The sequence below is a fragment of the Actinoplanes sp. NPDC000266 genome, from assembly GCF_042899005.1.
GTDB lineage: Bacteria > Actinomycetota > Actinomycetes > Mycobacteriales > Micromonosporaceae > Actinoplanes.
In genome coordinates this window covers 1-223113 of record NZ_JBIAZI010000011.1, presented here as the reverse complement: position 1 = coordinate 223113, position 223113 = coordinate 1, and the positions used below count along the sequence as shown (strand labels likewise).

Annotated in this window: 225 protein-coding genes and 1 pseudogene (1 of these 226 only partly in view); 113 read left to right on the top strand and 113 right to left on the bottom strand. The window is 70.7% G+C overall.

Going from position 1 to position 223113, the window contains the following annotated elements; all coding sequences use genetic code 11:
• The 3 genes in view from sufU to ACFY36_RS38570 are tightly spaced (at most 30 nt apart) and all read left to right on the top strand, a layout consistent with a single transcriptional unit that may run on beyond the window.
• Positions 1 to 256, top strand: the 3' portion of a protein-coding gene (gene sufU / locus ACFY36_RS38580) for a Fe-S cluster assembly sulfur transfer protein SufU (protein WP_499750844.1). It extends 200 nt beyond the left edge of the window; 256 of the gene's 456 nt are visible here — the last part of the coding sequence; the start codon falls outside the window, past its left edge; the stop codon is at positions 254 to 256.
• Entirely contained in the window at positions 169 to 591 is a 423-nt protein-coding gene (locus tag ACFY36_RS38575; protein ID WP_438865814.1) for a metal-sulfur cluster assembly factor, read from the top strand. Before sufU ends, ACFY36_RS38575 begins: the two co-directional genes overlap by 88 nt.
• A 30-nt stretch (positions 592 to 621) precedes the next feature.
• The gene (locus ACFY36_RS38570) at positions 622 to 1371 is read left to right on the top strand and encodes a maleylpyruvate isomerase family mycothiol-dependent enzyme (protein WP_499750843.1); all 750 of its coding nucleotides are present in this window, start codon (positions 622 to 624) and stop codon (positions 1369 to 1371) included.
• Positions 1372 to 1376: 5 nt separating this feature from the next.
• On the opposite strand, the gene ACFY36_RS38565 is transcribed toward ACFY36_RS38570, so the two are convergent.
• Genes ACFY36_RS38565 through ACFY36_RS38555 form a run of 3 tightly spaced genes read right to left on the bottom strand, consistent with a single transcriptional unit; the run spans position 1377 to position 4046 of the window.
• Positions 1377 to 2318 (bottom strand): CPBP family intramembrane glutamic endopeptidase, encoded by a 942-nt coding sequence (locus ACFY36_RS38565; RefSeq protein WP_499750842.1) that lies wholly within the window; start codon positions 2316 to 2318, stop codon positions 1377 to 1379.
• Between the two features lie 54 nt (positions 2319 to 2372).
• Entirely contained in the window at positions 2373 to 3068 is a 696-nt protein-coding gene (locus ACFY36_RS38560; protein ID WP_499750841.1) for a histidine phosphatase family protein, read from the bottom strand.
• Positions 3069 to 3077: 9 nt separating this feature from the next.
• The gene (locus ACFY36_RS38555; protein WP_499750840.1) at positions 3078 to 4046 is read right to left on the bottom strand and encodes a GlxA family transcriptional regulator; all 969 of its coding nucleotides are present in this window, start codon (positions 4044 to 4046) and stop codon (positions 3078 to 3080) included.
• A 71-nt stretch (positions 4047 to 4117) separates the two neighbouring features.
• Here ACFY36_RS38555 and ACFY36_RS38550 point away from each other — a divergent pair, with 71 nt between their 5' ends.
• From ACFY36_RS38550 to ACFY36_RS38540, 3 genes are all read left to right on the top strand, one after another.
• The gene (locus ACFY36_RS38550; protein WP_499750839.1) at positions 4118 to 4849 is read left to right on the top strand and encodes an MBL fold metallo-hydrolase; all 732 of its coding nucleotides are present in this window, start codon (positions 4118 to 4120) and stop codon (positions 4847 to 4849) included.
• A gap of 6 nt (positions 4850 to 4855) precedes the next feature.
• Complete coding sequence (locus ACFY36_RS38545; RefSeq protein ID WP_499750838.1) at positions 4856 to 5794, top strand: hypothetical protein; 939 nt, start codon at positions 4856 to 4858, stop codon at positions 5792 to 5794.
• 114 nt (positions 5795 to 5908) lie between these two features.
• Positions 5909 to 6496, top strand: coding sequence for a LysE family transporter (locus ACFY36_RS38540; protein ID WP_499750837.1), 588 nt, complete (start codon positions 5909 to 5911; stop codon positions 6494 to 6496).
• Here the strand turns inward: ACFY36_RS38540 and ACFY36_RS38535 are convergent.
• Positions 6493 to 7161 (bottom strand): DNA alkylation repair protein, encoded by a 669-nt coding sequence (locus ACFY36_RS38535; RefSeq protein WP_499750836.1) that lies wholly within the window; start codon positions 7159 to 7161, stop codon positions 6493 to 6495. The two genes, ACFY36_RS38540 and ACFY36_RS38535, sit on opposite strands and share 4 nt — an antisense overlap.
• 32 nt (positions 7162 to 7193) lie before the next feature.
• Between ACFY36_RS38535 and ACFY36_RS38530 the strand changes: the two genes are divergently transcribed.
• The gene (locus ACFY36_RS38530; RefSeq protein ID WP_499750835.1) at positions 7194 to 7826 is read left to right on the top strand and encodes an acVLRF1 family peptidyl-tRNA hydrolase; all 633 of its coding nucleotides are present in this window, start codon (positions 7194 to 7196) and stop codon (positions 7824 to 7826) included.
• Here ACFY36_RS38530 and ypfJ read toward each other — a convergent pair.
• Positions 7823 to 8728, bottom strand: coding sequence for a KPN_02809 family neutral zinc metallopeptidase (ypfJ, locus tag ACFY36_RS38525; protein WP_499750834.1), 906 nt, complete (start codon positions 8726 to 8728; stop codon positions 7823 to 7825). The two genes, ACFY36_RS38530 and ypfJ, sit on opposite strands and share 4 nt — an antisense overlap.
• Positions 8729 to 8936: 208 nt before the next feature.
• Here ypfJ and ACFY36_RS38520 point away from each other — a divergent pair, with 208 nt between their 5' ends.
• The 4 genes from ACFY36_RS38520 to ACFY36_RS38505 all read left to right on the top strand — a co-directional run bounded on the left by ACFY36_RS38520 (position 8937) and on the right by ACFY36_RS38505 (position 14018).
• On the top strand, positions 8937 to 10541 hold the full coding sequence (locus tag ACFY36_RS38520; RefSeq protein WP_498658250.1) for an ABC-F family ATP-binding cassette domain-containing protein: 1605 nt from the start codon (positions 8937 to 8939) through the stop codon (positions 10539 to 10541).
• Between the two features lie 440 nt (positions 10542 to 10981).
• Positions 10982 to 11209, top strand: coding sequence for a helix-turn-helix domain-containing protein (locus tag ACFY36_RS38515; RefSeq protein ID WP_097322431.1), 228 nt, complete (start codon positions 10982 to 10984; stop codon positions 11207 to 11209).
• Positions 11206 to 12000 carry an enoyl-CoA hydratase/isomerase family protein gene (locus ACFY36_RS38510; RefSeq protein WP_097322430.1) on the top strand — a complete coding sequence of 265 codons (795 nt, stop codon included), beginning with the start codon at positions 11206 to 11208 and terminating at the stop codon, positions 11998 to 12000. The genes ACFY36_RS38515 and ACFY36_RS38510 overlap by 4 nt, the downstream gene beginning before the upstream one ends.
• A 95-nt stretch (positions 12001 to 12095) precedes the next feature.
• Positions 12096 to 14018 (top strand): ABC transporter ATP-binding protein, encoded by a 1923-nt coding sequence (locus ACFY36_RS38505; RefSeq protein ID WP_499750970.1) that lies wholly within the window; start codon positions 12096 to 12098, stop codon positions 14016 to 14018.
• 6 nt (positions 14019 to 14024) lie between these two features.
• On the opposite strand, the gene ACFY36_RS38500 is transcribed toward ACFY36_RS38505, so the two are convergent.
• Genes ACFY36_RS38500 through ACFY36_RS38485 form a run of 4 tightly spaced genes read right to left on the bottom strand, consistent with a single transcriptional unit; the run spans position 14025 to position 16623 of the window.
• Positions 14025 to 14582 carry a TIGR03086 family metal-binding protein gene (locus ACFY36_RS38500; protein WP_499750833.1) on the bottom strand — a complete coding sequence of 186 codons (558 nt, stop codon included), beginning with the start codon at positions 14580 to 14582 and terminating at the stop codon, positions 14025 to 14027.
• Positions 14579 to 15127, bottom strand: a complete 549-nt coding sequence (gene mug / locus ACFY36_RS38495) for a G/U mismatch-specific DNA glycosylase (RefSeq protein WP_499750832.1) — start codon at positions 15125 to 15127, stop codon at positions 14579 to 14581. The genes ACFY36_RS38500 and mug overlap by 4 nt, the downstream gene beginning before the upstream one ends.
• Entirely contained in the window at positions 15124 to 15885 is a 762-nt protein-coding gene (locus tag ACFY36_RS38490) for an SDR family oxidoreductase (RefSeq protein ID WP_499750831.1), read from the bottom strand. The genes mug and ACFY36_RS38490 overlap by 4 nt, the downstream gene beginning before the upstream one ends.
• A 24-nt stretch (positions 15886 to 15909) precedes the next feature.
• Positions 15910 to 16623, bottom strand: a complete 714-nt coding sequence (locus tag ACFY36_RS38485) for a helix-turn-helix domain-containing protein (protein ID WP_499750830.1) — start codon at positions 16621 to 16623, stop codon at positions 15910 to 15912.
• A gap of 119 nt (positions 16624 to 16742) precedes the next feature.
• Between ACFY36_RS38485 and ACFY36_RS38480 the strand changes: the two genes are divergently transcribed.
• Entirely contained in the window at positions 16743 to 17081 is a 339-nt protein-coding gene (locus tag ACFY36_RS38480) for a nuclear transport factor 2 family protein (protein WP_499750829.1), read from the top strand.
• Positions 17082 to 17237: 156 nt separating this feature from the next.
• Positions 17238 to 17672, top strand: coding sequence for a hypothetical protein (locus tag ACFY36_RS38475; RefSeq protein WP_499750828.1), 435 nt, complete (start codon positions 17238 to 17240; stop codon positions 17670 to 17672).
• A 44-nt stretch (positions 17673 to 17716) separates the two neighbouring features.
• Here ACFY36_RS38475 and ACFY36_RS38470 read toward each other — a convergent pair whose 3' ends face one another.
• The 4 genes from ACFY36_RS38470 to ACFY36_RS38455 form a co-directional block, all read right to left on the bottom strand.
• Positions 17717 to 18199, bottom strand: a complete 483-nt coding sequence (locus tag ACFY36_RS38470) for an SCO6045 C-terminal-like domain-containing protein (protein ID WP_499750827.1) — start codon at positions 18197 to 18199, stop codon at positions 17717 to 17719.
• Positions 18196 to 19020 (bottom strand): MbnB/TglH/ChrH family RiPP precursor modification enzyme, encoded by an 825-nt coding sequence (locus ACFY36_RS38465; RefSeq protein WP_499750969.1) that lies wholly within the window; start codon positions 19018 to 19020, stop codon positions 18196 to 18198. Before ACFY36_RS38465 ends, ACFY36_RS38470 begins: the two co-directional genes overlap by 4 nt.
• A gap of 37 nt (positions 19021 to 19057) precedes the next feature.
• Positions 19058 to 19966 (bottom strand): TIGR04222 domain-containing membrane protein, encoded by a 909-nt coding sequence (locus ACFY36_RS38460; RefSeq protein WP_499750826.1) that lies wholly within the window; start codon positions 19964 to 19966, stop codon positions 19058 to 19060.
• A 113-nt stretch (positions 19967 to 20079) separates the two neighbouring features.
• On the bottom strand, positions 20080 to 20658 hold the full coding sequence (locus ACFY36_RS38455; RefSeq protein WP_499750825.1) for a TetR/AcrR family transcriptional regulator: 579 nt from the start codon (positions 20656 to 20658) through the stop codon (positions 20080 to 20082).
• A gap of 165 nt (positions 20659 to 20823) precedes the next feature.
• Between ACFY36_RS38455 and ACFY36_RS38450 the strand changes: the two genes are divergently transcribed.
• Complete coding sequence (locus tag ACFY36_RS38450) at positions 20824 to 21474, top strand: HAD family hydrolase (RefSeq protein ID WP_498658260.1); 651 nt, start codon at positions 20824 to 20826, stop codon at positions 21472 to 21474.
• A gap of 142 nt (positions 21475 to 21616) precedes the next feature.
• Complete coding sequence (locus ACFY36_RS38445) at positions 21617 to 22534, top strand: serine protein kinase RIO (protein ID WP_499750824.1); 918 nt, start codon at positions 21617 to 21619, stop codon at positions 22532 to 22534.
• 52 nt (positions 22535 to 22586) lie between these two features.
• Here ACFY36_RS38445 and ACFY36_RS38440 read toward each other — a convergent pair whose 3' ends face one another.
• From ACFY36_RS38440 to ACFY36_RS38430, 3 genes are all read right to left on the bottom strand, one after another.
• The gene (locus ACFY36_RS38440; protein ID WP_499750823.1) at positions 22587 to 22832 is read right to left on the bottom strand and encodes a DUF2630 family protein; all 246 of its coding nucleotides are present in this window, start codon (positions 22830 to 22832) and stop codon (positions 22587 to 22589) included.
• A gap of 65 nt (positions 22833 to 22897) precedes the next feature.
• A complete protein-coding gene (locus ACFY36_RS38435) occupies positions 22898 to 23560 on the bottom strand; it encodes a response regulator (RefSeq protein ID WP_499750822.1) in 663 nt (220 codons plus the stop codon).
• Positions 23548 to 24693 carry a sensor histidine kinase gene (locus tag ACFY36_RS38430; RefSeq protein ID WP_499750821.1) on the bottom strand — a complete coding sequence of 382 codons (1146 nt, stop codon included), beginning with the start codon at positions 24691 to 24693 and terminating at the stop codon, positions 23548 to 23550. The genes ACFY36_RS38435 and ACFY36_RS38430 overlap by 13 nt, the downstream gene beginning before the upstream one ends.
• Positions 24694 to 24825: 132 nt before the next feature.
• Between ACFY36_RS38430 and ACFY36_RS38425 the strand changes: the two genes are divergently transcribed.
• Positions 24826 to 25245: a DUF6069 family protein gene (locus tag ACFY36_RS38425; protein WP_499750820.1), complete on the top strand. Its 420-nt coding sequence runs from the start codon at positions 24826 to 24828 to the stop codon at positions 25243 to 25245.
• An 11-nt stretch (positions 25246 to 25256) separates the two neighbouring features.
• On the opposite strand, the gene coaD is transcribed toward ACFY36_RS38425, so the two are convergent.
• The 3 genes from coaD to acnA all read right to left on the bottom strand — a co-directional run bounded on the left by coaD (position 25257) and on the right by acnA (position 30330).
• Positions 25257 to 25664, bottom strand: coding sequence for a pantetheine-phosphate adenylyltransferase (gene coaD, locus ACFY36_RS38420; protein WP_499750819.1), 408 nt, complete (start codon positions 25662 to 25664; stop codon positions 25257 to 25259).
• 4 nt (positions 25665 to 25668) lie between these two features.
• Entirely contained in the window at positions 25669 to 27489 is a 1821-nt protein-coding gene (locus tag ACFY36_RS38415; RefSeq protein ID WP_499750818.1) for an ATP-binding protein, read from the bottom strand.
• A 63-nt stretch (positions 27490 to 27552) separates the two neighbouring features.
• Entirely contained in the window at positions 27553 to 30330 is a 2778-nt protein-coding gene (gene acnA / locus ACFY36_RS38410; protein WP_499750817.1) for an aconitate hydratase AcnA, read from the bottom strand.
• A gap of 191 nt (positions 30331 to 30521) precedes the next feature.
• Between acnA and ACFY36_RS38405 the strand changes: the two genes are divergently transcribed.
• From ACFY36_RS38405 to ACFY36_RS38395, 3 genes are all read left to right on the top strand, one after another.
• The gene (locus ACFY36_RS38405) at positions 30522 to 30911 is read left to right on the top strand and encodes a DUF6841 family protein (RefSeq protein WP_499750816.1); all 390 of its coding nucleotides are present in this window, start codon (positions 30522 to 30524) and stop codon (positions 30909 to 30911) included.
• 31 nt (positions 30912 to 30942) lie between these two features.
• The gene (gene pulA, locus ACFY36_RS38400; protein WP_499750815.1) at positions 30943 to 34158 is read left to right on the top strand and encodes a pullulanase-type alpha-1,6-glucosidase; all 3216 of its coding nucleotides are present in this window, start codon (positions 30943 to 30945) and stop codon (positions 34156 to 34158) included.
• A 67-nt stretch (positions 34159 to 34225) separates the two neighbouring features.
• The gene (locus tag ACFY36_RS38395) at positions 34226 to 34996 is read left to right on the top strand and encodes a class I SAM-dependent methyltransferase (protein WP_499750968.1); all 771 of its coding nucleotides are present in this window, start codon (positions 34226 to 34228) and stop codon (positions 34994 to 34996) included.
• Here ACFY36_RS38395 and ACFY36_RS38390 read toward each other — a convergent pair.
• Entirely contained in the window at positions 34964 to 36277 is a 1314-nt protein-coding gene (locus tag ACFY36_RS38390; RefSeq protein WP_499750814.1) for an RNA polymerase sigma factor, read from the bottom strand. The two genes, ACFY36_RS38395 and ACFY36_RS38390, sit on opposite strands and share 33 nt — an antisense overlap.
• Positions 36250 to 36669 (bottom strand): YciI family protein, encoded by a 420-nt coding sequence (locus ACFY36_RS38385; protein ID WP_499750813.1) that lies wholly within the window; start codon positions 36667 to 36669, stop codon positions 36250 to 36252. The genes ACFY36_RS38390 and ACFY36_RS38385 overlap by 28 nt, the downstream gene beginning before the upstream one ends.
• 287 nt (positions 36670 to 36956) lie before the next feature.
• Between ACFY36_RS38385 and ACFY36_RS38380 the strand changes: the two genes are divergently transcribed.
• Positions 36957 to 37454 (top strand): hypothetical protein, encoded by a 498-nt coding sequence (locus ACFY36_RS38380; protein WP_499750812.1) that lies wholly within the window; start codon positions 36957 to 36959, stop codon positions 37452 to 37454.
• Positions 37455 to 37496: 42 nt separating this feature from the next.
• Positions 37497 to 38396 carry an SDR family NAD(P)-dependent oxidoreductase gene (locus ACFY36_RS38375; RefSeq protein WP_499750811.1) on the top strand — a complete coding sequence of 300 codons (900 nt, stop codon included), beginning with the start codon at positions 37497 to 37499 and terminating at the stop codon, positions 38394 to 38396.
• On the opposite strand, the gene ACFY36_RS38370 is transcribed toward ACFY36_RS38375, so the two are convergent.
• Entirely contained in the window at positions 38378 to 39115 is a 738-nt protein-coding gene (locus ACFY36_RS38370; RefSeq protein WP_499750810.1) for a metallophosphoesterase, read from the bottom strand. The genes ACFY36_RS38375 and ACFY36_RS38370 overlap by 19 nt on opposite strands.
• A gap of 74 nt (positions 39116 to 39189) precedes the next feature.
• Between ACFY36_RS38370 and ACFY36_RS38365 the strand changes: the two genes are divergently transcribed.
• Positions 39190 to 39918, top strand: coding sequence for an aminoglycoside adenylyltransferase domain-containing protein (locus ACFY36_RS38365; protein ID WP_499750809.1), 729 nt, complete (start codon positions 39190 to 39192; stop codon positions 39916 to 39918).
• Here ACFY36_RS38365 and ACFY36_RS38360 read toward each other — a convergent pair.
• Positions 39915 to 41399, bottom strand: coding sequence for an aminopeptidase P family protein (locus ACFY36_RS38360; protein ID WP_499750808.1), 1485 nt, complete (start codon positions 41397 to 41399; stop codon positions 39915 to 39917). The two genes, ACFY36_RS38365 and ACFY36_RS38360, sit on opposite strands and share 4 nt — an antisense overlap.
• A gap of 94 nt (positions 41400 to 41493) precedes the next feature.
• Positions 41494 to 42138: a hypothetical protein gene (locus tag ACFY36_RS38355; RefSeq protein ID WP_499750807.1), complete on the bottom strand. Its 645-nt coding sequence runs from the start codon at positions 42136 to 42138 to the stop codon at positions 41494 to 41496.
• Positions 42139 to 42240: 102 nt separating this feature from the next.
• Here ACFY36_RS38355 and ACFY36_RS38350 point away from each other — a divergent pair, with 102 nt between their 5' ends.
• Positions 42241 to 43179 carry a carbohydrate kinase family protein gene (locus ACFY36_RS38350; protein ID WP_499750806.1) on the top strand — a complete coding sequence of 313 codons (939 nt, stop codon included), beginning with the start codon at positions 42241 to 42243 and terminating at the stop codon, positions 43177 to 43179.
• A gap of 8 nt (positions 43180 to 43187) precedes the next feature.
• On the opposite strand, the gene ACFY36_RS38345 is transcribed toward ACFY36_RS38350, so the two are convergent.
• Genes ACFY36_RS38345 through ACFY36_RS38330 form a run of 4 tightly spaced genes read right to left on the bottom strand, consistent with a single transcriptional unit; the run spans position 43188 to position 45959 of the window.
• Positions 43188 to 43580: a thioesterase family protein gene (locus ACFY36_RS38345; RefSeq protein ID WP_499750805.1), complete on the bottom strand. Its 393-nt coding sequence runs from the start codon at positions 43578 to 43580 to the stop codon at positions 43188 to 43190.
• Positions 43581 to 43607: 27 nt separating this feature from the next.
• On the bottom strand, positions 43608 to 45200 hold the full coding sequence (locus ACFY36_RS38340) for a PH domain-containing protein (protein WP_499750804.1): 1593 nt from the start codon (positions 45198 to 45200) through the stop codon (positions 43608 to 43610).
• Complete coding sequence (locus ACFY36_RS38335) at positions 45197 to 45736, bottom strand: PH domain-containing protein (RefSeq protein ID WP_499750803.1); 540 nt, start codon at positions 45734 to 45736, stop codon at positions 45197 to 45199. Before ACFY36_RS38335 ends, ACFY36_RS38340 begins: the two co-directional genes overlap by 4 nt.
• Positions 45720 to 45959: a hypothetical protein gene (locus tag ACFY36_RS38330; protein WP_499750802.1), complete on the bottom strand. Its 240-nt coding sequence runs from the start codon at positions 45957 to 45959 to the stop codon at positions 45720 to 45722. Before ACFY36_RS38330 ends, ACFY36_RS38335 begins: the two co-directional genes overlap by 17 nt.
• A 272-nt stretch (positions 45960 to 46231) precedes the next feature.
• Here ACFY36_RS38330 and ACFY36_RS38325 point away from each other — a divergent pair, with 272 nt between their 5' ends.
• From ACFY36_RS38325 to ACFY36_RS38315, 3 genes are read left to right on the top strand one after another with little or no spacing between them, the layout of a single operon-like run.
• Positions 46232 to 47362: an AAA family ATPase gene (locus tag ACFY36_RS38325; RefSeq protein ID WP_499750801.1), complete on the top strand. Its 1131-nt coding sequence runs from the start codon at positions 46232 to 46234 to the stop codon at positions 47360 to 47362.
• Entirely contained in the window at positions 47344 to 48426 is a 1083-nt protein-coding gene (locus tag ACFY36_RS38320) for a DUF58 domain-containing protein (protein ID WP_499750800.1), read from the top strand. The genes ACFY36_RS38325 and ACFY36_RS38320 overlap by 19 nt, the downstream gene beginning before the upstream one ends.
• Positions 48423 to 49373, top strand: a complete 951-nt coding sequence (locus ACFY36_RS38315) for a 26S proteasome regulatory subunit RPN10 (protein ID WP_499750799.1) — start codon at positions 48423 to 48425, stop codon at positions 49371 to 49373. Before ACFY36_RS38320 ends, ACFY36_RS38315 begins: the two co-directional genes overlap by 4 nt.
• Before the next feature lie 367 nt (positions 49374 to 49740).
• On the opposite strand, the gene ACFY36_RS38310 is transcribed toward ACFY36_RS38315, so the two are convergent.
• The 3 genes from ACFY36_RS38310 to ACFY36_RS38300 all read right to left on the bottom strand — a co-directional run bounded on the left by ACFY36_RS38310 (position 49741) and on the right by ACFY36_RS38300 (position 52541).
• Complete coding sequence (locus tag ACFY36_RS38310; protein ID WP_499750798.1) at positions 49741 to 50628, bottom strand: alpha/beta hydrolase; 888 nt, start codon at positions 50626 to 50628, stop codon at positions 49741 to 49743.
• A gap of 63 nt (positions 50629 to 50691) precedes the next feature.
• Positions 50692 to 51345 carry a response regulator gene (locus ACFY36_RS38305; protein ID WP_499750797.1) on the bottom strand — a complete coding sequence of 218 codons (654 nt, stop codon included), beginning with the start codon at positions 51343 to 51345 and terminating at the stop codon, positions 50692 to 50694.
• Positions 51342 to 52541, bottom strand: a complete 1200-nt coding sequence (locus ACFY36_RS38300) for a sensor histidine kinase (RefSeq protein ID WP_499750796.1) — start codon at positions 52539 to 52541, stop codon at positions 51342 to 51344. The genes ACFY36_RS38305 and ACFY36_RS38300 overlap by 4 nt, the downstream gene beginning before the upstream one ends.
• Positions 52542 to 52629: 88 nt before the next feature.
• Here ACFY36_RS38300 and ACFY36_RS38295 point away from each other — a divergent pair, with 88 nt between their 5' ends.
• From ACFY36_RS38295 to ACFY36_RS38275, 5 genes are all read left to right on the top strand, one after another.
• Positions 52630 to 53334, top strand: coding sequence for a beta-ketoacyl-ACP reductase (locus ACFY36_RS38295; RefSeq protein WP_499750795.1), 705 nt, complete (start codon positions 52630 to 52632; stop codon positions 53332 to 53334).
• A gap of 22 nt (positions 53335 to 53356) precedes the next feature.
• The gene (gene fabI, locus ACFY36_RS38290; protein ID WP_499750794.1) at positions 53357 to 54124 is read left to right on the top strand and encodes an enoyl-ACP reductase FabI; all 768 of its coding nucleotides are present in this window, start codon (positions 53357 to 53359) and stop codon (positions 54122 to 54124) included.
• Between the two features lie 20 nt (positions 54125 to 54144).
• Positions 54145 to 55167 carry a ferrochelatase gene (locus ACFY36_RS38285; protein ID WP_499750793.1) on the top strand — a complete coding sequence of 341 codons (1023 nt, stop codon included), beginning with the start codon at positions 54145 to 54147 and terminating at the stop codon, positions 55165 to 55167.
• Positions 55167 to 55946, top strand: a complete 780-nt coding sequence (locus ACFY36_RS38280) for an HAD-IIA family hydrolase (protein WP_360259570.1) — start codon at positions 55167 to 55169, stop codon at positions 55944 to 55946. The genes ACFY36_RS38285 and ACFY36_RS38280 overlap by 1 nt, the downstream gene beginning before the upstream one ends.
• A gap of 718 nt (positions 55947 to 56664) precedes the next feature.
• The gene (locus tag ACFY36_RS38275) at positions 56665 to 57609 is read left to right on the top strand and encodes a L,D-transpeptidase (protein ID WP_499750792.1); all 945 of its coding nucleotides are present in this window, start codon (positions 56665 to 56667) and stop codon (positions 57607 to 57609) included.
• Here ACFY36_RS38275 and ACFY36_RS38270 read toward each other — a convergent pair.
• On the bottom strand, positions 57599 to 58189 hold the full coding sequence (locus tag ACFY36_RS38270; protein ID WP_499750791.1) for a TetR/AcrR family transcriptional regulator: 591 nt from the start codon (positions 58187 to 58189) through the stop codon (positions 57599 to 57601). The two genes, ACFY36_RS38275 and ACFY36_RS38270, sit on opposite strands and share 11 nt — an antisense overlap.
• A 197-nt stretch (positions 58190 to 58386) precedes the next feature.
• Between ACFY36_RS38270 and ACFY36_RS38265 the strand changes: the two genes are divergently transcribed.
• Positions 58387 to 59472 carry a zinc-binding dehydrogenase gene (locus ACFY36_RS38265; RefSeq protein WP_499750790.1) on the top strand — a complete coding sequence of 362 codons (1086 nt, stop codon included), beginning with the start codon at positions 58387 to 58389 and terminating at the stop codon, positions 59470 to 59472.
• Between the two features lie 55 nt (positions 59473 to 59527).
• On the opposite strand, the gene ACFY36_RS38260 is transcribed toward ACFY36_RS38265, so the two are convergent.
• Positions 59528 to 60778, bottom strand: coding sequence for a hypothetical protein (locus ACFY36_RS38260; protein WP_499750789.1), 1251 nt, complete (start codon positions 60776 to 60778; stop codon positions 59528 to 59530).
• A gap of 153 nt (positions 60779 to 60931) precedes the next feature.
• On the opposite strand from ACFY36_RS38260, the gene ACFY36_RS38255 reads away from it, so the two are divergent.
• Positions 60932 to 62161, top strand: coding sequence for an MFS transporter (locus tag ACFY36_RS38255; protein WP_499750788.1), 1230 nt, complete (start codon positions 60932 to 60934; stop codon positions 62159 to 62161).
• Here the strand turns inward: ACFY36_RS38255 and ACFY36_RS38250 are convergent.
• Both ACFY36_RS38250 and ACFY36_RS38245 read right to left on the bottom strand, forming a co-directional pair.
• Positions 62148 to 62654, bottom strand: a complete 507-nt coding sequence (locus tag ACFY36_RS38250) for an NUDIX domain-containing protein (RefSeq protein WP_499750787.1) — start codon at positions 62652 to 62654, stop codon at positions 62148 to 62150. The two genes, ACFY36_RS38255 and ACFY36_RS38250, sit on opposite strands and share 14 nt — an antisense overlap.
• Positions 62647 to 63429, bottom strand: coding sequence for an Rv1486c family protein (locus ACFY36_RS38245; RefSeq protein ID WP_499750786.1), 783 nt, complete (start codon positions 63427 to 63429; stop codon positions 62647 to 62649). Before ACFY36_RS38245 ends, ACFY36_RS38250 begins: the two co-directional genes overlap by 8 nt.
• Positions 63430 to 63518: 89 nt before the next feature.
• On the opposite strand from ACFY36_RS38245, the gene ACFY36_RS38240 reads away from it, so the two are divergent.
• Positions 63519 to 64319 carry a DUF3097 domain-containing protein gene (locus tag ACFY36_RS38240; protein ID WP_498696089.1) on the top strand — a complete coding sequence of 267 codons (801 nt, stop codon included), beginning with the start codon at positions 63519 to 63521 and terminating at the stop codon, positions 64317 to 64319.
• On the opposite strand, the gene pdxR is transcribed toward ACFY36_RS38240, so the two are convergent.
• A complete protein-coding gene (gene pdxR, locus ACFY36_RS38235; protein WP_499750785.1) occupies positions 64306 to 65691 on the bottom strand; it encodes a MocR-like pyridoxine biosynthesis transcription factor PdxR in 1386 nt (461 codons plus the stop codon). The two genes, ACFY36_RS38240 and pdxR, sit on opposite strands and share 14 nt — an antisense overlap.
• A gap of 57 nt (positions 65692 to 65748) precedes the next feature.
• Between pdxR and ACFY36_RS38230 the strand changes: the two genes are divergently transcribed.
• Together ACFY36_RS38230 and ACFY36_RS38225 are read left to right on the top strand one after the other, a co-directional pair.
• The gene (locus tag ACFY36_RS38230; protein WP_499750784.1) at positions 65749 to 66636 is read left to right on the top strand and encodes a DMT family transporter; all 888 of its coding nucleotides are present in this window, start codon (positions 65749 to 65751) and stop codon (positions 66634 to 66636) included.
• 94 nt (positions 66637 to 66730) lie between these two features.
• Positions 66731 to 67456, top strand: coding sequence for an SDR family oxidoreductase (locus ACFY36_RS38225; protein WP_499750783.1), 726 nt, complete (start codon positions 66731 to 66733; stop codon positions 67454 to 67456).
• A gap of 26 nt (positions 67457 to 67482) precedes the next feature.
• Here ACFY36_RS38225 and ACFY36_RS38220 read toward each other — a convergent pair whose 3' ends face one another.
• On the bottom strand, positions 67483 to 68802 hold the full coding sequence (locus ACFY36_RS38220) for a serine hydrolase domain-containing protein (RefSeq protein ID WP_499750782.1): 1320 nt from the start codon (positions 68800 to 68802) through the stop codon (positions 67483 to 67485).
• 132 nt (positions 68803 to 68934) lie between these two features.
• Between ACFY36_RS38220 and ACFY36_RS38215 the strand changes: the two genes are divergently transcribed.
• From ACFY36_RS38215 to ACFY36_RS38205, 3 genes are all read left to right on the top strand, one after another.
• Positions 68935 to 69384, top strand: a complete 450-nt coding sequence (locus tag ACFY36_RS38215; protein ID WP_499750781.1) for an NfeD family protein — start codon at positions 68935 to 68937, stop codon at positions 69382 to 69384.
• A gap of 19 nt (positions 69385 to 69403) precedes the next feature.
• Complete coding sequence (locus ACFY36_RS38210; RefSeq protein ID WP_097318802.1) at positions 69404 to 70534, top strand: SPFH domain-containing protein; 1131 nt, start codon at positions 69404 to 69406, stop codon at positions 70532 to 70534.
• 108 nt (positions 70535 to 70642) lie between these two features.
• Positions 70643 to 70846, top strand: coding sequence for a hypothetical protein (locus ACFY36_RS38205; RefSeq protein ID WP_499750780.1), 204 nt, complete (start codon positions 70643 to 70645; stop codon positions 70844 to 70846).
• Here ACFY36_RS38205 and ACFY36_RS38200 read toward each other — a convergent pair.
• Genes ACFY36_RS38200 through ACFY36_RS38190 form a run of 3 tightly spaced genes read right to left on the bottom strand, consistent with a single transcriptional unit; the run spans position 70843 to position 72936 of the window.
• Positions 70843 to 71649, bottom strand: coding sequence for a TrmH family RNA methyltransferase (locus tag ACFY36_RS38200; protein WP_499750779.1), 807 nt, complete (start codon positions 71647 to 71649; stop codon positions 70843 to 70845). The genes ACFY36_RS38205 and ACFY36_RS38200 overlap by 4 nt on opposite strands.
• 5 nt (positions 71650 to 71654) lie before the next feature.
• Positions 71655 to 72242 (bottom strand): dihydrofolate reductase family protein, encoded by a 588-nt coding sequence (locus ACFY36_RS38195; protein WP_499750778.1) that lies wholly within the window; start codon positions 72240 to 72242, stop codon positions 71655 to 71657.
• Positions 72243 to 72258: 16 nt separating this feature from the next.
• Entirely contained in the window at positions 72259 to 72936 is a 678-nt protein-coding gene (locus ACFY36_RS38190) for a hypothetical protein (protein WP_499750777.1), read from the bottom strand.
• A gap of 129 nt (positions 72937 to 73065) precedes the next feature.
• On the opposite strand from ACFY36_RS38190, the gene ACFY36_RS38185 reads away from it, so the two are divergent.
• From ACFY36_RS38185 to ACFY36_RS38175, 3 genes are all read left to right on the top strand, one after another.
• Entirely contained in the window at positions 73066 to 73608 is a 543-nt protein-coding gene (locus ACFY36_RS38185) for a GNAT family N-acetyltransferase (RefSeq protein WP_499750776.1), read from the top strand.
• A gap of 32 nt (positions 73609 to 73640) precedes the next feature.
• A complete protein-coding gene (locus tag ACFY36_RS38180; RefSeq protein ID WP_499750775.1) occupies positions 73641 to 74789 on the top strand; it encodes a MalY/PatB family protein in 1149 nt (382 codons plus the stop codon).
• A gap of 1384 nt (positions 74790 to 76173) precedes the next feature.
• A complete protein-coding gene (locus tag ACFY36_RS38175; RefSeq protein WP_499750774.1) occupies positions 76174 to 77352 on the top strand; it encodes a globin in 1179 nt (392 codons plus the stop codon).
• Between the two features lies 1 nt (position 77353).
• Here the strand turns inward: ACFY36_RS38175 and ACFY36_RS38170 are convergent, their stop codons facing one another.
• Both ACFY36_RS38170 and ACFY36_RS38165 read right to left on the bottom strand, forming a co-directional pair.
• Positions 77354 to 77719 (bottom strand): cupin domain-containing protein, encoded by a 366-nt coding sequence (locus tag ACFY36_RS38170; RefSeq protein ID WP_499750773.1) that lies wholly within the window; start codon positions 77717 to 77719, stop codon positions 77354 to 77356.
• Complete coding sequence (locus tag ACFY36_RS38165) at positions 77709 to 79001, bottom strand: MurL-like N-terminal domain-containing (RefSeq protein WP_499750967.1); 1293 nt, start codon at positions 78999 to 79001, stop codon at positions 77709 to 77711. Before ACFY36_RS38165 ends, ACFY36_RS38170 begins: the two co-directional genes overlap by 11 nt.
• 79 nt (positions 79002 to 79080) lie before the next feature.
• Between ACFY36_RS38165 and murD the strand changes: the two genes are divergently transcribed.
• From murD to ACFY36_RS38120, 9 genes are all read left to right on the top strand, one after another.
• Positions 79081 to 80433, top strand: a complete 1353-nt coding sequence (murD, locus tag ACFY36_RS38160) for a UDP-N-acetylmuramoyl-L-alanine--D-glutamate ligase (RefSeq protein WP_499750772.1) — start codon at positions 79081 to 79083, stop codon at positions 80431 to 80433.
• A 40-nt stretch (positions 80434 to 80473) separates the two neighbouring features.
• On the top strand, positions 80474 to 83308 hold the full coding sequence (locus ACFY36_RS38155) for a HoxN/HupN/NixA family nickel/cobalt transporter (protein ID WP_499750771.1): 2835 nt from the start codon (positions 80474 to 80476) through the stop codon (positions 83306 to 83308).
• Between the two features lie 496 nt (positions 83309 to 83804).
• On the top strand, positions 83805 to 84782 hold the full coding sequence (locus tag ACFY36_RS38150) for a MurR/RpiR family transcriptional regulator (protein WP_498696106.1): 978 nt from the start codon (positions 83805 to 83807) through the stop codon (positions 84780 to 84782).
• A gap of 70 nt (positions 84783 to 84852) precedes the next feature.
• A complete protein-coding gene (locus ACFY36_RS38145; protein ID WP_499750770.1) occupies positions 84853 to 86160 on the top strand; it encodes an extracellular solute-binding protein in 1308 nt (435 codons plus the stop codon).
• Between the two features lie 64 nt (positions 86161 to 86224).
• The gene (locus tag ACFY36_RS38140; RefSeq protein ID WP_499750769.1) at positions 86225 to 87184 is read left to right on the top strand and encodes a carbohydrate ABC transporter permease; all 960 of its coding nucleotides are present in this window, start codon (positions 86225 to 86227) and stop codon (positions 87182 to 87184) included.
• A complete protein-coding gene (locus ACFY36_RS38135) occupies positions 87184 to 88077 on the top strand; it encodes a carbohydrate ABC transporter permease (protein ID WP_499750768.1) in 894 nt (297 codons plus the stop codon). The genes ACFY36_RS38140 and ACFY36_RS38135 overlap by 1 nt, the downstream gene beginning before the upstream one ends.
• 26 nt (positions 88078 to 88103) lie before the next feature.
• Positions 88104 to 89543, top strand: a complete 1440-nt coding sequence (ngcE, locus tag ACFY36_RS38130) for an N-acetylglucosamine/diacetylchitobiose ABC transporter substrate-binding protein (RefSeq protein ID WP_499750767.1) — start codon at positions 88104 to 88106, stop codon at positions 89541 to 89543.
• Positions 89544 to 89578: 35 nt separating this feature from the next.
• Positions 89579 to 90484 carry a carbohydrate ABC transporter permease gene (locus ACFY36_RS38125; RefSeq protein WP_499750766.1) on the top strand — a complete coding sequence of 302 codons (906 nt, stop codon included), beginning with the start codon at positions 89579 to 89581 and terminating at the stop codon, positions 90482 to 90484.
• Between the two features lie 10 nt (positions 90485 to 90494).
• Positions 90495 to 91406 (top strand): carbohydrate ABC transporter permease, encoded by a 912-nt coding sequence (locus ACFY36_RS38120; protein WP_499750765.1) that lies wholly within the window; start codon positions 90495 to 90497, stop codon positions 91404 to 91406.
• On the opposite strand, the gene ACFY36_RS38115 is transcribed toward ACFY36_RS38120, so the two are convergent.
• Positions 91399 to 92301 (bottom strand): AraC family transcriptional regulator, encoded by a 903-nt coding sequence (locus ACFY36_RS38115; RefSeq protein ID WP_499750764.1) that lies wholly within the window; start codon positions 92299 to 92301, stop codon positions 91399 to 91401. The genes ACFY36_RS38120 and ACFY36_RS38115 overlap by 8 nt on opposite strands.
• Before the next feature lie 38 nt (positions 92302 to 92339).
• On the opposite strand from ACFY36_RS38115, the gene ACFY36_RS38110 reads away from it, so the two are divergent.
• The gene (locus ACFY36_RS38110; RefSeq protein ID WP_499750763.1) at positions 92340 to 93116 is read left to right on the top strand and encodes an SDR family oxidoreductase; all 777 of its coding nucleotides are present in this window, start codon (positions 92340 to 92342) and stop codon (positions 93114 to 93116) included.
• Between the two features lie 64 nt (positions 93117 to 93180).
• Positions 93181 to 94551: an FAD-binding oxidoreductase gene (locus ACFY36_RS38105; protein ID WP_499750762.1), complete on the top strand. Its 1371-nt coding sequence runs from the start codon at positions 93181 to 93183 to the stop codon at positions 94549 to 94551.
• Positions 94552 to 94596: 45 nt separating this feature from the next.
• Here the strand turns inward: ACFY36_RS38105 and ACFY36_RS38100 are convergent, their stop codons facing one another.
• The 5 genes from ACFY36_RS38100 to ACFY36_RS38080 form a co-directional block, all read right to left on the bottom strand.
• Entirely contained in the window at positions 94597 to 95820 is a 1224-nt protein-coding gene (locus tag ACFY36_RS38100; protein ID WP_499750761.1) for a hypothetical protein, read from the bottom strand.
• Between the two features lie 17 nt (positions 95821 to 95837).
• Positions 95838 to 96338: an RNA polymerase sigma factor gene (locus ACFY36_RS38095; protein ID WP_499750760.1), complete on the bottom strand. Its 501-nt coding sequence runs from the start codon at positions 96336 to 96338 to the stop codon at positions 95838 to 95840.
• 73 nt (positions 96339 to 96411) lie between these two features.
• Positions 96412 to 97140, bottom strand: a complete 729-nt coding sequence (locus ACFY36_RS38090; RefSeq protein WP_499750759.1) for an anti-sigma factor — start codon at positions 97138 to 97140, stop codon at positions 96412 to 96414.
• Positions 97137 to 97700: an ECF RNA polymerase sigma factor SigK gene (gene sigK, locus ACFY36_RS38085; RefSeq protein ID WP_499750758.1), complete on the bottom strand. Its 564-nt coding sequence runs from the start codon at positions 97698 to 97700 to the stop codon at positions 97137 to 97139. The genes ACFY36_RS38090 and sigK overlap by 4 nt, the downstream gene beginning before the upstream one ends.
• 56 nt (positions 97701 to 97756) lie before the next feature.
• The gene (locus tag ACFY36_RS38080; protein WP_499750757.1) at positions 97757 to 98617 is read right to left on the bottom strand and encodes a LysR family transcriptional regulator; all 861 of its coding nucleotides are present in this window, start codon (positions 98615 to 98617) and stop codon (positions 97757 to 97759) included.
• Between the two features lie 77 nt (positions 98618 to 98694).
• Between ACFY36_RS38080 and mgrA the strand changes: the two genes are divergently transcribed.
• On the top strand, positions 98695 to 99726 hold the full coding sequence (gene mgrA, locus ACFY36_RS38075) for an L-glyceraldehyde 3-phosphate reductase (protein WP_499750756.1): 1032 nt from the start codon (positions 98695 to 98697) through the stop codon (positions 99724 to 99726).
• On the opposite strand, the gene ACFY36_RS38070 is transcribed toward mgrA, so the two are convergent.
• Positions 99723 to 100589 carry an NAD(P)-dependent oxidoreductase gene (locus ACFY36_RS38070; protein ID WP_499750755.1) on the bottom strand — a complete coding sequence of 289 codons (867 nt, stop codon included), beginning with the start codon at positions 100587 to 100589 and terminating at the stop codon, positions 99723 to 99725. The genes mgrA and ACFY36_RS38070 overlap by 4 nt on opposite strands.
• 50 nt (positions 100590 to 100639) lie before the next feature.
• Here ACFY36_RS38070 and ACFY36_RS38065 point away from each other — a divergent pair, with 50 nt between their 5' ends.
• The 3 genes from ACFY36_RS38065 to ACFY36_RS38055 all read left to right on the top strand — a co-directional run bounded on the left by ACFY36_RS38065 (position 100640) and on the right by ACFY36_RS38055 (position 106425).
• Positions 100640 to 102289, top strand: a complete 1650-nt coding sequence (locus ACFY36_RS38065) for a bifunctional 3'-5' exonuclease/DNA polymerase (RefSeq protein ID WP_499750754.1) — start codon at positions 100640 to 100642, stop codon at positions 102287 to 102289.
• Positions 102290 to 102409: 120 nt separating this feature from the next.
• Positions 102410 to 106036, top strand: coding sequence for a methionine synthase (metH, locus tag ACFY36_RS38060; RefSeq protein WP_499750753.1), 3627 nt, complete (start codon positions 102410 to 102412; stop codon positions 106034 to 106036).
• On the top strand, positions 106033 to 106425 hold the full coding sequence (locus ACFY36_RS38055) for a rhodanese-like domain-containing protein (protein WP_499750752.1): 393 nt from the start codon (positions 106033 to 106035) through the stop codon (positions 106423 to 106425). Before metH ends, ACFY36_RS38055 begins: the two co-directional genes overlap by 4 nt.
• Here ACFY36_RS38055 and ACFY36_RS38050 read toward each other — a convergent pair.
• Positions 106419 to 107432: a sialidase family protein gene (locus ACFY36_RS38050; RefSeq protein WP_499750751.1), complete on the bottom strand. Its 1014-nt coding sequence runs from the start codon at positions 107430 to 107432 to the stop codon at positions 106419 to 106421. The genes ACFY36_RS38055 and ACFY36_RS38050 overlap by 7 nt on opposite strands.
• Positions 107433 to 107473: 41 nt before the next feature.
• Positions 107474 to 107950, bottom strand: coding sequence for a hypothetical protein (locus ACFY36_RS38045; RefSeq protein WP_499750750.1), 477 nt, complete (start codon positions 107948 to 107950; stop codon positions 107474 to 107476).
• Between the two features lie 77 nt (positions 107951 to 108027).
• Here ACFY36_RS38045 and ACFY36_RS38040 point away from each other — a divergent pair, with 77 nt between their 5' ends.
• From ACFY36_RS38040 to ACFY36_RS38030, 3 genes are read left to right on the top strand one after another with little or no spacing between them, the layout of a single operon-like run.
• Complete coding sequence (locus ACFY36_RS38040; RefSeq protein WP_499750749.1) at positions 108028 to 109224, top strand: cytochrome P450; 1197 nt, start codon at positions 108028 to 108030, stop codon at positions 109222 to 109224.
• Positions 109221 to 109421 (top strand): ferredoxin, encoded by a 201-nt coding sequence (locus ACFY36_RS38035; protein WP_499750966.1) that lies wholly within the window; start codon positions 109221 to 109223, stop codon positions 109419 to 109421. Before ACFY36_RS38040 ends, ACFY36_RS38035 begins: the two co-directional genes overlap by 4 nt.
• A gap of 29 nt (positions 109422 to 109450) precedes the next feature.
• Positions 109451 to 110074 carry a hypothetical protein gene (locus ACFY36_RS38030; protein WP_499750748.1) on the top strand — a complete coding sequence of 208 codons (624 nt, stop codon included), beginning with the start codon at positions 109451 to 109453 and terminating at the stop codon, positions 110072 to 110074.
• An 83-nt stretch (positions 110075 to 110157) separates the two neighbouring features.
• On the opposite strand, the gene ACFY36_RS38025 is transcribed toward ACFY36_RS38030, so the two are convergent.
• The gene (locus ACFY36_RS38025) at positions 110158 to 110826 is read right to left on the bottom strand and encodes a response regulator transcription factor (protein ID WP_499750747.1); all 669 of its coding nucleotides are present in this window, start codon (positions 110824 to 110826) and stop codon (positions 110158 to 110160) included.
• A gap of 121 nt (positions 110827 to 110947) precedes the next feature.
• On the opposite strand from ACFY36_RS38025, the gene ACFY36_RS38020 reads away from it, so the two are divergent.
• Entirely contained in the window at positions 110948 to 111319 is a 372-nt protein-coding gene (locus ACFY36_RS38020; protein WP_499750746.1) for a hypothetical protein, read from the top strand.
• On the opposite strand, the gene ACFY36_RS38015 is transcribed toward ACFY36_RS38020, so the two are convergent.
• A complete protein-coding gene (locus ACFY36_RS38015) occupies positions 111278 to 111865 on the bottom strand; it encodes a maleylpyruvate isomerase family mycothiol-dependent enzyme (RefSeq protein WP_499750745.1) in 588 nt (195 codons plus the stop codon). The genes ACFY36_RS38020 and ACFY36_RS38015 overlap by 42 nt on opposite strands.
• Positions 111866 to 111937: 72 nt before the next feature.
• Here ACFY36_RS38015 and ACFY36_RS38010 point away from each other — a divergent pair, with 72 nt between their 5' ends.
• Entirely contained in the window at positions 111938 to 112360 is a 423-nt protein-coding gene (locus ACFY36_RS38010; RefSeq protein ID WP_499750744.1) for a MarR family winged helix-turn-helix transcriptional regulator, read from the top strand.
• On the opposite strand, the gene ACFY36_RS38005 is transcribed toward ACFY36_RS38010, so the two are convergent.
• From ACFY36_RS38005 to ACFY36_RS37965, 9 genes are all read right to left on the bottom strand, one after another.
• Positions 112348 to 112944, bottom strand: coding sequence for a TetR/AcrR family transcriptional regulator C-terminal domain-containing protein (locus ACFY36_RS38005; RefSeq protein WP_499750743.1), 597 nt, complete (start codon positions 112942 to 112944; stop codon positions 112348 to 112350). The two genes, ACFY36_RS38010 and ACFY36_RS38005, sit on opposite strands and share 13 nt — an antisense overlap.
• A gap of 11 nt (positions 112945 to 112955) precedes the next feature.
• Complete coding sequence (locus ACFY36_RS38000) at positions 112956 to 113750, bottom strand: siderophore-interacting protein (RefSeq protein ID WP_499750742.1); 795 nt, start codon at positions 113748 to 113750, stop codon at positions 112956 to 112958.
• A gap of 136 nt (positions 113751 to 113886) precedes the next feature.
• Positions 113887 to 114030, bottom strand: coding sequence for a hypothetical protein (locus tag ACFY36_RS37995; RefSeq protein WP_499750741.1), 144 nt, complete (start codon positions 114028 to 114030; stop codon positions 113887 to 113889).
• Between the two features lie 224 nt (positions 114031 to 114254).
• Positions 114255 to 114398: a hypothetical protein gene (locus tag ACFY36_RS37990; protein ID WP_499750740.1), complete on the bottom strand. Its 144-nt coding sequence runs from the start codon at positions 114396 to 114398 to the stop codon at positions 114255 to 114257.
• 141 nt (positions 114399 to 114539) lie between these two features.
• Entirely contained in the window at positions 114540 to 114764 is a 225-nt protein-coding gene (locus ACFY36_RS37985) for a hypothetical protein (RefSeq protein WP_499750739.1), read from the bottom strand.
• A gap of 224 nt (positions 114765 to 114988) precedes the next feature.
• Positions 114989 to 115132, bottom strand: a complete 144-nt coding sequence (locus ACFY36_RS37980) for a hypothetical protein (RefSeq protein WP_499750738.1) — start codon at positions 115130 to 115132, stop codon at positions 114989 to 114991.
• 141 nt (positions 115133 to 115273) lie between these two features.
• A complete protein-coding gene (locus tag ACFY36_RS37975; RefSeq protein WP_499750737.1) occupies positions 115274 to 116305 on the bottom strand; it encodes a glycoside hydrolase family 43 protein in 1032 nt (343 codons plus the stop codon).
• A gap of 39 nt (positions 116306 to 116344) precedes the next feature.
• Positions 116345 to 117169: a metal-dependent hydrolase gene (locus ACFY36_RS37970; RefSeq protein ID WP_499750736.1), complete on the bottom strand. Its 825-nt coding sequence runs from the start codon at positions 117167 to 117169 to the stop codon at positions 116345 to 116347.
• Between the two features lie 56 nt (positions 117170 to 117225).
• On the bottom strand, positions 117226 to 117699 hold the full coding sequence (locus ACFY36_RS37965) for a DUF1707 SHOCT-like domain-containing protein (RefSeq protein WP_499750735.1): 474 nt from the start codon (positions 117697 to 117699) through the stop codon (positions 117226 to 117228).
• A 216-nt stretch (positions 117700 to 117915) separates the two neighbouring features.
• Here ACFY36_RS37965 and ACFY36_RS37960 point away from each other — a divergent pair, with 216 nt between their 5' ends.
• The 3 genes from ACFY36_RS37960 to ACFY36_RS37950 all read left to right on the top strand — a co-directional run bounded on the left by ACFY36_RS37960 (position 117916) and on the right by ACFY36_RS37950 (position 120468).
• Entirely contained in the window at positions 117916 to 119238 is a 1323-nt protein-coding gene (locus tag ACFY36_RS37960; RefSeq protein WP_499750734.1) for a sensor histidine kinase, read from the top strand.
• Positions 119239 to 119910: a response regulator gene (locus tag ACFY36_RS37955; RefSeq protein ID WP_499750733.1), complete on the top strand. Its 672-nt coding sequence runs from the start codon at positions 119239 to 119241 to the stop codon at positions 119908 to 119910. It abuts the gene before it with no gap.
• A gap of 204 nt (positions 119911 to 120114) precedes the next feature.
• Positions 120115 to 120468, top strand: a complete 354-nt coding sequence (locus ACFY36_RS37950) for a hypothetical protein (protein ID WP_499750732.1) — start codon at positions 120115 to 120117, stop codon at positions 120466 to 120468.
• 164 nt (positions 120469 to 120632) lie between these two features.
• Here the strand turns inward: ACFY36_RS37950 and ACFY36_RS37945 are convergent, their stop codons facing one another.
• Entirely contained in the window at positions 120633 to 120998 is a 366-nt protein-coding gene (locus tag ACFY36_RS37945; RefSeq protein WP_499750731.1) for a nuclear transport factor 2 family protein, read from the bottom strand.
• A gap of 393 nt (positions 120999 to 121391) precedes the next feature.
• A complete protein-coding gene (locus ACFY36_RS37940) occupies positions 121392 to 121961 on the bottom strand; it encodes a TetR/AcrR family transcriptional regulator (protein ID WP_499750730.1) in 570 nt (189 codons plus the stop codon).
• 49 nt (positions 121962 to 122010) lie between these two features.
• Between ACFY36_RS37940 and ACFY36_RS37935 the strand changes: the two genes are divergently transcribed.
• The gene (locus tag ACFY36_RS37935; protein WP_499750729.1) at positions 122011 to 122946 is read left to right on the top strand and encodes an alcohol dehydrogenase catalytic domain-containing protein; all 936 of its coding nucleotides are present in this window, start codon (positions 122011 to 122013) and stop codon (positions 122944 to 122946) included.
• A gap of 26 nt (positions 122947 to 122972) precedes the next feature.
• Here ACFY36_RS37935 and ACFY36_RS37930 read toward each other — a convergent pair whose 3' ends face one another.
• The gene (locus ACFY36_RS37930; RefSeq protein ID WP_499750728.1) at positions 122973 to 125609 is read right to left on the bottom strand and encodes an MGH1-like glycoside hydrolase domain-containing protein; all 2637 of its coding nucleotides are present in this window, start codon (positions 125607 to 125609) and stop codon (positions 122973 to 122975) included.
• A gap of 36 nt (positions 125610 to 125645) precedes the next feature.
• Between ACFY36_RS37930 and ACFY36_RS37925 the strand changes: the two genes are divergently transcribed.
• Both ACFY36_RS37925 and ACFY36_RS37920 read left to right on the top strand, forming a co-directional pair.
• Complete coding sequence (locus tag ACFY36_RS37925; RefSeq protein WP_499750727.1) at positions 125646 to 127559, top strand: amylo-alpha-1,6-glucosidase; 1914 nt, start codon at positions 125646 to 125648, stop codon at positions 127557 to 127559.
• Complete coding sequence (locus ACFY36_RS37920) at positions 127556 to 128200, top strand: HAD family hydrolase (protein WP_499750726.1); 645 nt, start codon at positions 127556 to 127558, stop codon at positions 128198 to 128200. The genes ACFY36_RS37925 and ACFY36_RS37920 overlap by 4 nt, the downstream gene beginning before the upstream one ends.
• Positions 128201 to 128424: 224 nt before the next feature.
• Here ACFY36_RS37920 and ACFY36_RS37915 read toward each other — a convergent pair whose 3' ends face one another.
• Positions 128425 to 128790, bottom strand: coding sequence for a hypothetical protein (locus tag ACFY36_RS37915; RefSeq protein ID WP_499750725.1), 366 nt, complete (start codon positions 128788 to 128790; stop codon positions 128425 to 128427).
• Between the two features lie 98 nt (positions 128791 to 128888).
• On the opposite strand from ACFY36_RS37915, the gene ACFY36_RS37910 reads away from it, so the two are divergent.
• The 3 genes from ACFY36_RS37910 (at position 128889) to ACFY36_RS37900 (ending at position 132431) form a co-directional block, all read left to right on the top strand.
• On the top strand, positions 128889 to 129899 hold the full coding sequence (locus ACFY36_RS37910; RefSeq protein WP_499750724.1) for a sensor histidine kinase: 1011 nt from the start codon (positions 128889 to 128891) through the stop codon (positions 129897 to 129899).
• Positions 129896 to 130567, top strand: coding sequence for a response regulator transcription factor (locus ACFY36_RS37905; protein ID WP_499750723.1), 672 nt, complete (start codon positions 129896 to 129898; stop codon positions 130565 to 130567). Before ACFY36_RS37910 ends, ACFY36_RS37905 begins: the two co-directional genes overlap by 4 nt.
• A 76-nt stretch (positions 130568 to 130643) precedes the next feature.
• Positions 130644 to 132431, top strand: a complete 1788-nt coding sequence (locus ACFY36_RS37900) for a GAF domain-containing SpoIIE family protein phosphatase (RefSeq protein WP_499750722.1) — start codon at positions 130644 to 130646, stop codon at positions 132429 to 132431.
• Here the strand turns inward: ACFY36_RS37900 and ACFY36_RS37895 are convergent.
• On the bottom strand, positions 132386 to 132562 hold the full coding sequence (locus tag ACFY36_RS37895; protein WP_499750721.1) for a hypothetical protein: 177 nt from the start codon (positions 132560 to 132562) through the stop codon (positions 132386 to 132388). The two genes, ACFY36_RS37900 and ACFY36_RS37895, sit on opposite strands and share 46 nt — an antisense overlap.
• A 67-nt stretch (positions 132563 to 132629) precedes the next feature.
• Here ACFY36_RS37895 and ACFY36_RS37890 point away from each other — a divergent pair, with 67 nt between their 5' ends.
• Both ACFY36_RS37890 and ACFY36_RS37885 read left to right on the top strand, forming a co-directional pair.
• Complete coding sequence (locus tag ACFY36_RS37890; protein WP_499750720.1) at positions 132630 to 133460, top strand: LLM class F420-dependent oxidoreductase; 831 nt, start codon at positions 132630 to 132632, stop codon at positions 133458 to 133460.
• Positions 133457 to 133861 carry a TIGR03668 family PPOX class F420-dependent oxidoreductase gene (locus ACFY36_RS37885; protein ID WP_499750719.1) on the top strand — a complete coding sequence of 135 codons (405 nt, stop codon included), beginning with the start codon at positions 133457 to 133459 and terminating at the stop codon, positions 133859 to 133861. The genes ACFY36_RS37890 and ACFY36_RS37885 overlap by 4 nt, the downstream gene beginning before the upstream one ends.
• A gap of 135 nt (positions 133862 to 133996) precedes the next feature.
• Here ACFY36_RS37885 and ACFY36_RS37880 read toward each other — a convergent pair whose 3' ends face one another.
• The 4 genes from ACFY36_RS37880 to ACFY36_RS37865 are packed head-to-tail and all read right to left on the bottom strand — an operon-like array spanning position 133997 to position 137496.
• Entirely contained in the window at positions 133997 to 134866 is an 870-nt protein-coding gene (locus tag ACFY36_RS37880) for an RNA polymerase sigma-70 factor (protein ID WP_499750718.1), read from the bottom strand.
• On the bottom strand, positions 134863 to 135978 hold the full coding sequence (locus ACFY36_RS37875) for an NAD(P)/FAD-dependent oxidoreductase (RefSeq protein WP_499750717.1): 1116 nt from the start codon (positions 135976 to 135978) through the stop codon (positions 134863 to 134865). Before ACFY36_RS37875 ends, ACFY36_RS37880 begins: the two co-directional genes overlap by 4 nt.
• 37 nt (positions 135979 to 136015) lie before the next feature.
• Positions 136016 to 136618, bottom strand: coding sequence for a hypothetical protein (locus ACFY36_RS37870; protein ID WP_499750716.1), 603 nt, complete (start codon positions 136616 to 136618; stop codon positions 136016 to 136018).
• Positions 136615 to 137496, bottom strand: a complete 882-nt coding sequence (locus ACFY36_RS37865; protein WP_499750715.1) for an ATP-binding cassette domain-containing protein — start codon at positions 137494 to 137496, stop codon at positions 136615 to 136617. Before ACFY36_RS37865 ends, ACFY36_RS37870 begins: the two co-directional genes overlap by 4 nt.
• 79 nt (positions 137497 to 137575) lie before the next feature.
• On the opposite strand from ACFY36_RS37865, the gene ACFY36_RS37860 reads away from it, so the two are divergent.
• The 4 genes from ACFY36_RS37860 to ACFY36_RS37845 all read left to right on the top strand — a co-directional run bounded on the left by ACFY36_RS37860 (position 137576) and on the right by ACFY36_RS37845 (position 144589).
• Entirely contained in the window at positions 137576 to 139297 is a 1722-nt protein-coding gene (locus ACFY36_RS37860; protein ID WP_499750714.1) for an SCO7613 C-terminal domain-containing membrane protein, read from the top strand.
• 57 nt (positions 139298 to 139354) lie between these two features.
• Positions 139355 to 142408 carry a putative bifunctional diguanylate cyclase/phosphodiesterase gene (locus tag ACFY36_RS37855; protein ID WP_499750713.1) on the top strand — a complete coding sequence of 1018 codons (3054 nt, stop codon included), beginning with the start codon at positions 139355 to 139357 and terminating at the stop codon, positions 142406 to 142408.
• A complete protein-coding gene (locus ACFY36_RS37850) occupies positions 142405 to 143643 on the top strand; it encodes an aminotransferase class I/II-fold pyridoxal phosphate-dependent enzyme (protein WP_499750712.1) in 1239 nt (412 codons plus the stop codon). Before ACFY36_RS37855 ends, ACFY36_RS37850 begins: the two co-directional genes overlap by 4 nt.
• Positions 143644 to 143722: 79 nt before the next feature.
• Positions 143723 to 144589, top strand: a complete 867-nt coding sequence (locus tag ACFY36_RS37845; RefSeq protein WP_499750711.1) for an LLM class flavin-dependent oxidoreductase — start codon at positions 143723 to 143725, stop codon at positions 144587 to 144589.
• 155 nt (positions 144590 to 144744) lie between these two features.
• Here ACFY36_RS37845 and ACFY36_RS37840 read toward each other — a convergent pair whose 3' ends face one another.
• Positions 144745 to 145014 carry a hypothetical protein gene (locus ACFY36_RS37840; protein ID WP_499750710.1) on the bottom strand — a complete coding sequence of 90 codons (270 nt, stop codon included), beginning with the start codon at positions 145012 to 145014 and terminating at the stop codon, positions 144745 to 144747.
• 121 nt (positions 145015 to 145135) lie between these two features.
• A complete protein-coding gene (locus ACFY36_RS37835; RefSeq protein WP_499750709.1) occupies positions 145136 to 145714 on the bottom strand; it encodes a mycothiol-dependent nitroreductase Rv2466c family protein in 579 nt (192 codons plus the stop codon).
• A gap of 141 nt (positions 145715 to 145855) precedes the next feature.
• Between ACFY36_RS37835 and ACFY36_RS37830 the strand changes: the two genes are divergently transcribed.
• The 4 genes from ACFY36_RS37830 to ACFY36_RS37815 are packed head-to-tail and all read left to right on the top strand — an operon-like array spanning position 145856 to position 150150.
• Positions 145856 to 147142, top strand: a complete 1287-nt coding sequence (locus ACFY36_RS37830; protein ID WP_499750708.1) for an ABC transporter substrate-binding protein — start codon at positions 145856 to 145858, stop codon at positions 147140 to 147142.
• Positions 147139 to 148104 (top strand): carbohydrate ABC transporter permease, encoded by a 966-nt coding sequence (locus ACFY36_RS37825; RefSeq protein WP_499750707.1) that lies wholly within the window; start codon positions 147139 to 147141, stop codon positions 148102 to 148104. Before ACFY36_RS37830 ends, ACFY36_RS37825 begins: the two co-directional genes overlap by 4 nt.
• A complete protein-coding gene (locus tag ACFY36_RS37820; protein WP_097318874.1) occupies positions 148105 to 148938 on the top strand; it encodes a carbohydrate ABC transporter permease in 834 nt (277 codons plus the stop codon).
• A 6-nt stretch (positions 148939 to 148944) separates the two neighbouring features.
• Positions 148945 to 150150 carry an ABC transporter ATP-binding protein gene (locus ACFY36_RS37815; RefSeq protein ID WP_499750706.1) on the top strand — a complete coding sequence of 402 codons (1206 nt, stop codon included), beginning with the start codon at positions 148945 to 148947 and terminating at the stop codon, positions 150148 to 150150.
• Positions 150151 to 150191: 41 nt separating this feature from the next.
• On the opposite strand, the gene ACFY36_RS37810 is transcribed toward ACFY36_RS37815, so the two are convergent.
• Both ACFY36_RS37810 and ACFY36_RS37805 read right to left on the bottom strand, forming a co-directional pair.
• On the bottom strand, positions 150192 to 150869 hold the full coding sequence (locus ACFY36_RS37810; protein ID WP_499750705.1) for a response regulator transcription factor: 678 nt from the start codon (positions 150867 to 150869) through the stop codon (positions 150192 to 150194).
• Positions 150857 to 152206, bottom strand: coding sequence for a sensor histidine kinase (locus ACFY36_RS37805; protein WP_499750704.1), 1350 nt, complete (start codon positions 152204 to 152206; stop codon positions 150857 to 150859). Before ACFY36_RS37805 ends, ACFY36_RS37810 begins: the two co-directional genes overlap by 13 nt.
• A gap of 110 nt (positions 152207 to 152316) precedes the next feature.
• On the opposite strand from ACFY36_RS37805, the gene ACFY36_RS37800 reads away from it, so the two are divergent.
• The gene (locus ACFY36_RS37800) at positions 152317 to 153660 is read left to right on the top strand and encodes an alpha/beta fold hydrolase (RefSeq protein ID WP_499750703.1); all 1344 of its coding nucleotides are present in this window, start codon (positions 152317 to 152319) and stop codon (positions 153658 to 153660) included.
• A gap of 130 nt (positions 153661 to 153790) precedes the next feature.
• Here ACFY36_RS37800 and ACFY36_RS37795 read toward each other — a convergent pair whose 3' ends face one another.
• On the bottom strand, positions 153791 to 155698 hold the full coding sequence (locus ACFY36_RS37795; RefSeq protein WP_499750702.1) for an anthranilate synthase family protein: 1908 nt from the start codon (positions 155696 to 155698) through the stop codon (positions 153791 to 153793).
• A gap of 103 nt (positions 155699 to 155801) precedes the next feature.
• On the opposite strand from ACFY36_RS37795, the gene ACFY36_RS37790 reads away from it, so the two are divergent.
• Positions 155802 to 156104 (top strand): hypothetical protein, encoded by a 303-nt coding sequence (locus tag ACFY36_RS37790; RefSeq protein WP_499750701.1) that lies wholly within the window; start codon positions 155802 to 155804, stop codon positions 156102 to 156104.
• On the opposite strand, the gene ACFY36_RS37785 is transcribed toward ACFY36_RS37790, so the two are convergent.
• Complete coding sequence (locus ACFY36_RS37785) at positions 156097 to 156327, bottom strand: hypothetical protein (protein ID WP_360259791.1); 231 nt, start codon at positions 156325 to 156327, stop codon at positions 156097 to 156099. The two genes, ACFY36_RS37790 and ACFY36_RS37785, sit on opposite strands and share 8 nt — an antisense overlap.
• A 264-nt stretch (positions 156328 to 156591) precedes the next feature.
• Here ACFY36_RS37785 and ACFY36_RS37780 point away from each other — a divergent pair, with 264 nt between their 5' ends.
• Positions 156592 to 156966, top strand: coding sequence for a response regulator transcription factor (locus tag ACFY36_RS37780; protein WP_097318880.1), 375 nt, complete (start codon positions 156592 to 156594; stop codon positions 156964 to 156966).
• An 18-nt stretch (positions 156967 to 156984) separates the two neighbouring features.
• Positions 156985 to 158769 carry an ATP-binding protein gene (locus ACFY36_RS37775; protein WP_499750700.1) on the top strand — a complete coding sequence of 595 codons (1785 nt, stop codon included), beginning with the start codon at positions 156985 to 156987 and terminating at the stop codon, positions 158767 to 158769.
• Here ACFY36_RS37775 and ACFY36_RS37770 read toward each other — a convergent pair.
• The 3 genes from ACFY36_RS37770 to ACFY36_RS37760 all read right to left on the bottom strand — a co-directional run bounded on the left by ACFY36_RS37770 (position 158764) and on the right by ACFY36_RS37760 (position 161444).
• Positions 158764 to 159246, bottom strand: coding sequence for a universal stress protein (locus ACFY36_RS37770; protein ID WP_499750699.1), 483 nt, complete (start codon positions 159244 to 159246; stop codon positions 158764 to 158766). The two genes, ACFY36_RS37775 and ACFY36_RS37770, sit on opposite strands and share 6 nt — an antisense overlap.
• Positions 159247 to 159315: 69 nt before the next feature.
• The gene (locus ACFY36_RS37765; protein WP_499750698.1) at positions 159316 to 159960 is read right to left on the bottom strand and encodes a DUF3159 domain-containing protein; all 645 of its coding nucleotides are present in this window, start codon (positions 159958 to 159960) and stop codon (positions 159316 to 159318) included.
• Between the two features lie 56 nt (positions 159961 to 160016).
• Positions 160017 to 161444: a family 43 glycosylhydrolase gene (locus ACFY36_RS37760; RefSeq protein ID WP_499750697.1), complete on the bottom strand. Its 1428-nt coding sequence runs from the start codon at positions 161442 to 161444 to the stop codon at positions 160017 to 160019.
• Positions 161445 to 161606: 162 nt separating this feature from the next.
• Between ACFY36_RS37760 and ACFY36_RS37755 the strand changes: the two genes are divergently transcribed.
• Positions 161607 to 162455 carry a hypothetical protein gene (locus tag ACFY36_RS37755; RefSeq protein WP_499750696.1) on the top strand — a complete coding sequence of 283 codons (849 nt, stop codon included), beginning with the start codon at positions 161607 to 161609 and terminating at the stop codon, positions 162453 to 162455.
• 47 nt (positions 162456 to 162502) lie between these two features.
• Here ACFY36_RS37755 and ACFY36_RS37750 read toward each other — a convergent pair whose 3' ends face one another.
• From ACFY36_RS37750 to ACFY36_RS37740, 3 genes are read right to left on the bottom strand one after another with little or no spacing between them, the layout of a single operon-like run.
• Positions 162503 to 163330 (bottom strand): SDR family NAD(P)-dependent oxidoreductase, encoded by an 828-nt coding sequence (locus tag ACFY36_RS37750; protein WP_499750695.1) that lies wholly within the window; start codon positions 163328 to 163330, stop codon positions 162503 to 162505.
• 3 nt (positions 163331 to 163333) lie between these two features.
• The gene (locus ACFY36_RS37745; RefSeq protein ID WP_499750694.1) at positions 163334 to 164776 is read right to left on the bottom strand and encodes an aldehyde dehydrogenase; all 1443 of its coding nucleotides are present in this window, start codon (positions 164774 to 164776) and stop codon (positions 163334 to 163336) included.
• Positions 164777 to 166177 (bottom strand): MFS transporter, encoded by a 1401-nt coding sequence (locus ACFY36_RS37740; RefSeq protein ID WP_499750693.1) that lies wholly within the window; start codon positions 166175 to 166177, stop codon positions 164777 to 164779.
• Between the two features lie 203 nt (positions 166178 to 166380).
• Between ACFY36_RS37740 and ACFY36_RS37735 the strand changes: the two genes are divergently transcribed.
• The 11 genes from ACFY36_RS37735 (at position 166381) to ACFY36_RS37685 (ending at position 178121) form a co-directional block, all read left to right on the top strand.
• A complete protein-coding gene (locus ACFY36_RS37735) occupies positions 166381 to 167928 on the top strand; it encodes a glucuronyl esterase domain-containing protein (RefSeq protein WP_499750692.1) in 1548 nt (515 codons plus the stop codon).
• Positions 167929 to 167983: 55 nt separating this feature from the next.
• A complete protein-coding gene (locus ACFY36_RS37730; protein ID WP_499750691.1) occupies positions 167984 to 171034 on the top strand; it encodes an nSTAND1 domain-containing NTPase in 3051 nt (1016 codons plus the stop codon).
• A 163-nt stretch (positions 171035 to 171197) separates the two neighbouring features.
• On the top strand, positions 171198 to 172223 hold the full coding sequence (locus tag ACFY36_RS37725) for a M12 family metallopeptidase (RefSeq protein WP_499750690.1): 1026 nt from the start codon (positions 171198 to 171200) through the stop codon (positions 172221 to 172223).
• 11 nt (positions 172224 to 172234) lie between these two features.
• Positions 172235 to 173332, top strand: coding sequence for a trypsin-like serine peptidase (locus tag ACFY36_RS37720; RefSeq protein WP_499750689.1), 1098 nt, complete (start codon positions 172235 to 172237; stop codon positions 173330 to 173332).
• A 1-nt stretch (position 173333) separates the two neighbouring features.
• Positions 173334 to 173726 carry a carboxypeptidase-like regulatory domain-containing protein gene (locus ACFY36_RS37715; RefSeq protein WP_499750688.1) on the top strand — a complete coding sequence of 131 codons (393 nt, stop codon included), beginning with the start codon at positions 173334 to 173336 and terminating at the stop codon, positions 173724 to 173726.
• A 15-nt stretch (positions 173727 to 173741) separates the two neighbouring features.
• The gene (locus ACFY36_RS37710) at positions 173742 to 174572 is read left to right on the top strand and encodes an SCO6745 family protein (protein ID WP_499750687.1); all 831 of its coding nucleotides are present in this window, start codon (positions 173742 to 173744) and stop codon (positions 174570 to 174572) included.
• A gap of 16 nt (positions 174573 to 174588) precedes the next feature.
• Complete coding sequence (locus tag ACFY36_RS37705) at positions 174589 to 174945, top strand: PRC-barrel domain-containing protein (protein WP_499750686.1); 357 nt, start codon at positions 174589 to 174591, stop codon at positions 174943 to 174945.
• 80 nt (positions 174946 to 175025) lie between these two features.
• Positions 175026 to 175592 carry a TetR-like C-terminal domain-containing protein gene (locus ACFY36_RS37700; protein WP_499750685.1) on the top strand — a complete coding sequence of 189 codons (567 nt, stop codon included), beginning with the start codon at positions 175026 to 175028 and terminating at the stop codon, positions 175590 to 175592.
• A 59-nt stretch (positions 175593 to 175651) separates the two neighbouring features.
• Positions 175652 to 175951, top strand: coding sequence for a hypothetical protein (locus tag ACFY36_RS37695; RefSeq protein ID WP_499750684.1), 300 nt, complete (start codon positions 175652 to 175654; stop codon positions 175949 to 175951).
• Positions 175952 to 176140: 189 nt separating this feature from the next.
• Entirely contained in the window at positions 176141 to 176698 is a 558-nt protein-coding gene (locus tag ACFY36_RS37690; protein WP_499750683.1) for a hypothetical protein, read from the top strand.
• A 1-nt stretch (position 176699) separates the two neighbouring features.
• Positions 176700 to 178121: a dihydrolipoyl dehydrogenase family protein gene (locus ACFY36_RS37685; RefSeq protein WP_499750682.1), complete on the top strand. Its 1422-nt coding sequence runs from the start codon at positions 176700 to 176702 to the stop codon at positions 178119 to 178121.
• 3 nt (positions 178122 to 178124) lie between these two features.
• Here the strand turns inward: ACFY36_RS37685 and ACFY36_RS37680 are convergent, their stop codons facing one another.
• The 3 genes from ACFY36_RS37680 to ACFY36_RS37670 form a co-directional block, all read right to left on the bottom strand.
• On the bottom strand, positions 178125 to 178715 hold the full coding sequence (locus ACFY36_RS37680; protein WP_499750681.1) for a TetR/AcrR family transcriptional regulator: 591 nt from the start codon (positions 178713 to 178715) through the stop codon (positions 178125 to 178127).
• Between the two features lie 30 nt (positions 178716 to 178745).
• The gene (locus tag ACFY36_RS37675; protein WP_499750680.1) at positions 178746 to 180677 is read right to left on the bottom strand and encodes a GTP-binding protein; all 1932 of its coding nucleotides are present in this window, start codon (positions 180675 to 180677) and stop codon (positions 178746 to 178748) included.
• 77 nt (positions 180678 to 180754) lie between these two features.
• Complete coding sequence (locus ACFY36_RS37670) at positions 180755 to 181429, bottom strand: alpha/beta fold hydrolase (protein WP_499750679.1); 675 nt, start codon at positions 181427 to 181429, stop codon at positions 180755 to 180757.
• On the opposite strand from ACFY36_RS37670, the gene ACFY36_RS37665 reads away from it, so the two are divergent.
• The gene (locus ACFY36_RS37665) at positions 181419 to 181808 is read left to right on the top strand and encodes a MarR family winged helix-turn-helix transcriptional regulator (protein ID WP_499750678.1); all 390 of its coding nucleotides are present in this window, start codon (positions 181419 to 181421) and stop codon (positions 181806 to 181808) included. The genes ACFY36_RS37670 and ACFY36_RS37665 overlap by 11 nt on opposite strands.
• 52 nt (positions 181809 to 181860) lie before the next feature.
• Here ACFY36_RS37665 and ACFY36_RS37660 read toward each other — a convergent pair whose 3' ends face one another.
• The 7 genes from ACFY36_RS37660 to ACFY36_RS37630 all read right to left on the bottom strand — a co-directional run bounded on the left by ACFY36_RS37660 (position 181861) and on the right by ACFY36_RS37630 (position 188372).
• Positions 181861 to 182808 (bottom strand): aldo/keto reductase, encoded by a 948-nt coding sequence (locus ACFY36_RS37660; RefSeq protein WP_499750677.1) that lies wholly within the window; start codon positions 182806 to 182808, stop codon positions 181861 to 181863.
• Entirely contained in the window at positions 182805 to 183839 is a 1035-nt protein-coding gene (locus ACFY36_RS37655; RefSeq protein WP_499750676.1) for an NAD-dependent epimerase/dehydratase family protein, read from the bottom strand. Before ACFY36_RS37655 ends, ACFY36_RS37660 begins: the two co-directional genes overlap by 4 nt.
• Entirely contained in the window at positions 183836 to 184192 is a 357-nt protein-coding gene (locus tag ACFY36_RS37650; RefSeq protein WP_499750675.1) for a tautomerase family protein, read from the bottom strand. The genes ACFY36_RS37655 and ACFY36_RS37650 overlap by 4 nt, the downstream gene beginning before the upstream one ends.
• Before the next feature lie 10 nt (positions 184193 to 184202).
• A complete protein-coding gene (locus tag ACFY36_RS37645) occupies positions 184203 to 184997 on the bottom strand; it encodes a carbohydrate ABC transporter permease (RefSeq protein WP_499750674.1) in 795 nt (264 codons plus the stop codon).
• Positions 184997 to 185845: a carbohydrate ABC transporter permease gene (locus ACFY36_RS37640; protein WP_499750673.1), complete on the bottom strand. Its 849-nt coding sequence runs from the start codon at positions 185843 to 185845 to the stop codon at positions 184997 to 184999. Before ACFY36_RS37640 ends, ACFY36_RS37645 begins: the two co-directional genes overlap by 1 nt.
• Positions 185842 to 187203 (bottom strand): ABC transporter substrate-binding protein, encoded by a 1362-nt coding sequence (locus tag ACFY36_RS37635; RefSeq protein ID WP_499750672.1) that lies wholly within the window; start codon positions 187201 to 187203, stop codon positions 185842 to 185844. Before ACFY36_RS37635 ends, ACFY36_RS37640 begins: the two co-directional genes overlap by 4 nt.
• 152 nt (positions 187204 to 187355) lie before the next feature.
• Positions 187356 to 188372: a LacI family DNA-binding transcriptional regulator gene (locus tag ACFY36_RS37630; RefSeq protein WP_499750671.1), complete on the bottom strand. Its 1017-nt coding sequence runs from the start codon at positions 188370 to 188372 to the stop codon at positions 187356 to 187358.
• A gap of 109 nt (positions 188373 to 188481) precedes the next feature.
• Here ACFY36_RS37630 and ACFY36_RS37625 point away from each other — a divergent pair, with 109 nt between their 5' ends.
• Positions 188482 to 189666, top strand: coding sequence for an endo-1,4-beta-xylanase (locus tag ACFY36_RS37625; protein ID WP_499750670.1), 1185 nt, complete (start codon positions 188482 to 188484; stop codon positions 189664 to 189666).
• Positions 189667 to 189674: 8 nt separating this feature from the next.
• On the opposite strand, the gene ACFY36_RS37620 is transcribed toward ACFY36_RS37625, so the two are convergent.
• Positions 189675 to 190580: an NADP-dependent oxidoreductase gene (locus tag ACFY36_RS37620; protein WP_499750669.1), complete on the bottom strand. Its 906-nt coding sequence runs from the start codon at positions 190578 to 190580 to the stop codon at positions 189675 to 189677.
• A gap of 102 nt (positions 190581 to 190682) precedes the next feature.
• On the opposite strand from ACFY36_RS37620, the gene ACFY36_RS37615 reads away from it, so the two are divergent.
• Positions 190683 to 191531: a helix-turn-helix transcriptional regulator gene (locus ACFY36_RS37615; RefSeq protein ID WP_499750668.1), complete on the top strand. Its 849-nt coding sequence runs from the start codon at positions 190683 to 190685 to the stop codon at positions 191529 to 191531.
• A gap of 122 nt (positions 191532 to 191653) precedes the next feature.
• Positions 191654 to 193114, top strand: a complete 1461-nt coding sequence (locus ACFY36_RS37610; protein ID WP_499750667.1) for a cellulase family glycosylhydrolase — start codon at positions 191654 to 191656, stop codon at positions 193112 to 193114.
• Position 193115: 1 nt separating this feature from the next.
• On the opposite strand, the gene ACFY36_RS37605 is transcribed toward ACFY36_RS37610, so the two are convergent.
• The gene (locus tag ACFY36_RS37605) at positions 193116 to 193730 is read right to left on the bottom strand and encodes a DNA-3-methyladenine glycosylase family protein (protein WP_499750666.1); all 615 of its coding nucleotides are present in this window, start codon (positions 193728 to 193730) and stop codon (positions 193116 to 193118) included.
• A gap of 260 nt (positions 193731 to 193990) precedes the next feature.
• On the opposite strand from ACFY36_RS37605, the gene ACFY36_RS37600 reads away from it, so the two are divergent.
• Positions 193991 to 196249: a beta-L-arabinofuranosidase domain-containing protein gene (locus ACFY36_RS37600; RefSeq protein ID WP_499750665.1), complete on the top strand. Its 2259-nt coding sequence runs from the start codon at positions 193991 to 193993 to the stop codon at positions 196247 to 196249.
• A gap of 13 nt (positions 196250 to 196262) precedes the next feature.
• Here ACFY36_RS37600 and ACFY36_RS37595 read toward each other — a convergent pair whose 3' ends face one another.
• Positions 196263 to 197243, bottom strand: coding sequence for a Gfo/Idh/MocA family protein (locus tag ACFY36_RS37595; RefSeq protein WP_499750664.1), 981 nt, complete (start codon positions 197241 to 197243; stop codon positions 196263 to 196265).
• A gap of 170 nt (positions 197244 to 197413) precedes the next feature.
• Here ACFY36_RS37595 and ACFY36_RS37590 point away from each other — a divergent pair, with 170 nt between their 5' ends.
• The 6 genes from ACFY36_RS37590 to ACFY36_RS37565 all read left to right on the top strand — a co-directional run bounded on the left by ACFY36_RS37590 (position 197414) and on the right by ACFY36_RS37565 (position 204021).
• Positions 197414 to 198847 carry a pectinesterase family protein gene (locus ACFY36_RS37590; RefSeq protein ID WP_499750663.1) on the top strand — a complete coding sequence of 478 codons (1434 nt, stop codon included), beginning with the start codon at positions 197414 to 197416 and terminating at the stop codon, positions 198845 to 198847.
• Positions 198844 to 200256, top strand: coding sequence for an RICIN domain-containing protein (locus ACFY36_RS37585; protein WP_499750662.1), 1413 nt, complete (start codon positions 198844 to 198846; stop codon positions 200254 to 200256). Before ACFY36_RS37590 ends, ACFY36_RS37585 begins: the two co-directional genes overlap by 4 nt.
• Before the next feature lie 200 nt (positions 200257 to 200456).
• A complete protein-coding gene (locus tag ACFY36_RS37580; protein ID WP_499750661.1) occupies positions 200457 to 201536 on the top strand; it encodes a PQQ-dependent sugar dehydrogenase in 1080 nt (359 codons plus the stop codon).
• Between the two features lie 51 nt (positions 201537 to 201587).
• Entirely contained in the window at positions 201588 to 202529 is a 942-nt protein-coding gene (locus ACFY36_RS37575; protein WP_499750660.1) for an ABC transporter ATP-binding protein, read from the top strand.
• Complete coding sequence (locus ACFY36_RS37570; protein WP_499750659.1) at positions 202526 to 203263, top strand: ABC transporter permease; 738 nt, start codon at positions 202526 to 202528, stop codon at positions 203261 to 203263. Before ACFY36_RS37575 ends, ACFY36_RS37570 begins: the two co-directional genes overlap by 4 nt.
• Entirely contained in the window at positions 203260 to 204021 is a 762-nt protein-coding gene (locus tag ACFY36_RS37565) for an ABC transporter permease (RefSeq protein ID WP_499750658.1), read from the top strand. The genes ACFY36_RS37570 and ACFY36_RS37565 overlap by 4 nt, the downstream gene beginning before the upstream one ends.
• Here ACFY36_RS37565 and ACFY36_RS37560 read toward each other — a convergent pair.
• The 5 genes from ACFY36_RS37560 to ACFY36_RS37540 are packed head-to-tail and all read right to left on the bottom strand — an operon-like array spanning position 203998 to position 209399.
• Entirely contained in the window at positions 203998 to 205527 is a 1530-nt protein-coding gene (locus tag ACFY36_RS37560; protein WP_499750657.1) for a glycoside hydrolase family 140 protein, read from the bottom strand. The two genes, ACFY36_RS37565 and ACFY36_RS37560, sit on opposite strands and share 24 nt — an antisense overlap.
• Positions 205524 to 206351 carry a carbohydrate ABC transporter permease gene (locus ACFY36_RS37555; RefSeq protein WP_499750656.1) on the bottom strand — a complete coding sequence of 276 codons (828 nt, stop codon included), beginning with the start codon at positions 206349 to 206351 and terminating at the stop codon, positions 205524 to 205526. Before ACFY36_RS37555 ends, ACFY36_RS37560 begins: the two co-directional genes overlap by 4 nt.
• On the bottom strand, positions 206348 to 207223 hold the full coding sequence (locus ACFY36_RS37550; protein WP_499750655.1) for a carbohydrate ABC transporter permease: 876 nt from the start codon (positions 207221 to 207223) through the stop codon (positions 206348 to 206350). The genes ACFY36_RS37555 and ACFY36_RS37550 overlap by 4 nt, the downstream gene beginning before the upstream one ends.
• Complete coding sequence (locus ACFY36_RS37545) at positions 207220 to 208500, bottom strand: ABC transporter substrate-binding protein (RefSeq protein ID WP_499750654.1); 1281 nt, start codon at positions 208498 to 208500, stop codon at positions 207220 to 207222. The genes ACFY36_RS37550 and ACFY36_RS37545 overlap by 4 nt, the downstream gene beginning before the upstream one ends.
• A gap of 2 nt (positions 208501 to 208502) precedes the next feature.
• Positions 208503 to 209399 carry a nucleoside hydrolase gene (locus tag ACFY36_RS37540; RefSeq protein ID WP_499750653.1) on the bottom strand — a complete coding sequence of 299 codons (897 nt, stop codon included), beginning with the start codon at positions 209397 to 209399 and terminating at the stop codon, positions 208503 to 208505.
• A gap of 180 nt (positions 209400 to 209579) precedes the next feature.
• Between ACFY36_RS37540 and ACFY36_RS37535 the strand changes: the two genes are divergently transcribed.
• Positions 209580 to 210614: a LacI family DNA-binding transcriptional regulator gene (locus tag ACFY36_RS37535; protein ID WP_499750652.1), complete on the top strand. Its 1035-nt coding sequence runs from the start codon at positions 209580 to 209582 to the stop codon at positions 210612 to 210614.
• Here ACFY36_RS37535 and ACFY36_RS37530 read toward each other — a convergent pair.
• From ACFY36_RS37530 to ACFY36_RS37515, 4 genes are all read right to left on the bottom strand, one after another.
• Positions 210592 to 211842 carry an SGNH/GDSL hydrolase family protein gene (locus ACFY36_RS37530; protein WP_499750651.1) on the bottom strand — a complete coding sequence of 417 codons (1251 nt, stop codon included), beginning with the start codon at positions 211840 to 211842 and terminating at the stop codon, positions 210592 to 210594. The genes ACFY36_RS37535 and ACFY36_RS37530 overlap by 23 nt on opposite strands.
• 58 nt (positions 211843 to 211900) lie before the next feature.
• Positions 211901 to 212515, bottom strand: a complete 615-nt coding sequence (locus ACFY36_RS37525; protein WP_499750650.1) for a hypothetical protein — start codon at positions 212513 to 212515, stop codon at positions 211901 to 211903.
• Between the two features lie 126 nt (positions 212516 to 212641).
• Positions 212642 to 213685 carry a hypothetical protein gene (locus ACFY36_RS37520; RefSeq protein WP_499750649.1) on the bottom strand — a complete coding sequence of 348 codons (1044 nt, stop codon included), beginning with the start codon at positions 213683 to 213685 and terminating at the stop codon, positions 212642 to 212644.
• 50 nt (positions 213686 to 213735) lie between these two features.
• Complete coding sequence (locus tag ACFY36_RS37515; RefSeq protein ID WP_499750648.1) at positions 213736 to 214665, bottom strand: aldo/keto reductase; 930 nt, start codon at positions 214663 to 214665, stop codon at positions 213736 to 213738.
• Positions 214666 to 214768: 103 nt separating this feature from the next.
• Here ACFY36_RS37515 and ACFY36_RS37510 point away from each other — a divergent pair, with 103 nt between their 5' ends.
• Complete coding sequence (locus ACFY36_RS37510; RefSeq protein ID WP_499750647.1) at positions 214769 to 215623, top strand: helix-turn-helix transcriptional regulator; 855 nt, start codon at positions 214769 to 214771, stop codon at positions 215621 to 215623.
• Here the strand turns inward: ACFY36_RS37510 and ACFY36_RS37505 are convergent.
• Genes ACFY36_RS37505 through ACFY36_RS37490 form a run of 4 tightly spaced genes read right to left on the bottom strand, consistent with a single transcriptional unit; the run spans position 215576 to position 218638 of the window.
• Entirely contained in the window at positions 215576 to 216619 is a 1044-nt protein-coding gene (locus ACFY36_RS37505) for an ABC transporter ATP-binding protein (protein ID WP_499750646.1), read from the bottom strand. The genes ACFY36_RS37510 and ACFY36_RS37505 overlap by 48 nt on opposite strands.
• Positions 216616 to 217422: an ABC transporter permease gene (locus ACFY36_RS37500; protein ID WP_499750645.1), complete on the bottom strand. Its 807-nt coding sequence runs from the start codon at positions 217420 to 217422 to the stop codon at positions 216616 to 216618. Before ACFY36_RS37500 ends, ACFY36_RS37505 begins: the two co-directional genes overlap by 4 nt.
• Before the next feature lie 5 nt (positions 217423 to 217427).
• Complete coding sequence (modA, locus tag ACFY36_RS37495; protein ID WP_499750644.1) at positions 217428 to 218234, bottom strand: molybdate ABC transporter substrate-binding protein; 807 nt, start codon at positions 218232 to 218234, stop codon at positions 217428 to 217430.
• The gene (locus tag ACFY36_RS37490; RefSeq protein WP_499750643.1) at positions 218231 to 218638 is read right to left on the bottom strand and encodes a TOBE domain-containing protein; all 408 of its coding nucleotides are present in this window, start codon (positions 218636 to 218638) and stop codon (positions 218231 to 218233) included. Before ACFY36_RS37490 ends, modA begins: the two co-directional genes overlap by 4 nt.
• A 159-nt stretch (positions 218639 to 218797) precedes the next feature.
• On the opposite strand from ACFY36_RS37490, the gene ACFY36_RS37485 reads away from it, so the two are divergent.
• The 3 genes from ACFY36_RS37485 to ACFY36_RS37475 all read left to right on the top strand — a co-directional run bounded on the left by ACFY36_RS37485 (position 218798) and on the right by ACFY36_RS37475 (position 220775).
• A complete protein-coding gene (locus tag ACFY36_RS37485; RefSeq protein ID WP_499750642.1) occupies positions 218798 to 219472 on the top strand; it encodes an RNA polymerase sigma factor in 675 nt (224 codons plus the stop codon).
• A complete protein-coding gene (locus ACFY36_RS37480; RefSeq protein ID WP_499750641.1) occupies positions 219472 to 220170 on the top strand; it encodes a hypothetical protein in 699 nt (232 codons plus the stop codon). The genes ACFY36_RS37485 and ACFY36_RS37480 overlap by 1 nt, the downstream gene beginning before the upstream one ends.
• A 125-nt stretch (positions 220171 to 220295) precedes the next feature.
• Positions 220296 to 220775: a DUF1877 family protein gene (locus tag ACFY36_RS37475; protein WP_499750640.1), complete on the top strand. Its 480-nt coding sequence runs from the start codon at positions 220296 to 220298 to the stop codon at positions 220773 to 220775.
• Positions 220776 to 220975: 200 nt separating this feature from the next.
• Here the strand turns inward: ACFY36_RS37475 and ACFY36_RS37470 are convergent, their stop codons facing one another.
• From ACFY36_RS37470 to ACFY36_RS37455, 4 genes and pseudogenes are all read right to left on the bottom strand, one after another.
• A complete protein-coding gene (locus ACFY36_RS37470) occupies positions 220976 to 221320 on the bottom strand; it encodes a hypothetical protein (RefSeq protein WP_499750639.1) in 345 nt (114 codons plus the stop codon).
• A 165-nt stretch (positions 221321 to 221485) separates the two neighbouring features.
• Positions 221486 to 222601, bottom strand: a complete 1116-nt coding sequence (nicT, locus tag ACFY36_RS37465; RefSeq protein WP_499750638.1) for a Nickel transporter NicT — start codon at positions 222599 to 222601, stop codon at positions 221486 to 221488.
• A gap of 36 nt (positions 222602 to 222637) precedes the next feature.
• Complete coding sequence (locus ACFY36_RS37460) at positions 222638 to 223003, bottom strand: PDGLE domain-containing protein (protein WP_499750637.1); 366 nt, start codon at positions 223001 to 223003, stop codon at positions 222638 to 222640.
• Positions 223000 to 223113: pseudogene (locus ACFY36_RS37455) on the bottom strand (cobalamin biosynthesis protein CbiM); the annotation flags it as partial. The gene ACFY36_RS37460 and the pseudogene ACFY36_RS37455, both read right to left, overlap by 4 nt.

Sequence of the window (223113 nt, the reverse complement as noted above, 5' to 3'; positions counted from 1 at the left end):
GTCGGTGCTGCACGAGCTGCTCCAGGGCCGCGACGCGCACGACATCGCGGGAATTCACGAGGCGTTCGTGGAGCTGATGCAGGGGCGCGGCCAGGTCGAACCCGACGAGGACGTGCTCGGGGACGCGGTGGCCTTCGCCGGAGTGGCGAAGTTCCCGGCCCGGGTCAAATGTGCGCTGCTGCCGTGGATGGCGTTCAAGGACGCCGCGGCGCGCGCCGGTGTAGATGTGGGCGCTGCCCCGGAGGTGAAGGCATGACTGACGTAGCCAAGGCGTCTATCGCCGATATCGAAGAAGCCATGAAGGACGTCGTCGACCCCGAGCTCGGGATCAACGTGGTCGACCTCGGCCTGGTCTACGGCACGCACGTGGACGACGACAACGTGGCCACCCTCGACATGACGCTGACGTCGGCGGCCTGCCCGCTGACCGACGTGATCGAGGACCAGACCCGGACGGCGCTGACGGCCGGCCCCGGCGGCGGCATCGTCTCGGACTTCCGGATCAACTGGGTGTGGCTGCCGCCGTGGGGCCCCGACAAGATCACGGACGACGGGCGCGAGCAGTTGCGGGCGCTGGGCTTCAACGTCTGACCGTCGTACCCGCCTGGTAGAAAACCGGGTATGACTTCTTCGTACGACGATCTCCTGTCCCAGATCGACGAACGGGCGGCGGCGCTGCGCTCGGCGCTGGCCGCCGCCCCTTCCCGTGATGCCCGCGTGCCCGGGTGTCCTGATTGGGCGCTGACCGACCTGGTCGCCCATCTCGGTGCGGTTCACCGGTTCTGGGCGGGCGCGGTGAGCATGGCCGACCCGTCCCGCCCGCCGGGCGACGACGACGTCACCGACCAGCTGCCGCACGGCGATCTCGTGGAGTGGTCGGCCGTGTCGACCGAGCTGCTGCTGTCGGCGTTGCGCGGCGCCCAGCCCGACACGCCGGTGTGGGCCTGGTGGGCCGCCTCGGGCACGCCACTGACCGCGGGGGCGGTGGCGCGTCACCAGGTGCAGGAGGCGGCGGTGCACGCCTACGACGCGCAGGAGACGGTGGGCAAGCCGGAGCCGCTGCCGGCCGCGATCGCGGTCGACGGGGTGGCCGAGTTCCTGTCGGTCGGCCTGGCCTCGACGGGCGAGTGGCCGCATCGCCCGGCGCGCATCGCGTTCTCGGCCACCGACGGCCCGGTCTACACGGTCGATCTTTCCCCTTCAGGTGTACGTCTGGACCCACCGGCCGCCGGCGATCCCGTGGCCACGGTGCACGGCCCGGCGAGCGATCTGGTGCTGGCCCTGTACGGCCGCGTGCCCTTCGACACCTTGCGAGTCGACGGCGACCGAGGAGTGCTGACCGAGCTGCAGGGCTTCATCGACAACGATTGACCAGCTCAGGCCCCCGGCGCCGACCGCCGCAGCGGGGGAGTCACGGCTCCCGCCGGCCCCGGTCCGGGCACTACCGGCACGTTCCAGGTCCCTCGCCCGCCGGCCGGCGCGGGCTGAGCGGCGATCACTCGGCCGTAGGCCGATGCGGCGGCGAGCTCGGCCCTCGGCGGCGAGGCGGCCGGCACCGTCACTTCCGCGGGCGGAGGTTCGGCCGACGTGGGTGGGGCGGGGTGGAGGGCCGGAGCGGGGATGTGCAGGAAGGCGATCAGGTCGACGACGACGTGCAGGATCATCGCCGGGAGGAGGGTGCCGGACAGGACGGTGATGCCGGTGAAGGCGACAGCCAGGGCGGCGGCGCCGAAGACGCCCTGTGCGCCCTGATAGAGGTGCGTTGCCGCGAACAGGGCGACGCTCAACGCGCAGGCCGCTACCAGCGGCAGGTCGAAGAGGACCACGCCGGCGGCTATCAAGAGGCCGCGGAAGACGATCTCCTCGGCTATGCCCGCGGTGACCGCTACCGCCGTGGCCAGGCCTCGTTCTCGGGGCGTGCGCGGGAACATCGGTGCTGCCTTCTCGCGGGTCGCCACCGTGCCGCCGGCCAGGACGTGCTGCCGCAGGCGGTTGCCGCTGATGACCAGGACGGCCAGCAGGAACGCCGTCAGGGCCCAGGCCACTGCGGGGGCGAACGACGGCACGGGGCCCGCCACGCCGCCGCCCGACCAGGTCAGGCCGAGGTGGGCCCGAGTCAGGGCGGAGCTGTCGACGACCGGTAGCAGCGCCAGGACGGCCAGCGTCCAGCCGCCCAGCAGGAAGCGGCGGTAGAACCAGACCCGGCCGTCCGGTCGCGCCACGATCCGCGCCATCGCCCGGCCCGGGCGCAGCAGGTTGGTGACCACGTCGGACAGGAGCGCGAGGACCAGCGCCACGACGAGCACTTCGGCAAGCACGATCGAAGATCATGACGATGCGGTGGGTGCGGGACAACCACCGTTCGGCTCGTCTCAGCCCTGCGGCAAATGGTCCACCGAGTTGTAGTAGGCCAGCTCGAGCCGGCCGTCCACCTCCACGAAGCGGGAGAGCGACGCGTTCCGGACGCTTCCGGCCGCTCGCTCGGCGGCGAGGATCTGATCCCAGTCGAGCTTCTCGATGACGGCCCGCATCATCAGCACGACCGCGTCGTGGGCGACCACGATGACCCTTTCCCCGTCGTGGTCGCGGTTCAGGTCGTCGAGGAAGGCGCCCAGGCGTACCTCGATGTCGGCGAACGACTCGCCGTTCGGCGGGGCGTAGCGGTATTCACCCGCGTCCGTGCGCCGCTGGGCCTCGCCCGGGAAACGGTCGGCCACGGCCGCCCGGGTCATCATCTCCAGGTCGCCCAGCAGGCGGTCGACCAGCCGGTCGTCGGTGGTGGGGGCGGGCAGCCCGACCCCGGACGCCTCCGCCGCCAGCCGCCACGTCTCCCGGGCCCGCAGGTAGGGCGACGTGATGACCACCTGGGGCCGGTCCGTCTCGGGCAACTGGCCCAGCCACTCGCCCAGCGCGGCCGCCTGCTGTTTCCCGCGGTCGGTCAGAGGGACCTCGGCGTCGCGGCCGCTCACCTCCGCCTCCAGCAGGCCCTTCGCGTCGGCATCGGGGAAAGCGACATTGGCCAGGCTCTGCCCGTGCCGTACGAGGACGAGTTCGGCAACCACACCCATGATCGAACCCTACCTGGCGGAGAAACTCTCCCGGTACGTCTGCGGTGGGACCCCGACCAGGCGGCGGAAGTGCGGGCGCATGGCCACCCCGTCGGTGAATCCGCTGGCCCGGGCCACCGCGTTCATCGGCAGATCGGTCGTGGACAGCACGTGCTGGGCGCGCAGCACCCGCTGGTGCAGCAGCCATTGGAGCGGGGAACAGCCGGCCGACTCGCGGAAGCGCCGGTCGAAGCTGCGGCGGCTCAGGCTGGCCGCGGCGGCGAGGCGGTCGATGTCGAGGGTGGTGTCGTCGAGGTGCTCCAGCGCGTACCGCATGGCGGTGGTCATCGGATCGCCGTGGCCGAGGGCCGGCACCGGGCGTTCGACGAACTGGGCCTGACCGCCGGCCCGCTGCGGAGCCACGACGAGGGCGCGGGCGGTGGCGTTGGCGACCTCCGGCCCGTGTTCGCGGCGCAGCAGATGCAGGCAGGCGTCCAGGCCGGCGGCGCTGCCGGCGCTGGTGATCACCGGGCCCTCGTCGACGAAGAGCGCGTCGTGCACGACCTCGACCTTCGGGAATCCGGCCGCGAACTCGGGCAGGCACACCCAGTGGGTGGTGGCCCGCCGCCCGTCGAGCAGGCCGGCCTCGGCCAGCACGAACGCTCCCAGACACAGGCCGACCACGGTGGCGCCCTCCTCGTACGCCGAACGCAGGGTCTTCCGAACCGGCTCGCCGACTTCAGGCCCGCCGGGCCGTCGCCAGCCGGGGACGATGACCACCCCGGCCCGGTCGAGCGCGGCCAGCGGATGCGGAGCGCTCAGGGTGATGCCGCCGGTGGTGGTGAGCGGACCGGCGTGCTCGCCCGCGGTCAGCAGCTCGAATGTGGGGCCGCCGCGCGGTCCGTGGTCGATCTCGAAGACGCGCGGCGCGACCGCCACCTCGAGGATCGAGGCGCCGTCGCCGATGAGCACACCGATCGTGGCCGGATCACGCGTCATGGCTGGAACCTATCGCACGATGGCTTTCCAGCCACTGCCGTTCGCCCCGGCGGCCCGGACACACTCGACGCATGGACTTCCGCGGCTTCGGCGGCCCCACCGTGACGTTCCGGCTGGGCGGCCTCACCTTCCTGACCGACCCGACGTTCGACGACGCCGGCGACTATCCGATCGGCGACCGCGCCCTGACCAAGACCGCCCCCGCCGGCGCGGGGCCGGAGGCGGCCGGCCCGGTCGACGTCGTGCTGCTCTCCCACGACCAGCACCCGGACAACCTCGACCGGGCCGGCCGTGCGTTCGCCGCCACGGTCCCGCTGGTGCTGACCACCCCGGCCGGCGCCGAGCGACTGGGCGGCAACGCCCGCGGCCTGCAGCCGTGGGAGAGCACGACCGTGGGCGACGTCCGCATCACCGCGGTCCCGGCCCAGCACGGCCCGGACGGCACCGAGCACCTGGTCGGCCCGGTGACCGGCTTCGTCCTGGAGAGTGACGGCCCGGCCGTGTACGTCAGCGGCGACAACGCCTCACTCGACGTCGTCCGCGAGATCGCCACCCGCTTCCCGCGTGTCGGCGTGGCCGTCCTGTTCGGCGGCGCCGCCCGCACCCCGCTGGTCGGCGATCACGATCTGACGATCGGCGCCGCCGGCATGGTCGAGGCGACCCGCCTCCTGGGAGCGGCGACCGTCGTGCCCGTCCACATCGACAGCTGGGCGCACTTCACCGAGTCGATCGGCGACGTGCGCACCGCCTTCGCCGCCGCCGGCCTCGAGGACCGCCTCCGGGAGCCGGATCCGGCAAAATAGCGCGGCATGACAGGCGTACGGCTTTTCGTCCCCGGGACGGCGACGACGATGGCGCAGTGGCAGGGCTCGCTCCAGCGGTCCGGTGTGACCCTGGACGATGCGACGACCGAGTGGGTGGCCAACGACGGCTCGTTCGGCGAGGCGTTCGGCTACGGCACCATGTCGAGGGAGGAACAGCGTGCCGTCGCCGGGGCGGGCAGCGCCCTGGTTCTGGATCTGCCGGTCCATCTCGGCGCCGGCTCCGGAGAGGTGGCGACGCTGATCGCCGCGCTGGGCCAGGCCGGGGCGCTTGGCGTACGCCTCGAGCAGTCGAAGCTGGGCTGGACCGTCGCCCGCTGGGTCGAGGCCCTCCGGGGCGGCGACCCGTGGACGCTCTACCACTGCGCGGTGGTGGCATTGCAGGACGGCGAGGTGTCGCGGACGTGCGGCATGCACGCCTTCGGGCTGCCGGACGCGCAGGTCGAAGCGCCACCGGCCGCGGCCAACGAGCTGCTGGGCGTGCTGAACGTCTATCAGCTGGCGGAGGATCCCGTGCTGGTCAGCGGCGACACCTTCGCCCCCGACGCGGACACCCCGCGCCGCCGGCTGGAGCGCTGGTCCGACGATGGCTATCCGCCGGGTCACCCGTGCCACAACCCGTTCGGCGTCTGGCGTCTCGGCGCAGAGGGCGGCCGGGCCGACGCGCGGGGCGAGGCTCGGCCCGTGTTCATCCCGCCGCTGGTGGCTCTGTTGACCGCGGCTGAGGAGAAGGCCGGCCGGCCTCTGCGCCGCGAAGAGGTGGAGACCGTCACCGACGAGGGCGCCTGCATGATGATGAGCCACGCCGACGCGAAGGAGATTGAGCGCGGCCGCGGGTACGCGGACCTCGAACCCCGGCTGGCGTGGGAGCAGTGGCAGACCGTGCGCGCTAATTCGGTCGCGATCAACGAGGACGGCCGCGCATGATGGCGGCGTGACCAAGCCGATTGCCTACCTCGCCGCCACCGTCGCTCCGGCCGATCGGGCCGAGCGGCGGCAGCAGGCCGGGCTCAGCGAAACGGCGGTCCTCCTCCCGCCGTCATGAGCGGGGCGTTTCTGGCCGGCGTGGTCGCCGGCTACGGCGTAGCGCTGCCCATGGGTGCCATCGGGGTGCTCATCGCCGGGCTCAGCGCGCGCGTCTCGCTGCGGGTGGGCGCGGCGGCCGGACTCGGTGCGGCCACCGCCGACGGGGTCTTCGCGGCAATCGCCGTGGCCGGGGGAGCGGCGGTGGCGACCGCCATCGCACCGGTCGCGGAGCCGCTGCGCTGGGTGGCCGCGGTCGTGCTGCTGGTGCTGGCGGCGATGACGGCGCGAGCCGCCTTTCGCGCGCCGGCGGAGCGTGACCAGCGGGCGGCGACACCGCTACGGGCGTACGCCGGAGTGCTCGGCCTGACGCTCCTCAACCCGGCGACCGTGATCTATTTCGCGGCCCTGGTGCTGGGCGGCGCGGGCGGCGGCGCCTGGTTCGTCGTGGGCGTCGTGCTGGCCTCGGCCAGCTGGCAACTGGTGATCGCCGGCGGCGGCTCGCTGATCGGCCGATGGCTGACCGGCGAGCGCGGCCGCGTGATCACCTCACTGGTCTCCAGCGCGGTGATCGCCGTGCTCGCCGTCAAACTCCTAGCCGGCTAAAGATGCTTCGTGGCCTCGCGGATCGACAGGCCGGAGAGCCGGGCGCTGTTCTCGCTCACGAAGGCGCGGACCGCGCCCGGGTCGGTCCGGGCGTACTGACGAAGGGCCCAGCCGATCGCCTTGCGCACGAAGAAGTCGCGGTGGCCGGCCTGGTCGCGGCAGTAGCGGAACAGCCGGTCGGCGTCGGTGCCGGCGCCGTAGTGCAGCTGGTGCAGGATGGCCGTGCGGACCACCCACATGTCGTCGTCGCGGGCCCACTCGTCCATCGACGCGGTCAGTGAGGGATGTCGGCGGACCAGGCCCCCGGTGAAGCGGGTGGCGAGCGGGTCGACCGTGTCCCACCAGCTTTTCGTGGTGACCAGCGTGCGCGCGACGTCGAGGAAACCGGGGCCGGGCACGCCGACGTGACGCGTCAGGTAGGAACAGGCGACGTACTGGTATTCGCGTTCGTCGCGATCCCACAGGGCGAGGGCGGTCGCCCGCAACTCGTCCTCGGCCGGTCGCGGCAGGCCGGACAGGGCGGCGCGCTCGAGTTTGCGCAGGGTGGGCGAGGCCAGGCCGAGGAACGGGAACTGGTCGCGCATGTATTTCGCCTGCGCCGCCGCCCGCGCCGGGTCGGCGGCCGGCCGCAGGTGGGCGTCGAGGCGGGAGAGCAGCTCGGTCACGACCCGGATCCTGCCACCGTAGTGTGACAAGAATGGGTGAACGGGCGGCCGCCGGCGGCGGGAAATGGGTGGATGTCGCGCCGGGGCGGCTGCCGCGCTGGCTGGAGAACTTCGCGCGCCGTCATGGCCCGTACACCGAAAAGGGCTTGACCTTGATCGCCGAGGACGGCGCGACGGCGGCCTGGCAGGTGCCGCCGGGCGCGCCCGAGGCCGGGACCATCGCGGAGCTGATCATCGAGGCGGGCCGGCCGCGGCGGCTGGGGTTGCTGCTGGCCCGCAAGGGCGCCGTGGCGGTCGGCATCGCGGAGGGTGACGAGCTGGTCGCCTCCAAGGTGGACACCCATTACGTCCAAGGCCGTACGGCCGCGGGTGGCTGGTCGCAGCAACGTTTCGCCCGCCGCCGTGACAACCAGGCAAAAGCGGCTACTGCCGACGGCGCCGGCATCGTGGGGCGCATTCTTCTCCCGGAGGTACGTCACCTCAGCGCGCTCGTCACGGGCGGTGACCGCACGGCGGTCGACGCCATCCTGGCCGCGCCCCCGCTGGCCCCGCTGGCCGCCGTCCGGGCGGAAAGGTTCCTGGACGTGCCCGAGCCCCGGCACGCGGTGCTGGTGTCCGCGATCGCCGGGGCCCGGTCCGTGTCCGTGCTGGTCAAGGAGCCTTAGAAAGAGGTGTCGCAGCTCTTCGGGTCACCGGAGTCGAAGCCGGTGCGGAACGACTGCTGGCGCTGGGCCGAGGTGCCGTGGGTGAACTCGGCCGGGTTGACCGTCCCGCCGCCCTGCTTCTGGAGGGTGTCGTCGCCGATCTGCCCGGCCGTCTGGATGCCCTCCTGGATGTCCTGGTCGGTCAGGCTCGTGAAGATGCGCTGCCCGTTGGCCGAGGTGGTGCTGCTGGCGGCCTTGGACCAGACGCCGGCGTAGCAGTCGGCCTGCAGCTCGAGCTTGACCGAGAGCGCGTTCTTCTCCGCGTCGCCGGCGCCCTGCTGAGCGCGGCGCATCTTCGCCTCGGTGCCGGTGATGTCCTGTATGTGGTGGCCGTACTCGTGGGCCAGCACGTACGGCTGCGCGAACTCGCCCGGAGCGCCGAGCTGCTTCGCCAGGACCTGGTAGAAGGTCAGGTCGATGTACACCTGGTTGTCGCCGGGGCAGTAGAAGGGCCCGACCCCGGAGTCGGCCGCGCCACAGGCCGTACTCACCCGGTTGGAGAAGAAGACGGTCTTGGCCGGCTCGTACTGGATGCCGAAGGCGTCCGGCGTCTCCTGCTTCCAGTAGGCCTGGATCGAGTTGACGAAGAGCACGTTGCGGCAGTCGAGCTGCTTGGTCGCGGTCGCCTTGTCGGCGCACTCCTGGTTGATGTTGCCGTTGTCCGCGGCCTGGTCGGAGCCGCCCATGGCGTTGATGCCGAAGTAGCCTCCGACCACGGCGATCACGAGAGTGATGATGATGCCGACGAGGCCGCCGCCACCGATGGGGATCGGCAGGCCGCCCAGGCCGCCGCCTCCTCCACCGGATCCACGTCGATCCTCGACCTGACTGGTATCGATGTCGGCGTTCTCGTTGAGTTCCATCTCATCCTCACTGAGCAGTGTGCCCGGCGTGTACCCGTTGATCTTGATCGTTAATCGGTTGGGAGGTGTCAGCGGGTGCCCGGTACTATTGCCGGGTGCTGCTCTGCGAAGACTGACCTGCCCCGCGCCGACCGCCTCCCCTGAGATGGCCGGCGCTTTCGCGTGTCCGGAGTCAGCCTTCTTTTTCTTCGAGAGCGAGCCTTCAATCATGATCACCGCCACCGGACTGGAACTGCGCGCCGGCGCCCGCATCCTGCTGTCCCCGGTCACCCTGCGGGTGCAGCCGGGTGACCGGATCGGGCTGGTCGGGCGCAACGGCGCGGGCAAGACCACCACCCTGAAGGTCCTGGCCGGCGAGGGCCAGCCGTACGCGGGCGCCGTCGAGCGCACCAGCGAGGTCGGCTATCTCCCGCAGGACCCGCGGACCGGCGACCTGAACGTCACCGGCCGTGACCGCGTGCTCAGCGCCCGCGGTCTCGACTCGATCATCTCCGAGATGCAGAAGCTCGAGATCGAGCTCGAGGAGAGCGCCGACGACAAACTGATCCGCCGCTACGGCCACCTCGAGGACCAGTTCTCCGCCCTGGGCGGATACGCGGCCGAGGCCGAGGCCGCCCGCATCTGCTCCAACCTGGGCCTGCCCGACCGCGCGCTCGCGCAGACCATCGGCACCCTCTCCGGCGGCCAGCGCCGCCGCATCGAGCTGGCCCGCATCCTGTTCGCCGACTCCGGGCAGAACGGCAAGGGCATCCTGCTGCTCGACGAGCCGACCAACCACCTCGATCAGGACTCGATCGCCTGGCTGCGCGGATACATGGCCCAGCACAAGGGCGGCCTCGTGGTGATCAGCCACGACGTCGAGCTGCTCGACGCCGCGGTCAACAAGGTCTGGTATCTCGACGCCAACCGGTCGGTCGTCGACATCTACAACGTCGGCTGGAAGAAATATCTCGAGTCGCGCGAGACCGACGAGCGCCGTCGCCGCCGCGAGCGGGCCAACGCCGAGAAGAAGGCCGGCGCCCTGATGGCCCAGGCCGACAAGATGCGGGCCAAGGCCACCAAGACGGTCGCCGCGCAGAACATGGCCCGCCGGGCCGAGAAACTGCTGGGCGGCCTGGAGGAGCAGCGCGTCTCCGACAAGGTGGCCAAGGTGCGCTTCCCGAGCCCGGCCCCGTGCGGCAAGACGCCGCTGACGGCGAGTGGCCTGTCGAAGTCGTACGGCTCGCTCGAGATCTTCACCGATGTCGACGTGGCGGTCGACCGCGGCTCCCGGGTCGCGATCCTCGGCCTCAACGGCGCCGGCAAGACGACACTGCTGCGCATGCTCGGCGGGCTGCTCGAGCCCGACACCGGCGAGGTGCGCGCCGGGCACGGCCTGCGGCTGGGCTACTACGCCCAGGAGCACGAGACGCTCGACGTCGACCGCACCATCCTGGAGCACATGCGCAGCGCCGCCTCCGAGCAGACCGACACCGAGCTGCGCAAGATCCTGGGCGCGTTCCTCTTCTCGGGTGACGACGTCGACAAGCCGGCGGGTGTCCTCTCAGGTGGTGAAAAAACCCGTCTGGCGCTCGCCACGCTGGTCTGCTCGGGGGCCAACGTGCTGCTGCTCGACGAGCCGACGAACAACCTCGACCCGGTCAGCCGGGAGCAGGTGCTCGACGCGATCGCCAACTATCCGGGCGCGATCGTGCTGGTCACGCACGACGCCGGAGCGGTGCAGGCGCTGAAGCCGGACCGGGCGATCCTGCTGCCCGACGGCGACGAGGACGCGTGGAGCGACGACCTGCTGGAGCTCGTCGAGCTGGCCTGATCGGCGCCTCGATCGGCAATCATCGCGATCGTCGGTTGTCAACCAGTGCCCACACAGACAGTGCGACGTTCGGGCGTTTGCGGTCAGGTCGGGCATGGGCTTGATCGCGGCAAAGTTGGCACACTCGTGATCGGAGCGCTCGGTGCGTGCCATATCGACGCTGCGTCATATCCGGTCGGCGGGTGTCCTCGATCGAGTGTTTGTGCAGGTGATCGATGGTCTTGGTCCGGGTCGTGCCGATGTGGACCCGGCCGTCGGAAAGCTGCCGCCCCTAACGTCAGTTAACTGTCTGACATTGATGGCCGTGGTCATCGTCAAGTTCCTGACAGTGGCAAATGGGCACGTTGGCTAAGCCTGGATACCTAGCGCATGATCGTTGGAGGCGGTCTAATAGGTGAGACCGTATCGAACCGCACAGTCTCCGGATGTGAGGATTCAGCATGCCAGCCACGGGCACCGCCAGCAGCACCGAGAAGGGTCGGCGAATCGTCGGCACAGAGCGCCAGTCGTTAGCCAAGGATCTGGTCAAGCGTTACACCTCCGGTGAGAGCATTCGCGCGCTCGCCGCTTCGACCGGCCGTTCCTACGGATTCGTGCACCGCGTGCTCACCGAATCCGGCGTGCAGCTACGCCAGCGTGGCGGCGCGCGTCGCCGCAAGAAGGCGTGACGACCGGCAACGCCGCACCCGGCACCCCCGCCGACGAGTCGGGCGTTAGCTACGACCTGGACGGGCCGGTGGCAACGGTGACGTTGTCCCGGCCCGAGGTGCTCAATGCGCAGACACCCGCGATGTGGGCCGAGCTCGCGAACATTTCGCGGAAATTACCGGGCGACGTGCGAGTCGTCATTGTCCGTGGTGAGGGACGTTCCTTTTCCGCGGGCCTGGATCTGTCGGTCGCGCGCGGTGATGGCGATTCTTCACTCGTGAAGCTCGCGCAGTTGTCACCAGAGGAGTGCGCCGATCGGATTGCCGGCTTCCAAGCCGCGTTCACCTGGCTCCGCAACCCGTCCATCGTGACGATCGCGGCCGTTCAGGGGCACGCGATCGGCGCCGGTTTTCAGCTCGCGCTCAACTGCGACCTCCGGGTGCTCGCCGACGACGCGAAGTTCTCGATGGCCGAGGTGACGCTCGGGCTCGTGCCGGACCTGGGCGGGACGAAACGTCTCGCCGAGCTGACCGGCCCGTCCCGCGCGCTCGAGATCTGCCTGACCGGCCGGCGCATCGCCGCCGACGAGGCCGAGCGTATCGGCCTGGCCACCACGGTCGTGCCCGCCGCCGAGCTCTCCGGCACGGTCGCCGACCTCACGGCCGCCATCATCGCCGCCGACGCGGGCGCCACCAGCGAGATCAAGGCCCTGCTGTCGGGGGCCGGGCTCCGTTCGTACGCCGAGCAGGACCGCGCCGAGCGTGAGGCACAGACCCGCCGCGTGCGCGAGCTGCTGGGAAGCGGCGAGTGATCTAAGGAATTCTCGCACCGCCCGGGTTGTCGTACCCCCGGGGCAGACTGTCGCTGCCCGCATTTCACGACCGCCCGGGAGGTGACGAGATGAGCATGCCCAGCTGGACCATGCTTCGCTCGATCCAGAACTCGGACCGGGTCGCCGAGCACCGCCTCCGCCGGGGCACCACCCGGCGGATCCTGCGCTACGCCCGTCCCTACCGCCGGGACATCCTGGTCTTCCTCATCACCGTGGTCCTCGCCGCCGGCATCGGCGTGGCCACGCCCCTTCTCGCCGGCCACGTGGTCAACGCGATCACCGGCGGCGGCGCCGGCGCCGCGTCCCTCGTGATCCGTCTCGCGCTGCTCATCGCCGGGCTCGCCGTGATCGACGCCTTCCTCTCGCTCGCCCAGCGGTGGTATTCGGCGCGGATCGGCGAGGGCATCATCCTCGATCTGCGGACCAAGGTGTACGACCACGTCCAGCGCATGCCGCTGCAGTTCTTCACCCGCACGCAGACCGGCGCCCTCGTGAGCCGGCTCAACAACGACGTCACCGGGGCCCAGCGGGCCTTCACGTCCACCCTGTCCGGCGTGGTCAGCAACGTCATCCAGCTCGTGCTCACCGCCGCCGTGATGTTCAGCCTGTCCTGGCAGATCACCGTGCTCTCGCTGGTCATGCTGCCGCTGTTCATCATCCCGGCCCGCCGGGTGGGCAAGCGGCTGGCCGACATCACCCGGGAGTCGTACAACCTCGACGCCAAGATGAACGCGACCATGACCGAGCGCTTCAACGTCTCCGGGGCGATGCTGGTCAAGCTGTTCGGCCGGCCCGAGACCGAGGCCGCCCGCTTCGGCGAGCGGGCCTCGCGGGTCCGTGACATCGGCGTGCAGCAGGCGATGTACTCGCGCACGTTCTTCGTCGCGATGCTGCTGGTCGCCTCCCTCGCGCAGGCGCTGACGTACGGCCTGGGCGGTTGGCTCGCGGTCGCCGGCAGCGTCACGGCCGGCACCGTGGTGACGCTGGCCCTGCTCCTGACCCGGCTCTACGGTCCGCTGACCGCCCTCAGCAACGTGCGGGTCGACGTGATGAGCGCGCTGGTCTCCTTCGACCGGGTCTTCGAGGTGCTCGACCTCAAGCCGGGCATCGAGGAGAAGCCGGGAGCGGTCGATCTGCCCTCCGGTGGGGGCCGCGTCGAGTTCCGCGACGTGCACTTCCGCTATCCGAGCGCCGGTGAGGTGTCGCTGGCGACGCTCGAGGACGTGGTCACCCTCGACCGTACGGAGCAGGCGCCCGTGCTGCGCGGTGTCGACTTCACCGTGGAGCCCGGCCAGATGGTGGCCCTGGTCGGCCCGTCCGGCGCCGGCAAGTCGACCACCTCGATGCTGCTGTCACGGGTCTACGACGTCACCGAGGGCTCGGTGCGGGTCGGCGGTGTCGACGTGCGCGACGCCACGCTCGACTCGCTGCGCGACACCATCGGCGTCGTCACCCAGGACGCCCACCTGTTCCACGAGACGATCGCGGAGAACCTGCGGTACGCCCGGCCCGGCGCCACCGACGATCAGATGTGGGAGGCGCTGCGCGGCGCCCAGGTCGCCGACCTCGTCCGCGGCCTGCCCGACGGCCTCGAGACGGTCGTCGGCGAGCGCGGCTACCGCTTCTCCGGCGGCGAGAAACAGCGCCTGGCCATCGCCCGGCTGCTGCTGAAGCGCCCGTCGATCGTCGTGCTCGACGAGGCCACGGCCCACCTCGACAGCGAGTCCGAGGCGGCGGTGCAGCGGGCCCTCACCGCGGCCCTCGAGGGGCGCACGGCGCTGGTCATCGCCCACCGGCTCTCCACGGTCCGCGACGCCGACCAGATCCTCGTGCTCGACAAGGGCCGCATCGTCGAGCGCGGCCGCCACGACGAGCTGGTCACCGCCGGCGGGCTCTACGCGGAGCTCTACCGCACCCAGTTCGCCGAGACCTCCCCGGCCGCGTACGCCGAGGAGGTCGAGGTGGTCACCGTGCCGGCCCGGGCCATCGAGCCATGAGGCGGCTCAGACGCAGGCCCGGCCGCTGACGGCGAGCAGGCGGACGAAATCGCTGGCGCCCTCGGGCGGGTCCACCTCGTCGCCGAAGACGCCCATCTTCCGCCCCTGCGGCGCCATCTGGCCGATGACCGGGGCCAGCACCTTGACGGCGGCCGGGTCGGGCTCGTAGCTCTGCCCGGTCGCCTGGGCCAGGTCCCAGCCGTGCACGGTCAGGTCGACCAGCACGAGGTTGCCGACGACCGCCTGCGGCAGGCCCATGCCGGGGGAGTTGCCCTCGAGGGCGGCCGGGTCGGACCAGGCCTCGATCAGGGTGGCGGTCTCGTCAGCGAAGCGCTGCCGCCAGTCGCCGGTGAGCACGTCCGGCGTGGTGCTGAAGTCGGGCTGCTCGCGCACGGCCAGGGCCTGGAAGTTCACCACCACCTGGAAGAGGTGGTTGAGCAGGTCGCGGACGCGGAACTCGGCGCAGGGGGTCGGTTCGTCGAGCTGGCCGTCGCGGACCTCCCGGATCACCGGGAGTGTCCGGTCAGCCGCCGCCGCCAACAACGTACTGATCTCGGTCGTCATGGCGTAGACGGTAGCGAATCGAGCAGCTCCCGGAAGGCCCCCGCGAGGGTGTCCACCGTGTAGTGCGCGTTGAGGCCGCTCGGGTTGGGCAGCACCCAGACCGGTCTTCCCCCGACGGTCTCTTCCTGGGGCCCCATCTTGGCCTTGGGTCTGGCGAAAGCCGTTCGGTACGCCGTCACGCCGAGCACCGCCAGTGTTTTTGGCCGCGCATTTCGGACCTTCGCCGCAAGTGCCTCGCCGCCGGCTCGCAGTTCCGCGGGGGCCAGCTCGTCCGCGCGAGCGGTGGCCCGGGCGACCACGTTGGTGATGCCCAGGCCCATCGTGGGCAGCTCGAACTGCTCGGAGGGATGCAGCAGCCCCGGGGTGAAGCCGGAGCGGTACAACGCGGGCCAGAAGCGGTTGCCGGGGCGGGCGAAGTGGTGGCCCGTCGCCGCCGAATACAGGCTCGGGTTGATGCCCGAGAACAACACGCGCAGGTTCGGGCCGATGAGGTCGGGGATGATGCCGTCGGCGGCGGCCGCGATCTCGGCCGGGGTGGGCTTCACAGGGCGCGCGTGTTCCCGCCGTCGACCGCGATCAGGGAACCGGTGACGTAGCTGGCGGCGGGGGAGAGCATGAACGCGGCCACCCGGCCGAACTCGGCCGGCTCGCCCAGGCGGCGCATCGGGATCTTCGACGCGACGTCGGCCGCGGCGGCCGACGCGTCACCGGTCGCCGCGAACAGCTCCCGGTTGCGGTCGGTCATGATGCGGCCCGGGAGCAGGCTCACGATGCGGATGCCGCGAGGGGCGTACTCGTCGGCCATGTCCTTCGCCGCCATGGCGAGACCCGGCCGGAGGCCGTTGGACAGGCCCAGGCCGGTCAGCGGGGCCTTGACCGAGGTGGAGAGCACGAGCGCGATCGCGCCGCTCTCCGGCAGCGCCGCCGCGAAGACCCGGGCCGCCCGCATCGTGCCGAGGAAGACCGTCTCGAAGGCGTCGCGCCACTGCTCGTCGGTCATCGCGGCCGCGGTGCCCAGGGCCGGGCCGCCCACCGAGATCATCGCCCCGTCGAAGCGGCCGAACCGCTCCACCGCGGTGTCGGCCAGCAGGCGCGGCGCCTCGGTGTCGGCGAGGTCGGCGACCACCCCGGCCGCGTGCCGCTCGCCGCCCAGCTGCCGGACCGCTTCCTCGACGCGGTCACGGTCGCGCGCCGAGATCACCACCTTGGCGCCGTCGGCGACCAGCGCCTCCGCCGTGGCGAACCCGAGCCCCCGCGAGGCACCGGTGAGAACGTAGACGCGATCGGCCAGTCCGAGATCCATGCCCTCGATCCTGCCAGCCGCCGGTCAGCGGCGGTGCAGGGCGGCCGCGGTGGTCTCATCGGCGGGAAGGAAAGACTCGATCATCAGCTCGGCCAGGGTGACGTCCCGGGCCGTGCCGAGCACCGAGGTGATGCTGAAGAAGCTGAGATCATCGATCTTCAGCGGTACGACCAGTCCGGCGTCCGTTTTGTCGATCCCACCCGGGTAATCGGACAATTCGTCGTGTAGTTCCGTGCCCGTCACTCGGTGCAGGATGTGGCCCCGCCACTCGGCCAGGTTGCGGATGCGGGGCGCCAGACCGTCCGGGTGCAGCGAGAGACGCAGCACGTTGACCGGCGGTTCGAGCAGCCACGGCGCGCAGCCCGCGACCAGCGGCCCCGCGGCGGCATTGGCGTCGATCATCGTCCAGTTCCGGTCGACGAGCAGCGCCGGGTAGGGCTCGTGGCCCTTGAGCACGTTCCGCAGCGAGGCGAGGATCGCGGCGAGCGGGGCCCCGCTCAGCGCCGACTCGGAGTAGGCGGGCGCGAAGCCACCGGCCACCAGCAGCTCGTTGCGGGAGCGCAGCGGCACGTCGAGCTCCTCGGCCAGCCGCAGGATCATGTCGCGGGTGGGCCGGGACCGCCCGGTCTCGACGAAGGAGAGATGCCGCGTGGAGACGCCGGCCTGCGCCGACAGCTCCAGCTGGCTCATCCGCCGTCCGGTCCGCCAGTCGCGCAGCCGCTGCCCCACGTCGGTCATGCGACGACCCTAGGGGCGGCGGGGTCATGGCGGCCATTACCTGCGAGGTAATCGACGCCCCTACCGGTGCCGGGCGACGGTGGTCGCACCGACAACTCGCATCGAGAGAGGACGCAGCCATGACCGACTTCGAGACCGTGGTGGACCGCTACCTGGCCGTGTGGAACGAGAGCGACGCCGCCGCCCGCCGCACCGCGATCGGCGCCCTGTTCGCCGAGGACGTCCGCTACGTCGACCCGCTGGCCGCGGTCGAGGGGCGCGACGCGCTGTCCGAGCTGATCGGCGGCGTGCACCAGCACTTCCCCGGCCTGAAGTTCGCACCGGGCGGCCTGATCGACGGCCACCACGACCAGGTCCGCTTCACCTGGACCCTGGGCCCGGCGGCCGGCTTCGACGTGGCCGAGCTCGACGCCGGCGGCCGCATCAGCCGCGTGCTGGGCTTCCTCGACCGTTCCTAGTCACCCCCGAGCCCGTGACCAGCGCAACTGCCATGCCGTGCCCTCCTGGGTGATCATGGTCGGGTGGCCGGGCGACGCGCGAAGAAACCCAGGCCCTCGCGCAAGCGCCGAGGCTTGATCCCGGGTCCCGCCGGCCCGCCGATGGAGCGCTCCCGCGTGCCGGCGTGGCTCAATACGGCGGGTCTGTACGCCGCGTTGACCTTCACCGGGCTGTGCCTGGTGGCGGCGTGCGCCGGCCTGTTCATGGTGGCCCGTGCCGAGATCATCCTCGATCTCGGCCACCGCGTCGTGGCGGCCTCGGTCATCGAGGTCTCCACGGCGTCGCGCGGCCCCGGCAGCGCCGAGGTCGTCTTCCCGGTCGACGGCCACCAGCGCGAGGCCTGGGTCGAGCAGCCATGGTGGGGCCTGGGCGCATCGGTCGGCGACGAGATCAGCGTCGAGTATTCGCCGGCGCACCCGTCGGTGGCCCGTCGCGCCGGCGCCCATGACGCCCTGAGCCTCGTGGGTGTGGCCGTTGCCGCCACCGTCGCCGGCCTGGCCTTCGAAGCGCTCCGGCGCCGCTTCCGAAAGCGTTCACGCCGTCGCTCCTGAAGTCGTGGACGGCGCTCCTGATGTCGTGGACGGCGCTCTTGATGTCATGGACGGCGCAGGACCCATGTCGAACTCCCGGCCCGCAGCACGACGGCGCCGGCGGCGGCGCGGAGTGCGGGACCGCGACGGGGTCTCGGCGAGGACTGACCGTCATATCGGAAGGTCGCCTCCCGCTCCGCGAGCTCCGGGGCCGCCATCGAGGGCAGCGCGTTGCGTCCCCGCAGCTCCCGGGCGAGATCCCAGCCGTCCCGCAGCGATCCCCGGGTCGGCCGCTCCGCCGCCCACCGCGCGAACTCACCCTTCCACCGATCGCCGAAGCCGGCGGCCAACATCGGCCACTGCCGGGAGACCTCGCCGGCCCGCTTGCGCAACAGCGCCACTCGCGCCGCCTCGAAGCGAAAGCCGTCAAACCCTTCCGGTACGGATCGGCCGGCAGTGAGCGCTTCGACGAGGGCGGCTTGGCGGCCGGCCAGGCTCCCCGGTCCGCCGCCGGGCTGTCCTGCGTGGTCACCCTCTCCCTCGGTCATGTGACGCTCGGATAACCGGAGGCCTTGGCGATGGCGTCCAGCTCCGCGCGCAGCTCGGCCGCCGGTGGATAGTCGCCGTCGCGTTCCAGCATGAGAGCCGGTGGGCGGTGGCGGGCGCACAGCGAGGCGACCAGGTCGAGGACGGGCTGGGGCACGGCGTCGGTGTGGGTGTCGTGGTAGAGGCCCTGATGCTCGGCGCCGCCGGCCACGTGGGTGTACGCGACCCGGTCGAGCGGCAGCCCGTCGAGCAATTCCTCGGGGTCGGCGCCGCGGTTGCGGGCGTTCGCGTAGACGTTGGCCACGTCGAGCAGGAGCAGGGCGCCCGTACGGTCGAGGATCTCGGTGATGAACTGGGCCTCGGTCAGCTCGTCGTCGGGCCAGTCGAAGAGGGCGGCGATCGGCTCCAGCGCGATCGGCACGCTCAGCGACGCCTGCACCCGCCGCACGTTGGCCGTCACCGCGGCCACGGCCTCGCGGGTGCGGGGCAGCGGAAGCAGATGCCCGGCCTCGATGCCACCCGCCCGCACGAAGGCGATGTGCTCGCTCACCAGCGGAGCGCCGAGCCGCTCGGCCACGGCCGCGAAATGCTCGACCCGGTCGGCCGGCACCGGCTCGGCCCCGCCCAGCGAGAGCCGCACTCCGTGCGGGATCACCGTCACGCCCCGCTGGAGGAGCTCCTCGAGCCCGCTGGGCAGTTCGCCGTGCGCGTGGACCGACTCCGCGACCACCTCGGCGAACCGCAGCCCCGGCAGATCGGCCACGAACCCGGCGATCTCGGGCCGCCACCCGATACCGACGCCGTACTCGACTCCGTACCCGATCCCGGATTCCGGCTGCGGGTGGCCGATGCCCGTACGGTCAGCCACCGCAACCGCCTCCGCCGCCGCACCCGCCGCCGCCTCCGCAGGAGGAGCCGCCGCTGCAACTGCTGCCGGAACCGCCGTCGCCGCCGCCACCACTGACCGAGCCGCCCGCCCCGCCGGTGGCGGCGATGCGCTGGACCTCGGCCTCGGCCGCGAACGCGGGGTCCATCGTGTAGAGCGAAGCGGAACCCCACAGGGCCACACCCATGGCCGCGCCCGTGGCCCCGTACGTCGCGAACGAGGGCGACTGGCTGGGGGAGAGGTGACGGTTCTGGTCGCGCAGGCCCCGCATGTGGCGGCGCGCCGCGTCGGTGGTCCAGCGCTTGCGCGTGTAGAGGGCGACCGTCAGGATCACCGCGAAGAAGACCAGTGGGATGAGGAAGCCGACCGGCTTGTCGTTGGCGACGCCGTCGATGATGCGGGCGACGCCGATGAGGATCAGGGCGATGCCGGCCAGCGCCCACGCCCGGGCCTCACGCAGCTTGGCCGCGCCGATCGCCAGGCCGCTCGCCTCGAGGTGATCGCTGAGCTGCTCGACCGCCGACACCACCGACTGGTCGGTGAACACGTCGCGGGCGCGCAGGCGCCGGGCCGCGGCGTTGTAGACGGCGCTGTCGAGCGGAGTGACGCCGCTGGGCAGCGGACCGGCCTGCACGAGCGTGCGGCCCGGGCCGGTCCCGATGGCGTCGGCGGCCCGCAGGCCGCCCATGGCCGAATAGATCGCCAGCTTGGGGCCACCGTTGAGGTAGGCGATCTGCTGCGGGCCGAGCTGGTCGACCCGGGCGAAGCGGATGCCGCGGAAGAGCGCCTTGCGGTGGAACCAGGCCAGCATCGCCACCAGGACCATGGCGGCGATGTAGTAGATGAGGAAGGTCGGGCCGGGGATCCCCCACGTGTCGTTCATGGGCTTTAACCTCCCGTGCTCGTCGCGTCTGTGGCCCTCATTGTGCAGATGCGCGCAACGTCGCGGGAGTGGGCGGTGACGATCTGTGGATAACTCGCACGGCGCCCGAAATGTCAGCCCCGGCGGACGGCCTCCTCGACCACGTCGAGCACCCGGCTCAGCTCGCCCGGCGGGCGCCCTGTGGCGAGGTGGAGCACCAGGCCGTCGTACGCCAGCTCGAGGAATTGGGTCAGCACCTCGACCGGCACGTCGTCGCGCAGCACCCCGGCCTCGCGCTGCCGCTGGAGGCGCTCACGGGTCGCGTCGGCGATGGCGGCCGACCGCTCGGCCCAGCGCTTGGCGAAGGCCGGGTCGGTGCGCAGCCGCCGGGAGACCTCGAGCTGGCTGCCGAGCCAGCCGGCCGTGTCGCCCTCGCTGTTGTTCGCGCGGTCGAGCAGGTCGCGCATCACCTGGACGAGACCGTTGCGGGTCACGGTCGCGACCATCGCGGCGGCGTCGTCCTCGGCCACCGCGAGGAAGAGAGATTCCTTGTCGCGAAAATGGTGGAAAATCGCCCCTCGGGACAGCCCGGTCGCGTCCTCGAGCCGCCGGACCGTCGCACCCTCATATCCGAACCGGGCGAAACAGTCGCGCGCGGCGGCGAGAATCTCGTGTCGGCGCGCGTCAAGCTGGTCCTGGCTTACTCTGGGCACGCTCTGGATGTTGTCACGCGGCGTGCTGGCCATGCAATCCGTACGTACGTCTTGCCAGACACGCCACGGTCATCGGACGGATGCTGCGAATTCCCCCATCCCGCCCGTAACTTGTTTACAAGCCCGGTCTGTTCGCTTGCCCGTTCGGTCACGTAAAGTGCCCGCGTGCCTCTCGTCCTGATCGCTCTCGATGACACCCTGCTCGACCGCAGCGGTGCCTTCAGGCTGTGGGCAAAGGGTTTCCTAGACGAGATCGGGGCACCACAGGACGATCTCGACTGGTTACTCTCCGTGGATGCCGACGGTCTGACCCCGCGCTGGGACCTGGCCGATCTGATCCGCGAGCGGTACGGCCTCGGAATTCCCTCGATCGACGTCGTCGACGAGCTGCACGAGGGCCCGCTCGCCTACGAGAAGCTCGATCCGCTGGTCGGCTGTGCCCTGAAGATCGCCACCGACGCGGGCTTCGTGCCCGTCGTGGTCACCAACGGCCAGGGCGAGATTCAAGAAGCCCGGATCCGCCGTACGGGTCTGGACCGTTACGTCGCCGATTGGGTGATCTCCGAGCAGGCCGGCGTGAGCAAGCCGAACCCGCGGATCTTCGCGCTCGCCGCGCAGCGGGTTCGGATGCGTCTCGGCGGAGCCTGGGTGCTGGGCGACAGTCCCGAGGCCGACATCGGCGGCGCGGCCGCGATGGCCCTGCCCAGCGTGTGGCTGCATCGCGGTCGTAAATGGATGGACGACCGGTTCGCGCCCACGCGCGTGGTCGGCAACGTGATCCAGGGGCTCTCCGAGATCATGGCGACCGCGCGATAAATAGGTTGCACGGCCTCAGCGGGCACGGCAAAGTGACCCGCGTACCGACGAGAGAGAAGGGGGTGGACTCCATGGCTGTCTTTGTGATGACTGCTGCCCGGATTCCAGTTCTTCTTCCTTCCTTCTCCGAGGAGACCCTCCAGTGCGAGAGCACGACTCTTTCGGCCCGGCGACCATGCGCCGCGGCCGTCGCAAGTTCGACGACGACGACTCCAACTTCCTGAAGCGGGGGCGGCTCGAGCCGCAGCTGCAGGAGGATCCCGATCTTCCCGAGGTCGGCGATCGCTGGTCCACCTGGGATGGCGCGCTTCACGGCCCGGAGCCGAGACCCGATTGGGTACGCACTGAGCACGGCGCCGTCGACACCGAGCTGGGCATGCTGAAGACCGGTAAGGAAGCCGACGTCTTCCTGGTCCGGCGGGAAGTTCCCGGCACCGACAAGATCAGCATGCTGGCCGCCAAGCGGTACCGCGACGGCGACCACCGGCTCTTTCACCGTGACGCCGGATATCTCGAGGGCCGCCGGGTGCGCCGGTCCCGCGAGATGCGGGCCATGAACAACCGCACCGCCTTCGGCAAGGAGATGATCTCCGGGCAGTGGGCGATCGCCGAGTTCGGCGCCCTGTCCCACCTGTGGCAGGTCGGGCAGGAGAGCGGCCTGGTCCGGGTGCCCTATCCGGTGCAGATCATCGGCACCGAGCTGATGCTCGAGTTCATCGGCGACTGGGAGACCGGCGAGGCGGCGCCCCGGCTGGCGCAGGTGCGCGCCGACCCCGACCAGCTGGCCGACCTGTGGCAGCAGATGACCGACGCGCTGTCGGTGCTGGCCCGGGCGCAGGTCGCGCACGGTGACCTGTCGCCGTACAACACGCTGGTGCACGACGGCCGGCTCGTGCTGATCGACCTGCCGCAGATCGTCGACGTGGTCGCGAACCCGCAGGGCGCCGATTTCATCGCCCGCGACGTGCGCAACGTCGCGGCCTGGTTCACCCAGCGCGGTCTGCGGGTGGAGGCCGACGAGCTGCTCGAACGGCTCCTCTACGAGGCTGGGCTGAGATGAGACGGCCCGGTCCGCGGCCGCCGAAACCTCGGCGCCCGCGGCCGGAGCCGCGTCACTGCAGGTAACCCTCGACCTCGCCGACGCTGTGGGCCTGCTCGGAGTTCGGGTCGTTGCCGAACTCCCGGGCGGCCCGCCGCCGGCGCAGCAGGTCCCAGCACTGGTCGAGCGCCTCTTCGAGCTCCTTGAGCCGGGAGTGCTCCTCGCTGGAGGAGATCTCGCCCTTGCTCAGCTGCTGCCGCAGCTTGTGCTCTTCATCAACCAGGCCGTTGATCTTGCCCAGAACGGTGTTGTCATCCATGCGAAGAGCCTAAGGGCAGTCCCGCCCCGCCCCCATCCGGTCACGCTGTGACGAGCGCCGCCAGGTCAGGCGAGGCCGGCGTCGTGGGCCAGCAGGGCGATCTGGGTGCGGTTGTCGAGGGCGAGCTTGGTCAGGATGTGGGAGACGTGGGATTTCACCGTGGCCAGGGTCATGTCGAGGGCGGCGGCGATCTCGGCGTTGTTGCGGCCCTGGCCGATGCTCACGACCACGTCGTGCTCGCGCGGGCTCAGCGAGGCGAGCACGGCCCGGGCGCTCGCGTAGGCGCCGGCCTGAACGGCGACGCGGTCCATCAGGCGCCGGGTGATGCGCGGCGACAGGATCGGCTCGCCGGCCGCGACCTGGCGGATGGCGTCGGCTATGCGGGCCGGCGGTGTGTCCTTGAGCAGGAAGCCGCTGGCGCCGGCCCGCAGGGCGTGCAGGATGTTCTCATCGGTGTCGAACGTGGTCAGCACGATGACCTCGGGCGGCCGCGGGCGGGCCCGCAGCCGGCGCGTGGCCGTGATGCCGTCGACCCGGGGCATCCGCAGGTCCATCAGCACGACGTCGGGCGCGTGGGCGTCGGCCGCCGCCGACGCCTGGTCGCCGTCACCGGCCTCGCCGACCACCGCGATGCCGGGCGCCCCGTCGAGCATCATGGTCAGCCCGGCCCGGACGAGCGCGTCGTCGTCGATCACGAGTACGCGCACCGGCCGGGTCATGCCGGCCATGGTAACGACGCGTGCAGCCGGAACTCGCCCCCGCCGGCCTGATGGTCGAGCCGCCCGCCGGCCAGCTGGACCCGCTCGGTGAGCCCGACCAGCCCGGCCCCGCCCGACCACCCCGGCGGCGCGCCCTCCGGCGGCAGCGCGTTGAGCACCTCGACCTCCAGACCCGCTCCGGGCCCGCCGCGCAGCGCGACCCGCACCGGCTGGCCGGCGGCGTGCTTGCGGGCGTTGGTCAGGCCCTCCTGGATCACCCGATAAGCCGTGCGGGCGACCGTCGGCGGCGCCTCGGCCGGCTCCTCCACCGCGTCGCGCAGCAGCACCTCGGTGCCGGCGCCGCGCGACTCCTCGACCAGGCGCGGAACGTCGGCCAGCACCGGCTGGGGACGGGCCGGCTCGCCGTCCGGCGGATCGTCGTCGCGCAGCAGCGAGATCACCTCGCGCAGTTCTTCGAGGGCCTGATGGACACCGGCCCGGACCACGCCGGCCGCCTGGGACAACCGCTCGGGCGAGGAGTCAGGCCGGTATTCCATGGCGCCCGCGAACGTGGCCAGCAGCGACAGACGGTGCGCGAGGACGTCGTGCATCTCCCGGGCGATCTTGCGGCGTTCCAGCATGCGGGCCTCGGCCACGCGGCGGCCCTGCTCCGCCTCGGCCCGCTCGGCCCGCTCGTGCAGCGAACGGATCAGCGCCGCGCGGGCCTGGGCCCACGCCCCCCAGCCGAGCAGCGCCCCGTAGCCGATGGTGATCAGCACGAGCCACCACCCGTACGACATGGCGCTGTTCGCCCGCCAGGCGCCCTGAACCGCGTGCGCGGCCACGCCCGCGCCGGCCGTCGCGATCGCCACCGGGAACGGCCGTCGCCACGCCACCTGGAGCGCGCCGATCGTGGCCGGTGGTGTGGCGGCCGGCGACACGGCGGCCAGAACGGTGAGCACGGCCGTGCCGGTGACCGGCCGCCACACCAGCAGCGGGGTCACCGCCCAGCTGAGCACGCCCGCCACGACGTCGAGCGCGAACAGCGGGCCGAGCGCCCGGCCGCCCCACCGGGCGAACAGCGTCGAGACGATCAGCACCCCGGACACCGTCACGATCGTGACGACGGCGGAGGCGCCGGGACGGCGGGGAGAGGCGGTCACCGGGCGACGCTAACCGGTGGGCGTACGACCGCGACACCTACTTAAGTAGGTGCGGGCACCCTTCCTTGGAAGGGTTCGGCGATGTCCGAAGTCCGATGTGCGCGAAGGTCCCGGGGGTCCAAGCTCATCGCCATGACGAACGAGATGCGGGACATCGCAAGCACCACCGCCACCTGGCCGGGCCGCGCGATCACCGTCGCGGCGGGCGCGGCCGGCTCCCTGCTCCTATGGGCCGTCAACGTTCCGTGGGGCGGCCTCGACCTCGCCGTCCGGCGGGGCGGCACGGTCCAGCCGATCGGCGCGGCCGCCGTCGTGGCCACCGCCCTGCTCGCCGGCCTGGCCGCCTGGGGTCTGCTCGCCCTGCTCGAGCGCAAGGCCCGCCACCCCGTCCGGACCTATCGGATCATCGCGATCGCCGTCCTGCTGATCTCGCTGGCCGGCCCGCTGGGCAGCGGCGAGGGCCTGAACAGCAAGCTGGTGCTGCTGGGCATGCACCTCACCGTCGGCATCGCGCTGATCGCCGGCCTGCCGGGGCGCCGGTCATGCCGCTGACAACGGGCCGGTCAGACTCCCAGGGCGCGGGCGGCCGTCGAGGAGACCCTGGCCAGGGCCGGGCGGGCCGCCATGAGCAGCGTGGTGACGCCGAGAGACTCGTTCATCGCGGCCAGCTCCTGCTCGTGGCGGATGTCGGTCGCGTTGCGCACGCCCCGGATGATGACGTCGATGTCGTGCTCGCGGCAGTACGTCGCGGTCAGGCCGGCCCAGGGCACGACGACGACGTTCTCCCAGCTCGAGGGCAGGGCCGCCCGCACCGCGGCGGCCCGTTCGGCCTCGGCCCGGGTCGGTTGCTTGGCGCCGTTGACGGCCACCAGCAGCGTGAGGTGGCCGGCCACGTGGCGGGCCCGGTCGGCGATGTCGAGATGTCCCGGCGTGAGCGGGTCGAACGTGCCGGGATAGACCGCTCGCACCATCGGCTCAGATTAGCGCTTGCGGCTGGGCGGCATCAGCGTCCAGCGGCGCCGGCGACACGGGGGCGCCGATGGCCGCGGGCAGGGAGAACGTGATGATCGTGCCGCCGCCACGGTTGTCCTCGGCGGTGATGACGCCGCCGTGCCGTTCGACGATGCGGTGGCAGATCGCCAGGCCGAGGCCGGTTCCGGGGATGCCGGTGGCGAGGTGGGCCCGGTGAAAGCCGTTGAAGATCGCCTCGTGCTGGCCGGCCGGCACGCCGAGGCCGCGGTCGGCCACCTGGACGACCACCTTCCGGCCGTCCTCGGTCGCGTGCGCGGTGACGTCGACGCGGGGCGTCCGGCCCGCCGCCGTGTACTTGACGGCGTTGCCGACCAGGTTGTTCAGCAGCTGCCGGATCAGGGCGGGGTCGGCCGCGACCGGTGGCAGGTCGCCGACGTAGATGGTCGGCATCGGGCGGCGGGCCGCGCTCGCGGCGTCGAGGTGGGCGATCGCCACCTCGTCGGCCAGGGCGTGCAGGTCCAGGTCGACCGGCTGGACGCCGCCCTCGCGGGCCGCGGCGTAGGTGAGCAGGTCGTCGATGAGGGTGCCCATCCGGGCCACGCCCGACGTGATCTTGCGGAGGTCGGGGCGGATCTCGTCGGCGTCGACCGCCGAGCGGCCCTCGAGCTCCTCGTCGAGACATTCGGCGTGGGCCCGCACGGTGGCCAGCGGCGCCTTGAGATCGTGGGCGACGACGCCGGCGAACGCGGTGAGGTCGGCCGTCTGCTGGCGCAGCACGATCTGGGTGGCCCGCAGGTCGGCGGTCGCGGCCACGACCCGGGCCTCGGCGCGGGCCCGCCCGCTGGCCAGCGTATGCACGAGCAGGGCGAGCGCGACGGTGAACAGGAGCCCGGCGATGGTCACGGCCGGTGGCAGGTTCTTGGTGCCCGGCAGCGTCGAGGCGGGCGAGGCGACGGTGATCGTCCAATGCCGCTGGGCCACCGGGATGGTGACGGTGCGGTGCAGGTCGCGCAGGCCGGGCGCGACGGCGCGCAGGGTCGCCACGACCGCGGGCAGGCCGTCGGGGTTGCCGGCCTGGAGGGTGACGTCGATGCCGCTCTGCGCGACCAGGCGCAGGCTGTCGCCGAGGAAGGTCTCGCTGCGCAGGCCCATCAGCAGCCAGCCGCGGAACGGCTTGATCCCGCCGGCCCCGGGCGGTCCCCACAGGCCGGTGGTCAGGACGAACGAGCTCTGCCTCTGCTCCTCCGGCAACGAGCGGTCGCGGCTGAGGACGTACGGCTCGGAGATCGTGACCTGGCCGGTGCGACGCGCCTCGGCGAAGGTCGCCGCGGGGATGGCGCTGGCCGAAAGGTCGCTGGTGGTCGTCGACGGGGTGCTGCCGTCGAGACGTACGGAAAAGATGGGAAAGATGTGTTCTTGGAAGTTCACGTCGGGGTTCAGGACAAGATCCGGTACGCCCCGAGTACGCCATTTCGCCTGGGCGGTGGCCACGCCGACCCGTTCGGTCGCGATCAGATAGGTCAGCGAGGTGGCGCCGGCCAGCCGGAGTTGGGCGAGCGGGGCCGCGGTTTGCGCGAACTTCGAAGCGTTGAGGGTCTCGAAGGCGCCTATCGCGCCGGCCGTCGTGCGCAGCGTGTCGATGTAGCGGGCGGCCTGGTTGGTGACGGCCTGGGCGACGAGCCCGGCGCGGCGGTCCATCACGGCGTCGAAGCCCTGCCGCTGCTGGCGTTGCAGTATCACGCCGGCACCGACGCTGGCCAGGACGCCGAGCAGAACCACGACGGCGGTCCAGGCCCATGTCTGCCGCCTGGAAAGAGCCTTCACCCTCACCCGATCGGCACGACTTCGGCGGGCCTGAGCGACCCGCCGAAGTCGTGCCGGGTGGGACTACGAGTTGAGCATCTTGCGGAGGACGTACTGCAGGATGCCGCCGTGCCGGTAGTAGTCGGCCTCGCCGGGCGTGTCGATGCGGACGTCGGCGTCGAACTCGATGCCGGTGTCCGTGCGGACCTTGACCGTGCGCGGGGTGTCGCCGTCGTTGAGCGCGGTCACGCCGGTGATCGTGAAGGTCTCGGTGCCGGTGAGGCCCAGCGACTCCGCGTTCGTCTTCGGCGGGAACTGCAGCGGCAGCACGCCCATGCCGATCAGGTTCGAGCGGTGGATGCGCTCGTAGCTCTCGGCGATGACGGCGCGGACGCCCAGCAGCATCGTGCCCTTGGCCGCCCAGTCGCGCGACGAGCCCGAGCCGTACTCCTTGCCGGCCAGGATGACCAGCGGAACGCCCGCCTCCTGATACGCCACCGACGCGTCGTAGATCGTGGTCTGGTCGCCGGTCAGGTGGTTGACCGTGAAGCCACCCTCGACGCCCGGCACCAGCTGGTTGCGCAGCCGGATGTTGGCGAACGTGCCCCGGATCATGACCTCGTGGTTACCGCGGCGCGAGCCGTAGCTGTTGAACTCGTGACGCGGGACGCCGTGCTCGGCCAGATATTTGCCCGCGGGGGAGTCCGCCTTGATCGAGCTGGCCGGCGAGATGTGGTCGGTCGTGACCGAGTCACCCAGCTTGGCCAGCACGCGAGCGCCCGAGATGTCGCCCACCGCGGTCGGCTCGGCCGCCATGCCCTCGAAATAAGGAGGCTTGCGGACGTACGTCGACTCGTCGCTCCACTCGAAGGTCTTGCCCTCGGGGGTCGGCAGCGACTGCCACTTCTCGTCGCCGGCGAAGACGTCGGAGTAGGCCGTGCTGAATCCCTCGGCCCCGATCGCCGACGCGATGACGTCGTCGATCTCCTTGGCGCTGGGCCAGATGTCGTTGAGGAAGACCGGCTTGCCGTCCGAGCCCGTGCCGAGCGGCTCGGTCGTGATGTCCAGGTCCATCGTGCCGGCCAGCGCGTACGCCACCACGAGCGGCGGGGACGCCAGGTAGTTCATCTTGACGTCCGGGTTGATCCGGCCCTCGAAGTTGCGGTTGCCGGAGAGCACGCTGACCGCGGTCAGGTCGGCCTCGTTGACGGCGGCCGAGATCTCCTCGGGCAGCGGTCCCGAGTTGCCGATGCAGGTGGTGCAGCCGTAACCGACGAGGTTGAAGCCGATCTTGTCGAGGTACGGCGTCAGGCCGGCCCGGTCGTAGTAGTCGGAGACGACCTTGGAGCCCGGCGCGAGGGTGGTCTTGACCCACGGCTTGCGGGTCAGGCCGCGCTCGACGGCCTTCTTGGCGAGCAGCGCCGCGCCGATCATGACCTGCGGGTTCGACGTGTTGGTGCAGGAGGTGATCGCGGCGATCACCACGGCGCCGTGGTCGAGCTCGTACTCCACGCCGTCCTCGCCCTTGACCAGGGTCGGCTTGGACGGGCGCCCGTCGGCGCCGTTGGCCGCGCTGACCAGGACGTGGTGCGGCTTGTCGGCGGCCGAGTCCTCGTGGTTGGCCGGCGGGTCGCTGGCCGGGAAGGACTCCTCGCTCGCCTCGTCGGCCGGGCCGGAGTCGGTGACGTAGTTGGTGAGGGCCTCGCGGAACATCGGCTTGGCCGCGTTCAGCGGCACCCGGTCCTGCGGGCGCTTCGGGCCGGCCAGCGACGGCACGATCGTCGACAGGTCGAGCTCGAGCTTCTCCGAGTAGTCCGGCTCGGCGCTGGGGTCGAGCCAGAGACCCTGACGCTTCGCGTACGCCTCGACGAGTGCCACCTGCTGCTCGGAACGGCCGGTGAGCTTGAGGTACTTGATCGTCTCGTCGTCGATCGGGAAGATCGCGACGGTCGAGCCGTACTCGGGCGACATGTTGCCGATGGTGGCCCGGTTGGCCAGCGGCACGGCGCTCACGCCGGGGCCGTAGAACTCGACGAACTTGCTGACCACGCCGTGCTCACGGAGCATCTCGGTGATCGTCAGCACCAGGTCGGTGGCGGTCGTGCCGGCCGGCATCTCGCCGCTCAGCTTGAAGCCGACGACGCGCGGGATCAGCATGCTGACCGGCTGGCCGAGCATCGCGGCCTCGGCCTCGATGCCGCCGACGCCCCAGCCCAGCACGCCCAGGCCGTTGACCATCGTGGTGTGCGAGTCGGTGCCGACGACCGTGTCGGGGTACGCCTGGCCGTTGCGCTCCATGATCGTACGAGCCAGGTATTCGATGTTGACCTGGTGAACGATGCCCGTGCCGGGCGGTACGACCTTGAACTCGTTGAACGCGGTCTGTCCCCAGCGCAGGAACTGGTAGCGCTCGCGGTTGCGCTGATATTCCAGCTCGACGTTGCGGGCGAAGGCGTCCTCGCGGCCGAACAGGTCGGCGATGACCGAGTGGTCGATGACCAGCTCGGCCGGGGCGAGCGGGTTGACCTTGGTCGGGTCGCCGCCCAGCTCCTTCACGGCCTCGCGCATCGTGGCCAGGTCGACCACGCAGGGCACGCCGGTGAAGTCCTGCATGAGGACCCGCGCCGGGGTGAACTGGATCTCGACACTGGGGTCGGCGGTCTGGTCCCAGCCGCCGAGGGCGCGGATGTGGTCGGCGGTGATGTTCGCGCCGTCCTCGGTCCGCAGCAGGTTCTCCAGCAGGATCTTCAAGGAGTAGGGCAGGCGGTCGTGCCCCTCGACCTTGTCGATCGTGAAAATCTCGTAGCTCGCGTCACCGACGCGCAGCTCGCTCTTCGCACCAAAGGTGTCGAGGCTGGCCACGTCATCTCCTTCACACCCAGCGATCGTCGGACAAGTCTTTCGCACCGAATGAGCGGCCTTCGGGTTAGGCATACCTAACTCTCGGTTCACGTTTCCCGTAAACCGTACGTCCGTCTTGTAAGGCCGCGCAAGGCGGGGTCGGGCATCCCTCTCACGTTTACTCCCGTTGGAGCGCGGGCACACCTCGAACCGTGCAGGCACCCACCGATTCCGATGAGCTGACCGAGTTCTTCGACCGCTACGGGACCGCGCTGACCAGTGGCGACGTCTCGGCCATCGCGAACTGCTACGCGTTGCCCGGAATGGTGGTCGCCGACTCGTACAGCTTCACGTTCGCCTCGCCGGCCGCCGTCGCCCTGTCGTTCTTGGGCGCCGCCCCCGCGTATCAGGAACAGCGGATCGTCGCCGCGCACGCTCAGTTGACCGAGGTGCAGTCGCTGTCGGCCCGGCTGACCATGGTCGCGGTCGAGTGGGAGTACCTCGACAGCTCGGGCAACGCGGTGCCCGGTGAGCGCTACCGCTACCTGCTTCGGGTCGACGAACACGGCCCTCGGATCACCACGGTCGTCGCTACGCACTGAAACCGTCATACGCCGGTGCGAGGATGTCCCGGTGACCACGATCGAGATCGACTCCGTCGCGCCCGCTTCCCTGGTCCGCTCCTCGCCGCGGTGGCTGCTCGTGCATTACGTGCGGCCCGACGGGGACTATGCGGCATGGTCGCTGCACGCCTGGGGTGACATCGAGCCAGGGCAGGTCAACGGCTATCCGGGCGGCCGCCCTTTCGCGGGCGAGGACTCCTACGGCCGTTTCGCCTGGGTGGCGCTGGCGCCCGGCGCGCGGGACGTCGGGTTCATCGTCGTTGATCGCGCCGGGGTCAAGGACGTCGCGGACGACCGGCACGTCGACCCGTCGACGGTCTCCGAGATCTGGCTGAGGCCGGGTGATCCGACGATCTACACGTCGCCCCGTTCGTCGGACATATCCGATCCATCCGACGACGTGGTCATCCACTACCGGCGGCCCGACGGTGACTACGCCGGCTGGGGCCTGCACGCCTGGGAAGGCACAAAATCCAAGCCCGTCTGGCGTACGCCGATCATGCCCTCGGCATGGGACGCGTTCGGCGCCGTCTTCCGGGTGCCGGTCCGTCCCGACGCGATCGGGCTGCGCTTCGTGCTGCATCGCGGCGAGGAGAAGGACCTGCCCGACGACCAGCGGATCGACCTTTCCGTGGCTCGGGAGCTGTGGTTGGTCGCGGGCAGGGTGGCGCCCGTCAAACCCGATGTGGCGACGCTGGGGCCGGAGCTCGATCCGGCCCGGTCCCTGGCCGTCTTCGTCGACCGGACGACGATCGCGCTGCCCGGCGATCTGGCCGATCGGGCCGCGGTGTTCGCGCTGGTGGGCGACGACGCCGAGGTGCCGCTGACGCCGCGGCCGGGCGGGCTGTTCCAGGCGCAGAGCCGCAAGTTCCCCCACCTGCGGGCCTACCGCGCCTTCTCGGTGCGCGAGCTGGGCGACGCGGTGCTCGGGTCGCTGCTGCGCGGGCAGCTGCTCGTCGTCGGGCAGGACCCGCGGGGGCAGGTCACGGCGCTGACCGGCGTGCAGATGGCCGGGGTGCTCGACGACCTCTACGCCGACGCGGCCGACGCCGAGCTGGGGCTGGTGCTGGACGCCGAGCGTTCCTCGGTGGCGGTGTGGGCGCCGACGGCACAGAGCGTCGCGCTCGAGATCTTCCGTACGCCGGCCGACGATCCCAAGGTCCTGCCGATGGACCGCGACGACGTGACCGGCGTGTGGTCGGCCGGGATCAAGCGCAAATGGCTGGGGCGCTACTACCGTTTTCGCGTCGAGGTGTGGCATCCGGCCGCGCAGCGGGTGGTGACGACCAGCGTCACCGACCCGTACTCGCTGGGTCTCGCGGCCGACTCCACGCACAGCCTGCTGGTCGATCTCGACGATCCCGCGCTGGCCCCGCCGGGCTGGGACGCCCTGAGCAAACCGGAGCCGGTGGCGCCGGCCCGCATGCAGATCAGCGAGGTGTCGATCCGGGAGTTCTCGATCTTCGACCAGTCGCTGCCGGACGCGCTGCGGGGAACCTATGGCGCCTTCGCCCACCTCGAGTCCGACTCGATGAGACATCTGCGTTCGCTGGCCGAGGCCGGGCTGACTCACGTACACCTGCTCCCGGCCTTTGACTTCGCGACAGTGCCCGATCGGCGGGCCGATCAGGCGACGCCGGCCTGCGACCTGGCGACCTTCCCACCCGATTCGCCGACGCAGCAGGCGGCGGTGATGGAGGTCGCCGACGGCGACGGGTTCAATTGGGGGTACGACCCGTGGCACTACACGGCGCCCGAGGGCAGCTTCGCGGTCGATCCGTCCGGGCCGTCGCGCATCCTCGAGTTCCGCACGATGGTGGCGGCGCTGAACGCGGTCGGGCTGCGTGTGGTCATGGACGTGGTCTACAACCACACGATGCACGACGGGCTCGGCCGCTTCAGCGTGCTCGACAAGATCGTGCCGGGGTACTACCACCGCCGGCTGGCCGACGGCACGACCGCCGAGTCGACCTGCTGCCCGAACACGGCCACCGAGCACACGATGATGGGCCGCCTGGTCGTCGACTCGATCGAGACGTGGGCGCGGCAGTACCAGGTCGACGGGTTCCGCTTCGACCTGATGGGACATCACCCCCGCGCCAACATCCTCGAGGTGCGGGTGACGCTCGACCATCTGCCCCACGGCAAGGACATCTACCTGTACGGCGAGGGGTGGAATTTCGGCGAGGTGGCGTACGACGCGCGCTTCGCACAGGCCACCCAGGTCAACATGGCCGGCACGGGCATCGGCACCTTCAACGACCGGCTGCGGGACGCGGTGCGCGGCGGCGGCTCGTTCGGCGACCCCTCGGTGCCGGGCTTCGCGACCGGGCTGGGCTCCCGGACGCCGTTGTACGTCCACGACGAGATCAAGGTGGGGTTGTCCGGCGCGCTGTCGACGTACCGCTTCGTCACGCACACCGGCGCTGAGCTGAGCGGCGCCCAGATCGACTACAACGGCTCACCGAGCGGGTACGCGCTGTCGCCGGGCGAGACGGTCAACTACGTCGACGCCCACGACAACGAGATCCTGTACGACGCGATGGCCTTCAAGCTGCCCCGGCCGGTATCGGCCACCGATCGCGCGCGCATGCAGATCCTGGCGTTGTCGCTGGTGGTGCTCGGCCAGGGCGTCGGCTTCGTGGCGATGGGCAGCGAGCGGCTGCGCTCGAAATCGCTCGACCGCAACTCGTTCAACTCGGGCGACTGGTTCAACCAGATCCGCTGGGACCCGGCCCTGGGCAACGGCTTCGGGCTGGGCCTGCCGCCCGCGCCGGACAACGAGGACCACTGGGACCGGGCCCGGCCGCTGCTGGCCGACCCGGCGCTGGTGCCGCCGCCGGACGCGATCGAGATGACCGCCGAACGCTACCGCGAGCTGTTGCGGATCAGGCGCTCGTCGCCGGTCTTCGGGCTGCCGACGGCCGAGGAGGTGCAGCGGCGCCTGACGTTCCCGCTGGGCGGCCCGGCCGAGACCCCGGGCGTGATCGTCATGTGCCTGGACGGCACCGGCCTCGATCCGCGGTGGAGCACGATCGTGGTGGTCTTCAACGCGACCGAGGAGACGGTCCAGCAGGAGGTGCCCGCGCTGGCCGGCCTCGACCTGCGCCTTCACCCCGAGATCTCCGGCTCGGCCGATCCGCTGTTGCGCACGGCCACGGCGGCCGGCGACCTGCTCACCGTGCCCGGGCGCTCGGTGGCGGTCTTCGTGGCCGACGCGCCGTGAGTCTCGCTGCCCCTGGGTGGAGAATGGGACGGTATACCCAGCGCGGAAGGGGGAGCCGTTGCGTGAGGTGAACTACGACGAGCGGCAGCATCTGGTCTACGCCCGGGCCCGGGCGCTGCCGCCCGAGACGATGACCGAGTGGCTGCGCGCCTTCGCCCGGCACGCGCCGGCGGGACGCCCACTGACCGTGCTCGATCTCGGCTCGGGCACGGGAAGATTCACGCCGCTGCTGGCCGAGGAGTTCGGTGGCCCGGTCTATGGTGTCGAGCCGTCGGTGCGCATGCGTGAGGCGGCCGAGGCCAACGCGACCCACCCGGCGGTGACCTATCTGGAGGGTTCCGCCACCGAGATCCCGCTGCCCGACGCGAGCTGCGACCTGGTGCTGCTCTTCCTGGTGCTTCACCACGTGCGCGACCACCGCGCGGCGGCGGCCGAGGTGGCGCGCGTGCTCCGGCCCGGCGGCCGGGTCCTGATCCGCAGCTCGTTCCCCGACCGGATGCCCGAGCTGCTCTGGTACAGCTACTTCCCGGGCGCGCGCCTGGTCGACGAGCAGGTCTTCCCGCGCATGGACCCGCTGATCGAGGACTTCGCCGAGGCCGGCCTGGCCTACGTGACCGTCGACCGCGTCCAGGAACGCATCGCCGACAGCCTCTCCGACTACGCCGACCGCCTGCGCCTGCGCGGCTCGTCCACCTTCGAACGCCTGACCGAGGAGGAGATCCTCGACGGTTTCGCGGCGCTCGACGCCGCCGTGGACACCGAGCGGGTGGCCCGCCCGGTCGACGAGGAGAGCGACCTGCTGGTGCTAGAGCTCACCCGCCTTCCGCAGCAGGACTGAGCGCTCCCGCGCGTTCGTGCACAGCCGGGCGGCCAGCTCCAGCTCGGCGCGCGCTTCGGCGACCCGGCCCAGGCGGGTGAGCAGCTCGCCGCGGACGCTCGGGATCAGGTGGGAGCCGGGCAGTCGGTCACGGGCGGCCAGGTCGTCCACGATGGCCAGCGCTTCCAGCGGCCCGACGGCCATCGCGACGGCGACGGCCCGGTTGAGCTCGACGACCGGTGAGGGCGCGACCCGGCCGAGCGCCTCGTAGAGCAGGACGATGCTGTCCCAGTCGGTCTCGGCCACCGAGGCGGCCGCGGCATGGCAGGCGGCGATGGCGGCCTGCAGCCCGTATGGCCCCAGCCCTCGGCCCACCGCCGTGGCCTGGGAGATCGCGGCCTGGCCGCGGCGGATGGCCGACCTGTCCCACCGCCTCCGGTCCTGGTCCTCCAACAGGATCGGCTCGCCGTCCGGGCCCGTACGAGCGGGAAAGCGCGCGGCCGTCAGCTCGAAGAGCGCCTGCAGGCCGTACACCTCGGGCTCCCCGGGCATCAGCGCCGCCAGCATCCGGGCCAGGCGGATGGCCTCGTAGGCCAGATCCTGGCGCATCGCCCCCGACCCCTCGGTGAAGATCACGTAGAGCACACTGACCACGCCGCCGAGCCGGGGCTTCCGCTCATCGGCCGGCGGCAGCTCGAACGGCACCCGCGCCGCGGCGATCGTCTTCTTGGCCCGGGTGATGCGCGCCTGGATGGTCGGCACCGGCACGAGGAACGCCCGCGCGATCTCCTCGCTGGTCAGACCCCCGACCGTACGCAGGGTGAGCGCCACCCGGGCCTCGGGCGAGAGGACCGGGTGACAAGCCACGAACATCAGCGCCAGGATGTCGTCGTCGACCCGGTCCGGGTCCCAGAGCAGATCGCCCTGGTCGCCGCCCGCAGACGCCGCGTACCGTTCGCCGCCGCCCGCGTATCGCCTGTCGTCGCCGGCCGGTGCCGCGTATCGCTCGTCGCCGGCGGCCAGGAGCGCGTATCGCTCGTCGCGGGCGGCGCGACGGCGGAAGCTGTCGATCGCCCGGCGCCGGGCGGTGGCGAGCAGCCAGCCGACCGGGTTGCCGGGCGTGCCGTCACGCGCCCAGGAGACCAGGGCTTCCGCCACCGCCTCCTGGGCGACGTCCTCGGCCAGATCGAGATCGCCGGTGTAGCGGGCGAGCGCGCCGACGATGCGGGGCGACTCGATGCGCCAGACGGCCTCGAGCGTGTCCTTCGCGGTGCTCAGAGCTGGCCGGTCTGCTCGCGCCACGCGCGCTCCCTGATGACCCACTCGTTGTCCTGCGGGAACTCGTCGATGCCGGGCACCCGGCGGATCTCGGTCTTCGCGCCGGGGAACGCCGGCATCCGCTTGGCCCACTCGACCGCCTCCTCCTTCGAGGCGACGTCGATGATGTAGAACCCGCCGAACAGCTCCTTGGTCTCCCCGTAGGGCCCGTCGGTGACCACCGGGGTCTCGCCGCTGTAGTCGACCACCACGCCCTGCGCCGCGTCGTCGAGCCCCTCGGCCGCGATCAGGACGCCCGCCTTGATCAGCGTCTCGTTGAAGCGGCCCACCGTCTCGAGCATCTCTTCGAAGGGGGTCTCGACCATCTTGGCCAGGGCCTCGTCGGTGCTTCGCATGATCAGCATGTACTTGGCCATCGTTGCTCTCCTCGCGTCTGGAGCGGTCGCTCGTCGACCTTCTCACTGACAGGTCGAACGGCGGACCCTCCTATCGACGGGGTTCCCGAAGTTTTTTACCCCGACTTTGGTAGGGGGCCGGCACCTACCTTCGGCTCTCCTCATTTCCCGCCCGCCGGGCCAGAGTGGGCATCGCGTTCCTTGACAACTCCACAGCGACACGGCCCGGCAGCCGGTGAGGGTGCACGGCTGCGCTAGATTGCGGGTCCCCTGCCCCGCACCCGCGGGCGTGATCCCGGAGGTTGACAGTGCGGCTCGCATGGGCCCTTGGCGGCATCGCCCTGGTGGCGGCGATCGGCGGATGCACGTCGGACGAGCCGAAGTCCTCGACCTTCGTCACGCCCTCCCCGTCGGTGGTCACCTCGGCGCCGCCGTGGACGGAGCCGGCGAACTACTCGTACGTCCTCTCCCGCGGCTGCGACGACGCCAAACCGCTGGGGCGCTACCGGGTGACCGTGAAATCGGGTGAGGTGGCGTCGACCGAGCGGCTCGACGCCTCGGCCGCCGCCCCGTCGAGCACCGGCGAGGTCGATCTGGGCCCGGTCACCGGCGACCAGGGCGAGGAGATCGACGCCTTCACCCTCCGGCAGCTGCTCGACAACGCGCAGACGGCCGCCGACGACGGCGGCGAGGTCACCCGGACGTACACCCCGGACGGCCTCCCGGTGAAGGTGTCCATCAACGTCTCGGAGGAGGGCCCGAGCGGCGCCGAATGCTTCGGCGTGAGCGACTTCGCCGCCTCGTGACCTCTTGACCTCGAGTGCGCTCGAACGCCTAGCTTCGCCGGCATGACGACTAGCTTCGATGCGCACAGCACGGCCGCCCAGGTGCTCGCCGGTGTCGACCTGAGCGGCCGCACCGCCGTCGTGACGGGCGGATATTCCGGCGTCGGGCGGGAGGCGGCGCTCGCTCTGGCCGGCGCCGGGGCCTACGTGATCGTTCCGGCCCGCCGGCCGGAGGTGGCCCGGCAGGCGCTGCGCGACGGGCGGATCGACATCCGGCCGATGGACCTCGCCGATCTCACCTCCGTGGAGAAGACCGCCGGAGAGATCCTGGCCGATCGCCCGGCGGTCGACATCGTCATCGGGAGCGCGGCCGTGATGGCCTGCCCCGAGACGCGGGTGGGCCCGGGCTGGGAGGCCCAGTTCGCGATCAACCACCTCGGGCACTACGCGCTGGTGGCGGGGCTGTGGCCCGCGCTGCAGGCCGCCGGAGCGGCGCGGGTGGTCATGGTCGCCTCGGGGCGATCGCCGGAGGACCGCATGCGCTGGGACGACGTCCACTTCACCCGTGGGTACGACAAGTGGGCCGCCTACGGGCAGTCGAAGCTCGCCACCGTCCTGTTCGCCCACCACCTCGACAAGCTCGGGATGCTCGCCTTCTCGGCCAGCCCCGGGTGGGTGCTCTCGCCCCTGCAACGGCACCTGGCCCAGACGGAGATGATCGAGGCCGGGTGGATCGACGCCGACGGTGCGCCGGCGCCGGGGCTCTTCCGCAGCGCGGCCCAGGGCGCCGCGACGCCGGTCTGGGCGGCGACCTCACCCGCCGCCGAGCCGTTCGGCGGCTCCTACTGCCGCGACTGCGCGGCCACGGAGACCTATCCGACCGACGGGCCGGAGGGCGAGCGGCTGTGGGACCTCTCGGCGGAGCTGACCGGGCTGGACCCTCGTCAGAGCACGACGCGGTAGTGGGTGGTCAGCCGGCCTTCGTCGTCGAGGATGTGGAAGGCCAGCATCGAGGGCAGCTCACGGGTGATCACCTCGTCGCCCTCGAAGGGAAACAGCAGGGTCGAGGCGACGCTGGGCGCGACCAGCATCGGCTTGCCGGCGAACATGCTGGCGGCGGCCGTGTGGGCGTGGCCGCAGAGCACCGCGACCACGTTGTCGTGGCCGGCGACGATCTCGGCCAGGCGCTCGGTGGCGTACTGCCGGATCTCGTCGATGAACGGCACCTGCAAGGAGACAGGCGGGTGGTGGAAGCAGACGAAGGCCGGTAGGCCGGCGGCGCCGGTCAGCTCGGCGTCCAGCCAGTCGAGGGTCTCGGGCGCCAGCAGGCCGTCGTTGCGGCCCGGGATGCTGGAGTCGCACATCGCGAAGAACATGCCGCCGACCCGGTGCGCCGCGTTGATCGGCCCGCCGGTCGGCTCCTCCTCCATGAGGATCTTGCGGTACGCCTCGCGGACGTCGTGGTTGCCGGGCAACAGCAGCGTCGGCACCGGCAGGTCGAGCACCTGGCGTGCCCGCTCGTACTCCTGGGCGTGGCCGTGGTCGGCGATGTCCCCGGTCACCAGCACCACGTCGACCGGAATCGGAAGGCCGGCGAGATAACGCATGACACGCCCCGCGCGTTCGACGCTGCGGTCCTCGCCATCGATGTGGACGTCGCTGATATGGGCAATCACCTTCACGCCGCAATCGTATGGCTAGGCTTCGCCCTTGTGGACCGCTCGCTCTGTCGGCTTACCGGCAACAACGCCCGCTCATGACCGCCCCGGCTCAGCGGATCGCGGCCGCCGTCGCCGGCGTACTCGGATCGTCGGCCCGGTCGGTGATCCTGCACGGTTCCCTGGCGGCCGGTGGCTTCCGGCCGGGTCACAGCGACATCGACCTGTTGGCCGTGACCACCGAGCGCCTCACCGACGGGCAGATGGACGCGCTGGAGGCCGCCGTCCGCGACGCCGACCTGGACGGCTACGCCTCAGGCGTCGACCTCGACGTCGTGCTCGCGGAGACGGCTGCGGCGCCGTCACCCCAGCCGCCCCTGGAACTGCACGTCGGGCGGTACGAGGGCTTGTTCGAGGTGGAGCGCCGCGCCGGGGCGGCGCCCGACCTGCTCGCCGAACTGTCGCTGGCCCGGGCCGACGGGAAGGCGCTGCACGGGGCGCCGCCGGCCGAGGTGATCGGGTTCGTTCCGGCCCGCTGGATCGTCGATCGCGGACGCCAGTGGCTCCGGACCTGGCTGGGGCTGACCGACGACGACGAGAACGCCGCGCTCATGGTGCTGACCGCGTGCCGTATCTGGCACCTCGCGGTCGAGGGTCGTCATGTGCCCAAGGCCGAGGCCGGTCGCTGGGCGCTCGAGCGGCGGCCGAGCCTGATCGCGGTCCGTCAGGCGATCCGCCGGATCGAACAGGATGACCCCACCCCGATCGATCCGGCGCGACTGGCCGTGGTGCTCGAGACCGTCCTGAAGGAGACGGAGACCGCTTAGCCGGGCAGGCGGGGGCCGGCCTCGCGCTGCGAGGCGAGCCAGGCCTCGACGTCGGCCGAGGAACGCGGCAGGCCGGCCGACAGGTTGCGGCAGCCGTCGGCCGTGACCAGCACGTCGTCCTCGATGCGGACGCCGACGCCGCGCAGCTCCTCGGGGACCAGGTCGTCCTCGGGCTGGAAGTAGAGGCCGGGCTCGACCGTGAGGACGTAGCCCTCCTTCAGCTCGCCGTCGCGGTAGTTCTCGTTGCGGGCGTTGTTGCAGTCGTGCACGTCGATGCCGAGCATGTGGCCGAAGCCGTGCAGCGTCCAGCGGCGGTAGATCGTGCTCTCCTCGCTCATCGCCTCGTCGACGCTGACCGGGAGCAGGCCCAGGTCGTTCAGCCCCTCGGCGAGGACCCGCATGCAGGTCTTGTGAACGTCGCGGAACAGCACGCCGGGCTTGATGGCGTCCATGCCGGCCTGCTGCGACGCGTGGACGATGTCGTAGACCTGGCGCTGGAGCGGGGTGAACGAGCCGGAGACGGGCACCGTGCGGGTCACGTCGGCGGTGTAGAAGTTGTCGCCCTCGACGCCCATGTCCATCAGGAGCAGCTCGCCCGGCGTGGTCACGCCGGTGTTGCGCACCCAGTGCAGGATCGTCGCGTGCGGGCCGGCGCCCACGATCGAGGTGTAGCCGACGTCGTTGCCGTCGTGCCGGGCGCGCAGGCCGAAGACGCCCTCGAGCAGCCGCTCCTTGACCCCGCGGTCGGCGGGCAGAACGCGGGCCACGTCTTCGAAGCCGCGGACCGTCGCGTCGATCGCGGCCTGGAGCTGGGCGATCTCCCACTCGTCCTTGATCAGCTTGAGCTCGGAGAGCACCCAGGCCAGCTCGCGGTCGCGGGGCTTGTCGCGGTCGGGCTCGTAGGCCAGCACGGTGCGGTCGACCGCCGCGTCGAGGCCTCGCAGCACCCGGGTGCGGCCCGGCGCCGAATTCGCCAAGGCCGCGCCGAGCTCGCTCAGCGAGGCGGTCTCGACGCCCAACTCGGTCGATTTCTCGCCCAGCGTGTGCGTGCGGCCGACCCACAGCTCGCCGTTGCGGCTGCGGAAGAAGGCGTCGGTGTCCTTCGAGTTGCGCTGGTGGGTGTAGAGCACCGCGTCGTGGCCGGAGCCGCTCGGCCGCAGCACGAGCACGCTGTCGGGATCGCGGTCGCCGGTCAGGTAGACGAAGTCGCTGCCGGGGCGGAACGTGTAATCGGTGTCGTTGGCGCGCACCTTCTCGTTGCCGCTCGGGATGATCAGCGTCTCGCCGGGGAAGGCCTCGGAGAGCGCGGCCCGGCGCTTCGCGTAGTTCGGCACCTCGGGCTTCGGCGTCACAGCGATCGGGTCCTCACGCCACCCGGTACGCATGAACTGCAGAAACGCCTCGGGGAAGCCGGGGTCGTGCGACTCCGTCTTCGCGGCGGGCTGCGCCTTGCCCTTGGTTACGTCACCCTGCTCGGCCATGGGTGTTGCCTCCGATCGTCGATCCGCCCCCGACGTTACCGCCTGGCTCCGGCGGAACGCAGTCCCGGGAGACGATGATCAACATCCCGCCGGCTCAGCGGGCGGGCAACGTGAGGCAGGCGGCGCGCTCGCCCGCCGTGCCGGCCACCCCGGCGCCGGTGCGGGTGGTCAGCGCGTGGATGACCAGCGAGCGCGGCGACGTCCCGGCCGCGAAGCCCCAGCGCTGCTCGCTCGTGACGGTGGCGGCGCCGGCGGCGTCGGCGGTGAAGTCCAGCCAGATCTCGTTGCGGGGGTTGGCGTAGGACGGGTTCACCGACGGGGTCTTGGGGTCCTTGCGGTGCTGATAGTGCGGACCGGCGTCGGCCGGGGCGGCGGTGCAGGGCGCGGTGTGCAGGTGGGCGCCGTACGAACGGCGCGGGATCAGGCCGCTGGTGGTCAGGCGGACGATCATGCCGGCGGAGTTGCGGGCGATGCCGACCTCGGCCCGCGCGCCGGGCGGGACCACGGTGGGCTCGTAGGTGATGGCGGGGGAGTCGGGCCGATAGGGCAGGAAGGTGCCGGCGGCGACGGTGTCGGGCGCCCACGACGCGGTCGGGGAGGCGCTCATGGCGCCCTGATAGACGACCCAGGCGGAGGCCGAGGCGGCCGAGGGCAGGGTGGCCGGTTCGACCTCGACCGCGTTGGTGCAGGCGGCGAGCAGGGCGGCGGGCGCGGCGAGGGCCAGGGCGCGGAGGATCATCGGTCAATCGTCTCAAAAAGGTACTTATCGGGCGAGTACTGGCGCCGCGCGTTCCGGGGCGGAAGGCTGGCGGTAATCACGGCGGAGTACAGGGAGACGGCAATGGGCTATGCGGTGGTGCTCGGTGAGGCGCTGATCGACCTTCAGGAGGCCGAGCACGACGGCGGGGTGGTCTACCGGCAGGCGATCGGCGGGGCGCCGCTCAACGTCGCGGTCGGCGCGACCCGCCTCGGCGGCGATGTGCGGTACGCGGGCTCGCTGAGCAACGACGTCCTCGGCGACCGGATCGCGGCCTTCCTGCGGGAGACCGGGGTCGGCGTCGGCGGGGTCAAGCGGGTGGCCGTGCCGACCACGCTGGCGGTCACGACGTTCGTGGGCGCCGAGCCGACCTTCACGTTCTACGGCGAGCCGCCGTCGTACTCGCTGCTGGCGCCGTCGGATGTCGACCTCGCCGCGGTCCGGGGCGCCGACGTGCTCTACACCGGGTCGATCTGCCTGCTGCGCGAGCCGTTCCGGGCCGCCGCCAGGGCCGCCTGGCACACACCCGGCCCGCTGAAGGTCTTCGACCCGAACGCCCGGCCCACGCTGCTGCCCGACGGGGCCGCGGTGACCTCTCTGCGGGAGCTGTCCGAGGAGTTCTTCGCCGGCGCCGACCTGGTGAAGCTCAGCGCGGCCGACGCCGAGGTCCTCTACGACGGCGCCGCGCCCGAGGCGGCGGCCGAGCGGATCCGCAGCCTCGGCGCCAAGGCCGTGGTGGTGACCCGCGGGTCGAAGGGCGCCTACGTGGCCGCCGGTGACGGGACCGCGATGCTGCCCGCCCCGGTGGTCGACGCGGTCGACGCGACCGGGGCCGGCGACTCGGTGATGGCCGCCCTGATCCGCCGTCTGCTCGCCGACGGGCTTCCCAAGGATGTCGACGGCTGGCAGCGCAACGTCCGGTTCGCGCTGGCCGTGGCCGGGCTGGTCTGCGAGCGCCGCGGCGGCGCCGTCGCGATGCCCACCCAGGAGGAGCTCACCACCCGGTGGGGAGCGCTCGCGTAGGACAGGCCCTAATCGCCCAGCGCCTTGGCGATGAAGCGCTGGCGGTCGATGATCACGCGCTCGACGCGCACCTCGGCGACGAGCGTCTCGCCGTCGCGGACGGCGATGTCGAAGATCAGCTTGCGGCCGTCCACTTTGGCGAGGGTGGCCAGCGCGGTCACCCGGTGGCCGAGCGCGGCGGGCGCCCGGTGTTCCACCTCGGCCCGGGTGGCGACCGTGGTGAGGCCGCCGGGGATGGTGCGGGCGGTGGCGGCCACCGTCGCTGTCTCGGCCAGCGCCAGTACGCGCGGCGTGCCCAGGACGGGCACGTCGCCCGAGCCGAGCGCCTGGGCGGTGTCGGCGTCGGTAACGGTCAACTCCACCCGGGCGCTGAGACCGGGCGAGAAATCCGGAAGCTCCATGTCCAGAGTTTAGGGCCGGACAGAGTGCTAGGCCTGCTCGGGGCGGCGCCAGTACGAGTCGTCCACCGCGGCCTCTTCGTGGGCCCCGACCGCGCCTGAGCCGGTGGCCGGGACGGCCACGGCGGACGGGTCGAGCCGGTCGGTGGTCAGCGGGGCCGGCTGGCGGGCCTGCCGGGCGCGCTCGGCCAGCTCCCGGGCGAGGACCCAGGCCTCGGCCAGATCGCGGTCCTTGGCCCGGCCCGAGCGGCCCCGGGCCGTGTCGGCGTAGACCGTTGCCAGGCCGAGCATGCGCTGCACCGGACCCTGCACGACGCGGACGCTCTGGAGGCGCGCGTACGGCACGATGTGCATCTCGCGGGTGAACAGGCCCCAGCGGCTGACGAAGACCTCCGGCGTCAGCCCCACGCCGATGTAGCGCAGCGACACCGGGTTGAGCCAGCGGGCCCGCTTCGGCGGCGGGCTGGTGGCCAGGGTGGCCAGGTCGACGCCGGGCAGGACGTCCCACACCAGGGCCCGGGCCGTCGCGAAGTCGCCGACCGGCAGGAGACGGTCGGACCGCTTGTTCTCGCCGCTGCCGGGCTCGCCCGCGTAGCCGGCGATGTCGAGGCGCAGGTGCAGCCAGCCCTGTGCGCGCCACAGCAGCGGCCAGGTGGCGCCCACCGCCTGCACCCGGTTCAGCGGCACGATCTGGCTGCGGGTCTCGAGCAGGCCGAAGCGCACCACAAGGCGGCCGTCCGGGTCGCGGGCGAGCCGGAAGTCCCAGTCCTGGAGCACCCGGCGCACCGGCTGGAGCAGCACGCCGGCCATGGCGGTGACGGTGCTGGCGATGCCGATGAAGGTCCAGGAGCCCTCGATCACGAACTGCATGACGACGAAGGCGATGCCGATCGGCAGGAAGAACGCCTGCGGGGTGAGAAGCTGGCTCACCACCAGATCGCGGTTGCCGACGCGGAGCAGCGGGCGTTCGACGGCGGGCGCCTCGAAGGTGGCCGAGGGCCCGTCGGCGGAGGGCTGAGCCAGCGCCGCCGACCGGCCGCCGGCCGTGTGGCCGGCGAGCGCGAGCAGGCGTTCGCGCAGCGTGGAGGCCTCGCGCACGGTCAGGAACGACAGCGGCGCCTCGGTCTTGCCGCCGCCGATCACCTCGAGGCGCAGCTCGGCCAGGCCGGTGAGCTGGGCCAGCAGGGGGCGGCGGAGCTCGACGGCCTGGAGGCGTTCGAGGGGGATGGCGCGGTTGCGGCGCCAGATCACGCCGTCGGAGATGCGCAGCTCGCGGCCGACGACCTGATATCCGGTGGTGAGCCACCCGACGATGGAGAAGACGACGACACCGACCGCGAGGACGAGCACGACCAGCGCGAACCGTTCGAGCCCGACCTGCGACAGCGTCTGCCAGGACAGCGCGGCCACGATGACGGCGATGCTCTTCGCGCCGTGCAGCAGCGGGCTGAGCGGATGAAGTCGCCGGCGGGGCTCCGGCTCACCGTTGGCGGACGCCGGAGTCGTTTCAGAGGGGGCCGTCACCGGGTGCTGGACGTCGGGCGCGGCCGGGCTGGCGGGAGGGCTGGCGGCGGGAGGGCCGGCGGCGGAAGGGCCGGGCGGGTGGGGTCCGGGGGTGGTCACAGGCCCTCGGCCCGGTCCTCGCCGAGGGCGGTCAGGCGGTCGCGCAGCCGGGAGGCCTCGGCCGGCGGCAGGCCCGGGATGCGGGCGTCGCTGGCCGCCGCGGCGGTGTGCAGCTGGACGGTGGCCAGGCCGAACGCCCGTTCCAAGGGGCCGGCGGTCACGTCGACGAACTGCATTCGGGCGTACGGGACGATCGAGAGGCGGCGGACCAGCAGGCCGTGGCGGACCAGGAGGTCCTGGTCGCGCTCGGCGTAGCCCCAGGCGCGCACCGCGCGGACGGTGACGAAGGAGCGCCAGATCGCGTTGAGGACGACCAGCACGATGCCGAGGCGCCACAGCCAGTGGCCCTGAAGGGCCCAGCCGACCGCCAGGCCGGCCACGAGGACCAGCGACCAGGCGATGCGGACGATCAGCTCCACAGTGATCAGCTTGGGGGAGACCGGGCGCCACTCGACGGTGTCGGGCCACGGCTCCAAAGCATCGACGGCGGCACTCTGCGGCTCGGTCACATCTGGAAGCCTAGGAGATGGGCGCATCGGACGCTGTACCGAAGGGCGTCACTTCGCGCAGGAATCCCCGGAGATCGAGGAAGTTGCCGAGGGAAATCCGGTGTTCGTCGCACGCCAGCCACGTTTTGCGGTAATCGGGGGCGTGCAGCTTGGGATTGTTCCATCGCAGCTGCCAGGTTGCTTCCGCGCGGCAACCCTTGGCCGAGCACTGGGGCTCAAGGTCACGAGGGCTTGCCGAAGAGAGATCCACCTAAGGATTATTGCGCCGGGCGACCACGGGGGAAGTCGCCCGGCGACGCGATGAATGTTACACGGTTCACGGCGTGACGCATCCACCCGGCTCGGGTGCCCGATCCGGCGCATCGCGCAGAAAGATCGACACGTCTGGACCATGGTGGTGGCCGATGGCGGCGCGTAATGCGACACCACGAGCGCGCTCTCAGGTCGGTCGTGTAAGTCTTGAGCGTCGGCAGCACGCCGGCGCGAGGAGTCGATGGCATTTTCGACCGCTGTGGAGGACCGGTGGCTCAGCCGCTCACGCCCGAGACCGAGACCAACAACGGCGCGGCCGCGCCGGTGCCCCCGGCACAGGACGCCTCGCAGCTCGAGCGCGCGATGTTCGAGGTCAAGCGGGTGATCGTCGGGCAGGACCGGATGGTCGAGCGCATGTTCGTGGCGCTGCTGGCGCGCGGGCACTGCCTGCTCGAGGGCGTGCCCGGCGTGGCCAAGACGCTGGCCGTCGAGACCCTGGCCCGGGTCGTCGGCGGCACCTTCTCCCGGGTGCAGTTCACCCCCGACCTGGTGCCGGCCGACATCGTCGGCACCCGCATCTACCGGCAGAGCAGCGAGAAGTTCGACGTCGAGCTGGGCCCGGTGTTCGTGAACTTCCTGCTCGCCGACGAGATCAACCGCGCGCCGGCCAAGGTGCAGTCGGCGCTGCTCGAGGTCATGGCCGAGCACCAGGTGTCGATCGGCGGGCAGTCGCACGCCGTGCCCGACCCCTTCCTGGTGATGGCGACGCAGAACCCGATCGAGCAGGAGGGCGTCTACCCGCTGCCCGAGGCGCAGCGCGACCGCTTCCTCATGAAGATCCTGGTGGGCTACCCGACCGACGCCGAGGAGCGGGAGATCGTCTACCGGATGGGCGTCAGCGCTCCCGAGCCCAAGCCGGTCTTCACCCCGGAGGACCTGCTCGGCCTCCAGCGCCGCGCCGACCAGGTCTTCGTGCACAACGCCCTGGTCGACTACACGGTCCGGCTCGTGCTGGCCACCCGCGCCCCGGCCCAGCACGGCATGCCCGACGTGGCCCAGCTCATCCAGTACGGCGCGAGCCCGCGCGCCTCGCTCGGCATCGTCCGGGCCACCCGGGCGCTGGCGCTGCTGCGCGGCCGTGACTACGCGCTCCCGCAGGACGTGCAGGACATCGCGCCCGACATCCTGCGCCACCGGCTCGTGCTCAGCTACGACGCGCTCGCCGACGACATCCCGGCCGACCACATCGTCAGCCGCATCATGCAGAGCGTCCCGCTGCCCTCGGTCGCGGCCCGCCAGGGCACCTCGCCCAACGGCACCCACCCGTCGGCCGCGCCCGTCAGCGGGGTCCCGCAGGGCGCGCCGGCCCAGAACGGAGTGGCATGGCCGGGCCAGCACTGAACGGTTCGGCCCACACCGGTTCGGCTGGGGCCGGATCGGCGCTGGGCGGTTCGGCTCGGACCGGGTCGGTGCCGGCCGGGCTGGCGCCCGAGGGTGAGACCGGGACCGCTCGCGCCGAGGCCGTACTGTCCCGGCTCCAGCTGCTGGTCACGCGCAAGCTGGACGGGCTTCTCCAGGGCGACTACGTCGGCCTGCTGCCCGGGCCCGGCAGCGAGGCGGGGGAGTCGCGCGAATACCGGCCCGGCGACGACGTGCGCCGCATGGACTGGCCGGTCACCGCCCGCACCACGTTGCCGCACGTGCGCCGTACCGTCGCCGACCGGGAGCTGGAGACCTGGATGGCGGTCGACCTGAGCGCCAGCCTCGAGTTCGGTACGGCCCAGTGGCTCAAGAGCGACCTCGTGATGGCCGCGGCGACCGCGATGGCCCACCTCACCGTGCGCGGCGGCAACCGCATCGGTGCGGTTGTGGGCACCGGCACGGGCGTACGGCCGAAGAGCGGACCCCGCTGGGGCCGCAAGCGGGACCCGCAACCGGAACCCGGCAGCGAGGTCGTCCGGATGCCCGCCCGGCCCGGCCGCAAGGAGGCGCAGGGGCTGCTGCGCGCGATCGCCCGCACCGAGATCCGGCCCGGCCGGGCCGACCTGGGCGCGCTGATCGACATGCTCAACCGGCCTCCTCGGCGGCGGGGCGTGGCCGTGGTGATCAGCGACTTCATGGCGCCCGTGGACGGCTGGTCGCGGCCGATCCGCAAGCTGGCCGTGCGGCACGACGTGCTCGCGATCGAGGTCGTCGACCCCCGTGAGCTGGAGATTCCCGACGTCGGCGTGCTGACCCTGGCCGACCCCGAGACGGGTGCGCTGCACGAGGTGCAGACCGCCGACCCGAAGCTGCGCGCCCGCTACGCCGAGGCGGCCGCCCAGCAGCGTGGTGAGATCGCCCGCGCCCTGCGCGCCGCCGGCGCCGCCCATCTGCGCCTTCGTACCGATACCGACTGGCTGCTGGACGTGGTCCGATTCGTGGCCGCCCAGCGACACGCACGCACCCGGGGGACCACGCGATGATCCGTTTCCTGGAGCCCTGGTGGCTGCTCGCGCTCCTGCCCGTGGTGATCGTCGCGGGCGTGTACGTGCTCCGGCAGTTCCGCCGCCGGCAGTACGCGATGCGGTTCACCAACGTCGACCTGCTCCGCACGCTCGCCCCGCGCGGGCTGGGCTGGCGCCGGCACGTCTCAGCGGCCGCGTTCCTGCTCTCCCTGCTGACCCTGGGCGCGGCGCTGGCCCGGCCCTCGGTCGACAAGGAGGAGCCGCTGGAGCGGGCCACGGTGATGCTCGCCATCGACGTGTCGTTGTCGATGGAGGCCGACGACGTGGCCCCGAACCGGATCGAGGCGGCCCAGGAGGCGGCCAAGGCGTTCGTCAACGAGCTGCCACCGACGTACAACCTGGGTCTGGTGTCCTTTGCGAAGTCGGCGAACGTGCTTGTGTCGCCGACCAAGGACCGCTCCGAGGTGATCTCCGGGATCGACGGGCTGTCGCTGGCCGAGGCGACCGCGACCGGTGAGGCGGTCTTCACCTCGCTCGACGCCATCCGCTCGGTGCCGGCCGACGGGGCCGACGGCGCGCCGCCGGCCCGGATCGTCCTGCTCTCCGACGGCTACCGCACGTCGGGCCGGTCGATCGAGGACGCGGCGACCGCGGCCTCGCAGGCGAACGTGCCGGTCTCGACGATCGCCTTCGGCACCGACACCGGTGTGGTCGACATCCGCGGCGCGTTGCAGCGGGTGCCGGTCGACCGGCTGTCGCTCCAGCAGCTGGCCGAGAAGACCGACGGCTACTTCTACGAGGCGGCGTCGGTGAGTGAGCTCAAGAAGGTCTACGAGGACATGGGCAGCTCGATCGGCCACCGGGTGCAGCCGCGCGAGGTCACCCAGTGGTACGCCGGGGTGGCGCTCCTGCTCGGCCTGGCGGCGGCCGCTTCGAGCCTGCTGTGGACCTCGAGACTGCCCTGATCAGGGATTGCCGTGCACGAGGACGAACAGGACGACCACCCAGACGGCGGCGATGGTGAAGCTCAGCGGTGCGACGAAGTTCTTCATGTCGGGGGCTACTTCCGCGCGGTGACGGGCGAGGGGAAGCGCACACGGTCATGTCGCGGCCGGCACCCACGCGTCCGGCGTCGCGGTGCACACGACTGGGCCGGGACCGTCGACATCAGGACGGCGCCGGTGGACGCGGGGCGGTGAAAGGAACGTGTCAGCGACGGGGCTGACGAACGGCCCGGCCGCGACTAGGAGGATCGCTATCTCGCACAGCGATCACCTCCCGAGAGTCGTTTCGGCGTCAGGGCCGGATGGCACAATACCCCTTAAGGTTCCGCTAAGAAACTTCCCCCGCCCCATCGTGTCGCGGAACACCCGACAGGACGACATCGCCGACCGCGCGCAGGGTGGCGCTGCCCGGTGCCAGGTAGTAGTCGTGCCCGGCCACACCCTCGGTGGGCAGCGCAAACGCCCCGAAATCCGGATTCGACGGGCGCCGGCCGAGACCGACACCGAGCAGGCGCACCTCGGGGATCCGGCGGATCCAGTCGGTGGGCGCGAGCGCCGACCAGACCCGCGCGCCGCCGAGATCGGCCGCGTGTGAGGCGCCGATGCCGGGCGCGCCCAGGGCGACCACGTCACCGACCTGCGGAAGCCGGGGCGCGGCCAGGCCGACGACGATCGAGCCGTAGCTGTGCCCGATCAAGGTCACCGCGATGCCGGGGCGCTGTGTCTCCACCGAGCGCACGAAGCTGACGAGTTCAGCGGCGCCGGCGCGGGCCCGGCCGTAGGTGGCGGCGGCCGGGCCGATGCCCTCCGGCGGGTCGTAGCCCAGCCAGGCGATCACCGCGACGCCGGGGGATCGTTTGCTCAGCTGTTCGTAGAGGGCGCGGGCCTGCATGCCGGGCGCCCGCCGGGGCACCCCGCCCAGGCCTCGGTCGAAGTCGGCCAGGACGGTGTCGACGCCGGGTACGAGGACGGCCACCCGCGATGCCGTGGCGAGGTCGCCGAGCACCTCCACGGCGCGGCCGTCGCCCGAGGGGTCGAAGGAGAGGAAGTGGCGGCCCTGGGCGGCCCAGGTGGCGTACGGGCAGCCGGTGGCCAGCATGCGGACGGCGGTCTCGCGGTAGGCGTCCTTGAAGGCCGGAAGGTGATGCTGGGGAGTGGCCGGGGACGCGGGAATCGACAGAGTGGACAGGACCAGGAGGAGCGGCAGGATTCGCATGGGCCGCAACGTCCCGCGACGACGGCACCCCGATCGTCACCCTCCGGACCGGACATCGATGTCCTACCCCGGTACTACGAGCCCCGTCTCGTAGGCGAAGACCACCGCCTGGGCCCGGTCGCGCAGGCCGAGCTTGGCCAGGATCCGGCCGATGTGCGTCTTCACGGTCTGCTCGGCCACCACCAGATCGGCGGCGATCTCCTGATTGGACAGACCACGGGCGATCAGCCGCAGCACGTCGGTCTCGCGCGGGGTGAGCGCGTTCAGCGCGGTGGGCCGCGGCCGGTCGGCGGCCGGGCGGGCCGCGAACTCGGCGATCAGCCGGCGCGTCACCGACGGGGCCAGCAGCGCCTCGCCGGCGGCCACGATCCGTACGGCCTGAATGAGATCGGCGGCGGGAGCGTCCTTGAGCAGGAAGCCGCTCGCCCCGGCGCGCAGCGCCGCGTACACGTAGTCGTCCAGGTCGAACGTCGTCAGAATGACGACCTTGGTGTCCGGCGACGCCGCGGAGAGCTGCCGCGTCGCCTCCAGGCCGTCCATGACCGGCATCCGCACGTCCATCAGCACCACGTCGGGCCGCAGCTCCCGGGTCCGGGTCACCGCCTGCGAGCCGTCGGCCGCGTCGCCGACCACCAGCATGTCGTGCTGGGCGCCGAGCAGCGCGCCGAAGCCCTCGCGGACCATCGCCTGGTCGTCCGCGATGAGAATCTTGATCACTCGCCCGCCTCCACCGGTAGGACCGCGCGCACCACGAAAGTCCCGTCGGCCACGCCGGCCGTCAGGGTGCCACCGAGCAGTGTGGCCCTCTCCCGCATTCCCGACAGGCCGTGCCCGCTCTCGCCGGCCGGACCCCGCGCGGCGTTGCTCACCTGGAGTTCCAGACGATCGCCGTCGCCGCGGGCGGTCACGGCCACTTTCGTCCCCGGAGCGTGCCGGGCCGCGTTGGCCAGGGCCTCCTGCACGATCCGGTAGGCGGCCAGCCCCACCGTCTCCGGCAGGGCGGGCACCTCCTCGTACGAGATCGAGACCTCGACCCCCGCCGCCCGGGCCGTCTCGATCAGCTCGCCGACCTCGGCGAAGCCGGGTTGCGGGGCCCGCGGAGCGTCGCCCTCACCGGTCCGCAGGACGCCCAGCAGCCGCCGCATGTCGGTCAGCGCCTCCCGGGCCGCCGACGCGATCGTGGCCAGCTCCTGCTCGGCCTCGGCCGGCAGCCCGCCCAGCCGGTAGGGCGCGGTCTCCGCCCGCACGGCGATCATCGACATGTGGTGGGCCACCACGTCGTGCATCTCGCGGGCGATCCGGGCCCGCTCCTCCAGCACCGCCCGCTTCGCCCGCTCCAGCTCGGTGAGCTCCTCGTTCTCGGCGAGCAGCCGGCGGGCACGCCGCCACCGGGACACGATGTCGCCCATCACCGTGATCACCGCCACCAGCACGGCGGCGCCCCACGCGTTGGCGTCCGGCGCATAGACGAAGATCGGTACGACGGTGAAGGCGCCCGCCCACACCGTCAGCGCCGTGTCCTGGGTGACGGCGAGCCGGCCCAGGACGAAGAGGAACCCGATGATCTGCACGGGGTTCCAGGGCCACGGCTCCTTCGGATCGGCGTACATCGACCCGATGAACAACATCACGAAACCGAACCGCCACGCGAGAACGGGCCACCGGAAGGCGATCGCGACCGGCAGGACCGAGCCGGCCGCGATGACGGCTATCGCTATGCCGGGCGCTTCCCGGTTGTCACCGATGTACGTTGCCGCAGCTCCGCCGAACCCGGCCAGCGCGAGGAGCCCGACCGGCAGCGCGAAGACCCAGGGCCGGCGCCGGATCGGCGGGCGGGGCGCCTCCCGGCTCCAGAGCAGCCGGCGCAACGGCCCCATGGCATTGCGCCCGGGCGCGGGGCCGATAGTCTCCATCCCGGCAGGTTACGGCGCTGATGCGGCGCCGTCGTGCCCCCGAGGTGCCACCCGGCACCCCCTACCTGGGTATGAGGAGCGTTTCGTCGTGGCTCGCACGGTATTGGTGACTGGCGGCAACCGGGGCATCGGCCTCGCCATCGCGCAGGCGTTCGCCAAGCAGGGTGACCGGGTCGCGGTGACCCACCGGGGCAGCGGCGCCCCCGAGGGCCTTTTCGGGGTGCGGTGCGACATCACCGACCCGGCCCAGGTCGACGCGGCCTTCACCGAGATCGAGAAGGAGCTCGGCCCGGTCGAGGTGCTGGTCGCCAACGCCGGCATCACCGACGACACGCTGCTGCTGCGCATGAGCGAGGAGCAGTTCGAGCGGGTCGTCGACACCAACCTCAAGGGCTCGTTCCGGGTGACCAAGCGCGCCAGCTCCAAGATGCTGCGCGCCAAGTGGGGCCGGATCATCTACATCTCGTCGGTCGTCGGCCTCTACGGCGGACCCGGTCAGGTGAACTACGCGGCGAGCAAGGCCGGACTGGTCGGCATGGCCCGCAGCATCACTCGTGAGCTGGGCAGCCGCAACATCACCGCCAACGTGGTGGCGCCGGGCTTCATCGAGACGGAGATGACAGCGGTCTTGTCCGAGGCCCGCCAGGCGGAGATCATCAAGGCGGTTCCGGCGGGGCGGCTCGCCAGCCCGGACGAGGTGGCGGCCGCGGTGACGTTCCTGGCGAGCGACGCCGCCGCGTACATCAACGGCGCGGTCATCCCCGTCGACGGCGGCCTCGGTATGGGCCACTAAACAACTTTAGGAGCGTTTTTCCGTGTCTGGACTGCTGGCCGGCAAGCGGCTGCTCGTCACCGGTGTCATCACCGACGCGTCCATCGCGTTCTCGGTGGCGAAGATCGCCCAGGAGCAGGGCGCCACTGTCGTGCTGACCGGCTTCGGCCGCCTCTCGCTGGTCGAGCGCATCGCCAAGCGCCTGCCGTCGCCGCCCCCGGTGATCGAGCTCGACGTGACCGATCCCGATCACCTGGCCGCCCTGCCCGACAAGGTGCGTGAGCACGTCGACGGCATCGACGGCGTCGTGCACTCGATCGCCTTCGGCCCGCAGAGCGTGCTCGGCGGCGAGTTCCTCAACGCCAAGTGGGAGGACGTGGCCAAGGCGATCCAGGTCTCGACGTACTCGTACCAGTCGCTCGCCGTGGCCTGCCTGCCGCTGATGCAGCAGGGCGGCAGCATCGTCGGCCTGACCTTCGACGCCACCAAGGCGTGGCCGGTCTACGACTGGATGGGCGTGGCCAAGGCCGGCCTCGAGTCCGCGTCCCGCTACCTCGCGCTGCACCTGGGCCAGCAGGGCATCCGCAGCAACCTGGTCTCGGCCGGCCCGCTGCGCACGATGGCCGCCAAGTCGATCCCCGGCTTCGAGCAGTTCGAGGACGCGTGGGCCGCCCGGGCGCCGCTCGGCTGGGACCTGCACGACACGTCGGCCGCCGGCAAGGCCGTCTGCGCCCTGCTCTCCGACTGGTTCCCGGCCACCACGGGTGAGGTTGTGCACGTCGACGGGGGTTACCACGCGCTCGGCGCCTGACCCGGTGACAGTATTGGCGGGTGGTTTACGACGCCTTCGTCCTGCTGTCCTTCGGCGGACCCGAGAAGCCCGATGACGTGATGCCGTTCCTGCGCAACGTGGTGCGCGGGCGCGGCGTCCCCGACGAGCGCCTGACCGAGGTGGCCGAGCACTACTACCACTTCGGCGGCGTCTCGCCGATCAACCAGCAGAACCGCGATCTGCTGGCCGCGGTGCGGTCCGATTTCTCCGGCAACGGCATTGATCTGCCGACGTATTGGGGCAACCGGAACTGGCACCCGATGCTCGAGGACACCGTCGCCCAGATGCGCGACGACGGCATCAAGCACGCCCTCGGCTTCGCCACCAGCGCGTACGGCGGTTACTCCTCCTGCAAGCAGTACTGGGAGGACATCGCCGGCGCCCGGGCCAAGGTCGGCCCCGGCGCCCCGGTCATCTCCAAGATCCGTCAGTTCTGGGACCACCCCGGCTTCGTCGACCCGAACGTCGACGCCGTCCGGGCCGCGTTGTCGACGCTCTCCGGAAAAAGGGAGACGACCCGTCTCGTCTTCACCGCCCACTCCATCCCGGTGACCATGGCCGAGACGGCCGGGCCGACCGGCGGCCGCTACACGGCGCAGCTGAACGAGACCGCCCGCCTGGTCCACGAGCGGGCCGCCGCCGACCTCCCGTGGGACCTGGTCTGGCAGAGCCGCTCCGGCCCGCCGCAGGTGCCGTGGCTCGAGCCCGACATCAACGACCACCTGCGGCAACTCGCCAAGGACGGCGTCACCGACGTGGTCGTCAGCCCGATCGGTTTCGTCTCCGACCACCTCGAGGTGATCTGGGACCTCGACAACGAGGCGGCCGACACCGCCAAGGAGCTCGGCCTCGGCTACGCCCGCGCCGCCACCCCGAACACCGACCCCCGATTCGTCGCGATGATCCGCGATCTGGTCCGGGAGCGCACCGACGGCGTCCCCCTTCAGCGACTCGGTACGCTGCCGGTCTGGGACGACTGCCCGGTGAACTGCTGCCCACCACCACGGCGACGAGGAGCATGATGCCTGAGCGCAAAGCCATCGAGAGCTGGCTCACCGACATGGACGGCGTTCTCGTCCACGAAGGTGTGCCGGTCCCGGGCGCGCCCGAGTTCGTCAACAAGATGAAGTCGTCCGGCAAGCCCTTCCTCATCCTGACCAACAACTCGATCTACACCCCGCGTGACCTGCAGGCCCGGCTCAACCGCATGGGCTTCGACGTGCCCGAGCAGTCGATCTGGACGGCCGCCCTGGCCACCGCGCAGTTCCTGCACGACCAGCGCCCCGGCGGCACGGCGTACGTGATCGGCGAGGCCGGCCTGACCACGGCCATGCACGCGACCGGCTACGTGCTGACCGATTTCAACCCCGACTACGTGGTGCTCGGCGAGACCCGCACCTACAGCTTCGAGGCCATCACGAAGGCCATCCGCCTGATCGACGGCGGCGCCCGCTTCATCTGCACCAACCCCGACGCCACCGGCCCGTCCAACGAGGGCGCCCTCCCCGCCGCCGGCTCCGTGGCGGCGATGATCTCCAAGGCGACCGGCGTCGACCCGTACTTCGTCGGCAAGCCCAACCCGATGATGATGCGCTCGGCCCTGAACACCATCGAGGCCCACAGCGAGAGCACGGCCATGATCGGCGACCGCATGGACACCGACATCCTCTGCGGCCTCGAGGCCGGCCTGGAGACGATCCTGGTCCTGACCGGCATCAGCACCCGCGAGGAGAGCGACCGCTACCCCTTCCGCCCATCGAGGGTTGTGAATTCAGTGGCCGACCTGATCCCCGAGATCTGAAGCCCCTTCAAGAAGAATCAAAGGCGGATGCCGTAGCGGGGTGGGGCGTACGGATCGCTGCTCACGCCGAGGGCCGCGGCGGGGAGAGCAGGGCGCTGGCGCGCCCAGAACGCTCACCCCGCCACGGCGACGTGCGTAAGTGGTGACGCTCGAAAACCCGCACTGATCCCGCACGCCTCGAGCGAGCCGCCGCCTGGTCCGCTGCCCGGCCGTGTCCGATTTTGATCGGTTCCCTCCAGTGCGGCGCCGGCACACGACGGCGTGCGTCTGACAGTCGCACTAGTCGCGTCGCCTGAGCTCGCCTTTCGTGGGCGTTGCTGACTTCGCGGCCGTTGCCGACTTCGCGGCCGTTGCCGACTTCGCGGGCGTTGCTGACTTCGCGGGCGCCGCCGCGACACGTGTATTCGGCCGACGTTGGTAGTCGGCGGGCGCCCGGTCTCGTTGTTCGAGTGTGCCCCTCGGCGGGCTCCCCGGGGTGCCCGTCGACGTTCGTCTGGCGCGGCCCGGCATCCATATCACCGCCGTCGAACAGGCGCGGTCTCGTTTGGTCGAGTGGCCCCTCCGGTGAGCCGATGAGGGCTGTCGGCGGGCGGGTCGAGGGCGGCGAGCGGCCGGGGTGGAATAGGTGTTGTGGGCATTTGAGAGGAATTCGGGTCTTAGGGTAGGGAGTGTGCCGCGCTTTCCTAGTTCCCGCCGGGTGGTGGCGGGGTGGGTTCTCGTGGCGACGCTTGCCGGAGGTGTGGGCGTCGCGCGGGTCGACGGCGCTGAGCGGTACGAGATCAGGGCGGCCCGGCGGGTCGCTGTCGTGCCGAAGGTTCCGCCGCGAGCCGCGCCGGTGGCCGACGCCAGGCCGGCGCCGCGGGATCTGCCGACGATCGACTACTGGGGAGCGCCGGGCGGATTTCCGAAGGATGCCGCTCCGGAATCGGTGACGCCGATCTCGGAAGATCTGCGCCCGCTCCGGAAGCTGGCCGTCTACGACGCTCCCGGCGGGCGGCCGCGGGCCTTTCTGCCCCGCTCGTTCAGCGGTTTGACGGTGACCGTCCCGATCGTGGAGCGTCGCCCCGGCTGGGCCGGGGTGCTGCTGCCGTCTCTGAACCGGCGCGTCGGATGGATCCCGGAGAAGGCTCCCGCTCCCGAGCGCGGCCCGAACCTGGGCCGGGACCGGAAGGTGCAGCCGTCGGGGGCCGCGGATTCCAGGGCGGCCGAAAACGCGCAGCCGTTGGCTGGCGGCGTTCGCGGTGGGGTGCGTGGGAAGGCGGCCGGGTGGGAGGTTCTGCCGCTTCGGGATCAGCTTGTTCTGCATCGGCGGGGGCACCGGCTTGTCTGGCTCCGGGATGGGCGGCTCCGAGGCGAGTGGAAGGTGGCCGTCGGGGCGTCGCGGACTCCTACGCCGCTCGGGCGGACCTTTGTGCTCGGGCGGACGATCACCGTTGGCGGGGTCTACGCGGGGCTGGACGCTCTTGTGCTCGGGGCGGTGCCGGACAACCGGGAAGCTCTCGCCCCGGCGCTGCGGGACGGGCACACCGGTATTCACGCCTGGAGCCGGCGGTCCGCCTTCGGGCGCAGCGTTTCCAATGGCTGTGTGCGCCTGCCCGCTGACGCCCAGCGGGTTCTGCTGCGTCATCTCGGGCCGGGGACGCCCGTGCATGTCATCGACTGAGGACCCATGGTGGGAGTACCTCGACGGCGGCGGTGACGAACAGGGCGGGGTCGCGCGGTGCGGGCTGGGAGAGCCACGCCTCGACCACTCCGGCCGTTCCGTGGGCCAGGAAGGCGCCTTGGGTCTTCGTACGCCATGAAGGTGTGCCCTCTCCTGGGGGGAGGAGAGCCGGGTTCTGTTCCAGGAATGTGGTGGCCGTGGTGGCGAAATGGTCGACCAGCAGGCGGTAGAGGGTGGCGCTGCGGTGGCCCACCAAACCCGCCGTGTAGAGGGCGTCGAAGCGGGTCAGGTGGTCGGCCATCGCGGTGGCCGAGCGTTCCCAGACCGCCCGTGGGGGGAGCGCCGAGGCGGCGAAGCCGGCTATCAGGTCGGCGCGCATGGCGTCCAGGTCCTCGTACAGCAGCTCGGCGAGCACGGCGGCGGGGCTCGTGGCGTGCTGGTAGAACGTCGTGCGGTTGACGCGGGCGGCGCGGACCAGGTCGGCCACCGGAATGTCCTCCACGGGGCGGTCGGCGGCCAAGCGGACGACGGCTTCTCTCAAACGGGTGCGGGTGCGCTGCACGCGGACGTCGACGGACACGGACGAAACCTTAGCGGCCGGGAAACGATCAAGCTCTCACCTGCGCTAACCAACAGGTGTCTCTTTTCTTTGGCACGCAACAGTGCCATCATGAAAGGACGCCGCGCCCCGAGGGATCGAGAGCCGCGCGGTGAATCCTCGACGGCACCGCCCGGGACGGGCCCTGCCGTTGGTGCGCCCGGAAAGAGGCAAATGTTATGAAGGCATCCGTCACCAAAGGGCTCGGGCAGGGCTTCGTCCTCGAAGAGGTCGAGCTGGCCGCCCCGATCGGGCGTGAGGTTCGCGTCGAGGTCAAGGCGTCCGGCCTCTGCCACTCCGATCTGAGCATCGCCACGTTCCTCGGCGGCGAGTTCCCGACCGTGCTCGGGCACGAGGTGGCCGGCGTCGTCACCGAGACCGGGCCGGACGCGTCCGAGGTCAAGGTGGGCGACCACGTCGTGGCCAGCCTCATCCAGTTCTGCGGGCTGTGCGTCAACTGCCTGAGCGGCCGTACGCATCTGTGCTCGCGGCCCGAGTTCACGCTGCGCACCCCGGACCAGGCGCCGCGGATCACCTGGAACGGGCAGCCGGTCGCGCAGGGCATGGGCGTGGGCGGGTTCGCGCAGGAGGTGCTGCTGCACGAGAACCAGGTCGCCGTGGTGCCGGACGAGATGCCGTGGGCGCCGGCCGCGCTCATCGGGTGCGGTGTCCTCACCGGGGCCGGCGCGGTGCTCAACAGCGCGGGCGTGCGGTACGGCGAGACCGTCGTGGTGATCGGCGCCGGTGGGGTCGGCATGAACGCGATCAGCGGGGCCCGGCTCGCGGGGGCCGGGAAGATCATCGTGACCGACATCGAGGACGGGAAGCTGGAGCGGGCCAAGGCCTTCGGGGCCACCCACGTCGTCAACTCGCGGGCCGACGACCCGGTCGAGGCGGTCCGCGACATCACCGGCGGGGGCGCCGACCACGTCTTCGACTTCGTGGGCGTACGCCCGGTCACCGCCCAGGGTTTCCAGATGCTCGGCAAGGGCGGCGGCCTCTACCTGATCGGCGCGGCCGCGGTCGACGCCGGCCTCGAGGTGAGCACCCTGGTCGCGCTCTCCGCCTCGCAGAAGGTGCAGGGCGTCTACATGGGCTCGTCCAACCTCAAGAAGGACATCCCGTTCTACGCCTCGATGTACCTCCAGGGCCGGATGAACCTCGACGACCTGGTCTCCAAGGAGATCGGCCTGGCCGACATCGACGCCGGATACGAGCTGCTCAAGGACGGCGAGACCGCTCGGGTCGTGGTGACCGCTCTGTAGGCGGGCACGGAAAAGGGCGCCGCGCGAGGCGACGCCCTTTTCCGTAGCGGCTGAATCAGCAGCGGCCCTTGGTGACCACCGGCTCCTTGCTCGCCGAGACCTTCACGCAGGCGAACGCGCCGTCGGCCGCCACCTGAGCGACACCGCTGCGCACGACGCCGGCCTTGACGCCGTCGCCCTCCGCGTTGCGCTCGGCCACGGCCTGCTTGAGGTAGGTGTTGACGTTGCCCTTCTCGAGCTGCCGGAGCTGGACGTCGAGGGCGAGCAGCCGAGCCTCGGTGTACGCCGTGTCGCCGTCGCTGAGGCCGCCGCCCGCGTACGGCTGGGCGCCGCCGCCGGTCAGGCCGGAGGTCAGCTTGCTCGGGTCGATCTTCGTGGCGCCCTCGGGGGCGGCGATCTCGGCGCCCGTGGTGACCTCGAAGCGCAGCGCGGCCCGGCCGGTCGCGCCGTCGATGAACTGGAGGAAGTTGACCTCGATGGCGGTCAGCTTCTCGTCCTTGATCCACAGGTCGAGGGTGATCGGGCGGTCCTCCGGCGCCTTCGGGAGCTCCTTGGTGACGTCGGTGCCGAGCTCCTTGCCGAAGACCCCGGCCAGGCGCTTGAACTCCTCGTAGCCCTTGGTGGTGGACGTCGTCACCGTGAGGTGGCTCTCGTCGGCCGGGTCGCGGACGATCTGGGCGCTCTCGAAGAGGTTCTTCGCGCTCGCCTGGATCTCGCTCTGCAGCTTCGCCGCCTGAGCCGGGTCCTGCGACGGGGTGGCCTTGCCGAGCGCGCCCTCGGCCGCCTTGGCCACGTCGACCGACACCCACTTGCCGTCGAAGAGCGCGGCCGCCTCGGGCAGCTCGCCCGTGAGGCCCTGGCGCATCTCGGTGACGTCGCTCGCGGCGGCGCCGAACTTGGTGGCCAGCTCCTGCACCGGCGCCTTGACGTACACGACGCCGTCGATGACCCGCAGCTCGGTGCCGGTCACGCCGTCGATGGTGGCCGACAGCGACGCGCGGTCGTCCTTGTCGCCCTCGCCGGCCTTGTCGGTGGCGATGGTGAACGACGAGTTGAACAGCTTCTTCAGCGTCTCGGCGTCGGGAACGTCGGACGGGTCCTCGAGCTTGAGGCCCGCGGCCAGGTCTTCCGGGCTGCCGGTGAGCTTGACCGTGAAACCGGTCTGCTTGGCCTCGGACAGCTGCGAGGCGGCGTTGCGGAGCTCGAGCTTGGGCTCGATCTCCTTGATCTTCTGAGCGCACGCACCGGCGAAGGCCAGGGCGGTGGCACCAGCGGCGGTGGCCGCCATGAGGCGCTTAACGCGCATTTTGGTTCTCCCCGTGATAAAAGTCAGCAACCTAGGGTGCTGGATCGCCGTCCGGCGCGCCATAGACGAACGTACGAATCCTTGTCAACAGGTGTCTGAGTCCTTGGTCACGCAGAGCGATGGTTGCCCGGGCAACGGGGCAAAGGCGTGGCCGTGGCGAAGAATGGATTCCGGGCGCTGAGGTCAGTGCCGTTCCGCTGGTACTTCGGCGGTCAGATCGCGTCGGCCAGCGGCACCTTCCTCCAGCAGACGGCCATCGGCTGGCTCGTGCTGCAACTGACCGGCTCGGCGTCGGCGCTCGGCCTCGTGCTCGCCGTGGGCGGGCTGCCGTCGCTGATCCTCGGGCCGTGGGGCGGCAGCGTCGCCGATCGGTTCGACCTGCGGCGGCTGCTGATAGTGACGCAGGCCGTCTACGGCGCGCTGGCCCTCGCGATCTGGATCGCCGCCACCACCGGGCACGCCGGGGTGCCGCTGGTCATCGCGATCGGCGTGGCCGGCGGCATCGTCGGCATCGTGGACTCGCCGGCCCGGCAGGCCTTCGTCTCGTCGCTGGTGCCGCCGGACGACCTGGCCAGCGCGGTCAGCCTCAACGGCGTCGTGATGAACAGCGCCCGCGTCGTCGGCCCGGCCCTGGCCGGCGTGCTGATCGTCGCGGTCGGCGTCACCCCGTGCTTCCTCGTCAACGCCGTCTCGTATCTGGCCGTGATCGGGGCGCTCCTGCTGATCCGCCCCCTCGCGGGGAGCAAGCGGACCGGAACGGGCCCGGCCGGCGTGGCCGCCGCCGTCCGCTACGCGCGCACCCGCCAGCAGGTGTGGCTGCCACTGACGATGATGGCGCTGGTCGGCCTGCTCGCCTTCAACTTCTCGGTGGTGCTGCCGGTGCTGGCCAAGCAGACCTTCCACGGCTCGGGCGGCACGTACGGGCTGCTCTCCACCATGCTGAGCGTCGGCTCCATCGCCGGCTCGCTCGGCGTGGGCCTGGTCAAGCACCCGAGGCGGCAATATCTGATCGTGACCGCGCTGGCCTTCGCGGTCGGGCTGGCCGCGACCGCCGCCGCCCCCAACGTGGCCACTGCCACGGTCACCCTGCTCATCACCGGCGCCGCCGGGTTCGCCTTCACCACGCTCGCCTCGACGACCATCCAGCTGCACACCGCGCCCGAGTACCGGGGCCGGATCGTGGCCCTCTGGGTGTTCGTCTACATCGGAACGACACCGATCGGCAGCGTCATCACCGGCTGGCTCAGCGGCCTCGGCGGCCCGCGCCTGGCACTGCTCGTGGGCGCGGTCTCGTGTGTGGTGGCCGCCCTCATCGCGCTGCGCGTGAAGACCCCGCCGCACATCGACGACACCCTGCTCGACCTGGCGCCTACCCGGTCCTGAGTGGACGGGAGGCGAACCACCGGCCGGCGATCGCCGTGTGCAGGCTGAAACCCAGTTCCTGGGGTGCGGCCAGGATCTCCCAGCCCAGCGACTCGTCGTTCGGCTCGGAGAGCGGCATGTCCGACACATGGGCCAGCGGGGGCAGCAACCCGAAGACGAGCAACGTGCCGTCGGGGGCGCTCAAGGTGTCGTACAGGCGTACCTCGGAAGGGTCTGCCTGAAGGCCGGTCTCCTCGAAGAGTTCGCGGACGACGGCCTCGGGCCACGCCTCGCCGAAATCGATGAAGCCGCCGGGCAGGGCCAGTTTGCCGGCGGCCGGGGGAATGGCGCGGCGGACCGTCAGCAGGCCGCCGCCGACCGGCTGCACCGCGACACCCACCGGGGTCGGGTTGCGATAGGTGGTCTCACCGCAGGCGGCGCAGCGGCGCGGCCACTCCCGTACGGCGCCGAAACGGGCCCCGCAGAACGTGCAATGCAGGAACCGGTCAGGCATGCAGCGGCGAGTTGCAGGCGGCGACCAGCGCCTGCCGGCACGCGGTCGTCAACGGGCGCAGCGCCGCGTCGCGCTGCTGAGCCTCGAAGCCGTTCACCGCGCCGCCGGGCGCGTTGCTGCCGGCGAGGGCCAGGACCTGGTCGAGCACGCTGGCCCGGGCGAACAACCGCCGCGCCCGGGGCTCGAAGCCCGGTGGCAGCGTGGCCGTGCTCTCCGGACGGCGCAGCGCCTGCAACGCGCCCGCCAGCTCCGGTTTCCACTGGGCCACGTCGAGTTTGGTCAGCTGGGCGGTGGCCTCGGACAGGGCCAGGGTCAGCTCGCTCTCGGCCTCGGCCGCGCCCATCTGGAAGACCGGGCGATATCCCTCGACCGGGAAGTAGCGCCAGACCACCGTCTCGAACTCGACGCCGGAGCCGGAGACATGCCGGCGGACGTCGGGCACCACACCGAAGTCGGGGGTCATCACGGCCTCGCCGGCCAGCATCGCGGCGCCGGTCAGCTCGCCCGGGCCGGGCAGCCCGCGCGGGTCGCCAGGGGCGGGCAGGACCAGCCGGATGTCGTCGGGATGCACCTTGGCGAAGGCCGGGAGGCCCTGCGGCAGCGGGACGTCGGTCCACGTGCCGGGCGCGTCGGCGAAGAGGTGCTCCTCGTCGTGGGCGATCTCGTCGGCGAGCTCGTCGAACGGCACGAGCCCGGCACGCCAGGCGCGAACCCAGGACACGAACCGGGTGGAGCGCCGCGTGGTGCGGGTGGCCGCATCAGCTGCGGGGGACATGCGAGCAAGGGTACGTGCCCACCGGGAAGCTTGTCTCGGCCGGAGAGTCATAAGTCCCGTGTCTCCGCGCACGGGTTACGGTGCCTTGCATGTATGGGGAGGACGTGCTCAAGGGCGACTGGCGTAAGCGGAAGGTCGCGCCCGAGGTGGACGCCGAGCGGGACCTGGTGGTCGAGGACGCGGAGTCGGGCTTCTGCGGCGCGGTGATCGGCTTCGAGCTGGGCGCGGTGGTGCTCGAGGACAGGTTCGGCAAGCGGCGCAACTTCCCGCTGGCGCCGGCCGCGTTCCTGCTCGACGGCCGGCCGGTCACGTTGCGCAAGCCGGCCGCGGCCCCGGCGCAGGCCCAGCGGCGGGTCACCGCGTCGGGCTCGATCGCCGTCGACAACGTGCGCGCGCAGGTGGCCAAGGCGAGCCGCATCTGGGTCGAGGGCATCCACGACGCGGCCCTGGTCGAGCGGATCTGGGGCGACGACCTGCGCATCGAGGGCATCGTGGTGGAGCCGCTGGACGGCATCGACGATCTCGCGGGCGCGGTCCGCGGCTTCCAGCCGAGCTCGCAGCGGCGGCTGGGCGTGCTCGTCGACCATCTCGTGGCGGGCTCGAAGGAGAGCCGGATCGTGTCCTCGGTCACCGACCCCAACGTGCTGGTCACCGGCCACCCGTACGTCGACATCTGGCAGGCGGTGAAGCCGGAGCGGGTCGGCCTGTCGAAGTGGCCGGTGATCCCGCCCGGCCGCCCCTGGAAGGAGGGCATCTGCCAGGCCGTCGGCGTGCGCGAGCCGGCCGACATGTGGCGGCGGATCCTGCGCTCGGTGAGCAGCTACAAGGACGTCGAGACCCCGCTCATCAACTCGATGGAGCGGCTGATCGACTTCGTCACGGTCCCATGACGCTCGCGAGGCGCTTCGCGGCCTCGGCGAGACGATCGGGCGGCTGCGCCGCATAACCCAGGATCAACCCCGGCGGTCCGGGTTGCAGGCGGTGCCACGACAGAGGATGCACGAGTACGCCCGTACGCGCGGCCGCCCGCTCCGCGATCACGGTGTCGGGGGTGTCTCCCGCCGTCATGATCAACAGGTGCAGTCCGGCGGCGACGCCCGTGACCCGGCCGCCCGGCAGGTGCTGCCGCAGCCCGGACAGCAGGGCGTCGCGCCGTCGCCGCTGCCGCGACCGGACGGTCCGCAGATGGCGCTCGTAGTCGCCGCTCGCCAGCAGCCGGGCCAGCACCAGCTGCGGCAGGGCCGGGTTGCCGAGGTCGCTGTCGTGCTTGGCCGCGAGCAGTTCGGCCTGCATCGGCCGGGGCGCCACCAGCCAGCCGAGCCGCATTCCCGGCGCGAGAGATTTCGAGACGCTTCCGCAGTACGCCACGTGATCGGGCGCCGAGCCTTGCAGGGCGGCGACGGGCGCCCGGTCGTAGCGGTGCTCGGCGTCGTAGTCGTCCTCGATGATCAGCCCGTCCCAGGCGAGCAGCGCCCGCCGCCGCGCCGGGCTCAGCACGACCCCGGTCGGGAACTGGTGTGCCGGCGTCAGCAGGGCCGCGTCCTGGGTCAGCGCGTCGACCCGCAGGCCCTGTTCGTCGATGGGGACCGGCTCCGGGCGTACACCCCAATGGGCGAGCTGGTCCCGCGCCCCGCGTGACCCTGGGTCCTCCACCGCGACAGCGGTGTGGTTGTTGGCGTGCAGCGTCTGCGCCAGCAGAGCCAGCGCCTGCGCGACGCCGCCGACCACGATGACGTCGTCGGGCTCGCAGCGGACCCCGCGCACACGGGCCAGCCAGGACGCCAACTCGGTGCGCAGGCGGGGCGTGCCGCCCGGATCGCCGTAGCCCAGATCGGCCGCGGTGATCTCGTCGAAGACCGCCCGCTCGGCCCGCAGCCAGGCCGCGCGGGGAAAGGCGGCGAGGTCGGGAACGCCGGGGGAGAGGTCGATGTCGATGCCCTCGGGCGGCGGCAGGGGAAGCCGGATGGCGGCGAGATCGCGGCGGCGGTCGGTGGTCCTGGCCGGGGTGGCCCGGGGGGCGGTGACGACCGTGCCGGCGCCGGTGCGCGCGGTGGCCAGCCCCTCGTCGACCAGCCGCTGGTAGGCGTCGACGACGACGCCGCGGGAGACGGCGAGCTCGGCCGCCAGGAGCCGGGTCGCGGGCAGCTTGGCGCCGGGCGTGAGACGGCCGGAGGTGATGGCGGCGCGCAGGGCGCCGGCGAGCCAGGCGGTGATGCCCTTGGGCGGCGCCTCGTCCGGCCGGAGCTGGAGGAAGTCGGACATTGGTCCTCCTGAGGGGGCCGTGATTGGTCCTTCAATCGGACCATACCGCCGACGAGCATGAACGGCGTGAAGTCTTTGCCCGCCCTTTCGGGCGCTCTCGGAATGGTCTTCGTCGGCGGCAGCGTGGCCGTCTCCGGCGTGCTCGTCGACGCGCCGGCCATGACCGTGCAGGCCTTGCGGTACGCCGTGGCCTGCCTGCTGCTCGTCGTGTACGCCCGCGTCATCGGCCGGCGGCTGGTGCGCCCGCGCGGCGCCGAATGGCTCTGGCTGGCCGGGGTCGTGGTCACCGGCATGTTCGTGTTCAACCTGGCCCTGGTGCACGGCGCCCGGCACGCCGAGCCGGCGGTGCTGGGGGTGGCGGTGGCCTGCGTGCCGCTGTTGCTGGCGGTGGGCGGGCCGCTGCTGGAGGGCCACACGCCGGCGCCGCGCCTGCTGCTGGCGGCGGCGGTGGTCACGGCGGGGGCGGTGCTCGTGCAGGGACTCGGGCGGGCCGACGGGATCGGGTTGTTGTGGGCGCTGGTCACGTTTGTCTGCGAGGCCGGGTTCACGCTGCTGGCGGTGCCGTTGCTGGGGCGGCACGGGCCGCTGGGCGTGTCGGTCCACGCGACGTGGATGGCGGCCGGGGTGTTCGGCGTGGCCGCCCTCGTCCTCGAAGGGCCGTCGCCGCACCTGCGCGCTTCCCATGTGTTCGCCGGTGTCTATCTGGCGGTGGCGGTCACGGCGCTGGCCTTCGTGCTCTGGTACACGTGCGTGTCGCGGTTGGGGTCGGCCCGCGCCGGGTTGCTGACCGGCATCGCGCCCGTCGCGGCGGCCGCGGCCGGGGTGGCGCTCGGCGGTCCCGTACCCAGCCCGCTCGTGTGGGCCGGCATCGCCTTGGTGGCTCTGGGTCTGGTCGTGGGGATGACGCCGGCGTCGCTTCCCGAACCGGCCCTGTCGAATCAGTGATATGAAGAACTCGTAGCAATGATCTCGGCGTGCTAGGCTCGTCGTATCGGCGATACGCAGAGGGCGTATCGACGTGATCAACGAGGTGGGACTCATGGCTGTAGCTGTTGTCACCGGTGCCTCGCGCGGAATCGGCCGCGCCGCCGCCATCGCCCTGGGCGCCGCCGGCCACGACGTGGTCGTCGGTTACGCCGGCTCGCCCGACGCCGCTTCCGAGACGGTCACCCTCGTGGTGGAGGCCGGTGGCCGGGCCGTGGCGGCCCAGGCCGACGTCGCCGACGAGCAGGCCGTGTCCGGCATGTTCGACCTGGCCGAGAAGGAGTTCGGCGGCGTCGACGTCGTGGTCAACTCGGCCGGCCTGATGCTGCTGTCCCCGCTGGCCGACCTCGATCTCGACGACCTCGACCGCATGCACCGCACCAACATCCGCGGCAGCTTCGTGGTCGCCCGCGAGGCCGCCCGCCGCCTGCGTGACGGCGGCGCCATCATCATGGTCTCGACGTCGGTGGTGGGCCTGCAGTTCCCGGCCTATTCGGCGTACGCCGCCAGCAAGGGCGCCGTCGAGGCCATGATCCTGGTCCTGGCCCGCGAGCTGCGCGGCCGCGACATCACCGTGAACGCCGTGGCCCCCGGCCCCACCGCCACCGACCTGTTCCTCAACGGCAAGGACCAGTCCGTCATCGACAACCTGGCCAAGCAGCCCCCGCTGGAGCGCCTGGGCCAGGCCGAGGACATCGCCGGCGTCATCGCCTTCCTGGCGAGTCCGGCCGGCCACTGGGTGAACGGCCAGACCGTCCGCGCCAACGGCGGCATCATCTGACGTGGTTGATCGGCGACCTTCGTCGATCAGGCCAGGTGGGACGGGTCGCGGCTGAAGACGAATGTGGCTATGTCGATGGCGGTCAGCTCGCCGTCCGGGTTGCGCAGGACGGTGAGGATCTCGCCCTCGTTCTCGCCGTCCACGCCCCGCCAGCGGTCGGGGGCCTCCCGGGTGAAGCGGGACCAGTGGAACGGGCCGGTCATCTCCAGGGCGGCGCCGTCGGTGACGATCTCGTATTCGCGGCCCATCCACCACCAGCGGCCCACCAGGGCCGCCGCCTCTCCGGCGGGTGGGGTGGGTGGCTGCCACGGTGCCGGCGGGGGCGCCGGCTCGGCGTCCAGGACCGTGGTCAGGGCGTCCAGGGCCACCTGCTTGATGGTGGTGCCGGTCAAGCCGTACGCGTTGGCGAAAGCGACCACGCCCAGACGGCTGCGGCGGTGGACCGCGAGCTGGGCCACGTAGCCGGGCATGGAGCCGCCGTGGCCGACGAAGACGCGTTCGCCCACGCGGAACAGCTGGGGGCCCAGGCCGTGGCCGGCCGTCCAGGACTCCAGGTCGCTGATCACCACCGGGGCGCACATCTCGTCGACCGTCTCGCGGGACAGGACCGTGGGGGACGGGTCGGTCCAGAACGCCGCCCACTTGGCCATGTCGGTGATCGTCGACCAGAGCTGGCCGGCCGGGGCCATCGCGCCCGAGTCGAGGCGGGGCTCCTCGTGCATCGCGCCGCCCAGGGCGTGGACCACGTAGCCGCGGGCGAACGGCTCGACCGGAGCGTACGTCGTCCTCTTCATGCCCAGCGGGTCGAGCACCCGCTTGGCCGCCAGGGCCTGCCAGCTCTCGCCCGTCACCTTCTCCAGGACCGCGCCGAGCAGGCCGTAGGCCAGGTTCGAGTAGCGGAAGCGGCGGAACGGCGGGCCGGCCACCTTGTCGTATCCGAGCTCGGCCAGCAGCTGGTCGACGTCGCCGCCGGTGGCCCGTTCCCACCAGGCGCCGTCCGGCTCGCGTTGCAGGCCGGAGACGTGGCCGAGCAGCTGGCGCAGGGTCACCCCGCCGATCGGCGTTCCCGGCAGGTGGCGGTAGAGGAGGTCGTCGAGGGCGAAGAAACCCTCGTCGCGCAGCTGCATGACCATGGTCGCGGTGAGCGTCTTGGTCACCGAGCCGAGACGGTACTGCGTTTTCGCGTCCGGCCGGGGATGCTCCCCGACGAAGGACTGGTGCAGCACCGCCCGGTCCCGCACGATGGCCAGGGCGAAGGACGGCACGCGCCCGTCGGCCTGCGCCCGCGCGGCGATCTCATCGACCCGCCGGCCGGTCTGCGGTAGCAGCGATGGAATCGGCGACACGGTGGACCCTCTCGATAAACGACTGATGGGTACAACTATGTAAGACGGATTGAGTGTCGCCCCCGATGCCCCGAATCTGCGCTCGGTGTATGTGAAGTCGCCGTACGTGCGCGGGCGTGCAACGATCGTGGTGTGGAAGCGGTTCTCTGGATCGTGCTAGGCATCGCATTGGCGATCGCCGAGGCTTTCACGGCCACTTTTCTCATCATCTTCTTCGCGGTGGGCGCGCTCGCCGCGGCCGGAGTGGCCGCCCTGGGTGCGCCGCTGCTGGTCCAGGTGATCACGTTCGCGCTCGTCTCCGGCATCTCCGTCGGGGCGCTCCGGCCGATCATCATGCGGCACGCCAAGCCCGCCTCCGAGACCGGCGAGACGCCGTTCGGAGTGGAGGCGATCGAGGGCAGCCACGGCATGGTGCTCGAGGAGGTCGACGCCGACCGCGGCCTGATCAAGCTGGACGGGGAGCTCTGGCAGGCCCGTTCCTTCGACGGCAACGAGAAATACCTGCCCGGCGAACGCGTCCGGGTCATCAAGGTCAAGGGCGCCACCGCCATCGTCTGGCGCGACGACCTGCCCAACATCTGAAGACATATAGAGAGGCGCCATGGAAGCAGTGATCGGTGTACTCATCATCGTGATCGTGGTTTTCGCCATCGTCACGCTGCTCCGGTCCGTCCGCATCGTCCCCCAGCAGCGTATGGACGTGGTGGAGCGCCTGGGCAAGTACAAGCGGACCCTCAGCCCGGGTCTGAACCTGCTGGTCCCGTTCGTCGACTCGGTGCGCAGCAAGGTGGACATGCGCGAGCAGGTCGTCTCCTTCCCGCCCCAGCCGGTGATCACCTCCGACAACCTGGTCGTCTCGATCGACACGGTGCTCTATTTCAAGGTGGTCGACCCGGTCCGGGCGACGTACGAGATCGCGAACTTCCTCCAGGCGATAGAGCAGCTGACCGTCACGACGCTGCGTAACGTCATCGGCTCGCTCGACCTGGAGCGCGCGCTGACCAGCCGCGAGGAGATCAACCGGCATCTGTCGTCGGTGCTGGACGAGACCACCGGCCGATGGGGCATCAAGGTCACCCGGGTCGAGATCAAGGCGATCGAGCCGCCGCCGAGCATCCGCGACTCCATGGAGAAGCAGATGCGCGCCGAGCGTGACCGCCGCGCCGCGATCCTGAACGCCGAGGGCCACAAGCAGTCGCAGATCCTCACCGCCGAGGGTGAGAAGCAGGCCGCGGTGCTGCGCGCCGACGGTGACCGGCAGGCCCGCATCCTTCAGGCCGAGGGCCAGGCCAAGGCCATCCGTACGGTCTTCGACGCGATCCACACGGCGAATCCGTCGCAGAAGGTCCTGGCCTACCAGTACCTCCAGGCCCTGCCGCAGATCGCCAACGGCTCGGCCAACAAGGTCTGGATCGTGCCGACCGAGCTGACCAAGGCCCTCGACGGTCTCGGCGGCGCCCTGGGCGGCCTGGCCAACATGGCCGGCGACGCCCCGAAGGCGGGTGTCGACGCGGCCGCCGTCGAGCGCGAGGCCGTCGCGGCGGCGCAGGCCGCCGCGGCCGAGGCCAGCAAGATCAATGAGGCCGTACGGGAGGCGGAGGCTCAGGTCAGCGGCGACCCCGACAAGACGGCCGCCCTGCCCGCTCCCGAGCCGATTCCGCCGTCGGCCGCCCTGGGCGGGGCCGACTACAACGGCGCCGCCGATCTCGAGGGGCGCCGCGAGCGCGCCTGAAGATTTTGATCACGGCCGGCCCGTTCGGGTCGGCCGTGTCGCGTCCGTACGGGGATAATCATGCTGCCGCCGGATCCTCGGCGGTTACGGACGCTTCAGGAGGCACGGATGTCTGAGTCCACCGCAAATCCCGAGACCCCGGACGAGACGCCGGAAGCCGAGCAGCCCGAGGAGTTCCTCAACCGCGCCGCCCGCCGGGCCAAGGGCAAGGCCAAGGGCTCCCACCAGCACACCGAGCACGAACACGGTGGCCCCCACGGCCGCGGTTCCGTCCAGAGCCCTCGGCAGTACGGCAACCGGCGCAGCGGCTAGATGTCGGAGTCGTCGCGGCCCAGCTCCCAGAAAGCCACTGCTGCGGCCGCGGCGACGTTCAACGAGTCCACATTCCGGCGCATCGGGATCTTCACCGGCACGTCGCTGGCCGCCATCGCGTGCTTCGACAGGCCGGGGCCCTCGGCGCCCAGCAGCAGGGCCGTGCGCTCGCGCTGCGCCGCCGTGAGCCGCTGCAGAGCCACCGCGTCCGGGTCGGGGGTCAGGGCCAGCACGGTGAAACCGGCGTCCCGGAGCTGCTGCAGACCCGACGGCCAGGGCTCCAGGATGGCGTACGGCACGGCGAAGACCTCGCCCATGCTGACCCGCACGCTGCGCCGGTAGAGCGGATCGGCGCAGGTCGGCGACAGCAGCACGGCGTCGATGCCCAGGGCGGCCGCACCGCGGAAGACCGCCCCGATGTTCGTGTGGTTGTTGACGTCCTCGAGGACGGCCACCCGGCGGGCGCCCTCGACGACCTCCCCGGCCGACGGCAGCGGCCGGCGGTGGAACGACGCCAGCACACCCCGGTGCACGTGGAAGCCGGTCACCTTCTCCAGCACGGACGGAACCGCGGCGTAGACCGGGGCGTCGTCCGGCAGGTCGGCGATCTGGTCCGCGCGCTTGGCGTCGATCAGATAGGACCGGGGGCGGTAACCGGCGCGCAGCGCCCGCCGCAGCACCAGCTCACCCTCGGCGATGAAGAGCCCGTTCGGGGGCTCCCACTTGGTGCGCAGCTCCAGGTCGGTCAGCGCGTGATAGTCGCCGAGCCGCTCGTCGTCCGGGTCGGTGATCTCGAGAACCACTGGTGTCAGTCCACCCGGTACGTGAGGTGGGTGGCGTGCCCCGAGGCCCGCACGTGGATCTGGCGCAGCTGCCGCGGCGACGCGCCGTCGAACAGCGGGGTGCCCGAGCCGAGAAGCACCGGCGACAGGTGCAGCCGCAGCTCGTCGACGACGCCGGCCTCGATCGCCCCGCGGATCACGGCGCCGCCGCCCATGACGACGACGTCCCGGTCGTCGGCCAGCGCGGTCGCCTTGGCCACGGCGCTGCGCACCCCGTCCACGACGAAGCTGAAGCGGTCGCCGAGACGTACGGAATCGGGAGGGTTCGACGTCACGACGAGCACCGGCGGGGCCGCGTTGAGCCCGGCGCCGTAACCCACCTCTTCGTTCCACCCGTGCGGGCCGTCGACGATGTCGAACAGGGCGCGGCCCATGATGACGGCGCCGGTCGCGTCGGTCGTCTCCTGAAGCACGGCGCGGTCGACGGCGTCGCCCTCGAAGACCCATCGGTGCAGGCCCTCGCCTCCGGTGCCGAGCCCGTTGTCCGGACCGGGGTCAGGCCCGGTGACGAACCCGTCCAGCGAAACCGAGATGTCCGCGACCACCTTTGTCATGCACCGAGCATGCCATTCAGCCTTTCGGGATCAGGCGGCCACCCGTCCAGGCGAGGCCGGTTCCGGCCGCCAGGAGCAGCAGGGCGCCCACGGTCGGCAACGGTTGCCGGGCCTCGGCTCCCGCACCAAGGGCAACTGCGGCAAGCATCAGGAGTACGCCGTCAGCCGGGTTCACGAGACGCGAACGGAACACCGCCCAGCCCAGTACGAGCCACCCGAGCCCGGCCGTCGCGGCGCCGGTCACCGCGACGAGATGCAGCTGATCGGGGGCGAGCGGCGCCCCGGCGGCCACCGTGCCCTTCGGCAGCGCGGCCAGCGGCAGCGTCAGCACCAGCCCGGCCAGCCCCAGCAGCAACCCGGCCAGCGCCGTGCGCCGGGTCCGGGCGCCGGCCAGCAGCCCGGCCAGGGCGATCATCGCGATGGCGGCCAGCCAGTTCGCGGCCACCTCGACGACCAGGGGACCGGGCGGGGTGTCGATGCCGAGCGTCGTCCAGCCGTACAGAAGGGACGCGGCGGGAAGCGCCCAGAGGGCGAGGCGCGCGTACCGGCGTACACTCCAGACCCAGACCGCCTCCCGCACCGGGAGATGATCGTCATGTCCCGCCGAGCCGGCGGGCGGGCGAGCGGCGCCGACCCACGCCGGAGAGACCCGCAACGGTCGTCCGCTGGCCGTGCGGTGATGGCTGATGGTCATGGGTGTGCCCTCGCGTCGGCTCAAGCCGAACGGCCCGGGGGTAACCGTCGGGAATCCTGGCCGAAGCCTTGCAAATGGCGGAGGTCCCCGCACCCGGTTCCCGGAAAAAACGCCGATAGGCTGTCGCCGATGACTGAGATGCGTACCGAACGCCTGCTTCTGCGCCAGTGGCGCGACGACGATCTCGACGCCTGGGCCGAGCTGAACGCCGACCCGGCGGTCCGTGAGTTCTTCCCGTCGGTGCTGACCCGTGACGAGTCGGCCGCCTCGCTGAGCCACTTCCGGGCCGAGCTGGACGAACGCGGCTGGGGCTGGTGGGCGGTCGAGGCGCCGGAGGAGGGCGGCCTGATCGGCATGGCCGGCCTCGACCCGGTCGACGAGGAGGTGCCGTTCCACGGCACCGAGGCCGGCTGGCGCCTGGCCCGCAAGACCTGGGGAAAGGGTTACGCCACGGAGGCGGCACGCGCGGTCGTCGAGTACGGCTTCGAAGGGCTCCGCCTGCCGGAGATCCTCGCGATCGCCGCCGCCGGCAACGTGCGTTCCCACGCGGTGATGCGCCGCCTCGGCATGACCCACGACCCGTCCGACGACTTCGACGACCCGACGGTGCCGCCGGGCCCGCTGCGCCCGTCGGTCGTGTACCGCCTGCGCAATCCGCGCCTCGCCGCCTGAAAATTGTCGTACCCCCGCGCCAGGATGGACCCATGAGCGACGAGCTTCCGGTGGCCCCGTTGGCCGAGCTGCGGCGGCGGCGCAGTGAGAAATGGCGGGCCTTCCCCGGTGACGTGCTGCCGCTGTTCGTGGCCGAGATGGACTACGACCTGGCCCCACCGGTGACGGCGGTGCTGACCGAGGCCGTGCGCCACGGCGACCTGGGCTACGCCTCGTCCACTCCGGATCTGGGCCGGGCCCTGGCCGCCTTCGCCGGCCGCCAGTGGGGCTGGGAGATCGACCCCGCCCAGGTCACGGCGGTCACCGACGTCGGCGTCGGCGTGGTCGAGATGATGCGCGTGCTGACCCGCCCCGGCGACGCCGTGGTGATCAGCCCGCCGGTCTACTCGCCGTTCTTCGACTGGGTGCCCGAGGTCGGCGCCCGCATCCTCGAGGTCCCCCTGGCCCGCGGCCCCTCCGGATATCGCCTCGACCTGGCCGCGCTGGAGGCCGCGTTCGCCACCCACCCGGCGGCGTACGTGCTGTGCAACCCGCACAACCCGGTCGGCCGCGTGCACACCGCCGACGAGCTGACCGAGCTGGTCCGCCTCGCCCGCCTCTACCGTGTCCCCCTGATCAGCGACGAGATCCACTCCCCGCTGGTCCTGCCCGGCGCCACGTTCACCCCGATCCTCACCCTGCCCGGCGCGGCCGACATCGCGGTCAGCGTCATCTCGGCCAGCAAGGCCTTCAACACGGCCGGCCTGAAATGCGCCGCCGTGGTCACCGCCGGCCCGCGCATGGCCCAGGCCGTGACCCGTTTCCCGCCGGGCCCCGACGACCGCGTGGGCCACCTCGGCGTCCTGGCCTCCATCGCCGCTTTCACCGAGGGCGACGCCTGGCTAGCCTCGCTGCGGACCACGCTCGACCGGCGCCGCGCCCAGTTGGGCGACCTCCTGCGCTCCCAGCTGCCCACGCTGACCTGGACGCCGCCCGAGGCCACCTACCTGGCCTGGCTCGACGCCTCGGCCGTGGGCCGCGACGACGAGCCCCGCGACCACTTCCTCACCAGGTCCCGGGTGGCCCTGGAGCCCGGCACCAAGCACGGCGCCGCCGGCGCGGGCCACGTACGCCTCAACTTCGCCACCAGCCCCGACATCCTCACCGAGGCGGTGAAACGCATGGCCGCCTCGTTGCCTTGAGACGTAGTGGCGAAATGAGGTGGTTTGTAGCAGTACGGTGGAGGTGAGAGCCGACCATCGGGGGTGTGTAACGGTGTCGTCCGGATCGGGTACGGGCTCCGGGGCGGACCAGCACCTGCTGGCCCTGCTGCGCGCGATCCGCCTGCGCCAGGCCGCCCCGGACGCGGTAGCGGCCGGCATCGACGACACCGCGGCGGCTTTGCACGAGCTCACCGCCCAAGGCGACGACGACCATCCCGCCCTGCCCCCGGGCGAGTCACACAACGCCCTGCCACCCGCTCCGCCCCGACTGGGCCTGCCCGCCGCTTCCCCACACGCCGCGACCGCGCCGCACGCCGCCGGTTCTCCGCAAGCTGCATCCTCGCCGCACGCCGCCGGTTCCCCGCACGCCGCCGGTTCTCCGCAAGCTGCGTCCTCGCCGCACGCCGCCGCTTCCCCGCACGCCGCCGCTTCCCCGCACGCCGCCGCTTCCCCGCACGCCGCCGCTTCCCCGCACGCCGCGGCCTCGCCGCACGCCGCATCCTCGCCGCACGCTGCGGCCGACGGTGGCGGTGCGGGCCAGCTCCGGCCCCGCTGGGCGTCGGCGGCACAAGGTTCCGCGGCCTCGCCCGAACCCACCCCGCCGTCGGTCGGCCATCCTCCGGTGGGGCCGTTCGGCGCCGGGCGCGTCGTTCACTCGCCGATGGCGGAAGACGGCGAGCCACCGCACTTCGATGACCGTTCGGGCGAGCGCACCGACCGCCCTTCCGCGGGCCGGAGCTTTTGGGACAAAAGCCCGATCCGGCCCGGCTCTTCGCGACCCCTGGGCAGCCGGCCCGGAGCGGCCGCCGGTGGTGATCGCTTCGGTGGCGGGCTGCCCGCTGATCCGCTCGACGCGGGCGGGACCGAGCCGGAACGCCGAGGGGACCATCCAGCGGTTGGCGGGCGGGCCGGGCGGGCCGCCATCTCCGGGCTCACCAGCACGCCCCGGGTAAGCAGGCCCGGCCCGCCAAGAGAAGCCGCCTCGCCGGGGGAGACCGAGCGGGGGTGGAACCACGCGGGGCCGGACCAGGCGGGGCCAGACCAGGCGGGGCCGGAACGGCCTGGGCGGGCGGTGGTGTGGCGGCCTCTTCCTGGGGATTCCGATGCTGGGGGATTCGACGAGGATGACGGGGCCGAGGCGGTGGGGCGGCCGCATCGCAATCGTTTTACCGGGCTTCCGGTTCGGCGTCCTGGGTCTGAGGTGTGGCCCGGTGCTGAGGCGGGGGCGGCGGAAGGCACGGCCGGGGGCCGGGCTCGATGGGCCGGTGGTGCGAGTGCCGGGGCGCGGCCTCGCTGGGCGGCCGGTGGGCGTGGCGTACCGCCGGAGAGTGAAACTCATCTGGGGATGCGGCGGCTTCCTGGGATGGATCTGCCCCATGTGATGCCGCCGCTCGTCACGCGGGTCAATGCCGGGGATGGCATGGATCCGGCCGATGACGCGCTTCTTCGGCAGACGCAGCGGCTGCTCAGCACCAGCCTGACCTTTGCTGGTGGGCCTCTCGAGGTGGCCGAGCGGCTTCGGGGGGCTCTGATGCAGGCCGAGCCGGGGCTGCTCGCCGATCTTCCGGGTGGGGCCGCCACGCAGATCGGGCAGTTGGCGCAGGCCGTCACCTGGCTTGTGCACAACCTTGATCGGCCGCCCGTGCTGGTCGAAGGGTGCGGGCGGCTCGGTGCGGCGCTCGCCGCCTGCGGGGTGCGGGCGAGTCAGCTTCAGCTTGTCGGGGCGGCGCTGGCCGAGGCCATGCGGACCGGCATGTCGGCGGGGCAGTGGCGGCTCGACTTCGATGTGGCCTGGCGGTCGACGTGGCAGCACGCCTATGAATGGATTGTGCACGGAGGAGCTTCCGCGGCCTATGCGCCGCCGGTGTGGGACGCGGCAGTGGTGGAACATCAGCTGCGGCGGCCGGACCTTGCGGTCGTACGGCTGCGGCCCTCTCTGCCCATGCCTTTTCAAGCCGGGCAATATGCGCGGATCCAGGTGCGTGAGCTTCCCGCCGTCTGGCGGCCCTATTCGCTGGCGGCCCGCGACGACGTGGTCGAGCTGCATGTGCGGGCCAAGACCGAGACGGGCGTCAGCGGCACCCTCGTGCACCGGACCCGGGTCGGCGATCGGGTACGGCTGAGCCGGGCCGAGGGCGCGATGACCTTGCCGCCCGATCCGCGGCGGCACCTGCTGATGATCGCGGGGGACACCGGGGTGGTGCCTTTCAAGGCGCTGCTGACGCAGCTCGCCCAGACGGGGGACGAGCGGTCGGCGGTGCTGTTCTGGGGCGTACGGGATCTCTCGCAGCTCTATGACATCGAGGAGCTCACCGAGATCGCGCGGGCCGCCCGCCGGGCCACCGTCGTGCCCGTCGTCGCCGAGGGCGATCCCGGTCCGTACGCCTCGGGCCTGGTCACCGACGCGATCGCGGCCTACGGCGAATGGTCGGGCCACGAGGTCTTCCTGGCCGGGCCGCCGCTCATGATGGCCGCCACCTCGGTGGCGTTGCATCAGCTCGGAGTCGCCCCCGAGCGGATCCATCACGATCCGCCGGAATGAGTCAGGGCACCGCGTAACCCGGGATCGACGGCCACCGGACCGTCAGCACCACCGACTCCTCCTCGGCCACCCACGAGTGGTCGACCCCGTGGCCCCACACCACGTAGTCACCCGGCTCGGTCAGCACCACCGTGCGGTCCGGCAGCTCGACGTGGAAACGGCCGCTGATCAGCATGAGCAGGGCCTCGCGCCGCTCACCGGTCACCCACTGGGCGCGGCGGTCGCCTTTGGGGTGGCGGCCCCACTTGATCTCCACGTCGGTGCTGTGGCGCGGGTCGCCCGGCGGCCGGAAGTGGCCCAGCAGCCAGCCCTTCTCCTCCGGGGCGTCGACGTCGGCCTTGCCGACGTAGACCCCGTCAGAGAGCATCCGTCAGGACCTTCGCGTACGCCGCGGGCACGAACGTCGGGCCGCCCGGGGTCAGCACGTCGTCGCGGGACGCCGCCGCCCACGCGGAATCGGGGACCGCCGCCCGCAGCGCCACCAGCACCGGCGCGTCGTCGTCCAACATGGAGAGCGCCACCAGCGACTCCTCGACCTCGCCGACGCACTCGAACGGCTTGTGCGCGTCGATGCCGAGCAGCTCCAGGAAGCCGGGCACCTGCTCGGTGTCGCCGAACAGGTCCTTGCCGAAGATGCGGTTGAGCCGGTCGCGGTCCATGGCCGGTGCCATCGCCAGATAGACGAAACGGCACTTCGGGCAGTCACCGCACCAGCGGGCCGTCGGGTCGTGCAGCTTGAACGCCTTGTTGCAGCTGGTCACCACGTCGTCGTAGCGGTCGTGCCGGGCGTACAGCTGGGCGATGTGCAGCTCGGACAGCGAGCGCAGCAGCGAGAAGTACGGCTCGGTCAGGCCGGCGTGCGCGGTCACGGCGGCCCGCAGCAGACCCTCGGCCTCGATGCCCTTGGACCACTGGTGGTTGACCTCGTGACCGTTCCAGATCAGGTTGGGGTCGGAGGCGGAGCGCTCGTTCGACATCACGACCGGCCCGAGGCCGTGCCAGACGGCGGTGGCGATGGCGATCAGCGAGTTGATCGCGGTGACCGGGATGTGGCCGTTCAGGGCGCCGGCCTTGTTCAGCTCGAACAGGCGCGGGTCGAGCTGCCGGCGGGCGGCCAGCGCGTCGAGCCCCGAGGCGGCGTTCACGTTCTTGATCACCGGGTTGGGGTTCACCGAGAACGGCACCGGGTCGAGCCCGGCCGCGCGCAGGATCTCCAGGGTGACGATCGAGTCCTTGCCGCCGCCGACCGCGGAGAGCGGCCTTTTGTCAGAATTATCGACGGGCTTGGCTTTTGTCGCGCCGGCCGGGACCTCGACGACCGCCTCGAGCACGTACGGCAGCTGGTTGCGGTAGGCGTACTCGGCCATGCCCTTGGTGTAGACGGCCGTGAAGAAATCGGCGGCGGACGCCGGCACCGGCTTCGGCGCGACGATGCGGCGGGGCGCTCCGACCTTGAAGTAGCTCACCCCGGCCACGACGTGAAGAAGATCGAGGACGCGGTAGAGCGCCTCCTCGCGGCTTTCGTCGGTTTCGGCCGGCACCGGCAGCGTGATGGTCTCGGTGAATTCCAGCGGCTCCGGCCCGTCGAGCACATAGTCGAACGTCGCGACGCCGGTCGACGGGTCGAAGGCGTACGAGGGGAAGCGCATGACGTCGAACTGCACCCGGAAACTCCTGTCGTAGGGCCGACCGGCAATACTAGTGCGACTCATCGAGGAGGGGACGAACGTGCGCCTGGCAGACCTGAAAGGCCGCTCGGTGGCCGTGTGGGGCACCGGCCGGGAGGGGCGGGCCGCGGTCACCGCGATCGCCGCGCACGGGCCGTCGCGCCTGATGGCGGTCGATGACAGCGCCAACTTCCTGTCCGTGGAGTGGGCCTCCCCGCTGGCCGACCTGGCTCCGCTGGCCGGCGGCGACCACGCCTTCCCCACCCTGGTCAGTGCCGACGTGGTCGTGCGCTCGCCCGGCGTGCCCAACACGCATCCGTGGATGAAGCAGCTCCGGGAGCGCGGCGTCACGGTCACCGGCGGTAGCGCCCTCTGGATGGCCGATCACGCCGCGCGCACGATCGGCGTCACGGGTAGTAAGGGCAAGAGCACCACGTCGAGTCTGATCAGCCACCTGCTCGCCGCCGTGGGCCGCCCCAACGTCTTCGGTGGCAACATCGGCGTACCCCTGCTGGATCTCGAAGAGGCGGAGCAGTACGTGCTGGAGCTGTCCAGCTATCAGTGCGCCGACCTGACCGACTCGCCCCGCGTGGCCGTGGTGACCTCGCTGTTCCCGGAACATCTGGACGCGCACGGCGGCGAGCGCGAGTACTACCGCGACAAGCTGAACATCCTGCGGCACGACCCCGACCTGATCGTCGTGAACGGCGCCGACGACCGGCTGCGGGCCGAGATCCGCGGGGTCACCGACGTGAACGGCTTCCCGCCGGTGCCGGCCGCGGCCGACGACTCCCGCTTCCGCATCGAGGACGACACGGTCTACTGCTCGGACGAGCCGCTGTTCCCGCGGGCCACCCTGAAGTTGAAGGGCGCCCACAACGGCCGCAACCTCTGCGTGGCGCTGGCCGTGCTCGACGGGCTGGGCATCGACGTACCCGGTCAGAAAGACGTGCTGGCCGAGGCCGTGTCCGCCTTCGAGGGCCTGCCCCACCGGCTCGCCGAGATCGAGGACCCGTCCGGCATCACCTTCGTCGACGACACCCTGTCCACGAGCCCGTACGCGACCATGCACGCCATCGACGCCTACGCCGGCCGCCCATTGACCGTGCTGGTCGGCGGCAACGACCGCGGACTCGACTACTCCCCGCTACGGGAGTTCCTCCGCGACAAGCAACTGACGGTGATCGGCATGCCCGACAGTGGCCCGCGCATCCTGGCCGAGCTGGCCGGCCTCGACGGCATCGTGACCCACCAGGCCGACGACCTTCATTCGGCCGTACGCCTGGCCCGCGAGACCACGCCCAGCGGAGGCGCCGTGCTGCTGTCGCCGGGCGCGCCCAGCTACGGCCAGTTCCGCAACTTCGAGCACCGCTCCGAGGTCTTCCTGGAGGCGATCGCTCAGTCGGGCGCCTGACACAAGCCATCCGCCGGCGCCCCGGCGCCGAATGCCCTTCATGACGGACTACAGGGCACGGTCGGTGCGGCGTCCCACCCATGCGCTCGGCGCGATGGGGGCGGTGGTCGGCCTGCTGCACCTGGCCGGGATCGTGGTGCTGTCCGGCGAGCCGGCCCTGGCCGGCGTGGGCATCGTCGCGTACCTGCTCGGGGTGCGGCACGCCTTCGACGCCCGGCACGTGGCGGTGATCGCGAAGTTCTCCGGCCGCGGCCCTCTGACGGCGGGCTTCTGGTTCTCGCTGGGCTCGGCCACCACGGTCTTCTCGGTGACGTTCCTGCTGGCGATGATCGTGCAACCGACGGCGAGCACCACTCCGGCGGGCGTCTTCCTGGCCATCCTGGGCGCCCTGAACCTGGTGGTCCTGATCGGCGCGTTGATGGGCCGGGGCCGCAAGTACGACGGTTCGGCCGCCAGCTACGGCCTGCTGGGCCGCCTGAGCCGCTGGGTGCGCCACCCGTGGCAGCTGTTCCCGCTGGGCGTCATCGTAGGTTTCGGCCTGCTCATCACGGCCGAAACGGGCCTGCTGCTCCTGGCGGCGACGGCGGCGGTCCCCGACCTGCCGCTGGCCGCCATCATCACCCAGCCTCTGCTTTTCGCCGCCGGCTTGTGCCTGGTCGGTGCGGTCCAGGGTGTACGCATGTCCACCCCCACCGCCGAACCCGCAGCCGGCATAGTTTTCACGACGACGGTGGCGGTGGGCACGTTGGCCATAGCCGCGATTGACCTGGCCGCGATAGACGTGACCCCCGGCCCGCTGCCCGACCTGGCGGGCCTGCCACTGGCCGCGATCCTCCTGCTGGTGCTGGCCATCCTGGCGTTCGTAGCTATCCGCCGCTACCGCCGCCGTCCCTCACGCTCGTCCTCGATCCCGTCGCCGTCGAGGTCGTCCGCGTCACCGGCCAACCAGACCCCGCCTTTCACGCAGCGTTCAGCGCCGCCTTCCGTGCTCCCTGCCATCCCGCCCGTCGGGCCGCCCCTTGCGCAATCCTTCGTGCCACCTTCCGCGCCGCCGGTCGGGCCGCCTCTTGCGCAGGCCTCCGCGTCGCCTTTCACGTCGCCCGTTGCGCCGTCTTCCGTGCCGCCCATCGGGCTGCCTCTCGCGCCGTCTTCCGCGCCGCCGCTTGCGCCGTCTTCCGCGTCGCCCATTGCGCCTCCCGTGCCGCCCGCCGGGCTGCCTCTCGCGCCGCCTTTCACGTCAGCCTCCGCGCCGCCTTTCACGTCAGCCTCCGCGCCGCCTTTCACGTCGGCCGTTGCGCCGTCTTCCGCGCCGCCCGCCCGGCTGCCTCTCGCACAGGCTTCCGCGCCGCCTCTCGCGGCGACTGAGGCGATGGTGCTCGGAGCGTCTTCGGGGTGGGGCCTCGTGCCCGATAGTGATCGGGGGACGGGTTCTGCGCCCGTCAGCGACCGGGCGGTGGCGGACGGCCTCGCGGTCGTCGCCGCGCGGCGGGGGACCGGGCCCGATCACGGACGTGGCGTAGCCCGGGTCGCCCGGAGCGGGGCCGGCGAACGGCTCGCGTCTGGGCACGCGGCAGTGAGGGACGGGTATTCGGCAGCGGGCGAGGGGCAACCGACCTCAAATGGCGGGCACCTGGCTGCGAGCGCCGGACACTCGGCCTCGAGCGGCGAGCAACCGGTTGCGCGGGACGGGTATCCGGCCTCGAGCGGCGAGCAACCGGTTGCGGGCGACGGGTATCGGGCCACGAGCGGCGAGCAACCGGTTGCGCGGGACGGGTATCGGGCCTCGAGCGGCGAGCAACCGGTTGCGGGCGACGGGTATCGGGCCACGAGCGGCGAGCAACCGGTTGCGCGTGACTGGTATCCGGCTACAAGCGGCGAGCAGCTGGCTGCGCGCGGCGGGAACTCGGCTGCGAGCGATCAATATTCGGCTGTGAGCGATGGAAACCCGGCAGGGAGCGGCGGCCGCTCGGTAGCGAGCGGGCCGACTGTCGGGGACGACACGGCGGCGGGGCCTGAACCTTCGGGGGTCGTTGCCGTTGTCACTGGTGCGGGCGCCGGGCTCGGGCGTGCGATAGCGCTCGGGCTCGCCGCCTCCGGCTACGGGGTCGTGGCCGTTGATCTCGATGCTGAGAGTGCGGAAGCCTGTGCTGTGCAGGCTCTCGCCTATGGGGTGGCCGCGCGGGCCATGGCGGCCGATGTGCGCGATCCGCTGTTTCTGGAGCGGATCGTGGCCGCTGCCGGGGAGCTCGGTGCCTCTGGTGGGCCCTCGGTGCTGGTCAACAGCGTCGCCGGCTGGGTGGCCGAACGTTATCCGCAGGTGGAGGCCTGGGTGCCGCCCACGCTTGATCTCACCGATGCCACCCTGCTGAGTCAGCTCGTGCTGGATCCGATGGGTTCGCGGGGTGGCGGCGCGATCGTCAACGTCATCGCCGGTGGGGCGGGCACCGATCTGGAGGCGCGCCTGGTTCGGTTCACGGGGACCTTCGCGGGGGTTGCCGAGCGGTTCGGCGTCCGCGCGATGTGTGTCACCGCCGACCGGCTGATCGTGACGGCTGCGGACGTTCTGAACGCCGTCCTGGATCTGATCGACCGTGGCGGCCCGGGCGCGATCGTCGAGCTGCGCGGCGGCCAGACAGCCCGTTCGGACCAGGACAGCCATGCGGGCCGGACCGGCACCGGCGACGTGGGCGGGACCGGCAGCGGCCGTCAGGTAGGCAGGGTCGCCAGCGGCGAGGTGGGCCGGATCAGCGGCGGCGGTCAGCTGGGCCGAGGCGGCAGCGGGCAAGTGAGCCAAGCGGACCGGTCGGATGGTTCGGGTGGGAGCGGGCCGCAGGGGCGTCCGGGCACTGTTCGCGCGTCGGCGGCGGTTGTCTGAAGGATCGTTTTCGGCTGAGGCCGAGGGTGGCGTGCAGCCGCCCTCGGCCTTTTTGTCGGTTTTCATGGGTGACCACCGAAGCGGCCGGAACCTCGGTGACCAGGGTGAGTTGCAGCCGGCCGGCCGCTACGTCGGGGGCGGTGAGGGTTCGGCGGTGAGGCGCTGAATGCGTACCCCTGCTTGTTACGCCGGTAAAAACCGCGTTTCAGAATCGCCAAGATCTAGTACGAACGGGCCAGCCACCATGGCCCGAAAGGGCAGCTCACGTCGGGTGGAAGTGCGATCTCAAATCAGGGCAAAACCGGACGCGTGATGGCGGTCACGTCGTAAAGAACATTTCCGGATTGATGACTGTCAAGTGGTTGCGGCGTAACACGCGTTCATCGGCGCAGGTCAGGTAACGGTTTGAAAACTTCGCCCACAGTCTTGACACGGAGGGGCCTTCAGTAAGAACTTTTACCGCGACAGTAAACAGTCCTTCCTGAAGGGATGGCCAATGGGCGAGCCGGAGATGGACGGCACCGCGTCGACCGCGGTCGTCGACTCCCTGGTTCGTGGCGAGCCGGTCGTCCCGACGGTCGAAAACGCCGCAAACCAGGTGTCGGTGCTTGTGCGGGTGCGGTCGCTGCTGCCGGAGTTCACGGGGGCTCTGCGGCGCGTCGCCGAGCAGGTGCTGACCGATCCGGCGGCCGCCTCGCGGGCCACCATCGTCGAGCTCGCCGAGCGCAGCGGCACCTCGCCCGCGACCGTCACGCGGTTCTGCCGGGCGCTCGGCTTCGACGGCTACGCCGATCTGCGGCTCGGGATCGCGGCCGAGACCGGGCGGGCCCGCAGCGCCGGCTGGACCGTCGACATCGGGCGTGAGATCCAGCCCAGCGACCCGCTCGAGCGCGTGCTCGGGCAGATCATGGCGGCCGACACGCAGGCCATGCACGACACCGCCGCGCTGCTCGATCTGGCCGAGGTCGAGCGGGCCGCCGTCGCCATCGCCGCCGCGCCCCGGGTCAACATCTTCGGGGCCAGCGGCAGCGCCCTGGTCGGCGAGGAGATGCAGTTCAGCCTGCACCGCATCGGGGTGCCGGCCTGGGCCTGGACCGACGTCCACAACGGGCTCGCCAGCGCCGCCCTCTCCCGGCCCGGCGACGTCGCGCTCGGCATCTCGCACAGCGGCGAGACCGGCGAGACCATCGAGCTGCTGGCCGAGGCGAGCAGCCGGGGCGCCACCACCATCGCGTTGACCAGCTTCCCGCGCTCGCCGCTGGCCGAGCTGGCCGACATCGTCCTTCTCACCGCCACCCAGGCCACGACCTTCCGGCCGGACGCGCTCAGCGCCCGCCATCCCCAGCTGGTCGTGCTCGATCTGCTCTACGTCGCCGTCGCGCAGCGCACCCACGAGCGCTCGCACGCCGCCTTCCAGCGCACCGCCCAGGCCGTGCACGGTCACAAGGCAGCCAAGGACGGCAGCCCCACATGATCTCCGCCGGTCACCGGCGGTGCACCAGCGCACAGACCCCGACACATAAAAACTCCCCTCTGGAGGAAGCGTGAAGCGCAAGATCGCGGTCGCCGCGGCACTCGCTGCGACGCTGCTCGGCGCCGCTGCCTGCGGCTCCAACGAAGATGCACCTACTACCTCCGCATCCGGCAAGGTCGACGGCGCCGGCAAGACCCTCAAGGTCTGGCTGATGGTCGACGCGCAGACGGCGTGGAAAGACGTCGTCGACAACGCGAGCAAGCGCTTCACCGAGGCCACCGGCGCCCAGGTCAACGTCGAGTACCAGCAGTGGGCCAACCACCTGACCAAGCTGGACGCCACGCTGGCCGGCACCGACGTGCCGGACGTGATCGAGCTGGGCAACAGCGAGTTCCCCAAGTACGTCTTCAGCGGCGGCTTCGCGGCGATCAACCCGGCCGACTACGAGAACTCGGGCACGTGGCTCGCCGGCCTCAAGGGCGCCTGCGACTTCGAGGGCAAGACCTACTGCGTTCCCTATTACGCCGGCGCGCGCCTGCTGATCTACCGCACCGACCTCTTCAAGGAGGCCGGCCTCGCGGCCCCCAAGACGTACGACGACTTCCTGGCCGCGGCCGAGAAGATCCAGACCGCCAAGAAGTCGGACCCCAAGTTCGGCTCCGTCTACATGCCGGGCCAGTACTGGTACGCGGCGATGAGCTGGGTCAAGTCGACCGGCGGCGACATCGCCAAGCAGGACGGCGACAAGTGGGTCGGCCAGCTGTCGCAGCCGCAGTCGATCGAGGGCCTCCAGCGCTGGGTCGACATGGTCAAGAAGTACTCGAAGGCCGACCCCACCAAGAACGAGAACGAGCAGGCCGGCATCTTCGCGCAGGGCACCTCGGCCATGTTCTACGGCAACGCGTGGGAGCAGGGCTCGGCCGAGGAGGTCAAGAAGGACCCCAACGACGAGAACTCGCCGCTGGTCCCGACCAAGGTCAAGGGCAAGCTGGCCACCGCGGCCATGCCGGAGATTCCCTCCTTCCTGGGCGGCTCGAACCTCGGCGTGGCCGAGAAGAGCCAGAACAAGGAGCTGGCGGCCCAGTGGATCAAGGCTTTCACCGACAGCCAGTCGATGGCCGGCCTGATCAAGGCGAACGCGCTGCCGAACTCGACCGCGCTGCTGGACAAGGCCGCGGCCGACAACCCGGCGCTGGCCCCGGCCGCGCAGGCGGCCAAGGACAGCTGGTTCACGCCGAACGCCGAGAAGTGGGCTGACGTCGAGAAGGGCGCGGTGCTGCAGACGATGCTCACCGACATCCTGACCGGCAAGAAGTCGGTGGCCGACGGCGCCAAGTGGGCCGACGACCAGATCAACGCGACGCTCAACGAGAGCTGATCTCCCGTGGTGCCGCCTCGATGAGAGGCGGCACCGCCCGCCCGACGCGAAAGGGAACCCGCTGATGTCCGTCGTCGAATCACCGGCGACCCGCCCGGTAGCGAAGCCTCCGGCCGCTACAAAACAACCACGGCGCAAAACGGACAAGACCCCTTGGCTGCTCGCGATTCCGGCCCTCGTCCTGCTGGCCGGGCTGCTCGGCTACCCGCTGGTCCGGATGGTGATCCTCTCCTTCCAGAACATGCGGTTGCGCGAGCTGTTCAGCGGCCGCACGCCGCCGTGGGTGGGCTTCGACAACTACACCAAGGTGCTCACGGACAGCGTGTTCTGGGGCGTGACCGGCCGTACGGTCGCCTTCACGGTCGTCTCGGTGTTGATCTCGGTGGTGATCGGCCTGGCCGTCGCCCTGCTGATGCGGCGGGTGACGCGAGGCGTACGCCTGTTCATGGTCGTCGCCATGATGTTCGTCTGGGCGCTGCCGCAGCTGGTGGCCGCGCAGATCTTCCGGTGGATGACCGACTCCGACTTCGGCGTCGTGAACTACCTGATCGACAAGATCCCGGGCGTGGACTACGCGAACCACAGCTGGTTCGTGAACCCGTGGCAGGGCTGGTCGGTGATCACCACCCTGGTGGTCTGGGCCGGCATCCCGTTCCTGGCCATCACGCTGAACGCGGGCCTCACGCAGGTGCCGAAGGAGCTGCTCGAAGCGGCGACGATGGACGGGGCGACGCCCTGGCAATCACTGCGCAACATCATCCTGCCGATCTTGAAACCCTTAATCACTATCGTCACGACGCTCTCGGTGATCTGGAACTTCGGGCTCTTCACGCAGGCGTGGGTGCTGCGCGACGGTCACCCGGAGCCGAGCTTCCAGACGCTGGCGACGTACTCGTACACGCAGGCGTTCGGGCAGTCGCGCTACAGCCTGGGGTCGGCCATCGCGGTGATCACCGTGATCCTCATGCTGGGCGTGATGATCTTCTATATCCGTCAGATGTTCAAGATCGGTGAGGTGGAGTGATGGTCGCGATCGCCCCCACTGTCAAGCGCCGCCGCCGAGTAAAAGCGGACGACAGCGTGCTCACCGTCGGCCGCAGCCGGGCCGGCACGGTCGCCGCCAACACCGTGGGCATCCTGTTCTCGATCTTCATGCTGTTCCCGGTCTACTGGGTGCTCAATACCGCGTTCAAGCCGGCCAACGAGGTCCTCTCGCTGGAGCCGACGCTGCTGCCGAAGAACCCGACCTTCGACAACTTCAAGTCGGCCATCAACGCCCCGCTGTTCCTCGAGAACATGCTCAACGGCGTGATCATCACGTTGCTCGCGGTGGCCGGGGCGCTGGTCGTGGGCTTCCTGGCCGCGCTGTCGATCGCCCGGTTCAAGTTCTACGGCCGCAAGTCGATCATCCTGGTCATCCTCGTGGTGCAGCTGATCCCGTTCATCTCGTTGCTCATCCCGTTGTTCCTGATGCTTCAGCAGGCCAAGTTGACCAACAGCCTCATCGGTGTGAGCATCACCTACCTTGTGCTGATCCTGCCGTACACCGTGTGGACACTTCGCGGCTTCATCTCGGGCATCCCGCGTGAGCTCGACGAGGCCGCGCTGATCGACGGCTGTACCCGGGCCCAGGTCTTCTGGCGCATCATCCTCCCGCTGACCGGTCCCGGCCTGGTGGCCACCAGCGTCTACGGATTCATCCAGGCCTGGAACGAATTCATCATCATCAACACGCTCAACAGCCCGGACAAGCAGAACCTGATGGCCTGGCTGCTGCAGAACCAGACGACCCGCGGTACCGCCTGGGGCCCCCTCATGGCCGGTGCGATCATCACCTCGATCCCGGTGGTGATCTTCTTCCTGATCATCCAGCGCAACATCGCCACCGGTCTCACGGCCGGCGCGGTCAAGGGCTGATCACAAACACAACCTGAGGAGATGTTGTGACCGATATTTTCGCCAAGCCCGAGCTGGACCGCCGTACGCTGCTGCGTCGCGCCGCCGCCGTCGGCCTGCTCGCCACCCCCGCCGTCGGCATGCTCAGCGCCTGTGTCGGCGGTGGGTCCGACGACAGCGACCAGGAGCAGGCCACCGGCACCAAGTCGGCGGACAACCCGCTCGGCATCGACCCCAAGGCCGGCGTGGAGATCGTGATCTTCAACGGCGGTCTCGGCACGGCGTACGCCACCGACGTGGACACCCCGCTGTTCAGCAAGAAGTGGCCGGAGGCCAAGGTCACCTACTCGGCGACCGAGCAGATCTCGACGGTCATCCAGCCCCGGATCAACGCCGGCAACCCGCCGGACATGATCAACAACTCGGGCTCGAACCTGATGGACTTCGGCGCGATCGTCAAGGCCGGCCAGGCCGCCGACCTGACCGACCTGTTCGCGGCGCCGTCGCTGGACATCGCGGGCAAGACCGTGGCCGAGACCCTGGTGCCGGGCGCGGTCGAGCAGGGCAGCTACGACGGCAAGCCGTTCGCGATGAACTACTCGTACACCGTGTTCGGTCTCTGGTACAACAAGGCGCTGTTCGCCAAGAACAACTGGACCGTCCCGACCACGTGGGCCGAGTTCACCGCCCTGTGCGACAAGATCAAGGCGGCCGGCATCACGCCGTTCGGCTACGCGGGCGCCAACGCCTCGTACTACATGGTCCGCGCCCTGCTCACCAGCGCCGGCAAGATCGGCACCGAGCAGGTCCTCAAGGACATCGACAACCTGAAGGAAGGCGCCTGGCAGAACGACGCCATCAAGCAGGCGGCGCAGGCCTGGGGCGAGATCGGCAACAAGTACATCAACAAGACGTTCCTCGGCCTCAAGCACACCGAGGTCCAGCTCCAGCAGAACCAGGACAAGGTCGCGTTCTACCCCTGCGGCTCCTGGCTCGAGAACGAGCAGGCCAAGGACACCCCGCCCGGCTTCGAGTACGCGATCGCCGCGTACCCGAGCGTGACCGCGGCCGACAAGCTCCCGGCCCCGGCCATCAACGCCGCGGCCGGCGAGATCTACTTCGCGGCCGCCAAGGGCAAGAACCCGCAGGGTGGCAAGGAGTACCTGCGGACCATGCTCTCCAAGGAGGCGGCGCTGGGCTTCACCAAGCTCACCAAGTCGCTTACGGTGGTGGCGGGCGCCTCCGACGGTGTCACCATCTCGCCCGGTCTGACCAGCGCCAACGACGCGGTCACCAAGGCCGGCAAGGACATCTTCATGGGCTACCTGTTCGACACCTGGTACAAGAAGCTCGACGACGAGTCCCGTGGCGCCGTCAACGACCTGATGTTCAAGGGCGGGGACGCGCAGAAGTTCTGCGACCGGATGGAGAAGGCGTCCCAGGCTGTTGCCAAGGACTCCTCGGTCACCAAGTTCACCCGTAGCTGATCTTTGTACGGCAACAAGTAGGACGGTAGAGCGCCATGCGACGCGGTAAGTATCCCTTCATCATCGGCTTCCTTATCGTGCCGGTGGCGCTCTACTGCACCTTTGTGGTGGCGGCGTACATCCAGACCTTCCAGTTGTCGCTGACCAACTGGTCGGGTCTCGGCCCGATCGAGTACGTCGGCTTCGACAACTTCACGAAGCTGTGGCACGACGAGGTGTTCTGGAAGTCGATCCGGCACAACCTCTTCCTGCTCATCCTGCTGCCGATCGTCACGATCATCCTGGCCCTGGTCTTCGCCTTCCTGCTGAACGTCGGCGGCGGCCACAAGGGCGGCACCACGCGCGGCGTGTGGGGCTCCAAGGTCTACCGGGTCATCTTCTTCTTCCCGCAGCTGCTGGCCCTGGCCATCGTGGCGGTGATCTTCGGGCGGGTCTTCGGGCCGGACAAGAGCGGCATGCTCAACGGCCTGTTCCCGGCCGACTGGAAACCCTGGCTGTTCCTGGCCGACGAGCGGTACGCGATGCTCTGCATCCTGATCGTGCTGATCTGGCAGGCGGTCGGCTTCTACGTCGTGCTCTTCTCGGCCGGCATGGGCTCGATCCCGGCCGAGATCTACGAGGCGGCGGCACTCGACGGCGCCACCCGCATCACCCTGTTCTTCCGGATCACGATCCCGCTGCTGTGGAACACCGTGCAGGTCGCCTGGGTCTATCTGGGCATCGCCGCGTTCGACGCCTTCGCCCTGGTCAACATCATGACCGTGGATCGAGGCGGCCCGAACGGCGCGTCCTCGGTGCTCAGTCTGATGATCTACCGCAACGCCTTCGAATTCTCGCAGGCCGGCTACGCCTCCGCGCTGGGCGTGGTCCTTTTCTTCCTGACCCTGACCTTCGCCGCGCTGACCCTGAGGGTCACCCGCCGCGATTCCGTCGAAGCCTGAGGCGGACGAGATGACGAACCTTACCGAAGCCCCGCCGGTCATCACCGAGAGCAAGAGCGCCGGCCGCAAGCCCGACAAGAAGCGCGACGTCAACGCCTTCACCGGCCTGGCCCACATCGCCCTGTTCGCCTGGGCGCTGGTGACGGCCGGCCCGCTGATCTGGGTGCTGCTCGCCTCCTTCAAGAGCAACACCGAGATCTTCCTGGGCAAGCCGTTCGCGCTGCCCGAGCACTTCTCGTTCCAGACGTACTTCGACGCCTGGGGCGAGGCGCACATCGGGCGCTACTTCCTCAACAGCGTCATCGTCGTGATCATCAGCACGGCCGGCACGATGCTGTTCGGCTCGATGGCCGCCTACGTGCTCGCGCGCTACCGCTTCTGGGGCAACCGGTTCATCTACTACCTGTTCGTCTCGGGCCTGGCGTTCCCGACCTTCATGGCGCTGGCGCCGCTGTTCTACATCCTCAAGAGCATGGGGCTGCTGGGGTCGTACACCGGTCTGGTCCTGGTCTACATCGCCTACTCCCTGCCCTTCACCGTCTTCTTCCTCGCGGCGTTCTTCAAGACCCTGCCGTACGAGATCGAGGAGGCGGCCACGGTCGACGGCGCCTCGCACACCCGCAAGTTCTTCCAGATCATGATGCCGATGGCGAAGTCCGGCCTGGTCAGCATCACGATCTTCAACATCGTGGGTCAGTGGAACCAATATCTGCTGCCAGTCGTGATCATGACGGGCCCCGGCGCCGAGTCGAAATATCTGCTGACACAGGGCATCGCGAACATCAGCACCTCGGCCGGCTATCACGCGGAGTGGTCGACGCTGTTCGCCGCGCTGGTGCTCTCGATCCTCCCGATGATCATCGTCTACGCGATCTTCCAGCGGCAGATCCAGGCCGGTCTGACGGCCGGCGCCGTCAAGTAGAACGCCAGACCCCCGGGGGTACGCCGTACGCGCGCCGGAACGCCGACGCGAACGCGAACTCCGAGGAGTAGCCGACCCGGGCCGCCACCGCGGCCACCGTGAGCCGCTCGTCCCGCAGCAGGAGCCGCGCCTTGTGCAGGCGCAGCGCCCGCAGATAGTGGACGGGCGGCTCACCCACTACGGCCGAGAACCGCGCGGCGAACGCCGTCCGGGACAGCCGCGCCGTGGCCGCCAGCGACGCGAGCGTCCACGGCCGGGCCGGCTCGCCGTGCATCGCGCCGAGCGCCGCCGCCAGATGCGGGTCGCGCAGCCCGGCCAGCCAGCCCGGATGATCGGTGACCGCGCCGTGCCGGCGGATCGCCCGCCCGATCATCGCGTCGGACAGCCGGGCCATGACGACGTCGCTGCCCGGCCCGGCCTCGAACGCCTCCTGCCGCAGCGCCTCGACGTAGGGCGCCAGCCACCGGCTCTCGGCCGCCGGGATCAGGATCACCCGCGGCAGCCCGCTCATCGCCGGATGATCGGGCTCGCCCGCGATGAAGGCCCCGCAGACGATCGCCGTGGCCGGCCCGGTGGCGCCGTGGCGGAGCCGCACCCCGTCGGCCCGCGCCGCGAGCTCGAAGCCGGAGGTGGCGGGCGCGGAGCCGTACCTCAGCTCATGATCGTCGCCTCTGGGCAGGATGACCGTGTCGCCCTCGCTCAGCGGGACGACCTCACCGGCCAGGACCAGCTCGCAGCGGCCGGTGGTGACCAGGTGGACGCCGCGCAGCCCCGGCCGGTCGAAGACGAGCCGGAACGGGCCGTTCAGCTCGATCCAGCGATAGGCGGCGGTGGCGAAGCGGATCTCGCGCAGGACCGTGCCCAGGACGTCCGATGTGGTCTCCGGGACGGGCACACATGGATTGTCGCCCCAGCCGTTCCTAGCGTCGAGGCATGACGAAGATACTGGTGACAGGCTCGACCGGGATCGGCGGCGCGGTGGCGGCGCGGCTGGGGGAGCGGGCCCTGACGATCGGGCGACACGGTCACATCCGGGCTGACCTTTCCCTTTTGGGGGAGACCGCGCGAGCGGCTGACGAGGTCGCGGCGACCCACGACCGGCTCGACGCGATCGTCTGCTGTGCCGGAGTGTTCACGATGCGCGCGGCCACGACGGCCGAAGGGCTGGAGCGGGCGTGGGTGCTCAACTATCTGTCCCGCTTCCTGCTGATCGACCGGCTCCTCCCGCTACTGCCGCCGGACGGGCGGGTGGTGCTGGTGGCCAGCGCGGGCCGATATCGGGACGTGCGCGGTAACCCCACGCGTGGGCTGCGGGTCGCCGGCCGCACCCAGTTCGCCAACGACCTGTACGCGGTGGAGTTGGCGGCCCGGAAGCCGTCGCTCTCGGTGGCCTGCGTTTATCCGGGCCTGGTGGCGACGCGGGTGTTCCGGGACGCGACCGGGGTGCCGTCGCCGCTGCGGCGGGTGATGGACGCGCTCCAGCAGCGGATCGGCGCGTCCCCTTCATCGGCCGCACGTGGACCCGTACAACTGGCAATCGGTCCTGCTTTTGCCTCTGGCTTCTATGGCCCGTCGGCGCGCCCGCTGCCCGTTCCGGATCGGGTCCTTCACGGCCGCCGGGCCGAGCTGTGGGCCGAGAGCGAGACGCTGACCGGGCGCGTAGGGTCGCTGACATGCCGACGATCACGACCAGCGACGGAGCCCGCCTGAATCACGCCGGCGAGGGCGCCGGCACTCGAATGGTCCTGATCGCCGGACTATTGGAGTTCCTCAAGTGAAAGACCTGCTCAACGGGCTCGACATCGTCGACGACGCGGACGTTCTGGACAGCCTCGCCCACGACGACGCCGAGTGGGCGCCCTACGGGAAGCCGGTCGCGGCCGTCAGGCCCAAAACCACTGATGATGTACGCCGGGTGGTGGCGGCCTGCGCCGAACGAGGCATCCCGATCGTCGCCCGAGGCGCCGGCACCGGCCTGTCCGGCGGGGCCAACGCCGTCGACGGGGCGATGATCGTCGACCTGTCGAAGATGAACCGGATCGTCGAGATCGACGCCGAGAACATGACGGCGACGGTGCAGCCGGGCGTCGTCAACGACGACCTGAAGAAAGCGGTGGCGGCGCACGGCCTCTGGTATCCGCCGGATCCGGCCAGCGCCCCCTGGTCGACCATCGGCGGCAACGTCGCCACGAACGCGGGCGGGCTCTGCTGCCTCAAATACGGTGTCACGCGCGACTACGTGCTCGGTCTGGAAGCGGTGGTGGGCGGTCCGGCGGGGGCCTACGGCACGGTCGTACGCCTGGGGCGCCGCACCACGAAGGGCGTGAGCGGCTACGACCTGGCCGCCCTCTTCACCGGCTCCGAGGGCACGTTCGGCGTGATCACCGAGATCACGCTGCGCCTGCGCCCGGCCCGCCGCGAGGCCCCGCGCACGGTGGTCGGCGCCTTCGACAGCGTGGTGGCGGCGGGCGCGGCGGTGGCCGCCCTGACCAGGGCCGGCCTGCTGCCGGCGGCGCTGGAACTGCTGGACCGCACGTGCCTGCGCGCGGTGGAGGAGTGGAAGCACCTGGGCCTGTCGGCCGACGCGGCCGCCCTGCTGCTGGCTCAACTGGACAGTCCGGGCGCGGCCGGCGACGAGGAGGCGGCCGAGGTGGCCGCGGTCTTCCGGGACGCGGGAGCACTGTGGGCCGAACAATCGACGGACGAGATCGAGGCCGAGGCCCTGTTCGCGGCCCGCCGCCTGGCCTATCCCGCGCTGGAGCGCCTGAGCCCGGTGCTGACCGAGGACGTGTGCGTCCCACGTTCCCGCGTCCCCGACATGCTGGCCGCCATCGAGAAGATCGCCACCCGCCACGGAGCGACGATCGCCACCATCGCCCACGCCGGCGACGGCAACCTGCACCCGTTGATCCTGGCCCCGGCCGGCGACGAGCAGGCCCGGTTGGCCGCCCAGGCCGCCTTCGAAGACATGTTGACGGCCGCGATCGCCATGGGCGGCACGGTAACGGGCGAACACGGCGTCGGCCTGCTGAAGCGGGACGGCATGAAGCAGGAGCTGGCCCCGGAGGTCCTGGCCATGCAGGTGGCCATCAAGCAGACCCTGGACCCCCTGAACCTGTTCAACCCGGGCAAGGTCATCGGCTGAGGGGCCCATCGCGGCGACTCCCTGCGTAACTGAGACCGGGCGGGGTCAGCGGCACGTCCACATGAGAGGGCGGTTGGCCACCGGGTCGGAGGCGGTGGTGTCGGTGGTGTAGCCCCCGGCCACCTTGCCGTCGGTGCTGAAGGCGCTCGTGACGTACTCCTTCATCTTGTTGTAGCGCGGGAGCTGGACGGCCTTCTCGCCGGCGATGATGATCGGCTCGAAGTGGGCTGTGGTGGTCAGGATCCAGCCGTTGGCGGAGCCGATGATGTCGGGGCCGAGCGGGATGTCGAGCTCCTCGAACTTGTTCGCCGCGATGTTGTAGCGGTATGACGCGAAGGTGCGGCTGCCGCCGTCCCGGCTGTCGCGGACGGCCCGGCCGTAGACCCAGCCGCTGTTGACCGACTCGGGCCAGAAGTACGTGGCCTTCACGTCTTCGACCTCGGGCAGCGGCATCAGGCGGCCGGAACCGTTGGGCAGCCACAGATAACCGGTGCCCTCGCCGGACTTCTTGGCGACCGTGCCGATGATCGTGCCGTCCTCGTCGATCTCCGACGCTTCGCCGGTGACGAAACCGGCGGGCATGGTCAACCGCTGCGGTTCGGCCGCGGGTGACGCCCAGGTGACCGGTTTTCCCTGGTACAGCTCGCCGAGCGCGCCGACGATCCGGCCCGACTCGTTGATGGCCGACGCCGAGGACGGGCCACCGCGGAGCGGTGTCACTTTGGTGCCCGTGGAGACGTACGCCCGCGTCTCGTCGTTCTTGCCGAAGCTGAATCCGACGGCGACGCCGGCGGAGTTGATGTCGCCCCAGGCCCCGTCGTCGCCGGGCATGGACGGGCGGTTCTGCAGGACGCCGTCCTTCCAGATGACCGTGTACACCTCTCGCTTCGGCGGATAGACCCGGCCGGTCAGGTAATGGCCGCTCGGATCGCCCGAGCTGACCGTCGCCTTCTTGATGTCGCCGGTCGGAAGCAGCGTCACCTTGCAGTCCCGTGGCACCACCAGCGCGGGGGCAGCGGCGATCGAGGACGGGGAAGGCGTGGGCGGCGGCGGCGGAGGGGGAGCCTCACGCATGGCGGCTACCGCCACCGTTCCACCGCCGGCCGCGACGGCGGTCACCGCGGCCAGGGCCACCCCACCCGACCAGCGGCGGGCCCGGCGCCGGCGGCGGCCCTCGGTCATCGTGCGGGGGATGTCGATCGTCGACGGGGCCGGGGGCTCGTCCGGGATCGTCCGCAGGATCCGGACCGCCCGGTCGTCCTCGCTCATGTCGTTCTCTCCAAGATTCATAGCCGGTCCAGGGCGGCCGAGTCGAATACGAGGCGGAGCTTGTCGAGCGCGTGCGCGCACTGGCTCTTCACGGTTCCCTCGGAGCAGCCCAGATGCTGGGCGACCTCCTTGACCGGCAGATCGCACAGGTAGCGCAGCACGACGACGGCTCGCTGTTTCGGGGGCAACTGCATCAGGGCGGCCCGTACGACCGACTGGTCGTCCACGGGCGCCGGAGGGGCCGCCGCCCGGTCCGGTAACCAGTCGAGCAGCGCGACCTTCCACCAGCCGCGGCGGCGCTCGTCGAGGAAGACCCGCACGAGCATGGTGTTCACGTACGCGTCGACGTTCTCCACGTGGCTGATCGCCGGCCATCGTGTGTAGAGCTTCGTCAGCGTCTCCTGCACGATGTCGTCGGCCTGATACGAGTCACCGCAGAGCAGATATGCCGTGCGCCGCAGCCCTTTCACCCGGCCGTGCACGAAGGCCAGGTATTCGCTGTCAGTTCTTCTCGGCATCCCCGCTCCTGTCGATGTCCTGCGTATCCGACGGTGGATCGACGAGGTTCGGTTGGCTCGAAGGCAAAGAAATTTACAGGGGTACGAGGGCGTCGAGCGGCGTGGTCGGTGTGGCCGCACCGGGCGCGTCCTCGATGGTCACGCCCACCGCGTTCGACGCGGGCAGGCCTTCTACGATGCGTACGGTCGCCGCCTGACCCGCGCCGAGCGCACCGGCCGAGGCCGGATCGCCGTCGCGGATGGTCCACAGCTGGTAGACGCGGCCGTCGGCCGGCGGGGCGGACGCGGCCAGCATGATCACACCGGCGCCGGTCAGCTTCGAGGACGCCACGGTCACCTGCCCGCCGCTGGTCAGCGCCTCTTCGCGCACCTCCAGGTCGGGGGCGGCCAGGATCGCGCGGACGCGCGCCTCGGAGGCCCGCGCCGCTTCGGCGACCGCCCGCTCGTCCCGTACCCGCTGATCCTGAACGGCGTAGACGGCCGCGCCGGCCCCGGCCGCCGCGACCAGCACCGCGGCCGCCGCCACCAGATGAAGACGGCGTGGGGGCCGCCGGGCCGGGCGTACGGGAACCGCTGTCTCCTGCTTCGTGGTGTTTATCTCGTCGAGGACGTTCGCGCGCATCGAGGGCGGCGGCACCGACCACGCGGTGTCGGCCAGGCGGGCCGCGGTCTCGCGCAGCTCGCCCACCTCGGCCCGGCAGTCCTCGCACTCGCGCAGGTGCCGCTCGAAGGCGACCCGTTCGAGGTCGTCCACCGCGTCCAGCACGTACGCGCCGACCAGAGAGTGCACGTCGGCCCTCATGCCGTCGCCCCCGTCGTCAGGCAGTCGCGCAGCCGGGCCAGCCCGTCGCGCATCCGTGACTTGATGGTAGGGAGGGGCGCCCCAAGCAGCTCCGCCACCTGGGGATAGGTCTTGCCTTGGAAATACGCGAGGGTGACCGCCTGCCGTTGCAGCTCGGTCAGCCCGTCGAGGCAGCTGCGCACCTGCCGCCGTTCGAGGCGCACCGCGACCTCGTCGGCCACCGTGTCGTAGGGGATGTCGACGGCCGCGATGCCGATCCGGAGGGTACGGTCGGTCGCCGCCTGCTCGGAGCGGGCCCGGTCGACTGCCCGCCGATGCGCGATCGTGAAGATCCAGGCCGTCGGTGATCCCCGCCCCGGATCGAACTGCGGCGCCCGCCGCCACACCTCGACCAGCACCTCCTGCGCGACCTCCTCGGCGTGCGACGGATCGCGCAGCACCCGCCGCACGAGCCCGAAGACGCGGGGCGCGACGACGTCGTACAGCTGGGCGAAGGCCTTCTCGTCGCCCTGCGCCACCCGCACCAGCAGCGCCTCGAGGTCGAGCACCGGCGTCACCATGTAGGCCCCCTCATGGGGATGATTCGCGGCGGCGCCGCCCGCGGATGGGTCCGAAGTCAAAGAATCATGCGCAGCAGTTCCGCGGCGGCCGGCCCGGGCGGCGCCGAGGCGGGCAGGGCCACCGAGACCTGCCATGACGCACCGGCGGTGAGCCGGGCCACGTGCAGGCCCGAGGCGTGCGGCTTGCGGGTCACCGGCGCCGGCACGACGGCGATCCCCAGTCCCTGGTGAACGAAGTCTAGCAACGTATGGACGTCGTTCACTTCGACCGAGATCCGCCGGTCGACGCCGTGCCGCGCGAACAGCTGGTCGTTGACCTTGCGGGCGCCCCAGTCGGGGCTGAAGTCGACGAAGTCCTCGCCGGCCAGGGCGGACGGGTCAAGATCGGCCGGCACGTGGTCCGGATGGGTGAGCAGCAACATCTCCTCGGTGGCCAGGGCCTCCAGCCGTACGCCCTCGGGCGCGGACCCCGGAAGCGCGACGAAGCCGACGTTGAGCCGCCCCTGCCGGATCTCGTCGATGATGTGCCCGGACCCGGCGTAGCGCAGGCTGATCTCCACACCGGGATGGGCGCGGCGGAACGAGGCCAGCAGCGGCGGCAGGTCGACCACGCCGAGGCACTGCTCGGTGCCGACCGTGAGGCTGCCGCGCACCAGCCCGCGCACCGCGGCCACCGCTTCCCGGGCCGCGGCGGCGCTGGCCAGCGTACGATTCGCCTCGGTGAGCAGGGCGCGGCCGGCGTCGGTGAGCTGCACGCGGCGGGTGTGCCGCACGAAAAGGTCGGCGTCCAGTTCGCGCTCGAGCGCCTTGATCGAGGCGGAGAGCCCCGACTGCGCCACCCGCATGCGCTCGGCGGCGCGGGTGAAGTGGCGCTCCTCGGCCACCGCGACGAAGTACTCCAGGTGCCGCAACTCCATGATTGAGCAGTCTAGGTGCTTAATCCGAGCGCTTTCTTCTGTTGGACCTTTGATCACCGAGGGACGAGGGTGGACACATGCCAACCAGCTACACCGCCGACGGCGATCGTTACGACACCATGGAGTACCGCCGGACCGGGCGTTCCGGGCTGAAGCTGCCCGCCGTCTCGCTCGGCCTGTGGCACAACTTCGGCGACGACAAGCCTCTGGAGACCCAGCGGGCGATCCTGCGCCGGGCCTTCGACCTCGGCATCACCCACTTCGACCTGGCCAACAACTACGGCCCGCCGTACGGGTCGGCCGAGATCAACTTCGGGCGGCTGCTGGCCGAGGACTTCCGCCCGTACCGCGACGAGCTGGTCATCTCGACCAAGGCCGGGTACGACATGTGGCCGGGACCGTACGGCGAGTGGGGCTCGCGCAAGTACGTCACGGCCTCGCTCGACCAGTCGCTCAAGCGGATGGGCCTGGAGTACGTCGACATCTTCTACTCGCACCGCTTCGACCCGGAGACCCCGCTCGAGGAGACGATGGGCGCGCTCGACGCCGCCGTGCGGGCGGGCAAGGCGCAGTACGTGGGCATCTCGTCGTACTCGCCGGAGAAGACCGCCGAGGCGGCCGCGATCCTGCGTGACCTGGGCACGCCGCTGCTGATCCACCAGCCGTCGTACTCGATGCTGAACCGCTGGATCGAGGGCGGCCTGCTCGACGTTCTGAACACCGAAGGCGCCGGCTGCATCGCCTTCTCGCCGCTGGCCCAGGGCATGCTCACCGACCGTTACCTGAACGGCATTCCCGAGGGCTCACGGGCGACCGAGCACAAGTCGCTGTCGGAAGACCTGCTCTCCGACGAGAACCTGGGCAAGATCCGGGCGCTCAACGAGATCGCCCAGCGCCGCGGCCAGAGCCTGGCCCAGATGGCGATCGCCTGGTCGCTGCGGGACTCGCGGATGACCTCGGTCGTGCTCGGCGCCAGCAGCGTGCGCCAGCTCGAGGCGAACGTCGCGGCCCTTCAGAACACGACGTTCACCCCGGACGAGCTGGCCGAGATCGACAAGTACGCCACCGAGTCGGGCATCAACCTCTGGGCGCGCAGCAGTTCGGTCTAAGAGAAGGAAGCGTGGTAGGACGCGGCCATGTCCGCGTCCCCATGCCCCTTCTCCTCGGCCCGGCGGAAGCGTTCGGCGCCGGCTTCGGCCAGGTCCAGCCGTACGCCGTGACGCCGGCCCGCCTCGACGATGAGCCGCGCGTCCTTGCCGGCGGTGCTCACCGCGAAGCTGGCCGGCGTCAGCTTGTCCGCCCGGACCAGGTCGGTCTTGGCCCGCAGGTAGCCGTTGTCGAGCGGGCCGCCCTGGATGAGCTCGAGGAACTTGCCGAAGTCGACGTGCAGCGCCTCGGACAGGGCCAGCACCTCGCCACCGGCGTGGGTCAGCGCCAGCACCCAGCTGTTGGCGACCAGCTTGAGCCTCGTGCCCTCGCCCGGATGGTCCAGCCACACGGTCTTCGCGCCGACGGCGTCGAACACCGGCGCGATGGTGTCCCTTTTGTCGGGCGAGCCGGCCGCCAGCACGGTCAACTGCCCGGCCTCGGCCGGCTGCCGGGTGCCCAGCACGGGGGCGTCGTAGTAGGCGAGGTTGTGCTCCTTGGCATAGCCCGCGAACTCGTCGACGTCGTCGAGGCTCACGGTGGTCGACTGGACCCAGATCTGGCCCTCGTCGACGGCCGGCTGCGCCTCGCGCATCACCTCGCGCACGGCCGCCCCGTCGAACAGCATGGTCAGCACCACGTCGGCCCCGCGCACGGCCTCCTCGACGGTGGCCACGACGCGGGCCCCGTCGGCCGCGAGGGGTTGCGCCCTCTCCTGGGTGCGATTCCAGACTCGTACGGTGAAACCGCTTTTGACCAGATTGCGGGCCATCGCGGCCCCCATGATGCCGGTGCCGAGGACGCTGACGGTGAGGGTCTCTGTCATGCGCATCATCTTCCCTGAAAATTGTCGTACCCCTCCGCCAGAATGACGGCGTGCTGGTAGCGGTGGACCCGTCGGGGTTCCTTCAGGAGCTGCGGGCCGACGGGGCGCCCGGCGGTCCCCCGGTCCACGCCGCCGATCTGCCGGCCGCGATCGCCGCGCGCGAGGCGGCCGACGCGCCACGTTGGGTGTGGCCGGCCACCGCCGAGTTCTATCCGGGGTTGCTGCGGGCCGGGGTCCGCGTCGCCCGCTGTCACGATCTCGAGCTCACCGAGGCGCTGCTGCTGGGCCACGCCGGCCGCTGGGGCGCTCCCCGTTCGCTCGCCGCCGCCCACGCCCGCCTGCATGGTCTGCCCGTTCCGCCCGATCCGCCGCCGCGCCTGCCCGAGCCGCCCGGTCTCACCCAGGGTGCCCTGTTCGACACCGTTTCCGCGCCGGCGGCCGCCCTTCAGACCATTTCCGAGGTGTACGGCGATCAGCTACGCCGAGTCGCCGACACCGAGCACCCTGGGCGCTTCCGGCTGCTCGTGGCCGCCGAGTCGGCCGGCTCCCTGGTCGGGGCCGAGATGGGTCACGCCGGCCTGCCCTGGCGGGCCGATCTGCACGACGAGCTGCTGCGCGAGCTGCTCGGCCCGCCCCAGGCGGTCGGGCCGCCCCGCCGCCTGGCCGAGCTGACCGCCGAGATCAACGCGGCCTTCGGCGTGCACGGGCTCCATCCCGACTCGCCGGCCGAGGTGGTCAAGGCGTTCGCCCGGGCCGGCGTCGACATCCCCAACACCCGGGCCTGGGTGGTCCGCCGCGTCGACCATCCGGCCGTGAAACCCCTGCTCGAATACAAGGAGCTCTACCGCATCTGGACCGCGCACGGCTGGTCCTGGCTCGACCAGTGGGTCACTGACGGCCGTTTCCGGCCCGAGTACGTGCCGGGCGGCGTCGTCTCCGGCCGCTGGGCCGCGCGCGGGGGCGGCGCCCTCCAGGTGCCGAAGTCCGTGCGCAAGGGTGTGGTCGCCGACCCGGGCTGGCGCTTCGTGGTGGCCGACGCCGGCCAGCTCGAGCCGCGGGTGCTGGCCGCCATGTCCGGCGACCGGCGGTTCGCCGAGGCCGGCGCGGGGGCCGATCTCTACGCGGCGCTGGCTGCCAACTCGTTCGACGGCGACCGCGCCAAGGCCAAGGTCGCGCTGATCGGCGCCATGTACGGCCAGACCGGCGGCAACGCGATCCCGGCCCTGGCCGTCCTGCGCAAGCACTACCCGGTCGCGTTCGACTACGTCGAGGCCGCCGCCCGCACGGGTGAGGCCGGTGGCCTGGTCCGCTCCTGGCTGGGCCGCACGTGTCCGCCTTCGTCGGCCGGCTGGGGCGACGAGGCGGGGCTGGACCCGCCCGAGACCGAGCAGCCCCTCGGTGGCGCGTCCGGGCGGGCCCGGGGCCGCTTCACGCGCAACTTCGTCGTGCAGGCCACGGCGGCCGAGTGGGCGCTGGTGTTGCTCGCCACACTGCGTACGGCTTTGGAGGGAACCAGGGCCGAGCTCGTCCTTTTCGTGCACGATGAAGTTGTCGTCCACTGCCCGGCCGCGGAAGCGGAACAGGTGGTGGCGGCCGTGCACGAAAGCGCCGCCAAGGCGGGCAGGATGCTTTTCGGGGACACAACGGTGCGCTTCCCGCTCGATGTCTCAACAGTTGGCGCATACGCCGACGCGAAATGAGATTGCGGTAACTTGGGTGGTCCGAAGCGAGAGGCGCTGCAACGGGGAGTGATCCCCGCCACGCTCGCTCGGTGCAATCCGACCAAGGGCGCCTCCGTTGTAACCACGGAGGTGGTCGGTGTGGAAAGAAACGAGCGTGTCGCGGAGCTCAAACGTCTGCTCGGCGAGCGGATCCTGGTGCTCGACGGCGCCTGGGGCACGATGCTGCAGGGCGCAGGGCTGACCCCGGAGGACTACCGCGGCGACATGATCCCGGCCGATCACCCGCAGGACGTGACCGGCGACCCCGATCTGCTGATCCTCACCCGGCCCGACGTGATCCTCGACGTCCACCGGCAATATCTGGCGGCCGGCGCCGACATCACCACCACCAACACGTTCACCGCGACCAGCATCGCCCAGGCCGACTACGGCCTGGAGCACCTGGTGCGCGACATGAACGTCAAGGCGGCCCAGCTCGCCCGGCAGGCGGCCGACGAGGCCGGTGGCACGCGGTTCGTGGCCGGCTCGGTCGGCCCGCTGAACGTCACCCTTTCGCTGTCGCCCAAGGTCGACGACCCGGCCTACCGTGCGGTCACCTTCGACCAGGTCAAGGCGGCGTACGCGGAGCAGATCGCGGCCCTGGCCGAGGGCGGCGTCGACCTGCTGCTGATCGAGACGATCTTCGACACGCTGAACGCCAAGGCGGCCGTCGCGGCCGCCCGTGAGGTCGCGCCCGACCTGCCGCTGTGGATCTCCGTGACCATCGTCGACCTGTCCGGGCGCACGCTCAGCGGTCAGACCGTCGAGGCGTTCTGGCGCTCCATCGAGCGGGCCGAGCCGCTGGTCGTGGGCGTGAACTGCTCGCTCGGCGCCACCGAGATGCGCCCGCACGTGGCCGACCTGGCCCGCTTCTCCAACGTCTTCGTCGCCTCCCACCCGAACGCCGGCCTGCCCAACGCCTTCGGCGGCTACGACGAGCAGCCCGCGGAGACCGCCGCGCTGGTCAAGGGCTTCATCGACGACGGCCTCGTCAACATCGTGGGCGGTTGTTGCGGGACCACTCCGGCACACATCGCGCAAATCGCTCAAGCAGCGAAGGGCGCCCGGCAGCGGGTGATCAATCCGCCGGCCGAGACCACGCGGTTCAGCGGGCTCGAGCCGTTCGCGATCGGCCCCGACACCGGCTTCGTCATGATCGGCGAGCGGACCAACGTCACCGGCTCGGCCAAGTTCCGCCGGCTCATCGAGGCCGACAACTATCAGGGCGCGGTCGACGTGGCCCTCGACCAGGTGCGCGGCGGGGCCAACCTGCTCGACGTGAACATGGACGCCGACCTGCTCGACAGCGAGCAGGCGATGACCACCTTCCTCAACCTGATCGCCACCGAGCCCGAGGTGGCCCGCATCCCGGTCATGATCGACAGCTCCAAGTGGAGCGTGCTCGAGGCCGGCCTCAAGTGCGTGCAGGGCAAGGGCGTGGTCAACTCGATCAGCCTCAAGGAGGGCGAGGAGGCCTTCCTCTCCCAGGCCCGCAAGATCCGTGACTTCGGCGCCGGCGTGGTGGTCATGGCCTTCGACGAGCAGGGCCAGGCCGACACCCGCGATCGCAAGGTCGAGATCTGCGGACGGGCGTACGACCTGCTGGTGGGCACCGCCGGTTTCGCGCCGGACGACATCATCTTCGACCCGAACGTCCTCGCGGTCGCGACGGGAATCTCCGAGCACAACGGATACGCCAAGGCGTTCATCGAGGCGCTGCCGCTGATCAAACAGCGGTGCCCGGGAGCCCGGACGAGCGGCGGCATCTCCAACCTGTCGTTCTCGTTCCGCGGCAACGACGTGGTCCGCGAGGCCATGCACTCGGCCTTCCTGTTCCACGCGGTCAAGGCCGGCCTCGACATGGGCATCGTCAACGCCGGTCAGCTCGCCGTCTATCAGGACATCCCGGCCGACCTGCTGGAGCTGGTCGAGGACGTGCTCTTCGACCGCCGGCCCGACGCCACCGACCGGCTGGTCACGTTCGCGTCCACGGTCACCGGCAAGGGCAAGCAGCGCGAGGTCGACCTGTCCTGGCGCGAGGCCCCGGTCAACGAGCGCCTGTCGTACGCGCTGGTCCACGGCATCGTCGACTTCATCGAGGACGACACCGAGGAGGCCCGGCAGCAGTTCGCGCGGCCGCTCGAAGTGATCGAGGGCCCGCTCATGGACGGCATGAAGGTGGTCGGCGACCTGTTCGGCTCGGGCAAGATGTTCCTGCCCCAGGTGGTCAAGAGCGCCCGGGTCATGAAGCGCTCGGTGGCCTACCTGGAGCCGTACATGGAGGCCGAGAAGGAGCAGGCCCGCCTCGAGGGCCGGGTCGAGACCTCGCGCGGGCAGGGCAAGGTCGTGCTGGCCACGGTCAAGGGCGACGTGCACGACATCGGCAAGAACATCGTCGGCGTGGTGCTCGGCTGCAACAACTACGAGGTGATCGACCTCGGCGTGATGGTGCCGGCCGCGAAGATCCTCGACACCGCGGTGGCCGAGGGCGCCGACGTCGTCGGCCTGTCCGGCCTGATCACCCCGTCGCTCGACGAGATGGTCGCGGTCGGCGCCGAGATGCAGCGCCGCGGTCTCAAGCTGCCGCTGCTCATCGGCGGGGCGACGACCTCCAAGCAGCACACGGCCGTACGCATCGCGCCCGCCTACGAGGCCTCGACGGTGCACGTGCTCGACGCGTCCCGGGTGGTCGGCGTGGTCTCCGACCTGCTCGACTCCGAGCGGGCCGAGAAGCTCGACGTGGCCAACCGGGCCGACCAGGAGCGGCTGCGCGAGCAGCACGCCAACCGGCACGCCCAGCCGCTGCTCACCCTGGAGCAGGCCCGGGCCAACCGCGAGGAGGTCGACTTCAGCGACCTGCCGACGCCGGCCTTCACCGGTGTCCGCGACGTGCAGCCGACGATCGCCCAGCTCCGCGAGATGATCGACTGGCAGTTCCTGTTCCTGGCCTGGGAGCTCAAGGGCAAATATCCGGCCATCCTGGAGCAGCCGGTGGCGCGCGAGCTGTTCGACGACGCCAACACCCTGCTCGACAAGATCATCGCGGACGGGTCGTTCCAGGCCCGGGGGCGGTACGCGTTCTGGCCGGCCCACAGCGACGGCGACGACATCGTGCTCGGCAACGGCGTGAAGTTCCCGATGCTGCGCCAGCAGACCCAGAAGCCGGAGGGCCGCGCCAACCGCTCGCTGGCCGACTACATCGCCCCCGCCGGCTCGGGCGATCATCTCGGCGGCTTCGCGGTGGCCATCCACGGCGCCGAGGATCTCGCGGCGAAATACGAGGCGGAGAACGACGACTACCGCGCCATCATGGTCAAGGCGCTGGCCGACCGGCTGGCCGAGGCGTTCGCCGAATATCTGCACCTCCAGGTCCGCCGCCAGTGGTTCGAGCCGGACGCCAAGCCCAAGCTCGAAGACCTGCACGCCGAGCGCTTCCGGGGCATCCGGCCCGCGCTGGGATATCCGGCCAGCCCCGACCACAGCGAGAAGAAGGACCTCTTCGACCTGCTCGGGACGCGGGAGATCGGCGTCGGCCTCACGGAGTCGTACGCCATGACCCCGGCCGCCGCGGTCTCCGGCCTGATCTTCGCCCACCCCGACTCGCGGTACTTCACCGTGGGCCGCCTCGGCAAGGACCAGATCACCGACTACGCGGCCCGCCGCGGCATGAGCGTGGACGAGGTCGAGCGTTGGTTGCGGCCGAACCTGGCGTACGAGATCGCATGATCGACGCTCTGCTGGAGAAGGCCCGCGAGGGCCTTCTCCGCCTCACCCCGCACGAGACCCGGGCCGCCGTCCTCGACGGCGCCCTGCTGATCGACACCCGGACCGACAAACAGCGGGCCGAGCAGGGCGACCTGCCCGGCGCCATCGTCATCGACCGGACCGTGATGGAGTGGCGCCTCGACCCCTCGTCGCCATACAAGATCCCCGAGGCCACCGACCATGACGTGCGGATCATCGTGGTCTGCCGTCAGGGCTACAGCTCGAGCCTGGCCGCGGCCAGTCTGAAGGCGCTGGGCCTGTGGCGGGCCACCGACCTGATCGGCGGCTTCGAGGCGTGGGCGGCCGCGGGCCTGCCCCTGTCGGACAAGCCCGCCGACATTCGCTACTGAGGGTAGTCGCCGGCCTCGGTGAAGATGGCCACGACGGTGGCCGCCCGCACGTCGAAGCCCAGGGTCAGGAATTTGCCCGGCGCCAGCTCCACACTCGACGGATTCGCCTGGTCGGAGTGACCCGAGTCGTACAGCTGCACATCCCCGTAGCCGTCCCAGCCCTTCTCCGGCTCCCGCACGAGACGGCCCACCGTGTCGCGGTGCTCCGAGAACCGGGGCTTCAGATCGCCGTACGTCACGAGGACCTCGCCCGTGCTCAACCGCAGAGCGTGATGCGACGAGGCGGGCATGTCGGTCGGCTGGGCGATGCTCCAGGTGTGGCCGTCGTCGGTGGACTCGGCGATGTAGGCGTGCCCCACTGTCGTACGGATGAGAACGATGACCCGGTCGTCGAGGACCGTCAGCGTCGGCTCCTGGAAGTGCACGCCGTCGGCCGCCGCCAGCAGCACCTCGGTCTCCGCGGGCCAGGTCCGGCCGCCGTCGGTGCTGCGGACGACGGTCGCGCGCATCCACGCCTCGCCCGGCAGACGCCCGTACAGCGGGAAAAGAAGATCGCCGCTGGGCAGCTCGGCCGCCGCACCGTGCGAGGCCGAGAAGGTCTTCGACGCCCGGCGCTCCTCCTCGGGCAGGGCCATGGCCGTGCCGACGAGGATCGGCTCGCCCCAGGTCTCGCCGTTGTCCGTGCTGCGGTGCACCCAGGTGCCGTGGGTGGTGTGCCACGGCTCGGTCCACTCGATCACGAAGTAGCTGAGCAGGACCGTGCCGTCCCTCAGCACGACCAGCTTGGGATCGCGGTCGTCGAAGGGGCCGTCCACCGCCGTACGCGGCTCGCTCCAGGTCTTGCCGTTGTCCTCGCTCTCGGCGAGGCGGATCCGGCCGTCCGCCTTCACGTGGCCGGTGCTCTCCCGCCAGGCCGCCAGCAGCCGCCCGTCGGCCAGTCGCACGACATCGGGAAAGTGCGGTAGCAGCCCCGGCTCGGCCCGGGCCACAGTGATTTGCGTAGGCAACGCTTTACCCCTCACGCCATGGTCGTTCCTCGTCTCCGACCCTACCGGGGCGCCCGCAGCGCGGCGGCCATCGCGTCCCGGCGCCGGAGGGCGGCCCGCCAGCCGATCACTTCCTCCTCGGTGGTCTCACCGGTGGCGGCGGTCGCCCGCACGATCCACGGCCGCCGGAACAGCACCCGGGCCACCACCGAGGCGGCCAGCAGGAGCAGGATGATCAGCGCGTCCAGCACGATCAGCAGCAGCGGGAGCAGCACCCACCAGAACAGCACCGCGGCCAGCACGAACGCGAAGAACACGATCGCGATGACGACGAATTCGTCGTTGAGGTTCCCGCCACTGCCGCCGACCTCGCTGCTCACCTCGGCGCCGCCGCTCAGCGCGTCGCCGGGCCCGATGTCCTCGCGCCGCTTGGCCCGCCATCCGCCGAAGCGCCGGGCCATCACCCGCCACCGCGGCTCCCACACCACCCGCACATCCCACCGCGTCCCATCGGGCGCGGTGACCTCCACAGTTCGCACGGCTTCTATTTCCTCGTATCGATCAATGTAAATGTCGCGTAGGGTCGGCGACGGAGTTCTCACGGGGAGGTACGGGAATGTCACTGCCTGCTATGCCGATGCCGGCCGAGGACGAACGGCCCTTCGACCCGCCGCCCGAGTACGCCGAGCTGCGCGCCGGCCGCCGCATGGTCCGGGTGGCCTGCCCGACCGGCCTGGACGCCTGGCTGGTCTCCGACTACGCCGGGGTGCGGGAGGTGCTCGGCGACGGCCGCCGCTTCTCGACCCGGCCCGGCCTGGCCGCGCACGTGCTCGCCTCGTACGCCGACGACGGCCCGATCGACAACTTCACCCGCATGGACGGCCCCGAACACGTACGGATCCGCCGCAACTTCGCCCCGCAGGTGACACACGCCCGCCGCCTGGCCGAGCTGCGCCCGATGGTCGAGCGGATCACCGACGAGGCGATCACCCGCATGCTGGCGTCGCCCCAGCCGTACCCGCTGCACAGCCAGTTCTCCACGGAGATCACCACCTCGGTGATCGCCGAACTGATCGGGGTGCCCCGGTCGCAGCGCCACCTTCTGCACGAGGCCGCGATGGCCCTGTTCGACACCTCGACCAAGGCGGACCAGCTGCGCGAGGCGCTGACCCCGCTCTACACCTATCTGTACGAGGCGGTCGCCACCCGCCGCGCCCAGCCCGGCGACGACGTGCTCAGCCGCATGATCGAGCACAGCGCCGACAGCGACCGCCCGCTGACCGACACCGAGCTCACCGAGATGAACGCGGCCCTGCTGATCGCCGGTTTCGACACCACGGCCTCGATGATCACGTACGGCCTGCTCGCCCTCCTGAACATGCCCGGCGAATGGGAGAAGCTGGTCGCGGACCCGGCGTCGGCCGCGTCGGCCACCGAGGAGCTGGTGCGCTACCTGGCGGTCGGCACGGGCCTGCTGCGCCAGGCCACAGAGGACACGGTGCTGAACGGCGAACAGCTGAAAGCCGGCGACTACGTGGTGGTGGCCGTCCAGTCGGCCGACCGCGACCCGGCCCTGCACCCCGACGGCGACACCTTCGACATCACCCGCAAACCGGGCGCCCACCTGGGTTTCGGCCACGGCGCCCACGCCTGCGTGGGCCAGCAGATCGCCCGCATGGAACTGACGACGGTCCTGCGGGCCTTGGCCACCAGGGTGCCGACTTTGCGCGTGGCGGTGCCGTTGGAGGAGATCGTCTGGAAGAAGGACTCGGTGGTCCGGGGCCCGGCCGAGCTGCCGGTGGCGTGGACATGAAAGTAGCCGTCGACCGCGACCACTGCATAGGCGCGGGCAATTGCGCGATGACGGCCCCCACGGTCTTCGACCAGGACGAGGAGGAGGCCATAGTCATCCTCCTGACCGACTCCCCACCGGACTCCGAACAGGCCGCCGTCCAGGAGGCGGTGGACCGCTGCCCCGCCGCCGTGATCCGCCTGCTGCCGGGCGGATAATCGCTGGCCTGCGTCGATACCTTGGATCCGTGAGCTTCGGAACGTACGAGCGGAAGGTGCGCGATCCTTCACTAGCCCATGGACAGCGCTTCAACGCCCTCGTCGGCTGCGTCGAGCGGTACGGCCCTATCGGGTTCCACGCCACGTTCGGCTACCTCGAGCACGTGGCGGGGCCTCTGCGCCGCGACGAGGCCGCCTTGCTCCGGGCGATGGACGCGCTGTCGTCCAGCCGCGCGCTCTGGTTGATTCAGTCCGCCCGGTACGCGGAGCAGCGCCGGGCCGCAAAACGTCTCGGGCGGCGCACCCCGCCCGCGCGTGAGCCGGACACCTGCTCGCCCTGGTACGGCGATGAAAGGAACGCCGCGCTGTACGCGCTCGAATTCCTGCTCGCCCCCACGGAACGGCGCCGGCGAGAGCCGACCGTCGACGCGGCGGTGCTTCAGCTCGCCTCGGCCCTACTGGAACGCGGACACCTGCGCGCCGCCGAGATTGACCGTGCCCGCCTTCTGCGAGACGAGTTCCGCCGCCTCCGCCAGAGTTCCGGGTGGCCCGATGTCGACTGGCCGAATTGGCACCGGGCCAACGACTCCCTGCGCGTCCTGCGTTTGATAGAGCACGCCGAGGCCGGCGATCGGCTCACCGTCAGTCGATGACCTCGCCCGAGCGGTGGCGCGGCGACGACCCGGCCCGCCCGGCGCCTCGGCGTGGCCGTCGCGGATTTTCCTCCGGAAAGTCGTCAGCCGGGGGAGTGCTCGCGTAGCCAGGTCAGGACGGCCAGGACCCGTTTGTTGGTGGGGGTGGCGCCGTCGCTGGTGATGTTCAGCTTGGTGAAGATGCGGCGGACGTGGTCCTCGACGGTGCGTTCGGCCAGGGACAGGGTGGCGGCGATGCCCGCATTGGAGTGGCCCTGGGCCATCAGGCGCAGAACTTCGCGTTCCTGGCGGGTCAACGAGGTCAGGGGGCTTTCGCGGATCGTCGGGCGCAGCAGACGGTCGACGAAGGAGCGGCCCAGGACCTGTTGGCCGGCGACCAGGCGGGACAGCTCGACGCTGAGGTCGTCGACGTCCACCTCGTCCTTGCGCAGATAGCCGATGCTCTGCTCGAAGTCGCTGATCAGGCTGATGGCCTGGTCGGTGGCCGTGTATGCGGACAGGATCAGGATGGCGGTGTCGGGGAACTCCTGCTTCACCGTGCGGGCCAGCTCGATGCCGCCCTCGTCGCTGTCGGCGGTGAGCCGCACGTCGATGACCACTATGTCGACCGGATGGGCACGCATGCCGTCGAGCAGCTCGTCGCCGGTGGCGACGTTGACGGCGACCTCGATGCCCTTGCTCTCGAGGTAGGCCGCCACCGCCGTACGGAAGACCGCGTGATCGTCCACTATGGCGATCGTCAAGGCTGGCATGTCGGCTCCCTTGATGGGTCCGTGGGTTCGCCCGTAGCGTACTACGTGGGAAACCACGTAGCACCCTCCGTGTTTCCCGATGGGAGGAACCGATGGTCCATCGAAGACGGAAGATCTGACCATGTCGGCGGGGTGGGTCCTCGCGGTCACGGTGACGGCCGCGGTCAGCGGCGTGGTCAGATACGCCCTGCACCTCTGGGGCGAGCGCGCCCGTCACCGCCACGAACAAATCTTGGAGCGACAGCGCCAGACGTACGGTCTCCGCGTGCTCCGCCAACCGGCCGCCGCCAACGTGAAGATCGTCGCTCTGCTGGCCGGCATGCCGCCCCCGGCCGTCCTTGGTGGCGCGGCCGACCCGGGTAGGGCGATCGGGCTGCCGGCTGCCCTTGGTGGCGCGGCCGACCCGGGCGGGGCGATCGGGCTGCCGGCCGCCGTTGGTGGCGCGGCCGATTCAGCGGGTGCGGTCGAGGTCGCGGCCGGTGAGGAGCAGTAGCAGCGACAGGGCGGGGGCGGCGATCTCCGGGCCGGTGCCTACGGTCCAGTCGATGTCGGTGGCATTTAGCGTGTGGCCGGCGAAGCGGCGGCGGGCCCGGAACGGCCAGCCCATCTCCCACACCCGCCTCAGACCGGCTCGGCTCTGCTCGGCGGCGATCGGGAACTCCCGGCCCAAGGGGACGACCATGTCCTGGCTGTGGACTATGGCGTCGAACAGGCAGTTGCGGCCGTCGAGGCCCTTCGCCATCCGGCGATCGGCGGCGTGCTGGCGGATGGCGGCGACGATCTCGCCGGGCTCGCGTGAGCCGTGCCGCACGGCCAGCACTGTATTCACGCGATGAGGGTTGAAGCGGGCCCTGGGCGCCACCGCGAGCATGTCGCGCACCGTCACCGTGGGCACCGACGCCAGATGGCCGGCGACGTCGCGGACGCGCCAGCCCGCGCACAACGAGGGGGCGTCCCACTCGGCCGGGCTCAGGGTCTGCAGGAGATCGGCGATGCGCAGCCGCAGCTTGTGCACCGAGGACCAGTACGCATCGTCCATGACGCGCCTCCGATATAGTCCGAACCTCGGACCATATTAGTACGACGTTCGGACTTCTGGAAAGATGTCGGCGTGAACCTCGGGCTCCTGCTCTTCGTCCCGTACCGCTTCATGGAGTCGGCCGTGCTGGCCGAGCTGAAGGCGCACGGCCATGACATCCCGCTCAATCAGGCCCGGGTGTTCCAGCGCATCGCGGCCGACGGCTCGCGGCTGGCCGATCTGGCCGAGGCCGCGCAGGTCAGCAAGCAGACCGTCGGCTCGATCGTCGACCAGCTGGAGCGCTCCGGCTACGTCCGGCGGGTGCCGGATCCCAGCGACGCCCGCGCCCGGCTGGTCGTCCTCACCGCGAAGGGGCAGGAGCTCGTCGAGATCAGCCTGCCTGTGGTCCGCGACATCGAGGCGGCTTGGGAGAAGCATCTGGGCCGCGCCCGCACGCGGCAGCTGCGCGAGGCGCTGACCGCCCTCCGCGAGATCACGGACCCCTATGACGGGTGAGACAGCTGGTGGCGGATGCCGTCGATGATGAGGTGGACGCCGTAGAGGAAGCGCTCGTCGGGGTCGGCGTCGGCCAGCGCGGCCAGCGGGCCGCCGGTGGCCAGCTTGGCGGTCAGCTCGCCGGGGGGTGTCTGGCGGCGGGTCTGCTCCTCGATGGTGTTGCCCAGGATGTAGTGGGCCAGGACGAACAGCGTCCAGGCGGCGCGGTCGGGTGGGAGCCCGGCCTGGGTGAGGATGCGGACCGCGGTCTCGCCCAGGAAGACGTGGTTCGTGTCGGTGACGAAGGTTTCGCCGATCAGGCGGGCGCCGTCGCGGACCGAGAGCAGAGCCCGGCGCAGCGCGACGGCCAGGGCGGTGACCTGCTCGGGCCAGGGCGCGTCGGGCAGGTCGTCGCCGACGCCGGTCATCAGGTCGTCGGCGACCGCTTCCAGCAGGGCCTGTTTGTTGGGGAAGTGCCAGTAGAGGGCGCCGGCCCGCACGTCGAGGCGGCTGCCGAGCCGGCGCATGGTGAACGCGTCGAGGCCCTCGTCGTCGAGCAGGTCGCGCGCGCCCCGCAGCACGTCGGCCCGGCGTAGTTGGCCCATGAGGCGAAACCCTAGCCGGGCGCGGACCGGCCCTGCCGCCAGTACCCGATGAAGTTGATGTCGGACCTCGGGACGCCGCGGTCGTTCACCAGGTGGCGGCGCAGGCCGGTCGGCAGCGCGGCCTCGCCGGCCACCCAGGTGTAGAAGGGGCCGGGTGGCAGGTCGGCCGCCTTGACCGTTTCGAGGGCGAGCGCCCCGGGGCGGCCGGACGTGCGGGGGAGCCAGTGCACGGTGACGCCGTCGGGGTGGGTGGCGTCGCGAATATCCGTTGAGGAAGGGACCTCGAGATAGGCGAGGCCGCGGGTCGACGGTGGTAGTTGCTCCATGATCGCGAGAGCGGCCGGGACGGCGCTCTCGTCGGCCACCAGCAACTGCCAGGTCGCGTTGGCCGTGGGCAGATAGGCGATGCCCTCGTCGAAGATGCCGGCGGGGGAGCCGGGCGCGGCCGAGGCGGCCCAGGCCGACGCCGGCGCGTCCGAGCCGTGCAGCGCGAACTCGATGTCGATCTCCCGCGAGGACTGGCGGAAGGCGCGGATCGTGTAGTTGCGGACCTGCGGCCGCCGCGCCTTGGGGCGCATCAGGAACTGGGCCATCCACGCGTCGTTCGACACGGTCGGCATGAACAGCGCTTCCTGTCCCGGCCGGGGAAAGAACAGACGTACGGCCTGGTCGAACCCCGAGTCCTCGAGATCCGCGAGGCCTGGCCCGCCGAGGGTGACGCGGCGGAAGCTGGTGCTCACCCGGGCGTTGTGCAGCACCGTCAGCTCGATCATCCGGCGCGAGCCCGGTCGCCGAATCTTCATCATGGCCGCCACCATGACAGCATCTTGAACGATGTTCAAGGTGAACGTTGTTCAAGTCACTGGAAGAATTTGAGGGCGCCCAGTCGGTGTCGGTGGCTTGCGGGGTGTGGTGGGCGAAGCGGCGCCGGGCCCCGAACGGTCAGCTCATCTCCCGCACGCGTTGCAGGCTGGCGCGGCTCTGCTCGGCCTTGACCGGGAACTCCTGGTCGAGGGGGACGGCCGTGTCCTGGCTGTGCACGATGGCGTCGAGCAGGCAGTTGCGGGCGTTCAGGGGTTTCGCCATCCATCGGTCGCCGGCGTGGTTGCGGAGGGCGGCGACGATCTCTTCGGGCTCGCGTGAGCTGTGCCGGACGGTGATCGCGGTGTTGATGCGGGCCGGGTTGCGTCGAGGAGCGGGTGCACCCGAGCCGTCCAGTTGTTCAAGTCACTGGAAGAACTTGAGGGCGCCCAGTCGGTGTCGGTGGCTTGCGGGGTGTGGTGGGCGAAGCGGCGCCGGGCCCCGAACGGTCAGCTCATCTCCCGCACGCGTTGCAGGCTGGCGCGGCTCTGCTCGGCCTTGACCGGGAACTCCTGGTCGAGGGGGACGGCCGTGTCCTGGCTGTGCAAGATGGTGTCGAGCAGGCAGTTGCGGGCGTTCAGGGGTTTCGCCATCCATCGGTCGCCGGCGTGGTTGCGGAGGGCGGCGACGATCTCTTCGGGCTCGGGTGAGCCGTGCCGGACGGTGATCGCGGTGTTGATGCGGTCCGGGTTGCGTCGAGGAGCGGGTGCACCCGAGCCGTCCAGTTGTTCAAGTCACTGGAAGAACTTGAGGGCGCCCAGTCGGTGTCGGTGGCTTGCGGGGTGTGGTGGGCGAGGCGGCGCCGGGCCTCGAACGGTCGGCTCATCTCCTGCACGTTGCAGGCTGGCGCGGCTCTGCTCGGCCTTGACCGGGAACTCCTGGTCGAGGGGGACGGCCATGTCCTGGCTGTGCAAGATGGTGTCGAGCAGGCAGTTGCGGGCGTTCAGGGGTTTCGCCATCCATCGGTCGCCGGGGTGGTTGCGGAGGGCGGCGACGATCTCTTCGGGCTCGGGTGAGCTGTGCCGGACGGTGATCGCGGTGTTGATGTGGGCCGGGTTGCGTCGAGGAGCGGGTGCACCCGAGCCGTCCAGTTGTTCAAGTCACTGGAAGAATTTGAGGGTGCCCAGTCGGTGTCGGTGGTTTGCAGGGTGTGGTGGGCGAGGCGGCGCCGGGCCCCGAGCGGTCAGCTCATCTCCTGCACGCGTTGCAGGCTGGCGCGGCTCTGCTCGGCTTTGACCGGGAACTCCTGGTCGAGGGGGACGGCCGTGTCCTGGCTGTGCAAGATGGTGTCGAGCAGGTAGTCGCGGGCGTTCAGGGGTTTCGCCATCCATCGGTCGCCGGGGTGGTTGCGGAGGGCGGCGACGATCTCTTCGGGCTCGGGTGAGCCGTGCCGGACGGTGATCGCGGTGTTGATGCGGGCCGGGTTGCGTCGAGGAGCGGGTGCACCCGAGCCGTCCAGTTGTTCAAGTCACTCGAAGAACTTCAGGCTGAAGCCGGTGTCGGAGGTGGGGCCGGGGACGTTCGCCCGGGAATAGGTGGAGTTGCCCCACCAGACGAAGGTGCCGGTGTACCAGTAGCGGTTCTCCCAGGCGTACGGCGTGCCCTTCGCGACCGCGTGGTACATGAAGGGGAAGCGCGGTCCGGCCGGCGGGCTGGTCGCGATGTCGCCGTTGAGCAGGACGAACGTGTGGTGGCCGGGGCCGTTGACGGTCAGCGTGGGGTCCCAGCCGGGCATCATGGTGGCCCGGTTCGAGCCGAAGAGGCAGCCGTTGGACTTGTACCAGTCCCAGACGTACGTGGGGTCGCCGCCGGCGCGCAGCCGCAGGTCGGCCAGGCAGTACTGGTCGCTCCAGCTGCCGTTCGCCGAGTAGACGATGTGCAGGCGGCCGTCGGGGTCGCGGATCGGCTCCGGGCCCTCGTTGATGAACGGGTTGCCGACCACGCGTTCCCAGCCCTCACGCGGCTGCGAAATGACGTACCGGGCGCCCGTGGCGGCGTACGGACTGCTCATTCTTGCTATGTAGATGTTCTGCTCGACGTTCGTGTCGCCGGCCCATCCGGACCACACGAACCAGCGCTGCCCGTTGAAGACGAACATGCTGCCGTCGATGGCCCACTTGTTGTCCGGCAGCGCCACCTGGGTCTCGCCGCCGTAGCCGCTGGCGGCGGAGGTGGAGCTGATGACGTACATCCGATGGGCCGAAGCGCGCCCGGCCGAGAAGTAGATGTAATAGCGGCCGCCGTCCAACACGATCTCCGGCGCCCACACCTCGCCGAGGTTGCGCGTGTCGCTCCAGACCGTGCGCGCCGTCGCGGTGGCGACTGCTTCGGGCGACGATCCTTGGCGTACGGCGATGCCGCCACCCGTCGACTGCACACCGACGTACGTCGCGCCGACCCGGATGACGCTCGGATCGGCCGCGCGCAACGATGTCCGTGCGGCCGCGGCCGGCGACGCGAAGCCGAGGAGCAGCACCGTGATGACGACGAGAAGCCTCATGGCTCGACGATCCGAGCCATAGAGACAACTGTCAATGAATCAGCCTCGGTCGGCCCAAGTGTCCAGCTCCAGCTGGTGCAAAAGGGAAGGCGCGAAGATGCCGGCGATGGCCAGGAGCGAGACGATCACGAAGGCCGTACGGAGAACGACGGTCTCGACCTTGCCGCCGACCTTGACCGCCATGCTGTTCGGGACGCCGACCATCCGCCAGAGCCGGCGCCCGGTCGGTATCGGCCACAGGATCGGCACGCCGGCCGACGTGATGATGTCGCCCAGGAGATGCACCACGCAGCCGACCGCCACCGCGAACCCCAGTAACGGATAACCGCGGTCGCCGGGCAGGTTGGCCGCGGTGAACCAGGCGATGGCGGCCGAGCAGAGGGTCACGATGACCCAGCCGGCGCGCTCGGCCCACTCGTCGAACAGGCCGCGCAGCGCCAGGCCGGCCATGAAGAACACGATGCCGACCACCGCCCACTTGCCGTAATGGTTGGCCAGCGCCGTCGTGCCCCAGCCGACCAGGGCCGCGAACGGCAGCGTGTGGGTGAAGGTGCGGTGCCCGTTGTTGCGGCGCGGGTCCTTGCTGAGCCGGGTCGCCGTGTAGACGCCGAGCGACACCTTCTCGATCACCTCGGCCGCGAACAACGAGAACACGCCGAACGTCCGCGCGACCGTGGCGCCGCCCTGATTACGGGTGACCTTGCCGGACAGGTCGAGGTCGGGCAGCAGCGCTCCGCCCGCGCAGACGAGCGTGCCGACGCCCACGGCCAGCGGTGACTGCTCGTATCCGGCGAGCTGGTCGAGTGCCCAACTGCCGGCGAGCCAGGCGGCCGCGCCCGAAAGGGCGTGCGACGGACCCATCATGTTTTGTTGTCCCTCCCCACAGAGCCGGGTAACTCTGGCAGAGCGGGGAGGGAAGATCAACAACCTCGATGGCCACTGTGGAATCTGGGGTGCCCCGAATAGCCGGGCGCGTTCCACGGCGCGACCCGGTGGGCGTAGGCGTAGCGACCCCATCGAGCGTGCCGGATGAGGCCCATGACCAGGAAGGCGAGCGGGATCGCGGGCCAGAAGAAGTGCGCCCCCGAGATGATCCACAAACCGGTCAGGATCATCGCGACCGACACGACGATGTTGAAATGCCGCCGCAAGCCCCGGCGTGTCGCCTTCTTCACCTCGGGTGACTCGGCGAGTGCCCACAGTCCGTTACCGGGAAGATCGGCGGTCAGCGGAGTGAGCTCGTCGCGGAACTTCGCCGCGTAGCAGGCGGCCAGCCGCTCCTCACCTTCGGTCATGTCGAGCCGCCCCTCGGCCATCGAGGCCCGCAGGATCTCGGCGACCTGCTCGCGTTCCTTGTCGGAGGTACGCATCCGTTTGGTGTCGTTGGGTTGCACCGCTCCTCCTCAGTGGTTCGTGACACCAGAATCGGCGTTTCCGCCGCCTGCGGCGTCGGCCCGCCGGAGCATCTTTCCTGCGGCCTGTGGGTTATCCGCTTCTTCGGCCGTACGCCTGGAGGAGTACACCAACCGCGAGCCGTACACCCCCGGGAGCACGGTTGCGTCGTCCGCACGCCGATGCCCAGCACTCCCCGGCGTCGGTATGTTCGCAGCGTGAGGGAGAGACATCGGTGGGAGCCGCCCTGGTCCGGCGACGGCCCGGCGCCATCGCGGCGCGGGCCGGCGTACGGCCCTCCCTGGCGCGCGGAGGACCTGGGGCCGGGATGGCGGGCGGAGAATCGCACCGGGCGGTTCCGGGGCAACCGTATGCATCCCGGGGTCGGTGCCGTCATCGCCGGGGTGCTCTTCCACGTGCTCGGCGGCAACGGGCTGGCCGACGACGGCAAGGTCTTCGTGCCGCTGACGCCCTGGGCGTGGATCCTGCTCGTGATCGGGCCGGTCGCGTTGTTGTGGCGGCGGTCCTATCCGATCACGGTCTTCGCGGTCGCGGCGGCCGCGTCGATCGGCTTCGCGACGGTCGCCGAGCCGAGCTGGGTCTACGCGGTGGCGCCGGCGGTGGCCCTCTTCCAGATCGCCCGCAACGGGCGGCCGACGGCGGCCATCATCTCCGGCGGCGCGGCGTACGCGACGTACCTCCTGGTCTGTGGGTTCTTCGCCGATCGTCTCGATCTGAACCCGGGCGCGCAGCCCGGACTGCGGGAGGCGCTGCTGCTGCCCGTCGGCATGGTCCTGATGGTCTTCCTGGGCAGCGCCTCGAAGTCGAGGGCCGAGCACATGGCCGAGATCATGAAGGTGCGGGCCGAACGGGCCCGGGCCCGCGAGGAGCAGGAGAAGCGGCAGGCGTCCGAGGAGAGACTGCGGATCGCCCGCGAGCTGCACGACGTGCTCGGCCACCACCTCTCGCTGATCAACGTGCAGGCCGGCGTGGGGCTGCACCTCATGGAGCGGCAGCCCGAGCAGGCCCGCGAGGCGCTCACCGCGATCAAGACGGCCAGCGCCGAGGCCCTGCGCGAGGTCCGGGCGGTGCTGGGCGTGCTGCGCACCGAGGACGAGGCCGCCCCGCGACAGCCCGCTCTCGGCCTGAGCCGGCTGGAGGACCTGACGGCCGACGCCGGCCTACCGGTCGAGACCAGAGTGACCGGCGATCCGCGCGACCTGCCACCCGAGGTGGACCGCGCGGCGTACCGGATCGTCCAGGAAGCCCTGACCAACGTCCGCCGCCACGCCGGCCCGGGCGCCACGGCCCGGGTCAACGTCGACTACCTGCCGACCGCGCTGCACCTGGGCATCCGCAACGACGCGATCGAGGCCCCGCCGCCCGGCGCGCCCGCGGAGGGGCATGCCGGGACCGGGATCGCGGGCATGCGGGCCCGGGCCGAGAGTCTCGGTGGGCAGGTGGAGGCCGGGCCGGTCGATGGGGGCTATCTCGTCTCGGTGTTGCTGCCGACACCGTCGTCATCCCAGGAGGAGTGCTAGATGATCTCGGTGTTGCTGGCGGACGACCAGCTGCTGGTGCGGGCCGGCTTCCGGGCGCTGCTGAACGCGGAGCCGGACATCCGGATCGTGGGGGAGGCGGCCGACGGGCTCGAGGCGGTCAAGCTGGCCCAGCAGACCCGGCCCGACGTCGTGCTCATGGACATCCGGATGCCGGGCGTCGACGGCCTCGAGGCGACCCGCCGGATAGCGGCCGAGCCCACCCTGTCCGGCGTGCGGGTGGTCATTCTGACCACCTTCGAGCTTGACGAGTACGTCTTCGAGGCGCTCCGCTCGGGCGCCTCGGGCTTCCTGGTCAAGGACACCGAGCCGGTCGAGCTGATCCGCGCGGTCCGCGCGGTCGCGGCCGGCGACGCGCTGCTCTCGCCGAGCGTGACCCGCCGCGTGATCGGCGAGTTCGCGGGCGGCAGCCGCGGGCGCCAGGCGCCGCCGCCGGTCGCGCTCGACCAGCTCACCGACCGCGAGCGCGAGGTGCTGGTGCTGGTCGCCGAGGGCCTGTCCAACGACGAGATCGCGGCCCGCCTGGTGATCAGCCCGGCCACCGCCAAGACCCACGTCAGCCGCACGATGATCAAAATGGGCGCCCGCGACCGCGCCCAGCTGGTCGTCTACGCGTACGAGGCCGGCCTGATCCGCCCCGGCTGGCTCGGCTGACCGATCGGCGCGGTTGTCTTTGTCGGCACCTCGTACTGGTATATGTACCTGCGCGACGATTCCAAATGATCTTTTATATTCATCGTTTGCCGTACGGAAATCATTCACTCTTTAGTGGTTGTGTTTCTGCGCGTTGAAAATGCAGCGTGCCTCCTAACATTCTCCCCATCAGGCACCGCTTGATGAGAGAGAAAGGCAGTTGTCATGAATAAGGTCACGCGCAAGATCACGATGACCGGTGTGGCCCTGGCCGCCGGCCTGACCATGGGCGTCGCCCCCGCCGCCGCGGCCCTCGCCGGCCCGGCCCAGGGTGGCGCGGCCGCGCAGGCCAGCGACCACAAGAGCCCCCGTGGCGAGCGCCTTGTCGGTTTCTACCGCACGCAGAGCCAGTGCTTCAAGGTCGGCCGCATCGGCCAGTTCCACGACAAGTGGGACCGGTTCGACTGCGACCGCGTGCAGCGCGGCTTCAAGCGTGGCTGGGTCGCACTGAAGGTGACCAAGGACGTCCGCGGTCAGCACCACGGCCACGGCCCGAACCGCCCGCACGGCCACCGGTAATTTCGTTACACAGCGAGGGCCGCACCCCGGCGACGGGTGCGGCCCTCGCTTTTTTGCATTTGCAGGCTATTCCCAGGTTTGCGGTTTCCGGCCGATGTGAAGTGATAGTGGGAACGGCGTGTCTTCTCCGCAAAGCAATTCCACTAGTACTTTCGGGCAATTTCCTAACGATGATCGTTTTCCTTGAGCTCGATCACCCAGGCCCGCCGCTCGCAGATCTTCCCGTCCCGCATCCGGAACACTTCGGCCATCGACATGCGCATCACATCGCCGGTGTCGCGCGTGGCCGATCCGCTCAGTTCGGCCATCACGGTGTCGCCCTGCTCCACCATCCGCACGACCTCGAGCCGCGGCGGCCCGGCGAAGCCCGGCCCTTCGATGTTCGCGTCGTAGGCGGCCTTGCCGGTGAGGTGGAAGGCACCGAACACCGTCCACTCGATGTCATCGGTGAGGCACGACAGGATCTGCTGGTGGTCACTCCGGCGGAACCCGTCGAGGTACCTCTCGACCGTCTCGATGTTGCGTGACATGCGCTCTCCCGGCTCGTGGTGTGTCGTCCTGGATGGTCGTAGCCGGTGACGCGCCCTTGACATCCCGCGGTGCCGGCACGGTTTCAGGTTTCGCTCCAGGACCGGCTGCCGGCCTCCCGTATGGGCGCGTTCAGGGCAGGGCGGGTCGGGCCGGCTTCGGGCGCGCGTTTCACCGGCGAGGCGGCTGGCCGGCTTCGAGGCGCGCGTCTCAGGGGCGGGGCGTGCCGGGCTGAGGCGGCGCGGCGCGGGGCGTGCCGGGCTGAGGGGGCGCTGCGCGGGGCGTGCCGGGCTGAGGGGGCGCGGGGCGGGGCGTGCCGGGCTGAGGGGGCGCGGCGCGGGGCGTGCCGGCTTTGAAGGGTGCGGTGCCGGGCGTGCCGGGCTGAGGAGCGCGGTTCAGGGGCGGGCTGGATCGGGGGTGGCGGCCAAGGCGCGCAGGGTCAGCTCGGCGAAGCGGCGTGAAGCCGCCACGCGGGTGGTGGCCGCGGTGGCGCGCAGGCCCGAATTGGCCACCAGCACGAGGATCAGGTCGTCGACGGTGACGTCGGGGCGCAGGTGGCCGGCCTCCCTGGCCCGGCGGAGCAACTCGGCCAGGGAGACGACGCCCCGCTCGCGGGCGGCCGTGTCGGTGAAGGCCCGGGCGAAACCGCGGTCCTCGGCGTGCAGCGCGAAGAGCCTCTCGACGACCGTGCGCAGCCCGCGCCACGCGTCGGGATCGGCCAGGCCCTCGTCGACGATGGCGTAGCAGGCGTACATCTGCTCGGTGAAAGCCTCGGTGATCAGCGCCTGCTTGGTCGGGAAGCGGCGGTAGAGGGTGGCCGGGCCGACACCGGCCCGGCGGGCGATCTCGCGCATCGGCACGTCGAGCCCCTCGGTGGCGAAGATCGCGCGGGCCGCCTCGAGGATGCGGTCGCGGTTGTCGCGGGCGTCCGAGCGCAGCGGTGTCTGAGGCAAACGTGGGCTCACGCTCTCACTTTAGCCAAGTGGACGGGGGCGTCCGTTAACGTCGCGAAGCATGAGAGCTGTGGTGATCAAGGAGTTCGGGAGCCCGGACGGGCTGAGCGTCGTCGAGCTGCGCGACCCGGTTCCCGCGACCGGGCAGGTGCTGGTCGCGGTCGAGGCGGCCGGGGTCGCGGGCGTCGACGTGCTGATCCGGCGGGGTGCGCTCGCCGCGTACGGCTTCCGGGAAGGCTTCGTGCCCGGCGGCGAAGTGGCGGGGACGGTGGCCGCGGTCGGCGACGGCGTCGATCCGGGATGGGTGGGGCGGCGCGTGTGGGCCTTCACCGGGACGGGCGGTGGCTACGCGGAGAAGGCGGTCGTGGCGGTCGGTGACGTGGTGCCGCTGCCGGACAGTGTCTCGCCGGTCGACGCGGTGACGCTGGGTAGCGCCGGGGTGGTCGGGCATTTCGGGCTGGCTCACGCGCGCTTCTCGGCGGGGGAGTCGGTGCTGGTGCGAGGGGCGGCCGGAAGTCTCGGCATCGCGACCGTCCAGCTCGCCGCGCGTGGCGGCGCCTCGGCGGTGGCCGTGACGACGAGTTCGGCCGAGCGGGGCCGCAGGCTGCGGGAGCTCGGCGCCACGCATGTGCTGGACCGGGCCGGCGAAGGGGACGGGCCCGAGGCGTACGACGTCATCATCGACGTCGTGGCGGGGGAGGGGCTGATGCTCGACCGGCTCGCGGCCAACGGGCGCCTCGTGATCGTGGGCGCGGTGGACGGGCCGCCGCCGGCCGACCTCGGCGGGCGGCTGATGGCCGCCTTCCGGAAGTCGCTGACCGTGGCGACCTTCAGCGCCGACACTGTGCCGGCGAGTGCGCTCCGAGGCGTACGGGAAAGGTCGTTCGTGGATCTGAAAGCGGTTGTGCACGACATCCGGCCGTTGGCGGAAGCTTCGGAGGCCCACCGGCTGATGGACGCGGGTCAGGTGTTCGGGCGGATCGTGCTGACCGTCTGAGGCTTCTCCCGTGTTTCACAACGGCTTCAGCGGCGCAGCGTCAGGATCAGGTCGACCACCAGGGCGGTCCAGCCCGTCTGGTGCCAGGCGCCCAGGCCGGCGCCGTTGTCGCCGTGGAAGTACTCCGGGAAGACGATCAGGTCCTTCCAGTCGGGGTGGGTCTGCAGCAGCTCCGAGGCGCCGTAGATGGGGCGATGGCCGTTCTCGTCCGGCAGGAAGAGGGCGATCAGGCGCCGCGAGATGTCGTCGGCGATGTCGGCCAAGGGCTCCTTCCGCTGGGAACCCGTCGGATATTCCGCCTTGAAGTCGTGGCCGAAGAAACCGGCGTACTCACGAAGGGCCTCGATGAGCAGATAGTTGACCGGCATCCAGATCGGGCCGCGCCAGTTGGAGTTGCCGCCGAACAGGCCGCTCGTGCTCTCCGCCGGCTCGTAGCCCACGGTGAAGTCGGAGCCGCCCAGCGACACCGTGAAGGGCTTCTCCAGGTGCGATCGGGACAGGGTCCTGATGCCGTACGCCGAAAGGAATTCCTCCGGGTCGAGCATGCGGCCGAGCACACGCAGCAGCTGATCCTGCCCGACCATGGCCAGCAGCCGCTGCTGACGGCCCTCGGGGGAGAGCCGTCGGGCGCTGATCACGTCGGCCACCTCGCCCTGTGAGGCGCGCAGCCAGCGCAGCCGGGCGCTCAGCTCGGGCAGCCGGTCCAGCGTGGCCTTCGTGATCCGGGTCGTCGCGGCCAGCGGGAGCAGGCCGACGATCGAGCGGACCTTCAGCGGCAGCTTGTGGCCGTCGGGCAGGCGCAGCTGGTCGTAGAAGAAGCAGTCCTCCTCGTCCCACAGGCCCTGGCGATAGGCCGCCTCGGCGATGTAGGCGAAGTGTTCGAAGAACTTCGTCGCCATGTCCTCGTAGGTGCGGTCGTGCAGGGCGAGCCGGATCGCCATGTCGAGCAGGTTCAGGGCGTACATGGCCATCCAGCCCGTGCCGTCGGACTGCTCCAGCACGCCGGCCACCGGCAGGGCGGCCGAGCGGTCGAACGGCCCGACGTTGTCCAGGCCGAGGAAGCCGCCCTCGAAGACGTTGTTGCCGCCGACGTCCTTGCGGTTGACCCACCAGGTGAAGTTCATCAGCAGCTTGTGCATGACGCGGGCCAGGAAGTCGAAGTCGCGGCCGCCGTCGATCTCGAAGACGCGCAGCGCCGCCCACGCGTGCACGGGCGGGTTGACGTCGCCGAACGCCCACTCGTAGGCCGGGATCTGACCGTTGGGGTGCATGTACCACTCGCGCAGCAGCAGTACGAGCTGCGCCTTGGCGAAGGCCGGGTCGACGCGGGCGATGGAGACGCAGTGGAACGCCAGGTCCCACGCCGCGTACCACGGGTACTCCCACGGGTCGGGCATGGAGATGACGTCGAAGCTGTTCATGTGCCACCAGGCGTTGTTGCGCCCGTAGCGCCGGCCGGGTGGCGGCGGCGCCGAGCCGGGATCGCCGGCCAGCCACTGCTTCACGTCGAAGTGGTAGAACTGCTTGCCCCACATCAGACCGGCGATGCCCTGCCGGGCGACGGCCTTCTCCTCGGCCGACGCGGCGGCCGGGATCACGTCGTCGAAATACTCGTCGGCCTCCGCGAGCCGCGCCCGCATGACTTCGTTCCAGTCGTCGGCCAGATCCAGCGCGCCCACTTGATCATCTTCGGCCGCGAGCCTGAGGCGAATTGTCCGACTTTCTCCAGGTCCAAGGGTGATCAGATAGTGCAATGCACCTTTTGTTCCAGTGAGCGAGGGGTTCACCGTCGGCGCGCCGGAGACCAGGAAGTCGTTGATGCCATCCTTCGGGAACATGGTCGTACCAGGCTGGCCCCATAGCCTCTGCGAGTTGGTCTCGTTGTCACAGAGGAGCGGCTGGCCGCGGTCGTCGCCCTCCAGGACGATGCTCCCGAGCGTGCGATGCCGCCCGGCGAGACGACCGGGACGGCCGACGATTGCCGGTACGGCGCGGTTGGGCAGCCCCCACGACCACGTGTTCCGGAACCACAACGTCGGCAACACATGCAAGGTGGCCGTCGACGGGCCGCGGTTGGCGATGTGGATCGCGATGCACATGTCCTTCGGCGACGCCTTCGCGTAGTCGACGGTCACCGCCCAATAGCGATCCTCGTCGAACACCCCGGTGTCGGCGAGCTCGTACTCCGGCTCCTCCCGGGACCGCTGCCCGTTGACGCGGACCAGTTGGTCGTACGGGAAAGCCTCCTGCGGATAGTGGTAACGCCACCGCATCCACGAGTGGGTGGGCGTCGAGTCCTGGTACCACCAGTACTCCTTGGCGTCCTCGCCGTGGTTGCCGCCGTCGCCGCCGAGCCCGAACATCCGCTCCTTGAGGATCGGGTCCTGCCCGTTCCACAGGGCCAGCGCGAAACAGAACGTCTGCCGGTCGTCGCAGATACCGGCCATGCCGTCGTCGTTCCACCGGTAGGCTCGCGACCGCGCGTGGTCATGGGGAAAGTAGTCCCACGCCGTTCCGTGCTCGCTGTAATCCTCCCGGACCGTGCCCCACGCGCGCTCCGCCACGTAGGGGCCCCATGCCCGCCACGGCTGCTCGCCGGAGTCCGCCTGCGCCAGCCGTAAGCGCTCCGCCACGCCGTGTCTCACCCCCACATCCGATGCCATCTAGATTGATTGTGCCCGAGAACTGGAGGTCATCTGATGGCTACGCTGCGCAGGACGGCGTTCGGCCCCCAGGTGTGCGGGCACCTCGGCGAGTCCGCCACTCGTGAGTGGCTTGTACCCGACGGCGCCGGCGGTTACGCCATGGGCACGATCGGGGGACTGCGGACCCGGCGCTACCACGGCCTGCTCGTCGTCGCGGGCGAAACGCCGGCTTCGCGCCGGCTGGCCCTGGCCTCGCTCGATCCGGTTCTCACGCTTGCTTCGGGTACGTCGGTACGCCTGGCCACGCACGAATGGTCGGACGGCACGATCGCCCCGCGCGGCCACGAGCTGCTGACCGGTTTCGAGCTGGTCGACGGCCTGCCCCGCTGGCGCTGGCGGATCGGCGACGTCGTCCTGGAGCGCACGCTGGCCATGGTCGCGGGCCGGCCGGCCGTCGCGGTGGTCCACCGCCTGCTCACCGGCGGCCCGGTCAGCCTCACCCTCGAGGCCCTGTGCACCTGGCGCGACATCCACGGCGAACGCACGGCCGCCGGCCCGCCGCCCACGGTCACCGCGGCCGAGGGCGGATGCGTGGTCGAGGAGGCGTACCGCTTGCGGGGTCCCGAATTCCGCCCGGCGGGCGCGTGGTGGCGCGGGGTGCGGCACCGCGAGGAGGCGGCACGGGGCCTCACCCCGACCGAGGATCTCTGGTACGCGGGGAGCTTCCACGCCGAGTTACGCCAGCCCGGCGCCGCGGCTCTGGTCACGGCCTGGTCGGGCGATCTCGGCTCGCCGCCTCCGCCGGCCGAGGAGGTCGTGACGGCGGCCCGCGCCCGCAACGTGGCCGTGGTCGCGGCGGCCGCCCCGGCCGACGACGACCAGGCGATGCTCGCGCTCGCGGCGGACGCTTTCATCGTCCGTACGGCCAAAGGTCCTGACGTCGTCGCGGGCTATCCGTGGTTCGGCGCCTGGTCCCGCGACACGATGATCAGCTACGAGGGCCTCTTCCTGTCCACGGGCCGCTTCGACGAGGGACGATCTTTATTGCTGTCGTACGCCGCCACGCTGTCGGAGGGCATGCTGGCCAACACGGCCGACACGGGCAGCGTCTCTTTCAATACCGCCGACGGCACTTTGTGGTTCGTGCACGCGGTGGGCCGCCACGTGGCCGTGACCGGCGACGTCGACCTGGCCGCCACCTTGCTTCCCGCATTGCTGGACGTCGTCGACCACCACCTGCGCGGCACCCGCTACGGCATCGCCGTCGACCCCGCCGACGGCCTACTGCGCCAGGGTGCCGCCGGCGAGGCTCTGACCTGGATGGACGCCCGGGTCGAGGGCGTGCCCATCACCCCGAGAGCCGGCAAGCCGGTCGAGATCAACGCCCTCTGGATCAACGCCCTGGCCATGGTCATCAAGCTGGCCTGGCAGGCCCGCTCCGGCGCCGGCCCCGCCGTGAAGGCCCACCCCGAGGCCCTGACGAGCTTCGCCCGCCGCTTCCCGACCCCGGCCGGCACGCTCCACGACGTCGTGGACGGCCCGTCCGGCGACGACGACACCATGCGCCCCAATCAGCTCCTGGCCTGGTCGTTGCCGTACGCGCCGCTCCGCCCGACTCCCGCGGCCCTGCAGACGATCGGCGCCGCCCTGATGACACCGCTGGGCTTGCGGAGCCAGGCCCAGCACACCCCTGGATATCGGGGCACGCATCGGGGAACTCCCGCCGAACGCGACGCGGCCTATCACACCGGCACGGTCTGGCCGTGGCTGATCGGCCCGTTCGTGACGGCCTGGCACCGCATAGGAGTGCCGGCCACCCAGATCATCTCCGATTCGGACGACCACCTGTCCGAGTACGGCCTGGGCTCCATCTCGGAGACGGCCGACGGCAACGCGCCGCACGCCGCCACCGGTTGCCCGTTCCAGGCGTGGTCGGTGGCCGAGGCCCTGCGAGTTCGCCGCCTGTGAAAAAGTACGTGCTCTTCGACCATGACGGCGTGCTGGTCGACACCGAGTCCTGGTACTTCAGGGCCGGCGAACGCGCCCTGGCCGGCATCGGCGTGCCCGTGGACAAGGACCGGTACCTGCGTGACATGAGCCAAGGGCAGGGAACCTGGGCGCAGGCCCGGGCGGCCGGTGTCGACGAGCCAACCATCAGCCGGCTGCGAACGGTCCGTGATCGCTACTATCAGGACTATCTGCGGACGGAGGCGATCGAGATCGAGGGCGTGACCGAGGTCCTGTCCGACCTGTCGAAACACGTCCGCATGGCCATCGTGACCACCGCGAAGCGCGCCGACTTCGACCTCATCCACGAGGAGCGGCGAATCCGGCAGTTCATGGACTTCGTCCTGGTGCGCGAGGACTACGAGCTGAGCAAGCCCCACCCGGAGCCGTACCTGACCGCCCTGAGGCGCTTCGGCGCGACCGCGGAGGAGGCGCTGGTCGTCGAGGACTCGTCGAGAGGCCTGAACTCAGCCGTGGCGGCCGGCATCGACTGCGTAGTCGTCCACAACGACTTCACACAATCGCAGGACTTCACACAGGCCAGGCACCGCATCGACACCCTGGGCGAGTTGAAGGACCTCATTCTCGGACGCCGAGGATGAGCAGATGTTGAGCAGCACCGTGAGGGACATCCTGACCGCCATGCTCGGCGACGCCGGCGTTCGGCCGGGCTCGCCGACCCCCGGCGACGTGCCAACCACCCTCGAGGTTTCCGGCGGTTCGCCGAGATCCCCGTCGAGGACGCGGAAGCGCCGGACGACGGGCTCCTCGCCCGTTGACGCCTCGCGACCTGGAGATCGTCCTCGACAAGATCTGAACGCGGACATCAGCGTGGGCGGCGGAGCCGGCTGACCAGCCAGGCGACGGCGCCGCAGATCGCGCCGACGGCGAAGCCGGTGAAAAGGCTGCTGACCGTGATGGCGCCGCGCAGCAGAACGGCGTCGCCGTCCCACAGGAGGTTGTGGATCACGGCCAGAGCCACTCCGTAGACGCCGCCGGCGGCCAGCAGCGACAGGAACGGGTTCGTCGACCAGCGGATGGCCACCGCGACCCAAACGAGCAGCGGAATGAAGACGAGGGCCGCGTTGACGCCCGTTCTCTCGTGGATCAGGTCGAGGTCATGCAGCACCACCCGCGGGGCGGCCAGCAGGCCGAGCAGGACGATCACCCAGGGGCGCAGACCGAGGCTCATGCGGCGACCGTAGGGCCGGCCGCACCCCAGGCCATCCGGCTGTGGGCGACCGTGTTTGTCGCTTCTGGGCGTACACGCAAGCTCTTAGCATCGAAAGGGTGAGACGAGACGTGGTGCTCGCGGCCGGGGTGGCGGCCGTGCTGGCCGTCGTGGTCTCGGCCGGCCAGGGTGGACAGAACGGTCCGGGGGCGTACGTCTGGGCCGTCGCCCTGGGCGCCCTGATGCTGCGCCGCCGTGCCTATCCCCGGCTGGTTCTCGCCCTCACCGTGTTCGGGCTGTTCGCCTACTACACCGCCGGCTATCCGGCGATCGGCGTCGCCGTGCCGGTGGCGGCCGCCCTCTACTCGGCGGCCGAGGCCGGGCATCGGCGCTCGGCCGTCGCCGCCGCGACGATCGCGCTCGGCGTGTCGGCCGTCTTCCGGATCCTCGAAGGGCAGAGCGAGAAGTACGTCCTTCTCTACGACATGGTGGGGCACGTCGCGCTGGCCGTCGCCGCCATCGCGCTGGGCGAGCTGGTCCGGGCCCGGCGCCGGATCGGTGAGCTGACCGAGCGGCAGATCGCGCTGGCCGCCGAGCACCGGCTGGACGAGCACAAACAGACGCTCTCCCGCGAGCTGCACGACTCGATCGGACACACCCTGACCGTGGCCGCGATCCACGCCGGCGTCGCCAAGCAGGAGGACCGTCGCGATCCGGCCGCCGCGTCGCGGGCGCTCGACCAGGTCACCGCCTCGATCTCGGAGGCGCTGACGGCGCTGCGGGCCGCGGTGCGGCAGTTGCACGCCGGCCGGGCGACCGCCGCCGACATCGAGATGGTCGCCGGCACCGCGCGGGCGGCCGGCTTCGACGTGCACACGCGCATCGACCCGATCGACGGGCCATCGGCCGCGGCCGCCCACCGCGTGGTCCGTGAGGCGATCACCAACACCCTGCGCCATTCCGCGTCCCGCTCCATCGACGTCGAGGTTCGCCAGGACCAGGACCAATTGGTCGTACGCGTCGACGACGGCACCGGGCTCGACGGCCTCCGCGCCGAGGTCGCGGCCCTGGGCGGCCGCCTGACCGCCGGCTGGCGCGTCGAGGCGACGATCCCCCGTGATGCCGAATGACGCGGGTGGTGCTCGCCGACGACCAGGCGATCGTGCGGGCCGGGCTGACCGCGCTGCTCCAGGGTGGCGACGGCGAGCCGATCACGGTGGTCGGCGAGGCCTCCGACGGGGCTCAGGTCGTGGGGCTGGTCCGCCGTACGGGACCGGATGTGGTCCTGATGGACGTGCGGATGCCCGGCGTCGGCGGGGTGGCCGCCACACGGGCTCTCCGCGCGGATCCCGAGTGCGCCGGCGTGGCCGTGCTGATGCTCACCACGTTCGACACGGACGCCGAGGTGCTGGGGGCGTTGCGGGCCGGCGCCGACGGCTACCTGCTCAAGGACACCGAGCCGGAACGGCTGCGGGCCGCCGTGCGGGCGGCCGCCCGCGGGGAGCCGGTGCTCTCCCCGGAGGTGGCGCGGCGTGTCATGGCGACCGCCGCCGACTCGCCCGCCCCGCTTGCGCCCGATCCCCGGCTGAGCCGGCTCAGCCGCCGGGAGCGCCAGGTGCTCGTCGCCGTGGCCGACGGCGGCGACAACGCCGAGGTCGCGAGGGAGATGCGGTTGAGTCCGGACACCGTACGGACCTACGTGAGCCGCATCCTGGCCAAGGTGGGAGCGTCGAGCCGGGCCCAGCTGGTGGCGATCGCGCATCGCGGCGGGCTCATGCAGCACCACCGAAGAGACTGACCGACGGCACGATCGGCCGGTGGCTACCGGCCGGTATCCGTGGTCATAATTCTCGGATGCTGATCGCGTCGTCTTCGTGACGAGTCCCGACGACGACCTGCGCCGGGCGCTGGCCGACCAGGCGCGGCTCGAGGCGCTCCGGCATACCGGGCTCGGCGCGGCCGCCGACGAGGCGTTCGACCGGTTCGCCGAGATCGTCCGCCAGGCGCTGCGCGTGCCGGTCGCGCTGGTGTCGCTGGTCAGCGACGACCGGCAGGTCTTCCCGGGCGCCTGCGGGCTGGGCCATCCGTGGCAGGAGGAGCGGCAGACCCCGCTGTCCCACTCGTTCTGCCAGCACGTGGTCGCCACCCGGGAGCCGCTGGTGGTCGTCGACGCCCGCGCCGACGACCGCGTGCGCGACAGCCTCGCCATCGACGACCTGGACGTGGTCGGCTACGCGGGAATGCCGCTGACCGACGCCGACGGGCGCGTGCTCGGCTCCCTCTGCGCGATCGACCACCAGCCCCGGCAGTGGACCGGGGCCGAGCTGTCGCTGCTGGCCGACCTGGCCGCGGCCTGCTCCGACACTCTGCGGGCGCGGATCGCCCGGTTCGCGGCCGAACTGGTCGCCGGCCGGACCCGGCTGCTGTTGCACGCCAGCGCGGCCCTGGCCGACGCCGACAGCGTCGACAAGGTGGTCGACGCGGTGCGGGAGCTGGTGACGGGCACGCTCGACCCGGTGTACGTCGGTGTCTCCCTGCTCGGGGAGGGCGAGCAGGTGGCCCTGCCGTCGAAGAGGCTGCTGCCCCCGGCGCAGGCCGAACGGTGGGCGCGTTACCCGGCCGGGACCAGGACCCCGTCGGCGCTGGCCGCGCGGACCGGCCGGCCGGTGCTGTTGCCCGATCTGGCGGCGGTCGCCGCCACGGCGCCGGACGCGCTGAGCACCTTCGAGGAGCTGGGGTGGCAGTCGGCGGCCAGCGTGCCGCTGCGGGGACCCACCGGACCGGCCGGCGCGCTGACGTTCGTGTGGAAGCAGCCGTACGTGCTGGACCCGGGCGAGCAGGCGATCCTGACCGCGTTGTCCGGTTTCGTGGTGCAGGCGCTGACCCGCGCCAACGTTCTGGCGGACCGGCGCACGGCCGCCGCGGTGATGCAGAAGGCGCTGCTCAGCCCGCTGCCCCACCACCCGAAGCTGCGGATGGCGGCCCGTTACGCCCCGGCGCACCGCGAGGACCACGTCGGCGGCGACTGGTACGACGCGCTGACCCTGGACGGTGACCGGGTCGTGCTGGTCATGGGCGACGTCACCGGGCACAGCGTGACCGCGGCCGCGGCGATGAGCCAATACCGCAGCATGCTGCGCACGCTCGTCATCGACCGGCACGAGCCACCGTCGGCCGTGCTGCGCCGGCTGGAGCACACCCGCCGGTCGGTGGGCCTGGAGAACCTGGCCACGGTGCTGCTGGCCTACCTCGAGCCGGACGACGCCGGCGGATATCAGATGACCTGGGCCAACGCCGGGCACCCGGCGCCCGTCATGCTGCGGCCGGACGGGCGGGTCGTCTCCCTGGGCGCGCACGACCCGCTGATCGGCGCGGTGCGCCGCATCTCCCGCCGCAACCAGACCCAGCACCTACCACCCGGCACGGTCGTCATGCTGCACACCGACGGCCTGGTCGAAAGCCGTACGGCCACGATCGACGCCGGCCTGGCCCGGGTCCAGCGCCTGCTGTCCGAACACGCCACCGACGACATCGAGCTGCTGGCCGATCGCCTGCTGAGGCAGGCCGGCGCCGCGTCCCGCGACGACGACGTGGCGCTGCTGCTGGTCGCCACGCCTCACGCCTTCACGGTGGGGGCGAGCTCCCAGGTGCTGGGCTCCTGAGCGTCCGCGCACAGGGGACAGAGGCGGGTCACGCCGTGGCGGTCGCAGTATTCGTTGGTCTTCTTGAAGGACACCACGCCGGCCAGGAAACCGACCAGCAGGGCGGCGGCGACTGCGATAACGAGGATCATGGGACTCTCCTCCGCGCTTTTTCCTCACACGTCGCGGGGTGGCGGGGCGGTTCATAGGATCAACGGCATGGATTTCGGTGTCGGTTACTTCCCCACCCACGACGGCGTTCGGCCCGGTGAGATCGCTCGGCGGGTCGAGGAGCGCGGGCACGCCGCGCTCTACTTCGCGGAGCACACGCACATCCCGGCGAGCCGTGAGACGGCCTGGCCCGGTGGTGACGTGCTGCCGCAGAAGTACTCACACACGTACGACCTCTTCGTCGCCCTGACGGCCGCGGCCGAGGCGACCAGCCGGCTGCGGATCGGCGCCGGGGTGTGCCTGGTCATCGAGCGTGATCCGATCACCACGGCCAAGGAGGTGGCCAGCGTCGACCATCTCAGCGGCGGGCGGCTCGACTTCGGGGTGGGCATCGGCTGGAACCGCGAGGAGATGCGCAACCACGGCACCGATCCGCGGACGCGGGTGCGGCTGTTCGGCGAGCGGATCAAGGCGATGAAGGAGATCTGGACGCAGGAGGAGGCGAGCTTCCACGGCGAGTTCGTCAACTTCGACCGGATCTGGTCGTGGCCCAAGCCCGCGCAGAAGCCGAACCCGCCGGTGCTCATCGGCGGTGGCGGCGAGAGCGTGGTCGATCGGGTGCTGGAGTACGGCGACGGCTGGTTCCCGCAGTGGCGCGACGACAACATCGCGGCGAGGGTGGCCGAGCTGCGCGCGCGGGCCGACCGCTACCTGCAGATCCAGATGCTGAGCGTTCCGGCCGATCCGAAGGCCCTGGAGAAGTGCGCCGAGGCCGGGATCGAGCGGGCGTCGGTGTGGCTGCCGTCGGGCCCGTGGAGTGTGGTCGAGCCGGCCCTGGAGAAGTGGGAGAAGGCGATCGGCGAGCTGGTCGGGCGGTGACCCCGGCCGAGCGTTTCGCCGCGCAGCCGGTGGCCCGCCTGGCCACGGTGGGCGCGGACGGGGCGCCGCATCTCGTGCCGATCGTGTTCGCCCTGGTCGGCAACGTGATCATCTCCGCCGTGGACGCCAAGCCGAAACGGAGCCGGGCTTTGAAGCGGCTGGCCAACATCGCCGCCGAGCCGCGGGTCACCGTCCTGGCCGACCATTACGACAGCGATTGGCAAAACCTTTGGTGGGTACGGGCGGACGGCGTGGCCCGGGTCCGCGAGGACGCACCCGCCGGATTCCGTGAGCTGATCGCCAAGTACCCGCAGTACAGGCACGTTGCGCCGGCCGGTCCATATATCGAAATAACAGTGAAAAAGTGGACAAATTGGGTAGGTCGCGATGGCGGCGCGTGACGGCGGCGGGGCGAGGGCGGCGGCGGGGCGACGGCGGTGGCGGCGGGACAGCGGCGGTGGCGGTGGGGCACTGGAGGCGGGGCGACGGCGGTGGCGGTGGGCACTGGCGGCGGGACGGTGGCGGTGGGTAGTGGGTCAGTGGGGGATGCCGCTTGCTACGGCTCGTAGCTTGTCGGGGTTGGCGACGTTGTGGATGGCGGTTATGCGGCCCTCGCCGTCGAACTCGAACGTCACGGTGGAGATGACGCGGCCGGCTCCGGTGAAGAGCATGCCGGGGCCGCCGTTGATCTCGGTCAGGGCGACGCTCATCTCGGCCGGCGTGACCCCCTCGTACGCCCGCTGGCCCACCGCCGCGAACCAGGCCGCCACCTTTTCGGCGCCGATGACCGGGCGCAGGGCCTGACGGACCTTGCCGCCGCCGTCGGTCCACAGGGTGACGTCCGGGGCCAGCACCTCCATCAGCGTGTTGATGTCGCCGCCGGTCGCGGCCGACAGGAAACGGTCGGTGACGTCGCGCTGCCGGTCCTTGTCGGCCGCGAAGCGGGGCCGCCGCGCCTGAACGTGTTCGCGGGCCCGGTGCGCCGCCTGGCGTACCGCCGCCTCGGAACGCTCCACCGCCGTCGCGATCTCCGGATAGCTGAAGTCGAAGACCTCGCGCAGCACGAACACCGCCCGCTCCAGCGGGCTCAGCGACTCGAGCACCACCAGCATCGCCATCGACACCGAGTCGGCGTCGGCCGTCTCCGCCGTGGTCAGGATCGGCTCCGGGAGCCACGGGCCCACGTACGTCTCACGCTGCCTCCGGGTCGAGCGCAGCTGGTCCATCGCCACGTTCGAGACGATGCGCGTCAGGTACGCCTTGGGGTCGGTGACCCCCGAACGGTCCGCGGCCGACCACTTCAGCCAGGCGTCCTGCACCGCGTCCTCGGCGTCGGAGGCCGAGCCGAGGATGCGGTAGGCGACCGCGAACAGCAGGTTGCGGTAGTCGTCGAAGGCGGTGGTCACCGGGTGTACCGCCCGCCGTACGTCCAGAACGACGCCGATCGTGGCATGCGCAGCATGCGGCGGAAGGTGGGCCAGGGGCTCGCGGTCACGGTCTCCTTGTACCGGACGGCGGCCCGCCCGGCCAGGTATATACGGCGGGGGCTGTCGTCGGGGCGGGTGAACTGGACGACCGCGTCGCCCCGGCCGAGGCTGACCGGCATGTGGAAGTAGCCGAACCGGAACCGCTCCGGCTGCTTGCCGTCGAGCTCGCGGAGGATCGACAGGGCCGCGTGCACGCCGGTCGGCATGCCGCCCTGGCAGGTGCCGTGCATGACGCCGTACCGCTGCTCGATGTGGGCGGCATCGCCGACGGCGTAGACGTGCGGGTGGGAGACCGAGCGCAGGCTCTCGTCGGTGACGATGCGCCCGTGGTCGTCGACCGTGAAGCCGGCCTCGGCGGCCAGGGGAGAAGCATGCACCCCGGCCGTCCACAGGGTGTAGTCCGAGGGCAGCGTCGAACCGTCGTCCAGGACCACCGCGCCGGGCAGCACCTTCTCGACCGTGACGCCGCTCAGAACCCGTACTCCCAATCGGGTCAAAGCGGCCGTGAGGTGCGCACGGGCCTTGACCGACATCGAAGCCCCCGGGATTTCGCGGCCGACCAGGGTGACCGGCACGCCGGGGTGAGCCTCGGCGATCTCGGTCGCCGCTTCGACTCCGGTGAGGCCGCTGCCGCAGACCACCACCGATCCGGCGAGGTGTTTCGCCAGCGCTTGCGTCTCGGTCCAGCTGTTGAGGGTGTACGTGTGGTCGGGCGCGACGACCGCGGAGCCGAGCGCGAAGACGAGCCGGTCGTAGGGGAGCGGCTCACCGTCGACGTAGGCGGCGCCGTCACGCAGCTCGGTCACCCGGCCCCGGACGAACCGGACGCGGGTGTCCTTCAGCAGCTCGGGGATGCTCAGGTCGGCGGTCGTCCGGCCGGCCGCGGTCATGTGCAGCCGCAGGCGTTCGGTGAACCGCTCCTCGGCGTTGACCAGGGTGATCGTCACGTCGTCGCGGTGGCGCAGGCGCCCCGCCAGGTTGCTCGTCGCGGCCATGCCGGCGTATCCGGCGCCCAGAATCAAGATGTTCATGCCCGCGAGACGTAAGCAGCCCCCGCGGTTGTGACATCTAATCGCCGGAGAGATCTCGCCGGATGCTCCAGACTGCTCCGGCCATGGCCAGGACGGTCCAGAGGGTGAACTTGAGCAGGCCCTCCGGCTTGCCGCTGGCCGCGTCGAGGAACGACGTGAACGGCCACGGGTCCTTGAGCTGGCCGAGCAGGCCCTCGACGAAGGTGATGAAGCTGATGTAACCGACGAAGAGCCAGAGCGGGCGGCGTACGAGGGTCGCGTTGGCCACGCCGAACAGGGCGATCATCGGGACGGCGATCAGGGTGCCGGTGAACTGCTTCATCTCCTGGCCGCCGATGAAGGAGAAGCCGCTGATCACGGCAAGCGCCACCGCGATCAGCACGGCGGACACGCACTGGCCGGCCAGCACGGTCAGCCGCCGGGGCCGGCCGAGGAAGAGCAGCACGGCGGTGCGGTGCTGATAGTGGGCCGAGGTGGTGACCACGGCGATGCCGAAGGCGCCGAGACCGGCGAACAGCGACCAGAAGTCGGCGCTGAGGAAGCCGAACACCATGGCCAGGGCGATCGTGCCGGCCAGCGAGACCCAGCTCGACCGGATGGAGAGCGTCCGGTAGAGCTCGCTGCGGATCACGGCGATCACGCGGCGCTCCCGGCCAGTTGGAAGAAGAGCTGTTCCAGCGTCGGGGTGTCGACGGTGAGCTCGTAGATCGGCTGCCGGGCCTCGTACGCGACCTCGCCGGCGTCCTCCGGCGTCAGCCCCGTCACGAACAGCACGTGGCCATCGGTGGTCACACCGGCCCCGGCCTGCTCGAAGGCGGCCCACAGGGCGTGCGGATCACGGCCCCGGACGCGGAGCCGCAGCGCCTGCCGGCCGGTCAGCGCTTCGAGGGGCTCGGCCAGGCGGACCCGGCCGTCCGCGATGATCACCACGTCGTCGACCAGCTGCTCCAGCTCGCCGAGCAGGTGGCTGGAGATGAGCACGGTGCCGCCGGCCTCGGCGTGGCCGCGCAGCAGCCCGCGCAGCCAGGCCATGCCGGACGGGTCGAGGCCGTTGGCGGGCTCGTCGAGCACGAGAACCGGCGGCGCGCCCAGCATGGCGGTGGCCACGGCCAGGCGCTGCCGCATGCCCAGTGAATAGTCGCCGGTCCGTTTGCTCCCGGCGTCGGCCAGGCCGACGTACTCCAGAAGCTCGTCGACCCGATCGGAGCCGGCGCCGCAGAGGAAGGCCTGGGTGCGCAGATGGCCGCGCCCGGTCTGGCCGGGATGGCTGAGGCCCTGTTCGAGGACCGCGCCGACCTGGCGCAACGGCTGGTCGAGGTCGCGGTAGCGGCGGCCGTTGACCAGGGCCTGGCCCGAGGTGGCGCGGCTCAGGCCGAGCAGCACGCGCAGGGTGGTGGTCTTGCCCGACCCGTTCATCCCGAGGAATCCGGTGACCCGGCCCGGCGAGGCGGTGAACGTGACGTCCTTGACGGCGTCGACGCCGCCGTAGGTCTTCGTCAATTCCCGGATCTCGATCATCGACGGGATTATTCACGCCCGGGTCAAGTGAGTACGCGGACTCATCCGCCCGGAGCCGGCCGCGACAAGGATCGACGTCATGACCTACCCCTGCGCGATCTGCGGAAACACGGCCTCGGAGGCGACCGGCTGCCCGGCTTGCGGGCGCGGCCCGGATCGCGACGCGATCGAGGTGGTCCGGGCGGATGCCGAGATCACCGAGCTGATCAAGCGGCTGGGCTCGGCCCGGCTGGTCGTCACGGAGATCGAGGCGGCGCTCAACGGGGTGTGGGCGCGGCGGAACGCGGCCGCGGCCCGAGTGCGGTCTCAGGCTCCGGCGCCGGCCAATGCTCCGCGTTTTGCGCAGAATGTCCTTTTCCTGTTGGGTGGGCTGCTGCTCGCGGTGGCCGCTGTCGTGTTCACGGCCGTGGCCTGGGCTCAGTTCGGCGTCGGCGGACGGGCCGTGGTGCTCGCCGGGTTCACCGGGGTGGCGCTCGTGGTGCCGCCGCTGGTGAAGCGGCGCGGCCTGACGGCCACGGCCGAGACTTTCGCCGCGGTGGGCCTTCTGCTGACGCTGCTTGACGGGTACGCCGCCTGGCACGTCAACCTGTTCGGCGTCGCCGACGGTTCGGCCTGGGGATACGCGGCCGCCGTCTGCGCCGTCACCGGGGCCGTGGCGGCCGGGTACGAGCACTTCACCGGGCTGGTCGCCCCGCGCTACGCCGCCCTGCTGGTGGCGCAGCCGGTGCTGCCGCTGCTGGTGGCGATCGCCGGGCCCGGCCTGACCGGGTGGGCCTTCACGTTCGTGGGGGTGGCCGCGCTCGACGTGGCGGTGCTGGCGACCGGGCGCATGCGCGTGGCCTCGGCGGTGACGGGCGGGGTGGCCGTGATGGTGGCGGCCGGGTGCGCGCTGATCGGCCTGGTCTCGGACGAGCCGATGGGGCCGGCGGCGGCGCTGATCGCCGCGGCCCTCGTCGTGGTCGCGGGGGCGAATGTCGCGCGGCAGCGGATCGCGCGGACCATCGCGCCGGCCCTGTTCGTGGTGGCGTTCGTGGTCGCGGCCGGGCGGGTCGCCGCGGTGCTGAGCCCGGCCGGCTGGCTGATCGACGTCGCCGCGGTGGTGCTGGTGGTGGCTCTGCCGTCGTGGCGGCTGCTCGGGGCTCGGATCGGGGCCTCCTCGGCGGTCGGTGTGCTGGGTGTCGCCGTCCTGGTGGTGACCGTGGATCAGATCTCGATGGCGAGGGCCGACTGGTCGGCTCCGGTGGCGCTGGCGCTGCTCGGGGCGGCCACGGTCGTTCTCGTTCCGGCCGCCTGGCGCCGGCCGGTCGCGCTGTTGGGGGCGTACACCGTGATCGTCAATGCGGCGATCATGGCGCTGGCCCAGGCGGATGTGCGCGTCCTGGAGGCGTACACCCTGACCACCGCAAGCGTCGCTCTGCTGGCCGGAATCCTCATCCGCCGGGCGCGCCCGGCGGCAGGGAGCTGGACCACCTACGGCCCTGCCCTGGTGGTGGCCTTGCTGCCGAGCCTGATCTCGATCCTCGGCGGTGACGGGCAGCACCTGCGACGGCTGCTGCTCGGCCTCGGCGCGCTGGGAATCGTGCTGGCCGGCGCACGGGCCGGACTGCGGGCGCCGGTGCTGCTCGGCGGCGGCGTCCTGGCCCTGGTCGCGCTGCACGAGCTGGCGCCGGTGTGGGACCTGGTCCCGCGGTGGATCCCGCTCGCCGCGGCTGGGCTGCTGCTGGTGATGCTGGCGATGACGCTGGAGCGCCGGCGGCGTGACCTGGACCGGCTCCGCGCCACCCTGCACCGGTTTTCGTAAAGCGGCGCCGCCCACGGCCGATCTAGGGGCCTGTCGTTCCCTAGATCGGAGGCACGGATGTCCGCCGCGCGCATGCAGATGTGCTTCGCCGCGTGGGTGGCTGCCCTGACGGTGGTCTTCTACGCGTTGCCGGAGTACAGCATGTACTCGTGGGCAGCGATCGGGCTCTCCGGGGCGGCGGCCGTACTGGTCGGCATCCGGCTGCACAAGCCGTCACGGAAGCTGCCCTGGTATCTGCTCTCGGCCGTGGTCGCCTGCTTCACCCTGGGCGACACCACCTACAACGTGCTCACCGACTACCTCGGGTACGCCAACCCGTTCCCGTCGCTGGCCGACCTGTTCTACCTGATCATCTACCCGATGCTCGCGGTCGCCCTGCTGATCTTCATCCGGGCCCGGTCGGGCACCGACAACCGGGCCGCGCTGCTCGACGCGCTCGTGCCCACGGCCGGTCTCGGCCTGCTCTCCTGGGTCTTCCTGATCGCGCCGTACGTCCACGACACCGGCCTGACCCTGCCCGACAAGCTCGTCTCGATCGCCTATCCGCTCGGTGACGTGCTGGCCCTGGCCATGTTCGCCCGGCTGCTCACCGGCGGCGGCCGCAAGCCGGCCGCGCTGACCATCCTGGTCGTCGGCGTCTCCAGCCTGCTGGTCACCGACGTCATCTACGGCCTGCGCCAGCTCGCCGACAACTGGGAGGTCGGCGGCCCGGTCGACTTCGGCTGGATCCTGTTCTACACCGCGATCGCGCTGTCGTCGCTGCACCCGTCGATGCGGGACCTGACCGCCACCGGCGAGCGGGTCACGCAGACCATAGTCGGCGGGCGCCGGATCGCGGCCATGGTGGCCGCGGCCCTCATCGCCCCGGCCGTCCTGCTGATCGAGGACCTCGGCGGCGACGTCACCGACGCCCCGATGATCGCCACCGCCAGCGCGCTGATGTTCCTCGCGGTGATGCTGCGGGTGTCCGGTCTCATGCAGACCCAGCGGATCAACGCCGCCCGGGAGCGCACGCTGCGCATCACCGGCGCCGACCTGGTCGCGGCGAGCAGCGAGGCCGAGGCGTACGAGGCCCTGAAGAAGGCGCTCGGCGCGATCGTGCCGGCCGGGCAGCCGTGGGCCGAGTTCGTGCTCTCCGTCGACGCCAAGCCGGGCAACACGACCGGTCTGGTCGGCACCCGCCGCGTCCTGATCGCCGACGAGCCGGCCCTGGTCGGCCACGCGTTCGCGGACTTCACCTGGGCGCTGTGCGCCGAGGCGATCGCCTCGCCCCGCAAGCCGGGTGAGCCGCGCCGGCACCGCCGGCTCTACCTGGCCGCCGACGACGAGGTGCTGACCGCGCTCGAGCCCGCCTTCGTGGCCTTGATGACCCAGGGCACGATGGCCATCGAGCGGATCAACCTGACCGCCGAGGTGAACCGGCGCAGCAGCGAGGACTACTTCCGCGCGCTGATCCAGAGCGCCTCCGACGTGATCATGATCGTCGGCGACGACGAGGTGATCCGCTACGCCAGCCCGTCGGCGCTGCCCGTCTTCGGCCACACCGACATGGTCGGCATGCCGCTGCGCCGGCTCATCGCCGCCACCGACCACGCCGAGCTGACCAGCCTGCTCGACCAGGTGCGCTCCGGCACCGGCTTCCGCGACGGCGTCGACCTGACCGCGATCAGCGGCGACGACCTGCTCCTGCAGGTCGAGTGCACCTGCCGCGACCTGCGCGACGACCCGGCCGTGGCCGGGCTCGTGGTCACCATAAGAGACGTCACGGAGCGCCGGCGCCTCGAGAACGACCTGGCCCACCAGGCGTACCACGACGCGCTGACCGGGCTGGCCAACCGCGCGCTGTTCCAGAACCGGCTCGAGCACGCGGCGCACTTCGCCGACGGGCGCCGGCACGAGGTGGCGGTCCTGTTCATCGACCTCGACGACTTCAAGGAGGTCAACGACACGCTCGGGCACGCCGCCGGCGACCAGTTGCTGACCACGGTCGGCGAGCGCATCTCGGCCGTGGTGGGCCCGCTGAGCACGGTGGCCCGCACCGGCGGCGACGAGTTCGCCGTGCTGCTGGAGCAGGTCGACGCGCAGGCCGACGCCGAGCAGATCGCGGGACGGATCGTGGCCGCCCTGTCCGAGCCGATCGAGGTCACCGACGCCACCGGGGCCACGCACCTGGTGCGCGGCGCGGCCAGCGTCGGCGTCGCGACCAGCGCCGAGGCGGCCGGGATCACCGAGCTGCTGCGCCGGGCCGACGTGGCCATGTACGGCGCGAAGACCGAGGGCAAGAACACGTGGCAGCGCTACGAGGACGAGATGCACGAGGCGATGCTGCGCCGCCTCGAGATGCGCTCGGCCCTCAACGAAGCGGTGCCCGGCGACCAGATGCGGCTGCGCTTCCAGCCCATCGTCGACCTGCCGACGGGCGAGACGATCGGCCTCGAGGCGCTGGTGCGCTGGCAGCACCCGGCCCGCGGCCTGCTCGGCCCGAACGAGTTCATCGAGCTGTCCGAGGAGAACGGCGCGGTGGTCGCGATCGGTGGCTGGGTGCTGCGGGAGGCGCTGCGCACGTTCGCCGAGTGGCGGCGTTCGGAGGCCGGCACTCTCATGCGGTACGTCAGCGTGAACGTGTCGGCCCGCCAGTTCCGTACGCCCGGGTTCGTCGACCAGGTGCGCGCGGTGCTCGCCGAGACCGGCTCGGATCCCCGCTGGCTCCTGCTGGAGATCACCGAGAGCCTGGTGCTGCACGACGCCGACCAGGTGTGGCGCGACCTCGGCGAGCTGCGCGCCATGGGCGTCCGGATCGCGATCGACGACTTCGGCACGGGTTACTCGTCGCTGAGCTACCTGAGCCAGATGCCGGTCGACGTCCTGAAGATCGACAAGTCCTTCATCGACGACATCCTGCACAGCAAGCAACAGATGGCGCTCGTGGAAACGATCGTCAACCTGGCCCGCACGCTCGACCTGGCGGTCGTGGCCGAGGGCATCGAGCTGGAGGAGCACCGCGCGGCCCTGGTCGCGATGGGGTGCCCGTACGGACAGGGCTACCTGTTCTCCAAGCCGGTCACATCCGAAGAGTTCCAATCGATGATTCTCACGAAGGGTCTTTCATGAGCGACGGTCTCGAGTTCGTCAAGCGCGACGGCAAGTGGGCGGACCTGGAGCGGCTGCGCAGTGGCAACCCTATGTACGACGCCACGATCGAAGAGGTGAAGGGCCGCCGCATCCGGGTCGGCGATCACTGGCTGGCCGACTTCGCGTCCTGCAACTACCTCGGCTTCGACCTCGAGCCCGAGATCATGGAGGCGATCGAGCCCGAGGTGCGCCGCTGGGGAACGCATCCGAGCTGGTCGAGGCTGCTGGGCAACCCGGCGCTCTACCCGCAGATCGAGGAGAAGCTGACGGCGCTGCTGGACGCGCCCGACACGCTGGTCCTGCCGACGATCACCCACATCCACATGTCGGTGCTGCCGATCCTGGCCGGCAAGGGCCACATCTTCCTCGACTCCCAGGCCCACAAGACCATTTACGACGGTTCGATGTACGCCCGTGGGCTGGGCGCCACGGTTTCTCGCTTCGCTTCTTCTGATGTGTCCGAATTGCGCGCTTTGCTTCGCGCGGCGCCGACCGGCGTGTCGAAGATCGTGGCGATGGACGGCGTGAACAGCATGACGGGCAACGCGCCGGACCTGGCGGCGTTCGCGGCGGTGTGCCGGGAGTACGGGGCGCTGCTGTACGTGGACGACGCGCACGGTTTCGGCGTGATCGGCGAGCGGGGCGTGAACGAGAAGTCCCCGTACGGCTTGAAGGGCAACGCGATCGTCAAGTACGCCGGCGAGACGTACGACAACATCGTGCTGGTGGGCGGTTTCTCGAAGAGCTACTCGTCGCTTCTGGCCTTCCTGGCCCTGCCGACGTGGCTGAAGAACCACCTGAAGGTGTCGGCGCCGCCCTACCTGTACTCGGGCCCGGCCCCGACGGCGTCGCTGGCGACGGTGCTGGCCGGTTTGTCGGTGAACGAGAAGCGGGGCGACGACATCCGCGCTGAGCTGTACCGCAAGACCATGAAGGTCCTGGATCACGTACGGGCCCTGGGCGTCTACACCCCGAACACGGGCAGCACGCCGGTGATCGAGCTGCCGCTGGCCGACGGCGAGGACATCGACGCGGTCGGCAAGCTGCTGTGGGACAGGGGCATCTACGTGACGCTGGCGGCGTACCCCCTGGTCCCGCGCGACCAGGTGGGCTTCCGGGCCCAGGTGACGGCGGCGAACGGCGACGACGAGCTGGACGAGTTGAACGCGGTCATCACGGAGCTTCACGCGGCGGGCAAGCTCCGCCGAGCCTGACTCTCGCTCCTCGGCCGGGCGGCTCCCTGCCGCCCGGCCTGCTCACTCTGCGTTCCCTCATCAATGTGATGATCGCGGTATGCGACTTTCTATCTGGCCGGGCGCGGGGCAGAGCTTTGCGGGCGTGCTCGAGGCGGCCCGGCACGCTGCGGAGACCGGCTGGGACGGCGTGCACTTCGCCGACCATTTCATGCCCAACGGCGAGTCGGGCCCGGTGCTCGAGTGCGGCTCGGTGGTAGCGGCCCTGGCCGCGGCGGTGCCGAGGATCGAGATCACCACATTGGTGTACGGCATGACATACCGTCACCCGGCCGTCCTCGCGAACATGGCAGCAACCGTCGACCACATCAGCGACGGTCGCTTCCGGCTGGGCGTGGGCGCCGGCTGGCAGATCAACGAGCATGAGCAGTACGGCATCGAGCTGCCCCCGGTGAAGCAGCGCATCGACCGCTTCGTCGAGGGCCTGCTGGCCATCAAGGGTTTGCTGACCCAGCCCCGCACAACCCTGCAGGGCGAGTACTACCAGCTCACCGACGCCGAATGCGACCCGAAGCCACTGCGGACCCCGCTCCCGATCCTGATCGGCGCGAAGGGCGAGAAGCGCATGCTCCGCATAGTGGCCGAGCATGCCGACGCCTGGAACACGTGGGGCGTGCCGTCACACATAGCCCAGAAGTCGAAGGTCCTGGACGACCACTGCACCGCGATCGGCCGCGACCCGCACACGATCGCCCGAACCGCCCAGGCCCTGACCGTCGTCGACGGCGCCATCCCCGAGGGCCTGACCGCCCCGGTGATCGGCGGCTCCATCGAAGCTCTGAAGGACGCGATCGCCGAGTACGAGTCCCTCGGCCTGGACGAGCTGATCATCCCCGACGCCCTCCTGGGCACAGGCCCCACCCGCCTCAAGGCCATGGACACTTTGCGCGACCTGGTCCACCCCTGACACCACGAAGGGCCGGCCGTTTCCCCGCGGCCGGCCCTTCGTGGTGTCAGCGCTCCACGTCTCAGCGTCTCGGTGCTCCGCTGGCCCAGCGCTCCACGTCTCAGCGTCTCGGTGCTCCGCTGGCCCAGCGCTCCACGTCTCAGCGCGCCGCCGTCTCAGTGCTCCGCGACGATGGCCTCGGCCACCTGGCGCAACTGGTAGTGATCCGGGTGGAACCCGGCAGCGATGTCCGGATGCAGATGCGACTTGGTTTCCTCCAGGAGCACTGTGGTGACCTCGTCGACACTCTGCCCGGCGTACTCGTGCCGAAGCTTGTCCGTTGCGACCTGCAGCGCCGAGGTGAGTTGCTCCTCGAGCGGCTCGCGAAGTTTCTCCTCCACCGGGTTGAGGCTCTGTGGATCCAAGGTGACCTGTGGCTCGGCCATGTAGCCCTCCCGTGTTCTGCGGCGCGACGCGGATACCCGCCCCCCTTACGCCGTTAAACGCATCAAGCCCCACCCGCGACGTGTCCACAGCCAACTCTCAGCCCCCACGCCGCCACGTCATTCAGCTGCGGCCGCGCTTCACCTCGAAGAAGGTGTCGATGCGGCTCAGCGGCGCGACCGCGTCCCAGATCGCCAGGGCCTCCTCGCGCTCGGGGACCGCGCCGATGATCGGGCCGTGGAGGCCGCGCTTGGCCCCTTCGACGTGCACGACCGGCGAGCCGATGCCCGGCCCGGCCAGGGCGAGCGCCGCCTCGTGCGACTCCCGCACGGCGTCGTCCCAGCTCGCGTCGTCGAGCACCGCCTTGGCGTCCTCGATGCCGGCGGCCTCGGCGGCCTCCTGCACCAGCTCGTCGGTGAGCGCCGCCCCGCCGTCGTGCACCCGGGTGCCGATCTCGGTGTAGAACGCCGCCGCCACCTCCTCGCGACGATCCGCCCGCAGGGCCTCGACCAGCCGCAACGCCCGGAAGGACGCGTCGGTGGCCGCCCGGTACTGCTCGGGGATGTTGTCGCCGTTGAGGATCTTCAGGCTGAACGCGCGCCAGCGCAGGCTCAGGTCGCGCTCGGGGGCGACCGCGACCAGCCAGCGCGAAGTGCGCCAGGTGAACGGGCACGCGGGATCGAAGTAGTAAGTGGCCTCCATGGATCACAGCCTAGGGCGCGCGGGACCTGCGTTTCCCGGAACCAGGACGGGTTTGTTTCGTCGCTGTGTGGGGCAGGAGGATCACTGGCCGTCGAAGTGACAGAGATCACTTCGACGCACGTTCGGCCGGATGGAGGGTCAATGGCGACTATCGACCGACATCCGCAAAGGCGCACCCTGCGCGCTCGGGCACTCGCGGCGGGCGCCGCGCTAGCCCTGGCAGCACCGCTGGCAGCCTGCGGATCAGACGACAACGGCGGCGTACCCGTCCTCAACCTGTACCAGTTCCCCGTCGAGAACATGCAATCCGTCGTGGACATGTGCAACCAGAAGGCGGCGGGCAAGTACGAGATCAAGTACCAGGTGCTGCCGCGCGCGGCCGACGACCAGCGGGTCCAGATGGTCCGCCGCCTCGCCGCCAAGGACGACAGCATGGACCTGCTCGGCATGGACGTCACCTGGACCCAGGAGTTCGCCAGCGCCAACTGGATCAAGGAATGGACCGGCGCCGACAGGAGCGAGATCGAGAACGGCACGCTGCCCGGACCGCTCGCCTCAGGCGAGTACGACGGCAAGCTGTACGCGGCGCCGAACAACACCAACGTGCAGCTGCTGTGGTACCGCAAGGACCTCGTGCCGACCCCACCGAAGACGTGGGACGAGATGATCCAGATGTCCCAGAAGCTCAAGGCCGAGGGCAAGACGTACCAGGTGCTCACCATGGGAGCCCAGTACGAAGGCCTGGTGGTGCTGTACAACAGCCTGGTCGCCAGCTCCGACGGCACGGTGGTGAGCGAGGACGGCAAGTCGGCTGTGATGGACGCCGGGGCGATCAACGCGCTGCGGACCCTGAAGACCTTCGCGACCGCCGGCGTGACCAGCCCGTCGTTCTCCAACATGATCGAGGACGATGTGCGGCTCGCCTTCCAGAACGGCGACGGCGCGTTCCAGCTGAACTGGCCGTACGTGTACGCCTCGATGCAGAGCGACGCCCCGGATCTCGCCAAGAATGTCGCGTGGGCGCGGTACCCGGGCATCGACCCGAACAAGCCGAGCATCACGACGATCGGCGGCTCCAACGTCGCGGTCAGCGCGTTCAGCAAGCACCCGGACCTCTCGTTCGAGGCGGCCAAGTGCCTGCGCGGCCCGGAGGCGCAGAAGTACCTGGCGATCAACGCCGGGCAGCCGCCGTCGATCGAGGCCGTGTACAACGAGCCGGAGATGGCCGAGGCGTACCCGATGAAGGAGACGCTGCTCGAGGAGCTGAAGGACGCCGCTCCGCGACCGCGGACCCCCGCGTACCAGAACCTCTCCACCGTCGTCTCGGCTGAGCTCTCGCCGCCCGCGAGCATCGATCCGGACCGGACCGGCGCCGAGCTGAAGAGCTCCATCCAGGACGCCCTCGAGTCGAAGGGAGTGCTGCCGTGAGCATCTCCAGCACCACGCCGGCGGCGGAGACCGCGGAGCAGAAGATCCCGCGCCAGCGTCAGCGCCGCCGTGCCGAGCTGAGCGAGGGCAAGAAGCAGGAGCGCAAGCTGGGCTGGCTGTTGTGCGCGCCGGCCGCGCTGGTCATGGTGGTCGTGACCGCGTACCCGATCCTCTACTCGTTCTGGCTGTCCTTGCAGCGCTACGACCTCAAGTTCCCCGAGGACCGGCAGTTCGTCTGGTTCGAGAACTACGTGACCGTGCTGTCCAACAGCTACTGGTGGACGGCCTTCGGCGTCACCATGCTGATCACCGTCGTCTCCGTGGTGGTCGAGCTGGTGCTCGGCATGGGGCTGGCGCTGATCATGCACCGCACGCTGGTCGGGCGCGGGCTGGTGCGAACCTCCGCCCTCATCCCGTACGGCATCGTCACGGTCGTCGCCGCTTTCAGCTGGCGCTACGCGTGGACGCCGGGCACCGGCTATCTGGCCAACCTGGTCAGCCCCGAGGGCGCGCCGCTGACGGAACGGGCCAGCGCGCTGGCCATCATCATCCTGGCCGAGATCTGGAAGACCACGCCGTTCATGGCTCTGCTGCTCATGGCCGGTCTCGCCCTGGTGCCGGACGACCTGCTCAAGGCGGCCTCGATGGACGGCGCGAGCTGGTGGCAGCGGTTCACCAAGGTGATGTTGCCGGTGATGAAGCCGGCGATCCTGGTCGCCCTGCTCTTCCGCACCCTGGACGCCCTGCGCGTCTTCGACAACATCTACGTGCTCACCAACGGCGCCAATGAGACGTCGTCCGTGTCGATGATCGCCTACAACAACCTGATCAAGGGGCTCAACCTCGGCATCGGCTCGACGATGTCCGTGCTGATCTTCCTGACGGTCGCGATCATCGCGTTCGTTTTCGTGAAGCTCTTCGGCACCGCGGCGCCGGGCGCCAGCGAGGAGGGTAAGCGCTAGATGGCTACCGTAAACACCTCCGCGAAGGTCAAATGGGGTCTGCTGGACGCGGTCGTCGTCGTCTTCGCCCTGATCCCGGTGCTCTGGATCGCGTCGCTGTCGTTCAAGACGACGCCGACGCTGACCGACGGCAACTTCATCCCACGCGACTGGACACTCGACAACTACAAGCTGATCTTCCAGACCGACCAGTTCGTCCGGGCCCTGATCAATTCGATCGGCATCGCGCTGATCGCGACCACGATCGCGGTCGTCCTGGGCACCATGGCGGCGTACGCGATCAGCCGCCTCGACTTCCCCGGCAAGGGGCTGCTGGTCGGGGTGTCGCTGCTCATCGCGATGTTCCCGCAGGTGTCGCTGGTGACACCGCTGTTCAACATCGAGCGCAACACGGGCCTGTTCGACACGTGGGCCGGCCTGATCCTGCCGTACATCACGTTCGCCCTGCCGCTGGCGATCTACACGCTGTCGGCGTTCTTCAAGCAGATCCCCTGGGACCTGGAGAAGGCGGCGAAGATGGACGGCGCCACGCAGGGCGAGGCGTTCCGCAAGGTGATCGCCCCGCTGGCGGCGCCGGGCGTCTTCACCACCGCGATCCTCGTCTTCATCTTCTGCTGGAACGACTTCCTGTTCGCCATCTCGCTGACCTCGACCGAGCGCTCGCGCACGGTCCCGGCGGCGCTGTCGTTCTTCACCGGTGCCTCGCAGTTCGAGGACCCCACCGGCGCGATCTCCGCGGCCGCCGTGGTGATCACGATTCCGATCATCCTGTTCGTGCTGTTCTTCCAACGGCGCATCGTCGCGGGCCTGACGTCCGGCGCGGTGAAGGGTTAGGTTTCCATGGCTGACATCGTTCTTGACAAGGTCACGAAGAGCTATCCGGACGGCACCACCGCCGTGCACGGCATCGACCTGGAGATCGCCGACGGCGAGTTCATCATCCTGGTCGGCCCGTCGGGCTGCGGGAAGTCCACGACACTGAACATGATCGCCGGCCTGGAGGACATCACCTCCGGCGAGCTGCGCATCGGCGGCCAGCGGGTCAACGACAAGGCGCCGAAGGACCGGGACATCGCGATGGTGTTCCAGTCGTACGCGCTCTACCCGAACATGAGCGTCCGGGAGAACATGGCCTTTCCGCTGAAGCTCGCGAAGATGGACAAGGCCACGATCAACCAGAAGGTCGAGGACGCGGCCCGCGTCCTGGAGCTGACGGATTACCTGGACCGCAAGCCGGCCAACCTGTCGGGCGGCCAGCGCCAGCGGGTCGCGATGGGCCGGGCGATCGTCCGCAGCCCGAAGGCGTTCCTCATGGACGAGCCGCTCTCCAACCTCGACGCCAAACTGCGGGTGCAGATGCGTACGCAGGTGTCGCGCCTTCAGAAGCAACTGGGCACCACGACGGTGTACGTGACGCACGACCAGACCGAGGCCATGACACTGGGCGACCGGGTCGTGGTCATGCGCGGTGGCCACATCCAGCAGGTGGGCGACCCGCAGACCCTGTACGACAACCCGGTGAACCTCTTCGTGGCCGGTTTCATCGGCTCGCCGTCGATGAACTTCCTGCCGGCCGCCGTCGAGGAGTCGATGTTGCGCACGCCGCTCGGTGACCTGCCGCTCGGCGAGCGGATGAAGAGGACGCTCAGCGGAAGCGACGCCCCACGCCAGCTGATCGTCGGCATCCGCCCCGAGCACTTCGAGGACGCCCGCCTCATCGACGACACCCAGCGGGCCAAGGGATTCGAGTTCACCGCCCCGGTCGACCTGGTCGAGTCGATGGGCTCGGACAAATACGTCTACTTCACGGTCGAGGGGGAGCACGCGGCCTCCGCCGACCTGGAGGACCTGGCCGCCGACGCGGGCGGCGCGGACCTGCCGCCGCAGGACAGCCTGGTGACCCGCCTGTCGGCCGAGTCGCGGGTGCGCGACGGCGCCGACGCCAAGGTCTGGATGAACCTCGAGAAGATCCACCTGTTCGATCCGCGAGACGGCAAGAACATCACCCTGCACGAGGGCCGCGCGGCCGGAGTGGCCGCGTCCTGACCGGAGGAACGGCGGGCGCCCGTCACGCGGGCGCTCGCCGTTCACAACAGCTCCGCATCGTGGACGAGGATGGCCACCTGCACGCGGTTGTTCAGCGCTAGTTTGGCCATCACACGGGAAACATGGCCCTTCACGGTGGGCAGGCTCATGCCGAGGGCGGCGCCGATCTCGGCGTTGGAGCTGCCGTCACCGAGGCAGATCGCCACCTCGTGCTCCCGGTCGGTCAGGACCGCGAGCTTCGACTTGGCCTTGGCCCGCCGAGAGCCGGCCGCAGGATCGGCGACGTAGTCGACCACCTTCCTGATCACGGCCGGCGACAGCATGCTCTCGCCGGCCGAAACCCTCCGCACGGCCGCGATGATCTCCTGTGGCTCACTGTCCTTCAGCAGGAAGCCACTGGCCCCGCAGCGCAGGGACTCGACCACGTACTCGTCGATGTTGAACGTCGTCAGCATGATGACCTGCGGCGCCCCCGGCTGACTCCGGATCTGCCGGGTGGCGATCATGCCGTCGAGCTTGGGCATCCGAATGTCCATGAGCATGACGTCAGGCCAGTTCGCCGACGCCACGTTGATCGCCTCGACGCCGTTCTCCGCCTCCGCGACCACCTCGATGTCGGGCTGCTGCCGGAAAAGCAGCCGCAGCGCACCGCGAACCATGGAGTCGTCGTCGACGATCGCCAGCCGGATGGGCCGCTTCTCCTCGATCACTCCCGCCATGGCAACCAGGCCTCGAAACGAAAGCGCTCATCCTCACGCCCGTACTCCACCCGCCCGCCGACCAGGTCCGCCCGCTCACCGGCGCCGACCAGCCCGGTGCCCGACCCGGGCACGCCGTCATCAGCCCCGCCCCTCCCAGCTGCCCCGTCGGCAGTCCTGCTCGGCTCGGCCACGCCGTCAGCGGCCGCACTCGGCTTGGCCACGCCGTTGGTAGCCCCGCCCGGATCAGGCATGTCGACGTCGGCCCCACCCGATCGGGACCGGTGGTGCCAGCCGGCGCCGTGGTCGTCGGATTCGGCCGGCAGCGCGTTGGTGACCAGGATGCGAAGGTCGCCGCCGGTGGCGCCGTCGAGGCGTACATCCACCGACTCGCCGGGCGCGTGTTTGCGGGCGTTGGTCAGCGCCTCCTGGACCAACCGGTAGGCCGTACGCCCGAGCACGGGCGACGGCTCGACGGGCGGCCTCATCCACACGAAGTCGATCGTCATGCCGGAGGTGCGCGCGCCGTTCACCAGCTCCTCCACATCGGCGAGGCCCGGCTGCGGCGGCTCGGGCTGCGGCGGCCCTCCCTCACGCAGCGCTCCGATGACGGCGCGCAGTTCCTCCAGAGCCTCGTGCGCACTCAACCGGATCGTGCGGGCAGCCGCCGCGATCTCCTCGGGAGGCGCGTCGCTGCTCACTTCGAGCGCACCGGCGTGCAGGCTCACCATCGACATCCGGTGCGCCAGCACGTCGTGCATCTCGCGGGCGATGCGAGAGCGCTCGGTGAGCCGCGCCTGGTCGATCCGCAACTGCTGTTCCTCGACCGCCCGCAGCGCCTCCTGGCGCAGAGACAGGGTCAACCGCCGGTACGCCCGCAGGAACAAACCCCAGCCGATCGTGGCGAGGGCGGTCGCGGCCCGCAACACGATGTCGACCCACAGCGGGAACGGCGGGTTGTCCTGTAACGCGTAATAGACGATGCCGGTACTGACGTGGGCGGCGGCGAGGATGAGGACGACCCCCGCCCGATAGCGGATCGCCACGGTGAAGAGCGCGATGAGGATGGCGCCCGTCGCCATCACCGAAACGGCGCCGACGGGTAGCAGCACGAGGCAGACGCCGAGCGGCCATCGCCGGCGGGCGAACAGCGCGAGCGCGCACAGCACACCGACCACCACATCGGCCTGCCAGGGAATAGCGGCGGAGGGCGAGGTCGCATCGCCGAGGGGCACCATGGTGGCGCCGTAGAGCAGAGCACACAGGACGGCGATGAGGTCGGCGACCCGGTCACGGATGACCGACCGCCGGGAGCCCGGCGGATCGGGCACCAGCAACTGGAACGGCAGCGACGACATGACCCGCAGCCTACGAGGGCGGGCGTCCGTTGAGGACCTACCAAAGTATGGGTCCGACCCCTTCCAAAGCATCGTGTGCCCGACCCGCTCCCTCCGCCATCCTCTGCGGCATGACATCGATCCTGTGGACAGTGCTCGCGGCCGGCTGGGGTGTCGCCGCCGGCCTCTGGACCCCGCGTGGCCCGCTGACGATCGCCGAGGCGCTGTTCTCGGTGGGGGTCAGCGCGGCGATCGGTTTGGCCGCCGGCCGCTTCGGCCGCTCCCGCCTGGTGGTGGCCCTGGTGCCGATGGCCTTCTTGTTAGGGCTCGAGATCGCCCGGTCCCGCTATGCCGGGCCGTCCGCCGGGCCGCCCCATGCCAGCGTCTTCGGCTTCGTCGTGCTGGTCGCCGGTCGTGGCCTTCAGGCCGTGCTCACACTGCTGCCGATGCTGCTCGGACTCGTCATCGGCCGGGGCGTCCGCCGGCGGCTCGGACAGGTGCTGGTCGCGCTGCCGGCCGCTGCTGTGGTGCTCCTGACCGCCGTGATCGCGATCCCGGCCCGCACCGCGCCGATCCCGGGCGGCGTGACCGACCTGGCGACGGTCGGCCGGCTCAACGTCATGATCCGGGGTGCACATGCCGACGCGCCGGTGTTGTTGTTTGTTCCGGGCGCACCCGGTGGCTCCGAGCTCGGTGCTGTCCGTAAGCATCTCGGCGCGGTCGAGCAGCGCTTCGTCATGGCGACCCTCGACCGCAGGGGCGGTGGCGCCTCCTATCCGGCGCTCGATCCGACGTCTCGGGCCACACTCGACCGGATGGTGCGGGACGTCATCGACGTCGCGGACTATCTGCGACAGCGTTTCCACCGCGACAAGATTTATCTGCTCGGGCATTCGGGTGGCTCGATCCTGTCGGTGCTCGCGCTGCAACGCGCCCCGGAGAAGTTCGCCGCCTACATCGGCACCGGCCAGGGCGTCGATCTGCGGGCCAGCGACCGGATCTTCTACGACGACATCCTGGCCTGGGCCCGGGCCACCGGCCGGAACGACGTCGCCGAGCAGCTCGCCGGCCAAGGGCCGCCACCCTACCGGGACGTCTGGGGATACGAGCCGATCATGTTGTACGAGAACGAGGCGTACGCGCAGCCGTCCCTGGGGTTTGAGATCGGGGTCCGCGAATACACGTTGCTGGAGAAGGCCCACACGATCAACGCGATCCTTGACACCTGGTCGGTGCTCTATCCGCAGATGCAGGAGATCGATCTGCGCCGTGACGCGCCCAGTCTGCCGGTCCCGGCGTGGTTCGTGCAGGGCGCCGACGAGATGCGGGGACTCGAGGTGCTCTTCGACGAGTGGTATGAGCAGTTGCGGGCGCCGCGAAAAGAGCTCGTGATGATTACCGGGGCAGGCCACCGGGCAATCTTCGAGCAGCCGGACCGATTCGTGGCGGTGCTGGACGATGTTCTGGCCGGCTGACCGCACGACCGTCGTCCCGGCGCCGGTGAGGGCCGGCGGGACGAGCGGCGCGCATCCACCCGAGGGCGATGCGGGCCGGTGGCCCAAGCGGAGGCTCTCGATCCCCTTGAACCACCGGCAACCATCTTCGCTACCCGTTCCTGACCGGGCTAACCACGTCAGCCATCAATATTGGCAAAAGCTCGGCGAGCACGGTCAGGCCGTCGCGGCTGAGCACCGACTCCGGGTGGAACTGCACGCCGGCGAAGCCGGGCCCGCGCAGCGCGTGAACCGCGGAGTCGGCCTGGTCGCGGGCGATCTCCACCGTGCCGTGCGCGGTGGCGAGCTCGTCCACCTCCGAGATTGCGGCGAAGCTGGAGTAGAAGCCGACCCGGCGCCGCTCGCCGAAGAGGTCGATCTCGCGGGCGAGACCCTGATAAGGGGCTTCGCGGCGGCGCAGGCCGAGCCCGAGCCGGACGGCGAGGATCTCGTGCCCGAGGCAGACGGCGAAAAGCGGCCTGCCGGCGGCCAGCCGCGCCTCGATGAGGTCGCGCATGACGGCCATCTTCGGGTCGTCGGGGTTGCCCGGGTCGCCCGGCCCGGGGCCGGCCACGAGCAGGTCGGCGGCGAGCGGATCGACCCGGGGTGTCTCGCCTGCGAGCAGGTTGGCGAGATCCGTACCCGCGGGTGCCGAGTCCACCTGGAGGGCGGCGGGTGCGGGGTCGGGATGGGGGACGAAGTCGGTCCACGGGGCTACGGTCACGGTCAGGCCGAGCGCCTTGAGTTGGTGGGCCAGCATCGCGGTGAAGGTGTCCTCACCGTCGACGATCAGGGCGGTCCGGCCGGCGAGGGCGGGGACGGTGAGGGCGCCGGGAGCGCGCGAGTCGAGCCAGAAGCGGGCCAGGCCGTCGTTGCGGGCGGCCAAGGCGGCGCGGACCTCCGGGGACTCGGCCTGTGGGCGTACAGCGGAAGTGCCGGAAGAGGTGGCACCCAGCGCGGCCAAGATGCCGGCGGCCTTGGTGTGGGTCTCCGCGACTTCGCCGGCGGCGGTCGAGTGACGGACAAGGGTCGCGCCGACCGGGACCCGGAGGGTGCCGTCGGGCGAGATCTCGGCGGTGCGGATGAGGATGGGGGCGTCGAGCGTCTGGCGGCCTTGATCGTCGTGGTCCAGCAGGGCCAGGACGCCCGCGTAGTAGCGGCGGCCGCGGCGCTCGTGCCGGGCGATCACACGGCAGGCGTTCTCGATGGGGCTGCCGGTGACCGTGGGGGCGAACATGGTCTCGCGCAGCACGTCGCGGACGTCGAGGGAGCCGCGGCCGGCCAGCAGATATTCGGTGTGCGTCAGATGGGCCATCTGCTTGAGATAGGGGCCGGCCACCTGGCCGCCGTGCTCGGCGACGGTGGCCATCATCTTGAGCTCCTCGTCGAGGACCATGTAGAGCTCCTCGGTCTCCTTCGGGTCGTCCAGGAAGTCGAGCAGGTCACCGGAGCCGTGGCGGAACGTGCCGCTGATCGGGTTCATCATCGTGATGCCGTCGGCGACGCTGACGTGGCGTTCCGGGGTGGCGCCGATCAGCGTGCGGGCGCCCGTGTGCACGAGGAAGGTCCAGTAGGTGCCCTGTTCGTGGGCCAGCAGGCGGCCGAACGCGGCTCGGGCGGCGGCGATCGGGTCGCCGTCGACGGTGGCTTGGAAAACGCGGTGGATCACGAAGTTGGCGCCCTCGCCGTGGCCGATCTCGTCGCGCAGGACGTCCTCGACGATCGAGCCGTACTCGGCGTCGGAGAGGTCGAATGCGCCGTCGCGGACGCTGAGCGGGGCGGCTGGGAAGGAGCTCAGCGGCTCGGTCCGCATCGATCGCACCACCAGGCACTCCAGTGGGGCGTCGTCGTCCACGCAGTCGAAGCCGCGTTCGGTGATCTGGCGGTAGGGGATGACGGCCAGGGTGGGACGGCCGCGGTGCAGGGGGATGTCGTCGAGAGTCGCTACGGTCACCAGGTCGCCGGTCAGCACCTCGACGTGGTCGGCGCCGTCCCGGTGGAGCAGGGCGAAAGGCCGCATGGTGGTCCTCTTTCGGGTCTCGGCGGCGCCGCCCGAGGTCCGACCATACGAAAACGGCCGCCTCGGGGAGGCGGCCGCGTGAAGTGGTTACGCGCGGGGAGAAGTGGCCGCCGGTCTGGCGGGCCACCACATGCTCAAGCGCGCGTGCAACATGAGGGCGAGCCTACGGCCCGGTCACGGTGCGGCGCAACGGACACGCCAAACGGAGAGGACCGGGCCGTGCCTGGCCGCGCTGGGCCACGCCGCGCTGGGCCACGCCGCGCTGGGCCGGGTCGCGCTGGGCCACGCCGCGCTGGGCCGGGTCGCGCTGGGCCGGGTCGCGCTGGGCCGGGTCGCGCTGGGCCGGGTCGGGTCGCGCTGGGCCGCGCCTGGCCGGGCCGCGCCGGGCGGGCGGGTTGTCAGGTGAAGGCCAGGCGGACGGCGTTGCGGGCCCAGCGCATGCGGCCGATGGCGCAGTCCGGGTGCTCGCCGAACTCCTGGGCCACCACCTCGGCGCACCTGGCCTCGCCGAGGCGGTCGACCGTCGAGTTGACGGCGGCCCTGATCAGCTCGGGGGTGGGGCTCTGGGAACGCTGCAGGTTCGAAGCGAAAAGCGCCTCGGTGCGGATGGCGTCGATCACGGCGTGCATCGGGAACCTCCTGCCGGCTCAAGGGAGAGTGGGCGTCTGCAAACAGAACACCGGAGCGCGGGCGCAGGCCCGCTGCGTGCAGGGTGCGGGTGGGTTGCGCCGTGGCGAACACCTGACGTGGCGCCGAGGCCCGCCTGCCGGGCCTGGGGCGGGGAGGTGGTGGCGGGTGCCGAGCATTTGCGGAGCGGCCTCACAACTCGGACTAACCGGATATGGTCCCAATAAGTAGCGAAAGCTGCGTCCACCAACCAGAGGGAGATTGCCGTGACGGTGGTCTTGGTCGCCGACGACGACGCCGACATCCGCGACCTGGTGGCGTTCAAGCTGGAGCAGGCGGGGTTCGAGGTGATCGCCGTCGAGGACGGCCAGAGCGCCGTCGAGCAGGCGCGGAGCCGGCAACCGACGCTCGCGGTTCTCGACGTGTCGATGCCGGGGCTGTCCGGGATCGAGGTGTGCCGGATGTTGCGGGCCGATCCGGCTACGGCGGGGATTCTGATCATCATGTTGACCGCGCGGGTGCAGGAGCAGGACGTCGAAGGCGGGTTCAGCGCCGGCGCCGACGACTACGTGACGAAGCCGTTCAGCCCACGCGAGCTGGTCTCCCGCATTCAGGCGTTGCTGAGCCGAGCTCGGGCGTGAGCGGCGCCCGGGCGGACGATGCGACGTGAGGGCTCGGTCGGCCGGCTGCTGACCAGTGCCTTCACGGGGTTGGTCGCGCTGGTCGTCGGGTGCGGGGCGGTAGAGCTCGCGGCGGTGCTCGTGGAGCATCACGCGGAGCGGCAACTCGTCGCCGAGGTGCATCCGCTTGAAGTGGCCAACGCCGAGCTGCGGGCGGTGCTGGCCGGGGCGCAGGCGGGGCTGCGCGGGTATTCGCTGACGGGGGACGAGCGGATGCTCGACACCTACGAGGTGGCTCGCAGCGAGTACGGGCTCGTGGGCGACGAACTGATCCGGCTCGGCACCGATCGGGACGCCGCCGCGGCGGCCGCGCAGATCGATCAGGCCGACGGCTGGTGGGCGGTTGCGGAACTGCAGCGGCAGGCGGGGCCGGGCAGCGAGGAAGCTGCCGCGTACGCGGAGCAGGGGGAACCGCTGTTCCGGTCGTTCGTGGCGGCCAACGACGAGGTGCGCGTCTCTGTTGAGGAGCACGCGGCCGATCTCGGCGACCAGGTGGAGGCGCTGCGCTGGGTGACCATCGTGGTGATCTTCCTGCTCACCGTGGTGGCCGCGGCGCTCGCGGTGCTCACGGCCCTCCGCACCCGGCGGCGGATCGTCGAACCGCTGATGGCTGTCGTCACGGAAGCCGAAAGCCGGGCGGCGGCCGGAACGTCGAGCGCGGCCGGCGGAGCGGCGACGGCCGGAACGTCGAGCGTGGCCGGCGGAGCGGCGACGGCCGGAACGCCAAGCGCGGCCGGCGGAGCGGCGGCGGCCGGAACGCCAAGCGCGGCGGCGGGCGGAGCTGCGGCAGGGAGCACGGCGGCGGGCCGGCCGCTGGGTGGAGCGGCGGCAGGCGGAGCTGCGGCAGGGAGCACGGCGGCGGGTGGGCCGCTGGGTGGAGCGGTGGATCGGGCCGGTGCGGGGCGGGGCTGGCATGGGCCGGCGGAGATTCGGGCTATCGGGGAAGCGCTGGATGCGGCGGCCGAACGTACTGAGGAGATGCGGCGCAACGAAGAGCTTGTCGTTGCTCGGCTGCATGAGATCGACACGGTGAAGACGGACTTCATGTCTACCGTGTCGCATGAGTTGCGGACGCCATTGACCAGCATTTCTGGGTATGTGGAGTTGATGCGGGACGCCGAGCCGGGGCAACTGACCGCCTCGCAGGAGCGGATGCTCGATGTCATTGCCCGGAATGCTCGGCGGCTCCGGGATCTGATCGAGGACATTCTGACTTTGTCGCGGATCGAGTCGGGGGACTTCCGGACCCTGCGCGGGCCGCTCGACCTTGCCGAAGTGGTGCTGCGGGCCGTTGCCGCCGTCGAACCCATCGCGGCCAAGAACTTCGTCGGGCTGCACGCCGAGGTGCGCGGGCCCGTTCCGGTGCGCGGGGACAGCGCTCAGCTCGACCGGGTGCTCGACAACCTGCTCTCCAACGCCGTCAAGTTCACGCCGCCCGAAGGGACCGTGACCGTCACCGCCGAGCGGCGCGGTGACCACGCCTTCCTCGTCGTCGCCGATACGGGCATGGGGATTCCCGAGGACGAGAGGGAGGCGCTGTTCGGGCGGTTCTTCCGGGCCAGCAACGCCATCCGGCAGGCGGTGCCCGGCACCGGGCTCGGGCTGGCGATCGTTCACACCATCCTCGGCAACCATGAGGGCACCATCGAGGTCCGCTCCACCGAGAATGTCGGCACCACCGTCACCGTGAAACTTCCGGCCGACGAGCCCGTGCCCGCCTTGTCCGGAGCGAGCCGCGCCGGCAAGGGCCGGGAAGGGCTATGAGCGGCTCGTGTAGTCGATGGCCTCCTGGGCCAGCCTTCGAGACGGGATGCGGGCCAACGCCGGTGGCGGCACGACGATGACCGGGCACGGTGCGGTTCGGGCGCAGCGGCGGACCGTGCTGCCGCCCCACCATCGGCTGCTGGGGGCGCCCACCACGATGAGGTCGTCAGGGTCCGTGACGTAGTGGCGCAACGCGGCGGCGGCTGAACCGGACGGCACCCGCACCATCACGTCCAGCACGGCCGGGGTGGTGGCCAGCGCCAGCTCGAATGTCTCCTCCACGCGGCGCCGCGCCTCGGCGGCCAGCGCTCGCTCCCACTCCAGACTCGGGCGTGACCTTGGTCCGGTGTTGAGCATCCACGCCCGTACCGCCAAAAGCGGGACCGACCGCTGCCTCGCCTGCCGCACCGCGAAGCGCGCGGCCTCGAGGCCGGCCAGGGACGACGACACCCCGAGGATCACCTTCGAATCGCTCACCGGGCTACCGTGACTCGGCGGCATCCTTGATGCCAGGGGCGTGGAGGATTTTTGACGCGGTGTTGACGGCTACGCCGCCGGCGCCGCCTCGGTCACCGGATGGCGCAGGCCCGGATGGTCCGCCGGCAGGGAGCGCCTGATCACCCACCAGCTCACCGCCAGGCAGGCCGCGACCAGCGGCCACGTCAGCGCGATCCGGGCCACCCCCAGCGCCGTCACCTGGTCCGCCGCGTACAGGGGCAGGAAGACCGCGACCCGGATCAGATATTGCAGAACCCAGATCCAACTGCCTCGCATGTACGCCCGGAGCAGCGCCGGATCGCGGCGCCACCGGGTCCTCTGGCCCAGCACCGCCCCCACGATCACGCCCAGCAGCGGCCAGCGGATCACGATGCTGACCGCCCAGGCCAGCGCGCTGGCCGCGTTGCTGAACAGCTGGAGCAGGAAGAAATCGGCCGCGTTGCCCGTGCGCAGCGCGATCAGCGCCGCCACGCAGACGCCGAGCAGGCCGATCAGCACCGCCCGCGGCTTGTCGCCGTGCCGCAGCCGCCACCACGAGATGGCCAGCGCGCAGACGACCGCCACTATCGCGCCGGCCCAGATCGACCGGCCGGCGGCCAGCCACCCCACGACATATCCGGCCGCCGGCACGGTCGCGTCGATCGCCGCGCGCCGCCCGTTGAGCAGCTCCGCCAGCGACTCCGGCTGCGCCATCCCCAACCCCGTCCTTCGAAGTTAGGAAAGCCTAACCGCAGACCGCCCGCCGAGGGCTACGGGGTGATGCTCCATTGCTGGCAGGCGTTGCCCAGCGCCGCCCACAGCCGCACCACCGCGCCGTCGCCCGTGCCGCAGTTCTCCACGTCGAGGACCTGGCCGTTGCTGCGGTTGGCGATCAGATGACGGCCGCCGACCGGTGTCACACTCCACTCCTGGCACGAGTTGCCGAGGCTGGCCCACAGGTTGAGCGCCGAGCCGCAGTTGGCCGCGTCGAGCACGGTGCCGCTGTTGGCGTTCGTGATCCGGTAGTAGTTGCTCGTCGTCTTCGTGAACGTCCACTGCTGGCAGGCGTTGCCGAGCGAACTCCACTGCCGGATCGCCGTGCCGTTGGCCGTGCCGCAGTTCGCCGCGTCGAGCACCTTGCCGCTGTTCTGGTTCACCAGGCGATAGCGGGTGCCCGCGACCGGGAACGTCACGCTGCCGCCCGGGTCGCCGGCCGGCGCGGTCAGCGCGGTGCTGACCCGGTCCGGCGTGCCCAGATTGGGGCTGCCGTCGCTGTTCCAGGTCACCTTCTTGATCCGCGTGGTGCGAGTGCCGCCGCAGCCCTGCCCGGTGGTCTCGTTGGCGTGGTAGACCAGCCACGTCTCGCTGCCGTCGGGGGAGGTGAAGAAGCCTTGGCCGCCGGGGCCGTAGACGCCGTTGGCGTCACTGCGCTGGAAGATCGGCGTGCTCTTCTTGGTCCACGACGACGCCGACAGCGGATCACTGCCGGTCAGGGTCAGCATGCCGAGCTTGTAGTCGGGTGTGTTGCACGAACTGGCCGAGAAGGTCAGATGAGTGACTCCGTTGCGCTGCAAGACGTACGGTGCCTCTTCGACGTTGCTCCCGATCTTTTCCCAGGCGTACGTCGGGTAAGAGATCCTTGTTCCGTAGGAGCTGACGGTCCACGGGTTGCTCAGCGGCGCGACGAACAGGCTTTGCAGATCGCCCACCCAGGCCGAGTAGAAGAAGTAGTTGCGGCCGTTGATCGTGGCGACACTGCCGTCGATGGCCCAGCCGTTGCCGGCCTGCACGTTCAGCTGGCCGCGATAGGTGTAGGGACCGAGCGGATCGGATCCGGAGCTTTCCAGGACGTACGACCGTTGGCCGTCGCAGCACGTGGCCGGACCGGCCGAGTAGTAGAGGTACCAGCGCGAACCGATCTTGTGCAGGGACGGCGCCCACACGTTGCAGCAGTTGGCCGAGCCCGACCCGGTGTGGACGACCGTCTCGGCCGCGCCGGGCAGGGCCGCCACCGACGTGGCCCGTTTGATCACGATCTGCGAGTTCCAGGTCGTGGCGGCCAGGTAGTAGTAGCCGTTGTCATAGCCCATCCACGGATCGGCGCCATAGGGCGCGGCCGCGAGCGGGTTGGTGAACGTGACGGCAGCCTGCGCTCCGGCCGGCCGCAGCACGACGGCGACGACGGTAGCCACAAGCATGAGAATCACCGCGGCGACGGCGCGTATTCGATGCAGGGACATGGGGCTCCTTTCGCGGGGAACCCCGATAGTGAACGTTCACATAGATGTATGTCAATCAAATGGGTTTCCAACTGAAGATCCACTAGGTTGCACCTGGTCGAGCTCTGGGGGAGGCAACGAATGGCGCGCTGGTCGACCGGTCTTGCCGGCCTCGTCATCGTCCTCGCGACGGCGGCGGGGTCGGCGCCCTCACCGAGCGGCGCGCCCGTGCCGGGTGTGATCGCGGACGGCGCGGCACTGGACGAGTCGTGCCGGAAGGCGATCGAGGAGCTGGCCACGAGATATCGCGACACTTCGAACATCTCGTTCGGGGTGTCGTGTGCGGGCCCGTTCGACGCCGCCCCGGCCCGGCCGGTGGTGACCCCTGCGCCCGTCGCCTGTGCGAGCGGCCCCGCCCGCCCGGTGGTCGAAACGACCCTGACCGCCGTGTCGGCGACGGCCGCCGCCGGCGAGGGGATCGCCTACGAGTACGGGGCCCTCGGCGGCGCCGACACCATCGGCGCCTCCGGCTCCCCGGACCTCGAGTTCGGTCCCGGTGACCTCGCTCCCGGCCGCAGCTACCGCTGGCGAGCCCGCGTCGACACCCTCGAAAGCGTCGACGCCTGGTCACGCTGGTGCGAGTTCACCGTCTCCCCGGCCGCCGTCGACTACCGCCCGCTGGGCGACGTCAGCCTGGAGGCGCTGAACGAGCTCGGCCTGCGCCCCGACCGGTCGTACGCCATCACGCTCTCCGCCTCTCAGCAGCGCCTGCTCCGCGCGGGCACCGACATCGGCCGCACCGGCGCCCGGATGACCCTCTCGGGTCCTCGATGGACCGACCTGCTCCTCCAGCTGACGGAGTCCGCCTTCGTCGAGGATGAGGTGGCCGCCGATTCCGAGCCGCCGGGCCGGGGTGGCGCCGCCTATCGCAAGCTCGTCGACGCCCTTTCGGTGAAGCTCGGCGGCCCCCGCCACCCCCGGTTCGTCTGAGGGTCAACCGAGCCATGAGGCCGGGGCGTTCACCCCGGCCCCGGAAATCAGCGATAGTCGGTCGACTCGCTGACCTTCTGCCACCGGTCGTCCGACGCGGCGAGGGCCGCGGCCGCTTGACGTGCCACCTCGACCGCGTCGGTGCCGAGCAGCAGGCGGGTCGGCGGGTCCGCCGCCTCGACCAGGTCGAGCAGGACCTGGGCGATGCGGGCCGGGTCGCCGGGCTGGTTGCCGCTCGCGGCCCGGAGGCTCGCCTCGACCGGCTCGATGACCTGGCGGTACCGGCCGGACAGGGGCAGCGTGGTCATCGAGTCGCCGGCCCACTCCGTGCGCATGCCGCCGGGCTCGGCCACCGTGACCCTGATGCCCAGCGGGGCCACTTCGAGGGCCAGCGCGGCCGAGAATCCGTTGACCGCGTGCTTCGCCGCCTGATAGCCGCTCAGGCCGGGCACCGCGACCCGGTCGCCCACCGACGAGATCTGGATGATGTGGCCGCGGCCCTGAGCGCGCATCACCGGCAGCGCCGCGCGGGTCAGGTTCACCACGCCGGTGAAGTTCGCGTCGATCTGAGCCTGGAAGACCGGCGGGGGCATGTCCTCGAAGGCCGCCATGTCAGCGTATCCGGCGTTGTTGACCAGGACGTCCAGGCCGCCGAACGTCTCCACGGCCACCCGGACCGCCGCGTCGCATCGTGCGGGGTCGGTGACGTCGAGCTCCACGACGCGCACGGTCTTGGGGAAATCGGCCGTCAGGCCGTCCAGGGACGACGCCCGGCGGGAGGTGGCCACCAGGCGGTCGCCCGCGGCCAGGACCGACGCCGCGATCTGCCGCCCGAGGCCGCCGGAGCAGCCGGTGACGAGCCATACCTTGTCCATGGGTCACTTCACCTGCGTGATGGTCTGGTACTCGATGTACTGGGTGAGGCCGACGGCGCCGTACTCGCGCCCGATGCCACTGCCCTTGAATCCGCCGAACGGGCCGTCGAAGCCGATCGGGGCGCCGTTGATCGTGACCGTGCCCGTGCGGATCCGGCGGGCTACCGCGAGCGCGCGCTCGACAGAGGCCGACCAGACGCCGCCGGAGAGTCCGTACTCGGAGTCGTTGGCGATGCGGACGGCGTCGTCCTCGTCGTCGTAGGCGATGACCGCCAGCACGGGGCCGAAGATCTCTTCCTGGGCGATGCGCATGCTGTTGTCCACATCGGAGAACAGCGTCGGCGTGACGTAGAAACCCTTGTCGAGACCGTCGGGAATCTGCGAACCACCGGTGACCAGGGTGGCGCCCTCGGCCACACCGACGTCGATGTAGTCGCGGACGCGCTGCTGCTGGTCGGCGCGGACCATCGGCCCGATGAAGGTGTCGGGGTCGACCGGGTCGCCGACCTTGAGCGATGCGACCATCTCGGCCAGGGCTGTCACGGTCTCGTCGTAGCGGCTGCGCGGGGCCAGGATCCGGGTCTGTGCGATGCACGACTCGCCGTTGTTGAGCAGCGAACCGAACTTGAGGCCGGCGACCGCCTTGGAAAGGTCGGCGTCGTCCAGGATGATCGCGGCCGACTTGCCGCCGAGCTCCAGGCTGACCCGCTTGAGCTGCTCGCCGGCGAGCGAGGCGATGCGCTTGCCGGCCCGGGTCGAGCCGGTGAAGGCGATCTTGTCGACGCCGGGGTGCTTGACCAGGTGCTCGCTGGTCTCGCGGTCGGCGGCCAGGATGCTGATGACGCCCTCGGGCAGGCCGGCCTCCACCAGCAGATCGGCCAGCAGGTTCATGCTGAGCGTGTTCTCGGGGGAGACCTTGAGCACGACCGTGTTGCCGGCCAGCAGGGCCGGGATGATCTTCGCGTTGGCCGCCGAGAACGGCGAGTTCCACGGGATGATGGCGGCGACCACGCCGACCGGCGTGCGGCGTACCACCGAGGTGAACGGCGCCGACGGGTCGGACGGGGTGAGCGTCTCCTCCCAGCCGAACGACTCCGCGGCCTTGAGGAACGAGTTGGCCTGGCGGGACAGGCCGGGCTGGCCGGCCTTGCAGAACCAGAGCGCGGAGCCGTTCTCGGCCGCGATCACCGAAGCGATCTCGTCGGCGCGCTGCTCGCGCAGCTCGTTGTAGCGGCGGAGCACGGCGATCCGGCCGGCCGGTGGGAGCTGCGGCCACGGGCCGTTGTCGAAGGCGTCGCGGGCGATCTCGACGGCCCGGTCGATGTCGGCCGGCTGGGCCTGGGCGACGCGGGCGATCACCGATTGGTCGTGCGGCGAGACGATGTCGAGCAAGTTCGGGTCGGACGGGTCGGTCCAGACGCCGCCGATGAAGAGCTTGGTGTTCATTCATGCCTCCATAAGGACAGGGGTTTCCGTGGACTTGGGAGTGGGCTCGCGGCGGGTGACGATCGCGACGACGATCCCCAGGGCCAGCGCGGCGACGAAGAAGAAGACGGAGCCGGTGAACGCGTCGTGGAAGGCGGCTACCTTGCCGTGGGGGAGCGCGTTGGCGTACACGATCGTCAAGATCGCGATGCCGAGCGAGCCGCCGACCTGGTGGGCGACGTTGACGAGGCCGGACGCGGCGCCGGCGTCCTGCGGCTCGACGTCGGCCACGCCACCGTTCGTCATCAGGATGATGGCGATGCCCTGACCGACTCCGATCACCAGCAGGGGCAGCACGACGTCCGGGAAGTAGGACGAGTCGGCCGAAATGCGGGACAGCCACCACGTGCCGGCGAGCGCGATCGTGAGGGAGGCGACGAGCAGGATCGGGCGGCCGAGGCGGGCCAGCAACGGCCTGACGACGTACACCATCGCGAAGAACATGCCCGTGACCGGGACATAGGCGAATCCGGTCTGGAGTGCGCTGAGGCCGAGCACCTCCTGCAGATATTGGCTCAGGAAGTAGAAGACGGCGAAGTTGCCGCCGACGATCAAAAGCCTTCCCGCGTACGCCCCGGAGCGCTCGACACTCGCGAACAACCGCAACGGGGTGATCGGCTGAGCCACGACGCGCTCGATGAGGACGAAAGCGATCAGCAGGACGACGCCCGCGGTCAGCGAGACGATCGTCGTGACGTCGCCCCAGCCGGCTTCGGAGGCCGAGATGAACCCGTAGACCAGCGCCGTCATGCCCAGCGTCGAGGTGAACGCCCCGCCCAGGTCGAAGCTGCCCTTGCTGCGGGCGGTGTCGGCCAGGAAACGCGGGGCCAGCACCGTGATGACCAGGCCGATCGGCACGTTGACGAGCAGGCCCCAGCGCCAGGACAGCAGGTCGGTGAAGACGCCGCCGATCACGATGCCGACGCTGCCGCCGGCGCCGATCACCGCGCTGTACAGGGCGATCAGCCGGGCCCGGTCGACGGCGTCACGTGACCCGGAGACCAGTAGGGCCAGCGTCGACGGCACGGCCAGCGAGGCCGCCACGCCCTGCACGGCCCGGGCCGCGATCAGGAACGGCCCGGTCGGCGCGAGGCCGGCGGCCAGCGAGGCCAGCGTGAACAGCGCGATGCCGAAGCTGAAGACCCGGCGGCGGCCCAGCAGGTCACCGGCCCGGGCGCCGAGCAGCAGCAGGCCGCCGAACGCGAGCACGTAGGCGTTCTGCACCCAGGACAGCGCGCCCTGGGAGAAGTCGAACTGCTGCTGGACCTTCGGCAGTGCGGTGGTGATGATCGAGGTGTCTAGGGTCATCATCAGCTGGGATCCGAGGATCAGCGTGAGCGCGACCCGGCGCGGCGGTGGCATCGAAACTTTCCTTCCGTCATGTCTTCCTCAGCGACCATTGCCCGGCCGGTCCCCCGGGGGACCCCGTGCCCGACCCTGGTCCGAGCGCTGGTGCCCGCCGTCACATCGCCGGAAGTTTCCGAAACTTATTGACTTGTTTCGATGTCCGGATCGACACTGAGATATCCGGGAGCGCTCCCAATCCGTCCCCGGAGGGAGTTCCAGTGATCCTCAAAACGACCCTCGCGGTGCTCGTGGCCGCGGTGGCGATCGTGGCCGCCCCCGTCGAGAACGAGGGCGCCGCCTGCCCCGCGCCCGGCCCGATCACGCTGACCAGCAACGCCAAGCTGCCCGACCCGTTCCGCAAGATCGACGGCTCCCGCATCGCCACCACCGGCGAATGGACCTGCCGCCGCGAGGAGATCAAAGAGCTTTCCGAGCGTTATGTGTACGGCGACAAGCCCACCCGGCCGCAAACCGTCACGGGCACGGTGAGCGCGTCGAACATCACCGTGAACGTCTCCGATCAGGGCCGCAGCGCGAGCTTCTCGGCCCGCGTCGAACTGCCCAGCGGCACCGGCCCGTTCCCGGCCGTCGTCGTCTACGGCGGCTTCGGCGCCGACACCGCCGCCATCAAGGCCGCGGGCGCCGCCGTGATCAGCTACGACCCGTACGTGGTGGGCCGCGAAGGCACCCCGCGCAGCAACAAGCAGGGCGCGTTCTACAGCGTCTACGGCTCGTCCAGCTCGACCGGCCTGCTCATGGCCTGGTCGTGGGGCGTGAGCCGGATCATCGATGTGCTCGAGCAGTCCGGCGGCACCGTGCTGCGGGCCGACGCCACCGGGGTGACCGGCTGCTCCCGGTTCGGCAAGGGCGCCTTCGTGGCCGGCGCGTTCGACCAGCGGGTCGCCCTGACCATGCCGATCGAGTCGGGCAGCGCCGGCGTGCCCATCTTCCGGGGCATCCCCGGCGAGGGCGCACAGAGCCTGAGCAGCGCCTACGGGGAGCAACCGTGGCTGGGCGACGCCTTCGGCTCGTTCACCTCCGACCCGTCCCGCTTGCCGGTGGACACCCACGAGATGGTGGCGATGGTGGCGCCGCGCGGCCTGTTCATCATGGACAATCCGCACATCGCCAACCTCGGACCGCGCTCGGCGAGCGTGGCCGCCCTGGCCGGGGCCGAGGTCTACCGGGCCCTGGGCGCCACCGGCAACATCACGTACTGGTCGGACGTCCAGGACGGCACCCACTGCGCCAGCCGCCCGGAATGGCGCGCCCCGCTGACCGCCAACATTCAGAAGTTCCTCCGGAACACGGCCGCGACCACGGGCGGCATGCGCATCTCCAGCAAGGCCCAGGGCCGCCTGGCCGACTGGGTGGACTGGACGACTCCCGTGCTGGGCGGCGGAAACCCGACGACACCGCCGCCGTCCACCCCGCCGCCGTCCACCCCGCCGCCTTCGACGCCGCCGCCGGCCGGCGCCGGCTGCTCCGCCTCGGTCTCGCTCAACTCGTGGTCCGGCGGGTTTGTGGCGACCGTACGGGTGACGGCCGGCGCGACCGCGGTGACCGGCTGGAACGTCGGGTTGACGCTTCCGGCCGGCGCCACCATCTCGAACGCCTGGAACGTGAACCGCAGCGCCACCAGCGGCGCCGTCCAGTTCACCAACGTCGCCTACAACGGCGCGCTCCCGCCCGGCGGGGCCACCGAGTTCGGCTTCCAGGCCACCGGAAACAGTGCCGCGATGACCCCTTTGTGCACCGCCACCTGAGCCCGCCCATGGGATGCTGTCGCCACTGACGCCGTCCCTTCCCTGGAGGCCCAGCTTGGCCCGGACGCCGACCCCGCGCGACGGATTCCTGGTCCGGATCCTCGTGCGGGGCACCGACGAGCCGGCCGGACTGGGCTTCCTGGTCGACACGCGGCACATCGTCACCGCCGCCCACGTGGTGAACGCCGCCCTCGGCGTCGGCGCCCACTCGAACGAGCACCCCGGCGACTCCGTCCGCGTCGCCGTCGACTTCCCCCGGTTGGGTGACGCCGGCGGCGCACCGGCCCGTAACTGCCGGATAGCGGCCTGGGCCCCGCCGATCAGCGCCGACGTCGCCGGCCTGGCCATCATCGGCGGCGACGACCTCCCGCCCGGCGCCGGCCCGGCCCGTCTCGCCACCCTGGACGGTCACGCGGCGACCGGGCTCAGCGTCTTCGACGGCGACTGGAGCGTGCGCGCGCCGGGCGAGCCCACCGGCAGTGGCCTGCTGCCTCTGGGCGGCTCCGGCCCCGGCGGATCTCCCGTCGTGGCGGCCGACGAAGCCGACGAACTCGGCGACGTGGTGATCGGCATGTCCGCCGGCGCCTACGCCCTGCCGATGGCGCAGATCGCCGCCGTGTGGCCCTCCGTGCTGGGCGCGCGGATGCCGGACCCCTGCCCGTACCGCGGTCTGCGCCCTTTCACCGGCGCCGACGCTTCCTCCGGTCTTTTCGTGGGCCGCGAGCGGGAGGTGGAAAAGCTCCGCCGGATGACGCGGCGGCAACCGGTCGTCGTGGTGGTCGGCGCCTCCGGGGTGGGCAAGTCGTCGCTGGCCGGCGCCGGCCTGCTGCCCGTGCTCCGGCGCGAGGGCTGGGCCGTCGGCTCGATGCGCCCCGGCGCCCACCCGTTCGAGGCGATGGCGCGAGCGCTCCTCGACATCAAGGGCGCCTATTCGTACGACGACTTCACGGACATGACGGATCGCCTGCACCGCGATGGTCCCTGGCGCGTCGCCGCCCAGATCTCGATCTTCCTGGGGCGGCCGATCGCGCTCGTCGTCGACCAGCTCGAGGAGGCCTTGGCGCTCCACGACAAGGACTTCCTCGACAAGCTGATACCGGACTCCGCGATGGGTGAATCCCCGAACGTCCGGCTGATCTGCACGTTGCGGGTCGATCTCCTGCCGGCGCTCATCGAACTCCCCGGCTTCGGCTCCCGGTTGCAGGATCGTCAGCTCAATCTCTCGCCGCTGGACCAGGAGACCATGGTCCGGGTGATCACCGAGCCGGCCGCACTGGGCGGAGTGCGCTACGCCGAGGGGCTGCCGGAGGCGCTGGCGGCCGACGCGAGCCGGGGCCGCGGCGGTCTTCCGCTGCTGGAGTTCACTCTCTCCGAGCTGTGGACCTTCCAGGAGAACCGTCTGATCAACTTCGATCACTACCACTCGGTCGGCGGTGTGTCCGGCACCCTCAACCGGCACGCCGAAAGGGTGTACAGCGACATCACCGAGACGATCGGCGAGGCGCGTCTGCGCCGTGTTCTGCTTGCCATGGTTCGCACTCGTGGCGGGGTCGAGCAGGCAGTCAAGGTGACCGTGCGCAAGGAGCAACTCGGTGCCGACTGGGCGGTGGCCGAGATGCTGGCGCTTCCCGAGCACCGGCTGGTCGTGCTGGGCATGGACGGTCCCGAGACGGCCGAGATCGCCCACGAGGCGCTGATCCGCGCCTGGGACCGCTTCGGCCGGTGGGTCGACGAGGACGCCGCCTTCCAGCATTGGCTGGCCACCATGGAGGATCGCGCCGGCGACGAGGACGAGCTGTCCGAGGCCCGCGTCGTCGAGGCGCACCGCTGGCTGGAGGAGCGCGCCGGTGACGTTCCCGAGCCGGTGGTCCGCCTGGTCGTGCGCAGCGGTTCCGTCATCCAGCGAAAGCGCGAAGCGCTCAAGGACGCCGAGCGTGCCCTGGCCGAGGAGAGGGAGAACGCCCGGGAGAAGATCCGCGAGTTGGAGGCGGCCCGGCGTGGGCTGGAGGAGGTCGTGCGGGCGAGTGGATACCGATCGGAGTTCATGGCCCACCTCAGCCACGAGCTCCGGACGCCGTTGAACTCGCTGGTGCTGCTGGCCCGCTTGCTGGCCGACGACGCCGACGCGAACCTGACCCGGAGGCAGATCGAGTTCGCGCGGACGATCCACCGGACCGCGGCCGAGATGATGTCGATGATCGACGACATCCTCGACCTGGCCCGGATCGACGCGGGGCTGATGGAGGTTCGCCCCGTCCATGTCGACCTGGACGAGTTGGTGACGTACGCCAAGGAGGCGTTCGCGCCGCAGGCCGAGCGGAAGGACCTGGACTTCCGGGTCGAGATCGAAGCAAGTGCGCCACCGTCGATGGTCACCGATCCGCGGCGTCTGCGGCAGATCCTGGGCAACCTGCTGTCGAACGCGGTGAAGTTCACCGACACCGGCTCGGTCGTCCTGCGCCTGTCCGCTGCGCCTCCGGGCTGGGACTTCGACGTGCCGGCGCTGACCGCGGCCGGTCAGGTGGTCGCCTTCTCGGTGGCCGACACCGGGATCGGCATCGCCGATGCGAAGCTGGCGGTGATCTTCGAGCCGTTCCAGCAGGCCGGAACCCCGGGCCGCAACTACGGCGGCGCCGGCCTGGGCCTGTCGATCAGCCGCGAGCTGGCCGCCCTGCTCGGCGGTACCATCGTGGCGTCGTCGCCACCGGGCGAGGGCTCGTCCTTCACGCTCTATCTGCCCGGCGCGCCGCCCGTCGAGGACTCCCCACCGGATCCGTCGATGCTCGGCGGGGCCACGGTCCTGGTGGTCGACGACGACGTCCGGAACGTCTTCGCCGTGACGAGTGGCCTGGAGATGCACGGGCTGAACGTCTTGTACGCCGACAACCGCACCGATGGTCACCGGTTGCTGGATGAGCATCCGGAGATCGACGTCGTGCTGCTCGATCCGTCGACGCCCGGCGACGGCGAGCGCTTTGGGGATCTGCCCGTGATTCTCATGGTGCCGAAGTCCTCCCTGTCCGTGCCGGGCGAGCCCGGGGCCGGCCGCCGCATCGCCAAGCCCATCGATATTGATGAGTTGGTGCGGAGGATGGTCGAACAGTAGGCGCAGATACCTCCCCGACGGCTTTCCGACAACGCTCTTGCAGGTCATTGACTTGACCAAGAAATCAAGAGAAAGCTTGGTGCACGATTTCCGCCGCGCCGGACGACAAATGATTCTCGGCGGGCATTTCTTTCGTGCTTTTTCTCTGGGGGGAGAGGGCGTCATGGAAAAGCTGAGGTATTGCGCCGCACCGCCGCGCACCATGCCGGTGCTGCCGTCCGACATGCCGGCCGATCGGAGGCGGGCGATCGTCCTGGGCCGCGCGATGTGGGCGAACGGGACGAAGCTGCGCTACGCGTTCATGGAAAGCGGCCGCGACGACCAGAAGGCCGTGGTCCGTGACTCGTTCGCGGAGTGGAAGGGCATCGGGATCGGCCTCGACTTCGAAGAGGTCGGCTCGCCGGCCGAGGCCGAGGTGCGCATCGGATTCGAGCAGGGCGACGGCTCGTGGTCCTATCTCGGCCGCGACGTGCTGCAGATCGGGCAGAACGAGCGGACCATGAACTTCGGGTGGGACCTGACGACGCCGCACGGCCGGACCACCGCCCGCCACGAGATCGGCCACACGCTCGGCATGCCGCACGAGCACCAGAACCCGAACGCCGGCATCGTCTGGGACGAGGAGGCCGTCTACGCCTTCCTGGGCGGGCCGCCGAACAACTGGCCGCGCGAGACCACCTTCCACAACGTGCTCCGCAAGCTCGACGCGGCCGAGGTCGAGGGCTCCGACTGGGATCCCGAGTCGGTCATGGAGTACAGCTTCCCGTCCGGGCTGGTGATCAGCCCGGAGGAGTACAAGACAAATGGCATCCGCCCGCCCGGCACCATTTCGAAGATCGACCAGGAGCAGGTGCTGATCTGGTATCCGGGCCTGCAACCGCAGCTGCCGCGCCTGACGCCGTTCCAGTCGACGCCGATGAGCCTCAAGCCGGGCGAGCAGTTCAACGCCGAGATCGTTCCCGACGCGAGCCGCGAGTACAGCATCGGCACGTTCGGTGCGGCCGACGTCGTTCTCGTGCTGTTCGAAGAGGTCGACGGCGAGTTGCGCTATCTGGCCGGCGACGACGACAGCGGCGAGGACCGTAACGCGCTGATCAACGTCAAGCTCTTCGCGGGCCGCCGTTACGTGGTCCGGGCCCGGCTCTATTACGCGTGGGCGTCCGGCGACTCCGCCGTCATGTACTGGTAGCGAGGTGCGTGATGACTGTCGAAAAGCTCAGATTTTCCGGCGAACAGTCGAGCCCGACCCCGCTCGCCGACGTCTACGCGCAAAATCCGGTCCTGGCTCAGGGCGAAATTCCCGACGATTTAGTACGCCTTCGTGACAACCGTGAGTTCTATCTGCCGCGGGAGGCGCGGCCCGAGACCCAGCGCGTCGAGAACGAGGATTATTGGCGGGTCACCCTGCCCGTCGCGCCCGGTCTGCCGGGCCGTTCCGCCGTGCGGGAATCGCCCGAGGAGATCGCGGCCGCGATCAATCCCGACGTCGGATTTTCCAGCTATCGCCCCGACTGGATGCCGCTGTTCCCCACGCCGCGCCCGGCCGCGGCCGCCGAGCCGCCCCTGCTGCGAAGGTTCAACGGCAAGGCGACGAGGCCGCTGTACGTCTTCCCGCCCGACAACCGGGCGGTGTTCCAGGACGCGTCGTGGCCGTGGGGCGTGGTCGGCAAGATCTTCAACAGCGCCGGCTTCGTCGGCTCGGGCGCGCTGATCGGGCCGCGCCTGCTGGTCACGGCCGGCCACATGGTGCCGTGGGCCGGCGTCTCGGCCGGCAACTGGTGGATGAGGTTCGTGCCGTCGTACTACAACGGTTCGTCGCTGCACGGCGCCGGCGTCGAGTCGTACGTCTCGGATGTGCGTGGCTTCAACACGACCGACGTGGCGGGCTACGACTTCGCGGTCTGCCGCCTCTACAACCCGCTGGGCAACTCGCTGGGCTATTTCGGCTACAACGGCTACAGCGAGTCCTGGAACAAGCAGCCGTACTGGACGCTGGCCGGCTACCCGGTCGGCGTGGCGTCCGGTGAGCGACCCTCCTGGGAGGGCAGCGTCTCGGTCTTCGACGTCGACGGCGACTCCAACGGCGGCAGCGAGCTCGAGACGAGGGCCGACGTCACCGGTGGCAACTCCGGCGGCCCGATGTTCGGCTGGTGGAACAGCGACGCCCGGGTGATCGGCGTCGTCAGCGGCGAGGAGACCGACTGGATCTTCCCGTTCGGCAGCGAGATGGGCAACGTCATGGCCAGCGGCTCCGGCTTCACCAACCTGTGCGCCTGGGGCCGCACGAACTGGCCCTGACATGCGGCGTGCCCACTGGGCGCCGCTGCTGGCGCTCTGCCTGCTCTCGGCCTGCGGCGGCGACACGCCGCCGCGGGCTCCCGCCAGTTCCGGCCATCCGACCGCCACGGGCTCCCTCGGCTCGCCGGAGTCGCAGGGCGCCCGTGGCCGGGTGACCGGCACCGCGGGCGCGCCCGTGCCCGGCGCCGCCGTGGCCCGCAAGCCGATCGACCCCGTGCGCCCGATCAACCTGCAGGCCGCCGTCACCGGCGCCGACGGCCGGTACGCGTGGCCGCTGGAGCCCGGTGTCTGGGAGCTCTCCTTCACCGCCGACGGCTACCGCCCGGCGACCAGGCGGGTCACGGTCGCCGAGAACCGCTGGCGGGAAACTGATGTTCAACTCCAGCCCGCGTGATGGAATCATCGGCCCATGACGTCGCCGCGTGAGTTGTGGTCGCTGTTCGAGCCTCTGCACGCCGTCACCTACTTCACGCCGCAGGCGGGGGCGGCCTTCGAGGCGGCCGGCCTGACCGGGTTCTGGCGGCGGTACTTCGCGGGCCGGGCGGCGGCGCTCGGTGCCGTGGGGGCGGGGCCGGTGACGGCGGCGTTCTTCGGTTTCGCGCCCCGGATGGTCGAGCGGGCGCTGCCGAGCGTGTGGACGCGGATCACGCCGCCGGACGCGATCGCGGCGCGGACGGCTGGGGCGGTCGCGGCGTTGTCCGACCTGTTCGATGGCCTGGCGCCGTCCACTGTGGCCGCCGCGGCGGAGGCGCTCGAGGAGCCCGCGCGGGCGGCCCGGCTGCCGGGGCGTGTGCTGGCGGCGGCGCACGCCGACCTGCCGTGGCCTCAGGAGCCGGTGGCGCGGTTGTGGCACGCGGCGACGATCCTGCGGGAGCACCGCGGGGACGGGCATGTGGCGGCGCTGCTCACGGCCGGCGTCGACGGCTGTGAGTCGCTGGTGTGGCGGGCCGGGCTCGACGGCGGCCGGCTGCGCGAGGTCACCCAGCCGGCCCGCGGGTGGACGGACGAGGAGTGGCGGGCGGCGGGGGAGCGCCTGGCCGACCGCGGGTGGCTCACCTCGGAGGGCGTGGCGACGGGGGCCGGGCGCGACGCGTACGCCGAGGTCGAGGCCCTGACCGATCGACTGGCGGCCCCGCCGGGAAAGGGAGCCGCCCTGCTGGCGCCGCTGACCGAGCGGGTGTGGACGGTGCTGCCGGAGGACAACCCCATTCCGCTGCGCCGGGTTTCGGCCCGGTCGTGAGGGGCAAACCACATGCGTGTTCCCTGCTGAGAACCTGCGCGACTGGCGCGGCGAGAACGTCATCGACCCCGACGGCGCCAAGATCGGTGAGCTGGAGGCGGTGTACGTCGACACGCTGAACGACGAGCCGGCGTACGCCACCGTGCGTGTCGGCTTCATCGGCCGGCACCGTCTGGTCTTCGTGCCCCTGGCCGGCGCGACCGTGACCCCCAAGGCGGTCCGGGTCCGCTTCGGCAAGAAGCAGGTCACCGACGCGCCGAGCATCGAGCTGGACGGCGAGCTGGCCGCCACCGAGGAGCCGAGCGTCTTCGCCCACTACAACGTGCCGTACGAGACCGGCGTCTCCGGCGCCCGACGGCTGGCCCGCCGCTGACATTCCACTCACCTGGCTAATATGATTAGCTAGTAGCTAACGTAACTAGCTGATGGTGGGGTGTGTGGCGATGGTGGAACATGCCTAGGGCGGGCCTGGCTCCCGCGGCGGTCATCGAGGCTGCCGCCGATCTGGCCGACGAGGTGGGCCTGGACGGCTTGACCATGGGCCTTCTGGCGGAGCGGCTCGGCGTCCGCACGCCCTCGCTCTACAAGCACGTCGAATCGCTGGACGCCCTGCGCCGGGGCATCGGCATGCGGGCCAAGGCCGAGTTCGCGGCGGCGCTGGCCCGGGCCGCCGTCGGCCAGTCCGGCGAGGCCGCGGTCCTGGCCTTCGCCGACGCGTACCGCGCGTGGACCCTGCGGCATCCGGGCCGCTACGCCGCCACCATCCGGGCCCCCGAGCCCGGCGACGAGGAGGACCGGCGCGTGTCCGACGAGTCCGTCCGGATTCTGTTCGACGTCCTGGCCGGCTTCGGCCTGCCCGAGACGCGTGCCGTCGACGCCGCCCGGGCCCTGCGCTCCAGCCTGCACGGCTTCGCCACCCTCGAGGCGGCCGGCGGGTTCGGTCTCGATCGCGATCTGACCGAGAGCTATCGGTTCATGGTGGGTGCCCTGATCACGGGCTTGCAGAACGATCGGTCTTGAGCCTACCCTGATTGCTGGGTAGAACGTTCGTTCTGCCTAAGTGACGCTAGGAGAGTGCCATGCCCACCAAAATCACGATCGTCATCGGCCACCCGGCTGACGCCGATGAGTTCGAGAAGGTCTACGCCGAGGTGCGGGCCGCGGCCGGGACGTTTCCGAAGGTGCAGCGGGTCGAGTCGGCCAAGGTGTGGCCCAAGGAGGACGGCACCGCCACTCCCGCGTACCGCACGCTCGACCTTTACTTCGCCAGCTACGAGGACGCCTCGGCCGCTGTCGCCACGCCGGCCGCCGGCGCCGTCTTCGGCGGGCTCCAGGGCGCTCAGGTCGAGATCACAGGCCTGTTCTCGGACATCGAGTAGAAGCCGCGCGCCATCTCGCCGGCCCGGTCAACTGACCGGGCCGGCTTTTTTGTGACTTAGCGGATAGAACGATCGGTCTTGACTCGAGGCGGGCGGCCCGTCATCGTGAGTGATGACAGAACGTTCGTTCTTCCGAGTGGTGGTCGACCCCTGGCGCCCGCTCGCTCAGGAATCCCCGAGAGGATGACCATGACCACCGTTGCCGCCTCCGGCATCTCGACCACGGCGGCCGCCCTGCGGCGGCTGTACTTCGCCCGGGCCGCCTTCGCCATCGTCTGGGCCGGCGTGACGTTCGCGGTCGCCGATGAGCTCACCGCGCTCACCACCACGCTCCTGGTGATCTACCCGCTGGTCGATGTGGCCGCCGCCGTGATCGACGCCCGGGCCTCCCGTTCCACCGGGTCGCCCCGGCTGCTCTACGTGAACATCGCGGTCAGCTCCCTCGCCGCTGTGGGCCTGGCCGTCGCCGGTTCCTCCGGCGTCCCGGCGGTGCTGCGGGTGTGGGGCGCCTGGGCGGTCGTGGCCGGTCTGGTCCAGCTGATCGTGGGCGTCACCCGCCGCTCGATGGGCGGCCAGTGGCCGATGATCATCAGCGGTGGTCTGTCCGTGCTCGCCGGTTCGTCGTTCGTGGCGGCCGCCTCGGCTGACGATCCCGCGCTGACGAACGCCGTCGGCTACGCCATCCCGGGCGCCGTCTTCTTCCTCATCGCCGCCATCCGGCTCGGCCGCGCCGCGAAGGAGAACTGACATGGAGAACACCACGTACGACGTCGTCGTCATCGGTGCCGGGCCGGTCGGGGAGAACGTCGCCGACCGTCTCGTGCGGGGCGGTCTGACCGCGGCGATCGTCGAGCGGGAACTGGTCGGCGGGGAGTGCTCCTACTGGGCCTGCATGCCGACCAAGGCCCTGCTGCGCAGCGCCTCCGCGGTGCGGGCGGCCCGTCGGCTGCCCGGTGCCCGCGAGGCGGTCACGGGCGACCTGGACGCGGCGGCCGTGCTGCGCCGCCGGGACTCCTTCGCCTCGAACTGGAAGGACGACGGCCAGGTGTCCTGGCTCAAGTCGGCCGGGATCGCCCTCCACCGGGGCCAGGGCCGCATCGCCGGCGAGCGGGTCGTCGAGGTGACCGGCGCCGACGGCGCCGTGACCACCCTGACCGCCCGGCACGCGGTCGTCGTGGCCACCGGCACGAGCGCGCTGGTTCCCGACATCGAAGGACTGCGGGAGGCGAAGCCGTGGACCAGCCGGGAGGCCGCCGCGGCGAGCAGCGTTCCCGGCCGGCTGGCCGTCATCGGCGGTGGTGTGGTGGCCTCGGAGATGGCGACCGCGTACACCAGCCTCGGCGCCCAAGTCACCATGCTCGCCCGCGACGGCGTGCTGCATCTGACCGAGCCGTTCGCCGCCGAGCGGGTCACGGAATCGCTGCGCGAGTCCGGTGTCGACGTCCGTGCCGGCGCCGAGGCGGCCTCGGTGAAGCGCGATGAGGCCGGCGCGGTGCACATCACGCTGACCGACGGCGAGCGGATCGAGGCCGACGAGCTGCTCGTGGCCATCGGCCGGGTTCCGAACACGGCCGACATCGGCCTCGGCTCCATCGGGCTCAAGCCCGGCTCCTGGCTCGCCGTCGACGATGCCCTGCGCGTCGTGGGCGGAGGGGAGTGGCTGTACGCCGCGGGCGACGTCAACCGGCGGGCCCTGCTCACCCATCAGGGCAAGTATCAGGCGCGGGCCCTGGGCGACGCGATCGTGGCCCGCGCCAAGGGTGAGCCGGTCGAGACCGGCTCGTGGGGACGGCACGCGGTCACGGCCGACGAGCGCGCGGTGCCGCAGGTGGTGTTCACCGACCCCGAGGTGGCCTCGGCCGGGCTGACCGCGGCGGCGGCCGAGGCGGCCGGGCTGCGCACCCGGGTTGTCGACTACGACCTGGGCGCGGTGTCGGGATCGGCCCTGCACGCCGAGGGATATCAGGGCCGGGCCCGCATGGTCGTGGACGAGGACCGCCGGGTGATCGTCGGGTTCACGCTGACCGGCCCGGACGTGGCCGAGCTGATCCACGCGGCCACCATCGCGATCGCCGGCGAGGTGCCGATCGACCGGCTGTGGCACGCGGTTCCGGCTTTCCCCACCGTCAGCGAGGTGTGGCTGCGCCTGCTGGAGGCGTACGGCCGCTGATGGTCAGGCCGCGGCCGGCTCGCGCTGACCGTGGATGCGGATGAGGCCCTCGACCCCGCGAAGGAAGGTGTCGGCCACCAGCGCGGGGTCGAACAGGCAGCCGGCGGCCATGGCGCCGTCGCGCAGCATGACGAAGTGGCGCGCGGCCGCGTCCGACGAGTCCTCCGCGACCTGGGCCATCAGCGTGGTGAGCGTGTCCAGGAACCACTGCCGGTGGGCGATGATCTGCTTGTGCACCGGGCTGTCGACGTCGGGGAACTCCGCGGCCGCGTTCAGGAAGGCGCATCCGCGGAACCCCGGCGACTGGATGTTCGCGGCGATGGCGCCGGCGATGGCCAGCAGGGAGCCGGCCGCCGTCGGGTTGGCGGCGATGGCCGAGGTGATCGCGGCCCGCTCCATCTGGTGCACCTCCTGGAGATAGGTGACCACGAGGTCGTCCTTGCTCGGGAAGTGCCGGTAGAACGTGGCCCGGGTCACCTTGGCCTCGGCGATGATCCGGTCGACCCCGACCGCGTGGATGCCGTCGGCGTAGAAGATCCTGGTCGCCGTGCTGAGGAGCCTCTGCCGAGCCTCGGAGGGTGCGCCGCGCGTCATGCTCCCATCCTAGCGGGTAGAACGTTCCGTCTAGCGAGGGACGGCGCGGAACCACTCCTCCCGGTCGTCCGGGTCGGGGCCGCGCCGGTGCAGGACCGGCGGATGGTCACCGGTGACCGGGGCGTAGTGGTCGAAGCGCGTGGTCAGGACGGCTTCGCCGCCGGTGAGGTCGGGCAGGGCAGCCACCACCTCGGGGACGCGGGACGACGGGATGGTGCCGCCGACCTCCAGGTAACCGCCGGTCGTGGTGGTGTCGTCGATGACCGCACCCAGCCGGCCCAGCAGGGCCGCTACCGCGTCGAACGTGCGGGGTGGCAGGTTCAGGTCGAAGCGTTCGACCGGCTGGCACACCCGGGTGCCGGCCCGGCGCAGCGCGGCGGCCACCACGACCGGGGCCAGGTTGCGGAAGTCGGCGGCCACGCTCGAGATCGACTTGTCGAACTTCTGGTGCGGCCGGCTCTGCCGCGGCCAGTACTGCGAGGAGGTCATGGTGACCACGCAGTCGGTGACCGGCCAGCCGTGCGGACCCTGGCGCAGGGCGGCCCGGACGCCCTCCTCGATCGCCGCGACGAAGGCCGGCGTCAGCCGGCCGGGCTCGATGCCGGGGCGGACCTCGACGCCGTGCCCGGGCGGGGCCGCCTCGACGCGCAGGCCGATGCCGGCCAGGTACGGGTTGCCGCGCTCCCTGATCCGGTCCTCGCCCGTGCCGGATCCGGCGACCCGCTCGATGCAGGCGGTCAGCGTGCCCGAGAAGCGGGCCCGGACGCCGTACCGGTCCTCCAGCAGGGCGGCGATGACCTCCTTCTGCACCTCGCCGTGCAGGCGGATCACCGCCTGCGCCTCGTGCTCGTCGAGCCGCAGGTCGACCAGCGGGTCCTCGTCGGCCAGCTCGGCCAAGCCGGCGAACAGGGCCAGCCGCTGAGCCGGATCGACCGCCTCGACCAGCGCCTGCCGGGTCGCCGGGGGAAAACGGTAGAGGTGCCGCCGCGGTGGGTCGCCGACGTGCTGGCCGATGCGGACCGGCAGGCCGCGCACGGCCGCGATCTGCCCGGCCGACGCCGACGGCCGCACCCGCACGCCGCCGGGCTCGCTGACGGCGATCTCGGTGACCCGCTGCGGCCGGTTCCCGGCCAGCTGCACCCTGTCCCGCACGCGCAGCTGCCCCGACCACAACCGCAGCCAGGCCCGCCGCCCGCGCTCATCCCGGTCGACGGCGAACACCGTGCCGGCCAGCGGCCCGTCGCCCCGGGCGCTGCGGGGGAGCAGGCCGGCCAGCAGGTGCCGCAGCTGCGGCACGCCCGCTCCGGTGATAGCCGAGCCGCACGCCACCGGGGAGAGCCGGCCGCCGCGCACGGCCAGCCGGATCGCCCGTCGCACGTGACGCGGCCCGACCCTCTCACCGGTGAGCCAGCGGGCGGCCACGGCGTCATCGACCTCGGCCACCGCCTCCACCACCGGCTCGGCGTCGAGGGCGAGAGAGTCGCCGCCGGGCGTGGTGAGCACGAGCGGGCGGGCCGCGAGCCGTTCGCGCAGCTGGGTCACCGCGCGTTCCACGTCGGCGCCGGCGCGGTCCACCTTGTTGAGGAAGAACATGGTGGGTACGCCGATGCGGCGCAACGCCCGCCAGATGGCGACGGTCTGCGGCTGCACGCCCTCCACACTCGACACGACCAGGACGGCGGCGTCGAGAACGGCCAGCGACCGCTCCACCTCGGCAATGAAATCGGGGTGGCCGGGCGTGTCGAGCAGGTTGACGGTGAGGTCACCGAGCCGGATCGAGGTGACGGCGGCCCGGATGGTGATGCCGCGCCGTCGCTCCAGCTCCATCGAGTCGGTGCGGGTCGTGCCGGCGTCGACGCTGCCGGGCTGGTCGACCGCGCCCGCCTCGAAGAGCAGGCGCTCGGTCAGGCTGGTCTTGCCGGCGTCAACATGGGCGACGATGCCGAGGTTCAACAATGCCAAAGCGGAACTCCACGGTAGGACGGAAAGGGGTCCGGGGCGTGGAAGTTGCTCGCATGGCCATCACGGTTGCACGGCTGTCACGGCCGCGCCACCGCTTTTAGGAGCCGCTCGGGAGTCTCGATCTGGGGCAGGTGGCCGGTCTTGTCGAGCAGCGTGAAGGAGGCGCCGGGGATGGCGCCGGCCAGAGCCCGGCCGTAGTCCGGGCCGGCGATGCGATCGGCCTCGCCCCAGATCACCCGGACCGGGGTGGTGACGCCGGCCAGGCGTTCCCGCAACCCGGGGTCGAACATCCGGCCGTTCCCCGAATAGACGGCCAGGGCGGCGCGGTTGCCGGCCATGGCGGGAAGCGCGGCCGGGTCGATTTGGAACTTCTCCGGCTCGTAGTAGCTGTGCTGGGCGATCTCCGGAAGGCTGAGCGCGAAGAAATCGGCGATCGGATGGCCCGGCACCTCGATGCCGACCGCGTCGACCAGGATCACCTCCGCGACGCGCGGGCTGCCCAGCAGCGCCATCTCGGCCGCGATCCAGCCACCGAGCGAGTTGCCGACGACGGTGACGCCGTCAAGGTCAAGGTCTTTCAGGAGTTCGTCGTACGCCACGGCGAGCTGCCCCGGGTGTGTCAGATCATCCGGGCGGGTGGTCCCGCCGAAGCCCGGATGCACCGGGGTGATCACGTGCGCCGGCGTCGTCGCCAGGAGGTGGGCGAAGCCGGCCATGGTCTGCGGCCCGTTCGCGATCGGGTTGTCCGTCAAACGCCTACAGGCGCGGCATCACCGCACCGCCGACGAGCGCCTGGCCCCGCTCGGTGTCTCGCTCGTGCAGTGGGACGCGCTGCGCCACCTGCACGAGAACCCCGGCGCCTCGTTGCACGACCTGGCTCAGCTGACCTTTCAGACCGATCAGTCGTTCGGGGCGCTGGCCGCCCGCATGATCGACCGGGGTCTGATCGAGCGGGTGCCCGGGCCCGGCCGTGCCGTCCGGCACCGGCTCACCAGCCGGGGCGAGCAGCTCCGCGTCGAAGGGGGCGAGGTTCTCCGGGGTGTGCTGGAGGAGTCGTTCGGCGGGCTGAGCGCGGCGGAGCTGGCCACCTTCGGCGAGCTGATCGGCAAGCTCGTTCCCCGTGCGGGGTGAAGCCCTCTCCTCCGCGCCGCGACTCCGGTGCGGCGTGGAGGAGAGGGAGCCTTCACGCCGGCGGGTCGAGCCAGAGCTCGGCCGGGGGCACGTGCGACTCGAGCTCGGCCCAGAGGTCGTCCGGGATCGGGAACTCGGCCAGGGCCAGGGTCTCGGCCACGCGCTGGGGTGAGGAGACGCCGACGACCGTCGAGTCGACGAACGGGGCGTGCAGCGAGAACTGCAGCGCCGCGGCGGCCAGGGGGATGCCGGCCCGGTCGGCCGCGGCCGCCATGGCCTGGGCCGCCCGGGCGATGCGGTCGTCGCGCTCGCCGTACGCGTACTTCGTCTGCGCCCTCGGTCCTTTGGCCAGCATGCCGCCGCCGTAGGGTGCCGCGTTCAGGACGCCGACGCCCTGCTCGTGCGCGGTCCGGAAAAGGGCCTCGGCCGAGCGGTCCAGCAGCGTGTAGCGGTTGTGGGTGAGCACCACCTCGAAGACGCCGGTGTCCAGGTATTGCCGCATCAGGGCGACCGGGCCGCCGGCCACCCCGAGGTGGGAGACCAGGCCCTCGCGTCTGAGGCCGGCCAGCGCCTCGACGGCTCCGCCGGGCGCGGTCGCCTCGGCGAAGGTGATGCGCTCCGGGTCGTGCAGGTGCAGCAGGTCGATGTGGTCGAGGCCGAGCCGTTCCATGCTCTCGGCCAGTGACTGCCGCACCCGGGCGCCGGAGAAGTCGCCGGTGACCGGGTCCGGGTCGACCTTGGTGGCCAGGACCGTGCCCGAGGGCAGGCCGCCCCGCGCGCGCAGGGCCGCGCCTATCCTGCGCTCGGCCGCGCCGTCCCGCCCGTACCCGTTCGAGGTGTCGATGAAGTTGATCCGGCGGTCGGACAGGACGGCGTCCACGGTGGACACGGCGCGGTCCTCGGGCACCTCGTAGCCGTACAGGAAAGGCATGTTGGCCAGCGGGCTGGTGCCCACGCAGATCTCGCTGACCCGCAGGCCGGTGCGGCCGAGCTCAGTCATGCTGTGGCCTGAAAGACGTCACGAGCCCGATGGTAAGCCTCGACGATGCGGGCGAGCACGGCTTCGCCGGCGCTGTCGCCGAGGGTCGACTCCGGGTGCTCCCGGCGCCAGGCGACCATCCGGGTCGCGGCCCGGTGAAAGGTGAGCCGTGGCGCGTACGACGGAACAAAGGTTTTGATCTTTGTGGTGTCGAAGACGGCGCTGTGCCCGATGTCGCCGACCATCTCGCCCGACCAGAACCAGTCCGGCGCGATCAGCGGGTACATCTCGGAGGCGACGTGCACGAGCCGCGGGGTGACACCGAGCGCCTCGGCCACGATGGTGTAGATCTGGTCCCAGGTGTAGACGTCGGAGCCGGTGATGTTGAACGTCTCGCCGAGGGCCCGCGGGTTGCCCAGCAGCCCCACCAGGCCTTGCGCGAAGTCCTCGGCGTGGGTGAGCGTCCACAGCGAGGTGCCGTCGCCGTGCACGGCGATCTCGTCGCCGCGGGCGATCCGGTCGACCGCCGCCCAACCGCCCGGCAACGGCGGGTTGGCGTCGTCATAGGTGTGCGAAGGCCGCACGACGGTCATCGGGAAACCATTGCGGAGGTACGCCTCCTGCAGCGCCCGTTCGGCCCGCCACTTCGCCGTCGCGTAGGCGAGGTGCGGGTTCGGGCCGACCGGGCTCGACTCGGTGATCGGCACCTGGCGCACCGGCTTGGTGTAGATCGAACCGGAGCTGATGTGGACGTACTGCCGGGTCCGCCCCGCGAAGAGCTCGGCCATCCGGCGTACGTCGTCCTCGTCGTAGGACAGGAAGTTGACCACCGCGTCGAAGTCGCGCCCGGCGAGCGGGGCCTCCAGCGCGGCGACGTCGGCGACCAGCGACTCCACGCCGCCGGGGAGGGTGCGCTCCTGGCTGTTGCGGCCCCGGTTGACCACGGTGACGCGCATGCCGGTGGCCACCGCGAGCCGCACGCAGGACGCGCTGATCGTGCCGGTGCCGCCGATGAAGAGGACGCTCAGGTCCGTTCGGTCGATGAGTGTCATTTGCCGGCGTACCAATCCTCGAAGCCGTTCTCGGTCAGGCTGATCAGCACGTCCTCTGCGCGGATGCCGATCGGTGCGAGCCGTTCGACCACCGCCTCGAAGAACGCCCGCTTGGTGGCCACCGGGTACATGTGCACGGCGATCACCCGGATCACGAGCAGCCGGCGCCGGTCGACGCCGTTGTAGCCGGTGTCGAACTTGAGCTCGCCCGCGTCGTGCGGCTGGAAGATCTGGAAGCGGTCGTCGGACGGGATGCCGAGGGCGGCGATCTGCGCCTCGTGCAGCGCGTCGCCGATGGCCTCGTGGGACTTGTCGAAGACCTCGCGGTCGAGGTGGACCTGGATCAGTGGCACGTGGTCGTCCTTACTTGATCGCGCCGGCCGAGAGGCCGCGCTCGAACAGACGCTGAAGGCTGAGGTACGCGATGACCTCGGGGATCGCGGTGATCACGGCGGCGGCCAGGATCTTGGTCTGGTCGTTGCTGAACTCGCCCACGAAGAACTGCGGGACGAGCGTGATCGTCTGTAGGCCGGGGGACTGGAGGAAGACCAGCGGCATGAGGTAGTCGTTCCAGGCCGCGACCAGGGTGAAGATGACCACCGCGGCCGCGATGGGCCGGGTCAGCGGGATGACGAGATAGCGGAAGCCGCGCCACGAGCTGGCCCCGTCGACGCGGGCCGCCTCGAACAGCTCGTTCGGCAGCCCGTTGATGAAGTTGCGGGTCAGCAGGACGGCGAACGGCACCTGGAGCGCCGACAAGGGCAGGATCACCGCCCAGTACGTGTCGTACAGGCCGAGCTTGGTGTCGGTGACGAACAACGGCGCCAGCAGTACGACCTCGGGCAGCGTCAGGCAGGCCAGCAGCAGCCAGAAGTAGACCTCGCGGCCGCGGATGTGCAGCTTCGAGAAGCCGAACGCGGCCATCATCGTGACCACGTAGACCAGCAGGATGACGGCGCCCGCGATGATCAGGCTGTTGCCGAAGAACCGGGCGAAGCCGGGAACCCGCAGCACGGCGCCGAAGTTCGCGGCCGCGCCCTCGCCGGCGAAGGCGCCCTTGACCATGACGATCAGCGGGAACAGGAACGGCAGGATCAGGATCGTCGCCACGATCTGGAGCAGGACCCGGCCGAGCCGGGTACGGACCTCGAAGAGCATCAGCGTCCCGCCCTCTGGAGCACGAGCGCCATGGTCAGCGCGACCGCCAGCAGGATGATCGAGAGCGCGGCGCCGTACCCGACGTGGTTGAGGGGGATGGTCTGCCGGTAGATGTACGTCCCGAGGAACTCGGTGGCGTTGTTCGGGCCGCCGATCGTCACCAGATACGGCACGTCGAAGGTCTTGAGGGCGCCGATCGCGCCCAGGATCGCCAGAGCGACGGTGGTGCCCCGCATCTCGGGCCAGATGATGCTGAGCAGCGTGCGCAGGTTGCCGGCGCCGTCCATCCGGGCCGCCTCCAGCACCGACGGGTCGATCTGGGTCATCGCCGCGTAGTAGAGGACGAACGTGACACCGGTCCACTCCCAGATGGTGATGAACATGATGACCGGCAGCGCGGTGCTGGTCTGGCCGATCCAGGGCTGGGCCAGCGAGCCCAGCCCCACGTGCTGGAGCAGCCAGTTCAGCTCGCCGTCGGGGGCGAACAGGTGCCGGAAGACCGGCGCCATGATGGACGGCGCCAGCACGACCGGGATGAACACGATCACCTTGTAGAGCCCGGCCAGCCGCAGCCTGGCGTGCATGAGCACGGCCAGCACCAGCCCGAGGACCGTCTGGACGGCGAAGGTGACCACGAAGAACACCACGGTGTGCCGCACCGAGGCCCAGAACACCGGGTCGTGGAAGATCCGGGTGTAGTTCTGTGCGCCCAGATGCCGGGGGTCCGGGCTGATCCCGTCCCAGTCCAGGGTCGAGATGTACGCCGTGTAGCCGATCCCGTAGTAGATGAGGCCGACGCTGAGCACCAGCGCGGGAAGGATCCAGGGCAGGCCGGGCGGCCGCCTCATTTGAAGGTCACTCCCGCGGCCTCGGCCGCCTGCTGGAGCGTGTCGGCCGCCTCCCGCGGTGTCGCCTTGCCGGTGGCCACCGAGGTCGCCGCAGCCAGGATGCCGTTCTGCACGTCGGCGTTGAGCAGCGCCTCACGGGGTTCGGTGATCGTGCCGGCCTGCTCGATGAGTTTCTCCACCGGCGCCTTCTGGGTGGCCGGGTCGACCAGCTGGATGCTGTCGAAGTCCGGTTCGACGCCCTTGAGGGCGGGCAGGTCGTTGAGCTGGTCGGCGATCGCCTGCTGGCCCTCCTTCGAGGTGGTCATCCACTTGACGAAGGTCCGTGCGGCCGGCTTCACCTCGGACTTGGTCGAGACGGCCAGGCCGAAGTCGGCGTCGCCGTACATGCCGCTGGTGTTGCCGGCCCCGGCCACGTCGGGGAAGGCGACCGGGATGATCGGGAACGGCTTGGCCCCGCTGACGCCGGCCGCGCCGAGCGCCGAGGTCATCGCCTTGGTCGTCGCGTACTGCGTGTACCAGGTGCCCATCATGACCATGGCGTACTTGCCGGTGAGGAAGTCGTTGTTGGCGTCCGGGTACTGCTGGTAGCCGACAGCGCCCTCCTGCATGATCCCGGAGTCGAACAGGTCCTTCCAGATGGCCAGGGTCTTGACGATGCCCGGGTCGTTCCAGTGGGCGTCGCCGCTCGACGCCCTGGTCCACAGGCCGGGCTGCACCGAGTTGGCGATCGACTGGAGCGTGTCCTGGTCGAAGCCCTCCTGTGCGGCGCCCTGCACGAAGCAGCCGACCTTGTGCTGCTTGAGCGTTGAGCAGACGTTCTTCCACTCGGCCAGGGTCTTCGGTGGCTGCAGCCCGTACTTCTTGAAGATGTCGCCGTTGGCCCACAGCATCCCGGCGTAGACGGAGCCGACCGGCATCGCGGTCAGCTTGCCGCCGGCGGTCAGGCCGCTGACGCCGATCGGGGCGACCTTGGACTTCCAGTCGGCGCCCAGCGCCTCCTGGGCCAGCCCGGTCTGGTCCTCGGCGAACGACTTGAACTGCGAGACGTACGCCCCGGGCTGCATGTCGAACACGTCCGGGCCCTTGCCCGAGGCGAGCGCGGGCCGCAGCGCCGCCACCCAGTCCGAGATGTTGACCAGCTTGTAGTTGACCTTGATGTCCGGGAACTGCTTGTTGAACGCGCTGATGTAGGTCTCGGCGGTCGCGTTGTCGGTCGGGGTCCAGCCCCACCAGTCGACGGTGCCGGAGGTGGCGCTGCCGCTGGAGGCCTGGTCGTCGCCCGAGTTGCCGCAGGCCACCAGGGCGGAGACGGCGAGTGCGGCGACGGCGAGAGCTGAGAGCGGCCGGAGACGGGACATGATCCCTCCACTGGGCTAAGAAAGTTTCTGGCCGGTGAGCGGGTGTGCTGAACGCCAGCGTCATCGGCGGGGGCGCTGTTCATCGGCGCTGGGCCGACAGTAAGGCGCGCGAAACTTGCCAGTCAAGGTTTCTTGATTTCAAAGAAACTTTCTCAGGCGGCGGGTGCGGCCGTGCTGCCCCGCACGACCAGTGACGTGTCGATGTCGATCCGGCTGAAGGCCAGCTCCGGCTCGTCGGCCAGGCGCAGCACCAGCTGGACGGCCTGGTCGGCCATGGCCGCCAGCGGCACGCGCACGGTGGTCATGGGCGGGCCGGCCCACTGGGCGATGGGCAGATCGTCGTAGCCGACCACGGACAGATCGCCCGGGATGCTCAGCCCGGCCGAGCGTGCCGCCTCGTAGACGCCCAGCGCGTACAGGTCGGACGAGGCGAAGATCGCGGTCGGGCGTTCGGGGAGATCGAGCAGGCGCCGCCCCTGCTCGAGGCCGTCGGCGTGGTGGAACTCGCCCGGCCTGATCAGCTCGGCGTCGACCGGCAGGCCGGCCGCGTCGAGAGCGGCCCGATAGCCGGAGAGGCGGGCCGTGGAGGCCAGCATGTCGTGCGGCCCGGTGATGATGCCGATGCGGCGGTGGCCCAGCTCGATCAGGTGACGGGTCGCCTGGAAGCCGCCGTTCCAGTCGGCCGAGCCGACCGACGGCACGCCGGGGGCCGGATCGCCGGCCGGGTCGATCGCGACCAGCGGGATCGAGCGCGAGCGCAGCCGCTGGAGGTCGGCCCCGGTCAGCGACGCGGCGACCAGGACGACGCCGACCGGCTGGCGGCGCACCACATCCTCGACCCAGTCCTCGTGCGGCCGCTGCCGCTCGGTGGCGCTGGTCAGCACCATGCCCACCCGTCGCTGCCGCGCGGCCCGCTCGATGCCGGCCAGCGCCTCGCCCGCGAACGGGCTGTCGATCTCGTAGCAGAGGACCTCGAGCAGCGGCGCCGCCTGCCGTTTCGAGGCGCGGTGGCGATAGTCCTGGTCCTGGAGCAGGGCCTCGATGCGCGCGCGGGTCTCGCCGGAGACACCGGACCGCCCGTTGAGGACCTTGGAGACAGTGGACACCGTGACGCCCGCGAGCGACGCGACCTCGGCCAGTGTCGCTCGGGAGCGGTCGGTGGGGGGCATGCGCATCACCTTATCCAGCGGGCTTGACCTTGCCGTACGGCCGCTCCTATGCTCCCGATCGAACGACACTTTCGCAATTCAGTGAGAAACTTTTCTTCGAGGTGGCCGGATGTTCGAGCACAGGATCGGCGAAACGACAGTCATCGTCCGCGACGCCGAAGGCCGGCCGCTGTCCGACCGGGTGGTCACCGTCCGGCAGGTCCGCCACGCGTTCTCGTTCGGCAACATCGGGTTCGACTTCCTGACCGGTGGCTCGCCCGCTTTCGGCGGCGCCGCCGGGCTCGACCTCGACACGCTGGCCGCGGAGTTCACCAACCTGTTCAACACCGCGACCCTGCCGTTCTACTGGGGCGGATACGAGCCACGCCGGGGCCACACCGACCGCGAGCGCCTGACCGCTACCGCCCGCCGGCTGCGAGAGCGTGGTGTGACCGTCAAGGGCCATCCCCTGGTGTGGCACACGGTCCAGCCCGACTGGCTGCTCGGCCTGCCCGCCGACGAGACCGAACGGCTGCTGCGCGCGCGCATCCGCGACCTGGCCGGAGGCTTCGCCGGCCTGATCGACACCTGGGACGCGATAAACGAAGCGGTGATCATGCCGGTCTTCGCCAACGGCGACAACGCGATCACCCCGCTGGCCTGGCGTAAGGGCCGGATCGCGATGGTGCGGATGGCCTTCGAGGAGGCGCGGGCGGCCAACCCCGGCGCCACCCTTCTGATCAACGACTTCGATCTGACCTCGGCGTACGAATGCCTGATCGAGGCCGTGTTGGAGGCGGGCGTCCGGATCGACGCCATCGGCCTGCAGACCCACATGCACCAGGGCTACCGCGGCGAGGAGTACATGGGCCGGATGCTCGACCGCTTCGCCCGGTACGGACTGCCGCTGCACCTGACCGAGAGCACCCTCGTCTCCGGCCACCTGATGCCGCCGGAGATCAAGGACCTGAACGACTACCGGATCCCGTCCTGGCCCAGCACCGAGGAGGGCGAGGCCCGGCAGGCCGACGAGATCACCCGGCACTACCGGTCGCTCGTCGCCCACCCGGCCGTCGCCGCCGTCAACTACTGGGGCATCACCGACAACGGCGCCTGGCTGGGCGCGCCGGTCGGGCTGCTCCGCGCGGACGGGAGCCGCAAACCGTCGTACGGCGCCCTCGAGTCCTTGATCAAAGGCGAGTGGTGGCTGCCGCCGACCGAGATGCGCACCGACGCCTCCGGCGCGATCCGGGTCAAGGGCTTCCACGGCGAGTACGACGTGGACGGCGCCCCCTTCACAATCTCCGCGAACTGAGGCCGCCGTCAGGGCAGGACGATCAGCTTGCCCCGGACGTGGCCGGTGGCGCTGCGCTCCTGCGCCGCGGCCGCCTCGGCCAGAGGGAACGTCTCGGCGACGGTGACCCGGAGGGTGCCCTCGACGGCCCGCCGGGCGTGCTCGGCCAGCGTCGCCGCGCTCTTCTCGTCGCCGTTGGAGAAGGTCAGGCCCAGATCCCACGCCGACGGATCGGCGATCGTGACGATCCGGTCCTTCGCCCCGCCGCGCAGCTCGATCGATTCGGGCAGTACGCCCTGGCCCGCCGCGTCGAAGACCGCGTCGACGCCGTTCGGCGCGATCGCGCGGACCCGGTCCACCAGGCCGGGACCGTAGGAGACCGGGACGACGCCGAGCGAGCGCAGATAGTCGTGGTTGGCGGGAGAGGCGGTGCCGATGACCGTCGCGCCCCGGCCGGCCGCGAGTTGCACGGCCAGGCCGCCGACCGCGCCCGCCGCGCCATGGACCAGCAGGGTCTCGCCGTCCTTGAGCTCCAGCAGGCGCAGCACGCGCTCCGCCGTCTCGCCGGCGACCGGCAGCGCCGCCGCCTCGGCCCAGCCCAGCCCGGCCGGCTTGGCCGCGACGATGGTGGCCAGCGCGTACTCCGCGTACGCGCCGGTGTCGGTGAAACCCAGCACCTCGTCGCCCACCCGGAGCCCGGTCACGCCCGGACCGATCGCGTCGACCACGCCGGCCGCCTCCCACCCCGGCGTCGCCGGGAACGTGACCGGGAAGATCTCCCGCGCCGCGCCGCTACGGATCTTCCAGTCGATCGCGTTGACGCCCGCCGCCCGCACCCGGATCCGCACCTGGCCCTCGGCCGGCTCGGGGGTGTCCGTGCCGGTCAGCCGCAGCACGTCCGGCCCGCCGTGGTTCTCGAAGATGATTGCTTTCATGGCCCCAGGCTGCGGTGGTCCGGCGGCGGGCGGAATCGGACGGCTTTCCCTAGGACCAGCGATCCTTGGCTACGTCCCGCCGGTCACGCGACGATGAGAGCCATGGACCGCAGCGAGCTCGCCGACTTCATCCGCCGCAGCCGGGAGCGCCTCCGGCCGCAGGACGTCGGGATCGTCGCCGGCCCGCGGCGCCGCACTCCCGGGCTGCGCCGCGAAGAGCTGGCGATGCTCGCCGGCATGTCGGCCGACTATCTGATGCGCCTCGAACAGGCGCGCAGCCCGCAGCCGTCGACCCAGCTGCTGCGCGCCCTGGCCCAGGCGCTGCGCCTCAGCGAGGACGAGCGCGACCACCTCTACCTGCTGTCCGGTCACCGCCCGCCGGCCGGCCGGCTGGCCGGCGCCCACGTACGGCCCGGCCTGCTCTACCTCCTCGACCAGCTCACCGAGGTCCCGGCCCAGATCGTCAGCGACCTGGGCGACGTCCTGGCCCAGAACGCGATGGCCGGCGCCCTGTTCGGCGACATCTGCCCGCCGCTCGACCACGACCACGAGCAGGACCACAACATCGTGTGGCGCTGGTTCCACGACGACCGGGTCCGGGCGGCGTTCCCCGCCGCCGACCACGACTACTACGGCCGCCTGCACGTGGCCGACCTGCGGGCCGCGGTCACCCGCCGGGGCGGCGACGCGGCCGCCACCGCTCTGGTGAAACGCCTCCGCGACGGCAGCGCCGACTTCGCCGCCGTCTGGGACCTGCACGAGGTCGCCGTGCGCCGCACCAGCCGCATGCACCTCGTCCACCCGGCGGTCGGCCTGATCGAGCTCGACCAGGAGACGCTGCTGACACCGGCCGAGGACCAGCGCCTCATCATGCTCACCGCCCCGCCCGGCACCCCGTCCGCGGCCGCCCTCGCCCTGCTGCGCGTCATCGGCCAGGAGTCCTTCACCTAGCAGTCCACCCAACTACCCCCGAATCGCACCCGAATCGGGGGTCGCTTCATCTCGCCCGGACCGCCCGCGCCGCCGACTGGAGAGGTCATCACTCCGCCGGACCGTGAAGGGCTGATCTGTTCATGCGCAAGGCCGCCGCGCTCGCTCTGGGACTCGCCAGCGCTCTGCTCACCGCGTCGCCGCTGACCGAGGTACCGGCGTCGGCGGCCGCCACCCCGACCCTGGCCGGGCGGCTCGCCTCGGTCACGACGGCCAAGCAGCTCAACTACTACCCCTCGGCGTACGGCTGGACCCGGATGTGGACCTCGTTCAACCCGGCCGTGATCGACGCCGACTTCGCCAAGGCCCGGGCGCTGGGCGCCACCAGCGTCCGCGCCATCATCTTCCCCACCGTCTTCGGCTATCCCACGCCCAAGCCCGAGTACGCGGCGAAACTCGCCAAGTTCGTCGAGCTGGCCGGCAAGCACGGCCTGACGGTCAAGCTGACCCTGTTCGACTGGTGGAACGGCTACACCGACATCGCCGGCAGCAGCACCTGGGCGACCGCCGTCCTCAAGCCGTACCGCAACGACAAGCGCGTCATCTCGATCGGCCTCCAGAACGAGATCGACCCGTCCAACGCCGCCGCGGTGGCGTGGGCGAAGAAACTTCTTCCGGTGGTACGGGCCGTCGTGCCGGCCACCCCGGTGACGATCTCGGTGAGCGGCGAGGCCGGAGTCGCCGGTCTGAAGAAGTTGAAGACCATGCTCGGGACGACGCCGCTGGACTACTACGACTATCACTTCTACGGCAATTCGCAGAACGCCCTGGCCCTGATCCGCCAGGCGCAGGCCGCCGTGGCGCCGTCCCCGCTGGTGATCGGCGAGACCGGCGCCAGCACCCGGACGACCAGCGAGGGCGAGCAGGCGGCCTATCTGGCGCGGGTGTTCCAGGGCGCCGCCGCGGCCGGCGTGCGCTCGGTCGCGCCGTGGACGCTGAACGACTTCCGCACGGGTGCGATCCCGCCTTCGGCGGTCGCGAAGTCGGCGGCCCAGTACGCTTTCGGGCTCTACCGGGCCGACGGCACCGCGAAGCCGGCGGCGGCCGTGGTCAAGGCGGCCTGGACCGGCAAGGCGTATCCGGCGAGCGCGCTGGACCTCGGCTTCGAGAACCAGGCCGGGCAGACGCCGTGGACCACCTTCATGCCCGAACTGGGCGTCGCCACGAAGGTGCGCAACGTCGCCCGGTCCGGCAAGTCGTCGGTGAAGCTGGCCCGCACCGGCAAGAACGCGGCGGGCTCGCCGTCGTACCGGGTCGCGCCCCTCGCTCCCGTGCGCCCCGGCCAGACGTGGCGCGCCGAGGCGTGGGCCCGCGGCACGGCGGCCACGGGCACGACCCAGGTGGCCCTGAGCTGGTTCGACGTGAACGGCCGCTGGCTCGGCGGGGCCGGCTCGGCCACCCTGCCGGCCGGAACCACCGGCTGGACCAGGCTGGCCGTGGCCGCGAAGGCCCCGGCCGGCGCCGCCGGCCTCCAACTGCACCTGAAGTCCGGCGCCAACAAGGGCTCGGTCTGGTTCGACGACGTGAAGCTGTCCGCGTCCTGACTCAGGCCCGGCTCAGGTAGTAGTGCCAGACGATCAGCGTGCCGATGGTGCGATAAGGAGTCCAGACGGCTGTCACGTCATCGATCGTGGCCTTACGTGGCAGCCCGTTCAGTCGTCTGAGCCCGTTGACCGCGGCCAGGTCGCCGGCCGGGAACAGATCCACGCGATGAAGGACGAGGATCAGGTAGACGTCGACCGTCCAGTTGCCGATGCCTTTCAGCTTCACCAGGCGTTCCCGGATCTGGTCGTCGGCCCGCCCTTCGAGGTCCGTGAGATCGAGATGGCCGTCGACGATCTCCTGAGCCAGGCCACGGACGTAGGCGGTCTTCTGCCGGCTGAAGTAGGCCGCCCGCAGTTCCTCGTCACTCAGCGCCAGCACGTTCTCCGGCGTGACGAGCCCGACCCGCTCCCGCAACTTCTCGAGGGCGGCCTTGGCCGAGGCCAACGAGACCTGCTGCTCGAGAATGAACCAGACGAGCGACTCGAAGGTGTTGGGCCGGCTCCAGAACGGCGGATAGCCGAACTCGTCGATGACGTGCCGCAGCCTGGGGTCGCGGGAGGCGAGCTCGTCGCAGAGCGGGCGAAGCTCCGCCCCGGAGAAGGTTCGGGCCGTCATAGGCCTCCCAGCGCGGTCATGCGCTTGACCGTATCGTCGGTGGTCCACAGCGCGTGGGCCAGACAGCGCCGGCGTTCGCGGTCCGGCCGCCCTTGAGATGCGGACTGACGTCCTTCGATGCGTTGACAGGCTCGTTTCTGTGGTGCTTCAATCGGCGCACGACCTTTGTGAACGATAACACCGAAGCGGCACCCCCTCGCTCCTTTTAGCTGATCTCCAGCAAATCCAATGCTGTTAACGTTAACTGAACGAGGTCCCCCATGTCCCCACTCCCGGTCACCCGTCGCGGCGTCCTCGGCGCCGCCCTCGCCACCGCCGCCGGACCCCTTCTGCTGCGGGGCACGCCCGCCGCCGCGGCCGTCGTCCCGCCGATCCGCGACGACCTCGGTGTCGCCGCCTATCCCTTCGACCCCGGGCAGGTCCGGCTCACCGCGGGGCGGTTCCTGGACAACCAGAGCCGAACCCTGGCCTACCTGAGATTCGTCGACGTGGACCGGCTGCTGTACGTCTTCCGGGCCAACCACGGCCGGTCCACCGGCGGCGCGGCGGCCAACGGCGGCTGGGACGCGCCCACCTTCCCGTTCCGCTCCCACGTGCAGGGCCACTTCCTGACCGCGTGGGCCCAGGCGTGGGCGACTCTCGGCGACACCGTCTGCCGGGACAAGGCCAACTACATGGTGGCCGAACTGGCCACATGCCAGGCGTCGAACGGATATCTGTCCGGCTTCCCCGAGGCCGACATCACCGCGGTCGAGAACCGGACGCTCAGCAACGGCAACGTGCCGTACTACTGCATCCACAAGACCATGGCCGGGCTGCTCGACGTGTGGCGCCTGATCGGCAACACCCAGGCCCGGACTGTGCTGCGTAACCTGGCGGCCTGGGTCGACACCCGCACCGCCCGGCTGACCACGGCCCAGACGCAGGCCATGCTCGGCACCGAGTTCGGCGGTATGAACGCCGTGCTCACCGACCTCTACCAGCAGACCGGCGAGGCCCGCTGGCTGATGGTGGCCCAGCGCTTCGACCACGCCGCCGTCTTCGACCCGCTCGCGGCCAACCAGGACCGGCTCAACGGGCTGCACGCCAACACCCAGGTGCCGAAGTGGATCGGCGCCGCCCGGGAGTACAAGGCCACCGGCACCACCCGCTACCGCGACATCGCCGCCAACGCCTGGAACATCACGGTCGGCACCCACACGTACGCCATCGGCGGCAACAGCCAGGCCGAGCACTTCCGCCCGCCCAACGCCATCGCCTCCTACCTGACCAACGACACCTGCGAGCACTGCAACACCGTCAACATGTTGCGGCTCACCCACGAGCTCTGGCTGATCGACCCGAACCGCTCGGCCTATTTCGACTACTACGAGCAGGCGCTGCTCAACCATGTGATCGGCGCGCAGAACCCGGCCGATGAGCACGGGCACGTCACCTATTTCACCCCGCTGCGCGCCGGTGGCCGCCGCGGCGCCGGCCCGGCCTGGGGCGGCGGCACCTGGTCGACCGACTACGGCACCTTCTGGTGCTGCCAGGGCACCGGCATCGAGGTCAACACCCGGCTGATGGAGGCGATCTACCACCGCAGCGGCACCACCCTGACCGTCAACCTGTTCGTGCCGTCCACCCTGAACTGGTCGCAGCGGGGCATCACCGTCACCCAGGCCACCACGTTCCCGAACGGCGACACCAGCACGCTGACGCTGGCCGGGACGATGAGCGGGTCGTGGAGCGTCCGGGTCCGGATCCCGTCGTGGGCCGGCGGGGCCACGATCAGCGTCAACGGCTCCGTCGTCTCGTCGCCGGCGGCCGGCGGCTACGCCACGGTCACCCGCGTGTGGGCCGCGGGCGACACGATCACCGTGCGGCTGCCGATGCGGGTCGTGCTGCGGCCCACGCCGGACCAGCCCGACGTGCAGGCGATCACCTACGGGCCGATGGTGCTGGCCGGCGACTACGGCGACACCGCGCTGTCGGCGCCGCCGTCGCTGAACGCCGGATCGGTCACGCGTACCAGCGTCACCGCCAACGGCAGCACGGTCAATCTGGTGCCGTTCCACGACGCGCATGGCATCAACTACACCGTCTACTGGAGCACCGCGCAGACGTACAAGCTGGTCAACGTGGCCAGCGGGCTGGTGCTGGGCGTCAAGGACATGTCGGTGGCCAACGGCGGGCTCGCCCTCGTCTGGGGCGACACCGGAACCGCCGACCACCGCTGGATCCAGATCCCCGACGGCGACGCCGTCCGGCTGCGCAACCTCAACAGCGGCAAGGTCCTCGGGGTGCAGAACATGTCGACCGCCGACAACGCGATCGTCCTGCAGTGGGACGACAACGGCACCGCCGACCACCGCTGGAATCTGCTCGACCAGGGCAATGGCACCTACAAGATCCGCAACGCCAACAGCGGCAAGCTCCTGGCCGTGCTGAACGGGTCGACGGCGCAGGGCGCCCAGGTGGTCCAGGACCCGGACAACGGCACCGCCGACAACCTCTGGCGGCTGACACCGGCCTGACCTCGGCGGTGTGCTACCGCCGCAGCCCGGCCCGGCGGTAGCACTCGTCGATCAGCTCGGCGGTGGCCACCGACCCGTCGAGATCGGTCGGATACGGCCGGCCGTCCCGCAGGGACTCCGTCAGGCGGGCCAGTTGGTAGGTGTAGGAGGTGCGGTCGCCCAGCACCTCCTCCCTGGTCCGGCCGTTTCTGGTCACCAGGAGCCGGTTGTCCATGTGTGGCACGGCGAATGCCGGCGACGTGGCCACGCCATGGGTGCCGGTCACCGTCCACGTCATGGTCCGATCCGCGGCGTCCATGTCCCAGCGGCAACGCCCGGTCACCCCGCCGGGGTAGGCGAGCTCGACGCGCATCGACGCGTCCACATCCGGCGTGCGCAGCGTGGCATCGACATGCACGATCCGCGGCGCGGAATCGATCCACAGCCCCAGGGTGCGGGCCGCGTCCAGCACATAGCAGCCCAGATCCATGGTGGCGCCGCCGGTCAGCCGGCGGGACCATCGCGGATCGCTGTCCGGTGGTGCCGGGGTCGTCAGCACCAGGTCGACGCGCCGGAGGTCGCCGAGTGCCCCGGAGGTGATCAGTTCACGCAGCCGCTGGTTCACCGGGTGGTGCAGGTAGTGGAACCCTTCGACGATCCGGCCCGGCGAGGCCTGGGCGGCCGCGCGAATCGCGCGGGCCTGCTCGGCGTTGCCGGCCAACGGCTTTTCGCTGAGGACGTGCTTGCCCGCCTGCAGCGCGGCGATGTTCCACCGCGCGTGCAGCGAGTTGACCAGGGCGTTGTAGACCAGGTCCACGTCCGGATCGCTGATCAGATCGGCATAGGTGTCGTGCACTCTGGCGATGCCGAGCCGGGCGGCGAACGCCTCGGCGCGCTTACGGTCGCGCGCGGCGACGGCCAGCACCTCATGACGCAGCGCCTTCGCCGGCCCGGCGATGCCCTCCTCGACGATCCGGGCGGCTCCGAGAATTCCGATGCGCACGGGTTCTGTCACGATCCACCTCCGGCCGGTGTCGAGCAGGCTTCGATTCTCGCAGGCGTGCCGCGGGCCCGTCCGGGCGTGTCGGCACGCATGACCGCGCGAACTCCCGCCTGATTTTTGTTGTCGGGAGCCCTCCACGGCATCTACTGATCGACAGGCTTCGATTCCGTGGAGGGAGCGCCATGGGGAGGAAAGTGGCCGGGGTACTGGCGATCGGTGTCGCCGTACCAGCCGGCTTTATCGTAGGTTTCGGCTCGCCGTCCGAGGCGGCCGTCGCGCCGGTGGCCGGTGGTGTCTACACCGTCGCGTCCGGCTCGAGTGGCAAGTGTCTGCAGGTGGCCGGGACCGCCAACGGCGGGCTTCTGACACAGGTCGCCTGCAATACGGCCAATGCGAGCCAGCTGTTCGGTGCGGTGTCGCAGAACGGCGCTTTCGGGCTGACGAACAGTGCCAGCGGTAAGTGCGTGGACGTGCCGTACTCGAGCACCACGGCGGGAACGCAGCTGTGGCAGTGGACCTGTGGGGCCAGTGCCAACCAGACGTGGTCGCTGACCGCGTCGTCGGCGGCGGCCGGGAAGTATCTGATCAAGAGCGCGGCGAACGGGCTGTGCGTCAGCAACAAGGACGGCTCCACGGCCGGGAACAATCCGATCGTGCAGGAGGCGTGCTCCGACATCTCCCGCATGCAGTGGTCGTTCAACCAGGTGTCAGGGCCCACGCCGCCGGCCGGGTCCGTGGTCGTGGCGAAGGACGGCTCCGGGCAGTACACGACCGTGCAGGCGGCGATCAACGCGGTGCCGGCGAACAACACCACCCGCCGGGTCATCTCGATCAAGCCGGGCACGTACCGGGAGATCGTCACCATCCCGGCCAGCAAGCCGCTCGTCACCCTTCAGGGCCTCGGCACGTCGAACGCCCAGACGACGATCATCAGCAACCGCGACGCCGGGCACTTCGGGCTGGCGGGCAGCGGAACGGTCCAGGCGTACGGCAAAGATCTGACCGTCACCAACCTGACCATCACGAACGACTACGACGAGAACACGTACGAGACCGGTGACCAGGCGCTGGCCCTGTACCTGGACGCGGACCGGGCCCGCTTCGACAACGTGCGGCTGCTCGGTGACCAGGACACCTTCCTGGTCGACAACAACGCCCGGACGTACTTCACGAATTCGTACGTCGAGGGCACCGTGGACTTCATCTTCGGCGCGGGCATCGCCGTCTTCGCCAACAGCCGGATCCACGAGAAGCGCACGACCGGCGGCCCGATCACCGCGGCCAGCACGCCGGCCGAGAAGACGTACGGCTTCCTGTTCTACAAGTGCGACTTCACCGGCGCCACGGCCAACACCGTCGAGTTCGGCCGACCGTGGCGGCAGGGGGCCCAGGTCCTCGTCCGCGAGTCGACGCTGACCAACGCGATCAAGGTGGCCCGGCCCTGGACCGACATGTCCACGAGCACCTGGCAGAACGCTCGCTTCCGCGAATACAAGAACACCGGAGCGGGCGCGACGACGAACAGCAACCGGCCGCAGCTGGCGGACTCGCAGGCGGCCACCTACACCCCGCAGAAGTACCTGGCCGGATCCGACGGATGGAACCCGATCTCATGAGACTGTTGGTGGCCACTCTGGCCGTATTGATCACAATGAGCGTCACGGCGCTCCCCGCCTCGGCCGCGGTCGCGCCGGTCGCGGGCTCTGTCTACACCGTCGCGTCCGGTTCGAGTGGCAAGTGCCTGCAGGTGGCCGGAACCGCCAACGGCGGGCTGCTCACCCAGGTCGCCTGCAACACGGCCAACACGAGTCAACTGTTCGGCGTGGTGTCGCAGAACAGTGCATTCGGCCTGACGAACAGCGCCAGCGGCAAATGCGCCGACGTGCCCAACTCGAGCACCACGGCCGGAACCCAGCTGTGGCAGTGGACCTGTGGGGCCAGCGCCAACCAGACGTGGTCGTTCACCGCGTCGTCGGCGGCTCCCGGCAAGTATCTGATCAAGAGTGCGGCGAACGGGCTGTGCGTCAGCAACAAGGACGGCTCGACGGCGGGGAACAACCCGATCGTGCAGGAGGCGTGCTCCGACATCTCCCGCATGCAGTGGTCCTTCAATCCGGCCGGCGCCGCCCCGGGACGCTGGCCGAACACGGCCGACGGCTTCGCCCAGGGCACCACCGGCGGCGCCGGAGGGACGGCGGTCACCGTGAGCACCTATGCCGACCTGCTGAAATACGCGACCGCGACGCAGCCGTACATCATCCGGGTGAGCGGAACGATCACCTATCCCACGTACGGCTCCGAGCTGCGCGTCACGTCGAACAAGACCATCGTGGGGGTCGGCACCACCGGCCGGATCAAGGCGGGCGGCTTCTTCCTCGGCCCCGGCGTCCGCAACGTGATCATCCGTAACCTGACCATCGGCGACACCGCGGTGGCCTCGGACGATCCCGACGACAAGGACTTCGACTACGACGGCATCCAGATGGACACGGCGTCGAACGTCTGGATCGACCACAACACGTTCACGAACATCAACGACGGCTACATCGACAGCCGGATCGACACCACGAACGTCACGGTGTCGTGGAACAAGCTGGGCAACCACAACAAGACGTTCGGCATCGGCTGGACCACGAACGTGACCGCCCGGATGACGATCCACCACAACCACTTCTTCAACACCACGCAGCGGAATCCGAGCGCGGACAACCTGCAGTACTGCCACCTGTACAACAACTACCTGACCAACGTCACGAGCTACGGCAACTACGCCCGGGGCGCCACGAAGATGGTCATCGAGAACAGCTACTTCGACAAGGTCAACAACCCGTACTACCCGGACACCGCCACGGGCGCCCAGCTGCGCCAGAGCGGCAGCACGGTGGTGAACTCGACGGGCCGCAAGGAGACGTCGGGTTCGGCCTTCACGCCGAGCAGCTTCTACTCGTACACGCTGGACGCCACCGCGAACGTCCCCAGCCTGGTCACGGCAAACTCGGGCCCCCAGGCCGACATCGTCATGTAGGAGCAATCAATAGACATTGGTTGATATCTGAGCTGCTTGGTGGGACTCTGTCCTGGGAGCGCTCCCAACATCTGAGAGCCGAGGAGGCAGACATGTCGTCAGGGCGTAGTCGTGCGGTTGCCGTGTTGGCCGGTCTGCTTCTTCTGGTTCCGTCCGTGATGAGTTCGGCGCCGGCGGCCGGGGCTTCTCGCGTTCGCGCGGTGCCGCTCGCTGAGCTGCGCGTCGAGTCTGAGCAGGTGGCCTACGGGCTTCGGCGGCCGGTGGCCATCACCGGGCTGCCCGACGGCCGGATGCTGATCGCCGAGAAGGCCGGCACCGTCCGCGCCTACCATCCCGACACCGGGCTGGCGGCCGAACCTCTGCTCGATCTGACCGCCCTCGTCGACACCTCCGACAACGAGCGTGGGCTCCTCGGCATCACGCCCGCGCCCAACTTCGCGCGCACCGGCATGCTCTATGTGGCCTACACGAGCCTGCCCGCCGGCGCGCTCACCCTGGCCCGGCTCCCCATCGGCGCCCCGGAGCGGCTCCAGGTGCTGCTCACCCAGGACCACGCCGAATACGGCAACCACAACGGCGGGCAGGTCGCCTTCGGCCGCGACGGCCTGCTCTACTGGTCCACCGGCGACGGCGGGCACGCCAACGACCCCTTCAAGTCCGGCCAGGATCTCGGCACGTTGCTGGGCAAGATCGTACGGATCGACGTGAACCGTGCCTGCGGCGCGAAGCCCTACTGCGTGCCCGCCGGCAACCCCTTCGTGCGCACGCCGGGCGCCCGGCCCGAGATCTGGCTCTACGGACTGCGCAACCCCTGGCGGTTCTCCATCGACGTCGACAACTCACTGTGGATCGGCGACGTCGGCCAGGGTCTGGTCGAGGAGATCAACCACATCCGCCCGTGGCAGGGCGGGTCGAACCTCGGCTGGTCCTGCAAGGAGGGCACCCCCGTCTTCGACCCCGAGCAGTGCCGCGCGGGCGTGCGATACGTCGATCCGGTCTTCGAGTACGAGCACTACATGACCGAGAGCTGCTCGGTGACCGGCGGCCTGGTCTACCGGGGATCCGAGACCCCGGAGGCGCGGGGCGTCTACCTCGCGAGCGACTACTGCTCGACCCTCGCCTTCGCCGTGCGCCCCAAGCCCGGTGGCGGCTACGAGTCGGCCACGATCGGCAACCTGCCCACCCAGCCGACCGCTTTCGGGGCCGATCTCAACGGCGAGTTGTACGTCCTCAGCGACCTCCCGGGCGTGCTGAGCCGAGTCCACTTCGAAATTTTCTGATATCGCGTTAATTTATTGCGGAGTTTCGTACGGAAATTATAACGTCCCGTCGTGATCGAATCGACCGCCCTCGTCACCGCGCGGGGGCTCACCAAGGTCTACGACGGCCCGCCGGCGCACACCGCGGTCGGCGGCATCGACTTCGACGTGCTGCGGGGTGAGGCGTTCGGCTTCCTCGGGCCCAACGGCGCCGGCAAATCCACCACGATGCGGATGATCGGCTGCGTCTCGCCCCGCAGCGGGGGAGAGCTGACGATCCTGGGCCACGACGCGGCCCGGGACCGGCGGGCGATCAAGGCTCGGCTCGGCTCGGTGCCGCAGGACGACACGCTCGACACCGAGCTGACCGTCGAGGAGAACATCCTGATCTACGGGCGCTACTTCGGGCTGGGCCGGGCGGTGATCCGGGAACGCACCGATCAGCTGCTGGAGTTCGCCCGGCTCACCGACAAGCGCGCCGCGCGCGTGCAGGAACTGTCCGGTGGCATGCGCCGCCGGCTCACCATCGCCCGCTCGCTGGTCAACGAGCCCGACCTGCTGCTGCTCGACGAGCCCACCACCGGGCTCGACCCGCAGGCCCGGCACCTGCTGTGGGAACGGCTGTTCCGGCTCAAGCAGGACGGCGTCACGTTGATCCTCACCACGCACTACATGGACGAGGCCGAACAGCTCTGCGACCGGCTGGCCGTGATGGACGGCGGGCGGATCGTCGCCCACGGCTCGCCCCGCGAGCTGATCGAGCGGTACGTCACCCGCGAGGTGCTGGAGCTGCGCTTCCCGCTCGACCAGCACGAACTGGCCGCGGAGAAGGCGCGCGGGGTCGGCGAGCGGCTGGAGGTGCTGCCCGACCGGTTGCTCTGCTACACCACCGACGGCGAGGCCGCGCTGGACGAGGTGCACCGCCGGGGGCTCGATCCGCTCACCGCCCTGGTCCGGCGCTCGGGCCTGGAGGACGTCTTCCTCACCCTCACCGGCCGGACGCTCGTCGAATGAGCACCATGGCCGTGCGCGAGGCCGGGTACTGGTGGCATCGCTACCGCCGGACCTGGCGCGGCACCATCGTGATCAGCGTCGTCAACCCGCTGCTGTTCGTCGTCGCCCTGGGCTTCGGCCTCGGCCAGTTGGTGGACGAGCGCAACGGGGGCTCGTACCTCACCTTCATCGCGCCGGGCCTGCTGGCCGCCTCGGCCATGCAGCTGGGTTTCCTCAACGCGAGCGGTCCGGTGTTCCAGTCGGCGCTCCCGGGCGGCAACTACCGGGCCGCGGTCACCACGCCGATGGAGCCCACCGACATCCTCACCGGACACCTGATCTTCGCCACCTTCCGGGCGCTGACCGACGCCGTGGCGATCCTGATCGTCCTGGTCGCCTTCGGCGCCATCGCCCTGCCCGACGTGCCGCGCTCGCTGCTGGCGGCGGTCCTGACCAGCCTGGCCTTCGCCGCGCCGGTGGCCGCCCACGCGATCACCGTGACCCGCCCGGCGCAGCTCAGCGCCCTTTTCCGGTTCGTGATCATGCCGCTGTACATGTTCTCCGGCACGTTCTTCCCGGCCGATCAGCTGCCCGAGTGGCTGCGGGGACTGATCTGGCTCAGCCCGCTCTGGCACGGCGCCGAACTGTGCCGCGGCTCCGGCCCGCTCGCCGTGCATCTGCTCGTCCTGCTCGCGCTGATCGTGGCCGGATATCTGGCCGGCCGGCGCGCCTACACCCGGAGGCTCACCGCGTGAACGCCGCCGTGCTCGTCGAGCGCAACCTGATGATCTACAAGCACACCTGGTACGTGCTGCTGGCCGAGATCTTCGAGCCGGTGCTCTACCTGCTCTCCATCGGCGTCGGCATCGGTGTGCTGGTGGGCGCGGTCACCGACGTGCCCGGCGGCGATCCGGTCCGCTACGCCGCCTTCGTCGCTCCGGCCCTGCTGGCCACGGCGGCGATGAACGGCTCGATGAACGAGACCACCTTCGGCATGTACGGAAAACTCAAGACCGACCGGACGTACGCGTCGATGCTCGCCACCCCGCTGAACGAGCGGGACGTGGCGCTCGGCGAGATCGGCTGGGCGGTGCTGCGCGGCACCATCGTCAGCACCGCCTTCCTGATCGTGATCACGGCGCTGGGCCTGGTCGGCTCGCCGTGGGCGCTGCTGGTCGTGCCGGGCGCGGCGCTGATCGGTTTCGCCTTCGCCACCGCCGGCGTCGTGGTCGTCACCTATCTGCGCGACTGGCAGGACATGCAGTACATCCAGCTGGTCATGCTGCCGATGTTCCTGTTCGCCACCACGTTCTATCCGCTGTCGGTCTATCCGCGGCCGGTGCAGATCGTGGTCCAGTGGCTGCCGCTCTACCAGGCCATCGAGTTGCTGCGGAACCCCGCGCTCGGCATCCTCTCGGTCAAGATCCTGGTGGCGGCGCTCTATCTGGCCGTGATGGGCGCGCTCTGCCTGCGCCTGGCCGTCCGCCGGCTACGCCGCACGCTCGCGATGTGACGCGAAGATGACGACCCGCGGGCCACGGCCGGTGTCGAGGGTCTCGCCCGGTGACAGGCGGCCGGTGGCGGTCACGTGGCCGGTTCTCGGGTCGACGATCCGGTAGTCCGGCGGCGTTCCCCGATCGAGCAACATCCGCAGAGGGCCGCCGTTCTCGAGGTACACGAGGTGCAGCCGTCCGGGGACGCGCAGGCCGCGCGGGCTCAGAAACGTCTCCCAGTCCGGCTCCATGTCGGTGGTCGGCGCGCCCTGGAGGATCCGGCCGACCAAGCCGGCGTACGTGGACCCCTCGTAGTCCAGCGCGTCCCGCCAGCTTCCGCCCGGGCCCAGGAAGTACGGCGCGTGGCCGGGCTCGCCGTCGCGGTGGACCCACTGCCAGATGTTCGCCGCGCCGTAGACGACGCCCATCGTGGAACCGGCGCACAGGTTGCTCCAGGCCTCGTGTCCCTGCCACCAGCCCGCCGCGAGGTCCGGATGGCCGGTGCGCTCATAGCTGGGCTCGCCGTTGGCGACCGCCTTGACCGGCGTCTCCCGCCACATGCCGGCCACCCGTTCCGGCACGTGTTCGCCGCCGTGGCCGGTCTGGCACCACTGGAAGTCGAGCCAGGGCGCGTCCTGATGGGCGTTGGCGCGGGCGTGGGGCCGGTAGTGGATGCCGGTCGGCTGCCCGTAGCAGTCGCTGTCGTGGACCTCCCGGCCGCCGGCCTCGATCTGCGGTTCCGTGCCCGAGCCGTCGGCGCCGACCAGATAGACGGCCGGCCGGGCGCCGTACCGGGCCACCAGATAGCGGCAGTACCTCGCGTACTCGGCGGGCGGCACGACCGTGCCGGCGACGTCCAGTCCCTTCCAGCCGAAGCCCTGGAAGACCGGTTGCAGGACGGGGACGATGCCGTGGTCGAGGAGGATGCCGAGAAGCCGGTCCAGGTATTGGAAGTAGCCGGGGTTGAGCTCGTTGAGCCGGCCGTCGGGCAGGTCCTCGAAGCCGACGTCGAAGCCCTCGTCGGCACTGCGGTCACGGGGCCCGGTCGCGTGCATGTCGGGCTGCACCGTCATGAGCAGCACGGCGTTGAAGCCTTTGGCGGCGCGGTCGCGGGCGTAGAGACGTACCTCCTCCTCGGTGGCCCGCCACGGCAGCGCCCACGCGGTGTCGGCGACGAGCAGCGCCGGCGTGCCGTCGGCGTGCACGAGGCTGCGCCCGCCGGGCGACATGCGCCAGAAGCCCTGCCGCGTGACGGAATCAGTGACGACTTCGATGCGGCCGGACACCGCGTGCAGCCCCGGATCGGGCACGCTGGCGCTGGTCTTCCAGAGCCAGGCGCCTTCGCTGGTGGAGGAGGCGAAGCGGACCCGCCACGTCCGGCCGCCGTCGTAGAACGCGGGCCGGCGCAGGACCGTCCCGTCGGTGTGGATGAAGGTCGCCCAGACGTCGACCGACGTGTACGGGCCGGGGATGTCGGCCGAGGCGGTCAGCGTGAGCTCGGCCTCCTGCCACGCGCTGATCTTCATCCTTTGGATGCTCCCGCGGTGAGGCCGCCGACGATCCAGCGCTGCAGGAACGTGTACGCGACGAGGATCGGCACCACGGCGATGAGGATGCCGGCGGCCAGCCCGGTGTTGTTGTTGGAGAACTGGCCCTGGAAGTTGAGCAGGCCGACCGGGATGGTCTTGTGCGCGTCGGAGTTGAGCAGGATCAGGGCGAACAGGAACTCGTTCCAGGTGGCCACCGCGTCGAGGATGAAGACGGTGACCAGGGCCGGGGCCGACAGCGGCAGCGCGATGGTCAGGAAGACGCGCCAGGCGCCGGCGCCGTCGATGCGGGCGGCCTCGAGGATCTCGTCCGGCAGCTGCCGGAAGAACGACTGCAGGACCAGGACCTCGAACGGGATGCCGAAGGCCAGATAGGGGCCGATGAGCCCGATCAGGCTGTCGGTGATGCCCGCGCTGCGGGCCATGACGAAGACCGGGACGATGGTGATGTAGATCGGGATGGTCAGCCCGAGGAACACCGTGTACATGATCGCCCGGCCGAACCGGATCCGCAGTTTGGCCAGCGCGAAGGCGAGCATGGCGCTGATGAAGACGCCCAGCGGCACCTTCAGGATCAAAAGGATCGAACTATTGCGGTACGTCGTCGCGAAGTTGCCGATGTCCCAGGCGTCCGCGAAATTGGCGAAGGTGAAGGTGCCGGGCCAGGAGAGCGGCCCGTTCGCGATGAAGTCGCTCAGCGGCCGCACGGCGGTGATCACCAGCAGCACCAGCGGGGAGATCCAGAGCAGGGCGACCAGCGTCATGACGGCGGTCGTGCCGAGGCCGCCTCTGGTTTTCGTCATGCGGCGTGCTCCTTCGTCTGGGAGCGGACGTACGGAATGCTGACCGCGATGGCCACGACGGTGATCACGACGGCGATGGCGGTGCCGTATCCGGCCTGGTTGTACTGGAAGACGTTGAAGTACATCCAGGTGCCCATCACCTGGGTCGCGGTGCCGGGCCCGCCGTACGTCATGGCGTAGATCAGGTCGAAGACCTTGAACGAGTCGATGACCGAGAGCGCGATGACGACGTAGTGCGCCGGTTTGAGCCCGGGCATCGTGATGTGCCAGAACCGCTGCCACGGGGTGGCCCCGTCGACGGTCGCGGCCTCGTACAGGTCCGGGCTGATGCCTTGCAGGGCGGCCAGATAGAGCAGCATCGGGAAGCCGACGCGCAGCCAGATCGCGGCGACCATGGTCGCGCCGAGCGCCGTCGAGTCCTGGCCGAGCCACGGCTGGGCCAGCCCGTCGAGGCCGATCGCGCGCAGGGCCGCGTTGATCGCGCCGTACTGCGGGTTGTAGAGCCAGCCCCAGATCGAGGCGATGCTGACCAGCGGCAGGACCGCGGGCGTGTAGAAGATCAGCCGCAGGACGGGCTTGCCGCGCACCTTGCCGTTGAGCACGACGGCCAGCACCAGGCCGAGGACCACCGGAACGACCACGGTGACGACGGCCCAGATGAGGTTGTTGACGGCGGCCTGGCGTACGACCGGGTCGTCCGCCATGTTTTTGTAGTTGTCGAGGCCCACGGTGTTGTACGCGGCGCTGAGCCCGTCCCAGTCGGTGAAGCTGAACCACAGCGAGGACAGCGCCGGATAGACCAGGAAGACGAAGTAGACGATGAGGGCCGGCGCCGCGAAGATCCAGGCGGCCAGCCCTTCTCGCCTTCTCATTTCTTCCAGGCCTTGATGACGTCCTGCATCTTCTTGGCGGCGTCGGCGGGCGTGGTCTTGCCTTGCAGCACGTCGCTCTGGATCGCGAAGTACTGATCGGCCTGCTTCTTCGGCAGTGCCTGGTCCTGGATCGTGTAGAAAGGCTGCTTGCCGGGGCCTTGCGACCACTCGTACGACAGCGGAAGCGTCGCCTTGTCGGGCTCGGCGCCGATCACGACCGAGTTGGTGATCTTCAGCGCCGCGATGGTGCCGGCCTGGACGAGGAAGTCGATGAGGGCGGCCGCCATGTCCGGGTTCCCGCTCTTCGCGTTCACCATGTAGCCCTCGACGAAGCCGGAGTGCCGCGCCGGGTTCTGGCCGGTCGGCAGCGGGAAGACGCCGAAGTCGGCCGAATCCTTGCCGGCGGCCTGAATGCCCTGCGCCTCGGTCCAGGCGCCGGTCAGCGTATAGGCGGCCTTGCCCTGCACGTACCAGTTCTCCACGTCGGCCGGGTCGAGGCCGACCGCGCCCTCGGGCAGCCACTTCTGGTCCTGCCACTTCTTGAAGTTCGTGAACGCGGTGACCACCTCGGGCCGGTCCCAGCTCTCGGCGCCGGTCAGCAGCTTGTCGTGCAGGTCGGGGCCGGCCGAGACCTCCAGCAGATATTCGAACAGGCGCATGATGTCCCAGCCGTATTTGCCGCCGAGGCTGGCCGGGGTGATGCCGGCCGCGACCAGCCGGGCGTTGGCCGCCTCGAGTTCCGCGTACGTCGTGGGCGGGGCGCTGATGCCGGCCTTGGTGAACGCGGCCTTGCTGTACCAGCCGCCGATGCCGGCGCCGATGAACGGCACGCCGCCCTTGACCCCGTCGAAGGTCATGCCCTCGATGGCGGCCGGGCTCAGCTTCGAGTCCCAGCCGAACTTCGTGTAGTAGGCGCTGAGGTCCGCGGCCTGCTTGGCGGTGACGAAGGGAGCGCCGATCTGGCCGCCCCAGATGCGCCACACGTCCGGCCCCTTGCCGCCCAGCAGTTCGGTGCGCAGCTTGTCCGGATAGACCGCGGCCCCCGAGCCGGGGAGCGAGTCGACGGTGGTGGTCGTCCCGTTCTTCTGGTCGAACGCCTTGACCTGGGCCTTGAGCAGGTCGACGGTCGAGTTGTCCTCGTAGGTGAACAGCCGCAGCGTCTTCGAGCCCGTGCCCGTTCCGCTTCCGCTGTCCGAAGAGCTGGTTCCCGTGCAGGCGGCCAGGCCGGTCGCGAGGGCGGCGGCGCCGCTCAGACCGAGGAATCCGCGTCGGTTCATGGTCATCTCCTTGTCGGGGGTTCGGCCGACCGGCCGAAGCGGCGGATCTTGGCGAACATGTCCTCGAGCAGGAACCGGACGTCGACGGTCTCGACGACCCGGATGGGGTTGCCGGTGCCGGGCAGGTAGTGGCCCTCACGGCCGAACCGGGGAGCGGGGACCGTGCGGAACTGGCCACCGCGGGGGTAGAGCATCAGGGAGATCGCGGGGGAGTCGCCGAGGGAACGGGACTCGATGGGTTCCGGGTGGTGGGCCGCGTTCCACTCGGCCATCTGCCGGATCAGGTAGTCGGCGAGCCCGGAGGTGCCGCCGATCTTCTCCTCGAGCTCGGCGTAGCCCACCGAGACCTGGGAGTACACATTCGAGGGCACCTGCCAGACGGTGATGCCCGAGCCGAAGACCACGTTGGCCCCGGCGATGTCGTTGCCGAGATTGAATTCCGGGCCGGGGTACGTCTCGACGCCGCCGTAGCCGGGCCCGCCGATCCAGATCACCACGACGTCGCGGTGCACGATCTCCGGTTCGAGCAGGATGGCCGAGGCCATGTCGGTGAGCGGGCCGAGGAGGGCGACGAAGAGCGGGCCCTCCCGCCGGCTCTCCTCGATGATCAGCCGCGCGCCCGGGCTGTCCCGCGGGGTCGCCTCGTCCGGAATCGGCCCGGCCGCGCCGTCGGCCACGGTGACCTCGCCGTCGAGATCCATCAGCCGCAGGAGCAGATCGATCTCCTCGCGCGACTCCTCCATGCTGCGCTCGCTGCGATGACGCCCGAAGTGGGCCGCGATCAGCCCGCGCACGTCGAGCGACGGCGAGAGCAGCGCGTGCACGATCGCGAACTGATCGTCGGCCTCGTTCTTGGCGTCGGTGTTGATGACGACCCGGCGACGGGATGCGAGGGCCACCTGATCTCCCTTCGCTATTTCGATGCAGGACGGCATATCTATTCAGTTAGCGGCGTCGGGGCGGTGAGGGTTATCGATAACCTCTGGCGTAGGTTATCGATAACCCAGGGCCCGCCGTGTAACACGTCGGTAACAAGAAGTTGGTCTTGCGATACTCGTCCGGTGCGGGGGAGGAGCTGAATGGCAGAGTCACAACCGCGTCCCAAGATGGTGGACGTCGGACGGCTGGCCGGCGTGTCGGCCCAGACGGTCAGCCGGTACTACACCGGCAAGGGGTACGTCGGCGCCGCTACGCGCGAGCGCATCGAAGCGGCCATCACGCAGCTCAACTACCAGTTCAACGGCTCGGCCCGGAACCTGCGGGTGAACGCGACCCGGACGATAGGCGTACTCACGACCGGTCCTTCGGTCTATGGCACCTGGACGATCCTTCAGGGGCTCAACGAAGCGGCCCACGACGCCGGGTACGCGCTGTTCACGAGCTGGGTGGAGTTCGACCCGGCCGACGCGAGCGCGCCCGGCGAGGTCCACGAGGCCCTGGACCGGTTCCTCTCGGCCCGGGTGGACGGCATCCTCATCTCGTCACCCCACCCGGGCATCGAGGACACCCTCGAGCGGGTCTGGGAGACCGTGCCGGTCGTCATCCTGTCCGGGCACGCCTGGCCGAACGCGGACTCGGCGACGGTCGATTCGTACGAGGCCGCGCTCCTGGCCACGCGGCACCTCATCGAGCTCGGGCACCGGCGGATCCTGCACATCGCCGGGCCGGTCGAGATCAACGAGACGGAGGACCGGGAGCGCGGATATCGCGACGCCCTGGCCGAGGCGGGCGCCGAGCCGCTTGGAGTGCTGCGCGGGGACTGGTCGGCCCAGTCGGGCTACGACGTCGGCCTCGGCGCCGACGTCCGCGATTTCACGGCCGTCTTCAGCGGCAACGACCAGATGGCGCTGGGCTTCATGAACGCGCTCAGAGGCCGCGGCCTGGTCGCGCCGGACGACTACTCGATCGCCGGGGTGGACGACATGCCCGACGCGCGCCATTTCGCGCCGCCCCTGACGTCCGTCTGGATGGACTTCGTGGAGCTGGGACGGGCCGGCTTCCGGATGCTCGTCGAGCGCATCACGACCGGCGAACGCGTCGCGCGGCAGGTCATCCACCCGCGGCTGGTGCCGCGCGAGTCGAGCGCGCGCCTCACGCCGGATCGAAGACCTTGAGGTCGACCGCGTTGGCGATCGCCTCCATGCCGGCGTTGTTGGGGTGCATGTGGTCGCCCTGGTCGAAGCTGCCGTTCCACCGGGTCGGATCGGCGGGGTCGCGGACGGCGGCGTCGAAGTCCACCACCCCGTCGCAGCCGCTGCCGCTGCTCCGGACGAAGCTGTTGTAGACCTTCCGGCCCGCCTCACCCTGGCCGCTGTAGCCCTCGGAGCCCGCGAACGGCACCAGGGTCGCGCACACGACCTTGATCTTCTTGGCGTGGCTGCGCTGGATCATCTGCCGCAGCCCGGCGACCAGCCGGTTGCCGGTGGACGCGTCGGCGCCGCCGAGGTCGTTGATCCCGAGATCGGCGACGATCACCCACTTGACGCCGGTCTGGCCGAGCGCGTCGCGCTGGAGCCGGTTGAGGGCGCTCTGGCCGACACCGTCCTGCAGGAGCGAGTTGCCGCTGATGCCGGCGTTGAGCACCCCGACGGTTCGCCCCTCGCCGCCCAGCCGCCGGGCCAGCAGGTCGTGCCAGCCGCGATTCTCGTTCCACGTCGAGTCGTACCCGTCGGTGATCGAGGCCCCGAGGGCGACGACCGAGCCCTCGGCCTCCTCGTTCTGGACGTCGACGCCGGCGAGGAAGGAGTAGTTGTAGAACGAGCGCATGCCGGCCAGCGTGGCCTTCGTGCTCTGGTTGCCCGCCGCCACGTAGTTGTCGCGGTTCGCGGACTCGTGCTGGGTCACCGACGCGACGCGCTGCGGCACGAAGGCGCTGACCGCCAGGTCGCTGCCGGCCGGCAGCCGGTACGCCACCGGGTCGCTCACGGCGGTCCCCCCGGCCTTGACGGTCACCGAGTCGGCGCCACCGAAGGTCACCCGGGCATTGGTGCCCGGGTCGACCTCGCCGGTGCCCAGATGCTTGGCCAGATAGACGGTGCTGACGGTGAGCGGGGCGGTGCTGAACTCGTTGGAGAGCCGGACGCGGACGGAGTCGCCGCCGATGCTCGCCCGGACCACCTGCCGGAGCGTCTCGGCTTGGAAGCCGGCGCCCTTGCCGTCCTGCATGACCGTCGCCCAGGTGCCGGTCCAGGGGGTTTTCGGGTCGACCGGCGCGGCCACGGCCGGACCGGCGTTCCCCTGCTCGTCGTCCGGCGTGTCACGCCGCACCCACACGACCACTGCCACGACAACGAGCACGAGAACGGCCGAAACCAGGAGTTTCGCACTTCCAGACCACTTCACTGAGCCCACGGTACGTCCTTGATCAACTACCGGGTATCAGTCGTTCCGCCCGGTTAGATCATCGGTACTGGTCGCATTTTCCGGTGTTCGGCCAGTTGGTGATCGTCGGCCCGTCCGTGCACTGGACCTTCGACGACTGCAACGGGGAGTACGCCGAGGCGCTGTGCTCCGACCGGGCGCCGTTGGCCGAACTGGTGAAGATGTTGGCGTAGCCCTTGGCGCCGTCGTAGCGGCAGCCCTCATTTTCGTTGCACAGATGCTCCAGGCCCTGCCAGTACCGGTCGTCGTAGATCACCTTCGTCTGGTTCGCCGGCAGCTGCATGCCGATCGGGCCGAAAATCAGCGGATCGCCGGTCCACTGGTCGATCATCGTGCTCGCCTGGCTGCTCTGGAAGTTCCAGAACCGGGTGAAGTACACCTCGACGTAGACGCTGCTGTCGCTGTAGTTCTGCACGGCGATGCCGGTTTTGGTGGCTCCGCTGGCCTTCCGGGCGCAGGCCCACAGCTTCACCTCGAACGTGCTCAGATAGACCGAACGCCCGCAGTCCGTGCTCGAATTGAACGGCCCGAAGTTCGCCTTCGTCTCGGCCGCGGCCGGTGCGGCGGCGAGCCCGACGACCGCGACGGCGGCGGCCAGCACGGCCCCCACGCGGCGTCCCAGGTGCATTCTCATGGCTGTCAAACCCTTTCATCCCGTACGACCGGACCTCGCATCGATGGTCGGAAAGAGCGCTTTCGCTGACAACTGTCACCTGTCCCTGGCCTGCGCTCATCTGTCCCCGGAGACAGATAGGCGGGCTCAGGAGAAGACCTGGGTGCAGTTCTCCCGGTACGGCTCGTCGCGCCACAGGCACACCTGAACCCGCACGGCGCGCCCGTCGATCGTGGTCGCCACCGCCATCGTCCGCACGTAGTCACGTTCGGAGCGGGCCAGCGTCACCGGGCAGCTGCGCCAGCGCCCGTCGCCGGGCTGCCAGCGGATCCGGGCGCCGCCCGAGCGGGGCACGTTGTCGTCGGAGCCGGCCCGCCCCCAGTAGTAGGTGCGCCCGGCGTAGCGGTTGTAGCGGGCCGAGCCGTTCATCTCGTCGAAGTCCAGGAACGGCTCGATCACCTGGGCCTGCTCGTCCGGGCTGACCACGCTCGACTCGACCAGGTCCTCGCCGCTCGCGCCGTCGCGGCAGGGCAGATCGGCGACCGCGACCGGGGCCGGGTCGGCGCGCTGCGCGAACGTGAGGGCGACCACGGCGCCGATCAGGCCGGCCACCAGCGCGACGGCGGCGGTGGTGGCCAACTGCCCGAAGCCGCGCGGCCAGCGCCACCGCCGCGAGACGAACTGCCCGTCGATCACCCGCGGGCCATCGGCCTCCTCGCCCGGAGCGGGCGGCCCGGCGAGCTCGGCGCCGCGGCGCATCGCCGGCACCAGGAAGGGCGCGCGCTCGTCGGCGGCCCGCGCGGCCTCGGTCAGCGCCGTGATGCGGGCCGCCGCCGCGGCGAACCGGGCGGCGTCGGGCAGCCCGAACTCCTGACCCGAGATCTGATGGCAGGCCCGCACGACGGCCACCACCAGCACGGGATCGGCGAGGGCGCGCGGCTCGGCGGCCAGCACCCGGGCCACGTCGTCCTTGTCGACGGCGACGCCGACCGCGAACCGGTGCGTCCTGATCACCTCGGCGATATGCCGCAGCGAGGCCGGCCGCCGGCGCCGGCGGGGGACCGGCGCTCCCGGCGGCGGCACGTACCGCCCGTCGCGCTCGGCCCGCCCGGCGGCGCTGTTCAGCATGGAGGACAACAGCGCGACGGCGTCGTCGACCTCGCGCCACCACGGCGATCTCGGTTCTTTCACGGCAACGGAGTATCGCTGTCGCTCTATGTCCTTGTCCAACCTCGCGGGTGCTACATCTCGTGCTCCCACCAGCCACGTGTGTCGACGTCCGCGGCGTCGGCGAGAGCCTCGAGCTCGGCGATCTCCTCGCCGGCGAGCTCGAGGCCGCCGGCGCGGACCAAGCCGTCGATGTAGCTCGCCCTGGTGACGCCGACGATCGGGGTGGTTCCCTTGGCGAGGGCCCAGGCGATGGCGACGTCGGCGGTGGACGCGCCCCGGACCTCGCCGATCGCCGCCATCCGGTCCGTCAGCGCCGTCAACCGGGGCAGGATGGCGTTGTACGCGGCCGCCCGGGTGCTGCCCTCCGGCAACGGATGGGCCCGGCCGGTCAAGGCGCCCTGTTCGAGGACCATGTAGGCGAAGAACCGTACGTCGTGCTCGCGGCAGTGATCGAGAGTGCCCGCGCGCTCGGAGTCGCGGTGCAGGAGGCTGTAGTGGTTCTGGACCGCCTCCACCCGATATCCGGCCTCGCCGAGGATCTGATCGGCGAGAGCGATCTCCTTGAGGTTGTGGTTGGAGACGCCGACATGCCGGATCCGGCCGCTCCGCAGCAGCGGGATCAGGAGCGGCGTCCAGCGGGCCACGTCGGCCGGGTTGTGGATCCAGTACAGATCGACGTAGTCCGTACGCAGTCGGTCGAGGCTCTGTTCCAGCATGTCGGCGACCGGGTTGTCGCCGTCGCCGGCGGCCTGCGGGGTGAACTTGGTCGACAGCTGGTACTCGCCGCGGTCGTACCCCCTCAGCGCCTGGGCGAGAACCGTCTCCGCGCGGCCCATGCCGTACACCACCGCGGTGTCCCAGAGCGTGAACCCGCCGGCCTGTGCCTTCTCGACGACCTCTCGAAGGCCGCTCGGGGTGAGCCGGCTGCCGAACTGGCCGTCGCCCGCCTCGCCGTTGTCTCCCCAGGCCCATGTGCCCAGCGCCAGTTTCTTGTTCGTCATGCCTCCCAGAGGACCGCGGTCGCGGCAGGGGGAGAAGGTCGCGTTCATAGGGGGTACAACCTCGACCCCCTCTGTGCTGTGACCAGCGGATACGGTGAGGAGCATGCGCGGCGAGATCCGGGATTTCCTCATCAGCCGGCGCGCCCGGATCACCCCGGCGCAGGCCGGGCTGCCGACCAGCGCCCGGCGGCGGGTCGCCGGCCTGCGGCGCGAGGAGGTCGCGGTCCTGGCCGGCGTGAGCACGGAGTGGTACACGAGGCTGGAGAAGGGTCACATCGGCGGCGTCTCCGACGATGTCCTGAACGCGGTCGCCCGCGCCCTGCGGCTGGACGACGACGAGCGCACGTACCTGTTCGACCTGGCCCGGTCCTCGCGGCCGTCACGGCCGTCGCGTCGCGGAGACGTCGCGATCCCGCCCCGTATCCAGTGGCTGCTCGACTCCATGAGGATGTCCGCGGCGTTCGTCCGCAACGGCCGTACGGACGTCATCGCCGCCAATCCGCTGGCCCGGGCCCTGTTCGCGCCGATGTTCGACAGCGGCCCCAACCTCGCCCGCTATGTCTTCCTTGATCCGGGCGCGCGCGACTTCTACGTCGACTGGGACGCCGCCGGAAGTGCCACCGCCGCCCTGCTGCGCGCCGAAGCCGCGCGCGAGCCGCGCGACCGGGCCTTGCGTGACCTCATCGGGGAGCTGTCCACCCGAAGCCTCGAGTTCCGCGGCCTGTGGGCCGCGCACGACGTGCTGATCCGCCACGACGGCGTCAAACGACTACGGCATCCCGGGGCCGGCCACCTGGAGCTGACCTTCCAGGACCTCGACCTGCCCCTGTCCGGCCGGGCCGTGCACAACCTGATCATCTACACCGCCGAGCCCGGCACCGCGTCCGAGGACCGGCTCGAACTCCTCGCCTCAGGCGGGGTAGGCGCGGGTCTCGGTGGCTTTCACCGCGGCCCATAGCGGCCGGCCGGGGGCGAGGCCGAGCTGGGCGGCGGCGGCGGGAGTGATGTCGGCGGCGACGCTGATCGGGCCGTCCAGGCGTACGCGAAGGTTGTCGCCGTTGCGTTGCATGTCGGCCAAGGTCGCGGGCCAGGTGTTGCGGGGGCTGCCCTCCGGGCGCTCGGGGAACAGGGCCACCGCGGCCGGCGGGAACGCCACGAAGGCCGGGCCGTGCACGGTTTCGTTGGCCGTGAGGGTGAAGCCGCCGGAGAGCTCGACGGTGGTGCCCGAGCCGTGGCCCCGGTAGAGGTTGAGGCCGACGAGCTGGGCGACGTAGTCGGTGCGGGGCCGGGCCGTGATGGTCGCCGCGTCGCCCTCCTGCACGACGTGGCCGCCCTCGACGATGACCAGGCGGTCGGCCAGCACCAGCGCGTCCAGCGGGTCGTGGGTCACCAGCAACGTCGCGCCCGGGTGGGCGGACAGGTGACGGTGCAGCTCGGAGCGGGTCTCCAGCCGGGTCCGCGCGTCGAGCGCGGCGAGGGGCTCGTCGAGCAGCAACAGCTGCGGGTCGACGGCCAGGGCCCGGGCCAGGGCGACGCGCTGGGCCTGGCCGCCGGAGAGCTGCCGCGGCTTGCGGCGGGCGAAGTCGGCCAGCCCGACCCGCTCCAGCCAGCGGTCGGCGATCTCGTGCGCGGCGCGGCGGTCGGCGCCGTGCCGGCGGGGCCCGAAGGCGACGTTGTCGCGGGCGGTCAGATGTGGGAACAGCAGGTAGTCCTGGAAGACGACGCCGATCGGGCGCCGCTCCGGCGGCGTCCGGGACAGATCGCGGCCGTCGAGCGTGAGGTGCCCACCGGCGAGCGGGGTCAGTCCCGCGAGCGTCCGCAACGCCGTGGTCTTTCCGGCGCCGTTGGGACCGAGCAGGGCGACCGTCTCACCGGAGCGGATGCCCAGCTCGATGTCGAGGCGGAACGGGCCGCGCTGGGCGACGAGGCGCGCGTCGAGAAGCCGGTCGGTCATGGCGCGGTCAGCCAGCGGTCGCGGAGCGCGGCGAGGACGGTGACCGAGACCGCGAGCAGGATCAGGCTGAGCACGACAGCGCCTTCCAGGTCGCCGCTCTCCATCGTCTGGTAGACCGCGAGGGGCATGGTCTGCGTGATGCCCGGATAGTTGCCGGCGAAGGTGATCGTGGCGCCGAACTCGCCGAGCGCGCGGGCCCAGCAGAGCACGGCGCCGGCCGCGACGCCCGGGCCCACGAGCGGCAGGGTGACGTGGGTGAAGGTGGTCCAGCGGGTCGCGCCCAGCGTGGCGGCGGCCTCCTCGTAACGCACGTCGGCGCCGCGCAGCGCGCCCTCGACGGAAATGACCAGGAACGGCAGCGCCACGAACGACTCGGCGACCACCACGCCGGCGGTGGTGAAGGGCAGGGAGAAGCCGAACGTGCTGTCGAGCCACTGCCCGACCAGCCCGCGGCGGCCCAGGGCGAGCAGCAGGGCGATGCCGCCCACGACCGGTGGCAGGACCAGCGGCACGGTGACGAGCGCCCGCACCAGGCGCCGGCCCGGGAAGGTGACCCGGGCCAGCAGCCAGGCCAGCGGAACCCCCAGCAGCAGGCAGAACAGCGTGGCCAGGGTCGCGGTGACCACCGACAGGCGCAGCGCCTCGAGAACCTCGGGCTCGGTCAGCCGTTGCGGCAGCGTGGCCCAGGGCACCCGCGCCAGCAGCCCGATCACCGGCAGGATCAGGAAGACCAGGCCGAGCACGGCGGGCAGGAGCAGGGGAAGGGGCACGCGGGAGGAGCGGCGGACGCCGGTTGCGGTCATGGTGATCAGGGAGCCTGGAAGCCGGCTTCCTCGAGCACCTTGGTGCCGTCGGCGGACAGTACGTAGTCGATGAAGGCCTGACCGCCGGGCGCGTTCCTGGCGCCCTTGAGAAGGACGATCGGATAGTCGTTGACGGCCTTGGCCGACTCGGGGAACTCCACCGCGTCGACATCGGCCGCGGCGGCCTTGGCGTCGGTGCGGTAGACCAGCGACGCGTCGACCTCACCCAGCTTCACCTTGGCCAGGGCGGCCTTGACGTCCTGCTCGTAGGTGACCGGCGTGACCTTGACCCCGGCTGCCTCGAGGGCCTTCGTGGCCGCGGCGCCGCACGGGACCTCCTCGGCGCACAGGGCGACCTTGTTGGCCTTGTCCGCGAGATCGGCCAGACCGCCGATCTTCTTGGGGTTGCCCTTGCCGACCGCGATCACCAGCTGATTCTTCACGAAGGTGGTCGGCGATCCCGACGAGTTGCCGGCATCGGTGACCGTGGTCATGTTCTTCGGCGCGGCCGAGGCGAACACGTCGGCCGGCGCGCCCTGGTTGATCTGGGTGGCCAGCGCCGAGCTGCCCGCGAAGTTGAACGTCACGGTCGTGTTCGGGTGCGCCGCCTCGAACTGCTTGCCGAGCGTCGTGAACGACTCGGTCAGCGACGCCGCCGCGAAAACGGTGACGGCGCCGGTCACATTCGACGCGCCGGAGCTGGCGGGCGCGGCGCTGCCGGAGCTGTTGCCGCTGCTGTCGTCACCGCAGCCGGCGACACCGAAAGAGATGATCGCGGCAAGCCCGGCCGCCGCGACGCGAAGTGCCCTCAACTGGTCCTCCCCTTGTGTGCCACGGCTTCCACCACCACCGTGGTCGACTTGATCACGGCCACGGCCACGGACCCGACCCGCAGGTCGAGCTCGTCGGCCGCCTCGCGGCTCATCAGCGACACGACCCGGAACGGCCCGGCCTGAATGTCCACCTGAGCCATCACGGTGTCCTTGACGACCGCGGTCACGATGCCGCGCAGCCGGTTGCGGGCCGACGACTCCCCGATCGCGTCGGGCGCGCCGGCCTGATCACGCACGAAGGCGGCCAGCTCGACCCCGTCGATCTGCCGGTGGCCGTGCTCGTCGCGCTCCGCGACGAGCCGTCCGCCGTCGACCCACCGGCGCACGGTGTCCACGCTGACACCGAGCAGTTCAGCCGCTTCACCGATACGGAATGTCGTCACGGCGATCACCTTATCGCCTGGCATCTGCAACCGATAGCGGCGATGTGTCCACGCGTCTGCGATGAGAATTATCGGAAGAAGGCCGCAGACGCTGTCCAGGTTGGTGTACGTCGGCCGTCCCCGGTAACCTGCTCGTCTGTTCTGCTGGGGGATCGACTGATGGACGACGAGCTGGCCGGCGCGCTCATCGCGGCGCGGGCCGGTGACGAACGGGGTTTCGCCGTGCTCTGGCGCGCGCTGAACCCTGCCGTCCTGCGTTATCTGCGGGTGGTGGCCGGCGACGCGGCCGAGGACGTGGCGTCCGAGACCTGGCTGCAGGCGGCCCGCGACCTCGACCGGTTCTCCGGCGTCCCGGACGAGTTCCGGGCCTGGCTGTTCCGCATCGCCCGGCACCGCGGCATCGACGAGAGGCGCCGGGCCGGCCGCCGCCGCGAGGAGCCGGCCGCGACGGTCGACGACGGCTCGCTGTCGCGCGACGCCGCCACCGAGATGATCGAAGGCGCGGAGATCGACTGGGCCGTCGAGCGGATCGCGTCGCTTCCCGGCGATCAGGCCGAGGCCGTGATGCTGCGGGTGGTCGCCGGTCTCGACGTCGCCGCCACCGCCAAGGTGCTGGGCAAACGCCGCGGCGCGGTACGGGTCGCGACCATGCGCGGGCTGCGCCGGCTGGCCGCCGACCCAGAGGTCCGCGACCGCGCGACCGAAACCCCGCGGCCCACCGCCACTGAAACCCCGCGGCCCACCGCCACTGAGGCCCCGCGGCCCACCGCCACTGAGGCCCTGCGGCCAACCGCGGCCGAGATCCCGCGGCCAACCGCGGCCGAGGAGGTGTGATGCCGATGCGCGGACCCGACGAGGCGGACCGGGTCGCCCAGGGCGGCCGGACCGGGAACCCGGGACTGGACCACCTGCTCGACGCCGTCCGGGCCCCGGCCACCAGGGCCGAGATGAGCGGCGAGCAGCAGATGGCGGCCGCCATGGCCGCCGAACGCCGCCGCGCCGTGGCCGCCCGCAAACGCACCGGCCGGCCACGAGCAGTCATCGTCGGTGTCGCGACGGCAGTGCTCGTGCTGGGCGCCGGGGGCACCGCGGTGGCGGCCCGCACCGGCAGCCTGCCGGGCGACGCGCAACGGCAGGCGCACCGCCTGTTCTCGGGCTTGGGCGTGCCGCCGCCGATCGGGACTCCGGTTGAGATCCCGACCTCGGCCCCTACGGCTTCCACCCGTCCGGCGTCGGCTCCCACGTCACCGCCGGCAACGTCCAGTCCCCAGCCGACGCCATCCCCTTCGCCGTCCCCTTCGCCTTCGCCTTCCACTTCTTCGCCTTCCAGTTCGCCTTCCGCTTCGGCCGTGGCGGCGGACCGGGTTGCCTGGTGTACGGCCTGGCAGATCGACGCCGACGGCGGGCACCCGATGAACGGTCGGGACCGGCGGGACCTGATCGCCGCGGCCGGCGGCAAGGAGAACGTGGCGGACTACTGCGCCGGCGTAGCCGAGGCGTCACCGAGCCCGCATCCAGGAAGGAACAAGTAAAAGCGTTCCAGCCGCTGTTTTTGTTACTCCAAAACCTCGTACGGGCGTTTGATATTGCTCACCGTTGATTACCGCGGTGAGGCCTCCTACCGTTTGTGGCCGCGTTCACTTCAGGAGGAGACCACGTGGCCATTGCCGTGCTGATGAGGCGGGTGTCGCCCGAGGACGTCGCCCGCGGGCCGGAGCACTTGGAGTCCGGGTTCGGCGCGGCGACGGACAACGAGGCCGAAGCCGGTCTGCTGTGCCGCCTCGGCCGGGAGTGGGCGTTCGTCGACCTGGCGCTCACCGGCGACCGGCACACGTCCGGCGCCCTGGCCGGCCTGGTGGTGCTGGGCGGCGACCCGCTCGCCCGGGTCGGCCCGGCCGACCAGGACATGATCATCGTGCTCGACGTGGAGAAAACCGCGGTCGCCGCCGCTTACCTGGGCGACATCGATCCTGAGGCCCTGATCGAGCAGCACCGCCCCCAGTTGACGGAGCGGGCCGGCGGCGCCCTGCCCGACGCGCTCCTGGCCGGGATCCGGCAGCATCTGGAGGATCTGCAAGGCTTCTACACCGCCGCCGCCAAGGCCGGCCAGGCAGTCGCCAAGCGCACCTACGTCTGAGGCCACGATCGCGCCAGGACGCGACGGCCTCCGCCTCGGGGTGGGTGGGCCAGCCAGGCGCGGGGGTGGCCCGCGACGAAGCGTTCGAGCAGTGCGCGGCCCAAGCCGTGGCGCCGGTGGGTGGGTGCGACCATCAGTTCGCGCCGAGAAGCATTGCCGGTAGATCGGCTGGAGCTCCTCGAGCGCGAGCAGGAATGCGGTCACGGTGCGACGATGATCGGGTTTCCGGCGGCGCGGGCGGCGTCGAAACGCTCGGTGATGGCGGCCTCGAGGTCGCCTTCGGGACGGTCGGCGCTGCTGCCCGGTCGCAGGTTGTTCCAGAACATCGAGTGCAGGACGTGCCCGGAGAGGTTGAACGCGAGGGTCTTCTCCAGGCCGACCAGCGCCGAGTAGTCGCCCTTGTCGCGGGCCTCGGCGAGCTGGTCGAGGGTGTCGTTGCTGCCTTTGACGTACGCCGCGTGGTGCTTGCGGACTGTCCGACCGCGGCCGAGGTGCATCGGCGTCTGGAGGGCGAGGGCGTACGCATCGACCTGACCACCGTGCATCGGGCGCCTGCTCTGCCGGCGGTGCGGCCGCACGGTGGTGCTGTCCGACCGGGCGGCCGCCGTCCTGGTGGGCGAGGCGGCGGCGGCCGGATTCGACGCGGAGCCGATGGTGGTGTCCGGTCACTGCGCCCGGTGCGGTGAGGTGAGGGTCGTGACCGGTCTGGCTTATTCGGCGGGCTTGATGTTCGCCGACCAGCGTTCCTCGATGCGGCCGAAGCGCCAGATCGCGATGGCGGCGATCCACGACACGACGAACAGGCCGACGATGCCGTAGCCGGCGTAGTCGAGCGGGATGGAGCCGATCGCGGCCAGCGGGCCGGTGGTGATGTGCGCCTGGTCGTCGAGGACGCCGATCAGCTCGATGGTGCCGATGATCAGGGCCACCGCCACGGAGATCGACGTGATGGTGATGTTGTAGAAGACCTTGCGGACCGGCTTGGCGAAGGCCCAGCCGTAGGCGGCGTTCATGAAGACGCCGTCGATGGTGTCCATCAGGCACATGGCCGCCGCGAACAGGATCGGCAGGACCAGGATCGAGTAGAACGGCAGGTTGAACGCCGCCGCGCCGCCGGCCAGCACGAGCAGGCCGACCTCGGTGGCGGTGTCGAAGCCGAGGCCGAACAGCACGCCGATCGGGTAGATGTGCCACGGCTTGCGCACCGACTTGGTCAGGCCGCCGAGGAACCTGTTCATGAAGCCGCGCTTGTTGAGCTGGTCCTCGAGGGCCTGCTCGTCGTAACGGCCCTGCTTGAGCTCGCGGAAGACCTTGATCACGCCGAACAGGACGACCAGGTTGAGGATGCCGAGGATCCACAGGAACACGCCGGACACGGACGCGCCGATGACGCCGGTGACCGAGTGCAGGGCGCTGCCGTCGTCCTCGACCTGCCCGGCCAGGGCCTTCACGCCGGCCGAGAGCAGGAACGCGAGCCCGAAGACGATCGTGGAGTGCCCGAGGGAGAACCAGAAGCCCACGGACAGGGGCTTGCGGCCGGTGTTCTCCTGCATGAGCTTGCGGGTGGTGTTGTCGACCGCGGCGATGTGGTCGGCGTCGAAGGCGTGGCGCAGCCCGAACGTGTAGGCGAGGACGCCGACACCGACGGTGAAGACCGGATGGACCCCGCCGAGGTGGAAGTGTTTCGGGACGACCAGGCCGAACAGGATGCCGAAGCCGGCGACGTGCAGCAGGACGATGAAGCCGGCCATGCCGTACAGGGAACGCCGGTCCCGCGCCGTGAGGCTCTGCCGGAAGCGGGCGAACCCGCTGGTGTTGGTGCTCATGTGGTTCTTCTTTCAGGTGGACCGCCAGCCGTGACGCTATGTCCGTTGATCTTCAGTTGCAACACTCTGGCGATAGCGGCCAGGTGACATGCGGAAGAACACACCGCCGCCGATCGCGAAGGTGATCAGGACGCCCAGCACGCCCGAAAAGCCGGTCGACAGATATTCGTTGTCGATGCCTTCGATGCCGTAGTCGGCCAACGGGCTGTCGGCGAGCTGGTGCTGTCCTTCCTGCTGGGCCATGCAGGTGCCGCCGGTGATCTCGCCGTCGGCGTCGAAGGTGCAGCCCTCGCGGGCGGTGTGGTCGAGGCCGTCGGGGCTGCCGGAGGCGAAGCTGCTGGCCACGCCGGCGAGCAGCAGGGCAACCAGGAGGCCGGTAGCCAGGAAGAGTCGCTTTCTCATGCCTCGGCCTCCACGGGCTTGCGGAAGCGCCGCAGGGCGTAGACGAGATCGGGGCGGACGCGGGCGACCGTGGCGACCGTGGTGGCGGCGATGATGCCCTCGCCGATGCC

Bases quoted from the DNA above. Each gene is read 5' to 3' on its own strand.
- ACFY36_RS38575 (WP_438865814.1), top strand. From the start codon at position 169: ATGTGCGCTGCTGCCGTGGATGGCGTTCAAGGACGCCGCGGCGCGCGC.
- ACFY36_RS38570 (WP_499750843.1), top strand. From the start codon at position 622: ATGACTTCTTCGTACGACGATCTCCTGTCCCAGATCGACGAACGGGCG.
- ACFY36_RS38560 (WP_499750841.1), bottom strand. From the start codon at position 3,068: ATGGGTGTGGTTGCCGAACTCGTCCTCGTACGGCACGGGCAGAGCCTG.
- ACFY36_RS38555 (WP_499750840.1), bottom strand. From the start codon at position 4,046: ATGACGCGTGATCCGGCCACGATCGGTGTGCTCATCGGCGACGGCGCC.
- ACFY36_RS38550 (WP_499750839.1), top strand. From the start codon at position 4,118: ATGGACTTCCGCGGCTTCGGCGGCCCCACCGTGACGTTCCGGCTGGGC.
- ACFY36_RS38545 (WP_499750838.1), top strand. From the start codon at position 4,856: ATGACAGGCGTACGGCTTTTCGTCCCCGGGACGGCGACGACGATGGCG.
- ACFY36_RS38540 (WP_499750837.1), top strand. From the start codon at position 5,909: ATGAGCGGGGCGTTTCTGGCCGGCGTGGTCGCCGGCTACGGCGTAGCG.
- ACFY36_RS38530 (WP_499750835.1), top strand. From the start codon at position 7,194: ATGGGTGAACGGGCGGCCGCCGGCGGCGGGAAATGGGTGGATGTCGCG.
- ypfJ (WP_499750834.1), bottom strand. From the start codon at position 8,728: ATGGAACTCAACGAGAACGCCGACATCGATACCAGTCAGGTCGAGGAT.
- ACFY36_RS38520 (WP_498658250.1), top strand. From the start codon at position 8,937: ATGATCACCGCCACCGGACTGGAACTGCGCGCCGGCGCCCGCATCCTG.
- ACFY36_RS38515 (WP_097322431.1), top strand. From the start codon at position 10,982: ATGCCAGCCACGGGCACCGCCAGCAGCACCGAGAAGGGTCGGCGAATC.
- ACFY36_RS38505 (WP_499750970.1), top strand. From the start codon at position 12,096: ATGCCCAGCTGGACCATGCTTCGCTCGATCCAGAACTCGGACCGGGTC.
- ACFY36_RS38500 (WP_499750833.1), bottom strand. From the start codon at position 14,582: ATGACGACCGAGATCAGTACGTTGTTGGCGGCGGCGGCTGACCGGACA.
- ACFY36_RS38490 (WP_499750831.1), bottom strand. From the start codon at position 15,885: ATGGATCTCGGACTGGCCGATCGCGTCTACGTTCTCACCGGTGCCTCG.
- ACFY36_RS38485 (WP_499750830.1), bottom strand. From the start codon at position 16,623: ATGACCGACGTGGGGCAGCGGCTGCGCGACTGGCGGACCGGACGGCGG.
- ACFY36_RS38480 (WP_499750829.1), top strand. From the start codon at position 16,743: ATGACCGACTTCGAGACCGTGGTGGACCGCTACCTGGCCGTGTGGAAC.
- ACFY36_RS38470 (WP_499750827.1), bottom strand. From the start codon at position 18,199: ATGACCGAGGGAGAGGGTGACCACGCAGGACAGCCCGGCGGCGGACCG.
- ACFY36_RS38460 (WP_499750826.1), bottom strand. From the start codon at position 19,966: ATGAACGACACGTGGGGGATCCCCGGCCCGACCTTCCTCATCTACTAC.
- ACFY36_RS38440 (WP_499750823.1), bottom strand. From the start codon at position 22,832: ATGGATGACAACACCGTTCTGGGCAAGATCAACGGCCTGGTTGATGAA.
- ACFY36_RS38435 (WP_499750822.1), bottom strand. From the start codon at position 23,560: ATGGCCGGCATGACCCGGCCGGTGCGCGTACTCGTGATCGACGACGAC.
- ACFY36_RS38425 (WP_499750820.1), top strand. From the start codon at position 24,826: ATGACGAACGAGATGCGGGACATCGCAAGCACCACCGCCACCTGGCCG.
- coaD (WP_499750819.1), bottom strand. From the start codon at position 25,664: ATGGTGCGAGCGGTCTATCCCGGCACGTTCGACCCGCTCACGCCGGGA.
- ACFY36_RS38385 (WP_499750813.1), bottom strand. From the start codon at position 36,669: ATGGCCAAGTACATGCTGATCATGCGAAGCACCGACGAGGCCCTGGCC.
- ACFY36_RS38375 (WP_499750811.1), top strand. From the start codon at position 37,497: ATGACGACTAGCTTCGATGCGCACAGCACGGCCGCCCAGGTGCTCGCC.
- ACFY36_RS38365 (WP_499750809.1), top strand. From the start codon at position 39,190: ATGACCGCCCCGGCTCAGCGGATCGCGGCCGCCGTCGCCGGCGTACTC.
- ACFY36_RS38360 (WP_499750808.1), bottom strand. From the start codon at position 41,399: ATGGCCGAGCAGGGTGACGTAACCAAGGGCAAGGCGCAGCCCGCCGCG.
- ACFY36_RS38355 (WP_499750807.1), bottom strand. From the start codon at position 42,138: ATGATCCTCCGCGCCCTGGCCCTCGCCGCGCCCGCCGCCCTGCTCGCC.
- ACFY36_RS38350 (WP_499750806.1), top strand. From the start codon at position 42,241: ATGGGCTATGCGGTGGTGCTCGGTGAGGCGCTGATCGACCTTCAGGAG.
- ACFY36_RS38345 (WP_499750805.1), bottom strand. From the start codon at position 43,580: ATGGAGCTTCCGGATTTCTCGCCCGGTCTCAGCGCCCGGGTGGAGTTG.
- ACFY36_RS38335 (WP_499750803.1), bottom strand. From the start codon at position 45,736: ATGCGCCCATCTCCTAGGCTTCCAGATGTGACCGAGCCGCAGAGTGCC.
- ACFY36_RS38320 (WP_499750800.1), top strand. From the start codon at position 47,344: ATGGCCGGGCCAGCACTGAACGGTTCGGCCCACACCGGTTCGGCTGGG.
- ACFY36_RS38315 (WP_499750799.1), top strand. From the start codon at position 48,423: ATGATCCGTTTCCTGGAGCCCTGGTGGCTGCTCGCGCTCCTGCCCGTG.
- ACFY36_RS38310 (WP_499750798.1), bottom strand. From the start codon at position 50,628: ATGCGAATCCTGCCGCTCCTCCTGGTCCTGTCCACTCTGTCGATTCCC.
- ACFY36_RS38300 (WP_499750796.1), bottom strand. From the start codon at position 52,541: ATGGAGACTATCGGCCCCGCGCCCGGGCGCAATGCCATGGGGCCGTTG.
- ACFY36_RS38280 (WP_360259570.1), top strand. From the start codon at position 55,167: ATGCCTGAGCGCAAAGCCATCGAGAGCTGGCTCACCGACATGGACGGC.
- ACFY36_RS38265 (WP_499750790.1), top strand. From the start codon at position 58,387: ATGAAGGCATCCGTCACCAAAGGGCTCGGGCAGGGCTTCGTCCTCGAA.
- ACFY36_RS38260 (WP_499750789.1), bottom strand. From the start codon at position 60,778: ATGCGCGTTAAGCGCCTCATGGCGGCCACCGCCGCTGGTGCCACCGCC.
- ACFY36_RS38250 (WP_499750787.1), bottom strand. From the start codon at position 62,654: ATGCCTGACCGGTTCCTGCATTGCACGTTCTGCGGGGCCCGTTTCGGC.
- ACFY36_RS38245 (WP_499750786.1), bottom strand. From the start codon at position 63,429: ATGTCCCCCGCAGCTGATGCGGCCACCCGCACCACGCGGCGCTCCACC.
- ACFY36_RS38240 (WP_498696089.1), top strand. From the start codon at position 63,519: ATGTATGGGGAGGACGTGCTCAAGGGCGACTGGCGTAAGCGGAAGGTC.
- pdxR (WP_499750785.1), bottom strand. From the start codon at position 65,691: ATGTCCGACTTCCTCCAGCTCCGGCCGGACGAGGCGCCGCCCAAGGGC.
- ACFY36_RS38230 (WP_499750784.1), top strand. From the start codon at position 65,749: ATGAACGGCGTGAAGTCTTTGCCCGCCCTTTCGGGCGCTCTCGGAATG.
- ACFY36_RS38225 (WP_499750783.1), top strand. From the start codon at position 66,731: ATGGCTGTAGCTGTTGTCACCGGTGCCTCGCGCGGAATCGGCCGCGCC.
- ACFY36_RS38210 (WP_097318802.1), top strand. From the start codon at position 69,404: ATGGAAGCAGTGATCGGTGTACTCATCATCGTGATCGTGGTTTTCGCC.
- ACFY36_RS38205 (WP_499750780.1), top strand. From the start codon at position 70,643: ATGTCTGAGTCCACCGCAAATCCCGAGACCCCGGACGAGACGCCGGAA.
- ACFY36_RS38195 (WP_499750778.1), bottom strand. From the start codon at position 72,242: ATGACAAAGGTGGTCGCGGACATCTCGGTTTCGCTGGACGGGTTCGTC.
- ACFY36_RS38190 (WP_499750777.1), bottom strand. From the start codon at position 72,936: ATGACCATCAGCCATCACCGCACGGCCAGCGGACGACCGTTGCGGGTC.
- ACFY36_RS38185 (WP_499750776.1), top strand. From the start codon at position 73,066: ATGACTGAGATGCGTACCGAACGCCTGCTTCTGCGCCAGTGGCGCGAC.
- ACFY36_RS38180 (WP_499750775.1), top strand. From the start codon at position 73,641: ATGAGCGACGAGCTTCCGGTGGCCCCGTTGGCCGAGCTGCGGCGGCGG.
- ACFY36_RS38175 (WP_499750774.1), top strand. From the start codon at position 76,174: ATGGATCTGCCCCATGTGATGCCGCCGCTCGTCACGCGGGTCAATGCC.
- ACFY36_RS38170 (WP_499750773.1), bottom strand. From the start codon at position 77,719: ATGCTCTCTGACGGGGTCTACGTCGGCAAGGCCGACGTCGACGCCCCG.
- ACFY36_RS38165 (WP_499750967.1), bottom strand. From the start codon at position 79,001: ATGCGCTTCCCCTCGTACGCCTTCGACCCGTCGACCGGCGTCGCGACG.
- ACFY36_RS38155 (WP_499750771.1), top strand. From the start codon at position 80,474: ATGACGGACTACAGGGCACGGTCGGTGCGGCGTCCCACCCATGCGCTC.
- ACFY36_RS38150 (WP_498696106.1), top strand. From the start codon at position 83,805: ATGGGCGAGCCGGAGATGGACGGCACCGCGTCGACCGCGGTCGTCGAC.
- ACFY36_RS38140 (WP_499750769.1), top strand. From the start codon at position 86,225: ATGTCCGTCGTCGAATCACCGGCGACCCGCCCGGTAGCGAAGCCTCCG.
- ACFY36_RS38135 (WP_499750768.1), top strand. From the start codon at position 87,184: ATGGTCGCGATCGCCCCCACTGTCAAGCGCCGCCGCCGAGTAAAAGCG.
- ACFY36_RS38125 (WP_499750766.1), top strand. From the start codon at position 89,579: ATGCGACGCGGTAAGTATCCCTTCATCATCGGCTTCCTTATCGTGCCG.
- ACFY36_RS38120 (WP_499750765.1), top strand. From the start codon at position 90,495: ATGACGAACCTTACCGAAGCCCCGCCGGTCATCACCGAGAGCAAGAGC.
- ACFY36_RS38110 (WP_499750763.1), top strand. From the start codon at position 92,340: ATGACGAAGATACTGGTGACAGGCTCGACCGGGATCGGCGGCGCGGTG.
- ACFY36_RS38100 (WP_499750761.1), bottom strand. From the start codon at position 95,820: ATGAGCGAGGACGACCGGGCGGTCCGGATCCTGCGGACGATCCCGGAC.
- ACFY36_RS38095 (WP_499750760.1), bottom strand. From the start codon at position 96,338: ATGCCGAGAAGAACTGACAGCGAATACCTGGCCTTCGTGCACGGCCGG.
- ACFY36_RS38090 (WP_499750759.1), bottom strand. From the start codon at position 97,140: ATGAGGGCCGACGTGCACTCTCTGGTCGGCGCGTACGTGCTGGACGCG.
- sigK (WP_499750758.1), bottom strand. From the start codon at position 97,700: ATGGTGACGCCGGTGCTCGACCTCGAGGCGCTGCTGGTGCGGGTGGCG.
- ACFY36_RS38080 (WP_499750757.1), bottom strand. From the start codon at position 98,617: ATGGAGTTGCGGCACCTGGAGTACTTCGTCGCGGTGGCCGAGGAGCGC.
- mgrA (WP_499750756.1), top strand. From the start codon at position 98,695: ATGCCAACCAGCTACACCGCCGACGGCGATCGTTACGACACCATGGAG.
- ACFY36_RS38070 (WP_499750755.1), bottom strand. From the start codon at position 100,589: ATGACAGAGACCCTCACCGTCAGCGTCCTCGGCACCGGCATCATGGGG.
- ACFY36_RS38055 (WP_499750752.1), top strand. From the start codon at position 106,033: ATGATCGACGCTCTGCTGGAGAAGGCCCGCGAGGGCCTTCTCCGCCTC.
- ACFY36_RS38040 (WP_499750749.1), top strand. From the start codon at position 108,028: ATGTCACTGCCTGCTATGCCGATGCCGGCCGAGGACGAACGGCCCTTC.
- ACFY36_RS38035 (WP_499750966.1), top strand. From the start codon at position 109,221: ATGAAAGTAGCCGTCGACCGCGACCACTGCATAGGCGCGGGCAATTGC.
- ACFY36_RS38025 (WP_499750747.1), bottom strand. From the start codon at position 110,826: ATGCCAGCCTTGACGATCGCCATAGTGGACGATCACGCGGTCTTCCGT.
- ACFY36_RS38020 (WP_499750746.1), top strand. From the start codon at position 110,948: ATGTCGGCGGGGTGGGTCCTCGCGGTCACGGTGACGGCCGCGGTCAGC.
- ACFY36_RS38015 (WP_499750745.1), bottom strand. From the start codon at position 111,865: ATGGACGATGCGTACTGGTCCTCGGTGCACAAGCTGCGGCTGCGCATC.
- ACFY36_RS38005 (WP_499750743.1), bottom strand. From the start codon at position 112,944: ATGGGCCAACTACGCCGGGCCGACGTGCTGCGGGGCGCGCGCGACCTG.
- ACFY36_RS38000 (WP_499750742.1), bottom strand. From the start codon at position 113,750: ATGATGAAGATTCGGCGACCGGGCTCGCGCCGGATGATCGAGCTGACG.
- ACFY36_RS37995 (WP_499750741.1), bottom strand. From the start codon at position 114,030: ATGGCGAAACCCCTGAACGCCCGCAACTGCCTGCTCGACGCCATCGTG.
- ACFY36_RS37990 (WP_499750740.1), bottom strand. From the start codon at position 114,398: ATGGCGAAACCCCTGAACGCCCGCAACTGCCTGCTCGACACCATCTTG.
- ACFY36_RS37985 (WP_499750739.1), bottom strand. From the start codon at position 114,764: ATGGCGAAACCCCTGAACGCCCGCAACTGCCTGCTCGACACCATCTTG.
- ACFY36_RS37980 (WP_499750738.1), bottom strand. From the start codon at position 115,132: ATGGCGAAACCCCTGAACGCCCGCGACTACCTGCTCGACACCATCTTG.
- ACFY36_RS37975 (WP_499750737.1), bottom strand. From the start codon at position 116,305: ATGAGGCTTCTCGTCGTCATCACGGTGCTGCTCCTCGGCTTCGCGTCG.
- ACFY36_RS37970 (WP_499750736.1), bottom strand. From the start codon at position 117,169: ATGATGGGTCCGTCGCACGCCCTTTCGGGCGCGGCCGCCTGGCTCGCC.
- ACFY36_RS37955 (WP_499750733.1), top strand. From the start codon at position 119,239: ATGATCTCGGTGTTGCTGGCGGACGACCAGCTGCTGGTGCGGGCCGGC.
- ACFY36_RS37950 (WP_499750732.1), top strand. From the start codon at position 120,115: ATGAATAAGGTCACGCGCAAGATCACGATGACCGGTGTGGCCCTGGCC.
- ACFY36_RS37945 (WP_499750731.1), bottom strand. From the start codon at position 120,998: ATGTCACGCAACATCGAGACGGTCGAGAGGTACCTCGACGGGTTCCGC.
- ACFY36_RS37935 (WP_499750729.1), top strand. From the start codon at position 122,011: ATGAGAGCTGTGGTGATCAAGGAGTTCGGGAGCCCGGACGGGCTGAGC.
- ACFY36_RS37930 (WP_499750728.1), bottom strand. From the start codon at position 125,609: ATGGCATCGGATGTGGGGGTGAGACACGGCGTGGCGGAGCGCTTACGG.
- ACFY36_RS37925 (WP_499750727.1), top strand. From the start codon at position 125,646: ATGGCTACGCTGCGCAGGACGGCGTTCGGCCCCCAGGTGTGCGGGCAC.
- ACFY36_RS37915 (WP_499750725.1), bottom strand. From the start codon at position 128,790: ATGAGCCTCGGTCTGCGCCCCTGGGTGATCGTCCTGCTCGGCCTGCTG.
- ACFY36_RS37905 (WP_499750723.1), top strand. From the start codon at position 129,896: ATGACGCGGGTGGTGCTCGCCGACGACCAGGCGATCGTGCGGGCCGGG.
- ACFY36_RS37895 (WP_499750721.1), bottom strand. From the start codon at position 132,562: ATGATCCTCGTTATCGCAGTCGCCGCCGCCCTGCTGGTCGGTTTCCTG.
- ACFY36_RS37890 (WP_499750720.1), top strand. From the start codon at position 132,630: ATGGATTTCGGTGTCGGTTACTTCCCCACCCACGACGGCGTTCGGCCC.
- ACFY36_RS37875 (WP_499750717.1), bottom strand. From the start codon at position 135,978: ATGAACATCTTGATTCTGGGCGCCGGATACGCCGGCATGGCCGCGACG.
- ACFY36_RS37865 (WP_499750715.1), bottom strand. From the start codon at position 137,496: ATGATCGAGATCCGGGAATTGACGAAGACCTACGGCGGCGTCGACGCC.
- ACFY36_RS37860 (WP_499750714.1), top strand. From the start codon at position 137,576: ATGACCTACCCCTGCGCGATCTGCGGAAACACGGCCTCGGAGGCGACC.
- ACFY36_RS37855 (WP_499750713.1), top strand. From the start codon at position 139,355: ATGTCCGCCGCGCGCATGCAGATGTGCTTCGCCGCGTGGGTGGCTGCC.
- ACFY36_RS37850 (WP_499750712.1), top strand. From the start codon at position 142,405: ATGAGCGACGGTCTCGAGTTCGTCAAGCGCGACGGCAAGTGGGCGGAC.
- ACFY36_RS37845 (WP_499750711.1), top strand. From the start codon at position 143,723: ATGCGACTTTCTATCTGGCCGGGCGCGGGGCAGAGCTTTGCGGGCGTG.
- ACFY36_RS37840 (WP_499750710.1), bottom strand. From the start codon at position 145,014: ATGGCCGAGCCACAGGTCACCTTGGATCCACAGAGCCTCAACCCGGTG.
- ACFY36_RS37835 (WP_499750709.1), bottom strand. From the start codon at position 145,714: ATGGAGGCCACTTACTACTTCGATCCCGCGTGCCCGTTCACCTGGCGC.
- ACFY36_RS37830 (WP_499750708.1), top strand. From the start codon at position 145,856: ATGGCGACTATCGACCGACATCCGCAAAGGCGCACCCTGCGCGCTCGG.
- ACFY36_RS37820 (WP_097318874.1), top strand. From the start codon at position 148,105: ATGGCTACCGTAAACACCTCCGCGAAGGTCAAATGGGGTCTGCTGGAC.
- ACFY36_RS37815 (WP_499750706.1), top strand. From the start codon at position 148,945: ATGGCTGACATCGTTCTTGACAAGGTCACGAAGAGCTATCCGGACGGC.
- ACFY36_RS37810 (WP_499750705.1), bottom strand. From the start codon at position 150,869: ATGGCGGGAGTGATCGAGGAGAAGCGGCCCATCCGGCTGGCGATCGTC.
- ACFY36_RS37805 (WP_499750704.1), bottom strand. From the start codon at position 152,206: ATGTCGTCGCTGCCGTTCCAGTTGCTGGTGCCCGATCCGCCGGGCTCC.
- ACFY36_RS37800 (WP_499750703.1), top strand. From the start codon at position 152,317: ATGACATCGATCCTGTGGACAGTGCTCGCGGCCGGCTGGGGTGTCGCC.
- ACFY36_RS37795 (WP_499750702.1), bottom strand. From the start codon at position 155,698: ATGCGGCCTTTCGCCCTGCTCCACCGGGACGGCGCCGACCACGTCGAG.
- ACFY36_RS37785 (WP_360259791.1), bottom strand. From the start codon at position 156,327: ATGCACGCCGTGATCGACGCCATCCGCACCGAGGCGCTTTTCGCTTCG.
- ACFY36_RS37775 (WP_499750700.1), top strand. From the start codon at position 156,985: ATGCGACGTGAGGGCTCGGTCGGCCGGCTGCTGACCAGTGCCTTCACG.
- ACFY36_RS37765 (WP_499750698.1), bottom strand. From the start codon at position 159,960: ATGGCGCAGCCGGAGTCGCTGGCGGAGCTGCTCAACGGGCGGCGCGCG.
- ACFY36_RS37760 (WP_499750697.1), bottom strand. From the start codon at position 161,444: ATGCTTGTGGCTACCGTCGTCGCCGTCGTGCTGCGGCCGGCCGGAGCG.
- ACFY36_RS37755 (WP_499750696.1), top strand. From the start codon at position 161,607: ATGGCGCGCTGGTCGACCGGTCTTGCCGGCCTCGTCATCGTCCTCGCG.
- ACFY36_RS37750 (WP_499750695.1), bottom strand. From the start codon at position 163,330: ATGGACAAGGTATGGCTCGTCACCGGCTGCTCCGGCGGCCTCGGGCGG.
- ACFY36_RS37745 (WP_499750694.1), bottom strand. From the start codon at position 164,776: ATGAACACCAAGCTCTTCATCGGCGGCGTCTGGACCGACCCGTCCGAC.
- ACFY36_RS37740 (WP_499750693.1), bottom strand. From the start codon at position 166,177: ATGCCACCGCCGCGCCGGGTCGCGCTCACGCTGATCCTCGGATCCCAG.
- ACFY36_RS37725 (WP_499750690.1), top strand. From the start codon at position 171,198: ATGGAAAAGCTGAGGTATTGCGCCGCACCGCCGCGCACCATGCCGGTG.
- ACFY36_RS37720 (WP_499750689.1), top strand. From the start codon at position 172,235: ATGACTGTCGAAAAGCTCAGATTTTCCGGCGAACAGTCGAGCCCGACC.
- ACFY36_RS37715 (WP_499750688.1), top strand. From the start codon at position 173,334: ATGCGGCGTGCCCACTGGGCGCCGCTGCTGGCGCTCTGCCTGCTCTCG.
- ACFY36_RS37710 (WP_499750687.1), top strand. From the start codon at position 173,742: ATGACGTCGCCGCGTGAGTTGTGGTCGCTGTTCGAGCCTCTGCACGCC.
- ACFY36_RS37700 (WP_499750685.1), top strand. From the start codon at position 175,026: ATGCCTAGGGCGGGCCTGGCTCCCGCGGCGGTCATCGAGGCTGCCGCC.
- ACFY36_RS37695 (WP_499750684.1), top strand. From the start codon at position 175,652: ATGCCCACCAAAATCACGATCGTCATCGGCCACCCGGCTGACGCCGAT.
- ACFY36_RS37690 (WP_499750683.1), top strand. From the start codon at position 176,141: ATGACCACCGTTGCCGCCTCCGGCATCTCGACCACGGCGGCCGCCCTG.
- ACFY36_RS37685 (WP_499750682.1), top strand. From the start codon at position 176,700: ATGGAGAACACCACGTACGACGTCGTCGTCATCGGTGCCGGGCCGGTC.
- ACFY36_RS37680 (WP_499750681.1), bottom strand. From the start codon at position 178,715: ATGACGCGCGGCGCACCCTCCGAGGCTCGGCAGAGGCTCCTCAGCACG.
- ACFY36_RS37660 (WP_499750677.1), bottom strand. From the start codon at position 182,808: ATGACTGAGCTCGGCCGCACCGGCCTGCGGGTCAGCGAGATCTGCGTG.
- ACFY36_RS37655 (WP_499750676.1), bottom strand. From the start codon at position 183,839: ATGACACTCATCGACCGAACGGACCTGAGCGTCCTCTTCATCGGCGGC.
- ACFY36_RS37645 (WP_499750674.1), bottom strand. From the start codon at position 184,997: ATGCTCTTCGAGGTCCGTACCCGGCTCGGCCGGGTCCTGCTCCAGATC.
- ACFY36_RS37640 (WP_499750673.1), bottom strand. From the start codon at position 185,845: ATGAGGCGGCCGCCCGGCCTGCCCTGGATCCTTCCCGCGCTGGTGCTC.
- ACFY36_RS37635 (WP_499750672.1), bottom strand. From the start codon at position 187,203: ATGTCCCGTCTCCGGCCGCTCTCAGCTCTCGCCGTCGCCGCACTCGCC.
- ACFY36_RS37630 (WP_499750671.1), bottom strand. From the start codon at position 188,372: ATGCCCCCCACCGACCGCTCCCGAGCGACACTGGCCGAGGTCGCGTCG.
- ACFY36_RS37625 (WP_499750670.1), top strand. From the start codon at position 188,482: ATGTTCGAGCACAGGATCGGCGAAACGACAGTCATCGTCCGCGACGCC.
- ACFY36_RS37620 (WP_499750669.1), bottom strand. From the start codon at position 190,580: ATGAAAGCAATCATCTTCGAGAACCACGGCGGGCCGGACGTGCTGCGG.
- ACFY36_RS37615 (WP_499750668.1), top strand. From the start codon at position 190,683: ATGGACCGCAGCGAGCTCGCCGACTTCATCCGCCGCAGCCGGGAGCGC.
- ACFY36_RS37610 (WP_499750667.1), top strand. From the start codon at position 191,654: ATGCGCAAGGCCGCCGCGCTCGCTCTGGGACTCGCCAGCGCTCTGCTC.
- ACFY36_RS37605 (WP_499750666.1), bottom strand. From the start codon at position 193,730: ATGACGGCCCGAACCTTCTCCGGGGCGGAGCTTCGCCCGCTCTGCGAC.
- ACFY36_RS37600 (WP_499750665.1), top strand. From the start codon at position 193,991: ATGTCCCCACTCCCGGTCACCCGTCGCGGCGTCCTCGGCGCCGCCCTC.
- ACFY36_RS37590 (WP_499750663.1), top strand. From the start codon at position 197,414: ATGGGGAGGAAAGTGGCCGGGGTACTGGCGATCGGTGTCGCCGTACCA.
- ACFY36_RS37585 (WP_499750662.1), top strand. From the start codon at position 198,844: ATGAGACTGTTGGTGGCCACTCTGGCCGTATTGATCACAATGAGCGTC.
- ACFY36_RS37570 (WP_499750659.1), top strand. From the start codon at position 202,526: ATGAGCACCATGGCCGTGCGCGAGGCCGGGTACTGGTGGCATCGCTAC.
- ACFY36_RS37560 (WP_499750657.1), bottom strand. From the start codon at position 205,527: ATGAAGATCAGCGCGTGGCAGGAGGCCGAGCTCACGCTGACCGCCTCG.
- ACFY36_RS37555 (WP_499750656.1), bottom strand. From the start codon at position 206,351: ATGACGAAAACCAGAGGCGGCCTCGGCACGACCGCCGTCATGACGCTG.
- ACFY36_RS37550 (WP_499750655.1), bottom strand. From the start codon at position 207,223: ATGAGAAGGCGAGAAGGGCTGGCCGCCTGGATCTTCGCGGCGCCGGCC.
- ACFY36_RS37545 (WP_499750654.1), bottom strand. From the start codon at position 208,500: ATGAACCGACGCGGATTCCTCGGTCTGAGCGGCGCCGCCGCCCTCGCG.
- ACFY36_RS37535 (WP_499750652.1), top strand. From the start codon at position 209,580: ATGGCAGAGTCACAACCGCGTCCCAAGATGGTGGACGTCGGACGGCTG.
- ACFY36_RS37525 (WP_499750650.1), bottom strand. From the start codon at position 212,515: ATGAGAATGCACCTGGGACGCCGCGTGGGGGCCGTGCTGGCCGCCGCC.
- ACFY36_RS37515 (WP_499750648.1), bottom strand. From the start codon at position 214,665: ATGACGAACAAGAAACTGGCGCTGGGCACATGGGCCTGGGGAGACAAC.
- ACFY36_RS37510 (WP_499750647.1), top strand. From the start codon at position 214,769: ATGCGCGGCGAGATCCGGGATTTCCTCATCAGCCGGCGCGCCCGGATC.
- ACFY36_RS37505 (WP_499750646.1), bottom strand. From the start codon at position 216,619: ATGACCGACCGGCTTCTCGACGCGCGCCTCGTCGCCCAGCGCGGCCCG.
- ACFY36_RS37500 (WP_499750645.1), bottom strand. From the start codon at position 217,422: ATGACCGCAACCGGCGTCCGCCGCTCCTCCCGCGTGCCCCTTCCCCTG.
- ACFY36_RS37485 (WP_499750642.1), top strand. From the start codon at position 218,798: ATGGACGACGAGCTGGCCGGCGCGCTCATCGCGGCGCGGGCCGGTGAC.
- ACFY36_RS37480 (WP_499750641.1), top strand. From the start codon at position 219,472: ATGCCGATGCGCGGACCCGACGAGGCGGACCGGGTCGCCCAGGGCGGC.
- ACFY36_RS37470 (WP_499750639.1), bottom strand. From the start codon at position 221,320: ATGCACGGTGGTCAGGTCGATGCGTACGCCCTCGCCCTCCAGACGCCG.
- nicT (WP_499750638.1), bottom strand. From the start codon at position 222,601: ATGAGCACCAACACCAGCGGGTTCGCCCGCTTCCGGCAGAGCCTCACG.
- ACFY36_RS37460 (WP_499750637.1), bottom strand. From the start codon at position 223,003: ATGAGAAAGCGACTCTTCCTGGCTACCGGCCTCCTGGTTGCCCTGCTG.